This is a genomic window from Vibrio mytili (assembly GCF_049563345.1).
Lineage (GTDB): Bacteria > Pseudomonadota > Gammaproteobacteria > Enterobacterales > Vibrionaceae > Vibrio > Vibrio mytili.
Map to the genome: position 1 here is coordinate 1555513 of NZ_CP110481.1, position 230686 is coordinate 1786198.

199 protein-coding genes, 6 tRNA genes, 3 pseudogenes, 1 riboswitch and 1 other annotated feature (2 of these 210 running past the window's edge) are annotated in these 230686 nt (G+C 44.3%); of the genes and pseudogenes, 91 read left to right on the forward strand and 117 right to left on the reverse strand.

Annotated features, from left to right (window positions below):
- Both ONE56_RS07175 and ONE56_RS07180 read left to right on the forward strand, forming a co-directional pair.
- Nucleotides 1-300, forward strand: the 3' end of a protein-coding gene (locus ONE56_RS07175) for a LysR family transcriptional regulator (protein ID WP_041154384.1). 645 nt of this gene lie to the left of the window's left edge; 300 of the gene's 945 nt are visible here — the last part of the coding sequence; its start codon lies off the left edge, out of view; it ends in the stop codon at nucleotides 298-300.
- Between the two features lie 717 nt (nucleotides 301-1017).
- A complete protein-coding gene (locus tag ONE56_RS07180; RefSeq protein WP_331437473.1) occupies nucleotides 1018-2721 on the forward strand; it encodes an EAL domain-containing protein in 1704 nt (567 codons plus the stop codon).
- Between the two features lie 257 nt (nucleotides 2722-2978).
- On the opposite strand, the gene ONE56_RS07185 is transcribed toward ONE56_RS07180, so the two are convergent.
- The 16 genes from ONE56_RS07185 to urtA all read right to left on the reverse strand — a co-directional run bounded on the left by ONE56_RS07185 (nucleotide 2979) and on the right by urtA (nucleotide 18035).
- Nucleotides 2979-3452: a response regulator gene (locus tag ONE56_RS07185; protein WP_423839570.1), complete on the reverse strand. Its 474-nt coding sequence runs from the start codon at nucleotides 3450-3452 to the stop codon at nucleotides 2979-2981.
- On the reverse strand, nucleotides 3439-4776 hold the full coding sequence (locus tag ONE56_RS07190; protein WP_423839571.1) for an ATP-binding protein: 1338 nt from the start codon (nucleotides 4774-4776) through the stop codon (nucleotides 3439-3441). Before ONE56_RS07190 ends, ONE56_RS07185 begins: the two co-directional genes overlap by 14 nt.
- 4 nt (nucleotides 4777-4780) lie before the next feature.
- Nucleotides 4781-6199, reverse strand: coding sequence for an SLC13 family permease (locus ONE56_RS07195; protein WP_423839572.1), 1419 nt, complete (start codon nucleotides 6197-6199; stop codon nucleotides 4781-4783).
- 462 nt (nucleotides 6200-6661) lie between these two features.
- On the reverse strand, nucleotides 6662-7192 hold the full coding sequence (locus ONE56_RS07200) for a HupE/UreJ family protein (RefSeq protein WP_423839573.1): 531 nt from the start codon (nucleotides 7190-7192) through the stop codon (nucleotides 6662-6664).
- Nucleotides 7193-7204: 12 nt separating this feature from the next.
- A complete protein-coding gene (gene ureG, locus ONE56_RS07205; protein ID WP_281052429.1) occupies nucleotides 7205-7846 on the reverse strand; it encodes an urease accessory protein UreG in 642 nt (213 codons plus the stop codon).
- Between the two features lie 2 nt (nucleotides 7847-7848).
- Complete coding sequence (locus ONE56_RS07210; RefSeq protein WP_423839574.1) at nucleotides 7849-8511, reverse strand: urease accessory protein UreF; 663 nt, start codon at nucleotides 8509-8511, stop codon at nucleotides 7849-7851.
- Nucleotides 8511-8999, reverse strand: coding sequence for an urease accessory protein UreE (ureE, locus tag ONE56_RS07215; RefSeq protein WP_041154390.1), 489 nt, complete (start codon nucleotides 8997-8999; stop codon nucleotides 8511-8513). Before ureE ends, ONE56_RS07210 begins: the two co-directional genes overlap by 1 nt.
- Before the next feature lie 25 nt (nucleotides 9000-9024).
- The gene (gene ureC / locus ONE56_RS07220) at nucleotides 9025-10731 is read right to left on the reverse strand and encodes an urease subunit alpha (RefSeq protein WP_423839575.1); all 1707 of its coding nucleotides are present in this window, start codon (nucleotides 10729-10731) and stop codon (nucleotides 9025-9027) included.
- A gap of 74 nt (nucleotides 10732-10805) precedes the next feature.
- The gene (locus ONE56_RS07225) at nucleotides 10806-11111 is read right to left on the reverse strand and encodes an urease subunit beta (protein ID WP_281052427.1); all 306 of its coding nucleotides are present in this window, start codon (nucleotides 11109-11111) and stop codon (nucleotides 10806-10808) included.
- Nucleotides 11112-11125: 14 nt separating this feature from the next.
- Nucleotides 11126-11428, reverse strand: a complete 303-nt coding sequence (gene ureA, locus ONE56_RS07230; RefSeq protein WP_041154393.1) for an urease subunit gamma — start codon at nucleotides 11426-11428, stop codon at nucleotides 11126-11128.
- An 81-nt stretch (nucleotides 11429-11509) separates the two neighbouring features.
- Entirely contained in the window at nucleotides 11510-12367 is an 858-nt protein-coding gene (locus ONE56_RS07235) for an urease accessory protein UreD (RefSeq protein ID WP_041154394.1), read from the reverse strand.
- A gap of 6 nt (nucleotides 12368-12373) precedes the next feature.
- Nucleotides 12374-13069 carry an urea ABC transporter ATP-binding subunit UrtE gene (gene urtE / locus ONE56_RS07240; protein ID WP_041154395.1) on the reverse strand — a complete coding sequence of 232 codons (696 nt, stop codon included), beginning with the start codon at nucleotides 13067-13069 and terminating at the stop codon, nucleotides 12374-12376.
- Nucleotides 13066-13902, reverse strand: coding sequence for an urea ABC transporter ATP-binding protein UrtD (urtD, locus tag ONE56_RS07245; RefSeq protein ID WP_041154396.1), 837 nt, complete (start codon nucleotides 13900-13902; stop codon nucleotides 13066-13068). The genes urtE and urtD overlap by 4 nt, the downstream gene beginning before the upstream one ends.
- Nucleotides 13899-14984 carry an urea ABC transporter permease subunit UrtC gene (urtC, locus tag ONE56_RS07250; protein WP_041154397.1) on the reverse strand — a complete coding sequence of 362 codons (1086 nt, stop codon included), beginning with the start codon at nucleotides 14982-14984 and terminating at the stop codon, nucleotides 13899-13901. Before urtC ends, urtD begins: the two co-directional genes overlap by 4 nt.
- Before the next feature lie 2 nt (nucleotides 14985-14986).
- Nucleotides 14987-16633 (reverse strand): urea ABC transporter permease subunit UrtB, encoded by a 1647-nt coding sequence (gene urtB, locus ONE56_RS07255; protein WP_331437576.1) that lies wholly within the window; start codon nucleotides 16631-16633, stop codon nucleotides 14987-14989.
- Between the two features lie 184 nt (nucleotides 16634-16817).
- Entirely contained in the window at nucleotides 16818-18035 is a 1218-nt protein-coding gene (gene urtA / locus ONE56_RS07260; protein ID WP_245228348.1) for an urea ABC transporter substrate-binding protein, read from the reverse strand.
- Between the two features lie 481 nt (nucleotides 18036-18516).
- Between urtA and ONE56_RS07265 the strand changes: the two genes are divergently transcribed.
- From ONE56_RS07265 to ONE56_RS07280, 4 genes are all read left to right on the forward strand, one after another.
- A complete protein-coding gene (locus tag ONE56_RS07265; RefSeq protein WP_331437479.1) occupies nucleotides 18517-21837 on the forward strand; it encodes an ATP-binding protein in 3321 nt (1106 codons plus the stop codon).
- A complete protein-coding gene (locus tag ONE56_RS07270) occupies nucleotides 21815-22720 on the forward strand; it encodes a DNA-binding response regulator (protein WP_041154399.1) in 906 nt (301 codons plus the stop codon). The genes ONE56_RS07265 and ONE56_RS07270 overlap by 23 nt, the downstream gene beginning before the upstream one ends.
- Nucleotides 22721-23175: 455 nt before the next feature.
- A complete protein-coding gene (locus ONE56_RS07275; RefSeq protein WP_423839576.1) occupies nucleotides 23176-23433 on the forward strand; it encodes a type II toxin-antitoxin system Phd/YefM family antitoxin in 258 nt (85 codons plus the stop codon).
- Complete coding sequence (locus tag ONE56_RS07280) at nucleotides 23421-23723, forward strand: type II toxin-antitoxin system RelE/ParE family toxin (protein ID WP_423839577.1); 303 nt, start codon at nucleotides 23421-23423, stop codon at nucleotides 23721-23723. Before ONE56_RS07275 ends, ONE56_RS07280 begins: the two co-directional genes overlap by 13 nt.
- A 256-nt stretch (nucleotides 23724-23979) precedes the next feature.
- Here the strand turns inward: ONE56_RS07280 and ONE56_RS07285 are convergent, their stop codons facing one another.
- The 8 genes from ONE56_RS07285 to ONE56_RS07320 all read right to left on the reverse strand — a co-directional run bounded on the left by ONE56_RS07285 (nucleotide 23980) and on the right by ONE56_RS07320 (nucleotide 32838).
- Nucleotides 23980-24507 (reverse strand): chromate transporter, encoded by a 528-nt coding sequence (locus ONE56_RS07285; RefSeq protein WP_041154404.1) that lies wholly within the window; start codon nucleotides 24505-24507, stop codon nucleotides 23980-23982.
- Nucleotides 24508-24509: 2 nt separating this feature from the next.
- Nucleotides 24510-25091 carry a chromate transporter gene (locus ONE56_RS07290; RefSeq protein ID WP_423839578.1) on the reverse strand — a complete coding sequence of 194 codons (582 nt, stop codon included), beginning with the start codon at nucleotides 25089-25091 and terminating at the stop codon, nucleotides 24510-24512.
- 73 nt (nucleotides 25092-25164) lie between these two features.
- Complete coding sequence (locus tag ONE56_RS07295; protein ID WP_423839579.1) at nucleotides 25165-26025, reverse strand: DUF5718 family protein; 861 nt, start codon at nucleotides 26023-26025, stop codon at nucleotides 25165-25167.
- Nucleotides 26025-27254 (reverse strand): allantoate amidohydrolase, encoded by a 1230-nt coding sequence (locus ONE56_RS07300; RefSeq protein WP_423839580.1) that lies wholly within the window; start codon nucleotides 27252-27254, stop codon nucleotides 26025-26027. The genes ONE56_RS07295 and ONE56_RS07300 overlap by 1 nt, the downstream gene beginning before the upstream one ends.
- Nucleotides 27255-27280: 26 nt before the next feature.
- A complete protein-coding gene (locus ONE56_RS07305) occupies nucleotides 27281-28510 on the reverse strand; it encodes a pyridoxal-phosphate-dependent aminotransferase family protein (RefSeq protein ID WP_041154408.1) in 1230 nt (409 codons plus the stop codon).
- Nucleotides 28510-30075 (reverse strand): gamma-glutamyltransferase family protein, encoded by a 1566-nt coding sequence (locus ONE56_RS07310; RefSeq protein WP_423840499.1) that lies wholly within the window; start codon nucleotides 30073-30075, stop codon nucleotides 28510-28512. Before ONE56_RS07310 ends, ONE56_RS07305 begins: the two co-directional genes overlap by 1 nt.
- Before the next feature lie 2 nt (nucleotides 30076-30077).
- Nucleotides 30078-31259, reverse strand: coding sequence for an amidase (locus ONE56_RS07315; protein WP_423839581.1), 1182 nt, complete (start codon nucleotides 31257-31259; stop codon nucleotides 30078-30080).
- A gap of 142 nt (nucleotides 31260-31401) precedes the next feature.
- Entirely contained in the window at nucleotides 31402-32838 is a 1437-nt protein-coding gene (locus tag ONE56_RS07320) for an NCS1 family nucleobase:cation symporter-1 (RefSeq protein ID WP_423839582.1), read from the reverse strand.
- A 322-nt stretch (nucleotides 32839-33160) separates the two neighbouring features.
- On the opposite strand from ONE56_RS07320, the gene ONE56_RS07325 reads away from it, so the two are divergent.
- The 5 genes from ONE56_RS07325 to ONE56_RS07345 all read left to right on the forward strand — a co-directional run bounded on the left by ONE56_RS07325 (nucleotide 33161) and on the right by ONE56_RS07345 (nucleotide 36282).
- The gene (locus ONE56_RS07325) at nucleotides 33161-33850 is read left to right on the forward strand and encodes a GntR family transcriptional regulator (RefSeq protein WP_245228346.1); all 690 of its coding nucleotides are present in this window, start codon (nucleotides 33161-33163) and stop codon (nucleotides 33848-33850) included.
- Nucleotides 33851-34582: an aspartate/glutamate racemase family protein gene (locus ONE56_RS07330; protein ID WP_041154412.1), complete on the forward strand. Its 732-nt coding sequence runs from the start codon at nucleotides 33851-33853 to the stop codon at nucleotides 34580-34582.
- A 102-nt stretch (nucleotides 34583-34684) separates the two neighbouring features.
- Nucleotides 34685-35644, forward strand: coding sequence for an allantoinase PuuE (puuE, locus tag ONE56_RS07335; protein ID WP_423839583.1), 960 nt, complete (start codon nucleotides 34685-34687; stop codon nucleotides 35642-35644).
- 185 nt (nucleotides 35645-35829) lie between these two features.
- On the forward strand, nucleotides 35830-36060 hold the full coding sequence (locus ONE56_RS07340; RefSeq protein WP_041154413.1) for a PAS factor family protein: 231 nt from the start codon (nucleotides 35830-35832) through the stop codon (nucleotides 36058-36060).
- A 108-nt stretch (nucleotides 36061-36168) separates the two neighbouring features.
- On the forward strand, nucleotides 36169-36282 hold the full coding sequence (locus ONE56_RS07345; RefSeq protein WP_280806688.1) for a nitrogen fixation protein NifQ: 114 nt from the start codon (nucleotides 36169-36171) through the stop codon (nucleotides 36280-36282).
- Here ONE56_RS07345 and ONE56_RS07350 read toward each other — a convergent pair.
- The 3 genes from ONE56_RS07350 to ONE56_RS07360 form a co-directional block, all read right to left on the reverse strand.
- Nucleotides 36279-36761, reverse strand: a complete 483-nt coding sequence (locus ONE56_RS07350) for an HAD family hydrolase (RefSeq protein WP_423839584.1) — start codon at nucleotides 36759-36761, stop codon at nucleotides 36279-36281. The genes ONE56_RS07345 and ONE56_RS07350 overlap by 4 nt on opposite strands.
- Before the next feature lie 98 nt (nucleotides 36762-36859).
- Nucleotides 36860-37594, reverse strand: a complete 735-nt coding sequence (locus ONE56_RS07355; RefSeq protein ID WP_423839585.1) for a chromosome partitioning protein ParA — start codon at nucleotides 37592-37594, stop codon at nucleotides 36860-36862.
- Nucleotides 37595-37631: 37 nt separating this feature from the next.
- Nucleotides 37632-37790, reverse strand: coding sequence for a hypothetical protein (locus tag ONE56_RS07360; RefSeq protein WP_041154416.1), 159 nt, complete (start codon nucleotides 37788-37790; stop codon nucleotides 37632-37634).
- A gap of 494 nt (nucleotides 37791-38284) precedes the next feature.
- A riboswitch (glycine riboswitch) is annotated at nucleotides 38285-38384 on the forward strand.
- Between the two features lie 116 nt (nucleotides 38385-38500).
- Between ONE56_RS07360 and ONE56_RS07365 the strand changes: the two genes are divergently transcribed.
- The 4 genes from ONE56_RS07365 to ONE56_RS07380 all read left to right on the forward strand — a co-directional run bounded on the left by ONE56_RS07365 (nucleotide 38501) and on the right by ONE56_RS07380 (nucleotide 42948).
- Nucleotides 38501-39880 carry an alanine/glycine:cation symporter family protein gene (locus tag ONE56_RS07365; protein ID WP_423839586.1) on the forward strand — a complete coding sequence of 460 codons (1380 nt, stop codon included), beginning with the start codon at nucleotides 38501-38503 and terminating at the stop codon, nucleotides 39878-39880.
- 208 nt (nucleotides 39881-40088) lie between these two features.
- Nucleotides 40089-41102 (forward strand): DUF2817 domain-containing protein, encoded by a 1014-nt coding sequence (locus ONE56_RS07370; protein WP_423839587.1) that lies wholly within the window; start codon nucleotides 40089-40091, stop codon nucleotides 41100-41102.
- Nucleotides 41090-41860: an alpha/beta fold hydrolase gene (locus tag ONE56_RS07375; RefSeq protein ID WP_423839588.1), complete on the forward strand. Its 771-nt coding sequence runs from the start codon at nucleotides 41090-41092 to the stop codon at nucleotides 41858-41860. Before ONE56_RS07370 ends, ONE56_RS07375 begins: the two co-directional genes overlap by 13 nt.
- A 92-nt stretch (nucleotides 41861-41952) precedes the next feature.
- Complete coding sequence (locus tag ONE56_RS07380; RefSeq protein WP_423839589.1) at nucleotides 41953-42948, forward strand: LLM class flavin-dependent oxidoreductase; 996 nt, start codon at nucleotides 41953-41955, stop codon at nucleotides 42946-42948.
- Between the two features lie 73 nt (nucleotides 42949-43021).
- Here ONE56_RS07380 and ONE56_RS07385 read toward each other — a convergent pair whose 3' ends face one another.
- Nucleotides 43022-43657, reverse strand: coding sequence for a LysE family translocator (locus ONE56_RS07385; RefSeq protein ID WP_331437494.1), 636 nt, complete (start codon nucleotides 43655-43657; stop codon nucleotides 43022-43024).
- 241 nt (nucleotides 43658-43898) lie between these two features.
- Here ONE56_RS07385 and ONE56_RS07390 point away from each other — a divergent pair, with 241 nt between their 5' ends.
- Complete coding sequence (locus ONE56_RS07390; protein WP_331437495.1) at nucleotides 43899-45380, forward strand: carboxypeptidase M32; 1482 nt, start codon at nucleotides 43899-43901, stop codon at nucleotides 45378-45380.
- Nucleotides 45381-45440: 60 nt separating this feature from the next.
- Here the strand turns inward: ONE56_RS07390 and ONE56_RS07395 are convergent, their stop codons facing one another.
- The 4 genes from ONE56_RS07395 to ONE56_RS07410 form a co-directional block, all read right to left on the reverse strand.
- Entirely contained in the window at nucleotides 45441-45884 is a 444-nt protein-coding gene (locus ONE56_RS07395) for a hypothetical protein (RefSeq protein WP_041154420.1), read from the reverse strand.
- Nucleotides 45885-46019: 135 nt separating this feature from the next.
- Nucleotides 46020-46967, reverse strand: a complete 948-nt coding sequence (locus ONE56_RS07400; protein ID WP_423839590.1) for an LpxL/LpxP family Kdo(2)-lipid IV(A) lauroyl/palmitoleoyl acyltransferase — start codon at nucleotides 46965-46967, stop codon at nucleotides 46020-46022.
- Between the two features lie 241 nt (nucleotides 46968-47208).
- Nucleotides 47209-48345, reverse strand: a complete 1137-nt coding sequence (locus ONE56_RS07405) for a S1 family peptidase (RefSeq protein ID WP_423839591.1) — start codon at nucleotides 48343-48345, stop codon at nucleotides 47209-47211.
- Nucleotides 48346-48877: 532 nt separating this feature from the next.
- Nucleotides 48878-49213, reverse strand: coding sequence for a DMT family transporter (locus ONE56_RS07410; protein ID WP_408058814.1), 336 nt, complete (start codon nucleotides 49211-49213; stop codon nucleotides 48878-48880).
- A 437-nt stretch (nucleotides 49214-49650) separates the two neighbouring features.
- On the opposite strand from ONE56_RS07410, the gene metA reads away from it, so the two are divergent.
- Together metA and pilW are read left to right on the forward strand one after the other, a co-directional pair.
- Nucleotides 49651-50592 (forward strand): homoserine O-acetyltransferase MetA, encoded by a 942-nt coding sequence (gene metA, locus ONE56_RS07415; protein WP_041154424.1) that lies wholly within the window; start codon nucleotides 49651-49653, stop codon nucleotides 50590-50592.
- 203 nt (nucleotides 50593-50795) lie between these two features.
- On the forward strand, nucleotides 50796-51521 hold the full coding sequence (pilW, locus tag ONE56_RS07420; protein WP_331437500.1) for a type IV pilus biogenesis/stability protein PilW: 726 nt from the start codon (nucleotides 50796-50798) through the stop codon (nucleotides 51519-51521).
- 48 nt (nucleotides 51522-51569) lie between these two features.
- Here the strand turns inward: pilW and ONE56_RS07425 are convergent, their stop codons facing one another.
- The 4 genes from ONE56_RS07425 to ONE56_RS07440 form a co-directional block, all read right to left on the reverse strand.
- Nucleotides 51570-51884 carry a hypothetical protein gene (locus tag ONE56_RS07425; RefSeq protein ID WP_331437501.1) on the reverse strand — a complete coding sequence of 105 codons (315 nt, stop codon included), beginning with the start codon at nucleotides 51882-51884 and terminating at the stop codon, nucleotides 51570-51572.
- 194 nt (nucleotides 51885-52078) lie between these two features.
- Complete coding sequence (locus tag ONE56_RS07430; protein ID WP_331437502.1) at nucleotides 52079-52513, reverse strand: DUF962 domain-containing protein; 435 nt, start codon at nucleotides 52511-52513, stop codon at nucleotides 52079-52081.
- Nucleotides 52514-52634: 121 nt separating this feature from the next.
- On the reverse strand, nucleotides 52635-52988 hold the full coding sequence (locus ONE56_RS07435; RefSeq protein ID WP_041154428.1) for an MmcQ/YjbR family DNA-binding protein: 354 nt from the start codon (nucleotides 52986-52988) through the stop codon (nucleotides 52635-52637).
- 19 nt (nucleotides 52989-53007) lie between these two features.
- Nucleotides 53008-53490: a MarR family winged helix-turn-helix transcriptional regulator gene (locus ONE56_RS07440; protein ID WP_041154429.1), complete on the reverse strand. Its 483-nt coding sequence runs from the start codon at nucleotides 53488-53490 to the stop codon at nucleotides 53008-53010.
- Nucleotides 53491-53619: 129 nt separating this feature from the next.
- Here ONE56_RS07440 and ONE56_RS07445 point away from each other — a divergent pair, with 129 nt between their 5' ends.
- A complete protein-coding gene (locus ONE56_RS07445; RefSeq protein WP_331437503.1) occupies nucleotides 53620-54489 on the forward strand; it encodes a DMT family transporter in 870 nt (289 codons plus the stop codon).
- Nucleotides 54490-54751: 262 nt separating this feature from the next.
- On the opposite strand, the gene gabT is transcribed toward ONE56_RS07445, so the two are convergent.
- The 8 genes from gabT to ONE56_RS07485 all read right to left on the reverse strand — a co-directional run bounded on the left by gabT (nucleotide 54752) and on the right by ONE56_RS07485 (nucleotide 63676).
- On the reverse strand, nucleotides 54752-56029 hold the full coding sequence (gene gabT, locus ONE56_RS07450) for a 4-aminobutyrate--2-oxoglutarate transaminase (RefSeq protein WP_331437504.1): 1278 nt from the start codon (nucleotides 56027-56029) through the stop codon (nucleotides 54752-54754).
- A 19-nt stretch (nucleotides 56030-56048) separates the two neighbouring features.
- Nucleotides 56049-57476, reverse strand: a complete 1428-nt coding sequence (locus ONE56_RS07455; protein WP_331437505.1) for an NAD-dependent succinate-semialdehyde dehydrogenase — start codon at nucleotides 57474-57476, stop codon at nucleotides 56049-56051.
- Nucleotides 57477-57542: 66 nt separating this feature from the next.
- Nucleotides 57543-58625 (reverse strand): agmatine deiminase, encoded by a 1083-nt coding sequence (gene aguA / locus ONE56_RS07460; RefSeq protein ID WP_331437506.1) that lies wholly within the window; start codon nucleotides 58623-58625, stop codon nucleotides 57543-57545.
- Between the two features lie 12 nt (nucleotides 58626-58637).
- Nucleotides 58638-59504 (reverse strand): N-carbamoylputrescine amidase, encoded by an 867-nt coding sequence (gene aguB, locus ONE56_RS07465; protein ID WP_331437507.1) that lies wholly within the window; start codon nucleotides 59502-59504, stop codon nucleotides 58638-58640.
- Nucleotides 59505-59521: 17 nt separating this feature from the next.
- Nucleotides 59522-60799: an FAD-binding oxidoreductase gene (locus ONE56_RS07470; protein WP_331437508.1), complete on the reverse strand. Its 1278-nt coding sequence runs from the start codon at nucleotides 60797-60799 to the stop codon at nucleotides 59522-59524.
- 35 nt (nucleotides 60800-60834) lie between these two features.
- Nucleotides 60835-62319 (reverse strand): aldehyde dehydrogenase, encoded by a 1485-nt coding sequence (locus ONE56_RS07475; protein WP_423839592.1) that lies wholly within the window; start codon nucleotides 62317-62319, stop codon nucleotides 60835-60837.
- A gap of 35 nt (nucleotides 62320-62354) precedes the next feature.
- A complete protein-coding gene (puuR, locus tag ONE56_RS07480; RefSeq protein WP_331437510.1) occupies nucleotides 62355-62912 on the reverse strand; it encodes an HTH-type transcriptional regulator PuuR in 558 nt (185 codons plus the stop codon).
- A gap of 17 nt (nucleotides 62913-62929) precedes the next feature.
- The gene (locus tag ONE56_RS07485) at nucleotides 62930-63676 is read right to left on the reverse strand and encodes a gamma-glutamyl-gamma-aminobutyrate hydrolase family protein (protein WP_408058810.1); all 747 of its coding nucleotides are present in this window, start codon (nucleotides 63674-63676) and stop codon (nucleotides 62930-62932) included.
- Nucleotides 63677-64018: 342 nt separating this feature from the next.
- On the opposite strand from ONE56_RS07485, the gene ONE56_RS07490 reads away from it, so the two are divergent.
- Nucleotides 64019-65362 (forward strand): glutamine synthetase family protein, encoded by a 1344-nt coding sequence (locus ONE56_RS07490; protein WP_423839593.1) that lies wholly within the window; start codon nucleotides 64019-64021, stop codon nucleotides 65360-65362.
- 18 nt (nucleotides 65363-65380) lie between these two features.
- Nucleotides 65381-66856 (forward strand): Na+/H+ antiporter NhaC family protein, encoded by a 1476-nt coding sequence (locus ONE56_RS07495; RefSeq protein ID WP_331437512.1) that lies wholly within the window; start codon nucleotides 65381-65383, stop codon nucleotides 66854-66856.
- A 121-nt stretch (nucleotides 66857-66977) separates the two neighbouring features.
- Here the strand turns inward: ONE56_RS07495 and ONE56_RS07500 are convergent, their stop codons facing one another.
- Nucleotides 66978-67658: a hypothetical protein gene (locus ONE56_RS07500; protein ID WP_423839594.1), complete on the reverse strand. Its 681-nt coding sequence runs from the start codon at nucleotides 67656-67658 to the stop codon at nucleotides 66978-66980.
- Between the two features lie 342 nt (nucleotides 67659-68000).
- Here ONE56_RS07500 and ONE56_RS07505 point away from each other — a divergent pair.
- Nucleotides 68001-68222: pseudogene (locus ONE56_RS07505) on the forward strand (GTP-binding protein); the annotation flags it as partial.
- Between the two features lie 49 nt (nucleotides 68223-68271).
- Here the strand turns inward: ONE56_RS07505 and ONE56_RS07510 are convergent.
- The 3 genes from ONE56_RS07510 to ONE56_RS07520 all read right to left on the reverse strand — a co-directional run bounded on the left by ONE56_RS07510 (nucleotide 68272) and on the right by ONE56_RS07520 (nucleotide 71796).
- Nucleotides 68272-69927 carry a BCCT family transporter gene (locus ONE56_RS07510; protein ID WP_423839595.1) on the reverse strand — a complete coding sequence of 552 codons (1656 nt, stop codon included), beginning with the start codon at nucleotides 69925-69927 and terminating at the stop codon, nucleotides 68272-68274.
- A 309-nt stretch (nucleotides 69928-70236) separates the two neighbouring features.
- Nucleotides 70237-71097: a substrate-binding domain-containing protein gene (locus tag ONE56_RS07515; protein WP_423839596.1), complete on the reverse strand. Its 861-nt coding sequence runs from the start codon at nucleotides 71095-71097 to the stop codon at nucleotides 70237-70239.
- Between the two features lie 192 nt (nucleotides 71098-71289).
- Nucleotides 71290-71796, reverse strand: coding sequence for a hypothetical protein (locus tag ONE56_RS07520; protein WP_423839597.1), 507 nt, complete (start codon nucleotides 71794-71796; stop codon nucleotides 71290-71292).
- Between the two features lie 443 nt (nucleotides 71797-72239).
- On the opposite strand from ONE56_RS07520, the gene ONE56_RS07525 reads away from it, so the two are divergent.
- On the forward strand, nucleotides 72240-74165 hold the full coding sequence (locus ONE56_RS07525) for an alkyl/aryl-sulfatase (protein WP_423840500.1): 1926 nt from the start codon (nucleotides 72240-72242) through the stop codon (nucleotides 74163-74165).
- Nucleotides 74166-74174: 9 nt separating this feature from the next.
- The gene (locus ONE56_RS07530) at nucleotides 74175-74636 is read left to right on the forward strand and encodes a hypothetical protein (RefSeq protein ID WP_423839598.1); all 462 of its coding nucleotides are present in this window, start codon (nucleotides 74175-74177) and stop codon (nucleotides 74634-74636) included.
- 139 nt (nucleotides 74637-74775) lie between these two features.
- Here ONE56_RS07530 and ONE56_RS07535 read toward each other — a convergent pair whose 3' ends face one another.
- On the reverse strand, nucleotides 74776-76197 hold the full coding sequence (locus tag ONE56_RS07535) for a PLP-dependent aminotransferase family protein (protein WP_423839599.1): 1422 nt from the start codon (nucleotides 76195-76197) through the stop codon (nucleotides 74776-74778).
- 154 nt (nucleotides 76198-76351) lie between these two features.
- Between ONE56_RS07535 and ONE56_RS07540 the strand changes: the two genes are divergently transcribed.
- Genes ONE56_RS07540 through ONE56_RS07550 form a run of 3 tightly spaced genes read left to right on the forward strand, consistent with a single transcriptional unit; the run spans nucleotide 76352 to nucleotide 78904 of the window.
- Nucleotides 76352-77716, forward strand: a complete 1365-nt coding sequence (locus ONE56_RS07540) for a cytochrome ubiquinol oxidase subunit I (RefSeq protein ID WP_041155541.1) — start codon at nucleotides 76352-76354, stop codon at nucleotides 77714-77716.
- Nucleotides 77717-77747: 31 nt separating this feature from the next.
- Nucleotides 77748-78755, forward strand: a complete 1008-nt coding sequence (gene cydB / locus ONE56_RS07545) for a cytochrome d ubiquinol oxidase subunit II (protein WP_041155540.1) — start codon at nucleotides 77748-77750, stop codon at nucleotides 78753-78755.
- Between the two features lie 20 nt (nucleotides 78756-78775).
- Nucleotides 78776-78904 (forward strand): DUF2474 domain-containing protein, encoded by a 129-nt coding sequence (locus ONE56_RS07550; RefSeq protein ID WP_084735760.1) that lies wholly within the window; start codon nucleotides 78776-78778, stop codon nucleotides 78902-78904.
- A 520-nt stretch (nucleotides 78905-79424) separates the two neighbouring features.
- Here ONE56_RS07550 and ONE56_RS07555 read toward each other — a convergent pair.
- The 8 genes from ONE56_RS07555 to leuE all read right to left on the reverse strand — a co-directional run bounded on the left by ONE56_RS07555 (nucleotide 79425) and on the right by leuE (nucleotide 89508).
- Nucleotides 79425-80276 carry a universal stress protein gene (locus tag ONE56_RS07555; protein WP_423839600.1) on the reverse strand — a complete coding sequence of 284 codons (852 nt, stop codon included), beginning with the start codon at nucleotides 80274-80276 and terminating at the stop codon, nucleotides 79425-79427.
- 13 nt (nucleotides 80277-80289) lie between these two features.
- Nucleotides 80290-82263, reverse strand: coding sequence for a tripartite tricarboxylate transporter permease (locus tag ONE56_RS07560; protein ID WP_423839601.1), 1974 nt, complete (start codon nucleotides 82261-82263; stop codon nucleotides 80290-80292).
- 144 nt (nucleotides 82264-82407) lie between these two features.
- A complete protein-coding gene (locus tag ONE56_RS07565) occupies nucleotides 82408-83523 on the reverse strand; it encodes a Bug family tripartite tricarboxylate transporter substrate binding protein (protein ID WP_423839602.1) in 1116 nt (371 codons plus the stop codon).
- 176 nt (nucleotides 83524-83699) lie between these two features.
- On the reverse strand, nucleotides 83700-84764 hold the full coding sequence (locus ONE56_RS07570) for a 4-oxalomesaconate tautomerase (protein ID WP_041155537.1): 1065 nt from the start codon (nucleotides 84762-84764) through the stop codon (nucleotides 83700-83702).
- Nucleotides 84765-84879: 115 nt separating this feature from the next.
- A complete protein-coding gene (locus tag ONE56_RS07575; RefSeq protein ID WP_423839603.1) occupies nucleotides 84880-85938 on the reverse strand; it encodes an ABC transporter substrate-binding protein in 1059 nt (352 codons plus the stop codon).
- 2 nt (nucleotides 85939-85940) lie between these two features.
- A complete protein-coding gene (locus tag ONE56_RS07580; protein ID WP_423839604.1) occupies nucleotides 85941-87359 on the reverse strand; it encodes a sensor histidine kinase in 1419 nt (472 codons plus the stop codon).
- Entirely contained in the window at nucleotides 87359-88024 is a 666-nt protein-coding gene (locus ONE56_RS07585; protein ID WP_423839605.1) for a response regulator transcription factor, read from the reverse strand. The genes ONE56_RS07580 and ONE56_RS07585 overlap by 1 nt, the downstream gene beginning before the upstream one ends.
- 842 nt (nucleotides 88025-88866) lie before the next feature.
- On the reverse strand, nucleotides 88867-89508 hold the full coding sequence (gene leuE, locus ONE56_RS07590) for a leucine efflux protein LeuE (protein WP_041155532.1): 642 nt from the start codon (nucleotides 89506-89508) through the stop codon (nucleotides 88867-88869).
- A gap of 282 nt (nucleotides 89509-89790) precedes the next feature.
- Between leuE and ONE56_RS07595 the strand changes: the two genes are divergently transcribed.
- From ONE56_RS07595 to ONE56_RS07610, 4 genes are all read left to right on the forward strand, one after another.
- Nucleotides 89791-90807, forward strand: a complete 1017-nt coding sequence (locus ONE56_RS07595; protein ID WP_041155531.1) for a TRAP transporter substrate-binding protein — start codon at nucleotides 89791-89793, stop codon at nucleotides 90805-90807.
- A 53-nt stretch (nucleotides 90808-90860) separates the two neighbouring features.
- Complete coding sequence (locus tag ONE56_RS07600) at nucleotides 90861-91409, forward strand: TRAP transporter small permease subunit (RefSeq protein ID WP_014234027.1); 549 nt, start codon at nucleotides 90861-90863, stop codon at nucleotides 91407-91409.
- Nucleotides 91410-91560: 151 nt separating this feature from the next.
- Nucleotides 91561-92838, forward strand: coding sequence for a TRAP transporter large permease subunit (locus ONE56_RS07605; protein WP_331437579.1), 1278 nt, complete (start codon nucleotides 91561-91563; stop codon nucleotides 92836-92838).
- 34 nt (nucleotides 92839-92872) lie between these two features.
- A complete protein-coding gene (locus ONE56_RS07610; protein ID WP_423839606.1) occupies nucleotides 92873-93355 on the forward strand; it encodes a gluconokinase in 483 nt (160 codons plus the stop codon).
- Between the two features lie 175 nt (nucleotides 93356-93530).
- Here the strand turns inward: ONE56_RS07610 and ONE56_RS07615 are convergent.
- Nucleotides 93531-93768 (reverse strand): annotated as a pseudogene (locus ONE56_RS07615) (IS5/IS1182 family transposase); the annotation flags it as partial.
- 359 nt (nucleotides 93769-94127) lie between these two features.
- Here ONE56_RS07615 and ONE56_RS07620 point away from each other — a divergent pair.
- The 8 genes and pseudogenes from ONE56_RS07620 to ONE56_RS07655 all read left to right on the forward strand — a co-directional run bounded on the left by ONE56_RS07620 (nucleotide 94128) and on the right by ONE56_RS07655 (nucleotide 100598).
- Nucleotides 94128-94943: an ABC transporter substrate-binding protein gene (locus ONE56_RS07620; protein ID WP_423839607.1), complete on the forward strand. Its 816-nt coding sequence runs from the start codon at nucleotides 94128-94130 to the stop codon at nucleotides 94941-94943.
- A gap of 50 nt (nucleotides 94944-94993) precedes the next feature.
- A pseudogene (locus ONE56_RS07625) lies at nucleotides 94994-95638 on the forward strand (amino acid ABC transporter permease); the annotation flags it as partial.
- Nucleotides 95639-95761: 123 nt separating this feature from the next.
- Complete coding sequence (locus ONE56_RS07630) at nucleotides 95762-96544, forward strand: amino acid ABC transporter ATP-binding protein (RefSeq protein WP_245228396.1); 783 nt, start codon at nucleotides 95762-95764, stop codon at nucleotides 96542-96544.
- Nucleotides 96525-97187 carry a GntR family transcriptional regulator gene (locus ONE56_RS07635; RefSeq protein WP_423839608.1) on the forward strand — a complete coding sequence of 221 codons (663 nt, stop codon included), beginning with the start codon at nucleotides 96525-96527 and terminating at the stop codon, nucleotides 97185-97187. Before ONE56_RS07630 ends, ONE56_RS07635 begins: the two co-directional genes overlap by 20 nt.
- An 11-nt stretch (nucleotides 97188-97198) precedes the next feature.
- A complete protein-coding gene (locus ONE56_RS07640) occupies nucleotides 97199-98068 on the forward strand; it encodes an urea carboxylase-associated family protein (RefSeq protein ID WP_415679344.1) in 870 nt (289 codons plus the stop codon).
- 171 nt (nucleotides 98069-98239) lie between these two features.
- Nucleotides 98240-98971: a 5-oxoprolinase subunit PxpA gene (locus tag ONE56_RS07645; RefSeq protein ID WP_041155528.1), complete on the forward strand. Its 732-nt coding sequence runs from the start codon at nucleotides 98240-98242 to the stop codon at nucleotides 98969-98971.
- Nucleotides 98968-99654 carry a 5-oxoprolinase subunit PxpB gene (gene pxpB, locus ONE56_RS07650; RefSeq protein ID WP_041155527.1) on the forward strand — a complete coding sequence of 229 codons (687 nt, stop codon included), beginning with the start codon at nucleotides 98968-98970 and terminating at the stop codon, nucleotides 99652-99654. The genes ONE56_RS07645 and pxpB overlap by 4 nt, the downstream gene beginning before the upstream one ends.
- Entirely contained in the window at nucleotides 99651-100598 is a 948-nt protein-coding gene (locus ONE56_RS07655) for a biotin-dependent carboxyltransferase family protein (protein WP_423839609.1), read from the forward strand. Before pxpB ends, ONE56_RS07655 begins: the two co-directional genes overlap by 4 nt.
- A gap of 402 nt (nucleotides 100599-101000) precedes the next feature.
- Here the strand turns inward: ONE56_RS07655 and ONE56_RS07660 are convergent.
- The 8 genes from ONE56_RS07660 to hppD all read right to left on the reverse strand — a co-directional run bounded on the left by ONE56_RS07660 (nucleotide 101001) and on the right by hppD (nucleotide 106556).
- A tRNA-Val gene (locus ONE56_RS07660) sits at nucleotides 101001-101077 on the reverse strand.
- Between the two features lie 32 nt (nucleotides 101078-101109).
- Nucleotides 101110-101186, reverse strand: a tRNA-Val gene (locus tag ONE56_RS07665).
- A gap of 179 nt (nucleotides 101187-101365) precedes the next feature.
- Nucleotides 101366-101704 carry a hypothetical protein gene (locus tag ONE56_RS07670; RefSeq protein WP_041155525.1) on the reverse strand — a complete coding sequence of 113 codons (339 nt, stop codon included), beginning with the start codon at nucleotides 101702-101704 and terminating at the stop codon, nucleotides 101366-101368.
- A gap of 126 nt (nucleotides 101705-101830) precedes the next feature.
- Entirely contained in the window at nucleotides 101831-102490 is a 660-nt protein-coding gene (locus ONE56_RS07675) for a DUF2726 domain-containing protein (RefSeq protein ID WP_041155524.1), read from the reverse strand.
- 113 nt (nucleotides 102491-102603) lie between these two features.
- A complete protein-coding gene (gene maiA, locus ONE56_RS07680; protein WP_423839610.1) occupies nucleotides 102604-103272 on the reverse strand; it encodes a maleylacetoacetate isomerase in 669 nt (222 codons plus the stop codon).
- A 26-nt stretch (nucleotides 103273-103298) separates the two neighbouring features.
- Nucleotides 103299-104336, reverse strand: coding sequence for a fumarylacetoacetate hydrolase family protein (locus ONE56_RS07685; RefSeq protein ID WP_423839611.1), 1038 nt, complete (start codon nucleotides 104334-104336; stop codon nucleotides 103299-103301).
- Entirely contained in the window at nucleotides 104333-105490 is a 1158-nt protein-coding gene (locus ONE56_RS07690) for a homogentisate 1,2-dioxygenase (RefSeq protein WP_423839612.1), read from the reverse strand. Before ONE56_RS07690 ends, ONE56_RS07685 begins: the two co-directional genes overlap by 4 nt.
- Nucleotides 105483-106556, reverse strand: a complete 1074-nt coding sequence (gene hppD / locus ONE56_RS07695; protein WP_041155521.1) for a 4-hydroxyphenylpyruvate dioxygenase — start codon at nucleotides 106554-106556, stop codon at nucleotides 105483-105485. The genes ONE56_RS07690 and hppD overlap by 8 nt, the downstream gene beginning before the upstream one ends.
- Nucleotides 106557-107084: 528 nt before the next feature.
- On the opposite strand from hppD, the gene ONE56_RS07700 reads away from it, so the two are divergent.
- Nucleotides 107085-108191: a M20/M25/M40 family metallo-hydrolase gene (locus ONE56_RS07700; RefSeq protein ID WP_041155520.1), complete on the forward strand. Its 1107-nt coding sequence runs from the start codon at nucleotides 107085-107087 to the stop codon at nucleotides 108189-108191.
- 83 nt (nucleotides 108192-108274) lie between these two features.
- Here ONE56_RS07700 and ONE56_RS07705 read toward each other — a convergent pair whose 3' ends face one another.
- The 4 genes from ONE56_RS07705 to ONE56_RS07720 all read right to left on the reverse strand — a co-directional run bounded on the left by ONE56_RS07705 (nucleotide 108275) and on the right by ONE56_RS07720 (nucleotide 112911).
- Nucleotides 108275-108760, reverse strand: coding sequence for a GNAT family N-acetyltransferase (locus tag ONE56_RS07705; RefSeq protein ID WP_331437531.1), 486 nt, complete (start codon nucleotides 108758-108760; stop codon nucleotides 108275-108277).
- Between the two features lie 113 nt (nucleotides 108761-108873).
- Nucleotides 108874-110319: a sucrose-6-phosphate hydrolase gene (locus tag ONE56_RS07710; protein WP_423839613.1), complete on the reverse strand. Its 1446-nt coding sequence runs from the start codon at nucleotides 110317-110319 to the stop codon at nucleotides 108874-108876.
- A gap of 31 nt (nucleotides 110320-110350) precedes the next feature.
- Nucleotides 110351-111274: an aminoimidazole riboside kinase gene (locus ONE56_RS07715; protein WP_041155518.1), complete on the reverse strand. Its 924-nt coding sequence runs from the start codon at nucleotides 111272-111274 to the stop codon at nucleotides 110351-110353.
- A gap of 197 nt (nucleotides 111275-111471) precedes the next feature.
- On the reverse strand, nucleotides 111472-112911 hold the full coding sequence (locus tag ONE56_RS07720; protein ID WP_331437533.1) for a sucrose-specific PTS transporter subunit IIBC: 1440 nt from the start codon (nucleotides 112909-112911) through the stop codon (nucleotides 111472-111474).
- 235 nt (nucleotides 112912-113146) lie between these two features.
- Here ONE56_RS07720 and ONE56_RS07725 point away from each other — a divergent pair, with 235 nt between their 5' ends.
- Nucleotides 113147-114133, forward strand: a complete 987-nt coding sequence (locus ONE56_RS07725) for a LacI family DNA-binding transcriptional regulator (protein ID WP_423839614.1) — start codon at nucleotides 113147-113149, stop codon at nucleotides 114131-114133.
- Nucleotides 114134-114211: 78 nt separating this feature from the next.
- On the opposite strand, the gene ONE56_RS07730 is transcribed toward ONE56_RS07725, so the two are convergent.
- Entirely contained in the window at nucleotides 114212-115585 is a 1374-nt protein-coding gene (locus ONE56_RS07730; RefSeq protein WP_084735762.1) for a carbohydrate porin, read from the reverse strand.
- Nucleotides 115586-116070: 485 nt separating this feature from the next.
- Here ONE56_RS07730 and ONE56_RS07735 point away from each other — a divergent pair, with 485 nt between their 5' ends.
- Nucleotides 116071-116310, forward strand: coding sequence for an RNA recognition motif domain-containing protein (locus tag ONE56_RS07735; RefSeq protein WP_041155516.1), 240 nt, complete (start codon nucleotides 116071-116073; stop codon nucleotides 116308-116310).
- Nucleotides 116311-116437: 127 nt separating this feature from the next.
- Here ONE56_RS07735 and ONE56_RS07740 read toward each other — a convergent pair whose 3' ends face one another.
- Complete coding sequence (locus ONE56_RS07740) at nucleotides 116438-117181, reverse strand: sporulation protein (protein WP_331437535.1); 744 nt, start codon at nucleotides 117179-117181, stop codon at nucleotides 116438-116440.
- Between the two features lie 236 nt (nucleotides 117182-117417).
- Between ONE56_RS07740 and hutC the strand changes: the two genes are divergently transcribed.
- The 4 genes from hutC to ONE56_RS07760 all read left to right on the forward strand — a co-directional run bounded on the left by hutC (nucleotide 117418) and on the right by ONE56_RS07760 (nucleotide 121429).
- The gene (gene hutC, locus ONE56_RS07745) at nucleotides 117418-118125 is read left to right on the forward strand and encodes a histidine utilization repressor (RefSeq protein WP_423839615.1); all 708 of its coding nucleotides are present in this window, start codon (nucleotides 117418-117420) and stop codon (nucleotides 118123-118125) included.
- Between the two features lie 116 nt (nucleotides 118126-118241).
- Nucleotides 118242-119492, forward strand: a complete 1251-nt coding sequence (gene hutI / locus ONE56_RS07750) for an imidazolonepropionase (RefSeq protein WP_423839616.1) — start codon at nucleotides 118242-118244, stop codon at nucleotides 119490-119492.
- Nucleotide 119493: 1 nt separating this feature from the next.
- On the forward strand, nucleotides 119494-120504 hold the full coding sequence (hutG, locus tag ONE56_RS07755; protein WP_331437538.1) for a formimidoylglutamase: 1011 nt from the start codon (nucleotides 119494-119496) through the stop codon (nucleotides 120502-120504).
- A gap of 199 nt (nucleotides 120505-120703) precedes the next feature.
- Complete coding sequence (locus ONE56_RS07760; RefSeq protein WP_041155511.1) at nucleotides 120704-121429, forward strand: DUF3581 domain-containing protein; 726 nt, start codon at nucleotides 120704-120706, stop codon at nucleotides 121427-121429.
- A gap of 209 nt (nucleotides 121430-121638) precedes the next feature.
- On the opposite strand, the gene ONE56_RS07765 is transcribed toward ONE56_RS07760, so the two are convergent.
- Together ONE56_RS07765 and ydiJ are read right to left on the reverse strand one after the other, a co-directional pair.
- A complete protein-coding gene (locus tag ONE56_RS07765; protein ID WP_041155510.1) occupies nucleotides 121639-122100 on the reverse strand; it encodes a methyltransferase family protein in 462 nt (153 codons plus the stop codon).
- A 122-nt stretch (nucleotides 122101-122222) separates the two neighbouring features.
- On the reverse strand, nucleotides 122223-125258 hold the full coding sequence (ydiJ, locus tag ONE56_RS07770; RefSeq protein ID WP_423839617.1) for a D-2-hydroxyglutarate dehydrogenase YdiJ: 3036 nt from the start codon (nucleotides 125256-125258) through the stop codon (nucleotides 122223-122225).
- 271 nt (nucleotides 125259-125529) lie between these two features.
- Between ydiJ and ONE56_RS07775 the strand changes: the two genes are divergently transcribed.
- The 7 genes from ONE56_RS07775 to ONE56_RS07805 all read left to right on the forward strand — a co-directional run bounded on the left by ONE56_RS07775 (nucleotide 125530) and on the right by ONE56_RS07805 (nucleotide 131542).
- A complete protein-coding gene (locus ONE56_RS07775) occupies nucleotides 125530-126210 on the forward strand; it encodes a DUF3334 family protein (RefSeq protein ID WP_423839618.1) in 681 nt (226 codons plus the stop codon).
- 149 nt (nucleotides 126211-126359) lie between these two features.
- Nucleotides 126360-127055, forward strand: coding sequence for a DUF2786 domain-containing protein (locus ONE56_RS07780; RefSeq protein WP_331437541.1), 696 nt, complete (start codon nucleotides 126360-126362; stop codon nucleotides 127053-127055).
- Between the two features lie 160 nt (nucleotides 127056-127215).
- On the forward strand, nucleotides 127216-127884 hold the full coding sequence (locus ONE56_RS07785) for an OmpA family protein (RefSeq protein WP_041155507.1): 669 nt from the start codon (nucleotides 127216-127218) through the stop codon (nucleotides 127882-127884).
- A gap of 71 nt (nucleotides 127885-127955) precedes the next feature.
- Entirely contained in the window at nucleotides 127956-128921 is a 966-nt protein-coding gene (locus tag ONE56_RS07790) for a J domain-containing protein (RefSeq protein WP_423839619.1), read from the forward strand.
- Nucleotides 128922-129096: 175 nt separating this feature from the next.
- Nucleotides 129097-129282, forward strand: a complete 186-nt coding sequence (locus ONE56_RS07795; RefSeq protein WP_041155506.1) for a hypothetical protein — start codon at nucleotides 129097-129099, stop codon at nucleotides 129280-129282.
- A 513-nt stretch (nucleotides 129283-129795) separates the two neighbouring features.
- On the forward strand, nucleotides 129796-130188 hold the full coding sequence (locus tag ONE56_RS07800; protein WP_041155505.1) for a SulA-like leucine-rich domain-containing protein: 393 nt from the start codon (nucleotides 129796-129798) through the stop codon (nucleotides 130186-130188).
- Nucleotides 130189-130438: 250 nt separating this feature from the next.
- The gene (locus ONE56_RS07805; RefSeq protein WP_041155504.1) at nucleotides 130439-131542 is read left to right on the forward strand and encodes a phosphoribosylaminoimidazolesuccinocarboxamide synthase; all 1104 of its coding nucleotides are present in this window, start codon (nucleotides 130439-130441) and stop codon (nucleotides 131540-131542) included.
- A gap of 181 nt (nucleotides 131543-131723) precedes the next feature.
- Here the strand turns inward: ONE56_RS07805 and ONE56_RS07810 are convergent, their stop codons facing one another.
- Together ONE56_RS07810 and ONE56_RS07815 are read right to left on the reverse strand one after the other, a co-directional pair.
- On the reverse strand, nucleotides 131724-132101 hold the full coding sequence (locus tag ONE56_RS07810; protein WP_041155503.1) for a hypothetical protein: 378 nt from the start codon (nucleotides 132099-132101) through the stop codon (nucleotides 131724-131726).
- 288 nt (nucleotides 132102-132389) lie between these two features.
- On the reverse strand, nucleotides 132390-134744 hold the full coding sequence (locus tag ONE56_RS07815; protein WP_041155502.1) for a helicase-related protein: 2355 nt from the start codon (nucleotides 134742-134744) through the stop codon (nucleotides 132390-132392).
- A 244-nt stretch (nucleotides 134745-134988) separates the two neighbouring features.
- On the opposite strand from ONE56_RS07815, the gene ONE56_RS07820 reads away from it, so the two are divergent.
- From ONE56_RS07820 to ONE56_RS07830, 3 genes are all read left to right on the forward strand, one after another.
- Complete coding sequence (locus ONE56_RS07820; RefSeq protein WP_331437545.1) at nucleotides 134989-136677, forward strand: NAD-dependent malic enzyme; 1689 nt, start codon at nucleotides 134989-134991, stop codon at nucleotides 136675-136677.
- Between the two features lie 167 nt (nucleotides 136678-136844).
- Nucleotides 136845-137567 carry a SanA/YdcF family protein gene (locus tag ONE56_RS07825; RefSeq protein WP_041155501.1) on the forward strand — a complete coding sequence of 241 codons (723 nt, stop codon included), beginning with the start codon at nucleotides 136845-136847 and terminating at the stop codon, nucleotides 137565-137567.
- Between the two features lie 199 nt (nucleotides 137568-137766).
- Nucleotides 137767-139137, forward strand: coding sequence for a DASS family sodium-coupled anion symporter (locus ONE56_RS07830; RefSeq protein WP_331437546.1), 1371 nt, complete (start codon nucleotides 137767-137769; stop codon nucleotides 139135-139137).
- Between the two features lie 308 nt (nucleotides 139138-139445).
- Here ONE56_RS07830 and ONE56_RS07835 read toward each other — a convergent pair whose 3' ends face one another.
- Nucleotides 139446-140783, reverse strand: coding sequence for a GGDEF domain-containing protein (locus tag ONE56_RS07835; protein ID WP_423839620.1), 1338 nt, complete (start codon nucleotides 140781-140783; stop codon nucleotides 139446-139448).
- Between the two features lie 326 nt (nucleotides 140784-141109).
- Between ONE56_RS07835 and ONE56_RS07840 the strand changes: the two genes are divergently transcribed.
- Nucleotides 141110-141934, forward strand: a complete 825-nt coding sequence (locus ONE56_RS07840; protein WP_423839621.1) for a DUF2797 domain-containing protein — start codon at nucleotides 141110-141112, stop codon at nucleotides 141932-141934.
- Nucleotides 141935-142019: 85 nt separating this feature from the next.
- Here the strand turns inward: ONE56_RS07840 and ONE56_RS07845 are convergent, their stop codons facing one another.
- Together ONE56_RS07845 and ONE56_RS07850 are read right to left on the reverse strand one after the other, a co-directional pair.
- Complete coding sequence (locus ONE56_RS07845; RefSeq protein WP_423839622.1) at nucleotides 142020-143252, reverse strand: cysteine desulfurase-like protein; 1233 nt, start codon at nucleotides 143250-143252, stop codon at nucleotides 142020-142022.
- Nucleotides 143236-143895, reverse strand: a complete 660-nt coding sequence (locus ONE56_RS07850) for a 2OG-Fe dioxygenase family protein (RefSeq protein ID WP_423840501.1) — start codon at nucleotides 143893-143895, stop codon at nucleotides 143236-143238. Before ONE56_RS07850 ends, ONE56_RS07845 begins: the two co-directional genes overlap by 17 nt.
- Nucleotides 143896-144252: 357 nt before the next feature.
- Here ONE56_RS07850 and trxB point away from each other — a divergent pair, with 357 nt between their 5' ends.
- From trxB to cydC, 3 genes are all read left to right on the forward strand, one after another.
- Nucleotides 144253-145212, forward strand: coding sequence for a thioredoxin-disulfide reductase (gene trxB, locus ONE56_RS07855; RefSeq protein ID WP_041155496.1), 960 nt, complete (start codon nucleotides 144253-144255; stop codon nucleotides 145210-145212).
- 102 nt (nucleotides 145213-145314) lie between these two features.
- Nucleotides 145315-147102: a heme ABC transporter permease/ATP-binding protein CydD gene (cydD, locus tag ONE56_RS07860; protein WP_423839623.1), complete on the forward strand. Its 1788-nt coding sequence runs from the start codon at nucleotides 145315-145317 to the stop codon at nucleotides 147100-147102.
- On the forward strand, nucleotides 147095-148816 hold the full coding sequence (cydC, locus tag ONE56_RS07865) for a heme ABC transporter ATP-binding protein/permease CydC (RefSeq protein WP_423839624.1): 1722 nt from the start codon (nucleotides 147095-147097) through the stop codon (nucleotides 148814-148816). Before cydD ends, cydC begins: the two co-directional genes overlap by 8 nt.
- A 159-nt stretch (nucleotides 148817-148975) precedes the next feature.
- On the opposite strand, the gene serC is transcribed toward cydC, so the two are convergent.
- Nucleotides 148976-150070 (reverse strand): 3-phosphoserine/phosphohydroxythreonine transaminase, encoded by a 1095-nt coding sequence (gene serC / locus ONE56_RS07870; protein ID WP_041155493.1) that lies wholly within the window; start codon nucleotides 150068-150070, stop codon nucleotides 148976-148978.
- 138 nt (nucleotides 150071-150208) lie between these two features.
- On the reverse strand, nucleotides 150209-151474 hold the full coding sequence (locus ONE56_RS07875) for a DUF945 family protein (RefSeq protein ID WP_423839625.1): 1266 nt from the start codon (nucleotides 151472-151474) through the stop codon (nucleotides 150209-150211).
- Nucleotides 151475-151731: 257 nt separating this feature from the next.
- Here ONE56_RS07875 and ONE56_RS07880 point away from each other — a divergent pair, with 257 nt between their 5' ends.
- The 3 genes from ONE56_RS07880 to ONE56_RS07890 all read left to right on the forward strand — a co-directional run bounded on the left by ONE56_RS07880 (nucleotide 151732) and on the right by ONE56_RS07890 (nucleotide 155012).
- Nucleotides 151732-153675, forward strand: coding sequence for an ATP-binding protein (locus ONE56_RS07880; protein ID WP_423839626.1), 1944 nt, complete (start codon nucleotides 151732-151734; stop codon nucleotides 153673-153675).
- The gene (locus ONE56_RS07885; RefSeq protein ID WP_423839627.1) at nucleotides 153668-154165 is read left to right on the forward strand and encodes a response regulator; all 498 of its coding nucleotides are present in this window, start codon (nucleotides 153668-153670) and stop codon (nucleotides 154163-154165) included. Before ONE56_RS07880 ends, ONE56_RS07885 begins: the two co-directional genes overlap by 8 nt.
- A 310-nt stretch (nucleotides 154166-154475) precedes the next feature.
- A complete protein-coding gene (locus tag ONE56_RS07890) occupies nucleotides 154476-155012 on the forward strand; it encodes a hypothetical protein (protein ID WP_331437555.1) in 537 nt (178 codons plus the stop codon).
- 235 nt (nucleotides 155013-155247) lie between these two features.
- Here ONE56_RS07890 and ONE56_RS07895 read toward each other — a convergent pair whose 3' ends face one another.
- Complete coding sequence (locus ONE56_RS07895) at nucleotides 155248-155835, reverse strand: TfoX/Sxy family DNA transformation protein (RefSeq protein ID WP_041155490.1); 588 nt, start codon at nucleotides 155833-155835, stop codon at nucleotides 155248-155250.
- A gap of 373 nt (nucleotides 155836-156208) precedes the next feature.
- Between ONE56_RS07895 and ONE56_RS07900 the strand changes: the two genes are divergently transcribed.
- The 5 genes from ONE56_RS07900 to ONE56_RS07920 all read left to right on the forward strand — a co-directional run bounded on the left by ONE56_RS07900 (nucleotide 156209) and on the right by ONE56_RS07920 (nucleotide 161913).
- Nucleotides 156209-157129 (forward strand): HDOD domain-containing protein, encoded by a 921-nt coding sequence (locus tag ONE56_RS07900; RefSeq protein WP_415679348.1) that lies wholly within the window; start codon nucleotides 156209-156211, stop codon nucleotides 157127-157129.
- A 116-nt stretch (nucleotides 157130-157245) separates the two neighbouring features.
- On the forward strand, nucleotides 157246-158151 hold the full coding sequence (locus ONE56_RS07905) for a lysine exporter LysO family protein (protein WP_423839628.1): 906 nt from the start codon (nucleotides 157246-157248) through the stop codon (nucleotides 158149-158151).
- Nucleotides 158152-158377: 226 nt separating this feature from the next.
- Nucleotides 158378-158890: a hypothetical protein gene (locus tag ONE56_RS07910; protein WP_041155488.1), complete on the forward strand. Its 513-nt coding sequence runs from the start codon at nucleotides 158378-158380 to the stop codon at nucleotides 158888-158890.
- Nucleotides 158891-159121: 231 nt separating this feature from the next.
- Nucleotides 159122-160768 (forward strand): pyridoxal-dependent aspartate 1-decarboxylase PanP, encoded by a 1647-nt coding sequence (panP, locus tag ONE56_RS07915; protein WP_423839629.1) that lies wholly within the window; start codon nucleotides 159122-159124, stop codon nucleotides 160766-160768.
- Between the two features lie 290 nt (nucleotides 160769-161058).
- Nucleotides 161059-161913 carry a MurR/RpiR family transcriptional regulator gene (locus tag ONE56_RS07920; protein ID WP_041155486.1) on the forward strand — a complete coding sequence of 285 codons (855 nt, stop codon included), beginning with the start codon at nucleotides 161059-161061 and terminating at the stop codon, nucleotides 161911-161913.
- Nucleotides 161914-162151: 238 nt separating this feature from the next.
- Here ONE56_RS07920 and ONE56_RS07925 read toward each other — a convergent pair whose 3' ends face one another.
- Nucleotides 162152-163396, reverse strand: coding sequence for an iron-containing alcohol dehydrogenase (locus ONE56_RS07925; RefSeq protein WP_041155485.1), 1245 nt, complete (start codon nucleotides 163394-163396; stop codon nucleotides 162152-162154).
- Nucleotides 163397-163699: 303 nt separating this feature from the next.
- Between ONE56_RS07925 and ONE56_RS07930 the strand changes: the two genes are divergently transcribed.
- A complete protein-coding gene (locus ONE56_RS07930; RefSeq protein WP_423839630.1) occupies nucleotides 163700-163969 on the forward strand; it encodes a GrxA family glutaredoxin in 270 nt (89 codons plus the stop codon).
- A gap of 267 nt (nucleotides 163970-164236) precedes the next feature.
- Nucleotides 164237-165919, forward strand: a complete 1683-nt coding sequence (locus tag ONE56_RS07935; RefSeq protein ID WP_041155483.1) for an aspartate:alanine antiporter — start codon at nucleotides 164237-164239, stop codon at nucleotides 165917-165919.
- A 94-nt stretch (nucleotides 165920-166013) separates the two neighbouring features.
- Here the strand turns inward: ONE56_RS07935 and fabV are convergent, their stop codons facing one another.
- Nucleotides 166014-167216, reverse strand: a complete 1203-nt coding sequence (fabV, locus tag ONE56_RS07940; protein WP_041155482.1) for an enoyl-ACP reductase FabV — start codon at nucleotides 167214-167216, stop codon at nucleotides 166014-166016.
- A gap of 160 nt (nucleotides 167217-167376) precedes the next feature.
- Entirely contained in the window at nucleotides 167377-168018 is a 642-nt protein-coding gene (locus ONE56_RS07945; RefSeq protein WP_041155481.1) for an outer membrane beta-barrel protein, read from the reverse strand.
- A 231-nt stretch (nucleotides 168019-168249) separates the two neighbouring features.
- Here ONE56_RS07945 and ONE56_RS07950 point away from each other — a divergent pair, with 231 nt between their 5' ends.
- Together ONE56_RS07950 and ONE56_RS07955 are read left to right on the forward strand one after the other, a co-directional pair.
- The gene (locus ONE56_RS07950) at nucleotides 168250-170139 is read left to right on the forward strand and encodes a DUF294 nucleotidyltransferase-like domain-containing protein (RefSeq protein WP_331437558.1); all 1890 of its coding nucleotides are present in this window, start codon (nucleotides 168250-168252) and stop codon (nucleotides 170137-170139) included.
- An 8-nt stretch (nucleotides 170140-170147) separates the two neighbouring features.
- On the forward strand, nucleotides 170148-170867 hold the full coding sequence (locus ONE56_RS07955; protein ID WP_041155553.1) for a 3'-5' exonuclease: 720 nt from the start codon (nucleotides 170148-170150) through the stop codon (nucleotides 170865-170867).
- 168 nt (nucleotides 170868-171035) lie between these two features.
- On the opposite strand, the gene ONE56_RS07960 is transcribed toward ONE56_RS07955, so the two are convergent.
- Both ONE56_RS07960 and ONE56_RS07965 read right to left on the reverse strand, forming a co-directional pair.
- On the reverse strand, nucleotides 171036-172919 hold the full coding sequence (locus ONE56_RS07960) for a methyl-accepting chemotaxis protein (RefSeq protein WP_423839631.1): 1884 nt from the start codon (nucleotides 172917-172919) through the stop codon (nucleotides 171036-171038).
- 218 nt (nucleotides 172920-173137) lie between these two features.
- Complete coding sequence (locus ONE56_RS07965) at nucleotides 173138-174712, reverse strand: BCCT family transporter (protein ID WP_331437560.1); 1575 nt, start codon at nucleotides 174710-174712, stop codon at nucleotides 173138-173140.
- 452 nt (nucleotides 174713-175164) lie between these two features.
- Between ONE56_RS07965 and ONE56_RS07970 the strand changes: the two genes are divergently transcribed.
- Nucleotides 175165-175653, forward strand: a complete 489-nt coding sequence (locus ONE56_RS07970) for a MarR family winged helix-turn-helix transcriptional regulator (RefSeq protein ID WP_041155552.1) — start codon at nucleotides 175165-175167, stop codon at nucleotides 175651-175653.
- Nucleotides 175654-175722: 69 nt separating this feature from the next.
- Here the strand turns inward: ONE56_RS07970 and ONE56_RS07975 are convergent, their stop codons facing one another.
- The 6 genes from ONE56_RS07975 to ONE56_RS08000 all read right to left on the reverse strand — a co-directional run bounded on the left by ONE56_RS07975 (nucleotide 175723) and on the right by ONE56_RS08000 (nucleotide 181823).
- On the reverse strand, nucleotides 175723-176358 hold the full coding sequence (locus tag ONE56_RS07975) for a response regulator transcription factor (protein ID WP_041155479.1): 636 nt from the start codon (nucleotides 176356-176358) through the stop codon (nucleotides 175723-175725).
- Complete coding sequence (locus tag ONE56_RS07980) at nucleotides 176342-177706, reverse strand: cache domain-containing protein (RefSeq protein ID WP_041155478.1); 1365 nt, start codon at nucleotides 177704-177706, stop codon at nucleotides 176342-176344. Before ONE56_RS07980 ends, ONE56_RS07975 begins: the two co-directional genes overlap by 17 nt.
- Nucleotides 177707-177845: 139 nt before the next feature.
- A complete protein-coding gene (locus ONE56_RS07985) occupies nucleotides 177846-179132 on the reverse strand; it encodes a TRAP transporter large permease (RefSeq protein ID WP_331437561.1) in 1287 nt (428 codons plus the stop codon).
- Between the two features lie 12 nt (nucleotides 179133-179144).
- Nucleotides 179145-179684 carry a TRAP transporter small permease subunit gene (locus tag ONE56_RS07990; RefSeq protein ID WP_041155477.1) on the reverse strand — a complete coding sequence of 180 codons (540 nt, stop codon included), beginning with the start codon at nucleotides 179682-179684 and terminating at the stop codon, nucleotides 179145-179147.
- A 120-nt stretch (nucleotides 179685-179804) separates the two neighbouring features.
- Nucleotides 179805-180893: a TRAP transporter substrate-binding protein gene (locus ONE56_RS07995; protein ID WP_331437562.1), complete on the reverse strand. Its 1089-nt coding sequence runs from the start codon at nucleotides 180891-180893 to the stop codon at nucleotides 179805-179807.
- 525 nt (nucleotides 180894-181418) lie between these two features.
- Entirely contained in the window at nucleotides 181419-181823 is a 405-nt protein-coding gene (locus tag ONE56_RS08000; protein WP_041155475.1) for a hypothetical protein, read from the reverse strand.
- Between the two features lie 248 nt (nucleotides 181824-182071).
- Here ONE56_RS08000 and ONE56_RS08005 point away from each other — a divergent pair, with 248 nt between their 5' ends.
- Entirely contained in the window at nucleotides 182072-182740 is a 669-nt protein-coding gene (locus ONE56_RS08005) for a DUF2982 domain-containing protein (protein WP_331437563.1), read from the forward strand.
- Nucleotides 182741-182819: 79 nt separating this feature from the next.
- Here ONE56_RS08005 and ONE56_RS08010 read toward each other — a convergent pair whose 3' ends face one another.
- From ONE56_RS08010 to gyrA, 9 genes are all read right to left on the reverse strand, one after another.
- A complete protein-coding gene (locus ONE56_RS08010) occupies nucleotides 182820-183476 on the reverse strand; it encodes an MBL fold metallo-hydrolase (protein ID WP_041155473.1) in 657 nt (218 codons plus the stop codon).
- A gap of 75 nt (nucleotides 183477-183551) precedes the next feature.
- On the reverse strand, nucleotides 183552-184100 hold the full coding sequence (locus tag ONE56_RS08015; RefSeq protein WP_041155551.1) for a DUF882 domain-containing protein: 549 nt from the start codon (nucleotides 184098-184100) through the stop codon (nucleotides 183552-183554).
- Nucleotides 184101-184452: 352 nt separating this feature from the next.
- Nucleotides 184453-186015 carry a L,D-transpeptidase family protein gene (locus tag ONE56_RS08020; RefSeq protein ID WP_423839632.1) on the reverse strand — a complete coding sequence of 521 codons (1563 nt, stop codon included), beginning with the start codon at nucleotides 186013-186015 and terminating at the stop codon, nucleotides 184453-184455.
- Between the two features lie 131 nt (nucleotides 186016-186146).
- Nucleotides 186147-187229, reverse strand: coding sequence for a DUF1513 domain-containing protein (locus ONE56_RS08025; protein WP_423839633.1), 1083 nt, complete (start codon nucleotides 187227-187229; stop codon nucleotides 186147-186149).
- Nucleotides 187210-188247, reverse strand: a complete 1038-nt coding sequence (locus ONE56_RS08030; protein ID WP_423839634.1) for an imelysin family protein — start codon at nucleotides 188245-188247, stop codon at nucleotides 187210-187212. Before ONE56_RS08030 ends, ONE56_RS08025 begins: the two co-directional genes overlap by 20 nt.
- A 10-nt stretch (nucleotides 188248-188257) precedes the next feature.
- A complete protein-coding gene (locus ONE56_RS08035) occupies nucleotides 188258-189655 on the reverse strand; it encodes a di-heme oxidoredictase family protein (RefSeq protein WP_331437567.1) in 1398 nt (465 codons plus the stop codon).
- A 158-nt stretch (nucleotides 189656-189813) separates the two neighbouring features.
- Nucleotides 189814-191076, reverse strand: a complete 1263-nt coding sequence (locus ONE56_RS08040; protein ID WP_041155468.1) for an imelysin family protein — start codon at nucleotides 191074-191076, stop codon at nucleotides 189814-189816.
- A gap of 174 nt (nucleotides 191077-191250) precedes the next feature.
- A complete protein-coding gene (locus tag ONE56_RS08045) occupies nucleotides 191251-191847 on the reverse strand; it encodes a GTP cyclohydrolase II (protein ID WP_041155467.1) in 597 nt (198 codons plus the stop codon).
- Nucleotides 191848-193338: 1491 nt separating this feature from the next.
- Nucleotides 193339-196050: a DNA gyrase subunit A gene (gene gyrA / locus ONE56_RS08050; protein ID WP_331437569.1), complete on the reverse strand. Its 2712-nt coding sequence runs from the start codon at nucleotides 196048-196050 to the stop codon at nucleotides 193339-193341.
- Between the two features lie 311 nt (nucleotides 196051-196361).
- Between gyrA and ubiG the strand changes: the two genes are divergently transcribed.
- The 4 genes from ubiG (at nucleotide 196362) to yfaE (ending at nucleotide 201344) form a co-directional block, all read left to right on the forward strand.
- The gene (gene ubiG / locus ONE56_RS08055) at nucleotides 196362-197069 is read left to right on the forward strand and encodes a bifunctional 2-polyprenyl-6-hydroxyphenol methylase/3-demethylubiquinol 3-O-methyltransferase UbiG (protein ID WP_041155465.1); all 708 of its coding nucleotides are present in this window, start codon (nucleotides 196362-196364) and stop codon (nucleotides 197067-197069) included.
- Nucleotides 197070-197570: 501 nt separating this feature from the next.
- Nucleotides 197571-199853 carry a class 1a ribonucleoside-diphosphate reductase subunit alpha gene (gene nrdA, locus ONE56_RS08060; protein ID WP_331437570.1) on the forward strand — a complete coding sequence of 761 codons (2283 nt, stop codon included), beginning with the start codon at nucleotides 197571-197573 and terminating at the stop codon, nucleotides 199851-199853.
- A 79-nt stretch (nucleotides 199854-199932) separates the two neighbouring features.
- Nucleotides 199933-201066: a class Ia ribonucleoside-diphosphate reductase subunit beta gene (gene nrdB / locus ONE56_RS08065; RefSeq protein ID WP_041155463.1), complete on the forward strand. Its 1134-nt coding sequence runs from the start codon at nucleotides 199933-199935 to the stop codon at nucleotides 201064-201066.
- Nucleotides 201066-201344 (forward strand): class I ribonucleotide reductase maintenance protein YfaE, encoded by a 279-nt coding sequence (yfaE, locus tag ONE56_RS08070; RefSeq protein ID WP_331437571.1) that lies wholly within the window; start codon nucleotides 201066-201068, stop codon nucleotides 201342-201344. The genes nrdB and yfaE overlap by 1 nt, the downstream gene beginning before the upstream one ends.
- A 77-nt stretch (nucleotides 201345-201421) precedes the next feature.
- Here yfaE and ONE56_RS08075 read toward each other — a convergent pair whose 3' ends face one another.
- Complete coding sequence (locus ONE56_RS08075; RefSeq protein ID WP_041155461.1) at nucleotides 201422-202654, reverse strand: molybdopterin-binding protein; 1233 nt, start codon at nucleotides 202652-202654, stop codon at nucleotides 201422-201424.
- A 375-nt stretch (nucleotides 202655-203029) separates the two neighbouring features.
- Between ONE56_RS08075 and ONE56_RS08080 the strand changes: the two genes are divergently transcribed.
- Both ONE56_RS08080 and ONE56_RS08085 read left to right on the forward strand, forming a co-directional pair.
- Nucleotides 203030-203932 (forward strand): DUF3943 domain-containing protein, encoded by a 903-nt coding sequence (locus tag ONE56_RS08080; protein WP_041155550.1) that lies wholly within the window; start codon nucleotides 203030-203032, stop codon nucleotides 203930-203932.
- Between the two features lie 242 nt (nucleotides 203933-204174).
- Nucleotides 204175-204684, forward strand: a complete 510-nt coding sequence (locus tag ONE56_RS08085) for a glycine cleavage system protein R (RefSeq protein ID WP_041155460.1) — start codon at nucleotides 204175-204177, stop codon at nucleotides 204682-204684.
- Between the two features lie 118 nt (nucleotides 204685-204802).
- Here ONE56_RS08085 and nspC read toward each other — a convergent pair whose 3' ends face one another.
- The 10 genes from nspC to uvrY form a co-directional block, all read right to left on the reverse strand.
- Nucleotides 204803-205936 (reverse strand): carboxynorspermidine decarboxylase, encoded by a 1134-nt coding sequence (gene nspC / locus ONE56_RS08090; protein ID WP_331437572.1) that lies wholly within the window; start codon nucleotides 205934-205936, stop codon nucleotides 204803-204805.
- A 116-nt stretch (nucleotides 205937-206052) separates the two neighbouring features.
- Nucleotides 206053-207297, reverse strand: coding sequence for a carboxynorspermidine synthase (locus tag ONE56_RS08095; RefSeq protein WP_041155458.1), 1245 nt, complete (start codon nucleotides 207295-207297; stop codon nucleotides 206053-206055).
- Between the two features lie 18 nt (nucleotides 207298-207315).
- Nucleotides 207316-210192, reverse strand: a complete 2877-nt coding sequence (locus tag ONE56_RS08100) for a pyridoxal phosphate-dependent class III aminotransferase (protein WP_423839635.1) — start codon at nucleotides 210190-210192, stop codon at nucleotides 207316-207318.
- A 1277-nt stretch (nucleotides 210193-211469) separates the two neighbouring features.
- Nucleotides 211470-211545, reverse strand: a tRNA-Gly gene (locus ONE56_RS08105).
- Nucleotides 211546-211555: 10 nt separating this feature from the next.
- Nucleotides 211556-211642: transfer RNA gene (locus tag ONE56_RS08110), tRNA-Leu, on the reverse strand.
- Between the two features lie 79 nt (nucleotides 211643-211721).
- Nucleotides 211722-211797 (reverse strand) — tRNA-Gly (locus ONE56_RS08115).
- Between the two features lie 21 nt (nucleotides 211798-211818).
- Nucleotides 211819-211892 (reverse strand) — tRNA-Cys (locus tag ONE56_RS08120).
- 429 nt (nucleotides 211893-212321) lie between these two features.
- Nucleotides 212322-212879, reverse strand: coding sequence for a CDP-diacylglycerol--glycerol-3-phosphate 3-phosphatidyltransferase (gene pgsA, locus ONE56_RS08125; RefSeq protein ID WP_423839636.1), 558 nt, complete (start codon nucleotides 212877-212879; stop codon nucleotides 212322-212324).
- A gap of 46 nt (nucleotides 212880-212925) precedes the next feature.
- Entirely contained in the window at nucleotides 212926-214758 is a 1833-nt protein-coding gene (gene uvrC, locus ONE56_RS08130) for an excinuclease ABC subunit UvrC (protein ID WP_423839637.1), read from the reverse strand.
- Between the two features lies 1 nt (nucleotide 214759).
- Nucleotides 214760-215404, reverse strand: a complete 645-nt coding sequence (gene uvrY, locus ONE56_RS08135; RefSeq protein ID WP_041155454.1) for a UvrY/SirA/GacA family response regulator transcription factor — start codon at nucleotides 215402-215404, stop codon at nucleotides 214760-214762.
- A gap of 351 nt (nucleotides 215405-215755) precedes the next feature.
- Between uvrY and ONE56_RS08140 the strand changes: the two genes are divergently transcribed.
- Nucleotides 215756-218119 carry a DNA polymerase II gene (locus tag ONE56_RS08140; RefSeq protein WP_423839638.1) on the forward strand — a complete coding sequence of 788 codons (2364 nt, stop codon included), beginning with the start codon at nucleotides 215756-215758 and terminating at the stop codon, nucleotides 218117-218119.
- Here the strand turns inward: ONE56_RS08140 and ONE56_RS08145 are convergent.
- Nucleotides 218116-218883, reverse strand: coding sequence for a nucleotidyltransferase domain-containing protein (locus tag ONE56_RS08145; protein WP_331438996.1), 768 nt, complete (start codon nucleotides 218881-218883; stop codon nucleotides 218116-218118). The two genes, ONE56_RS08140 and ONE56_RS08145, sit on opposite strands and share 4 nt — an antisense overlap.
- Before the next feature lie 190 nt (nucleotides 218884-219073).
- Here ONE56_RS08145 and yeiP point away from each other — a divergent pair, with 190 nt between their 5' ends.
- Nucleotides 219074-219640, forward strand: coding sequence for an elongation factor P-like protein EfpL (gene yeiP, locus ONE56_RS08150; RefSeq protein ID WP_041155451.1), 567 nt, complete (start codon nucleotides 219074-219076; stop codon nucleotides 219638-219640).
- Between the two features lie 2 nt (nucleotides 219641-219642).
- Nucleotides 219643-219963, forward strand: a complete 321-nt coding sequence (locus ONE56_RS08155) for an HI1450 family dsDNA-mimic protein (RefSeq protein WP_041155450.1) — start codon at nucleotides 219643-219645, stop codon at nucleotides 219961-219963.
- Between the two features lie 192 nt (nucleotides 219964-220155).
- On the opposite strand, the gene rluB is transcribed toward ONE56_RS08155, so the two are convergent.
- Nucleotides 220156-221094 (reverse strand): 23S rRNA pseudouridine(2605) synthase RluB, encoded by a 939-nt coding sequence (gene rluB, locus ONE56_RS08160; protein WP_041155449.1) that lies wholly within the window; start codon nucleotides 221092-221094, stop codon nucleotides 220156-220158.
- A gap of 440 nt (nucleotides 221095-221534) precedes the next feature.
- Between rluB and ONE56_RS08165 the strand changes: the two genes are divergently transcribed.
- Nucleotides 221535-222245 carry a calcium-binding protein gene (locus ONE56_RS08165; RefSeq protein ID WP_423839639.1) on the forward strand — a complete coding sequence of 237 codons (711 nt, stop codon included), beginning with the start codon at nucleotides 221535-221537 and terminating at the stop codon, nucleotides 222243-222245.
- A gap of 116 nt (nucleotides 222246-222361) precedes the next feature.
- Here ONE56_RS08165 and ONE56_RS08170 read toward each other — a convergent pair whose 3' ends face one another.
- Both ONE56_RS08170 and rnm read right to left on the reverse strand, forming a co-directional pair.
- On the reverse strand, nucleotides 222362-222982 hold the full coding sequence (locus ONE56_RS08170) for an L-threonylcarbamoyladenylate synthase (RefSeq protein ID WP_041155447.1): 621 nt from the start codon (nucleotides 222980-222982) through the stop codon (nucleotides 222362-222364).
- Between the two features lie 47 nt (nucleotides 222983-223029).
- A complete protein-coding gene (rnm, locus tag ONE56_RS08175) occupies nucleotides 223030-223899 on the reverse strand; it encodes an RNase RNM (RefSeq protein WP_423839640.1) in 870 nt (289 codons plus the stop codon).
- 95 nt (nucleotides 223900-223994) lie between these two features.
- On the opposite strand from rnm, the gene ONE56_RS08180 reads away from it, so the two are divergent.
- The 7 genes from ONE56_RS08180 to trpA form a co-directional block, all read left to right on the forward strand.
- Nucleotides 223995-224120 carry a trp operon leader peptide gene (locus ONE56_RS08180; RefSeq protein ID WP_041155445.1) on the forward strand — a complete coding sequence of 42 codons (126 nt, stop codon included), beginning with the start codon at nucleotides 223995-223997 and terminating at the stop codon, nucleotides 224118-224120.
- Nucleotides 224067-224169 (forward strand) — a sequence feature (Trp leader region). Its footprint overlaps the gene before it by 54 nt.
- 127 nt (nucleotides 224170-224296) lie before the next feature.
- Complete coding sequence (locus ONE56_RS08185) at nucleotides 224297-225880, forward strand: anthranilate synthase component 1 (RefSeq protein WP_423839641.1); 1584 nt, start codon at nucleotides 224297-224299, stop codon at nucleotides 225878-225880.
- 12 nt (nucleotides 225881-225892) lie between these two features.
- Nucleotides 225893-226483, forward strand: coding sequence for an aminodeoxychorismate/anthranilate synthase component II (locus tag ONE56_RS08190; protein ID WP_041155443.1), 591 nt, complete (start codon nucleotides 225893-225895; stop codon nucleotides 226481-226483).
- Nucleotides 226484-226502: 19 nt separating this feature from the next.
- A complete protein-coding gene (gene trpD, locus ONE56_RS08195) occupies nucleotides 226503-227501 on the forward strand; it encodes an anthranilate phosphoribosyltransferase (protein WP_415679338.1) in 999 nt (332 codons plus the stop codon).
- Nucleotides 227502-227514: 13 nt separating this feature from the next.
- Entirely contained in the window at nucleotides 227515-228954 is a 1440-nt protein-coding gene (gene trpCF / locus ONE56_RS08200) for a bifunctional indole-3-glycerol-phosphate synthase TrpC/phosphoribosylanthranilate isomerase TrpF (protein ID WP_331439000.1), read from the forward strand.
- A 23-nt stretch (nucleotides 228955-228977) separates the two neighbouring features.
- A complete protein-coding gene (trpB, locus tag ONE56_RS08205; protein WP_041155442.1) occupies nucleotides 228978-230168 on the forward strand; it encodes a tryptophan synthase subunit beta in 1191 nt (396 codons plus the stop codon).
- Nucleotides 230168-230686, forward strand: partial view of a tryptophan synthase subunit alpha gene (gene trpA / locus ONE56_RS08210; RefSeq protein ID WP_331439001.1) — the 5' portion only. Its footprint extends 288 nt past the window's final position; only the first 519 of its 807 coding nucleotides appear in the window; its start codon is at nucleotides 230168-230170; its stop codon lies beyond the right edge, outside the window. Before trpB ends, trpA begins: the two co-directional genes overlap by 1 nt.

Consider the following 230686-nt stretch of genomic DNA (forward strand, 5'->3'; position numbering starts at 1 on the left):
GAACAACACTTGAAGCAAAAACAACTTAAAAGAAACATTGCCATGCGTGTGGCAGATTTTGGTGCAGCAGCAGTAATGTGTCAGCAGTCTAACTATCTGTTTACTTGTTCTAAACTTTGGGCAAATCGTGCATTGCAAGCACAAGGGTTGGTACAGCGTGAACTGCCATTTGATTATGGAGAAGTGGCTTATAGCCTGATCTGGAGCCGATCAAGCTTAAATGACCCGGCATTACGATGGCTACAAGAACAATTAATCTCAGCTTGTGAAGTCATTGAATACAAAAATCAAATGTCGTAGATCTTGCTGATCATTATCAGTAATTGACTTGATGAGTTATAAGGATTTAGTGGCAAATAGAGAACGTACAAGCAAACGCTAAACATGAGCGTTATAGAAGTAAAATGCTTCCCCACTGGATACCACAGGTGTCAAAACCGTAATGTCTATGTATCAAATCGAGCCGAAAGTGTCAGTAAGCCATTTGTTTTTATTTGTACCAAAATGACACTTTATAATGCTCGCAATGGGGGCATTTCTTTAAGCCAAACAACGTTGTTCACGATTCGGAACAGTGTCGAATAAATGCATCAGATGACGAATTAAAAAATTGACGTTAACCATCTGAACTAGAATGGATTTTAGCGACAACATTAAGTAACAACTACTGAAAAAATCAACACGTCACTTTTCCAAACTGGAAATTAGCAACTGATAACTTAAACACTTCCAGTTTGACCCGCCAGTAACGACAAACAATAAAAATATCGCTAAACATTATTTCTCGTTTGCCGACACACTGAGCATGGAAATGTTATCTATTGATTAATTGATATATACATTGATGATGAGGTACTCTAAACCTATTGGTCAAATCGCACGATAGTAGATCAACGTAAATGAACGCTTATGGCACAATTATGCACATCCACAAAACATTGGTAAGTTATCTAAACCTAAATGCACACTTGTGCTTATTACCGGCTGCGTTGTTAGGTGATGCAAGGAGCAAACGTCTTGAGTGATATTTTAGAACCGTTCGCTACCGAGCAAGATCACGACTTTCTAAAGCTAGTAGAAGAACGCTTCATACACATCTTTGATGTGTTTAGCCAAGGCCTGTTCTACATGGATGAACAAGGCGACATGGTATTTTATAACCAAGATTTTTACGGACAGTTTGGCCTTAGCACTGGCCAGATCACCGTTGAGCTATGGCTAAGCTTGGTCCATCCGCTAGATCGGGAGCGACTAGAAAAAAGCATAAAGAACCATATAGTGACGAATAACACTCGCGTCACAACCATTTACCGATTACGTAAACCGAGCGGTCAATATGTTTGGATCGAAGGCGTCGCGATGACCAAAGAAAGCTCACAGGGTCACTACATGGTCGGTAGCCACCGAGATATTTCTGAACGTAAGTTGATGGAAAGTTACATTCATCAAGCGGCATTTTATGACAGCAAGTCAGGTATGGCCAACCGTGCTCACCTTCTTCACGACATTCGTGATATCGTGATATCTAATGGTGCGGATGTTTCTATTTTCTACATTCAAATAGAAGACATTAAATCCTACCTCAATCACTACGGAAACGATTTGGTCGATGGCTTGGTCGACAATTTACTACAGGCGTTGAACCACCTGCCTTCCATCAAGAGTAAAGTCTATCGTGTTCATGATGATGATTTTGCACTGCTCATTAAAGGTGAATGCTCAGTAGACAAACTCCAATCTTATGCCAAAACGATAAAGCAGACTTACCATAAAGCCGTCACTCAAGAGGGACAATATTTAGGGAACTATATCAGTATTGGGATCTACCCTTGCATTGACCCTATCCAGTCAGAAGAAGAAATACTGCGAATTGCTGCCAGAACCTGTCAGTACGCGCACGAACAAAACGAAAACCGTATAGCAATATACAGCCAGTCTACACAGAAAGTCGTTGACCGTTATTTCTTTATTGAACAAGGCCTCAAACACGCTTTAGAGGCGAAAACGCTAAGCGTTAAATTTCAACCAATCGTCGATACGAAAGAGTCCACCGTTGTGAGCTTCGAATCTTTAGTTCGCTGGCGCAGTAAAGAATTTGGTGAAATATTTCCCGATGAGTTTATCCCTGTTGCAGAAAACAAAGGATTGATCGTGGAACTCGGCTATCAAGTATTTGCCAAAGCGTGTCAATTTATTAAACAATATCGTGACCGATATCAGAATGATGTTCGAGTTAACGTCAATGTTTCCGTACTTCAGCTACTGAATACTGAGTTCCCAACCAAGATTAAGGCGATGGCAGATGAAGCTGGCGTAAAACCTCAGTCTATTGTGTTAGAGCTGACTGAGACGTTTGTTCTGGATAACAATCAAGCGGCTATCGCACCATTAAACACTCTAAGCCAGCTCGGCTTTGCACTTTCTCTTGACGACTTTGGTTCCGGTTATAGCTCACTGAACTGCTTTTTCGATCTGCCGATGACACAAATTAAAATCGATAAAGTGATGGCATGGAAAACACTGACTAATCGTTCTTCGAAAGAGTACCTTAAATTTCTGATTAATATGTGTCACGAAAATAATATTGAAGTGGTTATCGAAGGCATTGAAGACGCAAGAATGCGAGACTTTTTTGCTGACATGGGTGTTGATTACTTACAAGGCTACTGGTTTTCAAAACCCTTATCCGTCGCGAGTGCTAGCCGCTATACGTTAAAATAATACCATTCTGGATAAGTAAATGGTCAAATTATCGCGCAGGACTTACTTTACAAGATGAGTCGCTTAGAGCAAGGCATAGATTACAGTAACTCGTTACTTTAATTACAGAATCTATAACGAAGCTATCAGCGATTTTAAACAGCTAGAGTGAGCAAGTACTTATCTTGAATAGTATAAAACCTTCTTGACCATAGCCGGCTCCCTGACTACCACCTGATTAGTAATACAATCAGGCTGATAGTGGGAGCTGTAAGTGATTAGCGCAAATTCTCTAAAACGACTCTTTGATCCAAGTATTGGTGATAATCAGTGTAATCCAACCCAACATCAAAAATATATTGAGTCGCGAGTTTTTTAATACATTCTACTAACTGATTTGCATCCCAAGGCTTTTCAAAATAACGATCAATGCCAGCAGAATTAATCGCCGCTATCGTATCTGAATGTGTTGCTTGACCAGTCAGTAGGACTTTTCGTGTTTGAACAAAACGGCTGTCTTGCGAAATATCGGTAAGTAATTCGACACCTGTCTTTCCCGGCATCACGTGATCAGAAATGACCACCGCAATTCGTTCACCATCTGCATCAAGCTCGTCCATAAGTTCGAGTACTTCATCTGCCGATTCACAGTCTTCAATATTGATCCACTGACTCAACGGTTCGAGATCGAGTAAAACTGCACTTAACACTTCTCGTTGGTCATCAACGCAAATTAAATTAAGCTTCTCCATGTACACCCTCTAACGGTAATTTGATTCTAAAAATCGTCTTATCACGGCTACTTTTCACCGCTATCGAGCCACCGTAACCCGCCACGATTCGCTTAACGATGGACAACCCCAAACCAAGACCAAATGATAACCCACCTTTTTTTGTCGAAAAATTTGGTTGAAAAATTTTACGCCGCGTCGCTTCATCAATTTCTGGACCATTGTTAGAAAACGTCACGAGAACTCTTCCTTTACTGATCCGTGTGTATATTTCAATTACAGGCGACTCAACATTCACCAGCGCATCACAAGCATTTTTTAATATGTTGACCCAAACCTGTGCTAATTCAGTCTGTGATCCGATAAAGGGGGGTAATTCCGCTGGGCTAAAACGAACCTTTACGCGCCTTAAGTCACTTTGTAATAACGCCAGTGCACCATTAATCGACTCGTTAATTTTTACCGCATCTTCACGGTCAATATCTGTTCTACCTAACTGTTTCACTGAGCGGACAATACCAACGGTATGTTTGGATGCGAGACGTAAATCGTGCAAATCTCGTCCCATTTGCCAATAACGGATTGCCTCTTGTGGTTTTTCTAGCCAATAGCTGCTCAGATAGTTGGTTGGCACCGCACGAGCCAAATCTCGCGCTAAACCTTTTGGCAAACTATAGTATTTTTCAAAATGCCGCCCTCTTGCTCTTACTTCTCTAGATGACACCTTCTGGCCATGAAGTAAACCAAAATCAAAAAACAAGCTCGCTTCTGGATGCACCTCTTCTAATAAAAGCATGATCACATGCTCTAGGCGCTCGGATTTACTACTCACGACACCAATCGCGTTGTTGAGCTCGTGCGCAATACCCGCCGCCAATTGACCCAATGTCGTCATTTGCTCTGCGGTATGTAGCTTTTGTACCGCTTTTTCTCTGGCAACTGATTCTTGCATGGCACGACGTTGGCGACGCGACAATTCATCCATCATCACGGGCATAAACTGCGTAGTCAGTGGACCGTATTTATCTTCGTCTACCGCAGGAGTGTCACGCTCTATCCAAGCAAGCTCTGCATCGGTTTGGGCGATAACCGTCGATGAGGCAATTCTAGTTCCCGAGAAAAAACTATGTACGCCGATAAACGCACCTTCAGAGGCAGAGAATACCTGAATGGGCTTTTTATCGTCTTCCGAATAATATCCCGCTAACTCACCAGATAAGACATAATAAAGTCGATCGTTGTAACCCGCTTGCTCAATCAGCACCGAACCACCCAAAACGGTTAATCGGCGTTCAATGTGATTAAAATAACGCTCTACTAATGCGTGCAGTTTATTTTCGTACATGGGGTTATCCAATATGCCCTACCGAATGTAGTATCCAAACCATTACAAAGCTTAATAACACCCCGATGATACCAAGCACCGCACCAATCCGAGCCATTTGACTGCTTTGCACATTGCCCGTCGCATGAGCAAGTGCGTTCGGAGGTGTACTGATCGGCAACGACATACCAAGCGAGGCAGCAAAAGTGACGACTAAAATCAGTGTCACTTCACCACCCAACGGTGTCAGTGACGTCATCGAAGTCCCTAGTGCAGCCATGATCGGCATCAGCAAGTTTGCCGTTGCGGTATGAGACATAAAATTCGCCATTAGCAAACATAAGAATGCAGCTCCAAATAAAACCACATACGGTGAAAATTGATCAAATGGAATACTGTGGACCATCAATTTGGCTAAACCGGTTTTATCCAAAGCCAAGCCTAATGCTATACCACCAGACACCAACCATAGAACATCCCAAGATATTCGCTTAAGATCTTCTTTATTAATTATGCCTGTTAATGAGAAAACCGCGACTGGGATTAACGCAACAGTATACGAATTCATGCCGTGCGCAGAGCCCATTAGCCACAAAATAATGGTGCCCGCAAACGTGATATAGACAACCATAGCCTTGGGCGTTTTTAAAAATTTACTTTTGATATTTAGGTCTATAGTAGTCTGCTCAGCTTTGTATAGGTATCCGATAAATGTCCAAGCAAGTGCCATCATAATGACCACAAACGGCACTCCAAACATCATCCACTCGCCGAAGGTGATGAGATTATCCCCGACTAAATACTTCAGTGCGATTGCGTTGGGAGGTGTACCAATTGGGGTACCGATTCCACCGATGTTCGCTGCGACCGGAATACATAGCGCAAACGCAATACGACCCGGATCTTTAGGTCCGAACACTGCGATAACAGGAGTCAAAATAGACAACATCATCGCGGTAGTTGCCGTGTTAGACATAAACATAGAAAAAATCGCAGTAATCAACATCAACCCCAACATAACGAACTTGGGGTTTTGCCCAAATGGTTTTAGTAACACACGCGCTAAGTTGACATCTAAACGGTATTTCGTTGCTGCCATGGCTAGAAAGAACCCACCCAAGAACAACATGATTATTGGACTGGCAAACGTTGCCATGATCTCATGATATTTTAAAAGTTCACCAAAATGAGGTTGCCCTTCTTGCCCTCGAAAAAGGACAATACTCTTATCAGAAACCAGTAATAGCTCCAGAACGATAATTACCACTGACGTCGCATAAATTGGGATCGGTTCAAACACCCAGCATAGAGCGGCAAGTAAAAATATCGCGACAACCCGTTGTTGTAAGATTGTAATGCCATCAAACGGGAACGCGGATAAAGGCATTAGCCAAATAAGTAACGGGATGACCGTTGGGATGATGTATTTAAGATAAGGGCGCATAGTACAACTACTCTTCCTGAGATTCATTCATTAGGAGTGTCACTAGCCATCTCTCACATCACGCTGTCTTTTATTTGCCGTTCAATCTAACCGCATAAACTGGAGCGATAAAAACCTGAGCTTATCCAGGGTGAAAAGACATAACGTGTCAGTTAGTGACTCCGATAGGAAATTATGCGCATTGTTTAAAAACAAAGAGTTGGTTTTAGATCAATGAACGCGGATTCACATGCAAAAACATTTCACGAATGTGTTCGAGCTCACTAAATGAACACTGTAGACAAGGTAACCACTGTCTGTACGTTATCTACTCAGAGGTATTGATTAAACGTAGACTTCACTTGGGCGGAGGAATTGACAATATTGGGAGAGCTTGAGAATAAAAAATGCCGACAAGCGTCGGCATTATAGAAAGAATGGCTAATTGGTAGATCATGTTAGTGATGTTGGACGTTAAGTCACTTATTGGCTCGCCATGCGTGCTTTAAGTTGCGCTGCCTGACGTGCTATTACATACGTCGCACTAATAACCAAAGCGCTAGCAAGCATTACACCTAAACCAAACTGACCTGCCGAACCATGAGCTTCCGCCCCCTGAACCAAACCATGCGATACGCTAAATAAAATAATAGCCACAGCTGCCACTAAGCTCTTTGCTCCACCTTTCTTTAACGCGATGAGCGCAAGAGGCAAACCGATGAGAGAGCTCACCACGAGCGCTTCAACAGATGTTGCGCCCGCCCATTCCAAACCAATCGCATAGCCGCCTGCAATGGCAGCCATAATGACGGCTGAAATTTGACTTGCACGTCGTAACGCAAAGGCTGAGAGAAACAAACCAATGAGAGCAAGAGCGATGAGATGATCCCAGCCAGTTAACGGGTGAAGGAAGCCTTCAGAAAAACTGGCTTCCATGTGGTGGCCAGTATGGGCAAAACTGCTGGCACTGACGAATGCTAAACTTGTGCTGAATCCTTTGATTAATCCTTTCATTTTCACTATTCCTTATGCTTCTGTCACTTCAATTTTTACGTCACGCTTTGCCAGCATGCCGCGCTCAACAATAAAATCGATCACTTCTTGTAATCCATCGCCACGAATCAAATTAGTAAATACAAATGGTTTTTCACCGCGCATTTTCTTGGCGTCGCGATCCATGACTTCAAGTGAGGCATTCACCATAGGAGCCAGATCCGTTTTGTTGATGATCAAAAGGTCCGACTTTGTAATACCTGGCCCCCCTTTACGAGGGATTTTGTCTCCGGCACACACATCGATGACATAGAGAGTCAAATCTGAAAGCTCTGGGCTAAACGTTGCACTGAGGTTATCGCCACCACTTTCAACCAAAACAAACTCTAGATTTTCATGACGCTCTTGCAGTTCATCAATCGCCGCCAAGTTCATCGACGCATCTTCACGAATTGCCGTATGTGGGCAGCCACCCGTTTCTACCCCCATAATACGATCGGACTCTAGTGCTTCGTTGCGTAAAAGGAATTCGGCATCTTCTTTGGTGTATATATCGTTGGTAACGACCGCAAGATCATAATGCTGACGCATGGCTAAACATAACTGACGCAACAGTGCCGTTTTCCCTGAACCAACCGGGCCACCGACACCAATTCGCAAACATTGTGTACTCATCGTTAACTCCTAAATAATCTTGAATATTGGGTTTCGTGCCATGCGCAGGCCATGGCAAAGTTAGGTAGCGTTAGACCGATAGACTCATCCTCTACCTTTAACCCTGTGTTAATCGCTTTTTCTATTTGTGGCATCATTGCAATCAGAACCCGCTGAGCCGATGTTTGTCCTAGCGGTACGGTTTTACATGCCACGGTAATTTGGTTTTCGAGCCATGACCACAGCCATCCTGTCGCCGCTTGCTCTAAAGAAACGCCAAAGTGCTGACACGCTTTTGCAAACAACGGCAGATACGTCATCTGCTTTGCTTGCGTGGGCAGTTCCACATTCAAACTGACCAACAAACGATACAGCGTTTGTCCTAGTTTTTGCTCTTCCATCACGAGTTCAGCCGTTTCTCGGTTTGCCAGTAATACGGCCTGCCAGTGCTCTAGGGCAGCAATGTCGTTTTGTTGCCAAGCCTTATAGCAACGAACAAGTAGAGGCAATTCTAAGTTAGCTTGAGCGTGATTAAGAATCGGCTCTAGCCAGGTCTGCAATGTTGACTCGTCACGTACCCATTCTAAATCCACCGCCGTTTCTAACCCTTGGCTATATGCAAAGGCACCAATGGGTAGGCTTGGGCTGCTGAGGTGCAAAAGAGAGAGTAATGACTGAATATTCATCAGTGGCTGTGCTCCCCATGACTGTGGTGATGCTCATCATGCGAATGGCCATGACTGTGGCCCCCGCCGTGGTAAGCCCCAGATTCTGGGTTGAACATCGCTTGATGTTGCTGACACTCCAAACCAAACAGTTCAACCATTTCTTGCAAAACATGATCGGGTTGGAATCGTAACCATCGCTCACCAATTTCCATCGGTACGTGTCGATTGCCCATGTGATAGCAAGCCTTGGCGAAAGTCAGCCAATCTTTCGCTTCTGCGGTGACGACCTCTTCTTCTTGCGCTTCGACTCGGAATACCTTGCCACATTCGGTAAACAAACAGTCGCCATTTTTCAGTACGTCACCACGAGGTAAGAACACCCCCACATCTAAGCCCGTTTTACTCGATACGCGAAAGCGTCCGCGCTGACGCATTTCATAAGGCAGCACGATAGCGTCATCAATCTCACCGTGATGATGGTCCGAACGGCTAATCACTCGAAACATAGTTCTTTCCTTCTAAACTGAGCAGTTAAAACAACGTATAACGCTGTGCTAGGGGAAGTTCGGTTGCTGGGTCGCACGTCAGCAATTCACCGTCTGCACGAACTTCATAAGTCTGTGGATCTACAGTTACCGTAGGCATGTAATCGTTCAACACCATGTCTCGCTTGGTAACGCTGCGACAATTTTTACAAGCCACAAGTTCACGGTGTAAGCCTAATTTTTCCTTTAGCCCATTTTCCGTTGCAGCCTTGCTGGTAAATGTCACTGACGTCGCAGAGGCAGCTCGACCAAAGCCACCAAACATATAGCGATAATGGACTGGCTGAGGGGTCGGAATAGAAGCGTTAGCATCGCCCATTGGAGCAGCAGCAATAAAACCGCCTTTAATGATCAACGATGGTTTAATGCCAAAAAACGCGGGTTTCCATAAAACGATGTCAGCCAGTTTTCCAACTTCAATTGAGCCGACGGTATGGTCCACACCATGGGCAATGGCCGGATTAATGGTGTATTTCGCGATGTAACGTTTCGCTCGGAAGTTGTCCGCTTGAATCTCTTTGTCTTGTTCCAAGTATCCGCGCTGAACTTTCATTTTGTGGGCAGTTTGCCAAGTACGGGTAATCACTTCGCCAACTCGTCCCATGGCTTGTGAATCAGACGCAATCATTGAAAATGCACCGAGGTCATGAAGGATATCTTCAGCCGCAATGGTTTCTTTTCGAATGCGGGAATCGGCAAACGCGACATCTTCTGGAATATTCGGGTCAAGGTGATGACAGACCATCAACATATCCAAATGTTCATCAACCGTATTCACCGTGTACGGACGTGTAGGGTTGGTCGATGACGGCAATACGTTCGGGTGACCGCACGCGACAATAATATCCGGTGCGTGGCCACCACCCGCTCCTTCAGTGTGATAGGTATGAATGGTGCGACCTTTGAAAGCAGCAAGCGTGTCTTCAACAAAACCCGATTCATTCAATGTGTCGGTATGAATTGCGACCTGAACATCGTATTTTTCTGCCACCGATAAACAATTGTCGATAGAAGCTGGTGTCGTGCCCCAATCTTCATGCAACTTTAACCCACAAACGCCTGCTTCAATTTGTTCAGCGATCGGCTCTGGCAAGCTGGCGTTACCTTTGCCTAAAAATCCAAAGTTCATCGGCATTTGGTCAGTGCTTAGCAGCATTTTTGCCATGTTCCAAGCCCCAGGAGTACAGGTGGTCGCATTGGTGCCGGTTGCCGGACCAGTACCACCACCTATCATGGTTGTCGTGCCAGCCATTAACGCTTCTTCTATTTGTTGCGGACAAATAAAGTGGATGTGTGCATCAATTGCGCCTGCTGTGACAATGTGTCCCTCTCCAGCGATAACTTCTGTACTGGCACCGATATTAATCGTTACGTCAGGTTGGATGTCTTTGTTACCGGCTTTCCCGATAGCAACAATATTGCCATCTTTAATCCCAATGTCTGCTTTCACGATCCCCCAATGATCGAGAATCAACGCATTAGTGATCACACAATCAACCACATCTGCGCGACATAGTTGCCCTTGTCCCATCCCATCGCGGATGACTTTACCTCCGCCAAATTTCACTTCATCGCCATACACGGTGTAATCTTCTTCAACCTGTATAAACAGCTCGGTGTCCGCGAGACGAACCTTATCGCCAACGGTTGGTCCGTACATATCGGCATAGGCTTGACGAGATAGTTCTGCCATTATTGTTCTCCCTAACCCTTATTTTTTAACGCGTTTCTTTAACCCGTTCTATTAATCCATTGGGTGAATAGTTCTTAAACCTTACCCATCACTTCACCGCGGAAGCCATACACCGTTTTTGAACCGTCAATTTCAACCAATTCGATATTACGTGTCTGGCCAGGTTCAAAACGAACTGCCGTCCCTGCAGCAATATTTAGACGCATGCCTTTGGCTTTCTCTCGTTCAAAATCCAGTGCCGGATTAGTTTCAAAAAAGTGGTAATGACTCCCTACTTGGATTGGACGATCACCGTGGTTGATCACCGCTAATTGTTCAGTTCGACGCCCTTTGTTCAACTCAATAGGGATATCGCTTAATATGTATTCACCAGGGTTCATGATGCCTCCTACTCCTATTGAATTGGGTTATGGACGGTAACGAGTTTGGTTCCATCGGGGAAAGTAGCTTCGACTTGCACTTCCTCCAACAACTCCGGTATACCCTCCATCACGTCGTCTTTTGTCAGAAGCGTTCTCCCATCACTCATCAACTGCGCGACGCTTTTTCCGTCACGCGCACCTTCCATAATCGCAGCGGATATGTAGGCTGATGCCTCTGGGTAGTTAAGTTTGACGCCACGTGCAAGTCTGCGTTCTGCGACTAAGGCGGCGGTAAACAGCAGTAACTTGTCCTTGTCTCTTGGAGATAGTTCCATCAGTAAATCCTCTACATTATGAGTGACATTGTCACTTATTTTTTGTATCTCTAATCGTTATATGCCGCGCAAACAATGTCACTAGGTGTTCCAGATTCGTGGTGCACTGGCTTGTCTTTGCATCAGTTGTGGACGAATTATTGCCCAACAAGTACGTAACTGGTGTTGTGCTTGCTCACTGCAATCACCCAGATAACGCACCAGTAAAACATTGAGTCGATAAGTGATACTGAGCGTCCCTTGTGTGTCCGCCGAAAAGTGGTCGCGTAACGCTTCGACCATCGAAGCCGCATCATCCAGGCCAACCACCGTCAACATGCCAGACACTAGGTGTCCATTGAACCCACTAACGGCGGTAAGTAATGGATCGTCCGCTGCTAAGTATTGGCGCTCAAGCAACAATGGCTTACCGTCCTGATAGATCGACAAACGCTGTTCAACACTGCCTTGAGTAAAGGGCAAGTGACTCTTCGGTCGACCTAAACAAAACACATCCATACCGACAAATTTTGCACTTCCGTGTAGGTTAACGCTGGTGGTTAACTTGCCATGTGCGCCATTAAAAACGATGGTTTCCATTGGCAACCACTCACAAGAGGCATTATCGACTTCGATATCCACATGCTGCTTTTGCTCGATATTGTGGCTATCTGCCTTATAAATTTTGCCCGCTGAAGGTGTCGTGACCAGTGCATGACTACCACTTTGGCAATGAATCTGAATGCTCAAATCATCACCGGATACCAATCCACCTGGTGGATGCAGTAGGTAAACGTGGCAAACGTCTTGCTCTGGATAGAACGGCCTTTGAACGCGCAGCGGACCTTGAAACTCCATCCGTTTCATTTGTGTTCTGTCACCCGACTTGCTAAACCCCAATGCCAAATAAGCGGGCCAATGACGTTTAGTTTGAGTCGACATATTAAAGACACTGTTCATAACACATCACACCGTGAGATATTTCTTAACCAATTCGTCGTTTAGAGCGTCCATGTCGCCCATCGCAACCTGTCGACCACGGTCAATAATGCAAAAGTTATCTGCCACTTTGCGGGCGAAAGGCAGTTTCTGCTCGACGAGTAACACCGTGAGGCCGATTTCTTTGTTCAGTCGACGAATAATGTCGCCGATTTCCGCTACGACATTCGGCTGGATCCCTTCCGTTGGTTCATCCAAAATCAGTAGTTTGGGGTTAATCACCAAAGCACGCCCAATAGCCAACTGCTGTTGTTGTCCACCCGATAAATCCCCGCCTCTACGGTGCAGCATCTCTTTCAACACAGGGAAAAGTTCGTATATAAAATCAGGCACTTGCTTCGCGCCATCACCTCGCATTGGCAATCCAATGCGCAAATTCTCTTCGACGGTGAGTAATGGAAAAATTTGCCGCCCTTGCGGTACATAACCGATACCAATCGGTGCGCGTTTCTCCGCTGCCAATTTGGTAATGTCTTGGCCAAGGAAGTTAATTTCACCACTTTTGGTCGGCAACAATCCCATAATGCATTGCAACAACGTGGTTTTTCCGACCCCATTTCGTCCCATAAGTACCGTGCACTTTCCTTCAGGAATATGCATATCGAGATCCCACAACGTGTGGCTCTGACCATAAAATTGGTTTAGTCCTTTAATCTCAATCATGCTTCTTCTCCAAGGTAGACTTCCACAACTTTCGGGTTGCTTTGCACTTTATCCATAGTGCCTTCAGCCAACACACTGCCTTGGTGAAGCACCGTGACATCACGGGCAACCGAACGGACAAAGTCCATATCGTGCTCAACCAGCACAATGGTGCGTTCACCCGCTAAAGAGGTAAGCAGTTCACCGGTTCGGTCCATTTCTTGGTGGGTCATACCCGCAACTGGCTCATCGACCAAAAGCAACTTCGGGTTCTGCATAAGCAGCATGCCGATTTCTAACCACTGCTTTTGTCCGTGGGACAAAGCGCCTGCCAATAGACTGCGATTCTCGTATAAACCGATTTGTTTCAATACGTGATCAATGTGATCCACTTGGCTTGGCGTCAGCGTAGCAAAGAGACTCGACAGCACCGTTTTAGGGCCCGCCATGGCCAATTCCAAGTTGTGAAAGACTGATTGAGATTCGAACACAGTCGGCTTTTGAAACTTACGGCCGATACCAGCTTGTGCAATCTCTGGCTCACTCATGTCGAGCAAGTTAATGTTTTGACCAAACCAGGCCGTGCCGCTATCAGGGCGCGTTTTACCAGTAATAATATCCATCATGGTGGTTTTTCCCGCACCATTTGGACCAATAATGCATCGTAACTCGCCTTCTTTGATATACAGGTTTAAGTCATTAATCGCTTTAAAGCCGTCAAACGCAACGCTGATTCCTTCTAGATACAACAAGCAGCCATGTCCCACGTTAAGCATCGGATTCACTTGTGGCATCATAAAGTCATAGACTTGGTCACGATCAGTCAGTGCTTTTACATATTTAAGGACGCTCATGATTGCACCTCTTTACGTTTGATAAGCCCAGTTACTCCTTTTGGAAGGAACAACGTCACAAGGACAAACATCGCCCCCAAACTAAACAGCCATACTTCAGGCAGTGCTGCGGTCAGGTAGGTTTTGGCATAATTAACAGCAAGCGCTCCGACTACGGCTCCGTATAAGGTTGCACGACCGCCTAGCGCCACCCATACCACTAGCTCTATAGAATTCAGAGGTGAAAACTCAGAGGGGTTGATAATGCCAACTTGAGGGACATATAACGCCCCAGCAATACCGGCAAGCACGGCAGAAAATGTGAAGATAGCCAGCTTGACGTATTCGACTTTGTAACCAGTAAAACGAGTTCGTGCTTCTGCGTCTCGCACCGCCATTGCAACGCGGCCTAGACGACTGACGACAATAAAGCGACATGCCAAATAGCCTAAACCCAAAGCAATGCCGGACAACATGAACAGAGTCAGTCGGGTCGAGTCTGCTTGGAGGTCAAACCCCAAGATGTCCTTAAAGTCAGTGAGTCCATTGTTACCGCCAAAGCCCATTTCGTTACGGAAAAATGCAAGTAGTAAGGCATAAGTCAGCGCTTGAGTAATAATCGATAGATACACCCCAGTAACACGAGAGCGAAACGCAAACCAACCAAATACGAATGCAAGTATTCCAGGAGCAAGCACGACCATCAGCATCGCAAACCAGAACTGGTCAAAACCGTGCCAAAACCAAGGCAACTCTTGCCAGTTAAGGAAAACCATAAAATCCGGTAACTCTGCGTTACCATACACACCACGGTCTCCAATCTGGCGCATTAAATACATCCCCATGGCATAACCACCGAGTGCAAAAAATGCGGCATGACCCAGGCTTAAAATCCCTAAATAGCCCCACACTAAATCCACGGCAACGGCCAATAATGCATAAGTGAGGTATTTACCCATGAGCGTGATTGTGTAGGTGGACATGTGCAATGCCGAGCCTTCGGCAAAGAACAAGTTCATTGATGGAATGACACACAGCGCGGCACCCAAAACAATCAAAAACAGCAGTGTAGAACGATCGAACAATTTTGATTGAAGATCCATGATTAACCCTCCGCCGAGCGACCCTTCTGAGGGAACAAGCCTCGGGGTTTCTTCTGAATAAAGAGAATGATGAATACCAGTACTAGGATTTTCGCCAGAACGGCACCAGCCCAAGGTTCCATCACTTTGTTAGCAATACCAAGCGACATACCTGCCACCAAAGTCCCCCACAAATTACCGACACCACCAAACACCACGACCATAAAAGAGTCGATAATGTACGCTTGCCCTAGGTTAGGACCGACGTTAGTTAATTGGCTGAGTGCTACACCCGCAATGCCTGCAATACCAGAGCCTAAGCCGAACGTCATAGCATCAACCCATTCGGATTTCACACCCATTGAACGTGCCATACTGCGGTTTTGAGACACAGCACGAACTTCAATACCGAGTCGGGTATAACGTAATACAGCGAACAACATGGCAAAGACGATTAAGCAGAAAATAATGATGTAGAAACGGTTAAGCGTCAGACTCAGTAGTGGGTTAATTTCAATGACACCTTGCATCCATTCTGGGGTAGAAACAGAACGGTTCAGAGGTGAGAAGATGGTACGCACGGCTTGTTGAAGCACCAAACTGATACCAAATGTCGCCAATAAAGTTTCCAATGGACGTCCGTACAAGTGACGAATTACAGTCCGTTCAATTAAAACCCCGACAGCACCGGACACCAAAAATGCCACAGGTATTGAAACAATAATCGACCAACCAATATGATTTGGCATCAGCGTTTGAATGACATACGTCGTGTACGCACCCAGCATGATCAGTTCGCCATGGGCCATGTTGATGATGCCCATAACACCAAAGGTAATCGCCAAACCAATCGCTGCCAACACAAGAACAGAACCCAGACTTAGGCCAAAAAATAACGTTTCCCCAAACTGCGCCATACTGACGCGCTGCTCTATTAACCCAAGCGCTTTATTTGTTGCTTCGGTTAACGTTTGGTTTGGCTCAGTGGACAAAAACTGAGTGAGCGCATTACGAGCCGTTGGTTGATAGCTGTCACCCAGAGTTGCAATAGCGGCCAACTGTTCATCTTGTGTACTGCTGTGTTCCAGTTGATAAATCGCCAACGCGGTGTCCAATACTTGCTGTACGTCCGAATCGGTTTCTGTACTCCGCGCCTTTTGCAACATCGCGTAACTTTGAGCGTCAAGCTCACCCATCAGTTGGGTAACGGCATCAATTCTCTTATGTTCATCAGGATGGCGAATATTAAGTGCCGCCAACTGAAGCTTGATCTCCCCACGGAGTTGGTTGTTAATGCCCACTTTTTTGACTGAGCGGCGTTTTACTTGTTGTGCTGGTGTCGATTCTGCGGCGAAAAGTGGAGTGACTAAATATTTGGAGCCTTGTTTCTCGACGATTTTGACCAGCTGCTTGGAATCTTTATCAAAGTAAATGTCGCCCGCTAATAGTAAATTTAAAACGTCAACTGCACGCTCATCACCACTATCACCAATGTTTGCGACAGCGATGCTGACTTGATCATAATCTCGGGTGGTGAGTCGTTGCAGTTCACTCTCGAAATTAGTAGCAGAAGCGAAGGTTTGAGCCGTTAAGAATATGCTAGAGAGTGCAACGAAAATACCAAGGCCACCTTTAGAAAGACAACCAAACAAACGGCTAAATCGTTGCATAACAAATGCATGAAATATCATTTGAGAGCCTCTGTTAAGTAGAATACGCATCTCAGAGAGAATGAGTAAAATGTAAGTCCAATTGGATGACAGCGTTACTGTCAACTTAGTGAGTACATATCAAGTAACGCTGAAATAAACATGAAGAACTGGACTCTATGACAGGAGTCGTTCTAAAAACCCGTTAGTAGTTTTGACCAGAACATTTGCCTGTTTTGATGTTGTAGTTACCGCATGACAACGGTTGACGCCAATCAGAGATAAGGTCTTTTGAGCCTGGTAAGAAATCCGACCATGCATCACCAGCAACTAGGCCAGACGTTTGCCATACGGTTTCAAATTGACCATCATCCTGAATCTCGCCCAACAGTACTGGCTTAGTGATGTGGTGGTTAGGCATCATTGCTGAGTAACCACCAGTCAAGTTTGGTACCGTCACCCCGATCAAGGCATCACCGACCACAGAAGGATCCGTTGTACCGGCTTTCTTCACGGCCTCTACCCACATATTGAATCCGATATAATGCGCTTCCATTGGGTCATTGGTGACACGTTCATCGTCTTTAATGAATTTATGCCACTGCTCAATGAACTCGTCGTTCGCGTCAGATTCAACGCTCATGAAGTAGTTCCAAGCTGCCAAGTGGCCAACCAACGAAGACGTATCCATACCAGAAAGTTCTTCTTCACCTACGGAGAATGCAACGACAGGGATATCGCTGGCAGAAATGCCTTGGTTACCCAACTCTTTGTAGAACGGAACATTTGCATCGCCGTTGATGGTTGATACCACAGCGGTTTTCTTACCTGCGGAACCAAACTTTTTGATATCTGACACAATGGACTGCCAATCAGAGTGACCAAACGGTGTGTAGTTGATCATGATGTCAGCATCCGTCACGCCCTTCTCTTTTAAGTACGCTTCGAGAATTTTATTAGTCGTGCGCGGGTAAACGTAGTCGGTTCCAGCCAGCACCCAACGCTTAACACCTTGCTCTAACAAGTAGTCAACGGCTGGAATAGCTTGCTGGTTTGGCGCAGCGCCGGTGTAAAAAACATTTTTAGACGATTCTTCACCCTCATATTGCACTGGGTAGAAAAGTAAGCTGTCGAGCTCTTCAAAAACGGGCAATACCGATTTACGGGATACTGATGTCCAACAGCCAAAGACCGCATCCACTTTATCTTTCGAGATCAGCTCGCGCGCTTTTTCAGCAAACATTGGCCAGTTAGATGCTGGGTCGACAACGACCGCTTCAAGTTTCTTACCTAACAAGCCACCTTTTTTGTTCTGCTCATCAATCAGCATTAACATAGTGTCTTTAAGAGTGGTTTCGCTGATTGCCATCGTGCCGGATAGTGAGTGCAGAACACCAACTTTAATGGTGTCTTCATCTGCCATTACGTATCCACTAAACAGTGACGCTGCTAGTACTGAAGTCGCTAAGAAATTCCGTTTCATTCGTCTTCTTCCTTAAAGTAAATTTGCAAAAAATTAAAACGTTGTAAATCTGGTTCATTCAATGCCCTTGAAGACATGACGATAACCAAGTGATTGAAATCGTGATGTCGGAATGAACGAGGTTCAGTATCAGCCAGATTGAATCATTTGAATATGCGCAGTTAGCGCAGCAAAACTACGCACAATTACGCATGGAGAGATGTAATAAAAAGAGCTATATTTGTAGGGCACAGGATGTGCGTAACATAGTTTGAAAATAGCGGATATGCCTGCCACCTGTATGACATCACGTTATACGTCACTTGAAGGCAAGTAGTACTGTATATCTCAAGGAAAGAGAGTTATTAACACACAACAAGTTCCCATCACTCGACGTCGATACAATAAACTGGTTGGTAACGAGTTACTGGAAGATTTCGCGTTGCGATTTACGGCAAAGCGCGCACGTAAATGGTCAGCGAGTTGGATTGCGAATACTGCGTTAGGCATTGTGTCGTTTTTAGTCCTTGAAGCGCTTGGTGGCACCATCACACTCAACTACGGAGTTACCAATTCGCTTTGGGCGATTTTAGCCGTAGCGCTAGTGGTAATTTTTTCCGGTATTCCTATCTGCTACTACGCCGCCAAACACGGCGTTGACATTGATTTGCTCAGTCGTGGGGCTGGGTTTGGCTATATCGGCTCAACGATCGTCTCTTTGATTTACGCGTCGTTTACCTTTATTTTTTTCGCCTTAGAAGCCTCCATCATGTCGATGGCTATCGAGCTTCTGTTTGGCATTCCCATTGCCATTGCTTATGTGATCAGTGCGGTCATCGTCATTCCACTCGTCGTATTGGGGATTACCAATATCGGCCGCTTTCAAATGTGGTCCCAACCGATTTGGCTAGCCTTACAGATCACCCCTCTTATCTATTTATTTACCCATCAAGACGCTAACATCAGTGAATGGTTGAGCTATGCGGGTGTCAATGATGCAAGTACCGATTTCAATTGGTTACTATTTGGCTCAGCCTCAGCCGTTCTCCTGTCTGTGGTTGCACAAATAGGTGAACAAGTCGACTTTTTACGTTTCCTGCCCGAGAAAGAAAAGTGCGGCAAACTCAAATGGTGGAGTGCAATGCTACTTGGTGGTCCTGGCTGGATGATTTTTGGCTCAATGAAGCTCGTGCTTGGGAGTTTTCTCGCTTGGTTTGCCATTAGCCAAGGCGTGTTACCCAATCTCGCAGCCGACCCTGCTCACATGTACTTTAATGTGTTTACTTTTACGACCGATAACACCCAACTGGCATTATTGGCCGCCGGCTTATTCGTGATTATTTCTCAGTTGAAAATCAACGTTGCCAACGCCTACGCCGGCTCACTCGCTTGGTCTAACTTTTTCTCTCGCCTGACTCACCACCACCCAGGTCGCGTTGTCTGGGTTGTGTTTAATGTCTTTATCGCATTACTGTTGATGGAGCTTGGCGTCTATCAACTGCTTGAAAAAACCTTACAGATCTATTCTGTACTCGTTCTTGCGTGGGTTGGCTCCGTTGTCGCAGATTTAGTTGTGAACAAACCTCTAGGGCTAAGTCCTAAAACCATCGAGTTTAAACGCTCAAAACTGTATGACATTAATCCGGTTGGTGTCGGCTCTATGTTGATTGCATCGGTGGTTGGAATTACGGCTCATCTCAATTTTTATGGTGAGATGATCAACGCTTTCGCATCCTATATAGCATTTGCATTACCATTTATTACGGCTCCGCTCATTGCACTACTTACTCGCAGTCGCTATTACCTGGTTGAAAATAACGTGATCGTAACCAGCTCAGAAGAAACCCATCAGTGCACGGTTTGCGAGCTGACGTTTGAAAAAGAAGACATGGCGCTCTGCCCCGCTTACGGTGGCCATATTTGCTCACTGTGCTGCTCACTTGATGTCCGCTGTCATGACCAATGCCGGCCACAAGCGACGTTTAGTGCACAAGTAAAAGACTTACTTTCACCCTATTTGCCAGCCAACTGGGTAAACAGTGTGTCTTCTACTCTGGCGCAGTTTGTCGTCGTGATGCTTATCGTGACCGTCGCAATGGGCTGTATTCTTACATTGGCGTATTCACAAATTCCCGGGCTTGAACAAGCAGACATGGATGTAATTTCTGGAGGCTTAATCAAATCGTTCGCGTTATTGTTGATTCCCATTGGTGTCATCAGCTGGTTGCTGGTCTTAGCTCGAACAAGCAGCAGAACCGCGTTAATGGAGTTACAATCACACACAACATTGTTGACCACAGAAATCAACGCACACCAGAAAACCTCTCTCGCATTGGAGCAAGCCAAACGCTCTGCGGAAACCGCAAACAATGCAAAAAGTCGGTATTTGGCGAGCTTAAGTCATGAGTTGAGGACACCGCTTAACATCCTACTCGGCTACGCACAGCTATTGCGTACAGATCAAACATCTAATCAACAAACCCGCGATTATGCTGACGTGTTAAAACGTAACGGTAAACATCTTTCCGATATGATTGAGGGCCTACTAGAAATCTCTAAAATTGAAGCAGGAAGATTAGAGTTACATCGTGATGAGTTCTCCCTAACCGCCCTGCTCGACCAACTCGTTGATATGTTCTCGATGCAAGCAAAACGCAAAGGACTTGAGTTTGAATACGAAGTGTCTGGCTATCTACCCAAGTTTGTTGCTGCAGATAAACAACGCTTGCGCCAAATCTTGATCAACCTGCTAGGCAATGCGGTAAAATATACCGAGCAAGGCAAAATCACCTTCAAAGTTCGTTATCGTAATCAAGTGGTTCACTTCAGTGTTCAGGACACGGGTATTGGTTTATCTGAACAGGATTTGGAGCTGATTTTCAAACCCTTTGAACGAATAAAGAACCAAAAAACGATGGCAATCAATGGCTCTGGACTGGGGCTCACTATCTCAAACGCCCTAGCGGAACTGATGGGCGGAGAAATATCCTGCACCAGCCAAGTCAATTACGGCAGTGCCTTTGTGTTGAAGTTGATGCTTCCTGAAGTCCTAGAAGGTACGGTTGAGCCTGAGGTATTGGATGACACTATTATTGGCTACTCTGGAAAACGTCAGACCATCTTAGTGGTGGACGATATCGACGATCAACGACAATTAATTGCTCGCATTCTTCAACCATTGGGTTTTAAAGTGCTCACTGCAGAAAACGCACCGCAAGCCTTAAAAATGGTCAAAACACATCATATTGATTTGTTCTTACTTGATATCTTTATGCCACAAATGAATGGCTGGCAATTAGCCATTCAGCTAAGAAAAGAGCATTACCGACAACCGATTATGATGCTTTCAGCTAACATACAAGAACTGGAAATACACAACCAACTTGCCCGTTATCATAATGACTATTTAACAAAGCCAGTTTCGGTTCCGATGTTGCTTGCTAAATTGTATCGTCTACTGGATATCGAATGGCTCTATGAAGAAGAAGTCGCACCGGAAGAGAAAAACCCAGAGGCTCTAGATGACCCAGAGGCAGCGCAAACCAATCCGACTCCGAGCTACCAACAATTAGTACGTATGCGGGAGTACGCCGAAATTGGTTTTTTGTCAGCAGTAAGCAATGAGCTAGAAACCATGATTCAAATGCACGCCGCGAGTGATGATTGGTTGTCTGAACTAAAACAAAATCTACAAGAATGTAATTTTAACAATATTATCGCGCAAATAGATGGACTGATAAATGAGCATTATAACAACCAATAACATCATCGTATTAGTCGTCGATGACTCACCTGAATCACTTGGGATGTTAAATGCGACGCTAAATCAAGCAGGGCTCACCGTACTTGTCGCGACGAGCGGGTTTCAGGCACTTACCATCATCGAAAAAGTACAACCAGATGTTATCTTACTAGATGCCATCATGCCTGAAATGGACGGGTTTGATACTTGTGTCAAACTTAAGGAATCCCTCCCTTCAACACCGATTATTTTTATGACCGGATTGAATGACTCCAAACATGTCATACAAGGATTTGAATCTGGCGGCACAGATTACATCACTAAACCCGTCGTTCCTGACGAAGTGTTGGCTCGAATTAAGGTGCACAGTCAGTCTGCTCGTCTTGCAAAGTCGGCTCAAGCAGCCCTGGACTATGCAGGACAATACATATTCTGTGTCTCCAATAACGGAAATCTGGAATGGGCAACGCCCCATGCTCAGGAGCTGTTGTGCGACCTAGGTGATGATTTGTCTGAAACCTGGCAAAAAATCCAGCAAGATATCGCCATTTGGCTAATGCAATCTCCCGCGGACTCTTCGTTGCCATTAACTCAGTTTACCCCGAGCTTAGAAGCAAGCTACGCTGGGGACTACAATGGCATTCACTCGCTTGTCCGGATTTCTACCCCAAAACAAAATGGTTCAGAGAAAGATCTGCAAACGCATTTGGGTCTAACAAAACGCGAATCTCAGGTGCTGTATTGGCTCTCTTTTGCTAAAACGAACTGGGAAATCGCCCAGATATTAGAGATGAGCCCACGCACTGTGCATAAGCATCTTGAGCAGGTATACAAAAAACTGGACGTCGATAATCGTACAGCTGCTGCAAGCATATCGATCAGAATTTTAGAGCGGGCAAGCTAGGCTTATGGTATCGCTAGCTTGAACTAGAAGTCGATGAAGGCAGAGAAAGGTACTGTCGGTGGACATTAATCTTAGAACTATGACACTAAAGTTTGGAACTGTGACATTAAAGTTCGAGGCATTTTACGTAGTTTGCTTTTTGCTATAACAAGGTTTGCCCCTTTCCTTCTCAGTGCGAAAATTCACAAGTTGTGATTGTACGCTTGCCTTACTTTTAGTTATCCAAGGGAGTGTTGAAGTAAGCTTTTTTAAAAATTATGTGTCATTTTGCAATCTAATACGCAATACATATCTTTAACCTATTGATTATCAATTGAACTGTGATTGGCAAGGCTACATGATAGGAATATGACGAGCGGCTAAAAGCCGTATAAAAAGTGTTAGCCGTCATAGAGCTTGCTATACGTAAAGTGATAGAATAGTATCACTTTACGTATTCCTTTGGAGCTGCTCTCATGAAAGTAGAATTAGTAACATCACTTAAGCGTCAAGCCACTAAGATCCTCACCGAGCTCCACGATACCAAAGAACCAGTATTAATTACCGAGCATGGTAAACCGTCTGCATATTTGGTAAATGTTGATGATTACGAGTTTATGCAAAACCGTTTATCAATTCTTGAGGGTATTGCGCGAGGCGAACGTGCACTCGCTGATGGTAAAATGGTTAGTCATGAAGAAGCCAAGGACAAAATGTCAAAATGGCTGAAATAATCTGGACTCAGCCAGCGTTATCTGACCTTGATGATATCGCTGAATACATCGCACTTGAAAATTTCGTAGCTGCAAAGCAATTGGTTCAAACCATCTTCGCTAAAGTAGAACGTTTAGAAACTTTCCCAGAATCGGGTCGCATTCCGCCCGAACTAGAACATTTAAGTTATCGAGAAGTTGTCGTTAATCCATGTCGTGTTTTCTATAAACAAGACGGTGATAAAGTATTTATTCTGTTTGTCATGCGTTCTGAGAGAGATTTGCGTAAGTTCCTGTTGAGTACGCAATAACCCTTGAGAATGATCAGCTAATAAGTGTTTAACGTTTCAAGGTACTTTTTCCCACCTTGTAGAAACGATTTAGGTTTATTCATCTAAATCGTTTCTGTCCTGTTGTCACACTTTCTTTGTATAGCCAGATTGATGTGGCATAAGTTTCAAACTTTAATGATCTCCGACAGGTACAACTGCTAAGAATACCCGCAAAGAAACAAAAAAACCGAGCCAGTGCGTCTTACTGGCTCGGTTTTTATAGAGGTCGCATCACTTAAAGCAAAAACGCACCATAGACGAGGCTTGCACAGATCACATACGTCGGATGTACTTTGAATTTTTCCAAGCACAAACCCGCGACCACAAATAGCAACGCAAAATGTCCCCAACCTGCTTCACCACCAGACATCACCAGTTTGTAACTCAGTAACAGCATCAGCGTGAAGATGATCGGTAATACCCACGCACCTAGCGCTTTCACTTTTGGTGAATTACGATATTTGTACAACACACTCATTGCCACAATCATAATGATGATGGTTGGCGCAACGGTTGCAAGCACGGCAATACAAGCCCCTAACGTACCCCCTACTTCGTAACCAATGTACCCCGCCATTTTAGTCGCGATTGGACTTGGAAGTGCGTTACCCAAAGCAAGCACTTCGGCGAATTGACTGGCGTCCATCCACCCATACTGACCAACGACCTGTGCTTCAATCAGCGGGATGATCGCAGGACCACCGCCGTAACCAACGATGTTAGGAATAAAAAAGGCCAAAAAGATGTCGATATAAAGTTGCATGTTTATCCCTTTTTATTCTCTGGATTCAAAGTGTTTGCTGTTTTAGGCTTTGGGGCTGGTTTCACCAATACTGCTAACAGCACTGCGGCTACCACCAGCCCTGGATGTACATTCAGCACCACGATAAACAACAGTGACAGCGCAATACCAACCCCCGTAGCGATCGTGCCAAGGGCCTTGTAGCCTTTGATCAAAAAGTCATACGTGAGTTTGGCCATCATCCACGAAACAACCGGCAAAACGCCTTGTGCCATACCAGCTACCCATGGCTTATCACGGTATTCATTAAGCAGCCCTAAACCCGCAATCATGACGATGATGAGAGGAATAATGGTCATTATGACAGCGTTTATACACCCTATAGTGCCACCCACTTTATAACCAATGTAACCCGCCATTTTGGTTGCGATAGGCCCTGGCAAGGTGTTACCAATCGCGAGCACATTGGCAAACTCATCGTCTTCCATCCACTTATAGTTGTCGACCACTTCTTTGTGGACCAAAGGGATCATCGTGGGGCCGCCACCAAATCCAAACAAGCCAATACGAAAAAATGCACTGGCGAGGTCTAACTGCTTACTCATTTTTGCCTCTATCCTTAAAAAATTAACAGGTTAATGGTTGGATTAGCCCGTTTATAATTTGTTTGGGTATATATTAATATACCGTCTGCTCTAGCCATATTATATGTGGACTCACTATCCAACTCTCTTTGGGCTCAGCGAGCATGGTCTCTATATCGCTTAATTCAAAATGCCTGTCATCGTAAACACAAACAAACGTCTGGTCACCAACAGCTAAGTGATGGTTTTCTCCGTAGGAGGTGTAGCATGGCGCACCAATCGCGATCGTAATTTGGTTAGGCTGATTGGCTTGTTTAAGCACAGAACGAATATCATGCATCGCGCCACTGTCACCCTGCTGATTAATCGTCTCAATTAACCAGTCGGTCAAAGACTGATAAAAGACGTTATATTCCGTAACGGAGACGTCTTGACTGCATAGCTGCCACTCGCCATTTCGAGCATGAAACCCACACAATCGAAGATGATCGAGTGAACTTCCTTCCGAAAAAGAATCAATGTTCAATTGTTGTTCAGCCAGTCCTTTACTGCTCGCCCCCCAGTTTTTCTTCTCTGCTAACTTCGATACCGCTTTATTACGGTACGTCGCGTCATTAATGAGCGTCAGTGCATGCGGCTTTAAATCGGTGACGTGGCCTTGCTCTGAATACGACACATCACATTTAAACGCAAGCTCAGGCTCGATTTGTACGACCGCGCCTTCGTCCCTAGGAAGAATCAAACTCGATGCACTAAAAGGCATCTGTTCCAGGTAGCGATGCTCACTTTTGCAAGCAAACATAGGGAACAGCGCACGAGGTCGCTGAGCGGCTTGCAATTCCGCTTTTGCCTGTTCGCTAAACGCAGCGATCTCACCAGTCTGCGCTAAGTAACCCGGTGAGTTGCCTGCAATTCCAAACACAACTGGCGTTGTCATCGCGTGTTCATTAGCCATTAATTAGCAAGCTCCTGTTGCGCGAGGATCATTTGCGTTAAACACTCCAGCGCCACACCCACATCACCTTCCAGCACGCTTTCCAGTGGGTTATGACTGATGCCTTTATCACAACGAACAAACAACATGCCAACTTTAGTCAAATGGACCATAGCCAATGCATCATGTCCGGCACCGCTTGGCAGGTAAACTGGATCTGCTCCCGTCACTCGCGCCACGATATCCCCCCACTGATGCTGCAATGAGGCATCGCAAGGCACGGCATCTGCTTGGTACAACAAGGTTTCGGAGAAAGTCACTTGGCGACGCCGAGCGATCACGTTAAGTTCAGTCAGTAGGTCGTCACAACCGCGTTCTAGATCCGTTTGCTCAAGGCTGCGAATATCCAAGGTAAAGTTAACCTCACCAGGAATCACATTGACAGAGCCAGGAGCGACTTCACACTTACCGACGGTTGCGACAACGTTGTTTTCAGTCGCATATTGTTCGATCGTCGTGATCATTTCTGCCACCGCGCACAAAGCATCCATACGCATCCCCATAGGCACAGTACCAGAGTGCCCCGCTAAGCCTTTGACATTAAATTGAAAGCGTTTTGCTCCTGCGATTCCGGTTACGACTCCAACCGGTTGGTTCTTAGCTTCTAGGACTGGCCCTTGCTCAATATGCACTTCTAAGTAGGATTTAACTTCCTCAGCAACACGGCGATCTTCCCCAACCGAGTCTGGACATAAACCAAAGGCAACCATCGCTTCTGACATTGACGTGCTATCTTGATCTTTGAGTGACAACCAGTTTGTGTCAAATACCCCCGCAACCGCACTAGAGCCAATCAAGGTGCTGTTGAAACGTGTGCCTTCTTCATCAGCGAACGCGACCACATCAACATGAAATGGCAACTCGACACTCTTAAGCAGCTCTAACGCAGAGATTCCGAGTAAAATACCTAAGTTGCCGTCATATTTTCCTGCATTGGTGACAGTGTCACTATGTGAGCCAATGATCAGCGTCGGTTGGGTTGGATTGGTCGCGACTTTTCTTCCCCATTGGTTTCCAACGCTGTCTTGCCAGGTTTCGAGACCGGCTTGTTCCATCCACACAGCGAGCTGGGCGTGAGCTTGTTTGTGCTCGTTAGATAAATACGTGCGCTCCAATCCACCTTCCAATGATGTGAAAGTCGCGAGTATATCAGCACGCTTCATTACCGTTTCGGCATTGATATTCTTCATCCTTGAATCACTCTCTATTTGGGGGATTAAACGTAGTGTTCCATTGCTGCAATCACGGCTTCGCCTGGGACAATTTTCGCTTTATTGCGCACAAGAATCGCTTCCAACGCGGCAAGCGTAGTCAGCACCGCTTCTTGGCGCGCGTTATAACCCATTGTGCCAATGCGCCAGATTTTGCCATCTAGCGGACCAAATGAGGTGCCAATCTCGATACCGAAGCTATGAAGCAATTCTTGGCGCACTTTGTTACCATCCACTTCTTTCGGGATATACACACCCACAACGTTGTTCATTTTGTATTTCTGATTGCCGAACAGCTCCAAACCCATTGCTCTAAGACCACTTGCCATCGCATCACCCGCTTGCTTGTGGCGAGCAATCACGTTGTCTGCACCTTCTTCTAGGTAAATACGTGCACATTCACGCGCTGCATACAGCATACTTGTTGCTTCAGTGTGATGGTTTAGACGCTCAGGTCCCCAATAATCCATGATCATCGACAAATCGAAGTAGTTAGAACGAATTACTTCGTCTTCACCTGCTTGGTGGTGGTCCGCTCGGATACCCGCTTCGACATGCTTACGACGGTTGATAAGCTCAGCGCACTGGTCGCTTAATGTGATTGGCGCACTGCCCGAAGGACCGCCTAAACACTTTTGTAGTCCCGCAGAAACCGCATCTAGGTTCCATTCGTCAACTTTAAGATCGTTACCCGCAATCGACGCCGTTGCATCACAGTAGAACAACACACCGTGACGTTTACAGATTTCGCCAAATTCGGCCAAAGGCTGATTCATCGTCGTCGAAGTATCACCTTGTACGGTAGCGAGGAGTTTTGGTTGAAACTCTTTAATCGCTTTTTCTACTTGCTCTGGTGAGCACACTTCACCCCATTCAACATTGATGGTTTGGACCTTTGCCCCAACACGGTCTGCAATTTCGCAAAGTAGATGGCCGAAACGACCAATAATAGGAATCAGAACTTTGTCGCCGGGTTTGATGACTGAAACCAGTACAGCTTCAATACCTGATCGAGCTGTGCCATCAACCAGCATGGTTTGTTGGTTTTGTGTTTCGAATACACCGCGATACAGAGACTGAACTTGAGTCATGTACCCCGTCATAACAGGGTCATACTGGCCAATTAGAGCCTGAGAAATCGCTTGATGAACACGTGGATAGGCGTTAATTGGGCCAGGACCCATCAACAAACGTTGTGGTGGGTTCAAAGTTTCAAATAGCGTTTGAGTTGTCATTATCTCTCTCCTAAAAATATGTCGCCATTGCTGCGAGGGTCGCTCGTAGCGTCTGCCTTTCCTTGCAGATCTAGGGTTATCGCTCCCGCATGTCCCATCAGTTCACTCAAGTTTTCAACCTGAGTTACCTCGTGGCCCATTTGCGTTAATGTTTGCGCGTATTCTGTATGTAAGTCTTCTTCAAGACGTAAATTGTTTGTCGTGTCACCCCATGTCCGCCCCAATAACCAACGCGGCTTCGACACGGCTTGTTGCAGCGACATGTTTTGATAAATGTGGCGGCTGAATAAGCACGCTTGAGTTTGTGGTTGCCCCTCTCCGCCCATGGTTCCATAAACCATGCGGCGACCATCCTTTAATTCCGCATAAGCAGGATTTAAGGTATGGAACGGTTTTTTCCCCGCCACTAATGTATTGTGATGTTCAGTGTCCAATGAGAAGCTTTTGCCTCTCACATTCCACATGATTCCACTCGACGGAAGGACTAAGCCAGAGCCAAACTCCCAGTACACACTTTGGATAAAGCTCACCATAGTGCCATATTGATCCGTCGCACCCATCCAAATGGTATCGCCTGGTTTCGCCTGATAAGGCCATGGCTGCGCTTGAGTTAAAGAAATACGTTCAGCGCATTGAGTGACGACACTGTCATCTAGGTATTCTTGCAGTGGTTTGTCTAAATAGCGTTCATCAGTCACGACTTTATCGCGGATAATGAACGCCTGTTTTGTCGCTTCAACCAATAAGTGAATGTGGTCAAGCTCGGTCGTTGCCTGTTCCGCTAAGCGATCGTATATCGCTAAAATTAATAGCGATGCTAATCCTTGCGTTGGAGCACCTAGGTTGAAAAGCTGGCCTTTTGATGTCTCAACGTTCAAAGGCTGAGTCACCAAGGCTTGGTGCTGGTGGAAATCTTCAAGCGTTAAAGGGCTTCCTGCTTCTTGCAGCTCTTTTGCCGCCTGCTCTGCAATCTCACCACGGTAGAAGTCATCCAAACCAACTTCTGCTAATCTCTCGAGCGTTTTTGCCAATGCTGGGTTTACAACCGTCGCGCCAAGTTTTAGCGTGTTTCCATCATCAAGAAATAAACGGCTAAATTCAGGAAGGTCTTTTAAGCGATCAAAGGTTTTTACGCTCGCATCAACAAGGCTTTGCGTCACTTCAATGCCGTTTCTCGCGGCATCAATCGAAGGTTGTAAGAGTGTGCTGAGTGACAGCGATCCACCGTTGATTTCCAATGCTTTTTGCCAGCCCGCCACCGTGCCAGCCATGGTAATTGACGCTTCTCCGCCCTTTTCAGGTAATTCGTCACCCAACGTTCGGTAATAATCTGGGTCAATGGATAACGCTGCAGATCCGCACGCGTCGATCGCAACGGGCGCTTCACCCGCTTTACTGATCAGCCAAAAACCGTCTCCGCCAATACCATTCATGTGTGGGTATTGTACCGCGACCATTGATGCCGCTGCGACCATCGCTTCTGACGCGGTTCCGCCTTGTTCTAAAATTTGTTTTCCCACCTCGGTGGCTTTGTAATGTGGGGCGGTAAATGCGGTTTGAAACACCATTAAGCTTCTCCTAGGATTAACGACGATGCGGTTGCAATTAAATCATATTCTCGGTTTGCTGAACCCAATAGCGAAACACCACAAGGTCCGTTGGCAATGTTCGTCATTGGGATATGAAGTTGAGGGAAGCCACTTAAACCCGCGAGACTCGTTAATCCCATTAGGTCTGAACGGTATTGAGCTAAGTCTGCATCCGCAGTCGTAAGCTTAGGTGGTTTTCCTGGTGTGGTAGGTAATACCCATAACACATCACTACTGGTCAGTTGGCCCGCTAACCACTGCGTGAATTTCGTTTGCTGCTCTTTTGCATTGAGGTAGTCTTGCTTCGAAATGGTACGAGCCCATTCGACTCGTTCTTGAATCGCAGGAGCCAGCGTATGTCCGTAATTATCCAACCATGAGCCGTGGCGAGCAATGATTTCATAGCCTTGAACGGTTCGGAATAAAGCACTCAAGTCACCGAGATCGTAACCAGCTTCTTGTAATGCATTGCGATATTCCAGTTGAATACCTGCACGCTTCGCCCACTGTTCCAACTCAGCCTGGCGTTCTGAGCCGAGGGTCTTTGTTAAGCTCTCATCAAGCATCAAAGTTGTTGCTACTGTGTGGCGACGTTTATTCGGACTTAGGCAAGAAAATACCTTGTTAAGTATGGTTAAGTTTTTGCTGAACACACCCGCGGTATCGAAACTTTCCGCTAGCGTAAAGCTATGCTCCAAGGGCAATTGTCCTAATGTCGGGCGAAGACCGAATAATCCGCAGTAGCTAGCAGGAACACGAACCGAGCCGCCAGTATCCGTTCCGATAGAGAAGTCAACATCTCCTTTTGCGACCGCAACCGCACTGCCACTTGAAGAACCACCTGGTAAACAGTCAGGAGCTAAAGGATTAACAGGCGTGCCGTAATGAACATTGATACCATTTAAACTGTATGCAAGTTCATCGGTTTGAACTCGACCATGACATTCTGCGCCATTGTTTAAAAGTGAAAGAATTAACGGGGATGTACTTTCTGCTTTATCGTGCGTTTCTAGCCATTTCGGGTTTCCCGCACCAGTTGTGAACCCTTGTACGTCAAACAGATCTTTGAAAACAAAACGCAAACCGTTTAATGCGCCTTGTTGCAAGGCCGCTAACGTTTTAGGTCCTTGAGTACAATAAATACGTGTATCGATTTCCATCTTTCATTCCTTTGAAGTAAGCAAGCAAGTAATAGCAGCGTTACTCGCTTGCTTTAGTCTTTACGCTGGTGGTTTAAATCAATTTAATACCAGACATAAAGCAGTTCTTATTATCATTGTCTTACTTGGTTCTTTTATGAACTCATTGTTTTGCTAACGCAACTTTAGATACCCAAGACAAACGTTTTTCCATGAGCAGTTTGTACACTATTGCAGAAACCAGACCACCAATAAATAGTGCGTAATTTGCAAGCTCAGTAACAAAGAAGGTTGCAATGATAGCCGCAATACTTGCGATAACTAGCGCATAGACACTGTTCATATTAACGCCATTTTTGTACCAGTACTGACCTTGCGGAGATTCAGTGTAAAGAGAAGGAACATGAATATCGCCCTTCTTCACAATGAAGTAATCAACAATGATGATGCCATATAGTGGACCAATCATCGCGGCCAGTACATCAACCGTGTAGTGAATCACCTCAGGGTTGTTAAACAGGTTCCATGGTGTTAGCAAGATTGAACCGAATGCCGCCACAAAGCCACCCATTTTGAAGCTAATTTTTTGTGGTGAAACATTCGAAAAATCGAACGCTGGTGCCACAAAGTTAGCTACGATATTGATACCCACAGTTGCAAAGATAAAGGTTAATGCACCAAGTACCGTAATTAGGCCTGAATCAAGACGTTTTACTGTTTCAACGGGGTCAACAATCATCTCACCAAACACCGGGATTGAAGCAGACACGATGACAACGCTAAACAAAGAGAAAACGATAAAGTTAACTGGTAGACCTAATAAATTACCGAATTTCAGATCCTTGTAGCTTGTACAGTAACGCGAGAAGTCACTGAAGTTAAGTGTTGGTCCCGCAAAGTAACCTGCTACCAATGCCGTCGCAATAATCATTTGTACGATTGCATCGCTACCCACCAATGTCTCTTTACCCAAGTTAAAGCTGATGTTATCCCAACCGGCTAAGTTGATCATGTAAGCACATAGCGCAAACATCGCGATGTAAATTGCTGGGCCTGACCAATCAATCACTTTACGAATCATGTCCATACCAAACATAAACACTATCGCTTGCAGGATCCACATTGAGCTGAAACCAACCCAACCTAAGTAGGATAAACCTATAAACGAATCATTCGCTAAGCTTTCCATCGACGGGAAAAAGTACAGCAACAGAATAATAAACGAGCTTGACGCCAAATAGGTTTGAATACCGTACCACACCACTGCGATAATACCTCGAATTACAGCGGGGATATTGGCACCAAATACACCGAAGGACATACGTGCAACCACAGGGAATGGGACACCTGCTTTTTGCCCCGGCTTGCCCATCAAGTTAGCAAAAACTAAAACAATGGAGATACCTGCTAATAAACTGATAAACACCTGAATGCCATTTAATCCAAGTGCGAATAAACTGGCTGCAAATACATACCCTCCTACACTGTGTACATCAGACATCCAAAAAGCAAAGATGCTATACCATCCCCACTTTTGATCTTTCTCTGGCGCTAAATCTGCGTTGCTTAGCCGTGGGCTAACTGGCAATTCCTTTTTCATAATCATATTTCCTTATTACATTGTATACAATTCTAAATACAATTTGCATGCCAATAATGGAAACACCCGCCATTCAAGGGGTTTATCGATTTTGATCGTAAATATCACAAAAAACATGCACTACATTCGCGCGTAACTCCTCTTTTTGGTGCTTGCTTACCCTTTGTGTGACAAACTAACGCGCAGTTCAGTGAGACATGCGTACACAAACATTTGCAGTCAAAGCTATACTCCACACAGTTCTAGACCCACATTGTATACAATATTATGATCGTGGTTGTTTCATGGTATATATATTGCTTGAATACAAAAGATGAAAAATATGGTTCAAATAACTATGTCAAATGATGAAAGAATCTATCAGCAAATATTAAAGGCGATTGTTGAACACAAACTTAAGCCAGGAGAGCGACTTCCTGAAGATAAACTGTCTGAAGCTTTCGGTGTCAGCAGAACAGGCATTAGAAAGGTACTGCAACGCCTGTCATTGGAAAAGTTTGTGGTTATTCAACCTAATAAAGGCGCGCACGTGAATAAACCGAGCAAAGCGGAAGCCGAAGAAGTGTTAAATAGTCGCATCCTACTAGAGCCGCTTCTTATTACAGACATCGTGCGCGGTTGGGATGAAGAGCAGTCGCACCATTTACGCTCTATCGTCAGCCAAGAACAAAAAGCGGAAGAGCATGGCGACTTAGCTGAGTCAATTCAGCTCACCGCGAAGTTTCATTATGAACTGGCTAAGCAATCAGGAAACTCTGTATTGGCTTCGTTCATCGAACAACTGTGTTACCGCTCATCACTCGTCATCGCAGCTTTTGGGTCAAAGCATAGTGTGAGCTGTGATTGTGGCTCCCATTCTGATCTGATTGAACTGCTCGATGATGGTCAACATCAACAAGCAGAACAATGGATGAGGCATCACTTAACGATGATTAAATCGTCGCTAGATCTTGATACCTCACCAAAAGAACCGATTAATTTTCAAAAGCTTTTTTCTGAGGTGGACTCGTAAATGAAGATCAACTTAATCAACCCGAATACTTGCCAAGGTATGACGGATAAAATCGCTATCAGTGCTAACAGTATCGCGCTGCCGACGACGCAAATTATCGCCTCTTCACCACAGCATGGTCCCGAAAGTATAGAGTGTGCATTCGACGAAACACTCGCAGCCGCAGCCCTGCTTGATGTGATCCGTTCGGGCGAAGAACAAGGGGTTGATGCACATATCATCGCTTGCTTTGGTGACCCTGCTTTAGATGCTGCTCGAGAAATTGCCACGAAACCCGTGATTGGTATCGCTGGCGCTGCATTCCAATTAGCGAGCTTGGTGTCTTACCGTTTTGGTGTTGTGACCACAATGACAAGAACGCTGCCTGCAAGTGCACATTTGCTTCAGCGATACGGCTATGAGCACCTATGCAGTGGAGTACGCGCAACCGATATTCCTGTTTTAGAGCTAGAGTCTTTGAGCATGCAAACCTATCAGCTCCTTGCCGATGAATGTCGCAAAGCAATCAAAGAAGATGGCGCCGAAGCGATTGTTCTTGGTTGCGCAGGCATGTCTGATCTAGCCAATGAGCTTTCAGACGAATTGAATGTTCCCGTTATTGATGGCGTTACAGCAGCCGTGAAATTGGCGGAGTCACTCCACCAGCTCAAACTGACAACATCGAAAAGCGGCCAATATGCGGCACCATTAGTGAAGCCTATTCACGGCATGTTCAACCACTGGAATCGATAATACCGAGCAGAATTCAAAGTTTACGCTCAGCTTTGATCAAGGTTTGGGTCGACACATAACCACCCCGATTTTTTACAACTATTTTATACCAAGGTTTACTTTATGGACGAAAATAACCCTCACGGCCTCTCTCTTCAAGACAATAATAATCCTCGAGATTATATCGGCTATGGACGAAACAGCCTTCCCTATGCTAACTGGCCGAACAAAGCAAAAATCGCGGTACAATTCGTACTCAATTATGAAGAAGGTGGCGAAAACTGCGTGCTCCACGGTGACGAGCATTCAGAAACATTCTTATCTGAAATCGCAGGTGCGGAAGCCTATAAAGACAGACACATGAGCATGGAATCACTTTACGAATACGGTTCGCGTGTTGGTGTCTGGCGCATTTTAAACGAATTCAAAAAGCGTGGTCTTCCGCTCACCGTATTTGGCGTGGCGACAGCGCTACAAAGAAACCCTGAAGTGACCAAAGCCATTGTCGAAGAGGGTCACGAAATCGCCTGTCATGGATTGAAGTGGCTGCACTATCAGAATGCGCCGATAGAGGTTGAGCGTGAGCACATGCAACAAGCTCTCGATATCATTGAGTCTCTGACTGGCACACGTCCAATTGGTTGGTATACGGGTCGTGATTCCCCAAATACGCGTGAGCTTGTTGCCGAACAAGATGGGTTGCTATATGACTCAGATTATTACGGTGACGACCTGCCATTTTGGATGCAAGTCCCAGACAAAAACAATGAAGGCAGTACAAGACCTCATCTGATTGTGCCTTATACGCTCGACACCAATGATATGCGTTTCTCTTCGCCTTACGGGTTCAGCCACGGCGACGAATTTTTTGAGTATCTGAAAGATTCCTTTGATTGTCTGTACGAAGAAGGCGCGGAAACGCCTAAAATGATGTCGGTTGGCTTGCACTGCCGCGTAATTGGAAAGCCAGGTCGATTTAAAGCATTGAAACGTTTCTTAGATTACATTCAATCTCACGATGCGGTTTGGGTAGCGACCCGAGAAGACATCGCAAGGCACTGGATTGAGAACCATCCAGCGTAAAACATAAGTAACGCAATAATAGTATCGAGCTTGAGAGAGGTGCCAAACAATCTCGATTGAGTTCTCACCTTTTGGTATTGACAATCTATCAATAACGAACCGTTATTCTGTGATTGACGCTTAAGATTTAACTTATGCAATCGAATACAATCTCGGCGTCCCCCGCAATGAGAAAAGGAATAAACGTGAAATCTCTGATTCATGACACTATTGTTCGACTTAGAAATCAAGAGCCAGAACAACATGCTGAGACAAGACAGAATCTGTACGATCAATTAGATTTACCTTTTGAGAAACAACTGGCGCTATACAATAGTGCGCTTGGACCGGCTAGTTCTGGCAAGCTCGAAAACAGCGCCATCATTGAAAGCGTAGTTGATAGAACAATTCGACTGCTCGAAACCCCTGAAAGATAACGTATTTGCTCTTGATAAAATAAAAAAGGTCCGCATTCCCCAGCGGACCGTTTTCATCGCTAATCTTCAACTTCATCTCTAATCTTCAATATCTCATTGATATCGGTCTTGACGCGTTTTCTCTATCGCCAATTGTATGAAAGCCGCGGAGATTATGTTTGGCGCTCACCAAGTTGTGAAACCTGCTCAAGTTACCGTGAATGTTTCCAGACCGAGGGCTAAAGTTGCGGCTCACATAAGTCTGTCAGTTTCTGAATTTGTCTGATAGGAAAGCAAGTATCGTTTGAGCGCTGGGTCGGGTTAAACCAAATAGCATCCACACCAGCTTTAATCGCAGGCGCTATATCATTTTGATAGCTATCTCCGACCATAAGTAATGATTCCGGATTCACGCCAAGCCTCTCTATGATTTTATAAAAGAATGCGGGAGTGCCTTTACCAATACCCAAGTTGGATTTGCAGAAATAGCCTTTGATATAGCGCGCTAAGCCAACGCGTGCAAACGCAGATTGAATATCTGCCTCGCTTGAATCTGCCGCATTCGTGGCGATATAGATGGCATGTTTTTTTGAAAGTTCTGCCAATGTTTCGATAGCACCATCGACGGCATATACGTATTCCCAATCACACATTTTTCCTTGCTGATTGGGTAAATCCACCATGAGAGTATCACCCCAATCGAATAAGTATATTCGAGCCATCCTTTCTCCTGAAACGAAACAAAGTCTCCTGAAACAAACAAAGTCAGAAAGCATTTGCTTACTTTCTCAGCCAAATGGCAATACCATTCAGCTGAAAATTACAACCCTATCTCTTCACTGATTTGTTTGATTTGCTTTAAGTCCATCTTATGCACTTCGATCATTTGATCAATTTGACTTAAGCGCGAGTTAGCCGCGTCGTGCTTGTCACACGCGTCAGATTTCACGTCCCAGGATTTACCTTCTAAAAACACATCACATTGCTTTTTCAGTTTTTCAATCTTTGGAAGTAAACTTTGTCGTTCTTTCTCTAACGCTTCTAAAGCTTGAGATATTTTGAGCTCTTTTTGGAACACTTCACGAGAACGCTCAAACATGGTCGCTTGCATATTTGCCTGGCGATTCAGCTTTTCATTTTCTGAGTGAGTTGCATTGATCTTGGCAGCCTGTTGTTTCAATTGAGACTCAAGTGACAAGTTCACCTTTTCTACTTCAGTCAACTGTTGTTGTAACTGTTTTAGCTCTTTTTTATGCGCAGCATCCTTAGCTGCAACCAGTTCTGCAACTTTCGTATCAATCTCTTGCTGCAGTCCCTCTTCCCGACCTTTGAACTGAGACACCAACTGTGTCTTATCTTGTGCAAGCGCTTGGTATTTTTCTTCTAAGACTTGGTAGGTCGACTCCCATTTGTTTGCTGTGATCACTGATCCCGCTAATCCACCAAATGCCAAGCCGAGTACCGCCGCAATCGCGATATAGATATGAGTACGTTTATCACGCTCTTCAATGACGACTACATCGTCTTGTTCTTCAATATTTTTCTGAGAACTCACCGTATATTACTCCAAAAGCCTATGCTATTTAGCTTGGCTAGCGAATCAATTCCGCCACCACGAGTGATGCGGTATAAATCAGGAATGCGCCAATCAAGGTAATGACGGTCGCTTTTTGGACTTTTTCATTGGTCCGATAGCGAAACAGTACAAACGCTAACGCTATCAACACCGCAATGGCTAACAATCTTGTCATACAGCCTCCTTGTCCAATTGTGAAATCTTCTCAGTAACACAAAGCCATCCACAAAAGTTTATTGTAACCCATTTCTCTGTTTCTTAAGGTCAACATAGCGTACATTTTGGCTTGAGTGTGTTTATTTTGTCCAATTTTGTGCTCTTAATTGAATGACTTAACGTGATGGTTTGTTCAATTATCGTTCTCACATCTTATTCTCATCATTATTCAGGGCTACACCGTTGAGAATCGAGAGTAATGACTGGTCACCTAGCTCAGAAAGATATTGAATATTTATTCCCTTTGAGCCTTGAAATGACCCAAAAACATGATAAAGTTCTTGCGTCATTGATGACCAGCATCATTGACTAACCTTTGCTCAGTTTATTGGGCAATTGTTCCGATGAAGACTGCAGGAGAGTAGTTATTAACCAAACCTTAACATTTGGTTAGCATAACTCGCCGAAGAATTAACTATTTCAGGTGCTACCTTGGTAGCGGGGACTGTAGTTGGAGGAACCTCTGGAGAGAACCGTTAAATCGGTCGCCGAAGGAGCAAATCTTGCGTTTACGCAGGGTGAAACTCTCAGGCAAAAGGACAGAGGAGTGGAAAGTAAAACCTAACTATTTTGGCCTCTAGCCTTTATTAAATAGCTATGTTCAATTAGAGATCATGGATCTCGCCCTTTCCCTCTTCTCCTTATTAGTTGTTTTATTAAGGGGAAATCATGAACGACCTACAATCTTTACTGCAAACTATCGATAACTTCGTCTGGGGTCCACCACTGCTACTATTGCTTGTGGGCACAGGGGTTTACTTCACTTTTAGCCTTGGCTTAATTCAGTTTAAACACCTGCCAACCGCGTTAGCGATGGTCTTTCGTAAAGATAAGTCATCCAATAAAAAAGAGGGTGACGTTTCTAGCTTTGCCGCACTTTGTACAGCACTGTCTGCCACTATCGGTACTGGGAATATTGTTGGGGTGGCTACCGCAATCAAACTCGGTGGTCCCGGCGCACTGTTCTGGATGTGGCTTGCTGCACTGTTCGGTATGGCAACCAAATACGCTGAGTGTTTGCTCGCAGTAAAATACCGTCGCGTCGACGACAAAGGCCAAATGATCGGAGGGCCAATGTACTACCTCCAAGATGGCGTTGGTTCAAAAGCGCTTGCGATCATGTTCGCAGTCTTTGCACTCGGTGTAGCCTGTTTTGGCATCGGTACCTTCCCACAAGTTAACGCGATTTTAGACGCCTCTGAGATTTCTCTTGGTGTTGATCGTGAAGTGTCTGCTTCTGTGCTAACGCTTTTGGTCGCGTTTGTAACGTTAGGTGGCATCAAGTCTATCGCCAGTGTTGCAGGTAAAGTGGTTCCGACTATGGCGGTGTTTTATGTGTTGGCATGTTTAAGCGTCATCATCATGAATGCTGACCAATTGGTGGATGCGATTGAACTGGTGTTGGTTTCTGCCTTCACGTCAACGGCTGCAACCGGCGGATTTTTGGGAGCGAGTATCATGCTTGCTATCCAGTCAGGTATTGCACGTGGTGTATTCTCAAATGAATCCGGACTTGGTAGTGCACCAATGGCTGCGGCTGCGGCGAAAACGGACTCTTGTGTTAAACAAGGTCTGATTTCAATGACGGGTACTTTTATCGACACTATCATCATTTGTACCATGACAGGTCTTGCGTTGATCTTAACAGGTGCGTGGCAGAGTGACTTTTCAGGTGCAGCGATGACAACACACGCCTTTGCAATCGGTTTAAATGCAGAAACGTTTGGTCCAATGCTTGTATCTATTGGTCTAATGTTTTTCGCCTTTACCACTATCCTCGGTTGGAATTATTACGGTGAACGCTGTGTTGTCTTTTTGTTTGGAACTAAAGCAGTCCTTCCTTACAAATTGATTTTCGTCGGCTTAGTTGCGTCTGGTGCGTTTTTACATCTGGATATGATTTGGATTATTGCCGATATTGTTAACGGTCTAATGGCAGTGCCTAACCTCATTGGTTTGATTGCTCTGCGTCATGTTGTTGTAGAAGAAACGAAGCATTATTTTGCACAGGCCACTTCAAGTCTCTGTGACGATAAAGTGACAGCTTAGCCCTCAAGCAAGAAATACACAATTTAATGCGAAGCGTAACTGCTTCGCATTTTTTACCTCAAATAACGCTCACTGCAACAAATACTTCATCTCACCTCCACGCAGTCGTTCTACACTTATTCGAACCTAGATAAGTGAGATAAGCTGGTCGTTTTATTATGAATCATTCACTTATCGGAACAGTTTTGCCCTCAATCTGAGCATCAAGATGACCTTACACATTCCTCGTGAAATACAGCACATAGAACAACTAGCAAAACAATACCCACGACATTTACGTTTAGGCTTCCTTGCTGACATTGCTCATAAAGGGAATGCACTCCCTTTGTATTCGCTTGAACTTGGATCGACTGACAACGATGCCCCATGCCTAGTTTTTACAGGTGCGATTCACGGTGTAGAACGTATTGGAAGTCAGATCATTCTCGCTTTTATAAAGAGCCTGTTGAGAAGATTGGAGTGGGATCAGCAATTTAAAGCGTCTCTTAATAACTTGCGAATTGTTACCGTACCTGTTGTTAACCCGTGGGGAGTGGCATTAAAAAGGCGTTCAAATCATAATGGTGTGGATTTGATGCGCAATGCACCAGTCAATAGTAATAACCCTATTTATCACCTTCATGCTGGGCAAAACTTTAGTGCTCACCTACCTTGGTACCGAGGCAATCCGATCAAAATGGAGCAAGAACTGCAAGTGTTGTCGCACTACATTTTAGGTTACGCCAAACAAGCTCGCACGACCATTGTATTGGATCTGCATAGTGGGTTTGGTACTCGCGACCGACTGTGGTTTCCCTATGCCCATCAAACTACGCCTCCCAACAACTTAGCTCAATATTACTTGTTGTATCGTTTGTTTCGTAAAAGTTATCCGCACTATGAGCTTTATCAGTTTGAGCCTCAATGGCATCATTACACAACACATGGCGACTTCTGGGATTGGATGTTAAACGAACATCAAGCGCAGTCAGAACATCCTTTCTTGCCGCTGACTTTAGAGCTAGGCTCATGGTTGTGGGTCAAAAAAAATCCAATCCAACTGCTGCGATTTAGTCAGCTTTTTCATCCAACCAAAACCCACCGTATTAAACGCGTTCAACGTCGCCATAGCACTTTTTTGAACTACTTGATTCAAGTGCTGAACAATGACTTGATTGCCAGCATGGATTTGAGTGTGGAAGAAAAGTATTTGGAGAAGGCAAACAAGCTATGGTACCGATAGTGTTAGTGAGAGGATTATTAAGAGAAAGCGGTCATTGGCAAAGTATGCTTGACGCGCTAACACGATCCTCGCCAGACATTATCACCATTACCCCGAATGTTCCTGGTAACGGCGAAAAGTTTGGTGAATTCAGCCCACTCACTATCGAAGATATGCTGCCAGCCATGCTTGAACAGCTCCCCACAAATTGTCATCACTATCACCTGGTCGCGATTTCAATGGGGTCGATGCTTGCTAGCCACTGGGCACACACTTTACCCAATCAAGTTGCCAGCTTAACACTGATTAACCCGAGCTTTTCTCGTTACAGCCCGTTTTGGCGTAGAATCAATATCCACGCACTGTTAAGCATCGGCATATCCAGTATAAAGGGAAGTGAGGCGTTCCAAAAATCGATTATTAAATGGACCAGTCCAACAAGTCTAGGCCATCCTGAAGTCTTAGCGCACCATCACTATCTCGCTCAACAGCACCCAGTCAGTGCGTACAATGCTATACGTCAACTTTGTGCCGCTGCTAGATTTAAAGGCCAAAGCACACCACCGACTTGCCCTACTCAAATCATCGTCAGCGCAGGAGACAAGCTCGTAGATAGCCGATGTGGAGAAGCGATAGCGAAAGCCTGGCAAGTCGAACTATACCGCTTTGAGAGTGAGGCGCATGACTTACCATTAGCTGAACCGCAAGTACTTTGCCAGCACCTTCTCGCTTGGCTGATAAAGGTGGAAAACACGGCAACCACTCCTGCACCAGATTGACTGGCTCATTCTACTCATTGAAGCGCTAGGGGTTTATTTCGTGTCAGTTAGCCTCCACATAATTTAGAGGAACAACCAAACTCTGAGGCCTTATGCCATTTCCACGAATATCCATCTTAGATCTTGCACCTGTTGCAGAAGGTTCCAACTATACCGAAACCTACCAAAAATCAGTTTCCCTCGCCCAACACGCAGAAAATCTGGGATATCACCGCTTTTGGTTAGCGGAACATCACAACATGCCAGACATCGCTAGCGCAGCCACGTCGGTACTCATCAGCCATATCGGTGCGCACACAAAAACAATACGTTTGGGCTCTGGTGGTGTCATGCTTCCTAACCATGCACCGCTCGTTATTGCCGAGCAGTTTGGCACCTTAGACGCTCTCTATCCAGGACGTATAGATCTCGGACTTGGACGCGCTCCAGGGACAGATTACCCGACTATGCACGCACTGCGACGCGACCCAGAGAGAATGGATCCGGAGTTTTCTGATCTACTGGAAGAGTTACAGTTTTTTATGGGTCCGGCTTCCAAAGCCCAACCCGTTAAAGCGTGTCCAGGGGCTGACTCCCAAGTTCCAATTTGGCTATTGGGTTCGAGTACCTATAGCGCACACCTCGCTGCCGTTAAAGGGTTGCCTTTTGCGTTCGCGGCGCACTTTGCACCCGATGCAATGATGCGAGCATTAGAAATATATCGCTCCAATTTTCAGCCTTCAGAACAATTGGGTAAGCCCTATGTGATGATTGGTGTAAATGTCGCCGTTGCCGAAACGACTGAAGAGGCAAACTACCTAGCCACAACGGAGTATCAAAAATTTCTCCAATTAATTCGAGGCGGACAAGGAAAGATCCCTGCGCCCGTCGACGACATGGACACACTCTGGCTACCACATGAAAAGCACCAAGTGACACACCAGCTAAGAGAGTCTATTCACGGTGATAAGGCTTTGGTGAGGGAGAAGATAAAGTCACTCATCGAGCGTACCCAGGCCGATGAGATCATTGCTCATTCAATTATCTTTGATCACGACAAAAAACTGCGTTCTTACGAGCTGCTGGCAGAGATCAAAAACGAGCGGTAAACCGGCTGTGTGAATACCACAAGCAAAAAGAGCGACCATTGCGTCGCTCTTTTGATTCAAAAATAGTGCGTTACTATTTATCTTCTAACATCAATTTGACGCCCAATCCTACCAGCACAACACCTGTGGTGCCTTCCATCCAGTTCATAAAGCGTGCGCTTTTAAGCAAGTTTTTCGCTGAAGTTAGTGCGGCGGCTAACCCACATTGCCAAACCATCGCGATCACAAAGTGGATTGCTGCCATAAAGGTCGACTGTAGGAATGCAGAACCTTCCGGGTTAATAAACTGCGGTAAGAACGCGAGATAAAAGACCGCGGTTTTTGGATTCAATACGTTTGATAAAAAGCCTTCACGTAGTGAACGGGAAAAACGAAACTCGTGGCGTGTGATGGGCCCCGCCGAGGCTTGCGGTGCTTCGTTATTGCGCCATAAGCTCTTCAGTGTTGTGAATCCTAAATAGATCAGATAAGCCGCCCCGACCATCTTAACCAAATGGAACAATTCGGCTGATTGCGCAAGAATGGCTGAAATGCCCACCGCCGAGAACGTAGCATGAACAAACAAACCTAGGCATATACCTAAACTGGTGACCGCACCATCAGTAAAACCACCACGCGACGAGTTACGAATAACCAACGCTGTATCCAACCCAGGGGTGAGCGTCAGTATAGTTATAGCGATTAAAAACGCTTCAAAATTTTGTATCAAGCTTACATCCACCTAGCTAAGAAATAATACTGTTCTCTTATTGTCATATTTATGCATCTATTTCAATTAAATTTTTTTGATTCGCCTAAAACATAGTCATCATGAGGTCGGTTAAAAAATTTTGTACAAAGTTAAACGTTCTCGTCACATCGCGGTATCAGCTCTCGCTTTGTATGCGAACTGCTTGGTAAGCCCTAAGATGCTTGTTAGAATTTTGTTTTTTATAGTCACGGAAAGACACATGAGCGCATTCGAAAAACTAAAAACACATTCACATAAACTCTCCCACTTTCAACATCTCGCAGCAATTTGTGGCTGGGATCAAGCAACCGTTATGCCCGCTGGAGGCAACCAAGCTCGCTCAGAAGCGATGGCAGAACTCTACGTCCATATGCACAGCCTGCAAACCCAACCGCAATTAGAAGACTGGTTTGCAGAAGCAGAACAAGAAACATTAGACGCGCAAGACAAAGCGACATTACGAGAGCTCAAGCAAAGCTGGCAGCAAGCCAACGTTCTGCCTGAAGATTTAGTACAAGCAAAGTCCCTAGCGGGTTCAAAGTGTGAACATGCATGGCGCACCCAACGTGGTGAAAATGATTGGGCAGGTTTCGAAAAAAACTGGGCAGAAGTGGTCAAACTGTCTCAAGAAGAGGCACAAATAAGAGCGGAAGTTGCAGGCGTATCGCCTTATGACGCGATGCTTAATGTTTACGAACCTGGCACAACCACCGCGTCGTTAGATGTTCTGTTTAGTGATGTCAAAACTTGGCTGCCAGACATGATCAACCAAGCCATCGAAAAGCAGTCTTCAGAGCAGTTCATTAAGCCACAAGGCACCTTCTCCAGCGAAACACAAAAAGCGCTCGGTATAGATGTCATGAAACTGCTTCAATTCGATTTTGAACACGGCCGACTAGACGAAAGTGTTCATCCTTTCTGCGGTGGCGTACCTAGTGATGTTCGCATAACAACTCGTTACGATGAGACTGAGTTTGTGCAATCGCTAATGGGCATCGTCCATGAGACAGGTCATGCCCGATACGAACAAGGCCTACCAAAGGCACTAGCAGGATTGCCTTCTGGCCAAGCTCGCTCAATGGGAATTCACGAGTCCCAATCACTGTTCTTCGAAATGCAAATTGGTCGTAGTAACGCTTTTATTGAACATTTGGCGCGTCTTGCAGGAACACACTTTTCTGCGCACGACACTCGGTTATTCTCACAAGAGAATTTCCAGAAACTTTATACCCGAGTGCAAAAAGACTTTATCCGCGTTGATGCCGATGAGCTCACCTACCCTGCGCACATTATTTTGCGTTACGAGATTGAGCGTGACTTAATGAATGGCGTTATCAAACATACTGATGTACCGGAGCTCTGGGATCAGAAGATGCAAACCTATTTAGGATTGTCGACCAAAGGCAATTTTAAAAATGGCTGCATGCAAGACATTCACTGGACAGACGGCGCATTCGGTTACTTCCCGAGTTACACATTAGGCGCGATGTATGCAGCTCAGTTTATGGCGGCAATGAAGCAAACGGTTGATGTTGACGCTGCGATTCAAAGTGGCGATCTATCACCTATCTTTACGTGGTTGCAAGACAACATTTGGAGCAAAGGCAGCTTATTGACGACGGATGAACTGGTTAAGGCGGCAACCGGGGAAACTTTGAATGCCAGTTACTTTAAAAAGCACCTGGCTCGGAGATACTTATAGGAATAAGCTCACAAGTTGCCTCTTAAATACAACAAAGCCCGCGAAAGCAGGCTTTGTTGTTTATTTTGAATGCATATCTGCGTAAGTATGTAAAAGATCGGTAAGTGCTTTAACCCAAGCAAAAACATCCGTTGGCGTGTTTTCAAGCAGCTTTTCGACTTGCTCACAATGCGTTTCAAGCGTAATCACCTCTTCCAAACGAAATGAGATCGCGTAAAAGTGCCACAGGACTAAACGAGTCATTCGCTGGCTGTTTTGTGTCGCATGCTCTGAATCATCAAAAGCCTGTTGAATTTCACTCAATGCAATGGCTGTCATGCGCAGCATTGCATCAAGGCGCGCCGACAACATACGGTCTTCACTATCCACTTCTTCTTGATCAAAAGTAAACAGCTCATTCATCACGTCTTCTGGCACCATTTTGCTGATCATTCTGGCACTGAACTCTTCCAGTTCATGACGAGGCATGGTGACAAGACAATCGAAGGTGTAATCGCGACTCATAAAATCACTCTAGTTTGGTAACAAATTTCAGACTCGTTATTCTAAGTGTTGAGGATTCGATTACCAGTGTTTATTGTCGCCCATATATTGAGTCGGCAAAAAACTTGGTAAATAGATATCGAGTTGAGTTACCCGTTAACTCAAAGGGACTAAGTGTGGTTTATACAAACACTGTTCACCCAAAGGTCGAGTCTTAAAACGACGGTGTAGCCACATGTACTGGCTAGGGCTGGCCATTATCGACTCTTCAACGATTTTATTGATGAAAATCGCCGCATTAGTAGGATCATCTTTTGGAAAACCATCGACCGGTTTGCGAATCGTTAAAGTATATTGACCGTTCTCTTCCCTTACCATCGTGAATGGTACAATTGCACAATCTGTTGCATCAGCAAGCAAGCTCGTACCAGTCGTTGTGCAGGCACTTTCAACAGCAAATAAAGGTGCGAAAGTAGAGCGTCTGCTACCGTAGTCATGATCGGGAGCATACCAAACCCGACTTCCTGAGTTTAATGCAGATAACATCCCTTTGACGTTTTTTCGATCAATCAAAGTACGATTGGAACGCGAACGCCCTTTATATTGAAAGTAGTCAAAACACGGATTGTTATTTGGTCGATATACGCCCATACCAGATTTCTTAATACCAAATGCACGGGCGCCTAACTCTAGGTTCATGGAATGAACCGCCAGCATGAGCACGCCTTTGCCAGACTTTTCTAGCGCTTCGATATGCTCCATTCCTTTGATGGTTACCTGGCTGTTTACTCTATTATCTGACCAGAACCACGCCATGGCGGTTTCGAACAAGGCGATGCCGGTATTGTCGATGTTCGCTTTCAAGATAGCTTCACGTCGTACCTCATCCATGGTTGGAAAACACAGCTCAAGGTTTCGCCTAATGGTTACCTGACGTTTTTTCATAATGCACATTGCCAAGCGCCCGATGCTGCGCCCCATGAAACGTTGAACTTTTGAGGGAAGAAGGCTGAGTAAGAACATCAACCCTATAAGAAAGAGTGTTCCCCAGTAACGAGGATGCAAAAGTGCCGCTTTGAATTTCGGGTCGTTATATTTGGTCATAAGAGGTCGTAAAGTGTGCCTAGAAATAAGTGATTAGAAATCGACGATAATGGCTTCAGACATTGTTCATCGATTGCGCTTTACAAAAGCTACAGCGCTCGAGTTTTATGGTTCTTCGACACACTAAACAGTAAAACCATTACAGGAATATAAAAGATATGTAAAAGCGACAAAGTATAAGTGCGCACGTTATCACTAATTAGAGCAATGAATCCACTCACTTTGACTGCTTTTCAAATATTTAGAGTTTTCCGATCACTTTATGCGTCTTTCTTCGCATTACGCCCAACAAAGCTAACAAACTGAGCATACCAAATGACGTACTACCACCTGAAGATCCGTTGCTGGATAGACTGATTGATTCATCCCATGACGAAGAATCATCGGTACCTTGAGAGTTGTCCGTCTCTGTTCCATCATCCGAGGCTTCATCTCCCTGATAATATTGATCGCGGGTTTCGTCGCTAACCGTAAAAATCGGTTGCTCACTACCTGCTAATACACTATCAATCCAACCTTGATAATCTGCCACCTCTGTGAACGCGGACGTCGCGGTTAAGTTATCTGTCGCGCTAACCAAACACCCTTCCCAGCCATAACTGGTGATACCGGTTTGAACGTATTTACTGCCATTAAACCAATAGAGTGGTCCACCCGAATCGCCGTTACACGTAGAATTTCGTACTTCAGTTTGTGGGTTCAACTCACCCGACATACAAAGCTGAGAATCACCAACCGAAAGCTCACATTGATTCTTTGGTACGTAAGACAAAGACGTTTGTAATAACTCATCCTCATCTGACGTTGCATTTTGTCTAGTAAGATTAGTCAGGCCGTATCCCACAGCCACAAATTCCTCACTGGTGTTGCGATAAACACCAGACTCTATGCTCGTTGCGCGAGTCACAAAATCTCTATCGTCAATATTCAACGGCTGTTCCAATTTGATTATGGCGATGTCGTTTGGATACGGGACTCCTTGTGCTGAGGCGGAATTCACATAACCGCTGTGAACGTAAAACTCAGAAGGTCGTACCGTAACGGCTGAGCCTGACAGGAACTGCGAATCGTTACTCATTTGGAGAACGATAGAGGTGTAATAGAGATTTTCTCTATTAAGCTTATCGGCATCCTCAGCATAAAAACAATGCGCCGCAGTAAGCACGTGCTGCTGGTCTAAGATCGTTGCCGTACAATACTGTCCATAAAGCCCAGTATATTCAACAGCATCATAGTAAAGCGCAGCGATAGAAGGCCAAGCCACCGAATTCGTTGGAGTACCGTTGATAATTTGGGGAGAGATTTCTTGTGCCATCGGTGATACCGACCAAGACAACATTGCAAGCGTTGCAGAAAGCTTAATTTTATTAATATACATCTACCATCCATAGATTAGAAACTACGTATAAGCGGACACCTAAAGAACCTATCAATGTGTGGAGTCGTATTATCGTTTAACTACACGCCAAGTCTCATTATTCGTCGAACTCAGGTACCAATGTCTATTAACATAAATACTATTGGGAAGAACTTAAAGTATATTGAATGAATAATTGAATGTTTTACAAAAAACAAACGCTATAAGTACGGATTAGCAACATAAGGTGTTTCATAAGTGATATGAGCGCCAAACCAGATTAACATAATTGGCTTGGCGACAACGCGGAGCGAAAAGTCTCGATGACTTATTTCCAGAGCGCGGCCATCAGAAAGATCAGCACAAATAACACGGCAACGAACTTTAGCAGATAAGATAGCTTGCCTGTGCCACCTTTAGGGGCTTGATTGCAACATCCCATAACCTTTCTCCCATCTCGATCACTTAATGTGACATCAACGTACACCTTTACCTAAGGAGAAGGTCAATAGTTCATCATATCAATAGTTCATCAAACCACCGTTTACGGTATTCAAGCGTTACCTACCGTCTTCGACAAAAGGTTAACAATCATGACGCCTGTTAAGATAAAGCCTATCCCGATGAAGGCGGCCAAATCGAGTTTCTGACCGTAAAGGAAATATCCTACTGTCGCTACTAATACGATACCTGCCCCACTCCATATGGCGTACACCACACCGACTGGCATTGTTTTGACCGTGACAGATAACAAGAAGAATGCGATGCCGTACCCAATTAACACAATGGTGCTCGGCATTAATTTAGTGAACTGCTCGGTTTTGGGAATGTAAGAGGTCGCAATCACCTCGCAGACGATCGCAATAGACAAAGCGAGCAATGGAGGCATAGAAACAAGCATTTTAAACATAAGGCATCAACGCTCACTAAAAAATGATAACCAACGACATATCATAAATTTTCCCGCGCATTATACCGAGTTCAATCACTGACGCTATATTTAAATAACGTCGAGACAACCGTGTTTACATCATTGCCAACGACATCATGTAGTACCGCTCAGACGAGTAAAAGTTGGACAAATGGACTATTCTGAATCGCTTTTTAGTTAAATCCACTCAAAACAACACAAGGCAAAGAACTAAAACCCATATCAGCCGTAATAAATAACTCATTCACGTTAAAACACATACGTCTTTTGGTTATTTAGATATATTAAGAGATACAAACACGTTTAATGTCACATTTTGTATCGACATCCAAATCAAATTAGGTTAGCTTTAGATGTATAGACGTCTAGATGACCAAGTTTAGGGAGAAAGAGTCGTGCCAATTAGAATTCCAGATCAACTACCAGCTTCAGATGTACTTCGTCATGAGAACATCTTTGTAATGAGCGAAACTCGTGCCGCAAGCCAAGAGATACGTCCTCTAAGGGTACTGATCCTGAATTTAATGCCAAAAAAAATAGAGACTGAAACTCAGTTTCTACGTCTACTTTCCAACAGCCCATTGCAAGTCAATGTAGAGTTACTGCGCATTGACAATCGCCCAAGCAAAAATACACCTACCGAGCATTTAGATACGTTCTATCGTCAGTTTGAAACCATCAAAGACAGGAACTTTGATGGCTTGATTATTACTGGTGCACCATTGGGCTTAGTACAGTTTGAAGATGTTGTTTATTGGGATCACCTAAAAACCATCATGGAGTGGGCAACCGATCACGTCACTTCAACACTATATGTCTGTTGGGCAGCACAAGCAGGGTTAAAATTACTGTACGACTTACCAAAGCGAACACGCAAAGAGAAGCTCTCTGGTGTTTATCATCACGAGATCCACAATCAGTTCCATCCGATACTTCGTGGTTTCGATGATACTTTCCTTGCCCCTCATTCACGGTATGCAGATTTCTCACCTCATTTTCTAGAAGAACATACCGATCTCGACATTCTAGCCACATCAGACGTAGCTGGCGTGTACTTAGCGACCACCAAAGACAAGCGGAATGTATTTGTAACGGGACATCCTGAGTACGATTCACATACTTTACACAATGAATACATTCGCGATTTAAGCGAAGGAATGGAGCCTGCGATCCCCGTAAACTACTATCCCAATAATAATCCGGATAACCCACCGAGAGCGAGTTGGAGAAGCCATGGACATTTACTTTTTTTAAACTGGCTGAACTATTGTGTCTACCAACAAACGCCTTACGATCTCGATCATTTCAGCGAGTCAGCGTTTACAAAAGACGATTGATTTTTCACAGAATAGTACTTGTTAACCGAATAGTACTTGTGAACCGAATAGCACTTGTGAACCAAGCCGCCAACTGGCGGCTTTTTCATACCAGTTTGCAAACCTGATCGCATAGTGATTTTTCCTCATTAGGATTTTTCTAAGTTATACCTATTATACGCCCATAACCTCAAATGCTTGATTTACGGATATAAGGGCGAAGAATGAAAACATTAACGTTAGGGTTACTCCTATTGATGGGTCAGTTTGCACTAGTAGGTTGTGTCACCGTAAATCAGGATGGCCACGCCGTCACCAAAACCGACCCAGTCACGATGGCGGAATCTCGAATTGCGCTCGGCCTTGGCTATCTAGACGGTGGAAACATGATTCGCGCACACGATAATTTGCAACAAGCCCTCACCCATGCTCCGCAGTACTATCGCGCTCAACTTTCAATGGCACACTATTACGAAACCGTTGGAGAAGAGGAAAAAGCAGAAAAGATGTACAAACTTTCCCTACGCCAACATGCCAAAAACGGTAACGTGCTTAATAACTACGGTACTTTTCTGTGCAAACGAGGCGACTACGATGAAGCAGATCAGATGTTTAATCGAGCAATAGAGCAGCCCTACTATTTTCTGATCCCAGCGAGTTATGAAAACGCTGCGTTTTGTGCTCTGAAAGCAAAAGATACTGAAAAAGCGAAATACTATTTTGCTCGGGCGATTGATCACGATCCACACAGACCAAAATCGATTTTACAACTGGCTAAATTAGAAATAGACGATGGCCAATATACCGAAGCAAGAATCCGTTTAATGCGCTTCAATCAAACCTATGGAATGAAAAAGCCGTCGTTACAGCTTATGATTGAACTGGAACGCGCTGCCGGCAATGAGGTCCTAGAACAAAAATATCAAAAGCAACTCGACCTCATGTCGTAAAACATACGATCGTTCAAACGTAAAAATCAAATACTAACGATGCGTACCCTATTTTGTGTGGTTGCTCCGCGCGATTATTTGCTTTTTTTCTTTCCGCCTTAACGCACGGAAAAACTTCGACTCCTCGTGATACCAACCGATCACACTGATAGGAAAACCGACTAACATCATGATGAACAGGTCAGCAGGCAGCTGAATCCAAATATCCGATAACGAACGTAACGGCCCGAAAACCAATAACCCAATAAGTTTCCCTAGTAACAACGCGCAGCAAATCATAAAGAAAGACTTAAAGATGTAATTCCATTTACCTTTCTTACGCTCTTCTCGCCAATAAGCGTATTTGCGCTCGCGGTTATACATAGGGCCTCCGCTTTTGATCACCAATACGTGACCGTGTCAAAAAGGGGTCACCACAAATTTATAGTCACCCAATTTCACAGCATATTCACTCCGTTAAGCATAGTGTGATTTAGAATAAATTTCATGCCTCCAAGCCATCCCCAATAAAGGATGTCTCCCTTATTGGGAATAGAGTTGGATTATTTCGTTTCACGCTATTGCTTTCTAAACACCCAAATGGGCCCAATGAGCAAGAATTGGAGATCTTCATAAAAGGAAGGTTTAGTCCCTTCAATTTTATGGCCGATGAATTGCAACATCCATAACAGACCAAACAAAATAAGAGAAATATAAAGAACAGGAAGCTGTAAAACCTCTAGCGACCAAATGAGACCGATGCATGCGAGAGTGTAGCCCAACATCATCATGAACACGCTCAAAGAAAGACGATAATAAAAAACCCATGCCGGTATAACCGCTAACCATACCCAATTGATTTGATAGCCAGCAATAGGCAGTTGCGGAATAGACCAAATCAACCCGACAACGGAAAGATAGATGCCTGGAACGGCAATCGTATGGATTTTTCGATTGACTGGGTGTTGATGACTTTCGCCATAGGCTTTGAGCCAATCAGATAACGATCTCATACCATTCCCCTATTCCGCCCTGATACTTTCTGTATAGCCCTAAGTTTGGAAAGGTGCGAGTTTTTCACCAGCTAAAGCACTCATTTAAATTTAGCTGTTGTGGGTTAGGTAAAAGTACGAGTCAATAACCCAAAGCGGTGCGCTGTGCCTTAGTTAACTTTGCGACAACAAGTTGGTATGAACGCAGGCATAGATCCTGAATGAGTCCATCTTCGACATCACCGTTGAAATACACGGTAATCCAGTGGCGTTTATTCAGATGGTAACCGGGCGTAATATCCTCGAATTGCGCGGAGAGAACTTCACCATCTTCAGGCTTTACTTTTACACTGACATAATCACGACCATTACGATGCGAGAGCAACGCGAACATTTTACCTTTTACCTTAAAAACCAGCGCTTCTGGGCCAAAAGGAAAGTCACTTTCAGCGCAATTAAATGTATCTAGATACTTCTCTAATTCTTTGGTTTTCATTAACGTAGCCTATTTGGATTTATTCGAACTGAGGTAGCAAAAGCTTCAACGCATCATTAAGCCTGCTCTTTTCCTCATCAGACAAATCGCAGACAAAACCGCGCTGAACTTCAACATGCTCCAAAATCAACTTATCGATTAACTGTACGCCATGTTTGGTTAATTCGACAGTAACGCTGCGCCGATCTTCTTTACTATGCTCTCTAGAAATGAAGCCTTTCTTCTCCAGTTTATCCAAACGGTTAGTCATCGCGCCTGAAGTAAGCATCATTGACTCGATCAACGCCGAAGGGGTCAGACGATAAGGTGTGCCTGCACGACGCAACGTGGCCAAAACATCAAACTCCCCCATTTTTAAATCGTACTGCTTATGAAGTTCTGCAACACGATTCTCCATATGTTTTGCAATCCTTAGCAAACGCCCCATGATCGCCATTGGTTCAGTATCGAGAGTAGGCAATTCTTTGTCCCATTGCTCGACAAGCCTGTCTATTGCGTCCATTACTTATATTTCTCCAAAGCGACATCAGTTACTCACGACTTTATATACTCAAATAGCCTTAGTTACTTTACAAAAAGTAACCTAGAGCGTATCTTTGCACTTAATTATCTTAACATAAAGATATTTTACATGAATATATTACTTGCGATGATCCCTGCCTTTTTTTGGGGGACAACCTATGCCGTCACGCAGTTTACCGTACCAGATTGGCCACCCATTTTACTTGGGGCACTGCGGGCGCTTCCGGCTGGTCTAATCTTGCTTGCAATAAAGCCGACCTTACCCAAAAAGCATGAATGGAAAGCACTATTTGCACTGGGCACCATCAACATCGCCTTTTTCTTTTGTCTTATTTTTGTGATGGCTCTCACCTTGCCCGCCGCAATTTCCGGTGTAGGAATGGTTTCGTTGCCCGTATTCGCCATGCTCTATAGTTGGATTGTGTATAAACGCCAACCAACCGCGTTGCAAGCATGTCGAGGACTTGCCTTAGTCATACTTGCCTGGCTCTTATTTAATCCGAAAACAATGACTCTCAATCCAGTTGGCTTGATCGCGATGTTTTCGGCCATCATGTGTATCGTGATTGGTAGTAGCGTAACCAAAGCGCTGGGAACAAGAATGCATTGGTGGACCGTGCTCACGTGGCAACTGCTCATTGGCGGTGTGTTACTTTCTATCTTATCCGGTATCTTAGCGAGTCTAAATCCTGATCCCTATCTAAGCGCACTAAGCAATACTTCCGTCGTTAATATATTGGGGCTACTTTGGATCATCGTCCTTAACACAGCGTTAGGCTACACCATGTATGTGTGGTTGCTGCAAAGAATGTCGGTCGTTGACTTCACCTTTGGCAACATTATCAACCCAATTGCCGGTATTTTATCGGGATTGCTGCTCCTCGGTGAAACCTTTACCCCATTCCAATATAGTTTGATGTTAGGGATGATCGTGACTTCGCTTCTTCCTCAGATTGTGATGAAGCTTTCCAAGTCCTAGAACGAATACCCATGACGTCATACTATACATACAAAAAAGGGGAAGCGACCGACTGGCCACTTCCCCTTTTCTTAATCACGTTCATTCGCGTATTAGGCTAACACCATTCACAGTAAATAAGTGCTCAGAAATGGCGTAGAAAAAAGTTTGAGAACTAGGCGAAAATTTTCGGTAAGTCGTTATTCTACAACCAACTTTCTTTACAACGAAAAGTTCACGAAGTTATCGAGCGTTTTAATCAGCTTGACTGACCGGTTATTCACTACGATTGGTATAAATCTAGAATGATGTTTTCCAACTTGTCTAAACCTTCGTTAAGCACTTCCGACTCAATAGTCAGCGGAGGAAGCAAGCGAATCACGTTCGCTTTCACCCCACAAGAAAGCAAAATCAGACCATTTTCTTGTGCTTTACTGATGACAGCTTTTGTCATGTCTTGTAGTGGCTGACCCGATTCTGGATCCATGAATTCAATCGCCATCATCGCGCCTGTCGTACGAATTTCACCAATAGCAGGCACGGATTGCTGCAGCTTCGTCATGCGTGCATTAACCACTTCACCGATACCCATCGCTTTCGCACATAAATCTTCTTCTTCGATAATTTTCAGCACTTCTAGGCCAGCAACACAACCTAATGGTGACCCAGCGTAGGTACCACCTAAGCCACCAGGTAGCGCAGAGTCCATCACGTCCGCTTTACCAACCACGGCAGAAATTGGGAAACCACCAGCAATGCCTTTTGCCATTGTCATTAGATCTGGTTCAATACCTAGGTACTCTGTCGCAAACATTTTACCTGTACGAGCAAAACCCGTCTGGATCTCATCTGCAATCAACATGATACCGTGCTTGTCACACAGCTGACGCAGACCTTGTGCAAATGCTTCAGGCGCTTTGTAGAAACCACCTTCGCCTTGCACAGGTTCGAAGATGATTGCAGCGACACGTGATGGTTCGATGTCACAAGCGAATAGGTCTTCTAATGCTTGCAAACTTTGCTCAACGCTGATGCCATGGAACGCGTTTGGATATGGAGCATGGTAAATTTCGTTCGGGAATGGACCAAACCCCGCTTTGTAAGGCGCAACTTTACCCGTTAGACCCATCGTCATGTTCGTACGACCGTGGAACCCACCTTTAAATGCAATAACACCGCTGCGCCCGGTATGTGCACGTGCCACTTTCACTGCATTCTCTACCGCTTCTGCACCTGTGGTCAGGAAGATCGCTTTCTTCTTAGTTTCCCCTGGTGCCAGTTCTGTCAGTTTTTCTGCCAGCTCCACAAACGATGCATATGGCGTGACCATAGCGCAAGTATGTGAAAAATTATCCAACTGAGCTTTTACCGCTTCGCTAATGCGTTTGTTAGAATGCCCCGTATTCGTTACTGCAATTCCTGCTGCGAAATCGATGTATTTATTCCCTTCAATATCCCATACGTGCGCATTTTCAGCTTTCTCGACGTAAAGTGGGTAAAGAGCCCCCATGCCTTGCGCAATTACTTGGCTTCTTCTTTCGTGTAGTTGTTGGTTTGTCATTGTGATGTCCTTAACTTAATTAGTTGCCGCCAAAGCAGAGATATTTCACGTCCATGTATTCATCGATACCTTGTTTTGCCCCTTCACGTCCGATACCGGACTGTTTAACCCCACCAAAAGGAGCCACTTCAGTAGAGATGAGGCCTTCATTAATACCGACCATTCCGTATTCAAGTGCCTCAGCAATCTTCCAAACACGATGAATGTTTTGGCTGTAGAAGTAAGAAGCAAGACCGTAGATGGTGTCGTTCGCCATTTCGATAAGCTGTTCATCGCTATCAAAGCGAATTACGGGTGCGACAGGGCCGAAGATTTCCTCAGAAACAATCTTCATGTCGTGAGTGACATTTTTCAGCACCACAGGCTGCATGAACAGGCCATCCAGTTCTTTTATCTCAGACACTGGTTTAGCGCCTTGCTCTATTGCGCCATCAATGAGAGCTTGAATACCTTGCTTTGCTGATTCGTTGATCACAGGACCAATATTCACGCCCTCTTCCAGACCATTGCCGACTTTAAGCTGTTGAACAGCAGCATCAAACTTAGCAACAAACTCGTCATACACTTTGCTGTGTACGTAGAAACGGTTAGCACAGACACATGTTTGACCTGCGTTACGGAATTTAGAAGCGATAGCACCTGTCACAGCCGCATCGATATCGGCATCATCAAATACAATAAACGGTGCGTTACCACCTAATTCCATTGATGTGCGTTTTATGTCACCCGCGCTTTGCTGCATCAGAACACTACCTACCTGAGTAGAACCAGTGAAAGACAGCTTACGAATCAGTGGATGAGACGTAAAAATAGCACCAACTTGACGTGAGCTTTCACCCAGCACTACTTGCAGTACATCACGAGGGATTCCAGCTTGGTAAGCGAGCTCCACCACTGCAAAGGCAGAAAAAGGGGTAGCTTCTGAAGGTTTAACAACAAAGCTGCAACCCGCAGCCAAAGCTGGGCCAGCTTTGCGCGTTATCATCGCAATTGGAAAGTTCCAAGGCGTTATTGCACAAGCGACTCCGATTGGTTGTTTGATGGTTACAATACGTTTATCCGCACTCGGTGCTGGAATAGTGTCACCATAAGTCCGTTTTGCTTCTTCAGCAAACCATTCGATAAAACTTGCACCGTAAAGAACCTCACCTTGAGCCTCTGCAAGCGGCTTACCTTGCTCTAACGTCATCAATCGACCCAGATCTTCTTTATTCTCAAGCAGAAGTTGGTACCAACGATTGAGCATGCCAGAACGCGTTTTTGCCGGTAGTGCCGCCCATTCTTTTTGCGCAACACTCGCGCGTTCAATACCGTCAAGAATGTCGCTTTCTGTTGTCACTGGCGCATAACCAATAACCTCTCCAGTAGCAGGATTAGTTACTGCTGTACCCTGTGCTTCACTCGCCACCATGAACGAAAGAAGGCTTTTGTTTTTTATCTGTTCCATGGTTATTCCTTTTAACTGCTTTTCAACGCCACCCCCATCAAAGGAATAGTGGCGAAGCATTCGACATTAAGCCGGGATCTGCTGCGTTATACAGTGGATATTCCCCCCGCCAAGCAGCACTTCTCTTGACGGTATAGCAATGATTTCATATTGTGGCATCGCGTTTTGTAAAATTTCTTTCGCAAGCGAATCCGTTTTTTGATCAAGCATTGGTAGGAACACGTGGTCATTGACGATAAGGAAATTTGCATATGAAGCACTGAGTCGCTCGCCAGCATGTCGGTTCATTCCTGCGCTCGCGTCAACACCATTGGCTTCAGCCTCACTGTAGTGCAACGGCCCTGGCAATGGTAATCGTACGATCTCAATGTTTCGTCCCTTAGCGTCTTGCTGTGACTTCAGCACTTTTTCAGCTTGTCGTGAAAGTTCATACTGTGGATCACTTGGATCATCAGTCCAGCTCAACACGACTTTGCCCGGTGCAATCACATGAAGTAAGTTATCCACGTGACCATCGGTTTCGTCATTGAATAAACCATTTGGTACCCAAATGACTTTTTCGATGCCGAGATATTCTTTCAGCTGCTCTTCAATTTGCGCTTGGCTAAGATGCGGGTTACGACCAGGGCTTAACAGGCACTCTTCAGTGGTATAAAGCGTACCTTCACCATCGGTGTGAATTGAGCCACCTTCCAGTACAAATGGGGCTCGGTAATAATCAATGCCGATAACGTCACAAACCGAACCTGCAACGAGATCGTCTTGCTGCCAATTATCATACAGGCCGTTGTATTCACCACCCCATGCGTTGAACGTCCAGCTAATGCCTCGGCGCTCACCAGCTTGATTAATCAGTACGGTCGGGCCAATGTCACGCATCCATGCATCATTAAATGGGATTTCCACCAAACGAACATCTGGATGCAGCAACTGACGTGCTCGGTCAAAGTTGTGGGTGCATACAGCAACACTCACTTTGGTGACTTCAACGATCGCGTTTGCGATTCTGGCAAACGTTTCTTGCGCTGGAATAGCACCATCACGCCAGTTATCACGTCGCTCAGGCCACGCTAACCACACTTCACTTACCGGCTGAAATTCAGCCGGGAAATAGAAACCATCTTGCAACGGAGTAGTAGACAACTTCATGCTAATGCCTCTTTAAACAGCTAATTTACCAACACTCGTGTATAGCTCAGGACGACGATCACGGAACAGTCCCCAAGCGTGTCTTGCTTTTGCTGTAGCATCTAAGTCTATTTCTGCGTAAATAATCGTTTCACCTTCACGCGGAGCTTCCGCAATTTTTGCACCCGTGTGGTCAGTAATGAAAGAAGAGCCGTAGAATGTAGTCTCAATACCATCGTCCACTTCAGTGCCAACTCGGTTTGACGCAATGACAGGGACTAAGTTTGCCGCAGAGTGACCTTGCATCGTACGCTGCCAGTGATCACGAGAATCCAATGTTGGATCTTGCGGCTCAGAACCGATTGCTGTCGGATAGAATATCGCTTCTGCACCATGTAGAGCAAGGCTTCGAGCAAGCTCAGGGAACCATTGATCCCAACAGATACCAGCGCCAAACTTACCAAACTTGGTTTGCCACACTTTAAAACCGGTATCACCAGGGCTGAAGTAGTACTTCTCACTGTAACCCGGACCATCAGGAATGTGAGACTTACGGTAGTTATCCAGTACGGTGCCATCAGCATCAATCATAACTAACGAGTTAAAAAACGTGTTACCCGCTTTTTCAAAATAGCTCACTGGAATAACCACACCCAGCTCTTTTGCTAACGCACTCATCTCTTTGATTAAGTGACAATTTTCTTTTTCTTCTGCCAGTTCAAAATACTTCGCTTCTTGCTTTTTACAAAAGTAAGGAGCAGCGAATAGTTCCTGAGGAAGAATGACATTCGCACCGTTTTGTGCCGCTTCACGAATCGAATTTTTTGCTTTCTCTAGGTTGTCTTCCAGATCCCAACTCTTAGTTAGCTGAAGGGCTGCAAATTTAACGACTTTACTCATTGGATGTTCCTTATCTCTTAAATCGCCAGTTTGTCACGTAGGTTGTAATAAGCTGCTCCCATCGCAGTAAATGGAATTTGGAAGTGTCGGCCACCTGGGAAGGAATAATGTTTTAGTGCTGCGAATGCATCAAAGCGTTCAGCATGTCCAGTCAAAGCTTCTGCCAGCAACTTACCTGCAAGGTGTGTACAAGTAACACCATGACCGCTGTACCCTTGCAGGTAATAGATGTTGTCAGCAAAAGAACCGAATTGAGGCATACGCGAATAAGTCAGTAGAAAGTTGCCTGTCCAGGCATAATCAATCTTAATGCCTTTCAACTGAGGGAATACTTTTTCCATGTTCGGACGGATCAAAGCTTCGACGTTTTCTGGGTCACGCGCTCCGTAAACCACGCCTCCTCCAAATAACAGACGCTTATCGGCGGTTAAGCGAAAGTAATCGAGTAGATAGTTACAATCTTCAACACAGTAGTCACTCGTGAGTACTTGCTTAAGTTGATCTTCCGTTAGAGGTTGAGTTGCCACTACTTGCGTGCCACAAGGAATTGCTTTATTGCTGATATTTGGTGCTAAGCCGCCAAGGTATGCGTTGCCTGCAAGTACGACATACTTGCTCTTCACGCTACCTTGCGCGGTTTTCACTACCGGGTTAACACCTTTATCAATCGATACAACCGCGGACTGTTCAAAAAGTTGGCCACCAAGTGAAGTAAACGCTGCTGCTTCGCCTAACGCCAGTTTCAGTGGGTGAATATGGCCACCACGCATATCCAAAAGACCACCCGAATATACTTTAGTACCCACGGCTTGTTCCACTTCACCAGCATCTAACAAGGTTAGTTGGTCATTACCGTAACGCTCCCAGTTTTTCTTATGTTCTTCCAGACCTTTTAGCTGTTTTTTATTTAGCGCTGTAAACAAGCCACCTTGCTTTAAATCACACTCGATATCGTATTTATCAACTAAACCACGGATGATATCGCCGCCTTCAAAGATCATATTACACAGAGCTTTAGCTTGGTGGTGGTCGTAACGGCTTTCAATCACATCAACATCTCGGCTGTAACTGTTAACGATCTGGCCACCGTTACGACCCGTTGCTCCAAAACCCACTTTCGCGCTTTCAAGCACTACCACTTTAAATCCTTTCTCAGCGAGGTGAAGCGCTGAAGAAAGGCCAGAAAAACCAGCACCAACGACACATACATCACACTCAATATTGTCTTGCAGCTGAGGATAGTCTGGCATATTCGGAACTGAGTGCGCGTAGAACGAATCTGTATGCTTATTCATAGAGATATTCCTTTATTAATCTTAAATCGTCAGGCTTATGGATGAAGGCGAATCCAAGTTGTTTTGGTTTCGGTAAATTTTTCTATGGCATGGAGAGACTTATCTCGGCCATTACCACTCATTTTGAACCCACCGAATGGGACCGTCATGTCACCTTCGTTGTAGTTATTCACCCACACGGAACCTGCTTGCAGACGTTTAGCGACGCGATGTACTCGGTTGATGTTACTGCTCCAAAGTGCTGCGCCAAGACCGTATTTTGAGTCGTTTGCAATTTCGATAGCGTGCGCTTCATCTTTGAAAGGAATCACACATAGTACCGGGCCAAAAATCTCTTCTTGGGCAACTCGATATTGGTTGTCCACGTTATCTAAGATGGTTGGTTCAACGAAAGCGCCTTGCCCTTCAACATTGCCACCGCAGCGTAGTGTTGCACCTTCTGACTGGCCTAATTCTATGTATTCCAACACTTTTGATTTGTGGTCTTGGTCAATAAGCGCGCCCATAGAAGAGCTCGGATCCATTGGATCTTTTGTTGCAAACGCTTTGGCTGCTTCGATGACTTTTTCAACAAACTGCTCTTTAATGCTTTCGTGAACAAGCAGTCGTGTCGCTGCTACGCAAACTTCGCCTTGGTTATAGAAACAACCAGCGGCTGTTTCCGCTGCGGCTCGGTCTAAATCATCACAATCTTCGAATACGATATTAGCGTTCTTACCACCTGCTTCTGCAAATACGCGTTTAAGATTACTTTCTCCTGAACGAATCATTAATTGGCCTGCGATGCGTGTAGATCCTGTAAAGGCAATACAATCAACATCATTATGCATGGCTAACGCATCACCCGCTTCATGACCAAAGCCAGTAATGACTTGGAATACACCCTTTGGCAACCCTGCTTGTGCAGCAAGTTGACCCAAGAAGATTGCAGTGAGAGAAGATTTTTCAGAAGGCTTTAGAATTACACTATTACCTGCTGCAAGTGCAGGACCAAGTTTCCAGCAAGCTAACCAGAGTGGGAAGTTCCAAGGGACCACAGCGGCGACAACACCAATCGCTTGATGAGAAATAAAGGCGTGAACGTCTTTTTCTGTCGGGGCAACTTCACCGTACACTTTATCAATCGCTTCTGCATACCAACGCAGCGAGTTCGCCGCACCCGGAATATCAGTAGAAAAACTGTGAGAAATAGGTTTACCCGTATCAAGCGTTTCAAGTAATGCTAACTCTTCACAGTTTTCGTCAATCAGATCAGCAAACTGTTTTAAAACAGCTTTACGATGGGCAGGACTGCTTTCACTCCACTGACCTGATTTAAATGCTTCACGAGCGCATGTTACTGCAAGTTCAACATCTTCACTTTGGCAACGGGCGATCTCAGTAATGATATCGTCCGTTGCTGGGTTGACGACAGGGATGGTGCTTCCGCCCACTGCGGCACTGTATTCACCATTAATATACGCCCTGTTTTCAATGTTTAGATTGTTTTTGAGTTCAATCCATTGCTCTTGAGTTTTCATACGCTCTCCTTGTTATCACACAAGGCAAGCACCACTTAGAAAGTGGTTGGCGTATGCGCACTTATCATTCGACAAGCCTTGTCTGTGTGATTTGTAAACCTGTGTGGTTGCGTCGTATCAATAACGTACGACTCACCTTCTTTTAAGACAAAAGATCGACCCTTGTATTCCAGAGTAATTTCACCCTCTAACACCGTGCCGATTTCTTCGCCCTCGTGTTTAATTTCCGCAGTACCCGTGGTTCCGTGCGGAGCATATTCCTCTATCAGAAATCCAATGACCTGTTCTTTGCTGCCGTTAGTCACCAATTTCATCGACACCGTTTCACTGCCCATTTCGACAAGCTCTTCCGGTGTTACGATAACTTTCACGTCATCAGTCTGAGTCTGTTCAAAAATGAAGAACTCAGATAGAGATAAAGAAAAAACGTTCACTATTTTTTGCAACGAGCTAACCGATGGGCTTACCTTACCGTTTTCGATAGATGAGATCGCACTATGTGTAATCCCTGCTCGCTCAGCCAGTTCTCGCTGAGACAATCCATGTTTTTTTCTTAGCTGAACAATATTTTTACCAATCTCTTGATTGTCCATTCATGTGGCTCCAAAAATTAAAGAGAAGCCGCCATAATAAATTCTTTAAATAAAATTTGTGAGAAATGATTTGTTTTTGCTTTCCATTCTGGGTGCCACTGCACGCCAACAAAATATTTTTGCCCAGCCAGACTAAATGCTTCGACTAAACCATCTGGCGCTTTAGCTTCTACTTTGAGCTGTGGAGCGAGTTGCTCAACACCTTGATTGTGTAACGTATTCACTTCAAAAAAGCGCGTGTTCTCCCAATGATTTCTAACCAACCATTGCTCAAATAAACTTTCGTTTTGAACCAATACTAGATGTGCTGGTGCGTATTTTTGTTCGAAATCATCAACTGGCGCTTCTCGATGATCATTAAAGCCAGAGTCATGCACTGCAGGATTTAGCGTTCCACCTAAAGCAACATTCATCTCTTGGAAACCACGACAAATACCTAGACAAGGGATGTCTTTATCCACTGCGTGTCTGATCAAGTTAAGCGCAAGCTCATCTCGTGCTTCATCTTTCTTGTTTTCAACATGGTCAGCGTTGTAACGAGACGGAGCAACGTTTGAGTGACTGCCTGGAAATAAGAAACCGTCGCACACTTCTAAAATTTGCCCCACTTCTTCACTCGCCATATCCGGTGCAAGAATCATTGGTAAACCGCCGAAGTCCTTGATTGCCTGAAGATAAAAGTCATTGACGGCCTGAATTTGATATCCACCCAATTCCTTGGTGCAGCTCACGACACCAATGATGGGTTTACGTGTATTTGACATGACACATCCGTGTTCGATTTATTTAACAACAACACTACAAACCGTGTACAAAATTATCAACACAGATATAGATTTTAATTGAATTAACGTGATAAAGATCACCAATTAGCGCATAAAAGTCGATATTTACGCTCATTATATTGAACAAAACAAACCCAACTGTTACAAAATAGTTAACTTTTTTAAAAAGTAAAAACAGCCGCCAGAAACAATAAAACGGCAATAAGTCATTGTTTAAATTAAATATAACCAATTTAACCGTAATTTTAATTAACGTTTTGTAATTTAATTGTTAACTTGGTTATCTCTAATTTCGACTCACCTGGCCACTTGGAGAGTAAAATGGAACCGTATTTACAGGAAGTTAAAAATTTTAAACAAAAATGGCCCAATATTGAGTTCGTGGACCTTATATTTACCGATATTAACGCCACACCAAGGGGAAAGCGCATCCCAGTTGATGCACTAGAAAAGCTGGATAAAGGCGTCGCATTACCTCTGTCTACTATCAGTCTTGATACTAAAGGGAATGTAGTTGAAGCAGCAGGCCTAGGGGAAGATTTAGGTGAGCCAGACAACATTTGCTTTCCGATCAGCGGCACATTAATGCCGACAGCAAAAGAACAGGTCGGTCAGTTGCTACTGAGTATGATGGACGATTCGGGTAACCATCCGAACCCTCTATTCATTCGTAACATTGTGGCTTCGATGTTAGATAAGTTGCACGCACGAGACCAGTACCCTTGTGTTGCTCTCGAACTCGAGTTTTATTTAGTCGATAAGCAACGTGGGGTAAACGGCGAGCCTCTAACCGCCATAAACCCAACGAAGAAGACACGAGAAAAAGATACCGAAGTGTATGATTTAGATGGGTTAGACGATTACGCAGATTTCTTATCCGATCTCAACAGAGTCGCTCTTGAACAAGGCTTAAATACATCTGGTGCACTTTCAGAATCTGCTCCGGGTCAATTCGAAATTAATTTCAACCACTCAAACGATGTGCTGAGAGCTTGTGACGAAATCGTCATCGCCAAGCGGCTAATCCGTCAAGTCGCTCACCAACATGGGTTTGATGCAACGTTCATGGCAAAGCCGTTTAGTGAACAGGCGGGTAACGGAATGCATATTCACTTAAGTCTGGTTGATAGCGATGGTAACAACCATTTTAGCCAAGCAGATGGCCAAGCCAGCCCCCTATTTTATCAAACCATGGCAGCGATGTTAGAGCAGACATCGGATGCAATGGGCTTAATTTGTCCTAACGTTAACTCTTTTCGACGCTTTATACCTGGCGCTTACGTCCCAACAAAAGCTGATTGGGGGGTAAACCACCGCGGTGTGGCATTACGCGTCCCTATTAGCGATAGCAAAAATCGCCGCATAGAGCATCGCATAGCCGGAGCTGACGTTAACCCTTATATTCTCGCAGCAGTAGTACTTTCCGCAGTATTAGCGAGTGACAAATATACTAAAGAACAATGTCCACCGACCCTCAGTGATGATGCAATCGACTTACCTGTGAGGATGTCAGAAGCTCTAGAGCAATTGGAGAACAGTGAGCTAGATCTGTATATTTCAAGGCCATTTATTGATATGTATCTAGCTTGCAAACGCAGCGAACTTGCTGAGTTTGAGCGCGTTATCACACCGATGGAAATTGACTGGATGTTGCACTCGGCATAAACAAAGGAATTGGAATTTATGACAACGCAAACAAAGGTGCTGGATGCACCGCTTAAAATGAATAGCCAACACATTATTGTATCTTTAATCGTGGTCGCTACATTTGTTTTCTTTACTTCAATTGGGTTAAACCATGAAGAAGGACAAGATTATGGCTGGATGAGCTTATTGCCAACGGCACTGGTTTTGGTCTTCGCTCTAACCACTCACCGGACCGTAGAAGCGCTCTTTAGTGGCGCGATTGCTGGTGTTTTACTGCTTAACCCAACTGAGGCAGTAGAGCAAATTGTTGATGTATCCATGACCGTAATGATGGATGAAACCATAGCGTGGATCATCTTGGTCTGTGGTTTGATGGGTGGCCTAATCGCGATTCTAGAAAAAGGCGGCAGTATTTTAAGCTTTTCAGATATGCTGGTCACAAAAGTGAAAAGCCGCAAACAGTCTATGGTGATGACATTTGCTTTAGGTATTTTGATCTTTATCGATGACTATTTAAACGCAATTGCCATCTCCTCTTCAATGAAGAAGGTAACAGACGGTTATCAAATTTCTCGTGAAAAATTGTCCTACTTAGTCGATTCAACCGCCGCACCGATCTGTATCTTAGTCCCTATTTCAACATGGGCTATCTTCTTCAGTTCTTTGCTGGAATCTAACGGCGTAGCGGAAACAGGCAAAGGTATCCAAACCTACATTGAAGCCATTCCATACATGGCATATGGCTGGGTTACACTTGCCATTGTTCTCCTTGTAGCTATGGAAAAGCTGCCTGACTTGGGCGCAATGAAAAAAGCCGAACTACGTGCCAAGAACGGTCAAGTTCGCCCTGATGGTGCGACGGATGTTGATTTTGGTTCTGATGTGGCGACACATACCAATCCGACAATGGGATTAATCAATTTCCTTCTCCCGATGATTGTATTGGTAGCGGCGAGCTGGTACTTCGGTATCGATCTTCTGGCAGGCGTGTTTGTTGCCATTATTTTTACGGTCTGTTTTTACGGCTTCCAACGGTTGATTTCAATGAACGACATGTTTGAAGCGGTTTACGATGGCATTAAAGTCATGCTGCTACCACTAGCAACAGTAATCGGTGGCTTTATGTTGAAAAACGTCAATGACTCGTTAGGTGTCACAAGCTATGTTATAGAAACAGTCAGCCCTTACCTCAATGCATCTTACTTCCCAGCCATCATCTTTATGATCACTGGTGGCTTGGTCTTTGCGACTGCGTCTTCTTGGGGAACATTTGCGGTAGCCATGCCAATCGTGCTGCCATTAGGTGAGCAGTTAGGCGTTCCACTGCACCTGACCGTTGCTGCGTTGCTTTCTGCCTCTGCTGCGGGCAGCCACTCATGCTTCTTTAGTGACTCAACTGTCCTATCTGCACAAGGCTCTGGCTGTACAGCAATGCAACACGCAACCACTCAGTTCCCTTATGCACTTATTGGTATCATCGCGACGGCATTATTCTTCTTAGTCATCGCATAAAATCAACGTGTAAAGTACGTTTTTCATGAAATACATACTTTACAAAGTAGCTAACAAAGCCAAAAGCCCTACTTAAAACGTAGGGCTTTCTTTTTTACTGCTTTTACCGTTATAGAAGAAATCAGCGAAAAATCGTTTGATACTCTCCGGAAGTTTTATCAACGATATGTTGCTCTCGCATTGGTTCCATTTCACCGTCATTCAATTCATCAGTCCAGTGACCTTTATAATTGTTTACACACGTCACAGAGCTTCCACTGTCCCAAGAGTCGTGGACTGAGATGTCAGTAATGGTCATTCCATGCGTCTTCAAAATGTCTGCATACCTAGCGCCAAAATCAAGGCAGAACTGAATTTGCTTATCTTTAGCAGATTCACGTTTCGTGCTGACTGGTTGCTGTTGTTTTACTTGTTCCAAATCTTTTAGTCTTTGTTCTTCAGCCGAAATTTTATCGATCAGCTGTTGAAACACAGATTTTTTACTCGCACTGTTAAATTTATCATATAGATAGATTTCAGAACTCTCATCGTAAGCGATGGCGTATCCGGTATCAGACGCACCCTCAATGCTGCATGTTAATACACCATTTTTAAAATCTTCAGCTGCGACTGGCGGTTGATTTGAAATTAGTGAAGAGATGGAAAGCGCTGGTTTAAAGTCGTTATCTTGAGTCACGACGAGTCCTGCAAGAGCCTGACATTTTGCTATGTGTGCGTCGGATAAGACGGGATTATTGGTAGGTGATGTCACACATGCAGATAGCCCCATCAACGCGACTACCAAGGAGATAGCTTTCTTCATATATTGTCTTTACTCGCACAAAAGTTGAAACCGAAACTCTGAGTCATTCTATCAGTCACTTATCATTCTAATTAAGTTTCGATTGCAATGACATGCATCGATGTTTACCGCATAAGTCTCGCGATAATAAATATAGCTGTAGCATATCATACTTACTTGCACTTTCGAGACCACGCCAAGGGTAATTTATTATCGTTCTTGCTTAGCAGTTGAGTTCGGGCCTCACTAATCCCCTTTCAAAATGGTTACAAGCAATGACACAACAGAGAACTAGCAATATTCTAGGCCGAAAAATCAAAGTACCCTTCACATGAGTTTAACTAATTTCATGATTGCTTTGATTACTGGGAACTTGAAAAGGTCTTAACCTACTTACCCGACGTGAGTCGTATTAAAGGAGTTATAAGGATTGGTAGCGCTTGGGGATACTTCAACCGAATTAAAGACGAACACGACTTGGATAAAGTTGCCTATCGACGAGATACTCGCATCGAAATTATCAGCGAACGAGACTTGGATTGGTCACGGATAGAGAAAGATATCTTTGCCTGTCGGATTCATTAATACACTTAAGTAAAAATCCGCCCCAAAAGGCGGATTTTTGTTTCTTCCATTATTTGCTAGCTTTCGCCGTGCTCTTGCCTCTTGGCTCACTCATTAGACCCAAAATCAGCGAGAAGGTTGCGATCAATAGAACAATGGTAAATGGGAAACCTGTCGTCACCGCCATTGCTTGAGCAGCAGCTAAACCACCACCCAAGAGTAATGCAATCGCTACTAAGCCTTCAAACGTACACCAGAATACACGCTGCGGAGTTGGTGCATCAACTTTACCACCAGCCGCAATCGTGTCGATAACTAACGACCCAGAGTCAGATGACGTGATAAAGAAGACAACAACCAGGATGATACCCACAAACGATGTAATTTCGTGCAGCGGCAGTACTTCTAGCATTTCAAACAGTTTGAGTGGTAGCTCTGCATCTTTAACGGCTTCATAACCATCATTAACAAACTGGCTGATCGCTGTACCGCCAAACGCCGTCATCCAGAACACACATACCGTTGATGGAACGATCAGTACACAGAAAATAAATTCACGTACTGTACGACCACGAGATACACGTGCGATGAACATACCAACGAATGGGGACCATGAAATCCACCATGCCCAGTAGAATGACGTCCAGCCTTGAGAGTAGTTGATGTCTTCACGATTAAATGGCATCGACAGCGCTGGGAAGTTTTCAGCATAAGATAAGAGATTATCGAAGAAGCCAGTTAGGATTGCGATGGTTGGTCCAACTATCACGATAAAAAACAACAACACAGCGGCTAAAACCATGTTGATTTCAGAAAGACGTTTAACGCCCCCGTCAAGCCCTGCAAGCACGGATATCAACGCAAAAGCAGTAATAACGATAATCAAAATAATCTGAGTGGTATCGTTAAACGGAACATTGAATAGAAAGTTTAAACCTGTCGCCGCTTGCGAAGCACCGTAACCGAGCGATGTGGCCAAACCAAATACGGTCGCAACCACAGCTAGGATATCGATGATATGTCCTGGCCATCCCCATATACGCTCACCGAACACTGGATAAAATACCGAGCGCATAGTTAAAGGCAAACCTTTATTAAACGAAAAGATTGCCAGCCCCAAAGCTAACAAGGCGTAAATCGCCCAAGGATGCAAAGCCCAATGGTAAATGGTTGCTGCCATACCCAATGATTGAGCCGCTTCAACATCGCCCATCGCTCCCGCTAAGGGTGCCCAGTCTGTGCGCACACCATTCTCAACGACTGTCCCGCCAAGCGCGGTACTAAAGTGAGACATTGGCTCAGATACGCCGAAGAATACTAGACCAATACCCATACCCGCGGCGAAAAGCATTGCTAACCAACCAGCATAACTATAGTCGGGTAACGCTTCCGTACCGCCTATTCTGACCTTACCCAAAGGAGAAATCGCCAGTCCTAGACATACCACGACAAAAATGTTTCCGGAAAGGATGAAAAACCAGTCAAGACTGGAGGTTAGCCAAGAACGCATGTGAACAAAAAGAGGCTCAACTTGCTCTCTAAAAATCAAGGTAGCAAAGACGAAAATAACAATTGCTAACCCCGAAATAACAAACACGCGGTTATGTATGTCTAGCCCAAAAGGCCCTACGGACAATACGACATTGTCCTGCCCGACTTGGTAATCGGTATCTATGGGGTTGGCTTTCCCACTGTGCTTGGGAATACCGCCATTATCACTGCTCATTTAAGGCTCCTGTTGTTTTTGACATACTCAATAAGGTCGTAAAGACACCAATTAAGTACTTGTTATCATTAACTAGTATAAATCCTAATTGGTATGAAACGCCACTGATGCACTAAAATCTATGCGCAACTTTTTGTGAACCCTATAAATTGATGTTGATTGTTTAGCCTTGGTGTTTGCAACAATTTCAATCCGCTTTTTCTGGTTCACAATCAAAGAAGTTAGCGATCAAAGCTTGGCATCTATCCCTTCCATCCTTTAGATAACTTACTTTTCACTGCTTATGGTTCTGTTCACGTTTTGCCCCATTTATTTGTAACCATGAAGGATACTGGCTGGCTTCAAACCTAACGTTACTTGATTTCTCTCAAGTAACGTAACTGGTAAAGAAATATAGCCATTGTCTCTGATTTCGCTCTCATTTTGCTCCGATGTCACCAGTTTTAACAACTTGGTATTGTGCAACCCCTCTGTTGCAGTTGTGACATTGTCCAGATACAAATAGTAGAGATTAGAAAATGGGTATCTGCCCGAATATATATTCTCAGCTGTTGGCGCAAATGCCTTATTACCGCTGGTTTGAACAGACAGTGTTTTATATTCGTCCCAATTCCCAGAATATACCGCCTCAGCGTACTTGATGTACGCTTTTGCCGACTTATCGCTATCGAGTTTCCCTTTTAGTGCTTGCCTGTCTAAAAAATCCATCGTGTTTTCACAACGGCTTAGGCTGGAAACATTATCAGTTATCACGGTGTTTTTTAACGCATGCAGATTAGAGATGCAGTACAGGCTGCTAGTTGCGTCATTCTGAAAGCTGATGGTTTCAGCCACACTGTCACTGTGACTCACTAAGACCCCAGCATCAGCCATAAAGAACAGCCGAACCGGCCTGTATCCCTTGGCAATATAAAACTGAGATATCTCTTCATCTGTCCACTTTCTGGACATAATTGCAACCTGCATATTTCCCTTAATCATATCTGCGGGAATCGAATCACTAACAACATAGCTTAAGGGATCATTTGAGTGTTGAGTTAAATCTTCAACAATAGGAACCAACGACGGCTCCACACCTACTAACATTCGATCGCTTTGCTCATCTTGAGCTGCAAACGTAACATGGGGAGCAAACAGAAGTGTTAATAATACCAAGCGCTTAATTTCCATCGTTGACCTCCACTTTTGAGTTTGATGTGAGCGAGGTGTCCGAGCTAAAAATAGTCCAACGAGGCTTAGTACCTTTCGTCTGAACTTCGATAACGGCTATCGCTCTTCTTTTGCGCGCTTGTAGCTGATTAGTCAGCGATGTGTGTTGACTAAACTCCTGCTCTTCTATACGTGCGGGATCAACCCCTTTTTCTACCAATCGTCATTCACCTCAAGCGCGCCACCTTGAATGGTCACGCTAGGCACTTCAAATTGGTTTTCGTAACCATCACCACCGTCTAATATATCGACCGTCAGCTCAGCATCTTTTCTCAGCCCTTCAACTGTATGAGAAAACTCTTGCTCGTTCTTGTTATCGAATAACGCTATACCTCGGGTATCAAAGCCGGCCTCAACCAATTTCTCGGGCAGAACAGCCAAGATATGACTGACAAAACTCGCGCCTTCAGACGACTCAGTAAAGTCCGAATTATCCTCTGAAAAAGCCGATGAAGCCTCACTGGTTATTTGGGCCGCGATTTGATTAAAGTCCACATCAATGGAATCTGAATCGGGTTCTAAGTCTAGACTCTCTGTATTTATGACCAGAGTCTCAACACCCAGAACGTTTTGGTCTGTTGGCAACACTTCAACCCAAGAACCATCGCTTAGTATTGCCCACTTAACGCTACCAACTTGAATATATAAAATGGGAGTCATGATACAGTCCGTCGAAAACGTGAGCTTTAAGTATGAATCACAATTTCAGCTTTTCAAATGAGAATACAAATACATACCGAAGTTTTGAACCATGCTCTGACTAGGAATTTTAACGTTGTAAACGATCTGCGCTATCAGCGACCAAACAACCTCGACAATACCAAAGAAATACATATTTAAGCCCACCAACCGCGATAGGTATCACAGTGAGAAACCATTTTTCTGTAATGACAAACTAACTTCTTCGCTTACGTTTTCATTTTTTATACGATAAATCAAAGCATTAGTGACTAATAAGAGCAAACTACTCGTCGGCCGTTACCCAAGCGCATATGACCTATTCATCTTTCACACACGTTGCACCTAATCATCTTCTATTCTTACTAAGCAGCTTTCATATAAGGAGAAATGGCATGCGACAATTAGGAACGTTGGGATTGGCTATGTTAGTGATGCTAAGTGCTAACGCCTCCGACCCAAAAGACGCAACTACATCCACAATAGATGTAAACAACCAAGTCAAACAAGACTTACCGTTTAGTGATAAGAAGGACTTTGAGAACGCTCAGAAAGGCTTTATCGCCAAGCAAGATGTGGTCACAATCAAAAACGAAAAAGGCGACGTTGTTTGGGACCTTGAAGCGTATAAAAAGTACATAGGCTTAGACAAACCCTCTCCTGACACTGTTAATCCGAGCTTATGGCGTAACGCCCAATTAAACATGATTAATGGCCTATTTGAAGTGACCGATGGTATCTATCAGGTTCGTGGCTACGACTTATCCAACATCACATTTATTAAAGGCGATACAGGCTGGATTGTATTTGACCCACTTATCTCGCAAGAAACAGCCAAAGCGGCACTTGACTTCATCAATAAAGAGTTAGGTGAAAGACCTGTGACGGGCGTTTTCTACAGCCACAGTCACCTTGACCACTTTGGCGGAGTGCGAGGTGTTGTTGATGAGAAAGATGTGATTTCAGGTAAAGTTCCTATTGTTGCCTCTCTTGGTTTTACCGAGCATGCTGTGTCTGAGAACGTGATTGCGGGTAACGCAATGGGGCGTAGAGCCATTTATATGTATGGCTCAATGCTACCAAGAAATGAAAAAGGCGGTGTCAATGGTGGTTTGGGTCAAACAACCTCTACTGGTATGGCTACGATGATTAAGCCAACCGATATCATCGAGAAAACCGGTGAAGAACGCACCATTGACGGCGTAAAAATGGTTTTCCAATACACACCAGGTACCGAAGCGCCAACCGAAATGAACATCTGGTTCCCAGATAAAAAAGCCCTTTGGATGGCGGAAAATACCACTAATACGATGCACAATATCCTCACTCTCCGTGGCGCACAGGTTCGAGATGCGTTGAAGTGGTCAAGCTACTTACAAGAAACCATTGATATGTGGGGTGATGATGTCGAAGTGAAATTCCAAAGTCACCACTGGCCAATGTGGGGGCAGGAAGACATCGTTAAGTACTTTAAGACACAACGTGATATGTATAAATACACACACGACCAAACCGTTCGTTTGATGAACCAAGGTTACATTGGCTCAGAAATTTCAGAGATGATTGAGTTTCCAAACGAGATTAATAACACTTGGAGTTCAAGAGGCTATTACGGCACCTTACGCCACAATAGTCGAGCAGTGTATCAGCGTTATATGGGTTGGTACGATGGTAACCCTTCTGACTTAAACAACCTGCCACCAGCGGACGCCGCCGTGAAGTATATTGAATACATGGGAGGTGAAGCTGAAGCCATCAACAAGGCACAAGCTGACTTTGACAAAGGCAATTATCGCTGGGTGGCTGAAGTGCTTAAACATGTGGTTTTCGCTAACCCTGGGAGTGAAAAAGGCAAAGCACTGTTAGCGGATGCTTATGAACAATTGGGTTATCAAGCTGAATCCGGTCCTTGGCGTTCGGTTTACTTGCAAGGGGCTTATGAGTTGAGGAATGGAGTACCTAGTAGTGGTGGACTGACAACTGCGTCGCCAGACATCATTAAAAACATGCCACCAGAAATGCTATTTGACTATCTAGCCGTTCGAATCTTGCCAGAAAAAGCCGCCGGTAAAACGTTTGTAATGAATATGAACTTCACCGATTTAGATGAGAAATACTCTTTGTATGTAGAAAATTCGGTGCTTAACCATACGACAAAACTGGCTGAAAAACCGGACGTGTCACTGGAGCTGACCAAGGCCACATTGGATGACGTTCAGCTTGGTAATATCACTTTAGAGAAAGCCATTGCTGACGGGAAGATTAAACTAGATGGTGATCCACAAGTGTTGAAAGACTTCGTGGGCATGCTTGATAACTTTACTTTCTGGTTCAATATTGTGACCCCATAAGGAGTAATAATGAAGAAGCGTGTAACAACCGTCATCGCTTCTGGAGTTATCGCATTAGCAAGCCCAGCGAGTTGGGCTTGCTCTTATGATGGGTTGTTTATCAACCCATTTAGCGAAAGCTATCCTGGAGCACTAGATGTATCCATTGCGACTCAGCAAGCAATACGTTCTCAGTCGATGCAGCCACTGCAAGCTATAGAAGGTCAAGCAGGGCTACGAAGAGCGAGTTGGTGGCTAAATTTGATGACCAAGAACAATCCAGAATTACCTAAAGGTGCTTATGTCTATGTGGTGGATCGCCAATTGTGGTCACGCATCAGTGAGACAGACAATACGATCGAAGTGCATGTTTCACCACCGACCGACAATGTCAAAGTTCTGCAACTTTCCGAAGCCGCCCTGCATAACTTGGTATCAGATCAAATAACCCTCACTCAAGCGCGCGAGCTTGGTGTTTTGACTGAAACATAAGCTCGAGTAAGATTCGTTGAGGAGACAATGAGCACATAGCATGAGTTATTACCTCCTCAACTCCCTGCCTCTAGGCTCAACTAACCTCTAGATGCTTGTGGAGCAAGAATTGATTCGCTCTGAATCCGACACTTTAAGATCACTTGAGTATACAAATTTGCGAAACAATACTGTTTGTTAAAACCTCTATCGCCCTAATATGGTGTTTATCGAGCTCGAAAGAGGCATTAAGCCGAATACAGTGGTTATATTGTTCTGTTGGACTAAACATTTTACCGGGAGTAATACTGACATTTTTTTGCAACACTTCACGGTATATCTGCATAGTGTCAACGTGCTCTGGCAATTCAATCCAAACAAAATACCCTCCACTTTGACTGACGATGCGCACCTCATCGGGAAGGAGTGACTTAAGCAGTTCAGTCATTTTTTTCTTACGTTCAGCAAGCTTTTTACGTAATTGTTTGAGGTGTAACTCGTAGTTTCGGCTGGTTAAGTAATGAACCAGAGTCATCTGAATCGGGGCGCTGGTTGCCAAAGTACTCATTAGCTGTAATTTCTGAATTTCAAGCGCTCGTTTTCCTGCGACTACCCAGCCTATACGCAGACCAGCAATCAACGATTTTGAGAAGGATGAACACAGCATGGTATTACCCGTATCATCATACATTTTCATCGAACTCATGGGTTCCGTCCCATCATAGAGTTCGCTGTAAACATCATCTTCAATCAAAGCGACGTTATAACGCTTTAAAGTATCAACAACTTGTTTCTTTTTATCATCTGACAACGTAAAGCCCAACGGGTTTTGATGGTTAGACATCAACCAACACGCCTTTACATCATGCGTTTGCAAAGCCCGCTCTAATGAATCGAGATCAATGCCTGATATTGGATCTGTACGTACAGATAACGCTTTTAACCCCAAGCGCTGCAACGATTGTAAAGCTCCATAAAATGTTGGTGACTCTACCACCACCCAATCACCTTGACGTGTACAGGCCTGTAAGCTCAAATTTAAAGCCTCCAATGCCCCTGCGGTAATCACGATTTCATCTGGAGAAATTTCAATCCCCTTTGCGGCATAGCGCTTGGCAATAATCGATCTCAGCTGCTCGTTACCCGGCGGCAGGTTATCAAACGAATTTGAGATCGGCATGTGACGCGCCGCAGCCGATAAGGCACGAGTCACATGATAACGAGGATATAAATCAGGGCTCGGATACGCGAATCCAAAGTTTACCATCTGCGGGTTTTTGCTAGCCTGAAGCACTTCAAATATAAATTCGTTGATATCGACTTGCTCTGTAGAAGATACAGCCATCGGTGTCTGTTGAACATTGGACTCTTTCACTCTCGGTGCAACACGGTATCCAGACCGTGCTTGAGAAATAATCCAACCTTGAGACTCCAGTAGCTGATAAGCATGGAGCACTGTCATCAGACTCATTCCAGCATGCTCAGATTGCTTTCGTAAAGAAGGAAGTTTGTCACCTGGGTTCCATATACCTGACAAAATCTGCCGTTTCAACTGTTCCACCAGCTCCTGATACTTTGCCAAAACCAGATCCTCACCAGTAATTAAGCGCCATTAAACAATAACACTACCTGAATTAAACTGTTATATATTTCTAGCCTTTTTCTGTATCTATAGTCTCTCAAAAACAGCGATTAACATAGCACCCTAAAATTATTATTAAGCTCATAGGAAGTTTATGTTTGGTCTTGATGCATTTATGCTGGCGAGAATACAGTTTGCTTTTACTGTCTCTTTCCACATTATATTCCCCGCAATTACCATCGGCTTAGCCACGTACTTAGCGGTACTTGAAGGGTTATGGTTGAAAACTCGTCATCCTGATTACAAAAACCTTTATCATTACTGGTCGAAAATCTTCGCAGTAAACTTTGGTATGGGTGTCGTATCTGGCTTAGTGATGGCTTACCAGTTTGGTACTAACTGGAGTGGTTTTGCTGACTTCGCTGGTAGCATTACGGGCCCATTACTTACTTATGAAGTATTAACTGCATTCTTTCTAGAAGCAGGATTTCTTGGCGTAATGCTTTTCGGTTGGAACCGTGTCGGTGAGAAACTTCATTTCTTTGCTACCTCTATGGTGGCTTTAGGTACCATCATCTCAACATTTTGGATTCTCGCTTCAAACAGCTGGATGCAAACGCCGCAAGGTTTCGAAATTGTAGATGGACGTGTCGTTCCTGTTGATTGGTTTGAAGTCATCTTCAACCCGTCGTTTCCATATCGATTAATGCATATGGGTGTTGCAGCATTTCTGAGTACGGCTTTATTTGTTGGTGCATCGGCAGCATGGCACTTACTGAAAGGCAATCGCAGTTCAGCAGTTAAAAAAATGTTTGCAATGTCACTAGGAATGCTTGTCATTGTTGCTCCAATTCAAGCACTTATTGGTGACATGCATGGTTTGAACACCCTAGAACATCAACCCGCAAAAATCGCCGCAATTGAAGGGCATTGGTCAAACGCAGATGGTGAGCCCACTCCCCTAATCCTGTTTGGTTTTCCAAATATGGAAAAAGAAAAAACAGAGTACGCGCTTGAGATTCCTGTACTAGGCAGTTTGATTTTACGCCATAGTTTAACTGAGCCCATTCCAGCGCTAAAAGATTTTCCAAAAGACGAACGACCAAATTCACTCGTGGTGTTCTGGTCATTCAGAATCATGGTAGCGCTTGGTATGCTAATGATTTTGCAAGGCTTCTACAGCCTATGGCTGCATCGCAAAAACGCGCTTTATACCACAAACTGGTTCCTGAAGTTTTCGATACTAATGGGGCCGACTGGACTTATCGCGATTCTTGCCGGGTGGTTCACGACAGAAATTGGCCGTCAGCCTTGGGTTGTATACGGACTTCAGAAAACTCATGATGCGGTATCTGCTCATGGCGATTTACAAATGAGCATTAGCCTCCTGTGCTTCTTTGTTGTTTACAGCGCGGTGTTTGGGTTTGGCTACTACTATATGATTCGTCAGATCAAACAAGGCCCTGAGACTAAAGACCACGAACATCATGAAATGAGCACAATTTCAGGTCGTATTTAACCTCACAAGTTAAGAATTTAAGGTAAAGAATATGCTATTTGACTTATCCGTGATTTGGTTCGCGATCATCGTTTTTGCCACACTCATGTACATTGTAATGGATGGCTTTGACTTGGGGATTGGCATCCTGATGCCGTTTGTTAAAAACGAAAAACATAAAGATGTCATGGTGAACACCGTAGCCCCGGTTTGGGACGGGAACGAAACCTGGATTGTACTGGGTGGTGCTGCGTTATTCGGAGCATTTCCACTTGCCTACGCGGTGATTATAGAAGCGTTAACCATTCCACTAACACTCATGCTCATCGCACTAATCTTTCGTGGCGTTGCATTTGAATTTCGCTTTAAGGCCCTGGAAAACCATCGACAATTTTGGGACCGTTCATTTATGGTCGGTTCAATCTGCACAACCTTTTTCCAAGGCATCGTTGTCGGCGCAGTCATTCAAGGTTTTGATGTAGAAGGTCGCGTCTATGTCGGTGGACAACTAGACTGGGTGGCGCCATTCCCGATTTTCTGTGGCTTTGCATTAATCGCAACATATGCACTGTTAGGTAGTACATGGCTGATTATGAAAACCGAAGGCGAGTTGCAACAAACCATGTTCGGTTTTACCAACAAAACCCTAGCGGTGATGATTGCTGCATTAATTATTGTTAGTGCGTGGACTCCTCTGGCGTTTCCATCCATTGCTGAGCGCTGGTTCTCTACGCCGAATATTTTCTATTTGCTTCCTGTACCTGTTATTACGGGTCTGGTGTGCTTCAAAACCGTTGACTCGGTAAGAAAACACAAAGAACGCAGCCCATTTCTTATGGCATTAATCATCGTCATTTTGGGCTTCGCTGGACTTGGGGTTAGTATCTGGCCGAATATTATTCCACCTAATATTTCAATTTGGGATGCGGCAGCTCCGGAGATAAGTCAACGCTTTATGTTATTTGGTGCGGTGCTGATCATTCCGATAATACTTGCCTATACATTCTGGAGTTACTATGTGTTTTCTGGAAAAGTGAAAGAAGACGAAGCCTACCATTAATCCAATTGTGAGAGCGAATGATGAAAATGAAACAAGGAATCGAACAATGGGCCTGGATGATCGGTATCTGGGCTGCAAGTGTTGTCGCACTTGGTATCGTATCTATGGGTTTTCGACTACTGATGACCGCTGCCGGCCTTAAATCTTAAAATAGTTTGTGTTGAGTAAGATGCGTTTATCTGTCCCCAGTTCCGACTTTTGGTTCTGGGGCTTTTTGTTTGAAAGCGTCACTAATGAATCTTTGACCTGAGAATTACAACGATCTCCAGAGAAAGAGTCCTGCGTGGACGTCGTATCAACTGAGTAGGGAGAGCTATTTTTCAACCTCCGAATTAGAGGAGTTGTAGGTCGTATAGTCTTCTAAAAACAGTTTCATTGGGTAGATAAGAGAACAACTTAGATAACATGGCTCAGATAATATAGGGTCCGTAATCAAGTGGAGGTATGTTGATTGGAGCCGACGTAATCATTACAGTTCACTACTGTTATTCCAAAATGATCAAAGCTGCTTAACGTTACATTAAGCAGCTTAAAAAAGTGAGGCTGGTTAGCGACGCAAGGAAGGAGATTTTGAACCTTGCAGATTTTCTTGGGCGGACGGATAAATTGCTAACCAGCCATGTTTATAAACTAACAGATCAACCTGTCATCTAACTGACAAAATAAAAATTAACTCATCATCCAAAGCGGAATTTTAGCGCGTGTGAGTAACTTTTGAGTAACACCACCAAAGACTTTCTGATGAAGCTTTTGGTGAGCAAAAGCCCCCGACACTAGAACATCAGCATTAATCTCAGAAGCAACTTCTAGTAACTGGGATCCTGTATTTCTGCTTTTATGAGTAAACGTAATACACTCAACATCTATATTATGCCGCGCTAGATAGCGAGCAAGATCCTCTTGTGTTGGCTTATTGTGTAAGTACTTCTCACTCGTGGCCACCACAACTTGCTTAGCCTCTCTAAGCAAAGGGAGAGCACTATTGACTGCATTTGCAGCAGGTTTATCACCGTTCCATGCAATCATGACCGTCTCGGGTGAAAAATGAGTTTGCTGCCTTGGCATGATCAATATGGGCTTTCCCCCGTGACTCACTGCAGCTTCAAAACTGACACTTGTTTGTCCATTAAGAGATTGAGGGATGATGATTAGATCTGAAACTTTGCCTCTTTCTGCGACAATTTCTCCACGATAACCAAAGATGTCATGCCACTTGGCGCTCGTTAGCTGGGAATCGGACTGATGTTCATCGATCCCAAACTTTTGGCATAGATGCTCAAAGCTTTGCTTGGCTTGTGACATATCATCATTCACGTAATCGCGAACAATTTTGTCTATCTGATCGTAAAACTTTCTGGAAATCAGGCGTTTTTCACTCGGCATTAGCTTCTCAGCCCCCACTTGTGCGTGCAACACATCAAGGTGAGCGCTAAAGAATTGGGCCACGTTTAATGCCCCTTCCAGTCTGTGCTTACCGTCTTCCTGAGAAGCAAATGGCATAATGATGGTTTTTATTGGCATAACGCTCTCCTTTTTAGCCCAGCGGCCAAGGTAAAGAAACAGTTTCTTGTAACAGACCAATAGGCAAATCAAGCAACATGATGTGGGTTAGGCCAAGCAAGAAGCCTGAAGCTGCAGCCGTCGTTGCAAGTGATCGCCACAAGCTCATTCCGGCCTTGTTCATTAAGAATGCACAGAAAAAAATCGCAATAGAGATAACATAACCAACTAAGTAACTGCCTATTACGAGCCCAGCAATCCAGTAAACATAATGCATGATGGACGCCGTATTGCTATCGTGGGCATATCCTTGTTCATACTCATTGTCAAAGTAGACAGGGGAACCTTCTGGACGCGTTAAAAGCTGCACAACAACTATTGCAGACAACAGCCACATGCCACTTGCAACGACAATTGGGAATATCCCACCTAAGAAACTTTGTTGATAACCGTCATAAATACCGTAAGCAAAAGCGAGGTTAACCAATACAGCAAAAATCACTTGAGGTCGACGAGTTGGCACTTTTGCTGTGGTTGTCACTTCGTTGCTTTTTTTCATATTTTGACGAATCATAAATATCAGTGAAAGCAACGTAATCGCACCGATGATCATCACACCTGGACGAAGTAAAAACTCAATACCATCAAACTGTATGGCTTGATATAAGTAGGTTTCCATCCCAGCAGAAAGGACAAAACCAATTAAGAATGCAGGTCTTGGCCAATCAAACCGTTTCATTAACACCCCAAGTACACCAACTGCAAGCAAAGTGACGAGATCGGCCAAATCTCTCGTAGCCTGGAATGCAGCAAAGCAGATAACCATGACCATAAAAGGGGCTAATAAGGCATAACGTACCGTGGTTAACTTCGCTACCCAAGGGGAAATAAGCATACAGGCTGCTGCACCAAACACGTTAGCAAGTGCAAGTGACCAGATAATCGTATAGGTAACATCGAGATCGGTACTCACCATAGCAGGGCCCGGTTCTAAACCAACCAAAACCATCCCACCAAGAAATACTGCCATACCACCCGAGCCCGGGATACCAAACAGCAATGTTGGGACTAAGCCTCCTCCCTCTTTTGCATTATTGGATGACTCTGGCGCGATAACACCTCTGACATCACCATGGCCGAAATTTGGTTTATCTTTAGTCGTTTGAACCGCGTGGCCATAGGCAATCCAATCCACGACACTCCCACCTAAACCAGGCAGAGCGCCGATAATACAGCCAATCACACTGCATCGTACGGCAAGCCACTTGTTGGCAAGGAAGTCCTTAACACCCATGAGCCAGCCAGAGCCTAACTTGCTCGCATTCGCAATCGGCTTGTTCTGGCGTAATAGATCGATAATCTCTGGTAAGGCGAAAATCCCCAACCCCACGACCACCAAAGGGATCCCGTCCATCAGGTAGAAGTTATCAAATGTCATTCGATACTCACCAGTCGCTGGGGCACTACCGACACTGCCTAACAACACACCTAATCCACAAGCAGATAATCCTTTAACTAAGCTTTTTCCGGCAAGTGACCCCACCATGGTTAAACCAAGTAAGGTGAGCATGAAGAGTTCACCTGACCCAAAAGCAAGAATGACCGGACGAGCAATCAGGACAAAGCCGGTCAGAACCACGGCACCAAATAACCCTCCGAATAGCGAGGAAGCAAAAGCCGCTGACAGAGCGCGAGCCGCATGCCCATTTTTGGCCATTGGAAAACCATCCAGAACCGTCGCTTGCGAGCCACTCGAGCCTGGAATTCCCATTAATACGGAGGTAAACGTATCTGAAGTAGGAATAACCGCGACTAAACCTATTAGCATCGCAAGTGCCGAAACAGGGTCCATGCCGTATAAAAATGGTAGTAACAATGATAAGCCGGCAATACCTCCCAACCCAGGGAAGATACCGATTGCAAGACCTAATAACACGCCACCGAGCATATAGCTTAGATGGTGCAACGTTAAAATTGTCTGCAAAGCGGCAAGTAATTCACTAAACATAATAGAATCCTTGTGAGTTCACAGTGCACGATAGACGGTACATACTTGCAATTGATGTGACCGGGGGTGCTTAGAAAGGAAAACAGCGCGTCACACTGTTTTCCGCTAGTTTATGTCTTGTTAAGGGGTGGAATTCTGAAAATATTAAAGTCTGGTGTTGTATTTTTGTTTCAGCCAGTTGGCTACCCACTCTTTGCTCTCTTCATCTAAAGAGAGAATGGAATCAACCGCTTGTTCAGCCTCCAAACCCGTAAGCTGCTTATAATTCCCTAACATATCTTCAGCTCGTTGTTGAAATTCAGGGTTTTCCACCAGCTTAGCCATTGATTCACTCCAAGCTTGCTGGATACCTTGCGGAGTCGAGTTAGGTAAAAAGAAAACTTTCTGCGCGACAAATCCTGCGATAAAAAACGATCGCCAAACTTGAAATCCTTTCGAGCTATCTATGTCCCCTTTGGCTAGCTGATATACTTCTCCAAAATGAGGAATATCGGGGAAATTTGGATCTCGTTGAAGCTTGCCTTGCGCATCAATAACACCAAAGCTAAACAGTGGAATCGCCTTGCCCTCTTCAACCAGTGGCACGACTTTCTTCAAGTAAGCAGAACTCGTTTGTGAATCTAAATTTACTTCACCTCGTTCAAATGCTAAACGTCCAGCGCCGCGTCCCTTCATACCAAATACGGCTTGTACATCGGCGCCGAGTAAATCAAGTGCCAACAGAGGGACAAGATCAATGGTAGTGGCACCTTGGCTCGCATATTTAAATTTCAGCTTGTCCAAATTTTCAATAAACTGCTCCGCATTTTTTATGCCTTCATCCGGGCTGATGTATACCACCCCTCCAGTCGGTGTAGCGAGTACCGCTTTCCAGTCGTTATAGTCATACTTTACGCGACGGTCATTTAGCAGATAGGTGTACTGTGTCGATGCTGAGCTTGCCAATACATCCAAACCATTATCTTTTGCACGTCGTGCAAATTGGTTTGCGCCCTTGGTTGAGCCACCACCCGGTACATTCTTAATTACAACGACTGGCTCACCAGGAAGATATTGAGTGAAATAAGGGCCAAAAAATCGAGCCCAAGTATCCGTACCTCCACCTTCTTTGTAAGGTACTGTCATTTGAATACGTTCACCTTCAAAACTCACCGAGTCTGCATTCACTGGTGACGTAAAAGAAAATGTCATTAACGCAGCGGATGCTAGCTGTCCGCTGATGCGTAACATCGTTTTATTGAAGTAGTTGTTAAGCAGCATAGCGCCTCCTCAAGTCCTTTATGGCAGTGTTGATTACTTTGAATCGCTTCATTGCGATATGCCCACCGTAAATACTCAAGCTGTCACCAGACTGACACCAACACGGTCTTTTAACAAAAGTGATACATATTTCTCAAATTTGGCTTAAGTTCAAAACAGAGGGCGATAAGTTATTGCTAAGCGACGTAGACATCCCCTTTAAATAATGGCCTTGCGGTTCTTATGAGCGCCGCTTGGGCGATAACAGGTTCATGTTCACCTTCAAGCAAAACCAATTTGACATCTATTTTTCCGCTGGGATGTTCAATCATTACCGTTTCAGAAGAACCGCTGGCTTGCTGATGAGTAACCGTTCCTTCGATTAAACTCGCGGCTCCCACACAAATAGCCCCCGTGACCGCGTGACTGGCATGGCAATTATGCGGTACGAGATAGCGAGACGTGATGGTGCCGCCATGATGGGGAGGAGAAACAATGGACACCTTAGGAATCACACTTGCGCGCACATCACCTAATCCCATCTTTTCACCCGCGATAATACGAATAGCCTCTATCTTATCGAGCAACACCTGATTACTATCGATAACGAACTTCGTTTCATTACCTATCAGCCCAAGGGCTTGAGCTGGAATGTGGACCATGGGAACAGCAGCATCAATACAAGTGACGTCGATATTATTAATCGTCTCTCGAACTGAACCTGTAGGGAATAATTTGCCTGTTTTTGCGCCACCAACATCAAGAAAGTTGAGAAGAATTGGAGAACCCGTTCCCTGAACCCCATCGATAGTAGTGCTACCGTCAAACTTCAGGGATTTGTTAGGCGTTTCTGCTGTTACATCAATAATTGTATTGGTATTGACGTTCTTAACCCGCACGGTCGTCGTGCCATCAGCAAGTTCGATTAGGCCTTTTTCAGAGGCAAAAGCGATAACACCTGATAAAATATTGCCACAAGAGGGTTTGGTATCGACTAATTTTTCTTCAACGCCAACTTGTGCAAAAAGGTAATCCAACTCAGCATCTTCTGAATCAGAGCGAGAAACAATTCCCACCTTACTCGTCAAAGTGGTACCGCCACCAATACCGTTAATTTGTTGAACATCTCCCGACCCCATTATCTGAATCAGTAGTTGATCTCTTAGTTCTGGAGATTGAGGAAGATCGCTGGCGAGAAAATAAGCGCCCTTGGACGTGCCACCACGGATAAGCATGCAAGGGATAAACTGGGATTGTGTCATTTTGTGCTCCTTACCATTATTGCCACTTTCAAGTCCAAAAAGTGGTGGTATCAAGCTACAAAATGAACCTGTCAAATCGCTGACTCACGACACCATAAGAGCAGGTAATGTCATGTCAGTCATAATCTTTTAACGCATTTTCCCATTCCGTAATCACAATCTGCCGTTTACTTTCGTCGGCAAAGACAAGCAAACGTACGTCAAGAGGTAAAGGTTTCAGCTGTTCAGCATACTGCTGGCGCATATACGAGGCGGAGTTAACACTATTAATATCAGTGCGTATCGGCGGCATATTCGTCTGCTCAGACATCACCCACTGTCCGGAAGAAGAAAGTAGATAATCAATAAATTTCTGAGCGCCTTGGACATTTTTGGTTGTTCGATTAATAAACGCAGTTCGAATGATCACTGGGGTGTAATCACTCATCGATGTGATCGATACATCATCGTTGAGCTGTTGCCAACTCTGTGCATATGACCCCAGAATGTTATAAGCCATCACAATTTCACCGGAACTTAAGGCATCCAGCATATCTCGTGAACTGTCAAAAGTGCGAGCGTAGTGAAGATTAAATAGCTCGAGAAATTGCCCATAATTGCGAGCTTGCTGCCGCTCAAACGACCAAAGCAAATATCCGATGCCTACTTTACGAATATCATAAACCCCAATCTTGCCCATAAACTCATCACTATAGCGACGAATAAACGACATAAGTTCAATGCGATTCGTAGGGATTTGTTTCCCCTCTAAAAACGACTTGTTAAACACAACGACCGCAGGCTCAAAACTAAAACCAAACAGTTCATCGCGCCACTGGCTCCAATCGGGCAGTAACTCATGTGCGTTCGAACTACGCTTATGAATACGTTTATGTTCAAGCGCATAGCCATCGTTGACCAACCGCAGTTGCAGATGCATCACCGAGCTTATGGTCACATCCGGTTGTGGTTTTTGTTGATCACGAATATAACGATCAAGGTCTTCGCTGCTCATCCATTTATATTGGATATCAATATCCGGATTACGATCAGAAAAGTCATCGAGAAGTGGTTTCATCTCAGACAGATAAGCCGCCCCAAATACTCTAACGAGTCGAGGTTGAGTTTCACTGGCCAAAGCACTCGACAAACACATCCCACATAATGTCGTAATAAAGATAAAGCGTTGCAACATAATTAAATCTCCTCCCATCTACGATATGGGAATTGAATTTCGACCGTTAAGCCATGTGGAACCGTATCAAGTAAAAACAATTGAGCATGGGATTTCTCTGCAACATCGGCCGCAATACTCATTCCTAATCCTGTACCAGATTGGCTATTTTCCGAGATCCGATAGAACCGCTCGAATACATGTGGTTTGTCCGCGTCTTGAATGCCGACACCATAATCTCGGATCAAAATAATGGCTTTGGTGCCACGTTGAGCAATTTCAACTTCCACCACACTCGAATCAGGAGAATATTTAATCGCGTTTTCGATTAAGTTGAGCAACATCTGCCTCACCGAAAACTCATCACCCGTTATTTTAAATAGGAAACTCTGTTGGAAGCTAAGCTCGATATTTCGTTTGAGCGCATTAATGGCAAGGTCTCGACAAACAGATTGCACGAGATGATTTATATTCACGCTTTGTGGTTCCATACTGCGAAAACGGTGTTTTATCGTCGCATGGTTCAAGAGCTGTTCTATCGTTCTTTCTAAAACGCCACACGCCTCTAAGATACGAATCAGTGACTGGGTTGACTGCGTTGAGGTCTCTCGACTTAACATCAGCTCAACTTGAGCTCTCATACCCGCGAGGGGAGTCTTTAATTGATGCGCGGCCTCGCTTGTAAAATTTTTTAAGTTTGATAGCGTTTCATCTAGTTGAAACATAAAGCTATTTATCGTTCTCACCAAATGCATAACTTCTTCCGGTCCCTGTAAATCTATCGGGGTTAGATCCACATTTGAACGCTGTGATATTTTTCTATTAATCACTTTAAGTGGTTTGAGTACTTGAGCAATCAAGATGACAATGACGATCATCGTACAAAGTACAACGCCCAAGATAAGTTTGGATGCGACGCTAGAGAGTTGCTGTTCCCAATCCGTTCGGGCTTCTGTCGTTTGCCCAACTAACACATACACATGATGCGGCCCCTTACGGGTATTAATCACTCGACCCACCAATGCAAAGCGCACATGCTGCTTTTTAAACTTCAAGTCAAAATAGTGAGGGACAACTTCCAACTGAATGGGGTTGGCATCGATTTGCGAAACGACCACCTTTTCTGATAATAACGCGCTATATCCGGTTACGAACTCTTTTTGTTTGGTCGCCACTAAATAGTACACTTTGTCCCGCGGTGAGTCCGCAAGCCCACTAAATGCAGAAAACGGCAAATCAACACTTAACTCACCGGCTTCCAATCGGACTTCTTCCAGAATTTGTAATGCGGCATTTGCCAGTGGACGGTCAAAGGTGTGTTGCGCGGTTTCATAGGCATATCGCTTCACACCTAACATAGAGATAAGGCCAATAAAAAGTAAGGTACTGGTCGAATAGGCGAGCAGCTGGAATCGGAGTGAGCGCGTTGAAATAGAGAACATTATGATTGCACTGATAATACATAGCCTAAACCGCGTAGAGTTTTAATCTCCACATTGCTGTCTCCCAACGCTTTTCGCAGTCGCCCTACATAGGTCTCAATAGCATTATGGTTAGGGGGGTTATCATAACCATACAAATGATCAATAATTTCCTCTTTACTCATCACACGATTAGGGTGGCTGACAAAGACCTCTAATAGACGATACTCTCGCTGTTTGAGCGTGATATTTTCGCCCTTCACTTTTACCGTTGCCGTCACTGAATCAAAACTCAAGTTGCCCAGCTCTACCACGTTATTATCATTACCCTGGCTTCGGCGGACAATACTTCGACAGCGTGCTTCTAACTCTCCCAAGTCGAATGGCTTACTTAAAAAATCATCCGCACCTAAGTCCAGCAAATTAATTCTGTCGTAGACTTCTTTCCGAGCGGTTAAAATTAATATAGGTGTATTTGAGACTTGTCGGATTTTTTTGGTGATTTCTTCCCCTGTTCGATTGGGAAGGTTGAGGTCTAAAATAATTAAATCGTATTGAGTATGAGAAACGAGTGAATACGCCACATCACCATCATAAGCACAGTCCACACCATGACCTAGATCGTTAAAGCGCTGCTCTAGTGACTCACTAATTAATCGATCATCTTCTACAATTAAAACTCGCATTATCCGTTTTACTTCCCTGAAATACCGCGTTCTATGTTAAAACACACCGAATCAAATCAGTGACATTACCCTTTCAAAAGCCCATGCAATCCACTCGTCTAATTATATGTAAAAACAAGCGGCCAGTGCGAAGAACTTTGTTAAAGATACAGCAACCTATCTCTCTTTCTAAATTATCAATTAAGCTTAGCAACCACCTAAATTACATCAACTTTTGATACGCTGCCCCTAATGTTAAACACTTTCGAACCTCAGTCACACTTGTGATTAAAGTGTGACTAAAAACCTATCAAGTCAGCTAGATGACAGGTTTGTAACATATGGATGAACTGGCTCGAGCCAACGACTCTACCAAACGTCTGATAATGCTTGGCGACAATCCACCATTGTCAAAGGGGGGTCTCAATGATGAGTGTGCACACCGACTTTCAACTACATGGGAGGGCGTACGACATTACTATGGTAAGCAAGGTCTACGACAAGGGCGAAAAGAACCCAAATTGCTTGGTCAATTATGGCTAAAAATCAATCTGTTGAGGTAAGAACCTAATCAGAATTTGCAATGAAAATTAAAGATGACAAAACGGTTAGACCACCAGATTGAAGACCTGTTGCCCCAAACAGCAACCTAATTATGCTTTAAAGTTTATGAAGACAATCTGGCGCGAACCTCATCATAGAGCTGAGACTAAAAAGTGTCTTTTCTAGACTCTGAATATATTTGCGAAAATCAGCTCGTTATATTGCTCTCTACTTGCAATAACGGGGCGTACGATATATTGGGTCAACTGGAGTTTCGTCGATAAAATAACCATGAACAAAGTACGCGAGCCGGGACCATATCAGCTCAAACTCGCTAGTCGTGCAGCAAACCCCATAAAGAACATGCCAAGCAACCCGTTACCTAACTTTGCTAACACCTTATTATCTTTGAATAATTGAGTTAATGATGACCCGAGAAAGATCAGTGTACTCAAATAAATGATACTGAAAACTTCGAGAATAAACGCGAGGATTAAGTATGAAACCCACGTGTGTTCATACGTATAATCGATAAATTGGATAAAGAATGAGACGTAAAACAGAATCGCTTTCGGATTGGTCAAACTCAAAGTCAGCGATTTAGCAAACACATTTTCGCGTTTCTTAGGGCGAGCAACGTTTGATTCTCCATCATCACTTTTGCTCATTAACTGATGAATGATTTTCACCCCTAAATACAGCAAGTATGCGGCACCCAAGTAGCGAATGATCGTGAACAGGACGGGAGAAGTTTGAATTAACGAAGCAACACCTAGGTAAGAGAGTAAAATTAAGACCGCATCACCAATAAGCACACCTGAGGCCGCTTTGTAACCCGCCTTAACACCCAGCGATGAACTCGATTTCAATACATAGAGAGAGTTTGGACCCGGAGCAAGAATGATCATGGTCAGACCGACCAAATACGTCCATATATTAATGACGCCAAACATCTCCAACATGACGATCAACCCTTTTACCAAATGAAATCGAACAGAATTACGAGATATAACTGAAACAAATAGCAAAGTCTATCTCAGCGCGAAGAATTCTATCGAAAAGATATAAACCCTCATTCATAAACAGACATCTCATTCATGTTAAAAACTAATTAAAGATGTTACGGAACGTGATCAAACTCCTAGAATTCAACCGATGTTACCGGTAACTTGCTCAATGTTCCCGGTAACATCGGGCGTAGTAGGAATACAAGTAGATCCGATAATAGATTAAAGGACGAATGAATGAACATCATACAAAAATCCCTAACCTCAGCTATCTCACTAGCGTTGCTATCCACTTCCGCTTTCGCTGCTGACTTTAACTTCAAATTTCAATCCAGTGATCCATCTGGTGACAAGAACTTTCAAGTTCAAAAAGAATGGACCGAACGCGTAGAGAAAATGTCTGGTGGTCGTATTGAAATCGACCTACTGCCTGTTGGTGCTGTGGTTAAACACACAGAAACCTTAGGCGCTATCAAAATGGGCATTATCGATGGTCACATTACCGCAACAGGTTACTTTACTGGCCAAGATCCAGCATTTGGTCTGATCGGTAATATGGTTGGTGCATGGTCAGACACTCGCCAACTACTTCAATACATCAACTACGGTGGTGGTTATGAGTTAATGACTGAGCTCTATGCACCTTACGGAGTGAAATACATTGGTGGCTCAACAACAGGCGTAGAGTCGTTTGTATCTAAGGTGCCACTAAATGGCGTTGATGACCTAAAAGGTCTTAAGCTTCGTGCTCCAGAAGGTTTGGTTCAACAAGTGTTTGCTGCAGCTGGTGCAACACCAGTAAACCTACCAGGTTCCGAAGTCTTTACTGGTTTGAGCAAAGGCGTTATTGATGCTGCTGACTACACCGTTTTCTCTACTAACCAGCAAGCAGGCATGAACGATATCGCAACTCACCCAGTTCAACCGGGTTTCCACTCACTGCCAACGATTGATATCTCAATGAGTCAGAAAAAGTGGGACAAACTACCTGCCGATCTTCAAGAGATCATGACGGTATCGGTTCGTGACTTCGCTGAAGATATTACGACTCAACTGCGTATCGCAGACCAGAAAGCCGTTAAAGAAGCTGAAGCAAACCCTAACATTACCATTCACGACTGGTCGGAAGAAGAGCGTAAGAAGTTCCGTCTGATAGCGATGGGCGAGTGGGAAAAATATGCCGAGCTCTCTCCTAATGCGAAAAAAGTTTACGATTCTATTACGACTTACCTAAAAGACTCGGGTCTTCTATAAGTTGTTAAAAAAAGGGAGGTTTACTCCTCCCTATTTCATTTGGAATTAGACATATGAAAGAATCAGACACAAATCTAGCGGCTGAAATGCCGCAGAATATTCTCGACAAAGCAATAACCAAAATCAGTGAGCTGTTTAGTTTATTGTTTGTTGCCACCGTCATCATTTCATTTTACGAAGTAGCGAGCCGCTATTTGTTTAACTCACCAACCATGTGGGTACACGAAACCGCCTCCTTTATTGGTGGAGCACTGTTTGTGATCGGCGGGGCCTACGCTCTCGCAACCGACAAGCACGTAAGGGTCGTTCTCGTTTACGATGCGGTATCACAAAAGACAAAACGTTACCTGAATGTCTTTCACCATCTAGCAGGGTTGCTGTTTAGCGGGTTATTGATTTATGCAGCGTGGCAAACTGTGGCTAACTCTTGGTTTGCACCTTGGGGTGGATTGAGATTAGAAACCTCGGGCTCCGCTTGGAATCCTCCATTTCCTGCCCTGCTTAAAGGCATCATTCTATTTACCGTTTGCCTGATGTTTATTCAATTCATTTTGCATTTGATTAAAGAAATTCAACAACTAAGGGACGAAGGCGATGAATAACTTATCTTCTACAAAACCTTCTGTAGGGAGCTACAAACCTGTGTTCCTTGTCATTGGCCTTCTGACCTTAGCCGCTGCTTTAGGTTGGGTCGGTGTGCAAACCTTCACATCGAACTTGTCATCAATTGGAATCGAGTATGGCAGCTTGTTGATGCTGGTATTGATGATTGGTCTATTGTTGACTGGCATGCAACTCGCTTTCGTAACAGGTCTTGTCGCACTGATCTTTACCTTAGGCTGGTTTGGTGTCGATGCGCTACCGCTTATCACCAGCCGTATTTTCAGCTTCGTAAGTGGTTATGTGTTCCTTGCGGTGCCGATGTTTGTACTGATGGCTGCGTTACTCGACCGCTCAGGAATCGCTCGAGACTTGTTCGATGCAATGAAAAGTGTCGGCCGTAAAGTGCGTGGTGGTGTCGCGGTTCAGACCTTACTTGTTGCCGTGATCCTTGCTTCTATGTCGGGCGTTATCGGTGGTGAAACAGTGCTGCTCGGTATTCTTGCGTTGCCACAAATGCTAAGACTAGGTTATGACCGTAAGCTAGCAATTGGTACCACCTGTGCTGGTGGTGCGTTAGGTACTATGCTGCCACCAAGTATCGTACTGATTATCTATGGTTTATCAGCGTCAGTGTCTATTGGCGAGCTATTTAAAGCCGCATTCTTACCAGCGTTCATTCTGGCGATGTTCTACATGGCTTACGTACTAATTCGCTGTAAGCTTAATCCAGCTCTTGCACCGCTGCCGTCAGAAGAAGATTTGGCCAAAGATGCTGAAGCTCACCCGAGTTACTTCAAAGCACTGTTCTTCCCTTTACTATCAGTTGCAACGGTTCTTGGTAGTATATACACCGGTGTTGCATCAGTTACCGAAGCCTCTGCGCTGGGTGTGGTAGGTATTGCTATCAGTGCTGCGATTCGCAAAGAGCTAAATTGGAAAATGGTCAAAGAGTCTTCCATCGCAACTATGCGTACCTGCGGCATGATCATGTGGATTGGTATCGGCGCTTCAGCTCTGGTTGGCGTATATAACCTAATGGGTGGTATCGACTTTGTAGAGGAAACGATTCTCGCCTTAAGTGGCGGAAACGCGATGTCTACCCTGCTTATCATGATGGCGATCCTTTTTGTTTTGGGTATGTTCTTGGACTGGGTTGGCGTTGCACTACTGACTATGCCGATTTTCGTCCCGATCATCACTGGCCTTGGAATGGATCCAATTTGGTTTGGTGTGGTGTTCTGTCTAAACATGCAGGTTGCGTTCTTGTCTCCACCGTTTGGTCCAGCAGCGTTTTATCTAAAATCTGTTGCGCCGAAAGACATTAGCCTTGGTGAAATTTTCACAGCACTACTGCCGTTTATTGCACTACAAGTTTGTGTTCTTGCTCTGGTTATCATATTCCCTGAGCTTGCATTGTGGTGGCGATAAGCTTGCCCATTAAGCCTAATTATGAGTTGATACTATGAATAAAAAATATATCGTTATGGGTGTTTCTGGGTGCGGTAAATCTTCTATCGGTGACTCGCTGGCCAAATCTTTAAACATCCCGTTTTTCGATGGTGATGATTACCACCCAGCGGCAAACGTTGAAAAAATGAGAAATGGCGTTCCGCTAACAGATGAAGACAGAAAAGAGTGGTTGCTGACGCTAAATGCTCTGATCCAAGAGCAAGACAACTTAGTTTTAGCATGCTCTGCACTGAAACCCGAGTACAGAGAAACATTAAGATCAGGTTGCACTGACCTCACGTTCTGCTATTTAAAAGGCGATTTTGACACAATATGGTCACGGCTTAAGACCCGAGAAGATCACTATTTCCAAGGTTCAGCCATGTTAAAGAGCCAGTTTAATACTCTAATAGAACCGAGCGAAGAAGAAGCGATTTACATCGATATCAATCAGCCACCGCAAAATGTGGTCGACGATATTCTATCAAAAGTTTGATCAAAATAAGGGCTGGTTTACCAGCCCTTATTTGGTTTCTACCCTTGTGCTTTTGGTTAGGCGTAAATCAATGTTGTATTAGTTAATATCCATTCGATCTACCCCGCTTTAAGCGACGAGAGGCTTTGTTGCGGAGTTCTGTTTAAGAGTTACCTCTACCTAAATAGGCTATCTTTTAAACGATATACTGAGTTTCGGGCATACCTAGCCCAGTAAGCTTATTTAACGTCTTAATCATGACGTAACTCTCCCTACTTGTGCATTGTAGTGACGCAAAGTCAGTGATGCCCCGTGTAGTGCTTCACTCGATACATGGCGGCTTCAGACAGTGAACGCTTGTGGTAACCATACTTTTGTTTCCACTTTTTGTTCGAGCCATAGCGCTTTTGACAACCAACAGCGTGATTTCGAGGTACCATGCTTTTCGATAATAATCCTGGAAGGTACATTAAACCTGCCTGTTACTCACGTTTACCTAACGTTACCTTTCCACTCGTTATGAGTTCCTAAAGTGGCTCAATCTTTGTTCTAGAAACTGCTGATCCTTCAATCTAGAACGTTTGATATCTAGGTTCTTTTGATGCTCACTTATGGGGAAAGTCGCACCACCTCAGTGCATGTATACGTAAACTAACCAGCACTAAATTTAATTAAACCACATAAAATCAGCGTCTTAGCCTTTATTTTAAAGTTGGCACAAATATTCCTTATACATTGTTCAACAATTATTGTTGAACAATAAGCATGAAAATATCTAAAAGGAATTAGTCATATGAGTATATTGAAGAGCAAGAAAGCGATTGTTGCAGCATTCGGCTTAGGACTTTCAATGCTAAGCACAAGCATTGCTGCACAAAGTAGCTTAAAGATAGGCACCGATCTCACCTACCCCCCTTACAACTATCTTGAAGGAAAAGTAGCATCTGGTTTTGATGCTGAATTCATGCGCCTTGTTTCCAATGAGTTGAATAAAGAACCAACCTTTTTAGATACACGGTTCGCAAATTTAATCATGGGAGTTAATCTGGGTAAATTTGACGTGATTGCCTCAACACTTTACGTCACTCCAGAGCGAGCAAAAGAAATTGATTACATCCCTTATATGAAAACTGGCGGCTTGCTTCTCGCTTCTAAAACTGGTGCGTTTAAGCCTTCTAAACCCAGCGACCTTTGCGGTAAGCGGGTAAGTTCGATTCAAGGCGCAGCCTGGATCAAAAAGCTTCACGCAGTATCAAAATCCGAGTGTGAGCCTAATAACCTCGGTAAAATTGATGTGCGAGAATTCCCGACTTCACCAGAAGCAAGCCAAGCACTCATCGCTGGAATGGTAGACGCACAGTTTGAAGATGCTGCTGTCGCAAAGGTTGCTGCAACCAAATCTGGAAAACTCGAACTGACCAGCGACATCATCTATCCCGTTGTCGTTGGACTCGCTGTAAAAAAAGGTCAAGACGACTTTAAAAGTGAGGTAGCAGCCGCTGTAAAAAGTGTTGAGCAGACTCCAGAGTTCCTGGCACTACTTGAGAAGTACAGCGTCTCGGCTCCTAGCGAGCAAGAATTTGAAGCTGCTTTGAACGGCACGTTATAAGTAAATCGCAGAGCCCTTCCGCAAGGCTGGGCTCTCACTAGGAGTTTCATATGCAATTTGATTGGTCTTATTTTACAAGCTTATTCCAGAACGTAGACTTTTGGCAGGCTTCTTTGCTTGTCATTAAGCTCAGCGTCTTAACCTGGATCTGTGGGAATATCTTTGGTGTGATTTTGGCACTTGCTAAACAATCCCATATAAAACTCATCAGTGTGATTGCTAGCGGCTATATTTGGCTGTTCCGAAGCTTACCGTTGATAGTTTTAGTCATCTTGATTTACAACGTTCCTCTATTTCTTCCCGAGAGCGCAGACTGGTTATCTTCTCCTTTTATATCCGGACTCATCGCTTTAATCGTTAGTGAGTCTGCCTACATCGCAGAAATTCATAGAGGAGGATTATTATCAGTCAATAAAGGACAAACGGAAGCAGGTAAAGCGCTCGCCATTTCCTTTTCAGGCATTCAAAAGATGATAGTGATACCTCAGGCTTTTAAGATTGCACTGCCATCTCTTTCGAACGAGTTCGTCACGATTGTCAAACTAACATCTTTAGTATCAGTCATATCACTATCTGAAATACTCATGGTTGGACAGAGGTTGTATACGCAAAACTTCAAAGTGATCGAAACTCTTCTCGCGGTCGCTTGTTACTACGTTCTTATAGTGACCGTGTTTGATTGGGTTATCCATCGTTTAGAGGCATGGTTTGATGTGACCAATAAGAAAACCATTGCCATCTCAGAGTCGGAGCTTTCATTAGCGACATCACACAAAGATATCATTGAAAAACCGCCAATAGAGGCGAGCGCAAAAAATATCATTGAACTAGCGGCAGTTAAAAAGTCCTACGGCAGTAAGGAAGTATTAAAAGGTGTCAGTTTAAGAGTTAAAAAAGGTGAAGTGATTTCTATTATTGGTCCTTCTGGCTCAGGAAAAACAACGCTGATACGTACGATCAATGGAATGGAGATGTTGAATGATGGGACAATACTTTTCGATGACAAAGCATTTCTTGAGCCTACTTCCACAGGACGGCCTAGTAAAAGCTATTATCAGTCTATTCAAAAAATAGGCATGGTGTTTCAAGGGTTTAACCTTTTTCCACACAAAACAGTACTAGAAAACATCACCATGGCTCCTTTGTATCATAACAAAGGAAGTGAGCAGAGCCTCAAACAACTTGGCTTATCTTTACTCAATAAAGTTGGTTTGATCGAACATGCTCACAAGTATCCTCATCAATTATCTGGGGGACAACAACAGCGTGTCGCTATTGCTCGAGCGTTAGCAATGAAACCAGACATAATGCTATTTGATGAACCTACATCGGCTCTCGACCCTGAACTTGTCGGGGACGTACTGAAAGTAATGGAGCAACTGGCCAAGGAAGGAATGACAATGATCATCGTTACTCATGAAATGCAATTTGCATTTAAGGTATCTGATCGCGTTGTCTTCATGGAAGATGGCGAGATCAAAGCTGCTGACCAACCTAAGACTTTATTGCAGTCTAATCAACCTCGACTGAAAAAGTTCCTTTCCAATCAGCAGCATGCACTGAGTCAACTGGAGGAAAATAATGTTCCCTATTGTGCTTGATAAACAATACGACCACTTACCTGCCTTCGAGAGAGTGGCTAGCCTACTGCGTGACGAAATGATTTCAGGGAAACTTTATGTTGGTCAAACTCTGGGGGAAATTGAGATAGCAGAAAGGCTTCAAGCCTCACGTAATACGGTACGTGAAGCCTTACGACAACTGCTTTGTGAAGGACTGGTCGATTATAAACGCAACAAAGGAGCGACAGTAAAAATTCTGGCTAGGAAGGATGTCAGTGATATTTTTACGGTCAGGAAAACGCTGGAACTTCAAGCGAGCCAGAGTGACCATCCGATCGAAGAACACCTTTTGCTGGCTATGGAAGACGCATTAAATAAAGTGGAAATTGCAGTCGAACAAGATAATTGGACTGAAGTTGCCACTAACAGCTTAAGGTTTCATCAATCTATCGTAGGTATTTTGGCTAGTAATAGAATAAATACATTTTTTGCTTCCATCATCGCCCAATTGCGCCTTCTCTTTGCCTGCGCACCAGATGAAAAGTACTTCCAACAACCTTGGGTAGAGAAAGATAGAGAGATTTTTACTCATTTAAAAAATGGGAACAGGCAAGCCGCTACTGCATGCTTATCTAAATACCTAGAAGACTCCGAACAACGGTTATTAAATCTATTTAATTAAAGGACTATGTGATGACTAAATTTTACCCAGCCGCTTATCAAGCAACCAAAGGTTCGGCACTCGATGTGAACAAAGAATTCTACAACAACATCGCGACACAAACTCAAAAGCGAACCTTGGTAAAGTCTATCGATATCCCAATTCGTACTGGCCAAGCATGGGTTGTACCTGCAGGTCATGTATTCCGTATTGTCGCAACGGAAGGTGCACAAGTGGGAGACTTTAACATGTGGAACCTGAACAACCCTCGTGAAAGAATGTGGGCTTCTCGTACACGTCAACTGCAAGGTGCACACGTATCAACCTACGACCGTCTATGGTCAAACCTGCCGTTTTTGCGCCCGATGGCAACGATTACGTCAGACAGTCTGGCTGATTACGGTGTCGATGAACACGGCGGTCGAGTGCACGATCTTCTTGGTACACGATGCGATCCTTACATCAACAAACTATTGACAGGCGAAGACTTTGACTTTCACTGTCACTCTAACTTAACTCGAGCAGTAATGCCTTACGGTCTGACGGAGTTTGATGTTCATGATGTACTGAATGTTTTCCAATGTACTGGGCTAAATGCCGATGACGACTACTTCATGAAGGCTTGCCCAGCGCAAAAAGGGGATTACTTGGAGTTTTTTGCCGAGATTGACCTTCTATGTGCACTTTCAACTTGTCCCGGTGGAGATTTATCTGTGCATTTATGGGGACCAGATGCTGAGGACCCTCTTAAAGTATGCCGTCCGTTAGGTGTGGAAATTTACTCAGTCGACAGTGAATTACTCGAAGGTTGGGAACAACCTAAGTCACCAGATTATAAAGGCAATCACGGTTTACCATTCCCTAAATGGGAAGATCAACCTGAAGCGAAAAAAGCTGTTTAGAAAGCCTGATTCTGCCCTCCCCTGTTAAGACTTAGTTCTTGCCAATGAATGGTAGTACTGACACGGTTTGCTGAACTCAAGCTGCTAATACGATAGTTATCAGGGACAGGCAGAATCTAGAACAATAGACGGTTATTAAATCATAGAGAAACAGATTAGGGAGAATCCTCAATGAAATTGAATTGCGACTTAGGTGAAAGCTACGGTAGCTGGGTTATTGGTATGGATGATGAAGTCATGCCTTTCGTTCATATGGCCAACATTGCTTGTGGTTTTCACGCTTCAGACCCTGACATCATGGCTAAAACTATCCAAAGTGCCATAAAACATGGGGTCTCGATCGGTGCGCATCCCGGTTATGATGATAAAAAAGGCTTTGGCCGTCGTTCTATCCCACATACTGCGGATGAATTGAAACATTTAGTCGTTTACCAAGTGGGGGCAATGGTTGGCATGTGCCAGCTGTTTGGGCAAAAAATTGACTACATTAAACCTCATGGTGCGTTATACAACGACATGATGAGTAACGAAAACATTTATCGTGCGATTGTTGAAGGCGTTGCAAAAGCAGGATTTGACGTACCACTGATGATCCTAGCCAAAGCAGACAATTCTCTTTATCAGTCTATCGCAGACGAAGCTGGAATTTCCTTGCTTTTTGAAGCTTTTGCCGATCGGGCTTATACCAGTGAAGGGACGCTTGCTCCCCGTCAAACACCGGGTTCAGTCCACCATGAACCACAGTTGATCATTAACCAAGTGAAACAGTTAATTGAAAAAGGCACAGTGACAACGGTTGACGGTATCGAATTATCCCTGAATGCTGACACTGTGTGTGTGCATGGTGATAACCAAGAATCAATCAATACTGTTCAACAGCTACGCAAACTGATAGACCAATGAAGATCACGGTAGACAGAGTATCGGAGTGTTGCTTAATTGTTTACTTCGGCAATGAAATTGATCCCGGATTAATAGAAAAACTCCGTATATTTACTCAAGTAGTGCAGAAACATTATTCTCAAGTCGTGTGCGAAGTCATTCCCTCTTATACATCTGTATTAATTGAGTACAACCCTTTAGACGTTGAGGCCAATGAATTTATTGACTGGTGCCATAAGCAGGGACAGCAAGTCATGAGAAGTGAGCTAAATGGTGCTTCTAAACTCGTAACCTTGCCCGTTTACTATCATTCAGATGTCGCACCAGACTTAGCAACACTGGCTAAGAACAAAAAACTTACTACAGAGCAAGTGATCGAGTTGCACTCAAGAACTGAATATACCGTGTGTGCTATAGGCTTTGCTCCTGGTTTTGCTTTTCTTGGTTCCGTTGATCCTAAAATTTCTTCACCACGGCATGCGGAGCCACGACTAAAAGTCGCGAAAGGAAGCGTCGGAATCGCAGATCGCCAGACTGCCGTGTACCCTTTAGAGACACCAGGAGGATGGCAAATTATTGGTAAGTGTCCACTTGATCTGTTCAATATAGACAGAGACCCAATGATGCCATTTGAAGCTGGAGACAAAGTCCGCTTTACACCGATTCAAAGAGATGAGTTTCTAAGCTTAGGAGGGGAACTATGACTGGATTAAGGGTGCTCTCTCCAGGTATGTTGAGTTTAATTCAAGACTGCGGTCGTTTTGGTGTTGCCCATTTAGGGCTTAGCGTAGGAGGCCCTGCAGACCTTCACGCACATTGTTGGGCAAACAAATTGTTAAACAACCCGATGAACTCACCGACATTAGAAATCATAATGGGGAATGCAGCATTCGAAGCACAATGTGACATGATATTGGCACTGACTGGTGCCAATATGAACGCGACGCTCGACGAGCAACCACTTGAAAATTGGCGTAGCTTTACAATTAAAAAAGGGCAACGACTTAAGCTGAATTATGCAAAAACTGGCTTTCGTGCTTACTTAGCCGTTAAAGGAGGGATTGATGCGTACAATCATTTTGGTAGTGCATCAACCGTTCTTAGGAATACACTGGGTGGCTTACCAGACAGTCCTGGTCGTGCTCTTAAAGAAGGGGATATTCTGTCACCCAATATTGAACTGACACTTTCGACAACTGAGAGTATAGAGGTAAGCTGGGTTCCGCGCCATTTTATTCCGAAGTACACAGATGAACTCTGTTTAGCAGTCATTGAGTCTTATCAATCCGATTTGTTCAGCACCCAAGCCAAGCAAGATTTTTACTCAAAGCCCTACAAGGTGAGTGATAAGCTGGATCGTATGGGGTTACGTCTCGAAGGAGAACCTATTGAATGCAGAGCAAGTGGTATTGTATCAGAAGGTATAGCCTATGGTTCTATTCAATTTCCCGCTAATGGACAGCCCATCATTCTCCTCAACGATCGTCAGACATTGGGCGGGTACCCTAAGCTTGGCTGTATTTCAAGATTAAGTTTGATGAAGCTCGCGCAAGCAAGGCCTGGCAGCGTTATTCAGTTCTATCGTGATGACATCGACCAACAAACCAAGGCCTATTGCGAGTTTATTCAGTATTTTGGGTTATGTTGAGGAAAATGAGAGTAAAGCTGGAATACATGATCCAGCTTTCTTGGACCATACTCCTGCAACCAAGGACTCGCGCGAGGGCCGTAAGAAAGAACGCGGCACTCAATCCACCCTCCTCCGCGTTTATTGTTTTCCGCATGCAGAATCGCTCAAATTTTGTCTTCACACATCAGGCTGTACCTGAGTTTGCTATTCAACCAACGGGATGACCAAGCTTCCTAAACAACACTAAATCTTATGTCGTCAAGAATAGCGTGGTCACCAGATATGAGTCACTGCATATGACTTATATAGTTATTCACAGTAGAAGAAGGGAAATTGAACTCTAGCCTTATCTTATAAACGCTAGAAACAACAAAGCCCGCGAAAAGCGGGCTTTGTTGTTTGTTCATAAAGAACGAAATTTGGTGGGTCCGGGCGAACTCGAATCGCCGACCCCTACCATGTCAAGGTAGTACTCTAACCAACTGAGCTACGGACCCAAATTTTTTGTTCCTAACCATTCAGTTCAGAATGGTGCGTCCGAGTGGACTCGAACCACCGACCCCCGCCATGTCAAGGCGGTACTCTAACCAGCTGAGCTACGGACGCATTTCTCTGGAACGAGAGGGATATTAGCCATAACCCTCTTAGGGTGCAAGCAGAAATTCGCTATCTTTGAACCGTTTGGCGAAAATGTAAACTCAACCACTGTTTTCTGCTGATTTTGTCAGCAACACTTCTCCATCCAAGGGGAAAAGTGTGATCTTCGTTAGCATATGATGACTGGATCAATTGTCGTAAGGCACTTGTTTCAGCATCCAAAGTTGTAACGTTTCTTCTACGTCATGGCATTGCCCAAATAAAATTTGATACTTGGGGCTATAAGAGTCACCGATATACGTCGTACGAATGAGCTCCCCTGTTTTCACATCGACTTGAGTGCTCACGCGACCTTTGAAGTATTGGAAGATAACAAATTGATCACTGTGATAAACCATTTGTTCGCGGTAAAACAAAAAATGGTCTTGGGGTGTGTCAGTTAGCTCGCATTCTAACGGCTTTATGTTTGGCAACGCATTGGCATGTGCGGTAATGAGTAACGCTGAAATTAACCATCCGTATCGCATAGTACTTCCCTACTGTTCTTCTTTTGATCAAGTATAGAAGTGATATGCCATCCTCCCAAGGTGCTTAGCTCTACCCAACTGTCAGTAACGCGGAGAGAGATACAACCATAGCAGTGTTATTAAACACTACTCATCAGTATCAAAGACCACATTGTAGTTTTCAGTGTAGGTGCAGTTGGGTTGGCGACTGCAGGTAAAGAAACGTCTTCCTTTAAACTCACCCTGACTGGCGGTTTTGATGATCATCGGGCTACCGCATTTTTTACAAAACCGTACCTCTTTGTCCGGCTCAATCAAATCAATATGTGCGGCCAGCAATCGACGTAAACGACCAACTTGATAGCTGTGTTTGATCGAGGTACCTATCAATGGCAGATTCGCTGATTTACAGACATGCATCAGTAGCTTTTGCCGTTCTGCTTTTCCTTTGTTGAGAGGCTGTCCATTATCCAGCTCTATGATCACTCGCGGTTCCAATGTGCGCGGATCGCAAATCACATAGTCAAAGTAACTTCTTGAGATACGGTTGCTGGCGATGAAAAACTGCTTCTTATTTTTGATGTCTTTTGGCGCGATTAAGGACGACATGCTTACTTTGGCAAACACGACAGCGTGTTCGCCAACCGCCGTTCTTAGCGCATTGTAAAACGCACCTTCTTGGCCTCGTAGCAACGGACCTTTAGTTCGATAAGGATAATCGCGAGTGTCATCATGTTTAATGACGTATTTTTGAATCACAAAAAAGAAAGCAACGAGAAGAACAACAACGATAAATATGTTGGTCATAGATAAATTGCACCCAAAACAACTAGTTGTTCAAAGAGTAAGTGGAAATGTAAATCAGAGCAACCAAAGGGTGCAATTTTGTGGCGTGGTCATGTCTTGCCCAATACTATTCTTTAGCAATTTGCATCGGGTTGATGTTCAGGTGAGGCATCAACAAAGGCCGATAGTTGATTACATTCGTCAACAATCGCATTGATCACTGGGTATCGCGCCATATCGACATCAAAACGCAATGCATTATAAACCTGAGGGACCAAGCATATGTCTACGATACATGGAGAGTCCGTTAAGCTGAACCGACACTCGCCATGCTGGCTTCGGTGCTTGAGCAACTTTTCTTCCAAGGCAGTGAAGCCTTTATGTATCCAATGATGTATCCAAGCCGCCTTCTGCTGAGGTTCGCAGCCTAAATCGCGTTCCAAATACTGTAACACCCTCAGGTTATTTAAAGGATGGATCTCCATCGCAATATCCTGAGCCAGCGCTAGCGCCTGATAGCGAAGCGAAACCTGCTCAGGAATAACAGACACATCTGGATAGTATTCATCAAGATACTGAATAATTGCCAGTGACTGGTTAAGTTGAATATCGCCATCCACCAAGACGGGAACCAGTTCCGACTGATTGAGTTGGTGATATTTATCGCTGTGTTGCTCCCCCCCATCACGGACTAAATGTACCGATGTTGAAAGGTAATTAAGTCCCTTCAAGTTTAAGCAGATCCTAACGCGATAAGCTGCAGACGAGCGCCAATATCCATAAAGCGTAATCGATTCACTCATTCGCCTTCCTTGTCTTTAATTTGCCATTAATGCTTGAGGTATTGACTCACTTGTTGGTTGATCGCGCCAAAGATACTGTTACCGTCGGCATCAAACATCTCCAGTTTGATTGCGTCACCAAAAGACATAAAATTAGTCGTCGGTTTACCATCTCGGATGGTTTCAATCATACGAACTTCAGCAATACATGAATACCCCACGCCCCCTTCTTCAATCGATGTGCCATGGTCGGTTCCCTGTTTGTTTGATACGGTACCAGAACCAATGATTGTACCTGCTGACAGCGGTCTCGTTTTGGTGGCATGAACAATGAGATCTGCAAAGTCGAATGTCATATCCACGCCAGCATTTGGACAGCCGAACGGCTTGTGGTTATACGTCGACACCAATGGCAAATGCACTTTATTTTCGTACCACGCATCACCGAGTTCATCGGGTGTAACAGCCACAGGTGAGAAGGCAGATGAGGGCTTAGACTGGAAAAAACCAAACCCTTTGGCTAACTCAGCCGGAATCAAACCTCGTAGAGAAACATCGTTCACTAACATAATAAGACGAATAGCTTCCTGTGCCTCAGCGATGCTTGCGCCCATAGGGACATCACCAGTGACAACCGCAACCTCTCCTTCAAAATCGATGCCCCACTCATCACTGGCAAACTCTATATTGTCACAAGGACCAATAAACGCGTCAGAGCCCCCTTGATACATCAATGGGTCTACCCAAAAGCTCTCCGGCATTTCCGCACCACGCGCCTTGCGAACCAATTCAACGTGGTTAACATACGCACTGCCATCCGCCCATTGATACGCTCGAGGCAATGGAGAATCACAGTAGTGCGGTTCAAATTCGTCGTACCCGTCAAGTTTACCGTCATTCAAAGCGGTATAGAGCTCCTCTAATTGGGGAGCTAACGTATCCCAATTGTCGAGCGCTACTTGCATGGTTGGTGCTAAGTTCATCGCATGGAAGATTTCTGTCACGGGTACGCAGCGCGTTAAATCTTTGCTCACGACCATTAACAGGCCATCGCGAGTATTATTTTTCTTGGTTGCTAATTTCATCCTTGCCCCTTACTGTTTTGCTCTTTACTTCCTTGCCAGCTGTAGACGTATTCTTTGTTCTCAACGTTATCCAGTTCATCGGAGAACTGCAGTGCATGCCGGGTATCAATCATCACCGCCACTTCATCGGTAAATTTCTTCTTATATTCCCGTCCCGCTTTAAACGCTTTCGGGTGCGGTCCGTGAGTAAAGCCCGCGGGATGGAAAGTCACCATCCCCGCTTCAATGTTGTCACGACTGAAGAAGTCGCCCGCGTGATAGAACAACACTTCATCATAATCATCATTGTTGTGGTAAAACGGCACTTTAAGCGCGCCTGGATCGCTCTCAATCGGACGAGGCACAAAAGTACACACCACAAATCCTGCTCCTACAAATGTAGTATGTGCAGACGGTGGTAAGTGGTAACGATGTGACATAAGTGGACGAATATCACGCCAGTTCACTTTCACGACCGCCAAGTCACCATGCCAGCCGATCGCGTCTAATGGGTTAAATGGATAAGTAATCACGCTGACTTTATCGTGGCGTTTCACCTGTACCTGCGTTTTGTTCTCAGAATACTGGGCGCGGAATTGATCATTGATCGAGGGCGTTTCCAGCACTGCGGGGTCAAACACCGCGTGATTTCCCACCATCCCTTTTTCTGGCAAAGTGTATGCTGCATCGGTGTTTTCAATCATAAGAATGAACATCGGTTCACTGGGTTCTAGTCGCCAGCTCGTCGAACGCGGGATCATGACATAATCCCCTTCACTGACCTGCAAATGTCCGTAATCACAAAAAAGATCGGCTGTCCCTTGGTGAATAAAGAGCAGTTCATCACCGTCCGCATTGCGCACCAGAAACTCCATGGTTTCATCCATGCGCCAAACACGAATTTTACAATCTGCGTTATGCAACAGATGCGGCACAGCCCAAGGAGTAATCTGGCTTGCTTTCTCCACTAGAGTGAAATCAAAAGCGCGCGGACGAAGCTCGCCCTCCCACTCAGACCAGCCTGTCGGGGCATGTTGATGATGAAAATGTGCTGCCGGGCCAAAGAATCCACTCCGGCCTGCTTCACGCTCAAAAATAGCCTCTTCCGGGAAATCAGCATGTGCTTGTTTAGAGCACACTCCCTCCCGATGAGGGAATGTGATCCATTTATGCATCGCTTAGTACTCCACGGCGGATTTGGTCTTCTTCAATCGATTCAAACAATGCTTTGAAGTTACCTTCACCAAAGCCTTCATTGCCTTTACGCTGAATGATTTCGAAGAACACAGGACCAATCACGGTTTGAGTGAAGATTTGCAGCAAGATTCCGTCTTTCATTGGCGCACCGTCAATCAGAATTTGCAACTCACGTAATGTGTTGACGTCTTCTCCGTGCCCTTTCACACGTTGATCGACTTTCTCATAATAGGTATCCGGTGTCGGCATAAAATCCATGCCTCGGTCTCGTAATGTCTTGACCGTTTTATAAATATCATCGGTGGTTAGCGCGATGTGTTGAATGCCTTCACCGTTGTACTCACGGATGAACTCTTCAATTTGCGATTTGTCATCGGACGATTCATTGATTGGAATACGAATTTTACCGCAAGGTGCCGTCATGGCTCGACTGACTAGCCCTGTGAGTTTACCTTCAATATCGAAGTAACGGATTTCACGGAAATTACCAATACGCTCATAAAAGCCAGACCACACATCCATATGGCCCTGCTTAACGTTATGAGTCAGATGGTCGATTTCGTAGAGCCCCACATCAGACTGGGCTAAGCGCTCTTGTGCATCGTCATAGAAACGGAAGTCAACGTCATAAATGCTCTGTTTACCGTAACGATCAACAAAATACAGTAAGCTTTCCCCAATACCGTATATCGCAGGAATACTGAGCTCCATTGGCCCAATTTCGGTTTTGTACTCTTTGCCACCATTTTGCAATGCATGCTCCAGTGCGGTGGTTGCGTCTTTGACTCGAAACGCCATGCCGCAAACAGAAGGGCCGTGGATTTTAGCGAATGCTTCTGCTTGGCTATGGGGCTGCGCGTTAACGATGAAGCTGATGTCACCTTGTCGATACAACCACGCTTCTTTTGAACGATGCTTGGCTATCTCAGCAAAACCTAACGATACAAACAACGCTTTCAATTGTTCAATGCCTTTGCTGTCTGCTGCCGTGTATTCAACAAATTCAAACCCGTCTGTACCTAAAGGGTTGTGTGTATCCATCATGACTTTCTCCTTACGTCAATTGGGCGCGTTGGCCTTATCCTTCTAAATTGGCGCAGGATGAAACGAATTGGAATAGAGCGGCGTAAATCTCGGTTTATTAACTTGGAATCATCAATTGTAAATTTAATGTTACATCAACACTAACTACGCTTTAGCCAAAGTTAAAAACCAATACAAGTCATTGATTTTGATAAAAATAAAATAAAATATATGTATAAGTAAACCCGCTGGCCACATGTAAACAAAATGTTACCAAACATGCCGTATGTAGTTCATATACGCACTAAGTCAATACTTCGAAACTCTACGTCGTCATTATTTATAGATCCACTTTTACGCACCGTCTCATTGCTAATAAATCACGCCACTTGCAATTAAAAACCGTCAGAATCGTGTCAGGTGGGACTATTCTTTGATTCAACGCAGTTTCACTCAGGTTGAATTGTGTAATAAGAGACATACTGTTCCCGTTCGAGCCCTCTTCCACCCTTCGAGGCGCACTCGAACCAAGAAAAAAGAGACATCAAAATGACACAAATTAATCAAGAACGTCTAGTTGAACACTTTTGCCAACTGGTCCGCATCGACAGCGAATCTAAAAACGAACGCGAAATCGCAGAAACCTTGGCTGAACAATTAGGTGAACTCGGATTTACCGTTCACAAACTTGCTCTTCCGGAACACCTGACGAACGGTTTTAATATCTACGCACGTCTCGAAGGTAAGAAAGAAGGCTCTATCTTAATGAGCTGCCACATGGATACGGTTAAACCGGGCATCGGTATCGAGCCGATTATCGAAGACGGCATCATCCGTTCGAAAGGCAACACCATTCTTGGTGGTGATGATAAATCTGGTATTGCAGCGATTATGGAAGCCGTTCGTTGCATTCAAGCCGAAAACCTTGAGCACAAAACACTAGAGATCGCATTTACCGTTTATGAAGAAGGCGGTCTCTTTGGTTCAAAAAACTACGATATGACGCATGTGACTTCAAAAGAAGCAATTGTGCTGGATACTGGCGGCCCGATTGGCACCATCGTAACTGCTGCTCCAGGTCAACAGAAGATCACCGCCACCATTAAAGGCCGCCCTGCTCACGCTGGTCTTGCGCCAGAAGAAGGTATTAGTGCGATTATCGTAGCTGCAGACGCAATCAGCCAAATGAAACTACTTCGCATTGATGAAGAAACCACTGCGAACATTGGTATGGTGAACGGCGGTCAAGCAACCAACATCGTGATGCCAGAACTAAAAGTGATCGCAGAAGCACGCTCACTCAACGGCGAAAAACTCGACGCACAAGTTGAGCACATGATTTCGACATTCGAAAACGTAGCGAAAAAACACGGTGCAGAAGTCGAAATCGAATCGACTCGTGCTTACGATGCGTTCGTGATTGAAGAAGACAACGCTCATGTTACCGCTATCAAAGCTGCCTTTGCAGACATGGGCATTGAAGCCCGCACCAAAGGGACTGGTGGTGGCAGCGATGCCAACAACTTCAACAAGAAAGGCCTAACGACAGTTAACTTATCAACTGGTATGGCGAAAGTTCACACAACAGAAGAATTTATCGCCATCGCAGACATGGTAAAAATTACAGAGTTCGTGAAACACTACTTAGTGAAATAACCGCTAAGTAAAGTGAACTAACTAAAAACACCTGCTTTGGATCCCTAGTTCTAATCTCTGCAGGTGTTTTTTTAGGAGCGAAATCAGTCTCGCAGCCATTTGTACATCACATAACAATCTACCAGCCCTAACTGACCATGTTGGTAGGCGTTTGGAAGTGTACCGACAATCTTAAAGCCCAACTTTTGCCACAAGTTAACCGCGACCTCATTGGTCGACACAACGCTATTGAACTGCATCGCCTTAAAGCCAAGATCAACCGCAACTTGTTGAGAGTGCTCACACATTAGGCGAGCAATGCCTTTACCCCTCGCGGCATTCGACACCATGTAACCACAATTACAAACATGACGGCTTGGCCCCATGGCGTTTGGCTTAATATAGTAAGAGCCTAAAACTTGGTCATTTTCTGCGTAGACATACGTTTTTAATGGCATTTCACACCAGAGTCTAAATGCTTGGTCTAACGTCATGTCAGCATCGAATGCATACGTTTCTTGTGCCTGGATAATCGCAGAAAATGTTGGCCAAAAAGACACGAAATCAGATTGAGTGATTTCCCTAATCATTCAGTTCCTCCCAGAACACCCATACCGAAAAAAAAACAATACCAACGCCAGAAGTTCCTTTTGGACTGGCGTTGGTATTCAACAAGTTCGTAAGATATCTGTTGTGATTAGGTCTAGTCAATCAATCCATTAATACCCTTCAATGGAAACAATGTCGCTTGCTTAAGCCCCGTTAAAGAGACCGTTTCAAGCCCATCAATAAAGAATCGACTGGTCATTGTGTGTTTACCACCATTAATGAAAATCTCGATGACTGAATTATCGACATAAATCTCTATCGTTTGCTTAGCGTCGAGTCTTGGCGCTTTTCGTATACATCCGAATTCTTGCGCATACAGATGTGACATGTTGCTGCGGTCGAAGCTAAAGTCGTGCTCATCCGCACTGAACGTGACGTTGTCGCCGTGTTCGTTACTCAATTCTAACTCAAACGCTTCATTTTCTAACTCAAGCTTGATCAGAAAGCTGCATGTATCCAAATGGTGAGTGCCAACGAAAGTGACACCTTGCTCTCTTAAGTTCTTGAGTTCAGACAAAGGGCTTTGCGTCAAATAGCCATCTTTAAAAGTCAACTCACGAGGTAAAGACAACATACCCGCCCATTGATATTCCACAGAAGGCGTGTCGATTTCCGGTAGTCCAATCCACGCGATAAGAATACGTCTTCCCTGTTCATCCAAATAGGTTTGTGGCGCGTAGAAATCGAAGCCGTAATCCGGCTGTGCGATATCTTGGTGGTTCTCTAGCTCTAACGTATCAATGTTGAGTCTATCTCCAACGATATACGCAACAGAGTAGATGTTTTTAAAGTCATAAGGATTGGAGCTTGATACGCCCTGGGGTGAAAACAGCATCACCGACTTACCATCGATTTCGAAAAAATCCGGGCATTCCCACATATATCCCAGGTCGGAAAAACGCGTTTTGATTGGGCCTCTATGTTGCCAAGAGTCTAAGCTCTTACTCTGATACAACACCATTGAGCCTTTCTCATCTCTGGTTTGTGCCCCAACCACCATGAAGTAATCATCGCCCTGTTTCCAGACTTTTGGATCGCGAAAGTGCTCGGTGTAATATTGATTCTCAATCACAATTCCATGTTTTTCAATGTCGCCATTGGAAGACATCGTAGCAAAGCACTGTGTGGGGACTCGATTCCAATTTTCATCACGCTTGTTGCCAGTGAAAAACAATATCGCTTTGTCGTTTTCTACTAGTGCACCACCGGAATAAACGCCATGCGAATCATAATCTTGATCCGGACTCAGACCTACACCGTGATCAGTGAAATGGACAAAGTCTTTGGTCGAAACATGATACCAATACTTCATCCCATGCACGGGACCAACCGGTGTCCATTGGTAGAAAATATGATGTTCACCATTGAAATAACATAGCCCGTTAGGGTCATTAAGTAGGCCGAATTTAGGGGCGATATGGTAATTGGGATAACCCGCGTCCTGACGGCACTTATTTGCCATCGCCTCAATGTCGTGTTGAGCTATCTGCTCTAACCGACGGTACCTTTGTTCTATCGTCCAACCGCTGTTTAAGCTCATATATTTTTCTCACTCAAATTGGATCTGGCGATCATTGATGAATAAACTGCAGCAATTCAGACTGGGTCGGGAGCGCAGTCATCGCGCCTTTTTGTGTGGTCGCTAATGCCCCACAACCGTTCGCCCAAAGAATGGCAGTGTTGATAACATGAAGGTCTTTCCAATTTTCATGCTGAGCTAAACTCGCGAGTAAACCACCAACAAACGCATCTCCTGCGCCTGTCGTATCAGTGGGAGTGACTACTCGCCCAGTGACTAACTCACTGTGCTTTTCAAACACTCGCAACACCCCTTTAGCACCTTGAGTGATTAAAACGAGAGGTATTCCTAAGTCCGATATGTGTTTGAGGCCGTGCTCCATCGAATCAGAGCCAGTTAGGAAAAGGAGCTCTTCTTCGGAAAATTTAACAACATCAGCCATCTCGACCGCTTGCATCACGACACCAATGATTTCTGAGCGGTTTTGCCACACCTCTTCACGTAAATTTGGATCAAAACTAACGAAACCACCAGCGGCTTTTACTCGTGTCATGGCTTCAAAAGTACTGCTTCTACTCGGCTCATTTGCTAGCGAGATCGAACAGACATGCAACCAATCACCTTGCTTGAAAGCAGGAATATCTTCTATAGACATAAATTGGTCTGCACTAGGCTTCACCATAAAGGTGAAACTTCGTTCGCCGTCATCGTCCAGATCAACAACCACAGTTGAAGTGCGCTGGTCAGGATCTTTAACTAAAAACTGAGTATTGACGCCTTCTTGACATAATGTTGATTCCATAAAATCACCAAAAGGATCACGCCCCACACGGCCAAAAAAGCCGCTTTTACCCGCTAACCGAGCAACCGCAACAGCGACGTTGGCTGGAGCACCGCCCGGACACTTGAGCAGCGTCGTGTCAGATTCTGGAATGAGATCAACAACTGCGTCTCCAGTTACCCAAACTTGATTCATCTTTCTTACCCTAACGTTCAAATTCTCGATAGCCAGTGTGAGTTCATGCTAACACCACTCACTCTCGTCGTTATTCACTCTTAGTACTACCGAGATAAAATATAAAAAAGGCTAGCCAAGCCGACTCTGCTTGGCTAGCTCCCCGAGCATTTCGGAAAAGCAGTGGAATGGGGGGATTCCACCCTCAGGAGTTATAGTTAAGCTGTCGCCTTCTTGTTTAGTTTCGCTCGGTCACGAAGTCCCAAAAGTACCGTCAGCACAAACGCAGTAATAAACGCAATCGCCATACCCGCAATGTAGTAGCCAATTTTTTCTGGAGTGATGGAGATAATACCAGGCAGACCTGCTGCACCTAGAGCCTGAGCTTTGACATTGAACATAGTAATGAAAGCACTGGATACAGCTGCCGCGCATACCGCCGCAATGAATGGGTAACGAAGTTTCAGGTTCACACCGAACATAGCGGGCTCTGTAATACCCAATAGACCAGTTACGCCTGATGGTATCGCGATACCTTTCATCTTCTTATCTCGGCTCATCACACCAACAGCCAACGCCGCTGCACCTTGGGAAATGTTCGACATCGCCGCAATCGGGAAGATGAAGGTTCCGCCAGTTGTCGCGATATCCGCAAGAAGTTGAGTCTCGATAGCAATAAAGCTGTGATGCATCCCAGTAATAACAAATGGCGCATAGAGAAGGCCAAATACCGCGCCACCAACAAAACCCGCTGAGTTGTAGAGCCAGTTCAAGCCATCGCCAAGAAGGAAACCAATATCACGTGTAAACGGCCCAACAAGCGTAAACGTTAATAAACCGGCAATAAAAATTGAGAGCAGCGGAGTCAGCAAGTTATCTAGCACCGATGGCACAACTTTACGCAAGCCGAGTTCAACTTTCGCCAGAATAAACGCCGAAACCAAAACGGGAAGCACTGAGCCTTGGTAGCCCACTTTTTGAATTTCGAACCCGAGTATGTTCCAAACTGGGATATCACCGGAAACAGATGCCCCGCCAAAGCCCCATCCATTCAATAATTCAGGATGGACCATCAACATGCCTAAAGCAGCGCCTAGAAAAGGGTTGCCGCCAAACTTTTTACTGGCTGAAAACGCTAATAAAATGGGTAAGTATACAAAAGGAGCATTAGCGAACGTATTAATCATATTCGCCAAATCAGCCAAACCTGGGTTCGCGCCAATCAACGATTCGCCGTCGATAAATAACCCTTGCGCCGTCAGCAAGTTGTAAATACCCATCAACAAACCACCCGCGACAATCGCTGGAATGATTGGGACAAAAATGTCGGACAATCCTTTGACGGCACGTTGAATAATGTTTTGGTTATCTGCCCCAGCAGAAGCAACGTCTTTCGTGGACATTTCACTCATGCCGGTTAACTTTGCCAGTTCTGCGTAAACTTGGTTAACGATGCCAGATCCAAAGATAATTTGGTACTGACCTGCCACCTTAAATTGGCCTTTTACCCCTTCAAGGTTATCGATAGCTTGTTCATCTATTTTTTGCTCATCAGCTACGGCAAGGCGTAAACGCGTCGCACAATGCGCCAGTGCAGTAATGTTGCTTTTACCGCCTAATAGAGTTAACAGCTCTTTTGCTACTGCCGGATAATTCATTTCATACCCCATTGGATTATATTTTGAGCTTGCCATTTTTGGGAACGTTTGCAATAAGGATTTTTGCGCATTAACGTCAATTGATCAAAGATAAAGGCATGAGAATGTGAGGGCGATCTTTAAATTTTCTCCCTAATTAGAAACAAGGCAGTTAAAATTGCCACCTAATAGAAAAGAGTTTGATTGATTCTTTGCAAACAATCCCAAAACTAAAAATAAACAATGGATATAAATAATGGCGAGTCTGCATGATGTCGCCCGTCTAGCTGGCGTTTCGAAATCAACAGTTTCACGGGTTATAAACGATGAGTATGGTGTGAAAGAAGCCACCAAGCTGAAAGTACGCCAAGCCGTGGCGGAGTGCGGCTACGTTCCCAATCAAGTTGCTAAAGATCTTAAATCGCGCACAACTAACCTCGTAGGTGTCATTGTTCCTCGGGTCTCGTCTCATGCTACAGCGCAAGGTGTGGACGGTTTAACCGCTGTGCTTGAACAAGCAGGGAAACACGTTCTGTTGGCTAGCACCCATCAAGCTCATGATAAAGAGCTTGAATATATTCAAATTTTTAACCAAAAGCGCGTTGAGGGTATCATTCTCTACGCAACAAACTTAGATAGTGCGCTGGTTAAAGCGATTCAAAACTCTGCAGTTCCCGTTGTCATTGTTGGTCAGGACGGGTCCATGTTTAACATCCCAAGCATTATTCACGACGACTCCAGAGTCGGGTTTGAAGCTGGCAATCGATTGGTCGCCAAAGGCTGTCAATCGATGGGGTTTATTGGCGTACAAGGTGACGATATTGCGGTAGATAAGCAGCGATCTGAGGGTTTCATTCAATCTTTACATCAACACGGGTTTGAGCTCCTATTTCATGCTCGTGGTGATTTTAGTATCGAATCTGGCTATAAACTCGCGAAACAAAAACTGGCAAAGTTTCCACAACTCGATGGGTTGTTTTGCGCGACTGACCGTATTGCCGTCGGTGCAATGCAAGCGATTCAAGAGCTTGGATTCACACCAGGTAAAGATATTGCGGTACTTGGTGTGGGAGATGATGAACTTGCATCTGTCTGTACGCCCACACTTTCGACCTTTAATTATGCCTTTGACAAAGCCGGAGTAAATGGCGCTAAGTTATTGTTAGATAGAATAGAAAACCGGGGATTTGAAATGAGTAAAGTCGTTTTAACCTTTAAAACCATTGATCGCCAATCCTGTTGATTCATCTCTAGTTAATGACCACAAAAATGCCAACCGGAGAGGGTTGGCATTGTGAGCTTGTAATTGGTTACGATGGCGTTAGAACCAAGTCTCCATTTGAAGCGCAAAGATGACTTCACCACCCTCGCCCATCGTTGCAGCACCAGCATCTTGACTGATAGCGTAACCATTTAAGTCTTCACTCCAATCAACGTAGCTGGTAGCAAAGCGAAGCTCTGGTCGGTCAAAGAACCCAGCACTTGTTGACATCTTCAGTGTCGGGGCCAATGTCACTTTGTAGAAGCTACCACTCGCCTTGTCCATCGCATTGTCCAAATCCATGTATTGGTATGAACCTTCGTAAACCATCTCAAAGTTTTGGGTAAATTCTTGAGCCAATCGTACGTTAACTGAGGCCCACGTAAACTCATCATTGTCGTCAAAACGATCCTGACTATGCTCAGCCAGTAATGCAGGCGCAACGCGCCAATTATCTCCAATTCTCGTCACGCCATAGCTAAACAGGCGTACCGCTTTCGCATCATCAAGCAAGTCACCGTTTGAACCAATGCCTTTTAGTTCTGCACCTAGCCCATTCCCCATCAAGACACCCGTTTTCGAGAAGCCTTCACTGAGACCAAAGAAGCTGTCGCTATGGTAAGCCAGCATGGCATGGAAACCGTTCTCTGCAGCGCCTTTCTCACGATCGTCATTATCCTTCGACGTCATACCACTGAGCATCAGTTGCCAGTTGCCAAAGCGGTTATTCATCGTCGCGATATAGTTTTCAACGTCTGTTGAAGAACTATCAATTTCACCGAAATCACGGCCATAAATAGAAAAGTTTGCTTTCCATGCGTCACTCAACTGAACATCATAAACGCCCGCGCCTGTACCAGATAAAAACACAATATCTGAATCAAAGAAGTGGATGTCAAAATTATCTCTGTCAAAACGTTTGCCCGCCCAAAACGTTGCATCAGAAAAGGTCTCTGAGTCAGCAAACATGGTCAGTTGATTTAACTCAGCATAGACCTGACGAACGTTAAGTTGGCTTTCACTCGACGTCCATTCATTGTTCGTTTCAGTACTATCGGCAAGCATAATACGAAATAGTGCACTCGAACCATCATCTGCAAAACGCTTATGGATTAAGTTTGCCTCGACATAATGGTCATCTTCTAAGCCAAGGCGTCCAACTGGCGCACCAATTGCGCCTGCAGCTGTCATATATGGCCCACTCCCTGTTGCACCATTCAGATCATCATTAACGAGTAATCCTGAACGCGCATAGCCGTGGAACTCAAAACTTGACGCTTTATCGTTTGCTTCTGTTGAAACTTTCTCTGTTTGCTCTAACCGCTGCTCCAATTCATTAATTCGCTGCTCTAGTGCATCCACATCAGTTGCTGCGAAGGTAGGTGCGGTAATAAGTCCAAGCGCGATTGCCATTGCTAAAGTGTGTCGTTTCATTTCCATAGTCTCACGTTAATTTATGTAGGATTCATGCAAACGTTCCCAATAAAAAATGCAAGCATATGTTGACGTTAAATTTCTTTGTAAAGCCAGAATATAGAAGCTATTTACCAAAGCATCTTTGTCATTTCTGTCAATGACGCGATATTATCGAATATATTTCGGGAACGTTACCAGTAGCGAGCGATTTTGTTATAACTATCACGATCTCGAAGAGGGGTAAGACGAAAATTATTAACTAGCGCACATTCCATATATATGCGATATGAAATCATGGACACGGTATTAAGTCTCTACTTTATTCTGATGTTGCCAGTAAACGTGGGGATGACAACTGGTTATGTATTTAATGCCGTCCCTTGAATAAAAACGAAACAACCTTCGATAAGCAAGCGTTGGTGGTTATGATTACCTTCATATTTTCTTGGTTTTTTTTGACTTACCTGCGACACTTAGGCTGCATTTTATATTAGGCAACCATTATGAAACTTTTAGTTCGCAATCTTGAGCGTTCAACAACAGAACATGAAATTCGTGTTCTTTTTTCCGCACACGGCACCGTAACAGAGTGCAACTTGGTATTAGACCAAGAAACAGGTTTATCAAAAGGTTTCGCGTTTGTCGAAATGCCTGACGAAAGTGAGGCTAAAGCAGCCGTGAAAAACCTAAACCTTTCAACTGTCGCTAAGAGCAAAATCCGAGTTAAAATCGCTCAAAGTTAACCAATTGAAAAGCGAATACGCTGTCCTTCAGTCCTGTACGGTCAGCGCACAAATCAGTACCGATATCGCCTCATAGCGTGGATATCGGTACTTCTCTGCTCCTCAGCTTACCAGTGCATTCGCTTACTTATAAACTTAAGATAGGCGAGATAGCAGACGATACTTGTGCATCTGACGCATTGATGGGGAGAGTAAAAGAACGGTACTGATCGCCAGCTAGACTTAATGCTCGGTCAACCTCGGCTAAGCAATGGATCACCTGCCCTTGTAAAATAAAGGAAAGCTCAATTTCTTTCGTGGTAACGAAGCCATTGTTGCGAAACTCGAGTTCCTGATAAACCCCAGAACGTGAAGTGAACGCTCCCCCACGCAAAAAGCCTTTTTCCACATCCGCTTTTACCATCGTATAGCCCGCTTGTTCTATGGCCTGAATAACACGTGAGGCCACAGGTAAAGGTTTGACTTCGATATAATCACGATCACGTGGATCCATGGCAAAATCGATATCTAACGTGGTTTCTAACCAAACGTGGCATTGATTTTTTAATGCATTGACCAGCGTTATCGGCGTTTCGTCGTGCAACTTCAACTGAAATGGCACTTGTTTCTCTTCATTGGGTTGAATCACAAAAGGCTCTACCGCTTTAAGCTGGTCAATAGTAAATGTTTGATAACTCACACTATCGTCCACTTCTACTTTCATTTCGGTATTCAGCTTAATGGTGATCGCATCTATTTTTTGCTCAACGTCACCGCCTGTAATCTGGACATACCCTTGCAACGTTGCGCCTTGGTAGACACTCATTTCTTGTAAAATGGTATCCACTTTTGCAGCCCCAATACCGAGCGATGCTTTTAATTTTTTGAACATGTCTTACCTTATGTGACTTTATGATTTTGATTTGTGTTTCTTGTTTACACAATTGTCATGTTTGCTTCAAGCAATACAGCTCAAGAATACGGGGCATTTCGAGCTTCACTTTAGCACTGCTCGTCTCTTGATACGTGAGTCATGCTCATTGAAGTATACCCGGAATAGTGAACGAAAGAGTTGCAATCTACAGGTAAAGCAAGCAGTATTTGTATAGTCAAATAAAAGGAATCCGCATGTCCACACCACTTTACCAACAAATAAAGCAATTTATACTCGAAAAAATCGAGTCACGAGAATGGGAAGTGGGACAGCGTATCGCCACAGAACTCGAGTTAACCGAGATGTTTTCTGTCAGCCGAATGACCGTTAACAAAGCGATTCGAGATCTAGTTAACGAAGGCAAGCTGCAACGCCGTCCAAGACTCGGCACGTTTGTTTGCGAGCCTAGCGAAAAGTCAGAGTCGCCTTTACTAGACATTCGTAATATTGCTCAGGAAGTTCGTGACCGAGGATGCCAATATCAAAGCAAAGTACTCCAGCAAATCGCCATAAAGGCAGACGATAATATTGCAACCAAACTTGGTGTCATGCTTGGCACACAAGTATTCTATAGCGAAATCGTTCATTACGAGAACGGCACACCCATTCAACTGGAACTGCGTTGGGTAAACAGCCAGTACGCACCAAGCTACCTAAAACAAGACTTTACGCAAATAACGCCTAATCAATATCTCTCAGATAATTGCCCGCTCAGTGCAATTGAACACACGGTTGAGGCGATTGTTCCAGAAAGCCGTATTAAGCATGATTTAAACATGCAAGCGAATGAACCATGTCTACTATTAAACCGAAGGACCTGGAGCCAAGATAAATTGGTCAGTACCGCACTTCTCTATCACCCGGGCAACAAATATAAACTCAGCTCAAAAGTGCTTCTTTAACAAACACTGACTTGTACGCTGTGATCACACTTTCTTACCACGATTATTGTTAAAGGTTTGGTTTTACCTTATTTAATTGTATATACATTTCTAACATAAACGAACAGGATACAAAAATGGATTTGCTGATTGAAAATGCACGTCTGGTTACCATGACACCAGGAGAAACTGGCTATCAACCCACCCCCCCTGCTCGTGTAGGTATTCAATCGGGAAAAATCGTTGCCATCAGTACACGAGGCAGTGGTGAGGACGAGCCAGATACCGAATCACTCTTGTCTCCTCAACATTACGCTCAGACACTCGATCTACAAGGTATGCTAATGATGCCAGGCCTCATCGATTGTCATACTCATCTTGTTTATGCAGGCAATCGCTCGAATGAGTTTGAGAAGCGCCTGAATGGTGTACCGTACCAAGAGATTGCCCAGCAAGGTGGTGGCATTTTATCTACCGTCAATGCGACAAGAGCAGCGTCAGAAGAACAGTTAGTTGAGCTCGCGCTTCCTCGCTTAGATGGGTTATTAAACAGCGGTGTAACGTCTATTGAAGTGAAATCGGGTTATGGATTAACACTCGAGGACGAATTGAAAATGCTTCGTGCGGCAAAAGCCTTGGAATGTGAGCGAAATGTGAAGATAACAACCACGCTGCTCGCCGCTCATGCCGTGCCACCTGAATTTACTGGTCGTGCAGACGACTACATCACACATGTATGTCAGGACATGATTCCGTTAGTTGCAAAAGAAAACCTCGCCACCAGCGTTGATGTGTTTTGTGAATCCATCGGCTTTAACCTTGAACAAACCGAAAAAGTCTTCACCGCGGCAAAACAACATGGTTTAAAAGTTAAAGGTCATACAGAACAGCTTTCTAACCTTGGAGGCACCGCTCTTACAGCACGCTATAATGGTCTTTCCGCTGATCATATTGAGTTTCTCGATGAGGACGGTGTTGTTGCGTTGGCTCAATCAAATACCGTTGCGACGCTGCTTCCTGGCGCATTTTATTTCTTGAGAGAAACGCAATTACCACCCATTGATTTATTAAGAGCACACAACATCCCGATGGCGATCGCAACGGATGTTAACCCAGGCACATCGCCATTTTCAGATTTGACGTTAATGATGAACATGGCATGTACTTTGTTCCGTCTGACTCCCCAAGAATCTCTACGCGGCGTGACTCAGCATGCAGCGAAAGCTCTTGGCTATGGGACAACCCGTGGGGTTATTGATGTGGGCTACGACGCAGACTTTTCTATTTGGGATATCGAACACCCTTCAGATTTAAGCTATCAAGTCGGGGCAAAACGTCTGATAGGACGTATAGTCAATGGTGAGTATATTGCGCATGGAGACCGTTAACATGTCACAGTCTGATCTACACAATCCGCTATTTCATTGGCAAGGCCGTCAAGACCCTGAAGACGGAAAACTTGGTCAACGCGTTCATCATGTCATCCAGCACCTGTCCACCAGCGAGCTGGATAAAGTAACACAAGGGGTTTCAGTGGTGGGCTTTGCTACTGATGCAGGAGTGGCAAGGAATAAAGGTAGAACGGGAGCGAAAAAATCCCCCGATCTTATCCGCCGTGCTTTAGCAAACCTTGCATGGCATCATGACGCACCGCTCTATGATTTGGGCACCATTGTTTGTGAGGATGACTTACTGGAAGAAAGCCAAGCACGTTGCGCGAAGGTCATTTCAGAAGCCCTTCCCCACACTCCTGTTGTCGTGCTGGGCGGTGGACACGAAATTGCTTGGGCGTCATTCTCAGGGTTAGCCGAGTATTTTAAATCTCATCATCCAGAGAAAAAGCCCAAAATCGGTATCATCAATTTTGATGCACATTTTGATTTACGTGCTTTTGAAAGTCCACTGGCAGATGTGAAGCCGAGCTCGGGTACGCCTTTTAATCAAATTCAGCACTTTTGTCAGAACAATGACTGGTCTTTCCATTACGCATGCTTAGGCGTTAGCCGCAGTAGCAATACACAAGCATTATTCCAAAAGGCAGATGAACTTAACGTCTGGTACGTTGAAGATCATCAACTCAGCTATTTAAACCACAACGATCATCTGATGCAGCTACAACGTTTTATCGACGATTGTGACTATCTCTATCTCACTATTGATTTAGACGTATTCCCTGCGGCAACAGCTCCAGGGGTAAGCGCCCCCGCAGCTCGTGGGGTGAGTTATGACATCATCTCGCCGTTCTTAGAGAGAGTTCTTCACTACAAAAATAAGCTGATGCTAGCCGACATCGCAGAGTATAACCCGAATTACGATATCGATAGCCAAACCGCGCGATTAGCGGCTCGGTTGTGTTGGGACATCACCACCGCACTAGCAGACAAGCAACACAAAGCGTAGGATCTCACTAGAAAAATACACCTCAGTCTCATTTATACTCACGTTAAGCTCCACATCAATGTGGAGCTTTGGTCTATACTTAAAGGCAATGAAAGTAAACGAAACAACGGTTATAATCGATAAATTGTCACTGGATGGACCATTGGCAAACCCCGTTTCGCATATAATCCCTGACAGTTATGGTTACTACGTATAAATTATGTTTCTAACACCTTATTTTTCAAACACTAATCACCAATTTCAATTCACTCGCGAACAAGCTAGCCACTTTGCTAAGCGTGTAGCGGGTGATTTCAACCCTATTCATGATGAAGATAACAAGCGCTTCTGTGTTCCTGGCGACCTACTCTTTGCAGTTTTATTAAGCAAAGAAGGCATCAGCAAAAAAATGCGTTTTAAGTTCTCAGGTATGGTAAGCGATGGTGTTGGTCTGCATATCGAAAATAAGTGTGAGAAAGAAAGCGCCGTGATTGATGAGGCGGGCAAAGAATATTTGCATATGTCTCGTGAAGGCGAAACCAATCACGATGCAGCGTTTATTGAACACGTTGTCACAAACTACGTTCAGTTTTCTGGGAAAAACTTCCCACACATCATGGTTCCTCTCATGGAAGAACAACAAATGATGATCAACTGCCAGCGTCCATTAGTGATTTATGAAAGTATGGAAGTTGAGTTTTCTCGCCTTGATCTCACCCACCCAGAAGTAGAATTTACAGGCGCAACTTTCGACGTTGAAGGTAAGCGCGGTGTGGTTACCCTGAACTTTGCATTCAAAGAAGATGGCATTGTGGTAGGCACTGGTATCAAGCGTATGGTTGCGAGTGGCTTGAAGCCTTACGACCAAGATGCGGTAGATGATTTGGTTGAACGCTTCCATGCACGTAAAGACGCATTTTTAGCAAAGTTCACTGAGGCGGCCTAATCAAGGACTGCCCAAATTATAACGTAATTTGAGATTATTCTTGCGGCGACGATTTAACAAGTCGTCGCAGTTAATCTTTTCTGTAAAGTGATTCCTACTCGTAAAACCCCTCTCTACCAAACGCTTCTCGCTCATCGTGCCAGAATAAACGTCATCGCTTAAAGACCATCTAAACGTCTTTGCACGAGTGCACCTACCTGTACAATCCCCTATATCCAACGGTGCACACGATTTTTATATTTCAGATACTCGTCGCCAAACAATCGCTCTAACGCTCGTTCTTCCGGTTTGATTTGATATCGATTCATATAAGACACAAATAAAATGCCGCAAGGAATAACACTTAAGTGCTCCCACCAGAGCCCCAATGCGATGATCAATAGTAACAACGCTAAATACATTGGATTGCGTGTATAGGCAAAAACGCTAGTATTAACGACAGAAGAGGCCGCTTCTGGCTTGACTGGGTTAACTGTCGTCTTTACTTTGCGAAACTCGTACACGCCAGCAATGCCAATAAATCCAGATAAAATAACAAGCGCCGAAACCACGAAGTCGTCGAAAGGCACATGAATCATAAAACCAGGCGTGACTTCTTTCACACAGTACATGATTAGGGTGACCAGTAAAAACACCGCAACAGGTGGTATTTTGAGTTCAAGCTTTCTCACGTTTCAAATCCTTTGCAGTCCGAAGTTATACATTTATAAAGTTGTAAGCGATGAGCCACTAAAAAGCCCAGCGTGACTGGGCTTTATGGCTAGATTGCTATATCAGTGTATTAAGAAGCGAGTTATAGCAAAGTTAATAGCGCTTGCACCGGGTGTTTTGGTTTGGTTCCTTCAAAGCGTTTCACTTGACTTCGACAAGAATACCCCGTGATCAAACACCGCTCGTTATCCAATTTATCTAAATTTGGCTTCCAGCTTAGGTTATAAATGTCTTTAGACATCTGTAACTTGTCGACCTCATGCCCAAAGGTACCAGCCATCCCACAACAACCAACAGGCACCGTAGTAAGCCTTGCGCCAAAGTGGGCAAAAATCGCCCCCCACTCTTTTTCCGCATTGGGAAGTTTGGTCTTCTCAGTACAATGCGCGAACAAGTACCAGGGTTCACTCTGAGTTGAATCCGCTTTGGTAAACTCAGCGAGTCGCGGGTACAACCACTCGTGCGCGGTTAAAACATCAAAGTCACCACGTTTACTGCCCAAAATTTCTTCGTACTCATCGCGATAGCATAGTACTAGAGCAGGATCGACACCGACCATCGGAATATTGAGTTCCGCCACCATAGACAAAAACTTAGAGGTATCCATGGCCGTATCTTTGAACTGTGCTAAAAACCCTTTGATATGCTGAGCTTTGCCATTCGGTTTAAACGGCAGCATCACCGGGTTCATACCCAGTTTCTTTAACAGCTTAACAAAATCTTCCACAACATCCGCATCGTAATAACTCGTAAACGGGTCTTGAACGATCAAAACATGCTTGTTTCGTTCTTGCTCAGACAGGCCATTTAAGCGTTGCAAGTCGTAAGGCGTGGCTAAAGACTCAATACGCTTTTTCAATGTCGGCACGGACAACAACGGCGCATCCACATAACCGACCGTCGAAGCGGTTAAGCTCTTCACCCAAGATTGCTTTAAGACACCATTGACCACACTCGGCGCTTTCGCCATCAGCGGTAACATGGTTTCAATGTTCGCCACCAAGTAATCCTTCGCCGGACGCTGATAACGTGAATGGTAAATATTGAGAAAACGCGAGCGGAAACTCGGTACGTCCACTTTGATTGGACACTGGCTTGCACACGCTTTACATGCCAGACAGCCATTCATAGCTTCATAGACTTCATGAGAAAAATCATACTCGTGACGTCGATTTACCGTATGGCGAACGCGATCGATCATGGATTTAATCGAAGATTTGTTTTCCAGCGTCTGCTTTTCTAAGTCAAGAATATCGATGCCTTGTTCGGTCAACTGACGTAACCATTCGCGAACTAGACCAGCGCGCCCTTTCGGAGAATGACGACGATCAGCAGTAACCTTCATCGATGGGCACATTGGTGAACTGGTATCGTAGTTAAAACACAATCCGTTGCCGTTACATTCCATCGCTTGCTTGAAGCTATCGCGGACTTGTACGTCAATCTGACGATCGAAATAGCCACGTTTAGTATCCGTAACCTTAACCAACTCAGCATCGCTATTTAACGGCGTACAAATTTTACCCGGGTTCATCTTGTTGTGAGGGTCGAATGCGGCTTTCACACGACGCAATTCGGTGAACAACTCTTCGCCGAAGAATTCCGGGCCATATTCGGAGCGATAACCTTTACCATGCTCACCCCACATTAAACCGCCATACTTCGCCACCAGCTTAACGACTTCGTCAGAGATTTCATGCATTAAGGCTTCTTGTTGGGGGTCACACAAATCTAACGCTGGACGCACATGCAATACTCCCGCATCAACGTGACCAAACATACCGTAATTCAGTGATTTACTATCGAGAAGCTGACGGAATTCAGCAATAAAATCCGCTAAGTTTTCTGGTGGTACACAGGTATCTTCTGCAAATGGGACGGGTTTAGCCCGACCTTTTGCCGCACCAAGTAAGCCCACCGCTTTTTTACGCATGTTGTAGATTCGATCAATGCTCGACAAGTCATTACAGACTTGGTACCCGATAATACCGGCCTCTTCACTTTCAAGCATGGTGTCTAGCTTAGCGGTAAGGGCCGCGACTTGTGAGTCGATTTCTTCTTCGTTCTCACCCGCGTACTCAACGATGTTGATGCCCAGCATTTCTTTATTCGGTACATCCGTGATTAAATCGCTCACCGTATGCCAAACAATATCTTGTTTTGCTAGGTTAAGCACTCGGGAATCCACGGTTTCCACTGACATTGCGTTCGCTTGTACCATCAGTGGCGCATTTCGCAATGCCGCGTCAAAACTGTTGTACTTCACGTTCACCAAAGTACGTACTTTCGGAATCCGAGTGAGGTTCAGTTTGGCTTCCGTAATGAATGCTAATGAGCCTTCTGCGCCACACAATACGCGAGTAATATCAAAATGGTCATCGTCTTCATTCAGCGCATTTTTAAGATCATAACCGGTTAGAAAGCGGTTTAACGGTGGGAACTTGTCATTAATTTGTTGGCGCTTTTCTCGGCATACTGATTCAGTCACATTTAAAGCGGTTGCCGCAAACTCGCCTTCGCTAGGGAAACCATGAGACAGGTCTGACTCTAAAATTGAGCCATCAGCGAATACAGCTTGCAATGACAGAACATGATCTGACGTTTTTCCGTATTTCAGCGAGCCCTGACCTGAGGCATCCGTATTGACCATACCACCGATCGTGGCTCGGTTACTGGTTGATAAGTCCGGAGAGAAGAAATAGCCATAAGGTCGAACTGCATCATTCAATTGATCTTTAATGACACCAGTTTGAACGCGTACCCAGCCTTCTTCTTCGTTAATCTCCAACACTTTGTTCATATGACGAGATAGATCAACCACCACCCCTTTGGTCAGTGACTGTCCATTGGTTCCAGTACCACCACCGCGCGGTGAAAAAGTGACTCGTTCGTATTTTTCTTGGTTGCTGAGTTTACCTATCAGCGCAACGTCTTGTGTCGTTTTAGGGTGAACAACTGCTTGAGGAAGTTGTTGGTAGACACTGTTATCGGTAGCGACTGCGAGTCGACTTGAATATTGGCTCTCGATATCGCCGGTAAATCCTGCTTGTTCAAGTTCTTTTAAAAACTTGAGAACGAGCGGGTCAACATCAGTTTGCGAGTGTAATCTTGGTAACATTTGCTTCCTGCCCCTACGGCGCTGATCCCATCAGCTACGGGTTATTTAATTATTTTGCGCATTCTACACCCTGGCTTTTGCTAACGCTGAATGACGAGCAAAGGAGCAAAGGAGCAAGAATGGCGGGATATTCTTTGATTCATGTAACTTTACAACATTTAAAAAAGCGATCAAATCAGAATCTCACAACAATAATTAAACTTAAGCTTTATTTTTTTAGGTGTGATGCCGTACATTGGGTGAACACAGTATGTCTATATGAGCTTTCAGAATGAAAAAAAATAAAATAGTGACAACGGAAGATATTCTTCTAAAACTTTGCCAGTCGGTGTCTGGCGTTTTAACTTCAGCCACCTCCTCTCAGGTAAACTATTCCGCGATGGTGCAAAAAATCAATAAAACGAGTCTCAAGCCTGACTTTGGTTGTTTTGTTCTATTTGATGGTGGGTTTACAGGTTTAGTGGTAATCAACTTTACGGCAAAAGCCGCGTTGGAAATTTACACCAACTACATGCGTAACATGGGCATGCCAGAAGATGAACTGGCGATTTCACACACCTCTGATGAAGTTGGCGATGTACTTGGAGAGCTCATGAATCAGTTAGTGGGTGATTTCACCAACAAAATCCGCAAAGAACTGCAAACCAATATTACTCAAAACCAACCAAAAATGCTGGCACTAAACAAACAGGTGATATTGCAAGTTGATACTAACCTTGATCGTCCTCAGGCGCGTCGTGTGACCTTTTCTACTGAAAACAACAACATCTTTTATCTCGAGCTTGCCATGGATAAAACGGAGTTTATTCAATTGGAAGAATTTGAGATTGCCGAAGACGAGAGCCCTGATGACATTTTAGAAGCGGCTCGTAAAAACATGGCAGAAAAAGCGTCTGTCCCATCGAGCAAAGAAGACGATGCCGATGACTTGCTAAACCAACTGGGGCTATAGCCAACTATCATTCTCATCTAATCACCCACAGCGCGGCTTCCTTAAGGATGTTGTGGGTGCTGATCGAACCACTCCTGTATTTCGTTTTTGTGTCAAAAAAGGTAATATGTCTGACTTCTTAAATTTTCTGTTTTCGTTACTGGTTGTCGATGGATAAACAAAAAGCTCTGAAAAAAATCGCCAAGTGCTTAGAACTGGGCAATTCCGCCAACGTCAATGAGGCAGCAAACGCCATCAAGATGGCTCATCGCCTGATGCTCAAATATGGTCTAGATAAAGACGATATTGAGTTTATTAAGATGGGGAAGACACAATCTTCTCACTTGTTGCCAGCGAATATTAGCTCGACCCTTTTACGCGTAATACGCGGAATCAATACCAAGTTTGGCGTTGAGGCGGTATTGCTCAATCACAAAGGGCTTAAACGTGTTGAGTTTATCGGTGAAGCCGATCGCGCCATCTTTGCTGCATTTGCATTTGATATTATCTACCGTGAAATGAACGAGAGCACTGGACAATTCCGTAACAGTTTTGCAGGCAGCGGTACCTCTTCACCGGAAGTAACTCGACGCGTTAACTCGTTTGTTTCTGGTTGGGTCGAGGGTGCCATTGAAAAACTGCCAGTGATCACGCCAGATGATGAGTCAGCAAACAAAATCAACGACTACATTGATAAAGAATTTCAAAATATCGATCGCGAAACCTTTAAGAAACAACTTAAAGAAGCCATGAAGAACCTGACTGCAGATTATGAAGTTGGCCTTAAAAAAGGAAGAAAGGTTTCCGTCAACCGCGGCGTTGACGGCGCGCAAGCACGAAAAATGCTCGATACCCCCTCCAAATAGGCTACCCTTTAACTTGAGCCAGCCCCGTAACCGGAAGCGTTAAGAGAATCTCGTACTTTTCTTGTCGCTTCTTACTTTGGCTTAACATAAATCAAAAACAACTCGTTAATAATCGACTTCAATAATCGCATTTGCCTTATTTTTATATGGAGATTTGCCCTTGAACAAGGTGTCTATTGCGCTGGCTCTTGTGCTAGCACTTACTGGCTGTCAAGCCACTCAACGTCAAAACGCAACAACGGGTGAGTACGAAACCAACTCTACAACACTCGGTGCCATTACCGGTGCTGTGGCTGGTGCTGCTATCGGCTTAGCTACTGGTGATAACGCTAAAGAGCGTCGCCAACGGGCATTGATTGGTGCCGCTGCCGGCGGTGCTACAGGAGCTGGCGTTGGTTACTATTTTGATCAACAAGAAGCTGCGCTGCGCCGTGAATTGAAAAATTCTGGTGTTCAAGTACAACGTGTTGGCGAAAACCAACTACTACTTCGTATGGAAAACGGTATTGGCTTTGACACGAACTCTTACCAATTAACCTCAAGCATTCATAATACGCTTCGCGGTGTCGCTCGTATCTTGGTTGAATATCCAGATACTAGCCTAGTGATTGACGGCTACACTGACAGCACAGGTCGTGAGTCTTACAACCAATCCCTTTCTGAACGTCGAGCTGAATCAGTTCGTCAATTCCTAGTCGGTCAAAATGTCGCAGCAGGCCGTGCTATTGCACGTGGTTATGGCCAACGTAACCCAATTTGCTCTAACAAGACAGCGGAAGGTCGTGCTTGCAACCGCCGTGTAGAAATCCAAATCTTGCCACTGAAGTAAATTGGTTGCACCATAGCAGGTAATATTCAGAGTTAACGGAGCGGGCCTAGTTATACTAGGCCTACATGCCTATGCTGTTAAGAGCTATTGCCCTTTTACTTACTGTCGTTTTTTATTTTGGTGGTAGTAGTTTTGCATCCCAAATGCCGACAACCGCTCAGAAGCAATTCGAACGTGCGCAACAACTCGCGCACGCTCCTAATGCTGATTCACCAGCCGACATCCGCTACTTGCTGAATCAGTCAGCACAGCAAGGTTACCTACCCGCTCAAAAACTACTAGCACAAGATTTTGCTTCGGGTGAACACGGTCCTATTGATAATACACAAGCGATCTACTGGCTAGCGTCAATCGCCTTAAACGATCCTGATGATCATGGTTACTTATTCGCACATTTTCTTGCTCACAAACAAAACAATCTAGATTCTTCTCACTTGATCGAAGCTTGGTACCAACTTGCAGCGTTAAACAATCCACAAGCGGAACAAGAGTACGCTCATTACCTAGAACAACGCTTTAACCAACTAAGAGAACGACAAGTCTCTGAAATAAAAGCACTTGATGAAGCCACCCAATCGGCAAAGGCTCCCCAATCAACCTCTCTGGTTAGTCTGAGTACAGATCAACTTGGCTTATGGCTAGCGGCTGGAGCCGCCGCTCTGCTGATCGGCGGCAGCGGATTGGGTTTTTACAAATATACGCATCATATTAAGCTCACAAAAGAGACCAACCAAGCGGCAGAACTTGCGATCAGAGTGAAAGAGCTGACATACGCGAATAAAAAGCTTAAACGTCAGTTAGAAACAATATTCAAAGAGTTTAAACAAACTAAAAAACAATCTGATAACCACTCTCTTGCTATCGCCTGTGCCATGTTCGGTTACACACCTCAAACCATTCCCAACACTCAGGCGATAAAACTTCGCTATCGCCAACTATCAAAACTTTACCATCCTGATGCCAAGGGCAGCGATGCGGAAATGACGCGTCTCAATCAAGCATTAAAAACCATTTTACAAAATGTTACACAAAAGTAATTTTCGACATACATAATTCAGCCGATGGCTTATGAACCCCGCAATATTGAGATTCGCAAACGATCTCTCTCTCAAATAAGTTAACAGACATTTAACTTCCCATTCTTTTTCAGCAATAATGCTATCTGTTGAATACACCTAACGACTCAAATTTAACTAGGTGGGGAGAAAATCAATGTTCACTAAAATCGGCAACTGTGATTGGTGCAAAAAAACAAGCCTCGTAACTCGTCTTGACTACTTAGACGGTAAACACAATAGCTCGTGCAAAGCTTGTTATGACATGGCTAAAATTGACGTTCGCTTATTTAATCAAGGCGAGATTCAAATGCGTGAACGCATGGCGCAAAAAGCAAGCTAACTCGTTGTAACATCAATGGACTGATTTTAAATGCGCCTTTTATAAGGCGCTTTTAGATCGTGGGGTGCTGACTTCTCGAATAGGTCTATTACCCCGTTGCTCTTCATGAACACGCCCCGTTGACTTCTACTCTCATCGACAGCCTCAAGGTTGACGATTCCGTCATAACGCCCTCTCCTACTCACCTAACCCGTCATCGAGATAAGAAAAAGCCAAGACGCTGTACCTTGCTAATTCAGAGCTCAGCTAACACACGCTGTTTTCGGTTAGACCACTGTATATACAGTGGTTCTTATGAGTAGATATCCCATCAATAATTCTATTTTCGTCACATTTTCCAATCATTATCAAACTTGTCACATTTAAAATAATAGCGAGAAAAATCAATAATATAAAAATAATAGCGAGAAAAATTAAATCAATATATGAGGAGAAATTGTATAAAAATTGGTTGATCAGGTGGCCAAAACAAACTACTGTATACACATACAGCATGTATAAAGGAACAGTAAGATGCAGTTACATAATCAAACCCATACATACTCACGCTACAATGTGTTGGCTCAAACAACTCAGCCAATGGATGTTTCTGAGCAGCTTCTAATGAAGTTAGCGGTATTATCCCAACAGCCACAATGGATTTTGTATACTGCTGAGTGCCCGCGTCCGGATTTTGACCAACTCACTGCTTCCAACATTTGCTGTAAAAACATTATTCAGATGAAACCCTCTCAGCAGCTTTCCGAGGTAGAAATTGTCATTAAGGCCATTCAATCAGGAAATGCCAGTGCGGTAGTTGCATCCAATAACATCGCCACTATGAATCAATCGATGCTGCGCGATATTGCACATCGCTATCAGTGTGAAGTCTTTTTCGTCGAAGGCAGAGTAAACCAGTACCACTAATTAAGATCGACGTTAACCATCCTGCACTCGCCTCCGATTAAAGGAGGCATTTTTTATCTACACTCAATTAATCTGTCGAAACTCAAGTGTCCACTCAAGTCGAGTACAAACAATTAAGGCAAACGTTTGCTTTTTCTCTGGAGAGTTCAAATAGTTCTGGTATGATGCCCACATTCGATTTATTCAGCCATGACTGCTCGCTGAATATCTTCTCTTTATGACGTTTGATTAAGATGATAGGAATGTCGCAATGAGCCTTGCCAATCAAGTACTTGCCGTCAATGACGACCTGCCAATTCGCACCCATAAACCCGTTCACAGTGGAAAAGTTCGCTCCGTTTACTGGTTAACAGAACAAGACAGCGCGCGCCTGATTAAAGAAAAAGGATACGATGTGGCACCAGACGCCCCATTGGCAATTATGGTGATTAGTGACCGCATTTCTGCTTTTGATTGCATATGGCATGCAGAGGGTGGCCTCCAAGGTGTTCCAGGTAAAGGGGCAGCACTCAACGCTATCTCTAATCATTGGTTTAAACTCTTCAAAGACAACGGACTCGCGGACAGCCATATTTTGGACATCCCTCACCCGTTTGTTTGGATTGTACAAAAAGCTAAACCTGTAAAAATTGAAGCGATTTGCCGCAAATACATTACTGGCTCTATGTGGCGTGCCTACGCAAACGGCGAACGTGAGTTCTGTGGTATCCAACTTCCTGAAGGATTAGAAAAAGATAAAGCGCTTCCAGAGTTATTAATGACGCCATCAACTAAGGGTATTTTGCAAGGTATTCCTGGTGTACCGGAAGCCGATGATGTAAACATCACTCGCCAAAACATAGTCGACAACTTTGACGCTTTTAACTTCTCTAGCGCCGACGATATTGCTCTGTACGAAAAATTGTTAAAAGAAGGCTTTAATGTCATTAGTGATGCGCTAGCCGCTATCGATCAAATCTTCGTCGATACTAAGTTCGAGTTTGGCTACGTGCAGGATGCTGCCGGCAAAGAAAAGCTCATTTACATGGATGAAGTAGGCACACCAGACTCTTCACGAATTTGGGATGCAAAAGAATACCAAGCTGGCAAAATTGTAGAAAATTCGAAAGAAGGCTTCCGTCAGTTTCTGCTAAACCACTTCCCTGATCCAGATATTTTATTAAATAAAGAACGCATGCCAGAGAGAGAAGCGTTAGCACGCGAGAACGCGCTGCCTGTTGAATCTTTGATGGACATATCGAAAACCTACATTGGCATCGCAGAAAAAATTACAGGTAAGACTCTGAATCTGAGCGATAACCCTAAAGCTGAAATCATTGATATCCTGAGCAAGGAATATGGATTGATCGACTGAGTTTTCTGACCAGAACAAATAACTTAGAGCAACAGCAATAACTCAGAACAACAGTAATAAAAAGTCCGCTATGATGCGGACTTTTTCTGTTGGCTTAATAAAATCAAAAAACAGTAACTTGAGTAGCAGAAATCTCCCACATCACTGTGACTGCAAATGTTCAAGAAAAATGCAGACCACATTAAAACTTGATGTTCAAAATATCTTGTTCTGTCGTGTCAACTTTTAGATGACTTCGATTTTCGATGTACTCAATTTGCTTGGCGTCCAATGCATAAGGCATCACAATGCGCAATTCACGCACGCCTTCATCCTGCGCTAATCGGGTTAAGCACACCAAGTTAGACTCATCACTTTGACGTGAAGACAACGACTTCAATGCTGCCTCCCATAACCGCTCTTCTGGGTTGATGGAATCTTGTATATTCTTCTTCCACATCAGTCCAAAAATGGGCGCAATGGTGGCGAAAGCTTCGAAGAAGGTCCATTTTTTACTTGCTGTTGCACCTAAAAAGCTGGTGTAGTCAAACTCAATACACGTTTTGCCTTGATGAACCATACGATGTCCTCAACACATTTAATTCAGACAATTCTAATATGATTCAACTATTTCGATATATCAATAGGATATAAAACAATCGTCTTTTATGCCCTAAAATACATGCAAAAGGAAATATTAAAACCAGATTCATAACAAGTCATGTACAGGTTCGCCATATAGGAAACCAATTGATTAATATTTCACGTTACAAAGTATAAATGAAGCAAATCTTCAGAGCCTTAGTAAGGCTCACGTTCAAATACCTTCATCGATTACACCCATAGTGATTCTTTTTGGATCTGTTTATTACTTGATATCAACAACGCGGCTTGCCTTTTTGTATTGGACTTTCCAGCCCGACCAGCGGGGTAACTCCCAACGTTTAGGATCCCCTTTTCGTTTACCTTGCAAGTGTATCACTTGGACCAATTTACGCGATGGATAGTATTCGATACTCAAAGTTAACTCTGGCAAAACAACGAGTAATGGGTATGTCTGGGCAAAGTCATCATATTCCCACTCAGGGATGCCAGAAAAAGGGAGGTCGTCTGGCTCAATTAATGCCATATCCTCAATATCTTCCACGCCTAAAGCTTTGAGCTGTTCGTTCAGCCAACCAGAAAACGTTAACGATTCCAACGCCACGTTATCTATCGAATCCGAGTTAAGTCCGAGCGTGTTGTATATCTTCCAGTGCTGGATTTGCTGTTTTCTCAGAGTGGCGAATCCAGGCCACAACGTTTCTTCTTCAATCATTTCGATAATGGAGTTAATCGCGACATCCCCTAGTAATGCTTGGTATTCAGTGCATATCGTTCTACCCGCATACACTAAGTGCATTGTCGCTCTGGGCGTGGCTTCTTCGTAATTTGTTTCCCCTTGCTGCCATTCGCCAAGCGGTAACTCTCTTAGCGTTTCCATCGAAATAGGCATCATTACCGACGCTAAATTCAACGTCTGTTTTACCCCTCTACCAGGCACACTATGGCTATCGAGTATTAATGCCGCTTCTTCCTTATCAGCGAAGCGGCTATGCCGTCCTATCACCATCTCCATCAAACCATTGCCTAGGGCATCTCGGCGACGCTGTCGGCGTACAAACACTAATTCCGGGTGTAGCGCTGCAATCGACTTGACCAATTCAGAGCGCCGATATCGTGTCGCAGCCTCTAAATCAGGTAATTCAAACACATCTCTCATTTGCTTTGATAAACCTTGAGCTTCATTCAAAACATTAGGATCAACCACTAACCCCGTAAACGACTCTCCACGAACCAAACGTATCATCAATGACGCATCACAACCTGCTTGCTCTTGCTGGGCTAATGCCTCGGCCGCTTCACCAGTTTGCAACTGATACAGTTGTGCAGGAACAGATAATGCGGCGGCTAAGTCAATCATTGCTTCTTTTTCGGCTTTTGCGGTTATTCGTGTAACAAGATCAGCAAACAGCGCATCGATTGGTAATGGATACACTTTGTGTCCATGCAGTGTAATTTCACCTTGTTCATCTATCGCTTCCATTGCCTGTAATGTTTGATAAGCCAGAGCGAGGGACTTTTCAGGTATCGGATCCAAAAATGTCAGCCTCGCAATGGGGTATCCACAACTCGCGGACGCCAATACGGGTTCGATTAATTCTTCTCGTTGCAACTCAGGAGGGGTAACGGACTCTAAAGGCGCATGCTCTCCAAACAAGCGAATACAAGTACCTTCTGCGATACGTCCTGCACGCCCCATTCGTTGAGCCGCACTGGCTTTGGAAATGTATGTTAGAGTCAGCGCAGTGCGACCATTACGTTGCAGCGTTCTACGCTCGAGTCCACAATCAATGACCACTCGTATATTTGGAATGGTTAGCGATGTTTCTGCAACATTGGTTGCCAACACGACTTTTCGCTGGTTTTGTGTATTCAGAGCTAGATGCCTTTCTTCGTCACTGACCGAAGCGTGCAATTTAACGATCAAGACATCTTTCAAGTGCTGGAGCATTTGCGCGCATTGCGTGATCTCTTTGCGCCCAGGAAGAAACACCAGAATATCTCCTTGCTCATCTTCGAGTGCTTCTGTGATTGCTCGAACCACTTCAACTTCGCAATCTTTTTTATTAGGCAAGTGACGACTGTCGCTCGAGCGGTGAACAACAGTGACTGGGTAGCAACGTCCTTCTGCGCGTAATCTCTTTGCACCTAAGTAAGAAGCAAGTTTTGCACCTTCTATGGTCGCTGACGTGACGACTACTCGATGGCGTTGCTCTTGCTTTAAGATGGCCGTTAATAGATCGATATCCCAGCGACGCTCATGAAACTCATCCACAATGACAATATCAAAATGCTCTAACTTATTTTCCGCGAACCATCTCAGCGCGACACCTGGTGTGGCAAAGACCACATCAGTATACTCATTAAAACAGGCATGGAGTTTGATAGCGTACCCTACTCGATGACCGAGAGGCTCTCCCGATTGTTGGGCAAGAAACTCAGCCAACGAAGTACAAGCAATTCGACGTGGTTCGATAACCAACACCCGACCATGTTTCGTGGCCCACATTGGTAATCGGGTTGATTTCCCTGACCCGGTCTCCGCCTCGATGACTAAGTGATTTTGTTGGATACTTTGGTCAAACTCGGCTTGTAAGCTATCAATAGGTAGTTGGAACATATAGCAGTGATTTAGATGGTGATGTGAAATTGCATTATACACAAACCGTTTTTTGATGCTTGGTTAAGCGAGCCGAGCTGAACCAAGCACACTTACACGCGATTCAAAGCAATACTTACTGATATTTGCATCATCAATTGACTACTTTCACGATATTACATTGATGTAAGTCAACGAATCTTTACAACTAAATGGTGATGCCGTTAAAATTCGTCCGCTCCTCTAACCCTACACAAGGCACCCAATGAACAACGATAAACGTCCTTTATACATTCCCTATGCGGGCCCAGCGCTTATGGCCACTCCTCTGTTGAACAAAGGTAGTGCATTTTCGGCTGAGGAACGCATCTCCTTTAACCTAGAAGGTCTGTTACCAGAAACAACAGAAACTATTCAAGAACAAGTAGAACGTGCGTACCAACAGTACACTAGCTTTGAAAGTGACATGGATAAGCATATTTATCTGCGCAACATCCAGGACACCAACGAGACATTATTCTACCGTTTAGTGCAGAACCACGTTTCTGAAATGATGCCAATCATCTACACACCGACAGTTGGTGCCGCGTGTGAAAACTTCTCTAATATTTACCGTCGTGGCCGCGGTCTGTTTATTTCATACCCAAACCGAGACCGTATTGATGATCTGTTAAACAACGCCGCGAACCACAACGTGAAGGTGATTGTCGTTACCGATGGCGAGCGTATCTTAGGTTTAGGCGATCAGGGCATTGGCGGCATGGGCATTCCAATTGGTAAACTTGCCCTGTACACGGCATGTGGAGGCATCAGCCCAGCTTATACCTTACCGATTGTTTTAGATGTCGGCACCAATAACCCACAACGTTTGGCAGACCCAATGTATATGGGTTGGCGTCACCCACGCATTACTGGAGCAGAGTACGATGCGTTTGTCGAAGAGTTCATTCAGGCCGTACAGCGCCGTTGGCCAGATGCATTAATTCAGTTCGAAGACTTCGCGCAAAAAAACGCAATGCCACTTTTGGAACGCTACAAAAATCGCATTTGCTGCTTCAATGACGATATTCAAGGCACGGCTGCTGTAACGGTTGGCTCTTTGTTGGCGGCATGTAAAGCAGCAGGTAGCCAACTTTCTGAACAGAGAATTACGTTCTTAGGTGCTGGTTCTGCAGGTTGCGGCATTGCCGAAGCGATCATTGCGCAAATGGTCTCGGAAGGTATCTCTGATGAACAAGCTCGCTCTCAAGTTTACATGGTCGACCGCTGGGGCCTGCTCCAAGAAGGTATGCCAAACTTACTCGATTTCCAACAACGGCTGGTGCAGAAACGAGTAAATACGGATAACTGGGAAAATGAAGGCAATGGTTTCTCACTACTTGATGTAATGCGTAACGCTAAGCCAACTGTACTCATCGGCGTATCCGGCGCTCCGGGTCTATTCAGTCAGGAAGTCATCCAAGAGATGCATAAGCATTGTCCTCGACCTATTGTCTTCCCATTGTCCAATCCAACGAGTCGTGTTGAGGCAACGCCGAACGATATCCTTCGTTGGACTAACGCAGAAGCGTTAGTCGCCACAGGTAGCCCATTTGAGCCTGTCGTTCACGAAGGTCGTAGCTACCCTATTGCCCAATGTAACAACAGCTACATTTTCCCTGGTATTGGGCTTGGTGTGTTGGCGGTTAACGCAAAACGTGTTACTGATGAAATGTTGATGGAGTCTAGCCGTGCTCTTGCAGAGTGTTCTCCTCTCGCTATCTACGGTCAAGGTGCGCTATTACCGCCATTGGAAGAGATTCATTTGGTATCCAAGAAAATCGCGTTTGCCGTTGCAAAGAAAGCCATTGCGCAAGGTGTTGCTTTAGAAATTACTGATGAAGCGCTGCACCAAGCCATAGAACAAGCGTTCTGGCAACCGGTGTACCGACGCTATAAACGTACCGCGTTCTAAATAATAAGACATTTTGAGCAGTAATTAAGCCCCTACTTGATAGGGGCTTTTGTTTTTTAAGCTGTTTTTAGCATTCTAACCGTATTTTGGCATAAATCGACTTCTCTCTTTTTATCTCTATCAGATATGATGTGAGCAGACTCTTTTATTTAAGGATATGGAACGTTTTGTTGTTTTCTCGCATAAAGTCAAAGTGGATCCCTAAGTTGTCTTTGAAAAGACTTGCTTTGATTTTGTCGATCGCTATTTTTAGCCTGTTTGTTTCCGTCATTGCCATTGACCGCTGGGTAGTGCTTCAAGCTAAAGACAAGATTTTTACCGATTATAACCAGCTACCTCAACACGAGGTGGCCGTCGTATTGGGTACCAGTAAATACATCGGCAAGACCCTCAATACTTATTATACTCATCGCATCAATGCAGCTATTGACCTTTATGACAAAGGAAAAGTAAAACAGTTTTTGCTTAGCGGTGACAACGCTCATCGCTCTTACAATGAACCGTGGACAATGAAACGTGATCTGCTTAAAGCCAACGTGCCGGAGCAATTTATCCATCTCGATTATGCTGGCTTTCGAACACTCGATTCCATTGTCCGAGCTAAGAAGATATTTGCTTCGGAGCGCTTCCTGATCGTGACGCAGCGCTTTCATTGCGAACGAGCGCTCTTCATTGCTGATGCGTACAACATCGACGCACAGTGCTTTGCTGTCGCAGGGCCGGAGGCAAACACCCAGATTGTGTCAATGCGAATGCGTGAACTCCTTGCCCGTGTAAAAGCATTCTTAGACCTTTATATCATTAACACTCAGCCTCGATTTTTAGGCCCTAAAGAACCGATCATTGCCGTCAAAGAGCCTCGGGAAGAGAGACAAATACCGATAGAATAAAAAGGTAACAATTTTGTAAAAAGAAATGGGTAGTGATCTACCCATTTCCAATTATTCACTTCACATTTTCTTATTTTCTCTACGATTCAAGCCAAAATCCTTGCCGCATTCACAGTAACATTTATTCAACGAACACCTACAAGTTAGTTACTTTGCCATAAAAAATCGATAAAAAGGCAATGCAAAAGGAGCACAACCCATGACCGCACTCGCTGTGACATTGAAGAATTGGTTCTTCACCCGCAACAGCATGATATTGAACGCAAATATTCTGTTGTTCATTATCTTGTTTAACACCCTACCTTTCGATCTAGAGATCAGAACAGGCCTGAGTATCTTAGTTTTTATCGCCATACTTTGGTTAACAGAAGCGATACACGTCAGTATCACGGCATTACTGATACCGTTACTTGCGGTATTTCTCGGGGTGTTCAATACCCAAACCGCACTCAACAATTTTTCTAACTCAATCATTTTCTTGTTTTTAGGTGGCTTTGCCCTTGCCGCTGCCTTACATAAACAGAAATTAGACCAAGCAATTGCCGACAAAGTACTCTTGCTGGCTCGCGGCAAAATGTCGGTCGCTGTTTTCATGCTGTTTGGTGTTAGTGCGGGTTTGTCGATGTGGATCTCTAACACCGCCACGACAGCAATGATGTTGCCGCTCGTATTGGGTGTAATGACAAAACTGGATGCAAAGAAAAGCCACAGCACCTATTTATTCGTCTTACTTGGTATTGCTTATAGTGCCTCGATCGGTGGCATTGCGACGCTAGTAGGTAGCCCTCCAAACGCGATTGCAGCGGCAGAGGTAGGCTTGAACTTCACAGAGTGGATGGAGCTTGGCTTACCGATCTCTATGCTATTAATGCCAATTGCAATTTTTATTCTTTACGCAATGACTAAACCTGACTTGAGCCACAAGTTCGAGCTGGATCATAAGCCGGTAGAATGGACCAATGGCAAAAAGATCACCTTGGCTATTTTCCTACTGACCGTGACATTGTGGATCTTCAGTAAGCCAATTAACGCCATGCTGGGCGGGTTCGCCAAATTTGATACTCTGGTTGCTATCGGAGCCATACTGCTGCTTGGTGCATCTCGCGCAGTTGAATGGAAGGATATTGAAAAGACGACCGATTGGGGCGTGCTGATTCTGTTTGGTGGTGGTATCTGTTTAAGTAACATTTTAAAAGAGACGGGGACAAGTGTCTTCCTCGCACATAGCTTATCAGGATTTTTGGAGCAAGCAGGTATACTTCTCACCATTTTAGCGGTTGTCGCCTTTGTGGTATTTCTCACTGAGTTTGCAAGTAACACCGCTAGCGCTGCATTGCTTGTCCCCGTTTTTGCCACCATTGCAGAAGCACTAGGTATGTCTCCGGTCATCCTGTCAGCGTTAATCGCGGTTGCTGCATCTTGCGCCTTTATGTTGCCAGTCGCGACCCCTCCTAATGCCATCGTATTTGGTACGGGTCATATTAAGCAAAAAGAGATGATGCGTATCGGTCTGGTACTCAACATTGTATGTATTGGCGTTTTAACACTGTTTGCATGGATATTCTGGTAAAAAGAACTCAACAATTTTAGCACTACACTGCTGGCAACTGGCATCAGTTAAAGTCCAGCAACTCCCCCTTTGGTGGTCGTTCGACCACCATTTTTTGGGTTTTGTTATTCGCGACCAACCATACCTACTCAAACCTGAAGTAAACGATCCATACCAATCACAGTAAATAAGTGCTCATAAATAGAGTAGGAAAAATGCTTGAGAACGAGGCGAAATTTTACGATAAGTCGCTATTCTACAATCAACTTAGTTTGTAAACGAACAAGCCAACGAAGTTATCGAGTATTTTAACTAGTTACAATAACCAGTTATTTACTACGATTTGCATCACAACCAGACACCTTAAAATCAACTTCAATTCGATTGCGTCCATTTCTCTTTGCTTTGTACAGTGCTTCATCCGCTCGGGCGATACTTTCCGTTACACTCTCATTGTGCAAGTTCGCGACACCAATACTGCACGTGAGTATTTCTCCGTGAACCCAAATATGTGCGCTGACTTTTTTACGAATTTTTTCGGCCTGACTGATCGCGTACTCAATATTCGTACTCGGACAAAAAACGACAAACTCTTCCCCACCCCAACGAACAAGCTTGTCACCCGTGTTCAGAGCGCCCGCTACAACCATGACGAATTCGCGAAGAATATCATCTCCTATCTGATGGCCAAACGTATCGTTGACTGTTTTAAAATGGTCAATATCCATGTAAAGAATGGACAAGGCATCATTTTTTCTCCTCAGATGTTTTGATTGTTCATCAAGCCAATTCCGTACAGCATGGCGATTCATCGCACCAGTTACGGCATCACGATGAGCAAGCTCTGCAAATTCATTGTTTTTTTCCCGTAATGAACTATTCACTTTTTCCAAGTGGCGATGGCGTCGCATCGCGTTCGCGTACGCGCGTCGATTGCGATGTAACTCATTTAACGAAAAAGTCAGCCCTAACATCATCCAAACAAACACTAACCACAGCAGCAGAGTTTCTAGCGAAAAATATTGCCCTTCTAGTTCTATCTTTTCAAAGATGATCTTGTGTTTACCTAAAGGAGCGCTTGCTCCAGTGGCAATGTCAATCCGGGTAATATTGGTAAACTCGGGGGCCGAATGTTCGATGGCGACTTTATTGTCGGCTAGCCACCAAGTCATAACTTGCAAATTCTCAATGGGAATTTCAATCATTTCACCAAAATCGGAGGGAGAAAACTGCATGCCATTATACTTGATGGTGTATTCATCATCGGGATTAGAATACTCTGGGTTGTAGTTTCTCAAGTACAAACGCAGCGCTTTCTTTTGCTCATCATCTCCGGCCTGTTCATAACGCAACTTGAGCCGAATAGTATGATAGCTAGATAAGTCTAGACCTTGCGTTGCATTCACTACATCGGTATATATCGAAATACCACAATACGGCCACGCGTACTGGTCTTTTTTGATGTCGCAGTTCAAAGTAATACTTTGTTGATCGATACTTATTTCAGCCTCGCTGACTCCACCTTCGTCTGAATCTTTGGTCGCATAAAAGTTGAACCTATCAGGCGTAATCTCCAGTTTACGTGTATCACCAAACAGGTAATAGAAGATGACCAGCAATATGGTACCAATAGAAAGAGAAAAGATGAATTTATGTATCTTGCTCATGGGCAGTAAAACCTAAATTAGCGTTGCGTAACACAGGGTGGTTAACGAATGAGGTTTGCTCACTTGACCTTTTACTGTTGCGTCCTGGCGGAGAGTTCATTTTTAGTTAACATGTTTACTTTGGGTAGATTAGGCCAACAACGCAAGCAGGATTCCCCTACAATTTTGTAGGATTAGTAACTATTAAAATGAATTGCGTATCACTTCACGCAACGCGTGAGATCAGCAAAAACTGTCGGTGATAAATTACCCTATCACTCACCTCCCCCTGCCCCTTGCCTTATGATCAGTATATACTGTGCAAAAACATAATAATGGGTAATGTCATGTCAATAATTGCTTCCGGTACCTTGAATAAAATGCGAGCGTCACTCGATGGTACTGTCAGCTATCGTCTTCCTGTCGGTGAAGAGGAAGTCGATCTTTCACCTTATCTGGGTCAATCACTGACTCTCACTCACACTGGCAATATTTATTGTTGCTCATGCGGTAAGAAAACCAAAAAAAGCTACTCGCAAGGCCACTGCTTTGTGTGTATGAGAAAACTTGCCAGCTGCGATATGTGCATCATGAAGCCTGAAACGTGTCACTATGACCAAGGCACATGCCGTGAGCCACAATGGGGGGAAGAAAACTGTATGGTGGACCATTTCGTCTACCTTTCCAACACATCAAGCTTGAAGGTTGGCATCACCCGCCATACGCAAATTCCAACACGCTGGATAGACCAAGGCGCGACGCAGGGTTTACCCGTATTCAGAGTTAAGACGCGTCACATTTCGGGTTTGATTGAAGTCGAGCTAGCGAAACATATCGCTGACAAAACGAACTGGCGCACACTACTGAAGGGCGACGGTGAGCCAATTGCTCTGCAAGATCGTTTTGCAGAGCTACTGCCACTAGTAGAAGAAAAAATTGCAGAAATCAGACAGCAGTATGGAGAGGATGCGATTGAAGTTCTGAGTGAGAGCATCACAGATCTAAGTTATCCGGTGGAGCAACACCCAACGAAAATCACCTCACATAATTTTGATAAGAATCCGGTTGTGACTGGGATTTTGCAAGGCATCAAAGGTCAGTACCTCATCTTTGATACCGGTGTGATTAATGTTAGAAAGTTCACATCCTACGAAGTCGAAGTCAGCGCATAGTTCTTACTCATAAGTTTGCTTACTGTACTCCGGCATAATACAAAAAAGCTCGAGCCAATTGCTCGAGCTTTTATTATCAGCAATGCTACATATCTAAGATGTTTTCCAGTACATCAAACAACATGTCAACTTCTTCAACGGTGTTATAGTGCATACAACCAATTCTTACCACGCCTGATTTTTCAATCCCAAGTTGACGTACTAAGCCCAATGCATAGAAGTGTCCATTCCAAACACAAATGTTGTGTTCTCCTAAAGTTTTAGCGATAAACTCCGGAGGATACTTGTCAAACGTGACAGCGAACGTTGGCGTACGACGCTGACTATCGTCATCGTCGATTCCAAGTAATGTCACACCACTAAGCCCACGTAATCGTTGTAAAAAGCGAGCACTCAGTTGCTGCTCATGCTGATTATAAATCGCGTAACTTTGTTCGAGCCTTTGACGAAGTGTAAGCCCTTTGTCTCCGAATTGAGCAAGATATTCAATCGCCGCAGAAACTCCAGCTAGACCTTCGAAACTTTGCGTTCCGGTTTCAAACCGGCCAGGGCCTATGTTCGTCGCAGGTTCGACTTTATAAGGTTTAATACTGTGTAGCCACTGATCCGCTACGTAAGCGATTCCTACATGTGGACCGAAGAACTTGTAAGCAGAACACGCTAAAAAGTCACATCCCAATGATTGAACGTCAATCAGATGGTGCGGGGCATAATGAACGGCATCCACATAAACTAAAGCACCGACCTGATGTGCCATTTCAATAACACGCTGCATCTCGACAATCGAACCCGTGGTGTTAGACGCATACGTCACTGCCACTAAACGGGTTTTATCCGAAAGTAAGCGTTCAAAATGCTCAAGATCTAAGGTGCAGTCCAATTCGTTAACCCGCACCTGATGCACTGTTACGTTCTTGTCCTCAGCCGCTTGCTGCCAACTTGACACATTTGAATAGTGATCCAATGACGTGACAATGACTTCATCACCCTCTTGCCATTCACGACTGATCGCCCGACTTAATTGAAAAGTCAGCGTTGTCATGTTCGCCCCAAATACGATATTCCCAGACGACGGAGCGTTCAGCAGTGCTTGAGCTGACTCACGCGCATTTTGCATGATATCGACCGTCTTTTGGCTGGAAAAATAGTGACCGCCTAAATTGGAGTTAAAATGCCCAAGGTACTCAACCATGGCGTCCAACACCGATTGCGGCACTTGGGAACCACCGGGCCCGTCAAAAAAAGTGACCGGCTTATCGTTGTGGTACTGAGACAACGCCGGAAACTGTTGTCTGATATGATTAAGATTGAAGTCCATTTTGCTTATCCGTTGCCGTAAGTACAAACAAATCCATGTGACCCGCTTGGTCATCAATCACCGAGCGAATTGGACAAGCGTTGTGCCAAAGTTTGCTGTCTGCCAACATCGCCACCTCTCCGTTTTCCAGGACTTTACGGAAGAAAGGGGCTTGGTTATGGCTACTGTATAGCAAAATGTCACCACCAATGATGTTATGACGGCGCACACCTACCATTGCAATATGATCGAAACCGTCTTGATGTACGCCTTCTGGTGCAACTTGAGTTTCATCTCGGAGTGCGGTAATTCGGATTTGATGAACTTCGATTTCTTGTCCATTGGAGAGAGCGTTCGCATTCACGAACACCTCACACATTTCTCTAAAACCAGCACTATTGAGTATGGTCTTTTCAATCGGTTCAAACTGGCGAATCACATCCCCTTGAAAGTGGTTGATCTCCGAAGACTGGACAAAGTGACTTCGATTAAGATCAACAACATCGCCATTTTCAAACTTAACGACCGAATAACGCCGTAATCGATATTGACCATCAGCATGATCAGTATGTGGAAGTTGATCAAACGATGGTGAAAGTTGCTCAATCGCGGACATACTGAGTTGTGTTAAATGCAGAGTGTTTTCGCGTGAATGTAACATCATTGGCTCCTTTAATGAGGTACATTTATTTAACATTTATTTCACATACTAGGTTACGCAAATATTCTGCAATTGCCAGCTTTTAACGTTGATAGCTTCAACAAAAAACAAAAAATAAGACAAAGAACCATAAAAACTTACATACACAGCACCATACTTCAATTTATCATCTAAGCGATATTTGAAACTAGTGTTCTACACTACAAATAGAATTTTATGCTAGAAGCTAACTTCATTACATCATCTGTAAGCCCGTTCTAATCTATAACCAATTATTCGATCACAATCATTGTTTATACTTTTAATGACATAAGAATTTCCATACAATCAACTTAATGTTCAGCCCTTTTTGGAGCCATAATGAGCGACGTAAAACATTGTAAACTATTAATTCTTGGTTCTGGTCCAGCGGGGTATACCGCTGCCGTGTATGCAGCGCGTGCTAATCTAAATCCAGTACTGGTGACCGGAATGCAACAAGGTGGTCAGTTGACCACAACTACCGAAGTTGAAAACTGGCCGGGCGATGCTGAAGGTTTGACTGGTCCTGACCTGATGGAACGCATGAAAGAACATGCAGAACGTTTTGAGACAGAAATCGTCTTCGATCATATTAACCAAGTAGAACTCACCCAACGTCCGTTTCGCCTTAAAGGTGACTCTGGTGAATACACTTGTGACGCTTTGATCATTTCTACCGGCGCATCCGCGAAATACCTTGGACTGGATTCAGAAGAAGCCTTTAAGGGACGTGGTGTATCAGCGTGTGCTACCTGCGACGGCTTCTTTTACCGGAATCAGAAAGTGGCAGTGGTTGGTGGTGGTAACACTGCCGTTGAAGAAGCGCTTTACCTTTCAAATATTGCATCAGAAGTTCACCTAATTCACCGTCGCGATTCATTCCGAGCTGAGAAGATTTTAGTCAACCGCTTAATGGATAAAGTAGAGAGCGGCAATATTGTCCTTCATACCGATCGTACTCTTGATGAAGTTCTTGGCGATGACATGGGAGTTACCGGAGTCCGCATTAAAGATGTGAAGAACGGCTCAACGGAAGACATCGATGTCATGGGTGCCTTCATTGCGATTGGCCACCAGCCCAATACGCAGATCTTTGAAGGGCAATTGGAGATGAAAGATGGCTACATCATCGTTCAATCAGGCCTAGACGGCAACGCCACTCAAACCAGCATCCCCGGCGTATTTGCCGCTGGTGACGTGATGGATCATAACTATCGCCAAGCAATTACCTCCGCCGGAACTGGCTGTATGGCTGCATTAGATGCAGAACGGTTTTTGGACGCACTAAACGATAAGTAACTCGTCATTTTATGCCATAACCTTAAAACCCAGCGGTATTCCCGCTGGGTTTTATTTTGTATACTACCCCCTCAATAACACAATGAATATTAAGCCTTCATAATGGATAAGAAAAAGCAAAGCAGCTTGAACAAGTGGCTGAAGCAACAAAGTAAGTTAGCCAAACGCTGGCTTATGATTGCTATCGGCCTAGGCGTACTGTCAAGCGTGTTTTTATTGGCTCAAGCAGCCCTGCTCGCCTCCATTCTTCACCAACTTATCATCGAACAAGTCGATAAAAGTGAACTCATTTGGCACTTCGGCGGCTTGATTGGGGCGGTAATGGGTCGCGCAGCATGTAGTTGGGGTCGTGAAGTCGCTGGTTACCGCTGCGGAGAGCAGATCCGAGTATATATTCGCCAGCTTATTTTAGATAAAGTCCATAAGCTCGGTCCTGCCTATATCAAAGGTAGACCAGCTGGCAGTTGGGCAACCCTACTGCTTGAACAAGTGGAAGACATGCAGGACTTTTTCTCACGCTATTTGCCTCAGATGTCACTGTCTGTTTTCGTGCCTTTTATCATTCTGATTGTGGTATTCCCCGTCAACTGGGCTGCGGGTTTAATTTTCCTACTGACCGCACCTCTAGTGCCAATCTTCATGGCTTTGGTCGGCAGAAAAGCGGCAGAAGCAAACCGAAAAAACTTTAAAGCAATGCAGCGCCTATCTGGTCATTTTTATGATCGGCTACAAGCACTGACAACGATTCGACTATTTGACCGAGTAGAATCAGAAACCGAGGTCATGAAAGGCGCATCAGAAGTATTTCGTACTCGTACGATGGAAGTACTCAAAATTGCATTTCTCTCTTCAGCTGTACTCGAGTTTTTTACTTCTATCTCTATCGCGATTACCGCCGTTTACTTCGGATTTAGTTACATCGGCGAGTTAAACTTTGGGTATTACGGGGCCACTGTGACATTGTTTTCTGGGCTTTTAATTCTCATCCTTGCGCCTGAGTTTTATCAACCTTTACGTGATTTAGGGACCTTCTATCACGCGAAACAGCAAGCGGTAGGTGCAGCAGAAAATATTGTCGAGTTTCTAAACCTTGAAGTGGACCACGTTAAAGATGGCAGTCAAACATTGGATACTACGGGCCCTATTCAAGTAGAAGCGAACGACTTGATCATTTTTAGTCCAGAAGGTAAACAGCTTGTCGGGCCGGTCTCTTTTCAACTAGAAGCCAACAAAAGTACCGCTATCGTCGGACCAAGTGGTGCCGGAAAAACCAGTTTAGTAAATACGATTCTTGGTTTTATGCCATATCAAGGTAGTCTAAAAGTTAACGGCTACGAACTTTCTCTGCTCGACTTAAGTACTTGGCGTTCAACGATAAGCTGGATAGGTCAGAACCCGACCCTTTTGCATGGCAATATCCGCGATAACATCACACTAGGAAAGCAAGGCATTCAAGACAGTCAAGTCAACAGCGTTCTAGAAGATGCGCATGCAACTGAGTTCGTCAGTATGCATGGCTTGGACTATCCAATCTCCGATCGTTCTGGTGGTCTATCAGTCGGTCAAGCTCAACGTTTAGCGCTCGCGCGAGCGATGTTGCAGAATGGACGATTTTGGCTTCTCGATGAACCCACCGCGAGCTTGGATGCACGGAGTGAAAAATTAGTCATGGATGGCATCAATAAATACACTCAAACGTCGACGAATTTAATGATTACTCACCAATTGACACCGCTACAAAACGTTGATCAAATCTTGGTGATGCAATCCGGCACGATAGTACAGCGTGGCAGTTATCAAGCGCTGTCCACAGAGGACGGACTGTTTAAAGAAATGTTGGAGTCGAACGTAGCCCATCAACAATCAGACAAGGGGAACTTAGATGCGTGATTTACTCCCTTATCTAAAACTGTATAAAAAACATTGGTTTGGACTTTCCCTTGGCATGCTTCTGGCGTTTCTTACACTAGCGGCATCCATCGGATTGTTGACGTTATCAGGTTGGTTTATATCCGCTGCAGCCGTCGCAGGTTTGACTATTGCGCGCGAAACCTTCAACTATATGTTGCCTGGCGCTGGCGTTCGAGGCGCGGCAATGTCCCGAACAGCAGGTCGTTGGGGTGAACGCGTTGTGAGCCATAACGCGACATTTAAGCTATTAACGGACTTGCGTATTTTCTTCTTTCAAAAGCTGACTCCGTTGATTCCAGGTCGTATTGGCAACTTGCGCGATGCAGACCTTCTTAACCGCTTAGTTGCAGATATCGACGCAATGGATCATGTCTATCTGCGTCTAATCAGCCCTGTCGTCATTGGCGCACTCGGCATACTGTGTTTAACCGCTGTTCTGACGTTTTTCGATTGGCATTTAGCACTATTATTGGGTGCTATTCTCACCATCATGCTATTTGTCTGGCCCGTGCTCTTTTACAAGCTAGGGAAACGTAATGGCGAACATCTGACGCAGAATAAAGCGCAACTTCGTATTGCGACACTTGATTGGCTGCAAGGCTATAGTGAATTAAGTATCTTTGGTGCCGAAGAGCGTTACCGTAGCCGTATCTTGGAAAAACAACATCAGTTACTCTCAAACCAATTCGTGAACGCGAACCTCACAGGTATGGCATCAGGCTTATTATTGCTGGTCAATGGCTTAACATTGGTTGCTGTGTTGTGGTTTGCAGCGGATGGCGTCGGTGGACGAGCGCCCGACCCTTGGATCGCGTTGTTCGCCTTTGCAACCATGGCGAGCTTTGAAATACTCATGCCAATAGCGGGCGCGTTTCAATACTTAGGTCAGACACTGACTTCTGCACGTCGGTTGAACGAGATCATTCTCGCTAAGCCAGAGGTGGAATTTCCAGTCAAATCACAACACAGCCATGCACCACTGAACATCCAGTTTAACAACGTCGACTTCACTTACCCTGATGGCCAACAAAAGGTCCTTAAAGCACTATCATTGTCACTCATGAACGGCAGTAAGACCGCGATAGTTGGGCAAACGGGATCTGGAAAATCTACGTTGATCCAGCTACTTTGCCGCTACTGGGACGTAAATCAAGGTGACATTCTTATTGGTGGCGTCCCACTTAAAAACTGGAGCGAGCCAGACCTGCGTGCTGCGATCACGGTTGTTAGTCAACGTGTCGATGTACTCAATGGGACACTGCGTGACAATTTGCTTTTGGCTGCACCAACTGCGACCGATGAGCAACTTGCTGATATTTTGGCGAAAGTAGAACTAGGAGAACTCTTAGAACAGCCGGGATTAGATGCTTGGCTGGGAGATGGAGGACGACAACTCTCCGGTGGAGAGAAGCGTCGAATCGGGATCGCTCGCGCTCTACTACGTGACTCCCCTATTCTACTCTTAGATGAGCCAACGGAAGGTTTAGACAAACGAACAGAGCAAAAAATCATGACGCTATTCGATGTCCATTTTTCTAACAAGACCGTTGTTTTTATTACCCATCGATTGATAGGTTTGGAGAATATGGACAACATTTGCTTGATGGAGCAAGGTGAAATTATAGAGCAAGGCAATCATGAAACGTTAATCGCTCAACAAGGTCGTTACCACCAGCTGTGGCAGTCCTTGTAAAACAGTATGCTCTGGGAAATGATAATTTTCGACTACAAGCGTTCCTTGAAAAATTCACTGTTGGAAAGTGTCACCTGAGAACATTGAAAACTAAAAAAGCGCCGTAAATTACGGCGCTTTTTCTTTCTTACTTATCTTAGTGAATAACTGCGATGGATATTAAGCGTGTGCTTGTTCAAACTCTTTCATAAAATCAACAAGCGCTTGAATACCTGCTAACGGCATCGCATTGTAAATAGATGCACGCATACCACCGACAGCTCGATGTCCTTTCAACGCTTTTAAGCCCTTCTCATCAGCGAGCTGAAGGAACGTCGCATCAAGCTCTGGTTTAGCCAATTGGAAAGGGACATTCATAAGGGAACGGTTTACCGGATGGATTTCGTTGCGGTAAAAATCAGACTGATCAATATAATCATAAAGTAACGCCGCTTTTTCACGGTTCACTTTTTCAATCCCCTTAACACCGCCTTGATCTTTAAGCCATTTGAATACTAGACCTGATAGATACCAAGCAAATGTCGGTGGCGTGTTAAACATAGAGTCTTTTTCAGCAAGCACAGTGTAATCTAAAATAGTTGGCAATACTTGCTTAGCCATGCCGAGTAGATCATCACGTACGATAACGATAGAGATACCTGAAGGGCCGATATTTTTCTGCGCGCCAGCATAAATCACACCGTACTTGGATACATCAATCTCACGCGATAAAATTGTTGAGGACATATCGGCAACAATTGGCTTGTCCGTCACGGGTAGATCATTGATTTCAATACCATCAATAGTTTCGTTTGGGCAAAAATGAACATATGCCGCATCTGGTGCGATCTTCCAGTCACTCGCTGGCAAAATAGCCAGTTTACCGTCAATCTCAGTTTTAGCGTTAAAAACGTCTGGCTGACAGTATTTTTTGGCTTCGGCTACCGAGCTTTCCGCCCAATAACCGCCATCAATGTATGTTGCAGTCGTTGCATCACCCAACAAATTTAATGGAACAGCGGCAAACTGAGCACGAGCACCACCTTGGCAAAACAGTACTTTATAGTTGTCTGGCACGTTAAGCAGATCTCGAAGATCTTGCTCTGCCTCTTCAGCAACTTTAATGAATTCTTTGCTTCGGTGACTGATTTCCATCACCGAGGTTCCAAGACCTTGCCAATCCACAAGTTCCTTTTGTGCTTGTTGCATAACTGCTTTTGGCAGACCGGCTGGTCCTGCACTGAAGTTAAATACGCTGTCCGTATTTTGTTCCATGATGCTCATTGCTCCTGCTACGTAAATATTACGAGATTAATATCACGTTTTAGAGCTTATAAAAACAAGAAAAGAGGTCCTACGACCTCTTTTTCTTGGATAAGTACTTAAACAATATAGGCTCAGACAAAAAATACTCTATTTTTGCATCAAAGCTGGCATTATTAGTGCGAGTAGAGGCAACTCATGCCCGTTTTCAAATTTCAATTTTCCGTCACTAATTTGGGCTTTTAGCTCGTAACCGTCATCAGTTTTATTGATGAGCTCCATGATTAACAACTCATCGATACTTTCTTGAATGAATGGGTAACGCTCGACTAACGCATCTGAGAAATAAGTACTCAGCATTCCATTGGTCGCGTTCATTAGCTTCATTGGATCTTGGGTAACATTGTCAGTTCCTTCAGGGATAGACAGTTGCCATTCGTTATGAAACTTACCCTCTCCGAAAGCAAGCGATAGCTCATTGACAGACAAATTAAAGCCTTTGCTAAATAGTGTGTCGATGTGCGGCAACAAACGCGACACATCTTGCTCATCAAGCACAGGAGTATTTTGATAAATTGACATGATTTGATCAAATGACTGGCTATCAACGTCCCTGATAGCAAAATCAAGTTTAAAGTCATCGACATCTGTACCATCAGTCAAACGCAGTTTTTGGGCTTCTAGATTAAGTTGACTGCTTAGCTTCTCACCAGACTCATCCGTACCTGTATTGCCAGTGTAGCTTGCATTTTCAATGAAAAAGACTGGTGTTAATGTTGAGTCAACCACATCCAATTTCTCTAAATTAAATGTTTGCTCACCCAGCCAGTACCCTTTCACTTGCTTTCCTTTACCCTTCCCTGTGAGTGCGTTGAGGTGTAACTCTTCGCCATTGACAAAATCAACCTGTACGGAAGGAACCGACACCTGATAATTAATGTCGCCAAGTACTGTTACATCGCCAGTTACTTGTGCTGGGCTGGTGGAAACAGAGACACCTTGTGTTTCGTTACGGTAATGCCAGCTGTCTAAATTGAGAGTAAATGCCGTGTTGCCATTGAGCTGGGTTTGGCTATGCATCGTCAGAGGAAGAAAATCGTTATCAACCAACTTAGAATCAGCGGTTAGGCTGGTTAAACCATGGCTCACATCGCTTGTGACATCAAAGGTGGTCGGCAAGCCGTCGTTCATTAGTAGTGCTTTAAGATCGGCATCGACGACCGTGTAACGTGTTAAGACGACAGAAGAAAGATAACCGCGTTGATACTCTACCACTTCCCCTTTTAGCATACTGTCGTCCAGATTTTGGACGCCGTCCTCAATGATGGATTGTCCTATTTGCCCCACAGCCAAGGGCCAACAAAGCGCCAGAGAAATAGCGCCGCCAATGGCACCGATTTTTTTTAAGTTTTGCATAATGTCACTTTTCAATGGTTTGTGCTCAGTCTACCTTATACCCAAATAACCTCAAGATACTTAGTTCGACCAGAATGACTTGAACTTCAGACACAGTAACAAGTTGAATTTATTTGAGCATCTTAATAAAACATTGAGATAAATCAGACTATTGATGCTTAGTTTAACCCAGTCCCTAGGAATCATACCCAGCTCGCACTCATTCTCTCATTTTATTGATAATGTCATTGCAGGTATATTAAATTGGAGCCGCCCCCTTGAATCGTTATGCTGTACTGTGCCTCGACAACAATCCTATCAGTGCCGAACAGTTTCGGTTGGAGCTATCGGCGTTCGCCAGCAAGTTCGATATTCTTTCTGTTGAGTCAATCGAGGAGGCAAATAGCGCGCTAGAGTACTTCGAAGAGCGCGAACAAACCGTCGCACTGGTTATTGCAAGTCATCATGCCGAATTTAATGGTGTCGATTTTCTTATCGGCTTAGACCGAACGCCCCATACTGAACTCGCCAGAAAAATTCTCATCAGTTGTTCTTCTGATATCAATGCCATTCTCACGGCAGTAAATGAAGGTCGACTAGATCACTGTCTCACCAAACCACTTCCAGACAATGTCCTGTTCAACACTGTTAAGAAAGAGTTGACTCAGTTTATTTTACGGCAAAGTGGCGAAGATCTGCTGAGTTACAGCCAAGTACTCGACCCGCATAAATTGATGCGAGCTCACATCGAGAACCAAATGCGCACCTATCAAGCAGGGTTTCTGCAAGACTATCACTCAATGTCTGATAACGAGTTGGCTGAGCAGGTCATTAGTGCATTAGAACACTTTTTTGCATCCCGTGATGAAACCAATGCATGTCGGACCTACTCTCCAGAGCATTTGCTGACAATAGAAGGTGAGCCCAATAGTTTCTTATGGTTCATCACCAATGGTGACGTTGCCCTATATAAACGTGATGAACATGGTGTCCAACGTGAAGTGGTTCGGTACACAAAAGGAAATATTGTGGGCAGCATGTCTTTTGTGACCGGAGAATGCTCCTTCTCTACTGCATTGACTCTGACTAAAACCGAGGTAATAAAACTGGATCGCAACACTTTTCGCAATGTCATGCAAAGTGATTCGAATCTTCTCCCTCTTTTCACCAATTTATTGTTGCGTCACTTTAACCGTCGCCTACAACGCAGCATCAATACCAAGTTGCAGCTACAGAAAACCGTTGAGTCGCTCGAGTCCGCCCATCAACAACTCATTGAGAGAGAAAAAATGGCCATGCTCGGACAACTCGTCGCAGGCGTAGCTCATGAGCTCAATAACCCTATCGCTGCGATTCTTCGCGGCGTGGAAAATTTGACCCACACACTTGAGCATTTGCTCGCTGAATCACCACCGGAAGCGTTACAGAATAAAGGGATAGAGATACTATCGAAAGCTCAGCGTTCAATCCCTGCTTCTACCGCGGAGCTTCGAGCAAGAGTAAATGAACTTCGTTTTACTCTATCTGACCGAGCATTGGCAAAAAAAGTGGTTAACCTTGGTTTGGAATCAGATGCTGAACTATTAATCCAGTTATCTCATCAACAAGCAAAAGCGAGCGAAACACTGAGTATATTGTCGCAGTATTACCAAGTAGGCTCCTCACTTCGCTCGATCAACGTCTGTGCTGCCCGAATCGCAGACATGGTAAAAAGTTTGAAAGGTTATGCGCGACAAGATGATGAACGTATGCACTACGCTGATATTCATGAAGGCATTGAAGATACCTTGGTTATTTTCGAAAACAAGCTGAAAATGCACCAAGTGACTACGGACTATGCAAAGCTGCCACGCATCCTCTGCCAACCTATAGCGCTGCAACAAGTGTGGACGAACCTTGTTTCAAACGCCATTGATGCTTTCCCCGAAAAAGGGGTATTAACAATACAAACTCGATTGAGAGAGAAAAATCAGCGTAAATATGCAGTGGTTTCATTCGAAGATAATGGATGTGGCATCCCAGACTCGCAAAAAAATGCAATTTTTGAGCTCAATTTTACAACAAAAAAGGAAGGCAATTTTGGTTTAGGTATCGGACTGTCCATCTGTCAACAGATCGTTATGGCGCACGAAGGATGGATTGATGTTGATTCAGAGCCCAATAAATATACTTGTATGTCCGTTTGGTTACCGGTTTTCGAAGAGGGAGTGAAACATGACTAAATATCTGATTTTATGCGTCGATGACGAACGAGAAGTGTTGGAGAGCGTTCTACAAGATCTCACACCATTTGAAGACAATTTTATTCTAGAAGGCGCCGAGTCTGTCACAGAAGCGCGGCAAGTCATTGAGGATATGGCACAGGATGACGTCAAACTTGCGCTGATATTATGTGATCATATTATGCCGGAGCAAACGGGGATAAGTTTTTTGATAGAGCTGAACCAAAACGCTGACACTCAGTCAGCGCGGAAAGTACTGCTGACGGGGCAAGCCGGGCTCGAAGACACCGTTGAAGCAATCAATCATGAAAGTCTAGACTACTATATCGCTAAGCCGTGGAAAGGGGAGGAATTAAGACAAATCATCACCTCACAACTGACAACATTTGTGATAAAAAACGACGATAACCTGCTCTCTTGGACAAAAATACTGGATGCAGAAGCCATCTTAACCGCCATGGCAGATCGCAGAGCCAGCTTTGGAGAGTAAAACATCCCGGAGTAAACATGCATGCTAAATCAATTGTGCAAAACACAGCATTGCATACCATTTAGGCATAAATATTGCTTAAATATACTTATCACGTAAATTGACAAAATATCGACACATTTGAGTTGGTCGTCGACCTCCATTTTTATTATGATGTCGTACAAATCAGATTACGGTTCAAATGGTTATACGAATCAACGTCAAGCAATGGTTAAAAATAGCACTTTGACAAGCTAGAATGACACAACCCTGACTGCGATGAGTAAAACTGGCGATCCATGGATACAATCAATAAGGTTTATCGTAAGTTATGCGCAAAACACTATTAGCCACTGCCCTATTGCTGGCATCAAGCCAGGCTCTAGCCGCTACACCTGCAACGATGAGTAACTTTAGCTACGACTATTTCGAAGCTCGTATCGGCGTCAGCCCGGTGACGTTTGGAGCTGGAATGAGCAAGTCGATTCATCCAAATGCACACGTCGTCGCTCGAATTGACTCTGAGTTTGATAACGATTTCGACTCTGCTGTTGGCTTTGGCTTTCATTCACCAGTCAACAACTGGGCAGATCTTACTGGTGAAATGCTGCTTCGCACTGTTCAACCGACGCATTCCAGTAGCACAGATATGGGTATGGAGCTCAACCTAGGCATTCGCCAATGGTTAGGTCCTCAACTAGAAGTGGGTGGTAAAGTCGGCTACGTCTCAATCGATGATGACGATGATTTCACAGGCTCTGCCTACGCTCGTTTCCATTCAACAGAGCTATTCTCTCTTGGTGCTGAAGCGCGTATCAACGACTTCTACGGCGACCAAATCATGCTAACTACACGCTTTAAGTTTTAGTACGACCACTTAGAGTGTACACATAGCGAACATAAAAAACCGAGGCCAAATAATTGGCCTCGGTTTTTTATGCTGAATTAAATATCTAACCACGTTATCAATGATGCAATTAGGCTTCAATGACTGACCTAGATGAAGTGGTCAAAAGAGTTACATCCTTATTCCACTTTCGACACTCACTTTTGCGACTCGCCAACTTCATCCAAACAAATCCATCATCTGAACCCAAGTTGATCTATTCACACATTGAAAGCAACTGCTTTTTACGGGGTTCTTGTAACAGCTTCCAATGGATACCATCAATAGCACCAGCGAATTTCCACAATAACTTGACGTCAACATCATTACCGTAGGCGACTTTCACTTTATTGAATACTTCTACCGGCCCAAGTTGCAGAAATGTTTCTACATCATCAACTCCCGCCTTTTTAACCATGCGCTCAAGCGTCAATTGCATATTCGGCAAATCTCTAAGGCGTCTACTTGCAGAAGACTTTTGGTATTTGCGTTCATTTACAGAAAAGTCAATTGACTTTTGCAGTAGATCATCCAAGCCAGCAAAGCCAGACTCGAAGAGATCCGTCACGTCATAGTAGTTAACTGTCGCAGTCGATTGTCGTTTAACGTGCTTATATTTATCGCAGTTAAGTTCAGTGAATGCTTCGTCTAACCCGTTCCCACCTCTCAAGTAACAGCAGTCGTTGCTTACAAGTGCAAACATGGCGTCGTCACTGAACAAACCGATACCACCGAACATGGAACGTTTCTGATAGTGACTAAAATTACGTACGTATTTAAAAAAAGCTTGGTCTGTCATGTCCATTGACCTCTTTAATCTGAATAAATTACCCCGATTAGCGATGTCACCAGATAAACAGCAGCTTGTAGCGAATTTAATAAATAATCATTTGTTGATGATATTTTTGTGATTTGTGCTCACCAACTGCTCAATCATACTTAACGACGAAAAATAAGTTAGGACATAGCTCACAGATAAAAAAGTATATATATTCCATACGTGATTAATTTCACATTTATCTCAGTAAGTCGCAACTTTTATACACCCCACCACGGATGCCCCAATTACGCCATCGCTATGATCAATATAGAAATTGCGAGGATGACATGCGCATTTCGTTGCTAATGAATGTCTTGTAAGGGTACACTGTACGAAAATTAATAATTACAACGTCATGATGGAACATTTATCGTTTTTTTGGCTACCAAATCATAAAGAAAAGCTGATACTAGCTCTAGAGTCTGAATTTGCGCAGTTGGTGGAACAATCAATTTCCACTGGCAAAATCTCTCTGCCTCCCATTCCTGATGTTGTGCTAAAGATTCAACAATTGTGTTTGGAAGAGACGACAACTATTGCCGATACGGCAAATTGTCTAATAGAGGACCCGGGCCTCGCCGCTGTCGTCATTCGAGTTGCTAACTCTGTTGTTTTTAACCGTCGGAATATCACCTGCAATGATCTCACTACTGCGGTTTCTCGACTTGGCATTTTGCGGGTTCGCGACATAGTGACAGCCCAAGCAATTGAACAATTAAAACATTCAGTAAACCTCACTAAAGAATGCAATGAGATTCTCGTTAAGAGTGCCTCCGTTTCTCGCGAATTAGGTGCAACGATGGTGATGGTGGTTCAAGAATTTCGAAAGCAATCTCCAGACACCTACGGTCATTTAGAGCAAGAAAAAGCGCTGTTGGTTGGCTTGTTAGCCGATATAGGCTTATTTTGTCTTATTAACGAATATCACTTATATCTCGACAACGGGAACTACCTTGACCCGGAGATTGCTCTACAAATATTTCAAACGCGCTGCGCGGATACCAGCAACTTAGTCCTTAAGCGCTGGGGATTCGATAATGATTTCCGCGAAGTGTCGTCAAACAAGAAATTGACAGAATCACGTTCAGAGGTTTCTTATCTCGATATTGCGCGAATTGCCAATCACTTGTTGATGTTCCGTAATCAAGATGAAGAGATCGAAGACCACGAAGTTGAATTCGATATCGTGGGTGCGGAAGTGTTGTACGCACTTAGCAATCTCAGCGACGATGACTTTAAGGACGGAATGAGTAACGTTCTGTTTGCCAGCGGGCTTTGATGGGCAAGGTCAAACTATGATCAAATACTTTGAACGTAGTCCATTGCACACAATGAGCTGCGGATTGTCTGGAATAACCTTCTTAAACTGATCTCAAAAAGGAATCATTGAGCTTTATGTTCTCAGGGATGCTATTTATTTTCGCACCACTGGTTGTGGGCTATTTAATACCAATTTCTCGTGCATCGATACTCGAGAGAATCAACCAATCCACCTCTTACCTTATCTACATCATTTTGTCGTTGATGGGTCTTAGTTTGGCCTCCTTAGATAACTTGGGCAGTAATTTACAAAGTATCTTACTTTATGCAGGCACTTTTTTTGTTTGCTTGAGTGTTTGTAATCTCCTAGCCCTACCTGTCGTAGACAAAATTATTCCCCTTCGAACCGATCAAACTCACACGAAGCTACCTTTGTCAGCGATGGCTTTGGAATCGCTAAAGTTGATCGTCGTTGTTGGCGGTGGTTTGGTTGCCGGACTTATCTTACCTATTGGCTTAGGCTGGGTTGACACAGCAAGTGAGTGGATATTGTTTCTATTGCTGTTTTTTATTGGCATCCAACTGCGTAACAGTGGCCTTACACTTCGCCAGATCTTATTAAACAAACAAGGTATGGCCATTGCGGCCGTGATCATTGCAACCTGCTTGCTCGGCGGTATCATTGCCTCTTTTATTTTGGACCTTCCACTTTATCAAGCATTGGCGATGGCTTCTGGATTTGGTTGGTATTCATTAGCTGGCATTTTAATGGGAGATGCATTTGGTCCCGTATTTGGCGGTGCTTCGTTCTTGATCGAGCTTATGCGTGAGCTTGTTGCCTTGGTGGTCATTCCGTTGCTTATCCGTAGTTACCCATTGACTTCTATTGGTTACGCAGGAGCAACAGCTATGGACTTTACGCTACCAGTCATACAAACCACAGGCGGAGTACGCTGCGTACCGATTGCCATCGTGAGCGGCTTTATTTTGAGCTTACTTGTACCCGTTATGATGCTTTTCTTTGTATCACTTGCTAGCTAGATCTCAGGTTTTCAGTTTCACATCTATTACAATGCAGCAATAACTCAAATACCTGATTAACATCAAGGTGGTCAATACATTGACCACGCTTTCATATTCACTTGTCCTCCATTTGCTTATGGAATGGGTAGCAAAATGGAACGATACAGCAAAACAAAATGAAAGCCGCTATCCTCGGATACGCTTAACGGTTAGTTATAATGGTAAGACTTTAAAAGGAAAACGAATGAAACGCTTTGTCGTTGCAGCGCTCATCGCAACTAGCTCTACTTTTACTTTTGCCGCGGATCAGCAGTGCCTGGCGAATAAATATGACGGTTACGTCGATGCATCTCTACAGTGGTATCAGGATCTTGTCGATTTAACCGCTGCCCAATACCCAGAGTTAGACGAAGTGAGTCAATGGTTTCTTGAAGGCCGCAAACACCACTTTGAATTGAGCCGAGAAGCGGTACATTACTTTTTAGCTAACGATCCAAGCCGTGTTGCGACAGAGCAACCCATCGAAGCGTGGTTGAAGCTTGAGCAACATGATGTGAAGCAGCTCGCGAGTAGAAGCGATGCGCTGGGCAAAGCGGCTCAACAGACATTCAATGACCGTCAGTCAGCTAATCACCCGAAAAACTATGAGCTTCGCTCTGCTTTCGCTGATTTGCTCAGCCACCCAAAGCAGATAGATTCCGCGCTCAACAAGTACAATCAATCCATAGAAAGTATTGAAAAACAGCACTGTGAGTAACGACATCGTCGCGCCTTTCAAATAGCACTGAATGATAAACTGTCACCATACTTCCCTTATGATTGGGCGACGGCATGGGGGTCGCGTGTGCTTCTTTGGGCAATAAGGTCTATTCTTAATTATTTTCTTTTCACTTGCATTCGCTCTTCTAATAAAAACGGGACTTTGCGCCCGTTTTAGTTTAGATTGTTCGGCCTGCACTACCAAAATAACTAGAAATGATTCTTCGCTATGGTTAAGGAACAAAGAACTGCTGACGTTAACTTCGAGAGTTTGTTGAAGATCTTTACAGTCCCAGAAGGTCCAGACTCAACGTTAACAAAAATAGAGGAAAGCCTCTCTAGAAACTTAAATCAATTTCTTCGCGAGCACATCGTGGCAGAAGAAAAGCCTTTACGTGAGATCGAAAAAGACTTTTCTTCTGCTCAGATCCCCGAACAACCTGAATTCGTTTCCGAGCACACAGAACACCTGCTGGATACGCTTGTATCTCATTCTGTTCATACTGCCGCTCCAAGCTTTATTGGTCATATGACCTCGGCGTTACCCTACTTCTTGATGCCGCTATCGAAGATCATGATCGCCTTAAACCAAAACTTGGTCAAAATCGAAACGTCGAAAGCTTTTACGCCGTTAGAACGTCAGGTTCTAGGCATGCTACATCGTTTAATTTACGGTCAAACGGATGCGTTCTACAGTCAGTGGATGCACAGTGCCAATCACTCACTTGGCGCTTTTTGCTCAGGCGGTACGATTGCCAATATCACCGCCCTTTGGGTAGCAAGAAATAGAGCGTTGAGAGCACGTAATGACTTCAAAGGCGTTGAGAAAGAAGGTCTATTCAAAGCCATGACGCATTATGGCTATCAAGGCCTAGCTGTTCTAGTTTCAGAGCGTGGACATTATTCGCTAAAGAAAGCCGCAGATGTGCTTGGTTTAGGTCAAGATGGTTTAGTTCCCGTAAAAACCGACAGCAAAAACCGAATCATTGTCGACGATTTGAAACAAAAAATTGTTCAGCTCGAGCAGCAGAAGATCAAACCCATTGCCGTCATCGGTGTCGCTGGCACAACTGAAACAGGCAGTGTTGATCCACTTAAAGACATCGCGGATGTTTGCCGTCAACATGACTGCCACTTCCATGTCGATGCGGCCTGGGGCGGCGCTACGCTCATGTCTAATCACCACCGTCACCTATTGAGTGGTATTGAACAGGCCGATTCAGTCACTATTGATGCACACAAACAACTGTACATCCCGATGGGAGCTGGCATGGTGCTCTTTAAAGACCCCGATGCAATGAAGTCCGTCGAGCATCATGCACAGTACATTTTGCGTAAAGGCTCGAAAGATTTGGGCAGTCACACGTTGGAAGGCTCACGCTCTGGAATGGCCATGTTAGTCTATGCCGCCATGCATATAATCAGCCGACCAGGTTATGAATTGCTCATTGATCAAAGTATCGCTAAAGCACGCTATTTCGCCGATCTCATCAAACAACAAGATGACTTTGAACTGGTTTCTGAGCCTGAGCTGTGTTTACTTACCTATCGCTATCTACCACCTCGTATTCATGAGGCTCTGGAGAAAGCAGAAGGAAAGCAACAAGAGCAACTCAATGAACTGCTTAACGAGTTGACCCAATTTATCCAAAAGCGCCAACGCGAAACAGGCAAGTCTTTTGTTTCTCGTACTCGGCTTAACCCTTCACAGTGGCAACGCATGAATACCATAGTGTTCCGCGTTGTCCTTGCGAACCCATTGACGACGACAGAAATACTCAATGCCGTCCTCGATGAGCAAAGAGAGATAGCGCAACAAGCGCCGATATTGACCTCAAAAATACAGGATTTGGCTGCCCAGATTTTGGCGCAATAACGACAAGTTCGAGTTACATAAAATTGAAAATTTCTTTCTTTTTGATGTAACTCAACCACTAATATCGCTTTAGTAGAGCGACATTTCTGTGGTTCACCATTCAATTCTGTAGTTTTTAGAACATTTTGTTTGAGGCCTGTCAAATTCTCACTAATTAGTATCCGTTATTGGTTTAGCCCGATTGAAGATCAGGTTTATACTGCATTTATGGCGCTGGTTGTTATCGTTAACGCCCCTAAAACACACGTTAACAGAGCCAGCGAGTTGTTCTGCATACCCTCGTGAACACTATGAATACATTAGAAAAAATTCAAAAAAATCTGGAGAATTTCAGTAAGTCAGAGCGCAAAGTTGCAGAAGTAATTATGGCGTCTCCACAAACTGCTATTCATTCTAGCATTGCAACGTTAGCCAAAATGGCTGACGTGAGTGAGCCTACTGTTAACCGCTTCTGCCGCCGTCTGGATACCAAAGGGTTTCCGGATTTCAAACTTCACTTGGCACAAAGCCTTGCTAACGGGACGCCATATGTTAACCGCAACGTGGAAGAGGATGATGGTCCAGATGCCTACACGCATAAGATTTTCGAATCGACCATGGCTTGTTTAGATGTAGCAAAAAACAGTTTGGATGCCATGCAAGTTAACCGTGCAGTGGATCTTCTAACTCAAGCGAAACGTATTTCGTTCTTCGGTCTTGGTGCTTCCTCTTCTGTTGCCCGAGACGCTCAAAACAAGTTTATTCGCTTTAATATCCCAATTACCTGTTTTGAAGATATCGTTATGCAGCGCATGAGTTGTATCAACTGCAGTGATAATGATGTGGTCGTACTTATTTCTCATACAGGTCGCACTAAGAGTCAGGTAGAAATAGCAAACCTCGCTCGAGAAAATGGCGCAACCGTTATTGCCATTACGGCAAAAGACTCGCCGCTTGAGAAAGCTAGCTCATTAGCTATCACTTTAGACATTCCTGAAGATACAGACGTGTATATGCCGATGGCTAGCCGCGTTGTACAGATGACGGTGATTGACGTACTCGCAACAGGATTTACACTCCGCCGTGGTTCAGGTTTCCGCGAAAACCTAAAGCGAGTCAAAGACGCCCTAAAGGACAGTCGTTACGATAAATTGAGTCAATATTAGCGATATGGTCGATCGTGAGATCACCGCTTAGTTAAACTCAGTATTGGTGAAGAGTATAAAGGGGAGCTCCGTTTAGCTCCCCTTTTCTTTTTCTGTACGGCCTTCAATACTCAGAGAGTATACCCGCCTTAATTATTACTTACGCCTTAACTATTACTTACGCCTTAATTATTACTTGCGCCTTAACAACTACTTGCTCCTTCGCTTTCTCTGGTTGATATGACTCGAGGTAGAAGCACTAATCATTGACACTAGAAAAATTCGATCTCGACTCCTGCTCTAAGATGTCGACAGCGTAACTTCCATTGTCGTCCTCCTCTGCTTTTTCTTCACAGTTTTCACACACCTGCTTCAAAATATAAATCAATCGCTCTTCGTTCAATGGCAAAGGATTACCTTTGATGGCGATAGATTTAAGCGCATCTTTGGCTATCTGTTCAAACGATGTCTGACACAACCCAAAGCGACTTAGCAAAGGAATGTCTAACTTATCCAAAATCATATTGACCCACAGCACACCATCATATTCATTCGCGTTGACGCGTTTAGTGACAAGCTGTGCGAGTCGACGATAACGCTCAATCACCTCTTTACGGCCGACTCTTTTTGCCGCTTTAATGTTTTCTTTCATCACATGAGGAGCAAGGCGCGCAGTGATAATACTATGCGGTGCAGACAATTTACCACCCAAAGCCGCGGCCAACCCATGTGCGGCTCCAAGCTTGGCGTTAGTGATCGCCATGCCACCCAGCAAAGCTGCAAAAGACAGATCAGAACGCGCGATATGATCATCATACTTGCAGGCTGATATGACCGAGCGGCTCAAACGACGCAATCCCTCCTCACATATCATATCAGTGAGTGGATTGGGATCTCCGCAGACATACGCCTCCATGAGATGAGTGAAAGCATCCATCGCCCCACGTCCAGACGTGTATTGGTCTGTTCCATAAGTTAACGTAGGGTCCACGATGGCTACATCAGCGAGCATATCCGGGCTTCTTAAACTCACTTTAACTTGGTCTTGTCCAGATTTTAATACAGCATTACGGGTCACTTCAGCCCCCGTGCTTGCAGTCGTTGGTATCGCGATAAAGTGAATAGGTTTGGTTTTTAAAGGCACATTTCTACCTACCACTTCTACGTAATCATAAACATCCCCCAAGTTTGGAATAATAGCAGCCAGTGCTTTGCCCATATCGATGACGCTTCCACCTCCTATTGCAATAACCATATCAGGTTGAAATTTACGACCTATTACGGCTGTCTCTTCTACCATGGTAATATAAGGTTCACCGCGCACTGCTACATGCTGGTAACGCATCCCTTGAGACTTTAGGTAAGCTAAAATCGGCGCAGCTCTTTTAGTGTCTTGTCCTGACACCAGTAACACACTGTAACCAAATTGATTAATGACCGATAACGACGACTGTAGTGCCCCTTCACCAAAAATAATTCGAGTTGCCGTCATAAACTGAAACATACACTTTCTCCCCAAATATCCACTATCACTAGAGTGCTATGATTTTCTGAAAAAAAAGTTGACCAAATCCACTTTGCTACCAATAACCTTACGATACACATGCTTTTATGCGTCAAATCACATCACGCTCGTTAATGCTCGTATAGATTTTGTCCGATAGGTTTTGACTATGAGAGCGAGAGGCAATTGCTGCTTTATTTCTATATTTGGATAAGGCATAGTTATCTCAACAAAAGGGAGCGTTCGATACTCCTGTGCAGGTGTACGCTGTCTAGAAAAATATGTTTAGGAGAAATTAAGATTATGTTCGTTGTTATCTTCGGTCGCCCAGCTTGTCCTTTCTGTGTACGTGCAAAAGAGCATGCAGAAACACTAAAACAAAAACGTGAAGACTTTAACTACCGTTATGTTGATATCCACGCAGAAGGCATTTCTAAGGCTGATCTTGAAAAGACCGTAGGCAAGCCTGTTGAAACAGTTCCTCAAATTTTTATCGACCAAGAACATATTGGCGGTTGCGATGATTTCGAAGCCTATGCAAAAGAACATCTAGGCCTGTTCGACGAAGCGTAATAAAAGACAAGTGAATTTTTAAAAGCCGTGTATAACGGCTTTTTTTGTATCCGCTCTAAACCCAGACCTTACGTTATACTAATCGTAGTAAATCACTGGTCATTGTAGCTGGTTCAAATGAACACTTATTTACTACGATTAGTATTACAACAGTTGCATTACATCAAATAATGTCAAAACTTAAAAAATTCACTTATCTTTTCAGAATATTTGGTTACAATTCGTTCTTAAATATATCTTTTGGCACATAATCTACCGAGCCACGCTGTGAACATAGACGTCGTACAACTTCTAGAACAAAACCCTATCCTCTTGATCTTCTTTGTATTAGCCATTGGTCTTGCTATCGGCAAGATACGTATTGGTAAACTACAACTCGGTAACTCCATTGGCGTGCTTGTTACTTCGCTTATCATGGGCCATCTTGGTTTCTCTTTTAACGCTGAGGCGTTAACCATTGGCTTCATGCTATTCATTTATTGCGTTGGTATCGAAGCTGGCCCCAATTTTTTCGGGATCTTTTTTAGAGATGGCAAACACTACTTTATTTTAAGTATGACGGTGCTCGTTTCAGCCTTGAGCTTAACTTACGGGCTCAGCCATTATTTTGGGCTCGATTTTGGACTCTCTGCGGGTATGATGGCAGGCGCACTTACTGCGACCCCCGTTCTAGTAGGTGCTCAAGATGCCCTAAACTCAGGCTTAGCGACAGTTCCAAGAAATATGGATTTTGCAGTGGTATTGGAAAACCTCTCTGTCGGTTATGCAATGGCCTACTTAGTTGGTTTAATCAGCATGATCATGTTCGCTAAGCTATTGCCAAAACTGCAAAAACAAAACCTATCAGATTCAGCGCAACAAATCGCAAAAGAGCGTGGCCTTGGTAACAACAGTCAAAGAAAAGTGTATTTGCCTATTATTCGTGCGTACCGTGTAGGACCAGAACTGATCGACTGGACGGGAGGGAAAAACCTCAGAGAGTTAGGCATTTATCGACAAACTGGTTGCTATATTGAACGGATACGGCGTAATGGTATCCTCGCCCACCCCGATGGAGATGCGATTTTACAAGAAGGTGATGAAATTGCTTTAGTTGGCTTTCCGGATAGTCATGCGCGTCTAGATCCAAGCTTTCGTCATGGCAAAGAAGTCTTTGATCGTAATCTACTCGACTTGCGCATCGTTGAAGAAGAAATTGTGGTAAAAAGCGACTCTATTGCAGGCAAACGTCTGTCTGATTTGAACCTTTCAGAGTTCGGCTGTTTTTTAAACCGAGTCGTTCGTGCACAAATTGAAATGCCCATGGACTTAGACATTGTTTTAGCTAAAGGCGATATTCTTCAAGTTAGTGGAGAGAAGAGCCGAGTTCACGGACTTGCAGAAAAAATTGGATTTATCTCCATACACAGTCAAATGGCAGACTTGCTGGCATTTTGCAGCTTCTTTATTTTAGGGATTATGTTTGGCTTGGTGACAATGACGTTCGGTCAAGTCTCCTTTAGCCTAGGTAACGCTGTAGGCCTGCTGTTGTCAGGAATTTCACTAGGCTTTTTAAGAGCCAACCACCCAACTTTTGGCTACGTTCCTCAAGGGGCGTTAAACATGGTTAAAGACCTCGGTCTCATGTTTTTCATGGTCGGGATCGGTTTAAGTGCCGGGGGCAAGATGTTCGAGCATTTAACTCAAGTGGGTCCTCAGGTCATTGGGCTCGCATTTATCGTCAGCGTGGTTCCTGTCGCACTTGCCTATCTTGTCGGTGCGTATCTGCTAAAAATGAACAGAGCAATGTTGTTTGGCGCGATCATTGGTGCGCGTACTTGTGCTCCAGCCATGGATGTGGTCAACGACTATGCGAAATCGACGATTCCGGCTCTCGGATACGCCGGCACCTATGCGATAGCAAACATCTTAATGACGTTAGCAGGTACCATTCTTATTATCTTAAGTTGATGTGTTAAGCGACAAGCCATCAAGCATACACAACATAAAACAGAAACACAAAAAAGGCGCTCAATGAGCGCCTTTGTCATATCTAGCAAATAGATTAGATTTGAATGAAATCTGCTTCTACTGCTGGGTTTACGTCCGCTTCGTAGTCTACGCCGTCAACACCAAAACCGAATAGCTTCAAGAACTCTTCTTTGTACTCAACGTAGTCAGTCAATTCTTTTAAGTTCTCTGTGGTGATTTGTGGCCATAGCTCACGGCAGTGTTGCTGGATATCGTCACGCAGTTCCCAGTCGTCAAGACGTAAACGATTCATCTCATCAACTTCTGGTGCGCTACCGTCTTCTTTATAAAGACGCTGGCTGAACATGCGATAGATTTGTTCCATACAACCTTCATGCACACCCTGTTCACGCATTTTCTTGAACACCATTGCGATGTACAGTGGCATCACTGGAATTGCAGAGCTTGCTTGGGTCACTACAGACTTCAGAACCGCAACGTTTGCGCTGCCACCTGTTGCTTGTAGTTTATCATTAAGCGCTTTAGCCGCACGGTCTAGGTCCATTTTAGCCTTACCCAATGCGCCATCCCAATAGATTGGCCAAGTCAGCTCGGTACCAATGTAACTGTACGCAACGGTTTTACAACCATCCGCCAACACACCCGCTTCAGAAAGCGCGTTGATCCAAAGTTCCCAGTCTTCGCCACCCATTACGGTTACTGTATCTTTGATCTCTTCTTCTGTTGCTGGCTCAACACTTGCTTCGATGATGACATCTTTATTGGTATCGACCGCTGTTGATGTGTAAGTCTCACCAATAGGCTTCAGAGATGAACGAATGACTTCACCCGTTTCTGGCATTTTACGTACTGGAGAAGCCAGAGAGTAAACCACCATATCAATCTGACCTAAGTCTGCTTTGATCAGATCAATAGTCTTCTGTTTTGCTTCATTTGAAAAAGCATCGCCATTTAGGCTCTTCGCATAGAGGCCTTCTTCACGCGCTAACTTTTCAAAAGCCGCTGCATTATAAAAACCTGCAGTACCTGGTTTCTTCTCTGTGCCTTCTTTTTCAAAGAACACACCAATGGTTGCTGCACCGCCGCCAAATGCCGCCGCGATACGAGAAGAAAGACCGTAGCCACTTGATGCACCTACAACAAGAACACGTTTTGGCGCGTCTTTAATTGGGCCTTGTGCTTTCGTGTAAGCTATTTGTTCTTTTACATTAGCTTCACAGCCAACAGGGTGCGTTGTCGTGCAGATGAATCCACGAATTCTAGGTTTGATGATCATATTCAACTTCCTTTAAAAAACTGGGTTAGGATAAAAGTTTCGTCGGATTTTCGCATCTCATTTCTGTCAAAATGCTTCGAAAATGCAAGTGGTTGGAGCACTGTACGCTCCAATAAACAAAAAGCACCGATAAACGGTGCTCCGAATACATTTATTTAATCTAATAAACAAACTTAAAGCTTAAACCAACCTCATTGATATAACCTGGCTTTTCACCTGCATAATCGGTGTCACGAAACTGATAATATAGACCAGTACCAATCACATCGTGCCACTGGTAGTTAAAAGCAAACTTATAAATATTTTCATCAACAATATCACTGAAGTTCAATTTTACTTCCGCTGTCGCACTTAACTGTTCAGTAACCAAGTAGCTCCCCCCGACTGCAAAAGCATGAATAAACTCGCTGTCAGAGGACAAACTTTTGTCCGTCTCATCATCCGTCGCTTTCGCTTTAATCGCGCCTAAACTGTATATACCGTACACATCAAATCGCTCATTGATACCATAACGATAACCAGCGCCCGCCATGAGACGATCGACCCGAAGCGTATAATTGTCAGGGTGAAAAAATTGCGCGGAAAAGTCGATATTCATGAGCCAATTATCGGAAAACAAATAATTACCACCTAGGCCAATTGACGTCACGTTTGAATTATCCAACCATTCTTCATCGGTGGTACCGCCACCAATATCAAGGTGAATGTGTTCATAACCAAACTTTTCAACTTGCTTCGCATCTGACGCACTGCTAACTGCAGGAAAAACGACGAGCGGTAAAAATAACAAACTTCTTATCATTCCATTTCCTTCCATGAGAGACACGAAAACGATCTTTGACACCCATCTAAGTAAACCGCTGACTCAGACAACAGACTAAGATCAGACAGTATGCTAACCAATTTCTCTACGATTTGCCGTGTTACACATCCGAATCTTATGAATAAACAGCAAAAATAGATATCAGATAAGACTCTGTTTTAAAACTACGTTAAGATTACTTTATTCTTTGCACAACCAAAAGGTACCTTGATGGAAGCAGAACTTCTCGAGATCTATAACTTTTTCGCCAAGTACCCCCCATTCAATGAACTTCCTGAAGATGTTCTCACCAAAATAACAGAAAGCGTCGAAATCTCGTATTATCGCCAAGATACTCCCATCATCCATTTTGGTGACGATATTCAAGATCTCTATGTGGTCAGAAGTGGTGTCGTCGAAGTATATCGACGAAAAGGAGAACTCTATAACCGACTAGACGAAGGCGATCTATTTGGCCAAATGGGGCTTCTTACCAACAACAAAGTCCGTTTCCCTGTTAAAGCCATCGAGGACACCCTCCTCTATTGTATCCCTGTAGATTTATTTCAAGAAATTTATGAGGAGTACGACTCTTTTGCTGACTTTGTCGAGGTGGAAAACAGCTCTCGTTTGCGTCAAGCGATATCGGTCAACAAAGATGCGAATGATTTGACGACGTCAAAGGTAAAAAACTTATTGACCCGTGATGTGCCAACGATTCCACGTGATCACACAATACAACAAGCAGCGCAACTGATGGCAAATGACAATATCTCAGCGCTGCTTATTGTTGATCCGGACTTCGTTCAAGACGACGATGACCCGCAATCCCCAGTTGTCGGTATAATTACGGACAGAGATTTGTGTGCACGAGTGCTCGCTGAAGGGATTTCTCCACAAGACGAAGTGTCTACTGTGATGACAACCGAAGTGATGTCTTTAGATCACAACGCTTACGTTTATGAAGCGATGCTAACCATGTTGCGCTATAACGTTCATCATCTACCCGTCGTTAAAAATCAATTGCCAATCGGCATTATTGAAACGACGGACATCGTTCGTTATGAATCTCAAAGCTCACTCCTGCTTGTTAGTAGTATTTTCCAGCAACAAACTATCGAAGATTTGGCAGCTGTCGCAGCAGAAGTGAAAAGCAGTTTTGTTCGCTTAGTAAATGAAGATGCTAATTCTCATATGGTTGGCAGCGCGATGTCGGTGATCGGCCGTAGTTTCAAACAGCGATTACTTGAGATGGCAGAGGAAGAATTAGGTCCACCACCTATCCCATACTGTTTCCTTGCACTCGGCTCGATGGGGCGAGATGAACAGCTTTTAGTTACCGATCAAGACAATGCGATTATTCTTGACGAAAGCTACGAGGAAGAGAAGCATGGCAAATACTTTGCAGAACTCGCCAAATTTGTCAGTGATGGTCTTGACGCATGCGGTTATAAATATTGTACCGGTGACATCATGGCAACGAATCCGATGTGGCGCATGACGCGTTCGCAATGGGAAGAATGCTTCGCTGATTGGATCGATAACCCAAATCCTAAAGCGCTACTCAATGCATCAATCTTTTTTGACTTAGATGGTGTCTACGGTCGCTTGAAGTGGGCTGAGCAGCTCACCAGTTTTATTGTGCGTCGCGCGCGTAAAAATAACCGGTTCCTCGCTTGCCTTGCTCGTAATGCGCTTAACCGTACGCCGCCACTTGGTTTCTTTAAAGACTTTGTCATGGAGAAAGACGGTCAACACAAAAACTCAATCAACCTCAAACGTCGTGGCACTGCGCCACTAGTTGACTTAATCAGGGTGCACTCGCTCGCTGTTGGCTCTAGAGCTCAAAACTCATTTGAACGCCTTGATGATATCATTGACGCAGGGATATTACCGAAAGGTCGGGCACAAGATCTAAAGGACGCGTTGGAATTTATCTCAATGGTGCGAATTCGTCACCAAGCCACTGACGTCGAACTCAACATCGAGCCAGACAATAATATCGAGCCAGAAAACCTGTCAGATTTCGAGCGTCGTAATCTAAAAGATGCATTCCAAATCTTAAGTAATGGTCAGAACTTCCTTAAGTTCCGCTATCAAGCAACAAAGAGCTTCAAGTGAGGTTGAACATGTTCAAATGGCTTTTTGAAAAACCTATCATTCAGTGGCCAGCAAAGTTTGCTCAAAAACGCGAGCTGGCAAATGATGATCGTTTAGTCGCGTTTTATAGTACGGAACTTCCAGCACCAGAGACCCCTATTTCTGAGATAGAGTTCGTGGCAATGGACTTCGAAACTACGGGCTTAAACCCAGAGAAACACGACATTATTACGATTGGATTGGTCCCCTTCAATCTGAGACGTGTATTCTTACGTGACTCACGCCATTGGAAAGTGAGACCTAAGAAACAGTTAAAAGAAGACTCGGTCATTATTCATGGCATCACCCATAGTGACTTGATCGACGCGCCGGATTTAAGCGATATTCTTGAAGAATTGCTGCCTTGCTTAAGTGGCAAAATCGTCGTGGTTCATTATCGCCGTATTGAGCGTGAATTTCTCAACAATGCCCTTAAGAGTAGAATCGGAGAAGGCATCGAGTTCCCTGTTGTCGATACACTCAAACTCGAAGAAACCATCCAACACACTCGAGCCCGCAACTTGTGGGAAAAGATAAAAGGTAAGAAGCCTGAATCCGTCAGGCTGGCGCAATCTCGTCGTCGTTATGGTTTACCTGATTACACGCCACACCATGCACTTACTGATGCCATCGCGACTGCTGAATTACTGCAAGCGCAAATCGCCCACCATTACGACGATAGCGACCCCATTAGCCACTTTTGGTTGTAGCGGTCCTGAAGATAAAGTCCGAAAATAATAAAGGAGCCGACTCGGCTCCTTTATTTATTATGACGCGAACGTTATGACAAGAAATTTATAACGCCGTTAGCGAGTATTTTAACAAGCTAGAATGACCAGTTATTTATTACGATTAGTACTCGCTTAGCGACTTAAACGTTACAGTTTAAAACGCTTTAATTCTTGTTCCAACTCATGGGATAACTGCGACAAATACGCCGCCTGCTCTGCAGCTTGTCCCGCTTCCTGTGACAACTCGTTAGACACATCTCGGATCCCTTCTGTGTTCCGTGTTATCTCCGAAGTCACTGAAGCTTGCTCTTCTGCCGCCGAGGCAATTTGCATCGCCATATCACTAATTCTTTCTACAGCGCTATGAATCTGAGTCAAGCTCGTTGCTGCAGAATTCGCGTCATCAACACTCGTTTCTGCCAGTCGGCGGCTATCTCCCATGATATTAACGGCTTTCGCTGTGGTTCCTTGCAGCATTTCAATCGTTTCTTGGATTTCTTGCGTCGACGCATGAGTACGCTGACTCAATACACGAACCTCGTCAGCAACGACAGCAAAGCCGCGCCCCTGCTCACCGGCACGTGCCGCTTCAATGGCTGCATTTAACGCAAGTAAATTGGTTTGCTCTGCAATCCCTTGAATAGTCGATAGTATCGTATTAATACTGTTACCATGCGCTTCAAGCTCTTGAATCACGTTTGTCGCAACTTGCACTTCTTGAGCCAGATTCTGTATTGAACTTTGGGTCTGAGCAACCTGAGTAGAACCATGAGCGCAAGACGCTACTGCTTCTTCAGAGTTATTTGCCGTGCTGTCCGCATTACCAGCAATTTCCTGCGTTGCTGCCGCCATTTCGTTGACTGCAGTTGCCACCATATTGATCTCATCTTGCTGATAAGAAATTCGCTGGCTACGCTCCTCAGATTGTTGTGCAGCAGTCCGAGCTTGCTCAGCAAGAGCGGTTGATACATGGCTTAACTTTGTCACCATGGTGTGCATGTTTCCGACAAAACGGTTAAAGCTACCTGCCAATCGACCAACTTCATCATCACTGCGAGGCTCTAGACGTTGTGTTAGATCACCGTCACCAGACGCGATTTCTTCCAGTGCATCAGATACTCGGCTTAAGTCACGGAACAAGTAACTCACCAACCACGATACTGACACAATCACCAACGCAGTAATCAGTACTGCTGCAATAAGTAACCCACGTATCAGGTCAGATTTGCCTGACTCTTCCGTGGCACGGTCCATCTCTATAGCAAATATCCACTGGGTACCCGCGACTTGCTTGAAGTAAAAAAACTTCTCTTGACCACTAACAACAATACTGACCAGTTTCGCCTGCTCGGCAGCACGCTGAATATCACTCTCAGAAAATCCTTTAAGCAAACTGCTGACGGGCTTAAGAGCTAAGCTTTTATCAGGGTGAGCGAGAAAAGTGCCATCTTTCATATCAATTAACATCGCGTGGGCATTTTTGCCTGCGTCAATATTAATAACATCACTGATCAGTTGGTCAATCAGTACATCTGCACCAACGACACCAACCAGTTTGCCACTTTTCATCACTGGCTCAGCAATCGTCACCAACAAAGCATTGGTAATTGCATCCTGATAGGCCGCTGTAATAATTTGCTTTCCTGCCGCTTTGGCATCTTTGTACCATGGGCGTGTTCTAGGATCGTAATCAGCACGATTGCGCTCAGGGTGAGAACGGAACATCCCCCCGCTTGGTGTTCCTAAAAAGATATCGTCAAAGCCAGCCGCTTTACGGGACTGTTGTAAGAAAGGAACAACATCTTGCTCCGTAGAGTAATCATTAAATGCAGAGGCAATCTCTTTTCTAATGCTCACCCAGTCGGAGATCCCTTCTGAAGCAGAACTACTCAAGCTCTGGGCTCTGGCATAAACACCTGAACGCGTTTGTTCGGACAATTGACTGGCAGACAACCAAGTAAGAGCTGCTGCCATAACAACGACGGCAGATAAACTCGCTCCAATAAGTTTTTGTTTTAGTGATAGCTTCATTAGATGAACTTGAATTTAGACAACTATTAAGGTGCGGAGATATTACACGCTTTCCTACAGATATCCACCAAATTTTAACCACCAACACCTTTCACTAACTCTTTGTAAAATAAATACTTTTACGTGTCATTTTTTTGTCGACCGTCAGAAAGATAGCACAAAAAAAGCCAGCATAATGCTGGCTTGATAACTCGCTGTTAGATAAGCTACTTTACACTTTAGTAGTCGCGTTCTGTTTTCATACCCATTATTAGGCTTACACACATAGCAAGCAGGATAATAGTAAACGGCAATGCGGTTGAAATCGCTCCAGCCTGAAGTGCCTGAACCGCTTCTGAACCACCAATCCACAGCAGAGCAACTGCGATAGCCCCTTCCATGAACGCCCAGAAAATGCGTTGCGGCACAGGTGCATCAACCTTACCACCAGCAGTAATACTATCGATAACCAAAGAGCCAGAGTCTGATGACGTGATAAAGAATACCAATACCAATACAATCGCTATGATTGACAGTATGTTACCGAATGGGAGCGCATCAAACATTTGGAACATAGCCAACGAAACATCAGTTAAGCCATTCTCACCCAGTATTCCTACTTTATCGACGACCTGCTCTATTGCCAATCCACCAAATACTGACATCCAAATCACTGTTACAAACGTTGGAACAAGCAGAACAGCGGTAATGAATTCACGTACGGTACGGCCACGAGAAACACGAGCGATAAACATGCCTACAAATGGTGACCATGAAATCCACCAAGCCCAATAGAACACAGTCCAACCTTGAAACCACGCTTCATCAGTACGACCAAACGGATTGCTCAGAGGGATGATGTTTTCAACATAAGCCATGAGTGTCGTTGGAATCGATCCTAAGCTCGCTGCCCAGCCAATCAAACCGACGAGAACAAGCAACAAGAAAGCTACCAGCATGTTGATGTTACTGATAACTTTCACACCACCATCAATACCACGGACAACCGAAACAACTGCAAGTAACGTAACGACCGTAATAACAACGATCTGCAAACCAATACCTGCATCAACACCGAATACATGATGAATACCACTCGCTGCTTGTTGTGCGCCTAAACCCAGTGACGTCGCCAATCCAAACAATGTGGCAAGCACAGCAAGAATATCAACAATATGGCCAGCCCAGCCCCAAGCACGATCACCCAACAGCGGGTAGAAAATAGAACGCATTGAAAGTGGCAGGCCTTTGTTGTAGGCAAAAAATGCTAAGGAAAGTGCAACAACGCCGTAAATCGCCCATGGATGAAGTCCCCAGTGGAACATCGTCGCGCCCAATGCCAGTCTTGCTGCTTCAGGCGTGTTTGCTTCGACACCAAGCGGCGTTTCATACCAGCCTGTAAAGTAAGCGACCGGCTCTGCAACACTCCAGAACATCAAACCGATACCCATACCGGCTGCAAATAGCATTGCCAGCCAAGACATAAAAGAATAGTCGGCTACCGCATCTTTGCCACCGAGCCGGATCTTACCCAGAGGCGACAAGATCAACGCAAAGCAGAAAATAACGAAAATATTACCTGAAATAATGAACAACCAATCGAATGAGCCGATGATTTTCCACTTTAGCCCATCAAGTACTGTTTTAGCAGTGTGAGCGTCTAAAACTAATGCTGCGACCAAAAATAGTGCGATTAAACCTGCACTAATACCAAACACAGGGTTATGAACATCAAATCCCCATTTCTGCACATTATCTTGCCCCACTGTATAGTCGGTACTATCGATACTGTACTTATCTATACCCTTTGTCATCGTTCCTCTCTATTTCTCTGTACTCATTTCGCATCCAACTATAAAAAATCATTCGAACACGATGCGATTTACATTCCATGACGGCGCAAGATCCTAACACCCATATTGATTTTGTCTATAAAAACCGACAAAAAAGCCAAATTTACCACATGATTATCAAAGATTTTTGGCAATGAGAGGTAGCACCTAGCCTTTCAATTAGTTAGACCACAAATAATTACTGCTATAATAAATTTATCGTTTTCACTATCGGTTTTAGAGCTTTTTGCGATTGAAGAGAACCCAAATAAATCGGGTTGATTTGTTAATCGGTGGGTTTGGTATCGTGCTGACTTATCAGTAGAAGAAAAAATGAATATTATTGAGATAATTTTTTATTGGATCTCTTTAAATAGACGTACTTTTAAGTTAGTGTCGGCTCGTTAAATATTCACACAGACTGGATGAAAAAATTGGAAAAGTACGAAGAAGTATTGGTCTCGATTCGTCAGATCATCCGCGCTATTGATTTACACTCAAAAAAACTAAGCAAAGAGTCTGGCTTGACCGGCCCACAATTGATTTTGATGCAAGCAATCAATGAGTTAGATAACGTGACGATAAAGCAATTATCTAGCCATACTAATATGAGCCAAGCAACAGCGACGACCATACTGGACAGGCTAGAACGAGGCCAGTTCGTTGAGCGTCAACGTAGTGTACAAGACAAACGCAAAGTCCATGCGGTACTGACTGCTAAGGGACAGGAGGCGTTAAGACAAGCGCCAACTCCGTTACAGGAACACTTCATTAATCGCTACCAAAAACTGGAAGAATGGGAACAAACTTTGCTGTTGTCTTCAGTACAGCGAATTTCAGCAATGATGAACGCTGAAGATATAGACGTTGCTCCAATGCTAGAACTAGGAAGCATTACCCAGACCGAGTACAAAGCACAGTAATATGCGTTAGCCACTTACACGTGCTCGTTTTCAGCGAGCACTCATCCCACGATGAACCCCGCCACGCTGCTAAGTTAGTCCTGTTTCAAATGCGTATTTCGCCAACTCAGCGGTAGAGTGCAAATCGAGTTTATGTTTGATGTTATGGCGATGCGTTTCTACTGTTCGGTAACTGATGTTCAATAACGTGGCGATTTTTTTACTACTGTGTCCCTGAGCAACCAACTTTAACACTGCCTCTTCTCTGCGGCTTAAAGGGTTAGGTTTTTGGCTAGCCGGAATGACTTCCTGCGTAAATAACGTCTGTGTGACGGATTCACAAAAGTAGGTCGAGCCTTGATTGACGGTTTTGATCGCTTGGACCATTTTTTCAGCAGAAATTTCTTTTAGCATGTACCCCATCGCCCCCGCCTGCATCACTTTCATGATATATTCTCGGTTATCATGCATGGTCAACATGAGGATTTTGCTGTCTGGCATTGCTTCTTTGATCACCCCAGTGGCTTCTATACCGTTCATTATGGGCATGCTAATGTCCATCAAAATCACGTCCGGCCGCAGCAGCTTTACTACTTCAATCGCTTCTAGTCCATTACTGGCGGTACCAACCACCTCAATACCGGGCTCCAATTCTAGACGTGCCGTAAAACCATCTAACACCACCTGATGATCATCGACAATGACAATATTAATTGGCTGTTCCATACGTTAACTCTTCCAAATTCAATAGCACAGTAATTTCGGTTCCCAAGCCAGCTTCGCTCATTATCTCAAATTCCCCACCGATAAATTCAACCCGTTCCTGCATATTACGTAACCCGATACCTTGACGATGGGTTGATTGATTTGCAGCAAAGCCCACACCATCATCTCGTATCAATAATTGCAGCATATTGCCCATTTTTTGCAAAATAATCGTTACTTTATGAGCGCTTGCATGCTTTTCAATATTATTTAAAGATTCCTGTGCAACTCGATATAACGTGGTGGACACTTCTGAAGTAAGTTTTTCGCCTTGCGCATCAAGGTGACTATCAATATCAATCCCCGAATGAGAGTGAAAATCTTGGAGTAACGTTGCTAGCGCCGCCTCTAGACCTATATCATCCAATGCACTTGGACGTAATTGATGAGAAATGTGCCTAACCTCATTAATCGCAGTCATTAATGACCGTTGTGATTTATCCAAGTGGGATCTAAGGTTCTGATCTTCTAAACGGTGATTCATCAACTCTAGATGGCACTTGCTTGATACCAGTAGTTGATTGATACCGTCATGCAACTCCCGCGCGAGATGTTTTTTCTCATCTTCTTGAAACATGACCGTTTTATAAGCCAGTTCTTTAAGGTTTCGGTCTGCGAGGCGGTGTTCATGAAGATTAATTGCTAACGTAAAAACGATAATCACCGCCACAGTGACCACTAAAATCACCACCACGGAAAAGAAAGTGGTTTCAATGTTTTGATTCACCGCAGCGCGCATGTTTGCCACTTCTTGGCTTACATCCTCTATATACAGCCCAGTACCAACCATCCATTCCCATTTCTCCAACCAAGCCGCATAGCTGAGTTTAGGAACCACCTCACCTGTCGACGGTTTTTTCCATAGATATTGATGAAACCCTCCCCCAGTTTGAGCTTGATATAACAAGGCTTCAATCAACCAATCCCCATTTTCATCTTGTAGACCGATAAGGTTTTGACCGACGAGTTCAGGTTGAACAGGATGGACGAGGTTTGTGCCCTGCTTATCATAGGCAAAAAAATACCCGTCTGTTCCGTAAGATAAACGATTTAAAATATCTTTGACTCGAGCCTTCGCAACAGACTCTTCGAGAGTAGGATCATTATAGATGTAGGAGATCGAATCGAAAGCGACATCCACGGTGTCTTTCAACGCCGCTTCTTTTGAATGAATAAGATTTTGCTGAAAAATGTCTACTTCTTTTTGACCAAGTGTTTTGGCTTGATAGATAGAAATCCAGCTGATACTGACTGACACCAATACCAAAGGTATCAGTGTCAGTAGAATTAATTTCGCTTTGAGAGGCATTTTTTCACTCCATGAAACACTGCTCATCAGGGCTAATGCAGATTAGCAACTTGTCTCTAAAGGTAAAAACTCTCAGTTCACAAATTCTTCTTTAACCTCACAGTACTTTCAACAAAACCAAACGATATCACGTGTTGAATTACGCCATCCCATAGAAACCAGGGAAGAATAACAGTGAAGCTAATACCACGATTTGGATTGCGATAAATGGCATCACGCCTTTATAGATATCCCGTGTTGTTACACCAGAGGGAGCGACACCTTTCAAGTAAAACAAACTAAAACCAAACGGTGGTGTTAAAAACGATGTCTGCAAGTTCATCGCAACCAGAATCGCAAACCAGGTCATATTAATGCCAAGCAATTCTGCCACTGGCGCGATGATGGGCACAATGATGAAACAGATCTCGACGAAGTCGATAAAGAAACCCAAAATCAGAATGACCAACATAGTGATAATGAGGAAGCCCCACTTTTCACCGGGCAACTGCAGCATCCACTCTTCGACTAAGTAATCTCCCCCCGTGTAAGTAAACGCCATAGAAAACGCTGTTGCACCGAGCAAAATAGCAAAAACCATCGCTGTGACTTTGACTGTTTCTTTTGAGGCCTCGTACACCATCGACCAACTAAACTGCTTATATAACAGCGCCAATACTATAGCACCTGCCCCACCCAAAGCAGCAGATTCGGTCGGAGTCGCAACCCCAGCAAAAATGGACCCCAAAACGACAATGATCAAAGCAAGAGGAGGCACAACGGCCTTTAGGGCACTGAGCACTTCTTCTTTGCGGCTGATCGTTTCGTCACGCTCTATAGACTGCGCGGCTTCAGGGTTTAGCTTGGCATAAATTAAGATATACACCACATAAGCACCCACCAGCACCAAACCAGGCCAGATGGCTGCTTGAAACAAATCGCCAACTGGCACACCCAGAACATCGCCCAATAGAATCAAAACGATCGACGGCGGTATGATTTGACCCAACGTCCCTGACGCACAAATAGTGCCACATGCTAAGCCTTTATCGTAATTGTACTTGAGCATAACGGGGAGAGAGATCAATCCCATTGCAACAACCGAGGCCCCAACAACACCCGTTGAGGCCGCAAGCAGTGCCCCCACTAACACAGTAGAGATAGCGATTCCACCACGGACACCGCCAAACAACCGCCCCATCGATTCAAGCAACTGCTCTGCAAGTTTGGTTTTTTGTAACACCAGTCCCATGAAAACAAATAACGGTACGGCCATTAAAACCGTATTTTCCATAATGGACTGAATGCGATAAGGCATAAATGCAAACATTTCAATGCCTTCTGCCCAAACACCAAAAATCAGGGCAATACCACCAAACGTAAACGCAACAGGGAAGCCAAGCAGCAACGCAAATAGCGCAACAAAAAACATTACTATACCGATCATCATGACTTCCTTTTATGACTTACCGTTATTACCGGCATAGATAAGATGAGGGTTAACAATCTTATTAATAGAATGCAGCAGCAAGCCAATACCACTCACCGCCATAAAAAAGAACGACAACGGGATCATCGCTTTAATGATCCATCGATAGGGTAATCCTCCAGGGTCTCCGGATGTTTCTCCTAGTGCGTAACTTTCTTTGGCGAAATCGATACCAAACCAAGCGACCAAAAGGCAAAAAGGAAAAAGAAAAAAGAGAGTGCCTATTATGTCGATGATGGACTGGGCTTTGTAAGAAAGACGTTCATAAAAAATATCGACGCGAACATGGCCGCCAGACTTAATAGCGTAAGGCACACCAAGTAAAAAGACGGCGGAAAACAAGTGCCATTCCATTTCTTGAAACGCTATCGAGACATCATTGAATACGTAACGCATAACGACGTCATAAACTACGTTCATCAGCAACAATATAAATAGGATGCTAGACAACCATCCTAGGAAATCACTGAAACGATTAAATATTCGTTCGATATAAACAAGACTTCTCATTCCTGACTCCATGGAACGTCTGATTAAACTCCACCATATTGCAGAGCTTGGATTATCAAATTTATTCTTGAACTTGTTGCACGAACCAAGCTATGCAAGCTTGGTTCGTGAACGAGGGTATTACTGAGCTTGGCTGTTCAGATAGGCTCGATGTGAGATGTCCGTCCAAGGGCGAACTTGTTTCATGTAGTTAGCTTGAGACTCTTGGATTTCTTTTGCCAAAGCATCTTGCTCTGCATGCTCTTTGAGTAACTTATCGTTGGCCGAACGCATCGCAGCCATGACTTCTACAGGAAAATCTTTCACTTCCACATCTGGATACTCAGACTTAATCGATGCCCAGTTCTTACCACTCTCGTGCTTAGATTGTGTATACATATCGTAAGCAGCGGTTTTCATGGCAACCTGTAGAATTGCTTTAAGATCATCGGGCAAGCGGCTCCAAGTACGTTTATTAACTAAGAACTGAAGCTCGGTTGCCGGCTCATGCCAACCAGTGTAGTAGTACGGTGCAATTTTATGAAAACCCATACGTAGGTCCAGTGAAGGCCCTACCCACTCCAGCGCGTCGATCGTACGTCGTTCTAGTGAAGTATAAAGCTCACCCGGTGCAATATTGGTTGGCTTCGCCCCTAATTCAGCGAGGATTTCTCCAGCAAACCCTGGAATACGCATTTTTAAGCCTTGAAGATCATCCAACGACTTAATTTCCTTCTGGAACCAGCCTCCCATCTGTGTATCTGTATTACCGCCCGGGAAAGACAACATATTGTGTGGCGAATAAACCTTTTCCATCAACTCCATACCACCGCCGTAGTAAAACCAAGCGTACTGCTCAGTCGGCAGCATGCCGAAAGGCATTGAGGTAAAGTAAAGCGTATTTGGTACCTTTCCTTTCCAGTAATAGGATGCTGAGTGTCCGAGGTCATATTGACCCGATTTGACCATATCAAAAACACCAAACGGCGCTTTATGTTTGTTGGCTGAATCAATGCGGATTTGTAGACGACCGTTTGACATTTCCTCTGCCATTTTCGCCATGTTCTTTGTTGCATCACCAAAAATGGGGAAGTTTGGCCCCCATGTTTCTGCGAGCTTCAAACGGTAGACTTTTTCTGCAGCGTTAGCAGAGGTAGCAACAAAAGCCATTGCTGCAACGATTGCTGTTGATTTAAGCACTCGTTTCAAAGATTTCTGGATTAAACTCATCGTTCACGTCCTTTGTTTACAAGGTTTTAAGTTTACAAGGTTATAAATTTCCAAGATTGTTAGCGGTTATCCATGCTAAGGAGATTCGAATTACAACCAGAGCTCACAAAACACCACCGCCACCCTAGTGTGAAAAGAACGATATCGGATGAGGCCATTGTGAAAACTCGAAGTAACTTGGAACTAAAGATGTAACAAGATTGTTGAATTAGATATGGGGAGGAACACGCAACATCACTTGACCGCGATACACGTTTTAGACAATAGTATTAAGTATTAATACGTAAGATTTTCACCCAAGAATAAATTAAACTAATAATATTAATGAATTAAAAATAGCGAATATGACTTTGATCGGGAAACTACGTACGTATTATTCGTATGATAAATTTACACAATATTTAACGAAATGTGACAAAGACCGTGCCGATTCCGTTACACTTTATTAAGTGATGAAAAGCAATAAGCAAAAAAATACCCCGAAATAATTCGAGGTATTTTTTACAAAAAGCATCTAAGCAGTGATTAAACGGCTTTATAAATAACTTTATTACCTGCTAATTGCTCTTTTTGAACTAGGTTTTCTTCAAGAAGCTTCTTCAGTGCACCCGTCGCCCAAGACGCAGCTTTGGCATCTTCTTGACCCGCAGCTAAACCAATACCTTTAGGATTAATACCTTCTGCATTAGCTAAAACGATGTCTAGCACTTGTTGCTGCTTCGGGGTCAACGCTACGTCAACAGTTTTTGCTGCAGCAACTTTCTTCTCAGCTACCACTTTCTCCGCAACAGTTTTCTCTACAACAGAAGCTGCTGCCGCTTTTTCAACAACAGGCTTCGCTGATTTGTGTACTTCAGCAATGTTTGCCACTGTCGCTTTAATGCGTTTTTGCAATTTCATTTGCACTTTACGCTTATGAGCAAGTCTCATTGAATATTTCTCCAGTTCACTGCATCTCAGCAGGGATGAAAATTTGAAGCGCGTTTTATACCAAAATTCACAGGCAATTTGTAGGTTTTTGCGGCGAAACGCGATGAAAAATGCGCTCCTAGCGCAGAACGTCTACTATTTAATCAAGTGTTTTGTGAACGGATTTATTGAATACTGGGTATAAAAACAGAGGTATCAACGCTTAGAGAGAATCAAGATTTTCGCTCACGATCATTAGGGGAAGAAGTATGCAAACGCAACATTTGACCAATTCACACTTTAGACCAGGCTCCCGTCTTACTAGGTTCACGTTATTCCTTGCCGCTGCCATTACCCTATTTCTCGTGGTTATCTCCCCCGGATGGAAACAAGCGATGATGTCCGTCATATTAATGGCAACCATCGTAGGTATTGCCGCATTTGTAATCAAAAAGAGTCAGGTTACGTTTACTCTCACCGCCACACATTTTCAACAACACCTTTTCAAAGGGGGATGGGTTGTTCGATGGCGTAACATTGAATCGATTGGTATATGTACTTATCAACAAGAAGGCTGGCATCAGCCCTTACCTTGGATTGGCATACGCCTCAAACATTACTCTCCATACCTCGATGGAATATGCCCTCGTATCGCGACCGAAATACTACTAAGTCAACGAGCCCTATTGTATTTGGGAGCAAAACAGAGTAATCGAGAAGACAGCTTTGAGGATATCGTGCTTGATCAGAAACCATACATTAACAGCGAGGGAAAACGTTATGGCGGCTTACTCGCGATGCTGGCCAACCGAATGCGATATCAAAGAGCATTCTATGGCTATGACGTGTTTATTTCTGCCAATGACTTAGACAGAGAAGCGGATGATTTTGTTGGTTTGACTCGGCGCTATCTTGCAGCCGCCGAGCCAGACGAATAATAAAACTAGTGCCAAAGCACTTCATTCATATAAAGTCACAGAATCAATATAAAAGCACTGCGTTAATATGAATATCAAATTAATACAGCGGCATCTCATCTGCGACAAATGGGTTAGTTTTCCTTTCATGTCCAAACGTTGATTGAGGACCGTGGCCAGGCACAAAGGTGACATCGTTACCTAGCGGCCATAGTTTCTCTTTGATCGAACTGATCAAGGTATTAAAGTCACCTTGAGGAAAGTCGGTTCGACCAATACTGCCGTTAAACAACACGTCTCCCACAAATGCCAATCTTGATTCTTCACTGTACAGTATGACGTGACCTGGAGTATGGCCCGGAGTATGAATCACATTTAGCACTTGATTGCCAAACGTGACAGTGTCACCTTCATTTAACCACTGATTAGGTTCAAACGCCTCTGTCAAAGGAAAACCAAACATTTGGCTTTGTCCTTCTAACCCTTGCAACCAAAAATTATCCGCTTTATGTGGCCCTATAATCTCGATTCCACCAAGCATTGCTGCAAGAGGCTCTGTCCCGCCAACATGGTCTAAGTGTCCGTGGGTCAGCACCAAATTAACCACGTCCACCCCTAGCTCTTTGATTAACACTGCAAGCTGCTTTTCATCACCACCTGGGTCAATAACAACGCCTTTCATTGTTTCATCACACCAGACAATAGAACAGTTTTGAGAAAACGGTGTCACTGGGACAACTTGATATTTCAGAGCCATAAAACATTTACAACCAAAAAAATTAAAACTTAAGCAACTATGACACTAACCCCTAGGGACTTCAAGAGTTCATGCTTACCACGAGCGCACCGGCCCCGTATCAATATGAACGAAGTTGCTACCTGGGTAATAACCAACCCCTCCCGCTTTAAGACTCAGCGCCGCATCACGTACTGTTGAAAGCTTGACCCCGTCTAAACGAAAATCAATGGCTTTCCCTTGCATATGCAGGCTTTTCTTTGCCACACGAGAAGAACCCTTGCGCAGCGATGCGTTCGTTGCAGGTGAACGATAACCGGAGATAACAATCACTTCAGACTCACGACCAATGAGCTTTTGGATTTGACTTAACTGGTCAAACAAACCTTTATCCATTTTATGGACTTCATTTCTACGATGATCGCGACAAAACTGATTCAGCTTTTGTAATTCACCATCAACATACTCTTTACCATTGAAGTAACAGCTTTCAAGTAACTCGCCAGTGTTAAGGTTATTCATGGCTAATATTCTTGGCTCTTGTGGTCGAGATGCCCAAGCCACAGTCGGCATAGTAGACGCTAATACGACACCACCCGCCGTTATTTTGAGGAAATCTCGACGAGAGAAATTACGACTTACCATATAAAAACATCGCTCAATAACCATACAAACGGCGAACGTTATCCCAAATCCTTGTTTTGATCAATTTCACGACCGTAATATTAATCACAGTAAATATGTGGCTAGAAATAGCGCAGGAACATGACTTTTAATAAGGCTGCACTCTCGATAAGTCGTTATTCTAAAGCCAAAAAAATGTCACAGCTAGTGCTCACTAAAACCAGCTAGAATGATCGGTTGTTTACTAAGATGGGTGTCACCACTAGTACAAACAAATCGAGACGTCGCGGGTTAGTGATTGACAGACAAATAAATTTTTCAAATGTAAATTTTTGGCAATTTTTAAACTCGTTGAGATTGCATCCAGTTCTTATTAGCCGTTGTGGTCGTAATGATAAATATCATCGCCATAGTAAAGTGTGCCATCTTCTAACCAAGCAGTTTGATAGATAATGTGCACCGGAATACGCTCACCTAACGGTACTGATGTGGTTGATAATCGGGCACTCTCTCGCTTCTTAGCTAATCGTTCTTCCAAGCCTTGGGCTTTAAACAAAAGTTCTGCGAACTGATCTGCATTCTCTACTCGCACACATCCAGAGCTAAACGCTCGCCTATCGGACTCAAATAGATTTTTACTTGGCGTATCGTGAAGATATATCGCCTGTGCATTAGGCATATTGAACTTGTATAGTCCCAACGCATTATTGGTCCCCGCGGCTTGTTGCATACGATAAGGAAAGGACCTCGGGTTCACAGCAGCCCAATTAATGGTTGTAGGATCAATAACCTCACGCGAATTCCATGATCGAATGATTTGTATATTATTGTGTATCAAATACATGGGATTACGTTTTACTTTGGGAATAATATCTTTCACCATGATTTTCCATGGGACGTTCCAAGTTGGATTAAGGACAACCGATACCATAGAGCCAGTCATAATAGGGGTTTTTCTAGAAGACTTACCAACAACCACTTTCGATTCAAAAAGTGGTTGCCCATCATGCCAGTACGTCACTTCATACCTAGGCACGTTAACAAATACGACATTGTCTCGCTCTTTAGCCCAAATTCTTGATCGCTCAGAATTTAGCGCTAAAAGATACAGGCGCTGTTTAGGCGAAAAATTAATCCATCGAATGGTGTTCGGCCCGATCACTCCGTCTTGCTTCAGTCCATGTATACGTTGAAAGGCTTTCACTGCTAGTTCGGTATTCTCATCATAAATCAAAAGATTGCGGTCCAAATCGCTGATATCCACACCAACAACCGCCATCCGTTCTAACAGAACTGATTTATTGACTAATGCATCTCCAACACGCAACAAACCTTCCTGTTCGTACTGTGGATACTTATATTGGGAATGCTCTAACAAAGAGGTGTATGCAGTATTAAATGCAGCATCGATTTGCAAAGGTGAGCGTAAACCAGCTAAGAACTGATCTAGCTTACCCACTGTTATCTCATTACTTAAGGTCGAAAGCGTATTAATACTCGGGGCGGGAAAAGTCACATCATGCGCATTTGCAAACAACCAATTGACGCCTTGTGTTGGCAGTTGTTCTAAATAACTTAAATACAAAAGAAGGGAGTCAGTCATCACCAAATCGAAATCAAGAGTATCACCTTGCCATCTAACCTGGTTTATTCGATGAAGTTGGTTATCAAACTCTTCTGATACCTCTGCCATTGCGACAAGATTTAGTTGAAAAATCAACTGCTCAACATCGCTTTCACTTTGCCAGTTCAAACGGTAGTGAGTACTTTGATAAAGTTGATCGACCACCACTGGATAATGAATCATTTTTTCGATAGACAGCTGCGCCACAGCCCCTTCTTGCTGTGTTTTACCATCAGCCGCAAGAGAAACCACAGTAGAAAAGCTGCAAAACGGCACTAAAAGTGCCGTTAATAGTAGAACTCTAGCAAACACTAAAAACAATCCTTTCGCTATTTTCCTCTATAGAAGTATGGCAAAGATCTGCTCACATGTTGGCTTAAAATAAAAAATTTCATTTAAGTACAACTGACACACTCATCAGTTATCCAGGGTCGTTTTCTTAGTCATACAATTTTTGTCCAATGATTATCCCATTGCACTCCGCTGTTTAAGCTATTGTTGAACTCTGTAGGCTTTTGCTTCACCACTTTCCCAGCCCCGGAACTAATACGAAATTCGTCCCCATACATGACAACGCCAGATGCGTCTGGTAAGGCATTCAACTCTACCAATTTACCCGTTTTTTTTGACCAAATACCATAGCAACTTCCCGGCGGTGACGTGGCTAATATCCAATCTTTTGTCGCTGCAATACTGGCAATGTAATGATTAAAACGCGCCCACTCTTCAGGCTCTGCACTCAAGGCTATCATATCGGAACCACGGGTGTGCATCGCGATAAGTGGTGGATATTCATCCGGCTCACCGCGGTATTGCTGTCCACACAACACCGTTTCCGAACCATCATGCGCCAAATGACGAATGCTCAACTTATGATCAGACAGAGAGACTTGATCAAGCAGTTTCCCCTCTGTCGACAGGTAGCTTAAACTTGGCTGCATATTTTCTAAGTTCAGCGGCACTCGTCCGTTAGTATGAACACCGCCTACGCCAATTGCTAATACACCATCGGGCATCATTATGACTTCGTGAGGACCAATACCAAATCCCGTCAGTTCATCTATTTTTTTATATTGTTGCTTTACATCGTAAACACCAATTATCCCACGACTGCTCTGCCTTTCCCCTTCAGTGGCAAACAAATAATTACCATCATGAGAGTACACACCATGACCATAAAAGTGACGTTTTTCTTGCGCGAGTTGTAACCGAATGAGTTGCTCAGTTCGATAGTCGAACGCCATAAAAAAGGTTCCTGGGCGACGTCCAAACACCACAGCATGACCATGTTGATTGGTTGCGACACCATGGCCACGATCCGGAATCGGTAGTTTTGAAATGGGAATGCCGTTCTCATCAGCAACCACCGCTGCAAATTTATCACGACCAATGATCGAGCACCCTATGAGCGAAGGTTGACGGGTAGACGTCGTAGCACACCCAAAAGGTAAAATCGGAACCGATACGCTACACAAGGCTGCTTTGAGTAAATTCCTTCGAGTTTGATCAGTCACCATCTGTTGCATTAAATCCTATTACTACGCCAAGCTCTATTGCGACCTCTTCATGAATGAGGTACTTCAGTTGTTCTAATTTATTATACTGTGCTAACACCGTTCGATAGCCATCGACACTTTGCAGCTCGTTAAACAAGCTAGTTTCCTTAGGCCAGGTATCAACGACCATCTGAAACTGACGAGAGACCCGATCAGCCAACGCTTCTTTCCCCTGCTCTCGAAGTAACGCATCTAATCCTTTACCCTCGGCAAAATATAATGTTTGCATACTGAGTAGATTTGCTTTCAAATTCGCTAGGGATGTACCTGAGCGCCACGATTCAGCGAAGTAAGGTCTCGGGTGACCAATTTTCGCCAGCGGGCGACTCAGCTTTTTCATGCTGTAATCAAGCTGATTTGATAACAATGAGATATACTCTGACTCCCACTCTATCTTTGTCATCGACTTCCACGGATTTCGTTGCCAAGCTTCCGCGATGGCTTGAGCGGTGTTCTGTAAGTTTTGTGCAATAGCAACGCTTGTATTGCAGGTGTTAATGTTACTGTCAAGCGTCGACGACGTATCATAAAGTAACCATTCAAGTGCCCCTAATCCCTGGACAGTAACACTCTGCGTCGAGATTTGTTTAGCATCCCAGATCTGATCACTGTTACTTAGCACTGACATTTTTCGTCCAGTAGTGTTCTTTTTATCAGGCCAAAACTGAACGTTCCAACTCTGCTCTAAGGCTTTTGATGGCCCTCGTTCTTGTCCCTGAAGCCCCATCCAGGCACGCATGGTTTCATGCCATTGCAGCTTGACTTCAGATTGGTCTTTACTGCCGCTGCCACAGTAAGCACTAAAAGCTTTTCTTAGCTCAACAGTCTGCTGCAAAAAAACACTGGCGTGCTGATACTCAACTTCATACACGTTTTGCGAGATATGATTTGTTTCTTCGGCTTGATTCATTTCTGAACTCAATGTGGACTGGCAACCAGTCAGCCCGACTGCAATCACTATTGAGTAAATTAGGTCACTCTTTTTCACAATCCAATCCTTATAAAGAGTTTAAAAATGCAACTAGAGCTTCACGCTCATTTTTACTCAAAGCCAAGACTTTCTGCTTAGCTGCTTCCGCTTCACCACCATGCCAAAGCACCGCTTCCAATACATTGCGTGCTCGCCCATCATGTAAATAGAACGTGTGACCATTAACTTCTTCGGTATACCCGATGCCCCAAAGAGGTGGAGTTCGCCACTCACGGCCGCTTGCTCGATATTCTGGTCGATTGTCTGCTAGGCCATCCCCCATGTCGTGCAGGAGTAAATCGGTATAAGGGTGGATATCTTGCTCCGACAGCGCTGGTAATCCTGACCTTTTAGCCGTTTTCACATTGGTTTTGTGGCAACTTTCGCAGCCCGACTCAGCGAAAATCTTTTGCCCCAATTGAACCTGTGGGTCGTCCATATTTCGTCGAATTGGCACCGCTAAATGCTGACTATAGAATTCGACAAAATCTAGAATGTTCTGACTGACCTCATGCTGACCTCCGTTAGGCAACGCATTACATAACGGTTGTTTAGAAGTGCAATTCTCACTTGGGAATAAATGACTTGTCAGACCTACATCACCATTGAAAGCCGCAGCGTTCTGCTGCATTAAAGTTGGCTGACCAGCTTTCCAGCCAAATCGACCAATGGAAAAGTCCCCTTTTTCTATATTCCAGACTTTGTTCACTTTCCCAGAAATACCATCTTTATCGAGATCGTCTTCATCAGCCCATGAAAGTAACGTGTCTTCAGGAATACTTTCGAGAAGACCTAACCCGATCATAGGCGGTGCCACGCGAGCTGACATTTCTGTATCAGGGTGCATGTCGCCATAACCCAGATCTATGATCTTCAATGTAGGTTTGCGTAAGACCACTTCCGTGCCATCGTGAAATTGCACTGGCACTGGCGTATACGAGATGGAAATTTTGCCTTCTGGTGTTTGATCTTGTAGTGCGAAGTCTTGTAGTTGACCACCATAAGTCGGCTCTGGTATTCCACCATTCAAGATATAAGCTTTCTTTTGCTCTGGCGTGACAGCAGGGATACTCAAGCGCACTAGCATAGAGACAGCATGAATGTCTCCCGCTTCCGGTGGATGCCCTCTACCATCTTTAATATGACAGTTTTGGCACCCATTGGTATTAAATAATGGCCCGAGACCATCTCTTGCGTCCGTCGACGCTGGGGCTTGCACCCAAGGATTTCTAAAGAAACTGTTCCCGACACTGAAGTCTAATCGCTTACTCATAGGTAAATTAGCAGCAGGAAGAGAGTAGGCATTAGCCCCTTCTTTTTTGACGCTAGTTTTGCCACCAGAGCGCAGATCATAGGCGGACACTGAAAACGAAAACGCTGCCGTTAGCACGGCAGCTAAATGAAGGTAATAAATAGAAGGCTTCATATCATTGCTCTTAAAGAATGGATAACAACGAGCTCAAAACAACTAAGGGCTCTGCGGGAGAGCCCTTATATACTCAAGATACAAAATTCAGAGGGCGAGTTTTATTTTCTTGCAGTTGTTATACATTGTTTTGATTAGCATTATTTTTCTATTTTTGCTTAAAACTCGTGATCAGCAGTATCTGGACTGAGGCTATCGATACCAATGATACCAGCAGCTCGTTCAATGGCACTGGTTTGTGCAACAAGAGACATAATCGTTTCATTGACTAGAGCATTGCCCTTTGCATTTCCTGAAGCGATCAGCTGATCAAAGTGTTGATTGTTCTTTTCGGCAGATGATACCAACTTACCGACCTGTGTGCGGGTAGTATCAAACTGTTTTTGAATCTCTTGCGCCGCTTTTTCGTCCGTTTGTGCGACTAAATCCGCAATGCTTGGACCAGATAGTATCGAGCCATCTTGGCGCTTGTAGTCACCTGTATAAACGTTGTAGATGCCCTGCTCATTGTAGTAGTGGGAATTGTGCGTATTATCAGAGAAACAATCATGTTCATCCTCTGTCGAGTTAGCTTCCAGAGCAACTTTCATACGCTCACCCGCTAATTCTCCTAGAGACAAAGAACCCATCCCAAATAGCATCTTACGTAAACCATTTTCAGCCGAGTCACTGATTAACTCCTGACGGTAGTTATCTTTTACCTCTGACGACCACTGCTTTTCCATCCACTCTAAATCTTGAACCAGTAGCTCAGCAGCCGCTTTCAGATACTCGCCACGGCGGTCACAATGATCATTCGTACATTCAGAACCAATGACAAAATCGGTGTATGCACGTTGACCAGCGCCTGCATTGGTACCATTCAAATCTTGTCCCCAAAGCAGGAACTCTATGGCGTGGTACCCAGACGCAACGTTCGCTTCCGAGCCACCCACTTCGTTTAAGTCCGCGATTAACGTTGGAGTGATGGTTGATACATCAAGTTCTGTAGAACCAATAGTAAGTTGCTTATTTGCCACGATATTTGCTGTTGCACCTTCGTTACCAAGCTCATATTGGTAATCTGATGCAACGTAGTCGATTAATCCTTCATCTAGAGGCCATGCATTCAGTTGACCTTCCCAGTCATCGACGATGGCATTACCGAAACGGAATACTTCAGACTGTTGATAAGGCACGCGAGAGTCAAGCCAAGCTTGTTTAACTTCTTCTAACTTGACAGCAGAAGGGGCTTTAAGAAAATCACCAATCTTGGCGTTAAGTACGTTAGCGGTTGTCAACGAATCAGCAAACACAGCGTGAGCAACGTCTGCATAGTGTTCTACAACTTGCTGTTGCGTGACGCGAGCAGCAGCGACACTACTACTCGCTATAAAAAGTGATGCGGCGATAGATTGAACCAGAACTGTTTTTGCATTCATTAAAAGCGTCCTTGTTGAGCATACATTTTTGTAATTAGTAGTGCTAATTATTATCATTTGCACTCTGGTCGCTAGATAATACAAACTTACAATTTTTTTTCAACTTTAGTTACAAAAAAAGCCTCATCTGTGTGAGGCTTTTAACATGAATGACGGACTGTCTGTCTACATCAGTCAGACTTTTAAATTGTGCTTACCGTGCGAAACTTTTGCTTTAAGGTAATTTTCATTGCCATCTTTGATGTGCGCAGCAGTATTCACAACCTCAGAAATTTGAATTCCGTATTCCGCTAGTTCGCGAATTTTCTTAGGATTATTGGTAACAAGACGAATATTGTTTATCCCCAATGCTTCTAGCATTTGAGCGGCTTCAGTGAAATCTCGTAGATCATCACCGAAACCCAAATGGTTATTCGCTTCGTAAGTATTCATTCCCTGACTTTGCAGAAGATATGCATCAATTTTGTTATACAAACCAATGCCACGCCCTTCTTGACGCAAATATAGGATGATCCCCCCGGATTTGCCCATAAGTTGAATTGTTTCTTCCAACTGTTCACCACAGTCGCACCGAGAGGAATGGAAAACATCACCGGTCAGACACTCAGAATGCATTCGCACCAAAGGGGTGTCTTGGGTCTGGTCCGCTTGTTTAAAAACAATCGCCACATGTTCTTTATCCGTTTTAAGACCACGGAAAGAAAGGATTTCGGCATCAATATTACTTTTAGCCCCGACTTTAAAATCTACTCTGGCACGTACTTCCGCCATATCTCTACTCACTCGATTTACTGCTTGATGCGCTTTACATTATCCATACAAGTTAACAAATGGTCACTTGTGTCGTCAGAAGTCTCATTAACAGAGTCTTCAATAAAACAAATGCTTATCGAAAAGCTTGCCCTATTCTTGAGACTTTACTAGGCGATTTCTAACCATTCATCTTCTGTGATTGGTATAACCATGCCACGCATTATCTGATTTTTAATTTGCTGGGCTTGGCTTTGTGCGTCTTCATCATCGCATTAATGGGATTAACTTGTTGCTCTCAACTATGGGGTTTGAATCAACACTTTTCAATATTGAGAATACCACAGAATGAAAGAACAAACCTATTCCAAGCGGCTTACCCATCTAGGTTAACGGGCTCATCTTTACGCTCACTAAATGTTATAATATAACATTTATGTAAAACTACAATAAAAAAACCTCAGACAATGATGTCTGAGGTTATTAAAAGGTTTGCTAACGATAAGGGTAATCAATGTGTCTGATTGCGTTTCCAAACGGTAAGCTCTATCCACGCGGATTCCAGCTCTTGGATTTCCTCATCACTTAAAACGTTGAGAGTTGACGTAACTTGAGGCAACTTCGGTGTCTGCAATGCACGAAGATGCGCATAAAAGTCCTTCTTTAACTGCGATATAACTGAGTCCACTGCATATACCTACTTAGTTCTTGATCTATTACTTTCCAGCTAAAATATTTTACTGTGTAAAGTGTTGGAACCTTCATAAATTCCAAAAAATAATACCACTCTACATTCTCTTTGCACAGACTACTTCATATTGTGGAAGGATAGTCACATAAAATAATTTAAGTATTAATATTTTCCCATGCCGAACAAATACATAATAAAGAAAAAGGGGATAAACTTACAGGCTGTAAGATTAAGACTCTAAAGTTACTAAGTTAAATTGCGATTCATCATACACAATGCGTTCAATAGCATATAGTCGGCCAGCCTTAAGAAGCGAATAGACCAGCGACCTTACAACCCCTAGGGTCTGTTGACCTTTCGAGCTGTGTTTTGCTGTAGTCCGATAGATATTGAAATGTCTTTATTCATCAGAATCGAACCGTGCAACAAAATAGTTGTATTGAGCATGCCTCTATGTATTTTCGAAAACCCTTACCTGTTTAATATATAACCAACCTTAAATATAATCGCTATTTGCTTATCATTATTTCTTTGCTCACAAGCACTGTTTTTGCTTTACCGATTCCCGCATCATTATACCAATCGTAGTAAGTAACTGGTCATTCTAGCTTGTTAAAATACTCGATAACTTCGTTACAATTTTTGATTGTAGAATAACTACTTATCGAAAAATTGCGCCTTGTTCTCAAGCATTTTTCCTACGCTATTTCTGAACACTTATTTACTGTGATTGGTATTACCAATGCTATTTGAGTTATCACGAGATACAAAAAAGCCGAACGTATAACGTTCGGCCTTTAGATTAATAATAACAGTACGGTTTACTCTGGGGCATCCTCAGCTGAATCATCCGCTGCTGGAGCCTCAGGCGATTGCTGTTCTGCTTCCGATTCCGCTGCTTCGATCGCTTCACCTTCTGGTAAGTCTGCGTCTTCAACTTCATCGATACGTTGCAAACCTACAACTGATTCATCTTCAGCTGTGCGGATGAGCGTGACACCTTGCGTGTTACGACCAACTTGGCTTACTTCACCAACACGGGTACGTACAAGGGTACCTGCATCAGTGATCATCATCATCTCGTCGCCTTCTTCCACTTGGATAGCGCCGACAACTGGGCCATTACGCTCAGAGACTTTGATGGATACAACACCCTGTGTACCACGACCTTTAGTCGGATATTCATTGAGTGCTGTACGTTTACCGTAACCGTTTTCCGTAACCGTAAGGATATCACCTTCGTTTGATGGAACGATGAGTGATACAACTTGGTCATTTTCAGCCAGTTTCATACCACGAACACCGGAGGCAGTACGGCCCATAGGACGAACACCTTTAAACTTAAATTCTGGTTGACCGTTTTCATCTAGAATCGGGTTACCATTTTCATCAAGCACTGGAATCTCTTCTGCTTCTTTAAAGCGAACCACTTTACCCGCTTTAGAGAACAGCATGATTTCGTTTTCGCCGTTGGTGATATCCACACCAATCAACGAATCTTCGTCACGTAGGTTCACCGCAATAAGACCATTTGAACGCACGTTAGCAAACTGGTTCAACGGTGTTTTCTTAACCGTACCATCACCCGTTGCCATAAAGATGAATTTGTCTTCAGAGAATTCATCAACACGCAAGATCGCGGTAATACGTTCACCATCTTCAAGAGGTAATATATTGACGATCGGTTTGCCACGCGCCGTACGGCTTGCAAGCGGCAGTTGGTAAACTTTGAGTCGGTAAGTTTTACCACGAGTCGAGAAACATAAGATGTTATCGTGTGTGTTTGCCACTAGAAGACGATCGATGTGGTCTTCATCTTTCATCTTAGTGGCACTCTTACCTTTACCACCGCGGCGTTGAGACTCGTAATCACTCAGTACTTGATATTTAACGTAACCACCGTGAGACAGAGTAACCACCACATCTTCACGCGCGATAAGCTCTTCCATGTCAATGTCATGGCTAGCTGCGGTAATCTCAGTACGACGCTCATCACCATAGCCTTCACGAACGGCTTCAAGCTCTTCACGAATGACTTCCATCAAACGTTCTGTGCTTGAGAGAATGTGCATCAGCTCAGCAATTTCTTCGAGAAGCGATTTGTATTCATCTAGAATCTTCTCGTGCTCCAAGCCTGTCAGTCTGTGTAGACGTAGTTCCAGAATGGCTTGTGCTTGTTGCTCAGTCAGGAAGTACTGTCCATCACGAATGCCATATTCAGGTTCGAGCCACTCTGGACGAGCAGCATCAGTACCAGCACGCTCAAGCATTGATGCTACGTTGCCTAGATCCCAACCACGAGCAATAAGGCCCGCTTTCGCTTCCGCAGGTGTTGGTGCCTTACGGATAAGCTCAATGATTTCATCGATATTGGCTAATGCAAGTGCCAAACCTTCAAGGATATGAGCACGCTCACGAGCTTTGCGCAATTCGAAAATCGTACGGCGAGTCACGACTTCACGACGGTGATCCACGAAACACTTCAACATATCTTTTAAGTTGAATAGCTGTGGCTGACCATTGTTCAGCGCAACCATGTTAATGCCGAAAGTCGTTTGCAGCTGAGTTTGAGCGTAAAGGTTATTCAGAACCACTTCGCCCACCGCATCACGCTTACATTCGATAACGATACGCATACCGTCTTTATCGGACTCATCGCGCAGCGCACTGATGCCTTCAACTTTCTTATCTTTAACCAGCTCCGCAATCTTTTCGATCAAGCGAGCTTTGTTGACTTGGTAAGGGATTTCAGTGACGACAATGGTTTCCTTACCATTCTTCTCCACTTCGATATCCGCTTTAGAACGCATGTAGATTTTACCGCGACCCGTTTTGTACGCGTCTACAATGCCTTTACGACCACTGATAAGTGCTGCCGTAGGGAAGTCTGGACCAGGGATGTAATCCATCAATTCATCAATAGTGACGTCTTCATTATCGATGTATGCCAGGCAACCATCAATCACTTCGCCAAGGTTATGTGGCGGTATGTTGGTTGCCATACCTACCGCGATACCGGAAGCACCGTTGACCAATAGGTTTGGAATTTTAGTTGGAAGAACCGCAGGGATCTGCTCGGTACCGTCATAGTTTGGTACGTAATCTACGGTTTCTTTATCTAAGTCAGCCAGAAGTTCATGGGCAATTTTTGCCATACGTACTTCGGTGTAACGCATTGCTGCAGCAGAGTCGCCATCGATTGAGCCAAAGTTACCTTGGCCATCGACCAGCATGTAACGTAATGAGAACGGCTGAGCCATACGTACGATAGTGTCGTACACAGCACTATCACCATGTGGGTGATATTTACCGATTACGTCGCCGACAACACGGGCTGATTTTTTATATGGTTTGTTCCAATCGTTGCCTAGTACGTTCATCGCGAATAAAACGCGGCGGTGTACTGGTTTTAGGCCATCACGCACATCTGGAAGAGCACGACCAACGATGACTGACATCGCGTAGTCTAGGTATGAACCCCTAAGCTCATCTTCTATGTTTACGGGCGTGATCTCTTTAGCTAAATCGCTCATAGAGCCATTATCCCTCTATTATCTGATCGTAATTACGATACGTGTAAGGTGCAAAAATATAACACACAATTTGTCACTTCGGCATTACTTTCCCTCTCCTTTTATCAGGTTGTGAGCTTTGTTGAGATTCAAATGTCGAGAATTTGCACACTCGTGTGATATCTTTCTGATAAGTGGTTACATTTCAGCCAATGTTGATAAAAATGCCTCTCCAACAGAGCAAAACGGAGATTAATCAGTTTAATCCTCATAAAACGTTAGCGTATACTAATCGCCATCAAAGGAATCAGATTGAATGCAGTAAAACCATTATGACCAAAGCACAAAACGTCGACCCTAGTGAAATCAAAAAATTTGAAGAGATGGCCTCTCGTTGGTGGGATTTAGAAGGTGAATTCAAACCGCTCCATCAGATTAATCCTCTTCGTCTGAACTACGTACTTGAAAAAGCAGATGGCTTGTTTGGTAAGCACGCACTCGATGTTGGTTGTGGTGGTGGTATTCTTGCCGAGAGCATGGCAAAAGAAGGCGCGATTGTCACAGGGTTGGATATGGGTAAAGAACCGCTGGAAGTTGCACGGCTTCATGCACTGGAAACAGGAACGAAGCTGACGTATATCCAGACGACGATTGAAGACCATGCGGCAGAAAATCCAGCAAGCTACGATGTGGTTACCTGTATGGAAATGCTAGAGCATGTTCCCGATCCACTTTCGGTGATCCGTTCTTGTGCTGCATTAGTCAAACCGGGTGGTCATGTTTTCTTTTCAACACTGAACCGAAACATTAAATCATATCTATTTGCAATCGTTGGTGCAGAGAAGTTACTTAAGATCGTCCCAGAAGGGACCCACGAACATGATAAGTTCATCAAACCGGCAGAAATGATGAAAATGATTGACCAGACAGACCTGACCGAGCTTGGCATTACAGGTTTGCACTACAACCCTCTGACCGACAGTTACAAGCTGGGTCGTAATGTTGACGTCAACTACATCATTCATACGACTAAATTTTGAGTCTCTTTAAGTCAATAGTCGTAGTTTAGTTTCCACCGAAGTTCAAAGGAATAGTGAGTAAGCGGTAGCACAAAGCTACCGTTTTTTTGTTGCTTTTTTTTACAAATTTCGTGTTGTAGATTCCATTTTCGACACGCCGTATTTCGCTAGAAAAAACGCTCAAAGATCAAGGAAAATATTTTTTACTGCGGTTATTTATAAACCAATCTAAAAACACAGCTTTTATCCAAGCAAGTGTGCCCTTTTCTCATCGGTTAGTATCCACTTACTGAAAATTTTAATTTCCAGAGTTATCCACAAGTCATCCAAAACCTGTGACTTGATCAATCTGTAAAACAGCACTATCTTGTAACTCGCAAACAAGTGAGCCCCTATATGTTGTGTTTAGACTACAATATATAGATAGACTTTGATCACAGAGCCAACGCAAGTATTACATGCCTTGCACATAAACAAACAAAAATACGGCTTTAATCAGTTTTCTTAGGGAAATAAAGCATAATGAACCAACAACTAACTGTCACAAAGCGTGATGGCCGCAAAGAAAGCATTGATCTGGATAAGATTCACCGCGTTATCACATGGGCTGCAGAAGGTCTACACAACGTTTCTGTCTCTCAGGTAGAACTCCGCGCTCACATCCAGTTTTATGACGGCATTACAACGTCAGATATTCATGAAACCATCATTAAGTCTGCAGCCGATCTTATCTCAGAAGAAACACCGGATTACCAATACCTAGCCGCACGACTAGCGGTATTCCATCTACGTAAAAAAGCTTACGGTCAATATGAGCCACCTACGCTGTACAACCACGTAGCACGCCTCGTTGACATGGGTAAGTATGATAAGCATATTCTAGAAGACTATACACAAGCCGAACTTGAAGAACTCAACTCGTATATTGATCACAAACGTGACCTTAACTTCTCTTACGCTGCGGTAAAACAGCTAGAAGGTAAGTACTTTGTACAAAACCGTGTGACGGGCCAAATCTACGAAAGTGCTCAGTTCTTATACATTCTTGTGGCGGCATGTCTATTCGCAAAATACCCAAAAGAGACGCGTCTTGATTACATCAAGCGTTTCTACGATGCGACGTCTACATTCAAAATTTCTTTACCGACACCTATCATGTCTGGTGTGCGTACGCCTACTCGTCAGTTCAGTTCATGCGTACTGATCGAATGTGGCGACAGCCTTGATTCCATCAACGCAACTGCGAGCTCAATTGTTCGTTACGTTTCTCAACGTGCTGGTATTGGTATTAACGCTGGTCGCATCCGTGCTCTTGGTTCGGAAATCCGTGGTGGTGAAGCGTTCCATACAGGCTGTATCCCGTTCTACAAATATTTCCAAACGGCCGTCAAATGTTGCTCCCAAGGTGGTGTGCGCGGCGGTGCTGCAACCGTGTTCTACCCAATGTGGCACGGTGAAGCACGTTCACTATTGGTTCTGAAGAACAACCGCGGCGTTGAAGAGAACCGTGTTCGTCACATGGATTACGGCGTTCAGTTGAACAAACTGATGTACCAGCGTTTGGTTGAAGGTGGCAACATCACACTGTTTTCACCATCTGACGTCCCTGGGCTTTACGATGCGTTTTTCGAAAACCAAGCTGAATTCGAACGCCTTTACGTTAAATACGAAAACGATCCTTCAATTAAGAAGGAAACGGTCAAAGCCATTGAGATGTTCTCGCTATTAATGCAAGAGCGAGCTTCGACTGGCCGTATTTACATTCAGAACGTGGATCACTGTAATACCCACAGTCCATTCGATTCTGAAGTTGCACCGGTTCGTCAATCGAATCTATGTCTAGAGATTGCGCTACCAACGAAGCCGCTATCTAACGTCGAAGACAATGAAGGTGAAATTGCACTGTGTACGCTTTCTGCTTTCAACTTGGGGTCAATTAAGTCTTTGGATGACTTCGAAGAACTGTCTGATCTGGTAGTACGTGCTCTCGATGCATTGCTTGATTACCAAGATTACCCACTACCAGCTGCGTACAAGTCGACTATGAACCGTCGTACGCTAGGTGTTGGTGTGATCAACTTTGCGTATTACCTAGCGAAAAATGGTGTGAAGTACTCAGACGGCAGCGCAAATGGCCTGACTCACCGTACCTTTGAAGCGATGCAGTACTACCTATTGAAAGCTTCAGTGGCACTGGCAAAAGAGCAAGGTAAATGTCCATCGTTCGACGAGACGAACTACGCGAAAGGCCTACTGCCAATTGATACGTACAAAAAAGATATCGATCTCATTTGTGACGAAGAATTACACTACGACTGGGATGGGCTTCGTAAAGAGATTATGGAGCATGGCTTACGTAACTCGACCCTGACAGCCCTGATGCCTTCAGAGACTTCTTCGCAGATTTCTAACGCGACTAACGGCATCGAGCCACCGCGTGGTTACGTATCGGTAAAAGCATCAAAAGATGGTATTTTGAAGCAAGTTGTTCCAGAATTTGCTGAACTGAAAAACAACTACGAGCTACTTTGGAACATCGGTTCTAATGATGGTTATCTACACCTCGTTGGTATCATGCAGAAGTTCGTAGACCAAGCGATCTCAGCCAATACAAACTACGACCCATCACGCTACGAGACTGGCAAGGTTCCAATGAAGAAACTGCTTCAAGACCTCCTGACTGCGTACAAGTTTGGTGTGAAGACACTTTACTACCACAACACCCGTGATGGTGCGAAGGATGAACAGAAAGATGCAGTTCAGCCGGAAGAAGAAGATTGCGCAGGCGGCGGTTGTAAGATTTAATCTTCACCACCCTGACTACTCGTAGAAATAGATATCGAAAACCTCCCCAAGTGGGAGGTTTAAAAGGAATTGAGGCATTATGGCTTACAGTACTTTTAACCAAAACAAAAATGACCAGCTAAAGGAACCAATGTTCCTAGGTCAATCAGTAAACGTTGCTCGTTACGACCAGCAAAAATTCGAAATCTTCGAAAAACTGATCGAAAAACAACTCTCTTTTTTCTGGCGTCCAGAAGAGGTAGACGTATCAAGCGATCGCATCGACTACAACAAACTGCCAGATCACGAGAAGCACATCTTCATTTCTAATTTGAAGTACCAAACGCTTCTGGATTCTATCCAAGGCCGTAGCCCAAACGTGGCTTTGCTTCCTCTGGTTTCTTTACCAGAGTTAGAAACGTGGATTGAAACTTGGTCGTTCTCTGAAACAATCCACTCTCGTTCATACACGCATATCATTCGCAATATCGTCAATGACCCAGGCGTGGTATTTGATGATATCGTTGAAAACGAACACATCCTGAAGCGTGCAGGTGACATCGCGCATTACTATGATGACTTAATCCAAATGACTAACGACTACCATCGCTACGGTGAAGGTGAGCATGTCATTAATGGTGAGACAGTCAACATCAGCTTGCACGATCTGAAAAAGAAACTGTACGTCTGCCTAATGTCGGTCAACGCGTTAGAAGCTATTCGTTTCTACGTGAGTTTCGCTTGCTCATTTGCTTTCGCTGAACGTGAGTTAATGGAAGGTAACGCGAAAATCATCAAACTGATTGCACGTGATGAAGCGCTGCATTTAAACGGCACCCAGCACATGATCAACCTGCTACGTAACGGTCAGGATGACTTCTCGTTTATGCAAATCGCAGAAGAAGCGAAACAAGAGTGTTTCGATTTGTTCAAGAATGCGGCTGAGCAAGAAAAAGAATGGGCAGAATACTTGTTTAAAGATGGTTCAATGATTGGCTTGAACAAAGACATTTTAAGTCAATACGTTGAATACATCACCAACATCAGAATGAGCGCGGTCGGACTTCCCGCAGCTTATCCAGAAGCAACGTCAAACCCGATTCCATGGATCAATGCTTGGTTATCTTCTGACAACGTTCAGGTCGCACCGCAAGAGGCTGAAATCTCGTCTTACCTTGTTGGTCAAATTGATAATGAAGTCCGCTCAGATGACTTTGAAGGATTTGAGCTGTAATGCCGACACTCAAAATCAACAAACTTATTAGCATCGAATCCAACCCTTCTAATACGATTTTGGAAACAATGGAGCAATCTGGCTTACTACCAGAATACAACTGCCGAGACGGTCACTGTGGGGCATGTCGCTGCAAGTTGGAATCCGGAGAAGTCGAGTATGTTGGTTTTGCGATGGCCTACACACAAGGGGATGAAATCCTTCCTTGTATTTGTAAGGCAAAATCAAACTTGTCACTCAGTGGCGTGAACTACGTTATGAAAGAAAAGCGCGCATAACGCCACTGATGAAGCGCAAACTAAAAAGCCAAGGCAATTGAATTGTCTTGGCTTTTTTTGTCGTGTTCTAATATCAATTAGAGCGCACTGCTAGGAATATGCATTTGTTTCACACTTTCCAATGACGAGTAGTGAGCAAACATAGGCTTACGTTCTAAGTAACGACGAAGTAAATCTAGTGCCGCGACACTGATCAGTTTGACAAGGTCATCGCGTTGATAATTTCTCGATAATTTATAGCCAGCCCCCCACTCTCCTTCTGGTGTAGACAATGCGACAGAAAAAAGACCATCCTCAATAACGCCAGTGGCTAATGACAAATCGGTACCACACTTTTCTCGAGTCGCGCCCGCCAAAGCAAATACAGCGGCTAAGAGATCACCTTCATTACTCAGTTTTTGGCCTCCATTTGGCAATATCCAACCATGTCCAAGTTGATTCGCTGTTTTCTCGTCCCTGTTTAACCAATAGGTCAGATAGCCAGCACTGCTTTTTTCTGACACAGACACAGTCAAATCTTTATCAGTCAGCAATTGTCCTACATGCTCGACCATAGGTAAATCGACACTGACGGTGTTGGACTCCAAATGTTTGTGAATCAATTGCATCAGCTTCGCACGCTGCTCAAACTGGTCACTAGGGCCAAAAAGCTTGACTTCAATGAAAGGCATATAAGAACGGTAGCCGAGCTCATAACCTTGCGGCAACTTGATGGGATCGAGTTTGTCGGAGATGACCGACTCGGAGAGACCAAATGTGTAAATGCGACTGCACGATGCCCCTTGCACTTCAGGAAACGTACGCTTGAGATCGGGTAAAATCTGCGTCTCGGCCATAAGCTTAAACTCACTTGGCACACCAGGAGTAAAATAGAAAACCGCATCGTTAATCAGCATCTTAAAGCCACAGGCTGTACCAATAGGGTTATCTAGTATTTCGGCGGTTTCAGGAAGCATCGCTTGTTTGAGATTGCTATCTGGCATTGGAATGCCACGGCGAGAATAAATCCCTTCCAAATGAGTTAACCACTCTTTAAACAATATTAATTTGCATTCAGCCGCTTTTGCCGCCGCTGCCGCACTCATATCATCTGTCGTTGGCCCTAATCCACCATTAACAATAACGATATCATTGTTAAAACTCAGCATTAAAAACTCTTCTGTTAAAGCAGAGAGTTTGTCACCCACCGTAGAGCGTTTCGTTAGACCAAATCCGTGTTGATAAAACAAACTCGACATCCAAGCCGCGTTTGTATCAACAATATCACCATGAAGGACTTCTTCACCGGTACTAAGCATTGCTATTTTCACAACTGACTCCTAAAAGCAAATATACTCACCTCACTTCTCGATAGTTATTCAGCGAAAGTTATGCGTCGTCAGGGAGGGCTTCAACCTGTCCACTCCGGTATGAAACAACGACTAAATAAGATAACTATTCCTACCGTTATTTACTTCGAACTGACGCGTTTATGAAACACTGAATATTGCATCTAGAGCTTACTTGAGTATAAATTTATTCTTATTTTCGATACTCATTCTGAATTTTATTTATTAAACTCATTGCTCAGTCTTCTAATTTGAATGGACTGAAAGTCTGTAGTTTAAATGACCACGCTTTTAAGGGATAATTAAATGTTAATTTATCCCATGATTCAATCGGAGACCTTTGTGGCGAAATCATCCATGTATAAGAACATTCTCGCAGGCCTTTGCGTACTTGTATCCACTTCAGCAAACGCCAGCCAATATGACCAAAGCCGTCACATCGAGTTTTCTTACACGCCTGATTGCCTTTCAGGTTACTGCGAAACAACAACGCTGTATACCCTCGCAGCGCAAAATCGCCACCTGGCAGATGAGCTAAATAATCCTGATACGCTCGACCTTGATGCGCAGACCCAAGGTAAGCATACCATTGTGCCACAAGACAAGGATTGGGATTATCTGATGGGACAAACCTACACTATCCTTGGATTGAGCGTTGCCACTGTGGGTCTAATGACATTCTTACCAGAAAGCGTCACCAAGTGGGATGAAGAAGATCGTGATATGAGCGAGTTAGGTAAAAAGTGGAGAGACAACGTATCTAAAGGGCCGGTTTGGGACCGTGATGAACACGTTCTTAATTATGTCATGCATCCCTATTTTGGCGGTGTTTACTATACCGCGGCGCGTCATGCAGGGTACAACGAATTTGAGTCCTACTTATATTCTGCAACCATGTCAGCATTTTTCTGGGAATATGGTGTTGAAGCATTTGCCGAAATACCCTCGTGGCAAGACCTGTTTATCACTCCATTTTTTGGCGCTGTGGTTGGTGAAATGATGCTAAGTACGGAGCAGGATATTATCGATAATGGTGGCACGGTTTTAGGCTCCGAAACTGTAGGGGATGTGTCTCTGTTCTTTCTTAACCCTGTGGGTCATGTCCATCACTGGGTAACACATGCATGGGGTGGCAGCGCCGATCTACAATTTAGTTCTTCACCTTGGTTTGGCAATCAAGACATCGCTAAGTTTGCCTTAGACGCGGGTGCGAACTATGACAGACAGTTCTACGGTGTCGAAATGAAAGTGACGTTCTAAGGCGTATTTGCGTCATGTAGACGTATCCATATTGGTATCATTAAGCAGCCCTGAGGCTGCTTTTTTTTGCCCTACTTACCGCTTTTGTTATTGATATATCGAATTAGCTTAAAAAATTGACCTTGGTCAAACAACTCTGTTGAATAGCACCTACACTAAATAAAAGGATTTATTCCAATAACTTAAGCGATGCGTTTACTCGTTACACGTACCGCGGGCAAACCTTTCCTAGGAGGGGACTTATGAACACCGTATTTATCGTAAATTTTGCTGGTCAAGCGTCACCAGCAACCATTAAGCAGCTTGCTGGCGTCACCCATGAAAACGGAGGGAAGTGGTTAATCAGTAAAGTGAACTTTATTGAAGACCAAGTTGCTGGCGTGATAAAAGTCGAACTGCCTAAAGAAAATGTAGATATCGTAAAAGCCGCGTTCTCCTCATGTCAAACACTGGTGGTTAAGTTCGTTGACTCTGAGCCGCATACTCATAGCTCTGAAACGATCTATCAATTACGCCTTGATGCCAATGATAGAGCAGGTATCGTCAATGAAATCACCCATGTTCTCGATACGCAGGGGATTTCTATTTTGGATATGGACTGCCAACGCGTCTTCATCGCCGGAGGTGGTGGTGTGAGCTCTAGCCTATTTAGCGCAAAAATGGCGATAAAGCTTCCTAGTGAAGTGGAAATTGACGATGTCGCCAATGAACTTGAAGCGCTCAGTGAAGATACTCGCGTCATTTTAGAATAACTTCGTCCCTCCACCCATCAATAGCAAAAGAGCAGCTACACGCTGCTCTTTTTCATTCCAGTATTTGTCATTGCAGTAAGTAAATAATCACAACGCCCCTACTCACTTAGCAAACTTTCTATTTAACCGACCACTGTGACAGCGAACGTTTAAAGTCAGAGTAGTCAAACTCGTTGAGTTTTTGGATATCACCGTCAGAACGCTCACAGTACACAGAAGGCATGCGTAGACCATTAAACCAATTCAGTTTAACCATGGTATAACCGGCACTATCCAAAATGTGCAAACGCTGGCCAATTTCAAGTGGCTTCTCAAAATTAGCGACACAGAACTGATCACCAGCAAGGCATGAACAAGAACCAATGACATACTCATGTTCGCCATCATCCTTCGCTTCAAGAATGGATGCTGGTTCATCATAAATGAGTGTGTCTAGGCGATGCGCCTCTGTTGCAGAATCAACAATCGCAGTCTTCTTGATATTTTCTACAATATCAACCACTGTCACGACCAAATCCGTTGTTTTGGTGATGATCGCCTCACCTGGCTCAAGGTACATCTGAACGCCATGTTTTTCAGAAAAGGCTTTTAGTGCCAAGCCTAATTTCTCAATATCGTAGCCCGGCCAAGTGAAGAAAACACCGCCGCCCATGCTCACCCAATCGAGTTTATTCAGGTATTCACCGAATTGTTCAGAGATGGCGTCCAGTAAGCCGATAAATGCATCCACATCTTTGTTTTCACAATTCATATGGAACATCACGCCATCGATACCGTCGAAGATTTCCGGTTTGATATGGTCGGCTTGTACGCCAAGACGAGAGAACTGACGTGCAGGGTTGGCTAAATCCTGGCCCGCATAACTCACACCTGGATTCAAACGCAAGCCAATCGACGCCTTGCCTTCCACAAGATGGCGGTAAGCAGCAAGCTGAGACTGTGAGTTAAAAATCATCTTATCGCAGATATCCGCCACATCACGTACGTCGTCTTCGCTGTAACCCACACTGTATGCGTGCGTTTCCCCACCAAACGTTTCATGGCCAAGTTTTACTTCGAATGGACCTGAGCTCGTCGTACCGTCTAAATAAGGCTTGATGATGTCAAAAACACCCCAAGTAGAAAAACACTTCAGTGCTAGTACCAGTTTCACGCCAGAGATCTCTTTGAGCTGTTTCGCCTTTTCTAAGTTAGCAATCAGCTTGTCTTCATTGATCATGAAATAAGGAGTTTTGAGTTCGTTATGTTGCATTTTAGTACCTTGAATTCCCTCACCTAAGCGAAGGCAGTATCAAATCGAACAAAGCCGACGCAAACGCATCGGCTTAGTATTAATGTCGATAAATAAGAGAAACGTAATGAACGCTCTTATTTCAACTTATGAATCAGAGGTTGGCCTGGTTCTAACTCTTGAACATGCCAATCTAAACCGATAGATGGCATCGTTTCTAGGAACGGATCTGGATCCAATTGCTCCATGTTGAACACACCTTTATCTGCCCACTTACCACCGAAGAACTGCAGTGCTGCAGTAATCGCTGGCACACCCGTGGTATAAGAGATCGCTTGGTGTTCTACATCTTGGTATGCCACTTCATGGTCTGCGTTGTTGTAGATAAATACGCTACGCTCTTTACCGTCTTTCTTGCCTTGTACCCAAGTACCAATACAGGTTAGGCCAGTGTATCCCGGAGCTAACGAAGTTGGGTCTGGTAACAATGCTTTTAACACGTGTAGAGGCTGCACTACGGTACCGTCATGTAGAGTCAGAGGTTCTGGACTCAGAAGACCGATATCACGCATCACATTGAAGTAGTTTAGGTAACGGTCACCAAAGCCCATCCAGAATTCGATACGCTTAGCAGGGATGAACTCTTGCATTGAACGAACTTCATCGTGTGCCATGGAGTACACTTTGTGTGAGCCACAGTTCGGGAAATCAAATTCAAGCATACGAGAATGGCAAGGCACTTGTTTCCACTCACCGTTTTCCCAGTAGAAAGAGTCGCCTTGGATCTCTAACATATTCGTTTCTGGGTCAAAGTTTGTAGCAAATTTCTTTCCATGGTCCCCTGCGTTGACGTCCATCACATCGATCGTATCAATTTCATCGAACAGGTGCTTCACAGCGTAAGCGGCAAATACTGATACTACGCCCGGATCGAAGCCTGCGCCTAGAATACCTGTGATACCCGCTTCTTCGAACTTCTCGCGGTAACCCCACTGCCAGTCGTACGCCTGAGGAACTTGTTGCCCCTCAGAACACAGGTCAACGGCTACCGAAGTATCGAGATAAGAAACTTTAGCTTGGTAGCACGCTTCCATGATGGACATGTTTACCCAAGGAGGACCCGCGTTAATCACAAGATCCGGTTTCACTTCGTTAATCAGAGCAACAAGAGAATCTACGTCGTCAGCGTTCACTGCGCGTGCTTCTAGTTTCTTAGTTGAATCTTTCAGATTATTTTTCTTCTGAATGGATTCGATGATCTTTTCGCATTTACCTAGGGTACGTGATGCGATGGTAATATCACCCAGGACGTCGTTGTTTTGCGCTGCTTTGTGTGCAACTACCCAACCAACGCCACCTGCACCAATCTGTAGAACTGCCATAGTTTTCCGTTACCTTTGTTAAACTAGCTCAGCGGCTAGCGTATGGATTTTTGAAAGCAAAGATTCAAAGTCCGACGTCGTTAAACACGGATTTAGAATCGTAAATTTAAGTGCGGTTTTACCATCAACAATGGTTTCACCCAATACTGCGGTACCGCGAGTCAGCGCCTCTAAACGTAACGCTTTATTTAGCTCATCAAGGTCTGCCGAAGCATGCGTCACACGGAACAAAACCGTAGACAATGAAGGCTCTGCCAACAACTCAAAACGGTCGTTGTTACGAATCAAATCTGCCACATCAAGCGTTTGTGCCAGTAGGTGGTCGTACATATCCCCTAGCGCCTTTGGTCCGACACTCTGCATTGTCATAAAGACTTTCAATGCATCAAATCGTTTCGTTGTGGCAATCGACTTATCAACTAAGTTAGGTAATTCATCATGTTCACGGTTCAAATAGTCCGCGTGATGCAACAAGAACTTAAAGTTTGATTTGTCATTCACCAACAGTGCGCCACAGCTGATTGTTTGATAAAACAACTTGTGGAAGTCAACACTGATCGAATTTGCACGCTCAATGCCTTTCAAACGATCTTTTTGGCTGCTCAGAATCAACGCACCACCATAGGCTCCATCTACGTGCATCCACATATCATGAACTGCTGCCATATCGGCAATAGCGCTTAGATCATCAATAGCACCGTGATCGGTTGTACCTGCTGTACCAACAATAGCAAACGGAATTAATCCTTCTGCTTTTGCTTGAGCGATAGCGTCAGCCAACTTGGCAACATTCATCGTACCATTCGGGTTCGCAGCTACTGTCAGTACCGATTTTTCACCCAACCCCATCCAAGAAGCTGACTTCTGCACGGTAAAATGTGATTTTTCCGAGCAAACAATACGCAGCTTATCAGCGTACTCAGGCAAGCCTAACTTTTGAATAGAATGGCCACTCAGTTTGTCGGCAATCCAGTCACGCGCTAATAGCAGCCCCATTTGGTTACTTTGCGTACCCCCACTTGTGAAGATACCATCACCTTGTGTGCCAAGATCATATTTGTCGCAAAGCCAGTTAATGACTTTCTGCTCAACATAAGTTGCGGACGACGCTTGATCCCAAGAGTCCATTGACTGGTTTAACGCGGCAATCATTGCTTCTGCTGCAATCGCAGGCATCAACGGAGGCGTATGCAAATGCGCAATACAGTCTGGATGCTGAGTGAAAATGGCGTTTTTAGCCACCAGCTCAGCCGCATCATCAATCACTGACTTCAACGATGCATTCTTGCTATCCAAGTCAACCGCGTTGATCGCCGCTTCAAGCATTTGAGGATCCATACCTGAATAAGGCGCGCTAACTTGCTCAAAAACGGATTTCATTGCGGCTGTAGTGTGATTCATGACGGATGCGAACTCAGTGCTACCGAATTCACCAGTCTGAACAAAGTGCTTCTTCCAGTCTTCTTGTGGGTGAACGTCGACATGACTTCCACCAGCCGCAAGAATGGCTTCTTCAAACACACGCAGTGCAAAGTCAATTTGTTCAAATGAAATAATCAAAGGTGGTAAGAATCGGATCACTGAACCTTCTCTACCGCCTTTTTCTACCATCAAACCGCGCTCTAGTGCTGCTCGCTGAATCGCTAGAGTGAGCTCACCATCAGCCAGTGGTTCTCCGAATTTGTTTAGTTCGCCACTTGGTTTTTTAATTTCAACACCAAGCATCAAACCCTTGCCGCGAACTTCCGCAATACAGTTGACTCGTTTTTGAATGCCTTCAAGACCAAAACGCAAGTACTGACCAGCAATATTGGCATGCTCAACAAGGTTGTCGCGTTGAATAATTTCTAATGCTTTAGCACCAGAAACCATCGCAAGCTGGTTACCACGGAATGTACCTGTGTGTTCTCCTGGTTTCCAAGTATCGTGTTGTTTGTTGATGACAAGTAGCGACATTGGCATACCACCACCAATCGCTTTCGACAAACACAATACATCAGGAACAATACCCGCCTCTTCGAAGGCAAAGTTGTAGCCAGTTTTACCAACACCACATTGAATTTCGTCGAAGATCAGGAGAATACCGTGTTCATCACAAATACGACGTAATTCACGCAACCAGAATGCCGGAGCAGGTACCACACCACCTTCGCCTTGTACTGGCTCAACAATAATAGCAGCAGGCTTCATGATGCCAGACTCATCGTCGTTCAGCAGGCGTTCCATATAACGAATGCTTGCTTTCGCTCCCTCATCACCGCCAAGCCCAAATGGACAACGGATGTTGTAAGGGAAAGGCATAAAGTGAACATCCGACATGAGACCAGTACGACGAGCTTTGGTGCCCAAGTTGCCCATCATGCCCATCGTGCCGTTTGTCATACCGTGATACGCACCTCGGAACGCAAACATGGTGTTGCGACCTGTGGTTTGCTTGGCTAACTTGATTGCCGCTTCCACCGCATCGGCACCTGATGGACCACAGAACTGAAGAACACAGTTGTCTGCCAATTCCTGTGGAAGAAAAGACTTCACAGTTTGAATAAAGTGGGTTTTTACTGAGGTTGCAATATCAAGCGTTTGATAAGGCAAACCAGAGTCCAGTTGGTCTTTGAGTGCTTGATTGATCTCTGGGTGATTGTAACCCAGTGCTAGAGTGCCTGCCCCCGCAAGACAATCCAGAAACAATTGACCACGTGTGTCTTCAACAAGACACCCGAATGCTTGTTTGATAGCAATTGGCAAGCGACGCGGATAAGAGCGCACCTCAGATTCGTGCTCGGCTTGATCAAGTAGCACTTGATCCGGCGTTAGGTCGTACGTTCCTTCAACGATAGGAACCTGAGATGAAAATATATTTGCGATAGTGTTATCGACTTCAAAGGCGGTAGTCATACTGGGTAATCCCTTGAATTATATAAGCTATTCAACCTGTACTAAGTATCATTAGAATTAAACGACAGGAGAAATAAGTAAACCTCCGCATCTGTCACAATGAGAATGACAAATACAGATAATCCAGTCACTTTATAAGTGACTTCCACATGTATCGGGACGTAATCAAGGTTCCGTAATAGACCTGCGTTGTAAAACAGGGCACTTCGGCAGTATGAAGCTGATTAGTGTGTGTTTATTAAAAGGTTTCAATGTTGGGTTTCCCATTAATATGCTGCTCTTACAGCATTAGTATCCCGTCTATCAACAAATGGCTTTGCCGATACCTACCCTACGCAGTGTCACAATCAGCTTGAATGTTCACTACGCGTATCCCCCAGAGATAAAACGTCATAAATCACGCTCCGAGATTGCGCGGGAATTTATCACAAAATAAAAACCTCTGGCAATAATTTTTAATCACTCAATGATTGATTGGAGTTTTCGCAAAAATAACCCCTGATCAGACATGATTTTTCACGCAACAAAACGCTATCGACAGAGAATTTATGCTAGTTAGCATTTTAACGCCGGAATATATGCATTTCAGAATGCGTTAGAGAGACCATTCAACGAAAACAACCAATTGAGCGATGGCGGATTAATGATGATAGAAATAGGATAGTCGGCGGGCGCTGTATACGTACAGATAAATGCACATGGAAAAAACGGCGCAGACAAAAAGTCAGCACGTTAATGCTGGGTTTTCATGTTTGGGGCGACACACGAGGTTCCCTATCTATCAAACAAAAAGGCGTGACCTCGACCTTAGCAAGATTGCGCTCTACCCATTGGGCTTCGAACGTTTGAAGGTCCTACTCTGCGCCATTACAATTCATTGGGTACAAATACAGAAAAACCCAGCACGTTAATGCTGGGTTTTAATGTTTGGAGCGACACACGAGGTTCCCTATCTATTAAACAAAAAGGCGTGACCTCAACCTTAGCAAGGTTGCGCTCTACCCATTGGGCTTCGAACGTTTGAAGGTCCTACTCTGCGCCATTACAATTCATTGGGTACAAATGCACAAAAACCCAGCACGTCAATGCTGGGTTTTAATGTTTGGAGCGACACACGAGGTTCCCTATCTATTAAACAAAAAGGCGTGACCTCAACCTTAGCAAGGTTGCGCTCTACCAACTGTACTTCAAACTTTGAAGGTACTACTCTGCGCCATTACAATTTATTGGGTACAAATACAGAAAAACCCAGCACGTTAATGCTGGGTTTTAATGTTTGGAGCGACACACGAGGTTCGAACTCGTGACCTCAACCTTGGCAAGGTTGCGCTCTACCAACTGAGCTAGTGTCGCAAGTATAAGATGGTGCCCCGGGCCGGACTTGAACCGGCACAGCGCGAACGCCGAGGGATTTTAAATCCCTTGTGTCTACCAATTCCACCACCAGGGCACACAAAATTCTTTTGTGGAGCCTTTACAGAAAAGTAAAACACCATCTGATACCGCATAATGCCATATCAATAAATTTTTGGAGCGACACACGAGGTTCGAACTCGTGACCTCAACCTTGGCAAGGTTGCGCTCTACCAACTGAGCTAGTGTCGCACTTATTCTCAAAGAGAATAATGGAGGCGCCTCCCGGAGTCGAACCGAGGTCCACGGATTTGCAATCCGCTGCATAGCCACTCTGCCAAGGCGCCTCATTGCAAGAAAGATTAAACTTTCTTGACCACCCTGTGGAGCATTGCTCTCTTGGGTACGGGATGCATTCTACGGATTCGAGCGATCGAGTCAATACTAATTTTATTTTTTTGAATCGTTTGACTAGAAATTGTGCGAAAGACGGTGGATTGTCGAGTTTTAGTACAAATTAACCAACAAATACCCTTGATTACCATGAATTTTTGACTATTCCAGGACCATACACAACCTAGAGTCAACCTATCTTACTTTACGAATTCTGGTAATTCGTTTGTGTGGATAAGCAACACAAAGAAAAACAAGATCTACATCACATTAAATTCCCACACTTGTTATCAAAAAGTGATAAGTGCAATAGGACAGGTGAGTGTAAAACCGTAGGTACAAAAAAGCAGGCTTAACCCGCCTGCTTCTCTATAGTTTGTTACTCAATGATGCTCCTCATCGAGCAAATCATCTTTGGCCGCAGCAAGATACTGCATCATTGACCAGTAAGTAAGGAATGTTGCGACATAGAGCGCAGCAAAGCCAAGCCACACCATCCAGTCATCATAACGCCAAATCAAAACCCATAAAGCAAACATTTGTGACAGCGTCTTTACTTTGCCGACCCATGAAACCGCCACACTGGCGCGCTTGCCGATTTCAGCCATCCATTCTCGAAGTGCGGAAATAATGATTTCGCGAGCAATCATGGTCGCTGCAGGAATGGTGACCCAAATAGAATGGTAATGCTCGGTGATGAGTATCAGTGCCGTTGCGACTAACACTTTATCTGCGACAGGGTCAATAAACGCACCAAATCGAGAAGTTTGGCCAAGTTTACGGGCCAACATACCATCTAACCAGTCGGTGAAGCCTGCTACCCAAAATACCATCGCTGCCGCAAAAGGCGCCCATGAGTACGGTAAATAGAAGACAACTACAAAAACAGGAATCAAAAACAGTCTAAGGAGAGACAGAATGTTCGGGATATTCAAACGCATTTTATTATTCTCTTACACATCGCGTGCTAATGTTGCGGGATTTTCCTTATTGTTTCAATGCTTGGAAAATAATTTCTGCTAAAGAGTGACTAATACCCGGTACTTTGGCGATTTCTTCGACACTTGCACGTTTTAATTCCTGTAATCCACCCATGTATTTCAGTAACGCTTGACGCCGTTTCGGTCCCACACCTTCAATACCCTCTAAAGCACTTGTCCGCCTGGTTTTGCCACGTTTGGCACGATGCCCAGCGATCGCATGATTATGACTCTCGTCACGGATATGCTGAATAAGGTGAAGAGCGGGTGCATCGCTAGGTAAATGAAACTCTTCTCCTGCGAGTGTGATCAAGGTTTCTAATCCCGGTTTTCTTGTCACCCCTTTTGCAATCCCCATCATAGCAGATCGTTTTGGCCAATCTCCCCAATATTGAGAGATGATTTCATGAGCCCGGTTTAACTGACCTTTACCGCCATCGATAAAAATAATGTCTGGTATCTTTTCCACATCAAGCTGCTTAGAGTATCGACGCTCAAGCACTTGCCCCATCGCGGCATAGTCATCCCCCCCCGTAATACCAGTGATGTTATAGCGGCGATACTCTTGTTTTACTGGCCCTTCATGATTGAATACCACACAAGACGCTATCGTGCTCTCCCCCATCGTATGGGAGATATCGAAACATTCCATCCGAGTAATCGATTCCATGCCTAAGGTTTCTCTCAGAGCGTGGAAGCGTTGGTTGATGGTCATCTTGTGGTTTATTTTTGTCGTGATCGCGGTCAGTGCATTGGTATTAGACAGCTTAAGGTATCGCCCTCTGGTTCCCGTCGGTGACGTATGAAAATGAATTTTACGGCCCGCGACTTCACTAAGCGCTTTCTGAATTGGCACTAGATCGTCTGACAACTCTTGGTTCAGAATAATTCGAGAAGGAATGGTTCGCGCTTCATTGTGACTCAAATAATATTGCGTCAAAAAGCTATCAAAGACTTCTTGCTGATTAGTGTTTTGTGGAATCTTTGGAAAGTGACTTCGGCTACCCAGTACCTTACCTTGCCGTATCATCAAAATATGAATACAGGCAATACCATTTTCTAGCGCAAAGCCCAGCACATCCATGTCATCCATACTGTCTTCGGAAACAAATTGCTGCTCTTGCACTCGTCTAATCGCTTGAATTTGATCACGAAATTTAGCGGCGTCTTCAAAACGCAGTTGCTGACTTGCTCGCTCCATTTTTTCAATCAACTGTTTGAGTACTTGCTGGTCTTTACCTTGCAAAAACAAACGCACAAAACCGACTAGCTCAGCGTACTCGTCGTCGGAAATGATAGTACTCACACATGGCCCCGCACAACGACCGATTTGATACATCAAACATGGTCTTGTTCGGTTTGAATAGACGGTATCTTCACACTGGCGAACAGGAAAGATTTTTTGCAACAAGTGAAGCGTTTCACGTACCGCGCCAGAATCAGGGTACGGGCCAAAGTACTCCCCTTTTCTTTTTTTTGCGCCACGATGTATCGATAAACGCGGATGCTTATGATTGCTGATAAAAATATAAGGGTAAGATTTATCATCACGCAGGAGCACGTTGTATTTGGGTAAATACTGCTTGATATAATTGTGCTCCAAAATCAGAGCCTCGGTCTCAGTATGAGTCACCGTTACATCAATTTTGGCGATATTGCTTACAAGCGCGCGCGTTTTTTCGCTATCAACACGTTTGCGAAAATAACTAGAAAGGCGTTTTTGAAGGTCTTTGGCTTTACCGACATAAATCACAACAGCATCGGCGTTGTACATACGGTACACGCCGGGCTGATGTGTTACAGTCTTGAGAAAGGAAACCGAATCAAAGGGAGGATTCACTTTAAAGGGTCTCAGTATCCAGCATTCCGTGGCGAATCGCTAAGTGTGTTAACTCAACATCACCATTTATGTCCAATTTACTAAACAATCGATAGCGATAACTATTCACCGTCTTTGGACTTAAATTAAGTTGTTCAGAAATATCCGTCACTTTCTGCCCCTTAGTGATCATCAACATGATCTGCAGCTCTCGTTCGGATAAATCTTTAAACGGGTTTTCAGACGCTGGAGAGAATTGACTCAGCGCCATCTGTTGCGCGATCTCTGGCGAGATGTAACGCTGCCCACTTTTTACTATACGAATCGCATTCACCATTTCATCCGGGCCTGCACCTTTGGTCAAGTAACCAGATGCACCAGCCTGCATGACTTTGGTTGGGAATGGATTTTCCGTATGTACGGTAAGTACGATGATTTTAACATCGGGGTTTACGCGAAGAATTTTTTTAGTGGCTTCTAAGCCACCAATTCCTGGCATGTTCATGTCCATTAAAACGACGTCTGCATGATTACTTCGACACCATTTTACCGCCTCTTCACCGCTGTCAGCTTCTCCTGCTACGTTCATTCCACGGACGTCTTCAATAATACGTCGTATCCCTGTGCGAACCAGCTCGTGATCATCTACAAGGAAAACATTTATCAAACTTGTATCTCCACACTTTATTGGTTCTGCACCCACATTTACTTAATGTGGATATCAGTATGACTGCCACTATACTAGCGTATTTGGCAAAAAATTGCTTTCTATGAATATGTGCTTAAACGCAGACTTTGGCAAGAACTTATTCATAACACACTTCACTAATTATGAGAAAAGTAAATAATGTTAAATTAATAACATCATTAGTTTCTATAAATCAAGTAATTATATACAGGCCGTTCAGGTGTCGCCCCCGCAAAGCGTGGCGTTACGAGCCAATCAACTCGCTTTCGTTTTCTTTAAAGCCGATAATGCTAGAATACAGGCCCAAATAGTTAACAGGGCTTCTCAGAGTTGAACATCCAGCAAGGCTTCTTACTTACCCGTCAAGCACGCGATATCAACGGTCAAACGCAGATAGAGCTGTGGCTCTCCACTGCAATCGGCCCCACACAACTATTAATTCGTGGTGAGAGACCCGTGTTCTTTATTGCTCAGGAACATGTTGACCAAGTGAATCAAATTGCTCATGCAAAATCCTTAGCGTTAGAAGTTCGTACACTTGATCTAACGAGCTTTAACCATACCCCTCTCGCGGCTTGCTATACGCAACAGTCAAAAGACGCGACAGTCATACAACAGTTATTAGCGCAAAAAGACATCGTCACTTTTGAAGGTGATATTCGTCTCGCCGATCGCTACCTGATGGAGCGATTTATACGAGGGAGCCTTGAGTTCACTGGCGAAAAAACCACTGAACAAGGCTTTCTGCGTGTTCAACGGGCGAAGTGTCGAGCCGGAGACTTTGAACCGCAGTTGCAAGTGGTATCACTCGATCTAGAATGCTCCGAAAAAGGCATTTTATATTCTATTGGCCTAGACAGCCCGATGGACTCGCGTGTCATTATGATCGGCCCCCCAGAACCTGCCGAAACTGCAATACAATGGGTAGAAAATGAGAAAGCACTCCTCCAAGCCTTAATCGCTTGGTTCAAACAATTTGACCCTGATGTCATTATTGGCTGGAACGTCATTGACTTCGATTTCCGATTGCTACACAAACGCGCAGAATGGCACAACTTGAAATTACGTCTTGGAAGAGCAGACCAGGTCAGCTTTTTCCGTAATTCTTCTCAATCTCAACAAGGTTTTATATCTATCCCTGGACGCGTAGTGATGGATGGTATTGATACCTTAAAAACCGCGACTTATCACTTCCGCTCTTGGTCACTGGAGTCCGTTTCTCAGGAATTACTGGGAGAAGGCAAAGAAATCCATAACGTGCATGATCGTATGGATGAGATCAATCGTATGTTTCGCCGCGATAAACCGTCATTGGCGAAATACAACCTGCAAGACTGTGTGTTAGTCAATAAAATCTTTGAACACACTCACCTGCTCGATTTTGCCATTGAACGCTCTAGACTGACTGGTGTTGAACTGGACCGTGTTGGCGGATCGGTGGCCGCATTCACAAACTTATATTTGCCACAAATTCATCGAGCCGGATACGTTGCGCCAAATTTGCACCCTGAAAATTGGATAGCCAGTCCAGGCGGTTACGTCATGGACTCAATACCCAACTTGTATGACTCGGTATTGGTACTTGATTTCAAAAGCCTATACCCCTCAATCATTCGTTCGTTTTTGATCGATCCCATCGGTTTAGTAGAAGGGCTAAAACTGGAAACCGGCAAACAAAAAAACCAAGCAGTGCCTGGCTTTCGTGGTGGTCAATTTCATCGGAGCAAACACTTCTTACCCGCAATGATCGAAAATCTATGGGCTGCGCGAGACTTAGCAAAGAAAAACAATGAACAAGCGTTTTCTCAAGCGATCAAAATTATCATGAATTCTTTTTATGGCGTCCTTGGTTCATCCGGTTGCCGTTTCTTCGACACAAGATTAGCCTCCAGCATTACTATGCGCGGCCATGAAATCATGAAACAAACGAAGTTGTTGATAGAAGAACAAGGTTTCCAAGTAATCTATGGCGATACTGACTCCACCTTTGTGTCTTTAAATGGTGAATACAGCCAAACAGATGCTGATAAAGTAGGTCAACGATTGGCTGAACACATTAACGCTTGGTGGTGTGAGCACCTGCGCTCCGAGTACAACCTAACATCGATGTTAGAAATTGAATACGAAACGCATTATCGCAAGTTCTTAATGCCCACGATTCGTGGTTCTGAAACCGGCTCAAAAAAACGCTATGCAGGCTTAATCGGCGAAGGCAAACAAGAACGACTGATTTTCAAAGGGTTAGAAAGCGCTCGTACTGACTGGACTTCACTTGCGCAGAAATTTCAAAACACGCTTTATCACATGATTTTCCATGGGGAAGATCCAAGTGAATACGTGCGTGAAATCGTCGAGAAGACCAATAACGGCGAATTTGACGATCAACTCATTTATCAAAAGCGCTTACGCAGAAAGTTACATGAGTATCAAAAAAATATCCCGCCACAAGTTCGCGCTGCTCGTCTGGCGGACGAAATGAATGCCAAGCTGGGCAGGCCCCTGCAATACCAAAATCGTGGTCGTATTGAGTATGTGATTACGCTAAACGGTCCAGAACCCTTTGAGTACCTCAGTAGCCCCATTGATTATCAACACTATATAGACAAGCAACTCAAGCCTGTTGCAGATGCAATTCTACTGTTTATCGGAACCGATTTTGATGCTTTATCCGCGCCTCAAATGGGCTTGTTTTAACCAATGCGAAATTCGGTTTTTTGATATTGCTTCACTAACCAATGACCAAACGAATCTATCAGCCCTATCACGGAACGCTTAGGAATGGCTCGACCTGATAGCAATATGTTGAGCCTTTCAATATCTAACGTTTTTTCCGGATAATACTGTAAGAAGACCTCGCCACATTCGACTGGATCATCGAACCAGCGCTTATCACGGTACATCACTAACGAATACGCCGCCCTGAGTAACTTCTTAGCTATCACGATTTGTGCGCTCACCTGCTCCTGCAGTGATTTCGCATGAGCAATCTTTCCACGATAAACTGAAACCCAATCTTCAACATCCATATTCCAGTGCTTCGCAATTTCCCAACTTGGCACATAGTCACCAAAACAGTCCGCGAGATCATCACCATACACGCAAACACAACAATGCTTGAGCATAAAACCCCACGTAAAAATACTGTCTAAGTTGGCGACTTCACTGACGAGCGTGGTACGAATCGACACACCAGTGACTTGAGGGTGACTTTGCTTAACGCGCCACTTAATGGTGTTAAGTAATGTCGCTCGGTTACTGTCGAAATCTGCATTTGTTACCACGACCAAATCCAAGTTTGACTTACCGGCAACGGCGGTTTTTCGCGCCACACTACCGTAAATATAGACACTGTGTAGGTTGTGCCCTAATCCACCTTGGAGACACATTAGGACTTCTTTAATAAGCGCTCTGAACTCAGGTTGAAAAGGTTGTTTGGGATCAATAACAGGGAGTGACATGGGTTAAAATGTAAACTCAAATATCGTATCGGATAGTCAGTATGATCTCTCAGCAGCCATTTTGGATCAAGCCTTATCATAGTGTGGTGCATGAGAGTGAGAACAAATTTCCGCAAGGAATTTTAATGCCAGGATACCAACTTAACGCTATAATCACGGCGTTTTGCTTAATCAGTAATAGGAATAGACAATGCCAAAGGCAAGTGAGATCAAAAAAGGCTTCGCAATCGAGTCTAATGGTAAAACTCTTTTAGTAAAAGACATCGAAGTCACCACACCTGGTGGTCGCGGTGGTGCTAAAATCTACAAAATGCGTTGTACCGATCTAACAACGGGCGCACGCGTAGACGAGCGTTACAAATCTGACGATGTTGTAGACACCGTAGAAATGAATAAACGCGCGGTTGTTTACTCATACGCAGACGGTGATGAGCACATCTTCATGGATAATGAAGACTATACTCAATACACATTCAAACAGAATGAAATCGAAGATGACTTGCTGTTCATTAATGAAGATACTCAAGGTATGCACGTTATTCTCGTAGACGGTTCTCCTGTAGGTCTTGAACTGCCATCTTCTGTCGAGCTAGTCATTGAAGAAACAGACCCTTCAATCAAAGGCGCATCAGCGTCTGCTCGTACTAAACCTGCTCGTTTTGCTTCTGGTCTTGTTGTTCAAGTACCAGAATACATTGCAACAGGTGATCGCGTTGTGATAAACACAGCTGAACGTAAATACATGAGCCGAGCTTAAGCATGTCTGATTTGATTTCTTACGACGACGTTATTGATGCAGCGTACGATATATTTCTTGAAATGGCTCCTGACAACTTAGAGCCAGCCGATATCATTTTGTTTACTGCACAATTTGAGGATCGTGGAGCCGCAGAGTTAGTCGAAACAGGTGAAGACTGGGTTGAACACGTAGGCTTCGAGATTGACAAAGAAGTGTATGCTGAAGTTCGAATCGGCCTAGTTAACGAAGATGATGATGTACTCAATGACGTATTCGCTCGTATGTTAATCAGCCGAGACCCAGATCATAAGTTCTGTCACATGCTTTGGAAGCGTGATTAATATCATTTCAAAACCCGCTATCTACCAACACCAGCCAAGCGCTGGTGTTTTTTTATATCAACGTTTAAGCCAATTCCAGTCTGTCATTAAATTTGCTGACATAATACGAATACGCTGGCTCTAAATGAAATGGCTAGATAAGAAAAAGGCTCGCAAATTGCGAGCCTTTCTGATTTGTTGCGATCGATTAGATTAACGATGCTTGTTGCGCGCGCCCTGTTCACCCGCATTTTTCTTTGGCTTGCGGCGAGCTGGGTTGTTGCTGCGACCTTTAGGCGTATTTACACGCTCTTCGTGACGTTTTACCGCTCGACGGATTTTTTGGCTGCGAGCACGTTCACGCTTGCGTGATGTGTTGTCTTTGTTTAAGTCGAGCATGGTTTCTTTTTCTGGACGAAGCTCAACCAGCTCTCGCAAGTAATTCACTTCTTTCAGGTCGAGTTCCATCCAACCGCCACGAGGCAGTTTTTTATCTAGGAAAATATCACCGTAACGAACACGCTTAAGGCGGCTAACCGTACACTCTTGTGATTCCCATAGACGACGAACTTCGCGGTTACGGCCTTCATTGATCACCACGTAGAAAGTGTGGTTCATCCCCTCACCACCTGCGTAAACCACGTCTTCAAAGCGAGCTAAACCGTCTTCCAGTTCAACACCTTTTACTAGGTTACGAACTTTTTGTTCATTGACTTCACCGAACACACGCACTAGGTATTCACGTTCAACTTGACGGCTTGGATGCATGAGGCGGTTTGCCAGTTCACCATCAGTTGTGAAAAGCAGCAGACCTGAGGTGTTCGCATCAAGTCGACCAACTGAAATCCAACGAGAGCCACGAATTTTTGGCAAACGATCAAAAACGGTACGACGACCTTCTGGATCGTGACGAGTACATAATTCACCTTCTGGCTTGTAGTAAGCAAGCACTCGACAAATTACTTCCTCTTGTATCTTTGCAGACACAACATGACCATCAATACGAACTACACTGTTTTCGTCTTCCAGTCTTTCACCAAGTTTAGCTACCATGCCGTTTACACTAACGCGACCAGATTTAATCAACGATTCAATCTCTCGACGAGAGCCGTGACCTGCACGTGCTAATACTTTTTGTAACTTTTCGCTCATTTATTTACCTATGTGTCGTCTTCACAGACGTCTAGACCAAGATTGGCCTTAATTTTTCTAATTACCCATATAATGGGATTTTTCGGTCGGACATTATACGTAATATTCTCAACTAATGTAAGCGAAATCGGCGCCATTCTATACACCAACAAGACCATAATACTAATAAGGACTTAAGCCAAATCTAATACTTAGTATGAGTTATCCCCTTCGATTAGAACCCTACTAATATCCGTCTTCAGCTTCCATCCAACTGACCAAGAGGCTGATAAAATTACATAGTTAACTGAGTCATATATTCAAATCCGTTCCTTGCTTGAAAGCGAATAAATTCTCGCTGAACAAGCACCTTGAGGCGACTTGAGTCTTAAGGCTACTTGAGTATAGATGTCCAGACTCAAATTTCGCTTGCCTGTCAAAAATATAAAAGGAATAAATTCATGTTCAAATTTAATTTCGATCTCAACTGGATATTCGGTACCAACAGGGATGATGATGTCACGGGTACAAATGGTACAGATTCACCCGATGTTTTCTTTGGCTTTGGTGGTGCTGATAACTTCGTAGGTTTAAATGGCGACGACATCGTATTTGGCTGCTGGGGGGAAGACAGACTGGTTGGAGGACGTGGAGATGACTTTATTTCCGGTGGTTTTGGTAACGACTATTTATCGGGTGGGCTAGACAATGACACTCTATTGGGTGGGATTGGTGATGATGTCCTAGTGGACTACTCAGGCAACAACTATTTAAACGGCGGTTGGGGTAACGACAAACTTATCGTTGGTGACGGAGAATCAACCCTTAAAGGCGGTTGGGGTGATGATACCTTTGTCTTGACCAATAGCATGCCAATCCGTGTTCCTGATCAACCCGTTGATATCAACGACATTGACATAAAAGCGGATATTGTTGACTTCAATATTTTCCATGACAAATTGGTGTTTAATATTGGCAGAGACACCGACGGAGACGGTCTTCGTGATACCTTCCTCGACTCAGCGGACGACTTAACCCTTTCTTATAACGATTCTGGTTCAGCTGTTTTCTCTAGTGACGAATACAACGTAGAAGTAACACTTAGCGGCGTAAGTGCGGGCTACATCCATTACGCTGAGCATCACGGTATCGACTTGTTCGAATTTGCTTAATCTCAACGTAACGTAAAAAAACAGGAGGCATTAGGCCTCCTGTCGGTTACTGTTTTGAACTCGCTCTTTTACTCAAAAGCATACCCGTTCAAACTTTTCTTTACTCAAACTCGCTTTCACTCAAACGGTGCGGGATCACCCGAGCCAAGGCGAACCACAACCGGTTCACCGTCGCTAAAATCAATCACGGTGGTTGGCTGTTCACCTAAGAAACCACCATTAAGAATCACATCAACCGCATGCTCTAATTTATCACGAATGTCTTCAGGATCAGATTCAGTCACATCACTGTTTGGCAGGATCAACGATGTCGACATCAACGGCTCGCCTAATGCTTCCAATAGGTCAAGTGCTATCCGGTTGTCTGGAACACGAATACCTATCGTTTTGCGTTTCGCGTTCATTAAACGACGAGGAACTTCTTTGGTGCCTTTAAAAATAAAGGTGTATGGCCCCGGCGTGTTGTTTTTCAGTAATCGGAATGCACTATTATCAATACGTGCATACAAAGAGATCTCGGATAGATCGCGACACAATAACGTAAAGTTGTGCTTATCATCTAAGCGACGGATCTGGCAGATACGTTCTAACGCTTGCTTATTTTCTAATTGGCAGCCAAGTGCATACCCTGAGTCGGTTGGGTAGACGACAACGCCGCCATTACGAATGATTGCTACTGCTTGATTGATCAAGCGAGCCTGTGGGTTTTCTGGGTGAACGTAAAAAAACTGGCTCATTGTAATTCCTCATTATCGAGCCTCTCGGCTCTATATTCTTAAAGGGTTTAAACCCCATCTGGTTGAGCTTTAACCAACGACGGATCAATACCCCAATCTTTCCAAACAGGTTCTACGCCTGACGGTAACCAGAGGTTTCGACCTAACTCCATCCAAGGAGATGGATAATGAAAGTCACTGCCTTGGGATGCTAATAGATTGTATTGTATCGCATAATCAGCCAAGTTGCGCCTTTCTTGTTGCGCTTGCTGGGGCTGAGCAACCTCCATTGCATCGCCTTTTGCTTCAACAAACGCAGTAAGAAGACGCTTAATCCACTTTGCTGTCAACTGATATCGTCCTGGATGAGCTAATACCGCTAGACCACCAGCAGCATGGATGGCGTCTACCGCGTCCTTCATTGAACACCAATTAGGTGGCACATAGCCTGGGTTGTTCCGCGTTAGATACTTTTTGAACACCATCTGCATGGTTTTCGCATAACCATTATCGACCAACCATTTAGCAAAATGCGCCCGCGTTATTGGTGCTTCACCTGCAATTGCCTGTACTTCTTCAAGCACACCTTCTCGGGTCGCTTTTTCTAACCGAGAAGCCATCAGTTCTGCACGCGCAATACGGTGCTGTTTTTGTTGTTCGATTAAAGCATTCAATGCTGGACTATCCGGATCGATATTTAGACCCACAATATGGATGTCTTTGTTCTGCCATACTGTCGATATTTCAATCCCATTGATGATCTTTATTGGCAAATCGTTTTCTTCAACGTACTGCTTTGCCAACGCTAATCCATCAACCGTGTCATGATCGGTAATTGCCAAAAACTCGATATCAAAACTCAGTGCGCGATCCACTAAATCTCTCGGTTCCAATCGACCATCTGAGGCAGTGGTGTGACTATGTAAATCAATTCTCATAATTTTATCGTTTTAATGCCGTTTTGGGGTTGACTTTTTACCTTCGCACTAGTTAACTAGTACACAAATACAAAGCACGTAAGTTAAGGTTCATTATGTTACAAGAACTCTCTAAAAACCAAAAAGCCGAATTGAAAGTTTGTCTTAATAAGACAAACTCGTCAGATGTTGCTTGGTGGCGCACTTGGACAAGTTCTTGGTGGGCAAACGTGTACTTCTAGTTTAGAGAATCCAACGTTAGAAAGCCCGCCCTAGAGCGGGCTTTTTTATTTGGTCGCCCTTTTCATGTTCAACTGCTCAAACAATAATCGGATATCGTAAACTCTTAATTGGGGCCACGCTCACTTTATGCGACTATGTTCAGCAGGAAGATTAAAATAGCTATTAAGGAGGTCTTGTGAACAAGGCCATTGAAATCAAGAATCTTGGACAACTGGAAGTATTAACCGCTTCCGTTCCTTACAATCAAGACCCGACCCGCTTGTTTCACACCTTATGTGAAAACAAGACGGATAGCTTATTGCTCGAATCCGCTGAGATTGATTCGAAGCAGGATCTAAAATCATTGTTAATTGTTGATTCTGCCGTTCGTATTGTTTGCTTTGACCACACGGTGAGCATGCATGCGCTAACCGAAAACGGTAAAAACTTATTATCTCACCTCGATAACCACGTACGTGACTCCATTGAGCATCAATTCGATGGTGAGACTTTAACGTTAGAATTCACTCAGCCATGTAACACCATTGATGAAGACTCTCGTTTGCGAGAAGCCTCGTCATTTGATGCGCTGCGTTTAATCCAGCACAGTTTTGACGTCAAGCAGCATGATCAGCATGCCATTTTCTTAGGTGGCTTATTTGCTTATGACTTGGTGGCAAACTTTGAGCCATTGGGCAACGCTGATACCACCAATCAATGTCCTGACTACGTTTTTTATGTCGCCGAGACATTGCTTGTCGTTGATCACCAAACTGAATCATGCCAGCTGCAAGCCACACTCTTTGTCGATGATTCACAAAAAGAGACGCTAAAAACGCGCATTAAAGAAATCACTCAGCAATGTGCATCGCCAAAATCGCTTCCTCAAGCCGTGCAATTGGAGAGTGTTAACATTGAAACTAGTATCTCTGATGAGGACTACTGCCAAATCGTTCGCGACCTCAAAGAGTACGTCGTCAAAGGTGATATTTTTCAGGTTGTACCTTCGCGTCGCTTTACGCTCCCTTGCCCTTCACCTCTTGCGGCTTATAAAGAGTTAAAGCAAAGCAACCCAAGCCCTTACATGTTCTACATGCAAGACGAGTTGTTCACGCTATTCGGAGCATCACCAGAAAGTGCCTTGAAGTACGAGACGGAAACGAACCAAATTGAAATTTACCCAATTGCAGGGACTCGACGTCGTGGCAAACGTCCAAATGGCGAGATCGATTTTGATTTAGATAGCCGAATCGAACTAGAACTGCGAACCGACATGAAGGAAAACGCGGAACACATGATGTTGGTTGATCTGGCGCGTAATGACGTTGCACGCATCGCACAAGCAGGCACTCGTCACGTGGCTGATTTACTCAAAGTCGATCGTTATAGCCACGTGATGCATTTGGTGTCTCGAGTGGTAGGTCAATTACGCGGAGACTTAGATGCCCTGCATGCTTATCAAGCATGTATGAACATGGGCACTTTAACTGGTGCACCTAAAATCCGTGCGATGCAGTTAATCCGTGAGGTTGAAGGCGTTCGACGTGGCAGCTATGGCGGCGCGGTTGGGTATCTTACCGGAGAGGGAACACTTGATACTTGTATCGTGATTCGTTCTGCTTACGTAGAAAATGGCATTGCTCAAGTGCAAGCAGGCGCTGGTGTCGTGTTCGACTCAGAGCCGCAAGCCGAAGCGGATGAAACTCGCGGTAAGGCACAAGCCGTTATCTCGGCGATTCAGGCAGCACATTCATCTGCCAACTCATCACCAAAGAATTAGGAGTCGCAGAGCATGGCTAATATTGTATTCATCGACAACTTTGATTCATTCACCTACAACCTTGTGGATCAATTTCGCTCCCTCGGTCATTCGGTGACCATTTATCGCAACAACATCTCAGCAGAGACCATCGAGCAAGAAGTCAACAAACTCGAAAGCCCAGTGGTTTTGCTCTCTCCTGGCCCTGGTGCGCCGTCAGAGGCGGGCTCAATGCCAGAATTGATTCAGCGCATGAAAGGTAAAGTGCCAATCATCGGTATTTGCCTTGGCCATCAGGCCATTATTGAAGCCTATGGTGGAACGGTTGGCGGTGCTGGTGAAATCATTCATGGTAAGGTTTCAATGATGGCTCACCAAAATCACGCCACTTATCTCAACCTACCATCACCACTTGCGATAGCGCGTTATCACTCTTTAGTCGCACTGTCCGTACCATCAAGCCTTACAGTCACAGCAGAGGTTGACGGTTTAACCATGTCGGTAGTTCATGAACAGGATAAAGTGTGCGGATTCCAATTCCACCCGGAATCAATTATGACCACATATGGCGCGACCTTACTGGCGAATGCGATTGAATGGGCCCTTGAGAAAAACAACGCATAAGGAAATGGGAAGAGAAATAATGGAAACAATTATCAAAAAACTTTATGAACAACAATCCCTTACGCAAGAAGAAAGTCAGCAGCTCTTTGATGTCATTATTCGCGGTGAGCTTGACCCTATTTTGATGGCATCTGCGTTAACCGCCTTGAAAATAAAAGGCGAAACACCTGATGAAATTGCGGGTGCTGCAAAAGCGCTTCTGGCGAATGCAAACCCATTCCCGCGCCCTGATTACGACTTTGCAGACATCGTTGGTACTGGGGGTGACGGTCACGATACCATCAACATTTCTACGACGGCTGCATTTGTCGCTGCCGCCTGTGGATTAAAAGTCGCAAAACACGGTAATCGCAGTGTATCCAGTAAATCAGGATCTTCCGACCTGTTAGACTCATTTGGCATCAACTTAGCGATGAGTGCTGAAGACACTCGCAAAGCCATTGATGACATTGGTGTTGCATTCTTGTTTGCTCCGCAATATCACGGTGGAGTTCGTCACGCGATGCCTGTGCGCCAAATCATGAAGACACGCACTATCTTCAATATTCTCGGCCCGTTGATCAACCCTGCACGCCCGAACATTGAATTAATGGGCGTGTACAGCGAAGAACTGGTTCATCCTATCGCTGAAACCATGCTACAAATGGGTATGAAGCGCGCTGCTGTGGTGCACGGTAGCGGACTTGATGAAGTCGCGATTCATGGTTCAACAACCGTGGCGGAAATCAAAGATGGTCGCATTACTGAGTACACGCTAACGCCAGAAGACTTTGGTTTGAAGCCACACCCGCTCGAAGCGATAAAAGGCGGTACTCCCGAAGAAAACAAAGCCATCATTACTAACATTCTGACCGGAAAGGGAACCGAAGCTCAGCTTGGCGCAGTCGCAGCCAATGTGGCACTGCTGATGCGCCTGTTTGGTCATGAAGATTTAAAAGCCAATACACAACAAGCGATCGAGGTGATGAACTCAGGCAAGGCTTACCAACTCGTGCAGCAACTTGCCGCACACGCTTAAGGAAATAACGCAGATGACAGATTCCAATACTCAGCAAGCTGACAACTTATCTGAGCATGTTTCTAAAAAAGAAGCAGAAATGGCAGAAGTGTTAGCCAAAATTGTTCGTGACAAATACCAGTGGGTTGCTGAACGCAAAGCATCACAGCATTTAAGTACATTTCAGTCAGAACTAGAGCCATCAGATCGCAGTTTCTATGATGCATTAAGTGGTGACAAAACCGTATTCATTACGGAGTGTAAAAAGGCTTCACCATCAAAAGGACTGATACGTGATGACTTCGATTTGGAATACATTGCATCGGTCTACAACAATCATGCTGACGCTATTTCGGTTTTGACGGATGAGAAGTACTTTCAGGGTAACTTTGAATTTATTCCGCGCGTGCGAAATAAAGTAAAACAACCCGTTTTGTGCAAAGACTTTATGGTCGATACATACCAAGTGTACCTTGCTCGTTATTATCAGGCAGACGCTATCTTATTAATGCTGTCTGTACTCAACGACGAAGAATACCGAGCTTTGGCGGAAGCGGCGCACAGCCTAAACATGGGCATTCTTACCGAAGTCAGCAATATAGAAGAGTTACACCGCGCCGTTAACCTAGGTGCTCGCGTCATCGGTATCAACAACCGTAACTTACGTGACCTGAGCACAGATCTTAACCGCACGAAAGAGCTAGCTCCTACTATTAGAGAACTGGCGCCAGAAGCAACCGTTATCTCGGAATCCGGTATATATACCCATCAACAAGTGCGCGATCTTGCAGCGTACGCGGATGGTTTTCTGATTGGCAGTTCTCTTATGTCAGAAGACAATTTGGAACTTGCGGTACGTAAAGTGACGCTTGGTGAAAACAAAGTTTGTGGTTTAACTCACCCTGATGATGCAGCAAACGCATATAAAGCCGGTGCCGTATTTGGAGGACTGATTTTCGTTGAAAAATCAAAACGTGCTGTTAACTTAGAAAGTGCTCGCCTGACAATGAGTGGTGCCCCTCTTCACTATGTTGGCGTTTTCCAAAATCACGATATTGATTTTGTGGCATCCATTGCCACCTCTTTGGGTTTAAAAGCGGTACAACTACACGGAACAGAAGATCAAGCTTACGTCGACCAGCTAAGAGCGGAGCTTCCACAAGGTGTGGAAATTTGGAAAGCCTATGGCGTAAAAGACACGATGCCAGCTCTACTTGATAATAACGTAGATCGACATTTGCTAGATGCGCAAGTGGGCAGTCAATCCGGCGGAACAGGCCAAACATTCGATTGGTCATTGATCGGTGACCCAAGCCAGATCATGTTAGCTGGTGGCCTATCACCAGACAACGCGCAACAAGCCGCGACTCTCGGTTGCTTAGGTTTGGACCTAAATTCTGGTGTGGAAAATGCGCCAGGTAAAAAAGATTCACACAAGTTGCTCAAAGCATTTACTGCTATCCGCAGCTATTAAAGATTAGGAAAAGGAATATCACAATGGCAAAACTGAATGCCTACTTTGGCGAATACGGCGGTCAGTACGTTCCGCAAATCCTGGTCCCTGCTTTGGACCAGTTAGAGCAAGCGTTTATCGATGCGCAGCAAGATCCTGAGTTCCGTAGCGAATTTATGTCGCTATTACAAGAGTACGCAGGACGCCCGACGGCACTGACCCTGGCTCGCAACCTAACTAAAGGTACGAAAACCAAACTGTACCTGAAACGTGAGGATCTGCTTCACGGTGGCGCGCACAAAACCAACCAGGTACTTGGTCAAGCACTGTTAGCTAAGCGTATGGGAAAAAACGAAATCATCGCTGAAACTGGTGCTGGTCAACATGGTGTTGCAACCGCATTAGCTTGTGCCCTACTTGGTCTTAAATGTCGCGTATACATGGGCGCAAAAGACGTTGAACGACAAAGCCCGAACGTATTTCGTATGAAGCTGATGGGTGCAGAAGTGATTCCTGTCCATTCGGGCTCTTCAACGCTAAAAGATGCCTGTAATGAAGCATTGCGTGATTGGTCAGCAACCTATGAAGATGCACACTACCTATTGGGTACCGCTGCAGGTCCGCACCCATTCCCAACGATTGTGCGTGAATTCCAACGAATGATCGGTGAAGAAACTAAAAACCAAATCCTTGCGCGTGAAGGACGCCTTCCAGATGCGGTGATCGCTTGTGTCGGCGGCGGCTCAAATGCGATTGGTATGTTTGCAGACTTTATCGAAGAAGAGAGCGTCAAACTCATCGGTGTTGAACCTGCTGGTAAAGGTATCGATACAGACCAACACGGTGCACCACTAAAGCATGGTAAAACTGGTATTTACTTCGGTATGAAAGCACCGCTAATGCAGGACGAGAATGGTCAGATTGAAGAATCATACTCAGTCTCCGCAGGTTTGGATTTCCCTTCAGTTGGTCCACAACACGCGCACCTGAATGCAATTGGCCGTGCTGAATACGCTAACGTAACGGATGATGAAGCGCTAGAAGCATTCCAAGAAATCGCCCGTAGCGAAGGCATTATCGCGGCTCTAGAGTCGTCGCATGCACTTGCGCATGCGCTACATATGGCACGAGAGAATCCTGAAAAAGAACAACTGTTAGTGGTTAACTTATCTGGTCGTGGTGACAAAGACATCTTCACCGTGCATGCCATCTTAGAAGAAAAAGGAGTCATCTAATGAGCCGTTATGAGAAGATGTTTGCTCGCCTAAACGAAAAAAAACAAGGCGCGTTTGTACCGTTTGTCACGGTTGGCGATCCCAATGCTGAACAGTCCTACAAGATAATGGAAACACTTGTAGAGTCTGGTGCAGATGCTCTCGAGCTGGGTATCCCCTTCTCTGATCCTTTAGCCGATGGCCCAACCATTCAAGGTGCGAACAATCGAGCGTTAGAATCTGGTGCGACACCAGATATCTGCTTCGAGCAAATCGGTAAGATCCGTGCAAAATATCCTGATTTACCTATCGGTTTATTGATGTATGCCAACTTGGTCTTTTCACGAGGTATAGAGGATTTCTATGCGCACTGTGCAAAAGCAGGTATCGATTCAGTACTTATTGCCGATGTACCGACCAATGAAAGTGATGAGTTTGTTGCTGCAGCCGAAAAATTTGGTATTGACCCGATTTTTATCGCACCACCGACAGCAAGCGATGAAACCCTAGAACAAGTGGCGAAACTAAGTAGCGGCTAC

Excerpts from the sequence above, each read along its gene's own strand:
- ONE56_RS07185 (WP_423839570.1), bottom strand. The coding sequence starts at position 3,452 with ATGGAGAAGCTTAATTTAATTTGCGTTGATGACCAACGAGAAGTGTTA.
- ONE56_RS07190 (WP_423839571.1), bottom strand. The coding sequence starts at position 4,776 with ATGTACGAAAATAAACTGCACGCATTAGTAGAGCGTTATTTTAATCAC.
- ONE56_RS07195 (WP_423839572.1), bottom strand. The coding sequence starts at position 6,199 with ATGCGCCCTTATCTTAAATACATCATCCCAACGGTCATCCCGTTACTT.
- ONE56_RS07200 (WP_423839573.1), bottom strand. The coding sequence starts at position 7,192 with ATGAAAGGATTAATCAAAGGATTCAGCACAAGTTTAGCATTCGTCAGT.
- ureG (WP_281052429.1), bottom strand. The coding sequence starts at position 7,846 with ATGAGTACACAATGTTTGCGAATTGGTGTCGGTGGCCCGGTTGGTTCA.
- ONE56_RS07210 (WP_423839574.1), bottom strand. The coding sequence starts at position 8,511 with ATGAATATTCAGTCATTACTCTCTCTTTTGCACCTCAGCAGCCCAAGC.
- ureE (WP_041154390.1), bottom strand. The coding sequence starts at position 8,999 with ATGTTTCGAGTGATTAGCCGTTCGGACCATCATCACGGTGAGATTGAT.
- ureC (WP_423839575.1), bottom strand. The coding sequence starts at position 10,731 with ATGGCAGAACTATCTCGTCAAGCCTATGCCGATATGTACGGACCAACC.
- ONE56_RS07225 (WP_281052427.1), bottom strand. The coding sequence starts at position 11,111 with ATGAACCCTGGTGAATACATATTAAGCGATATCCCTATTGAGTTGAAC.
- ureA (WP_041154393.1), bottom strand. The coding sequence starts at position 11,428 with ATGGAACTATCTCCAAGAGACAAGGACAAGTTACTGCTGTTTACCGCC.
- ONE56_RS07235 (WP_041154394.1), bottom strand. The coding sequence starts at position 12,367 with ATGAACAGTGTCTTTAATATGTCGACTCAAACTAAACGTCATTGGCCC.
- urtE (WP_041154395.1), bottom strand. The coding sequence starts at position 13,069 with ATGATTGAGATTAAAGGACTAAACCAATTTTATGGTCAGAGCCACACG.
- urtD (WP_041154396.1), bottom strand. The coding sequence starts at position 13,902 with ATGAGCGTCCTTAAATATGTAAAAGCACTGACTGATCGTGACCAAGTC.
- urtC (WP_041154397.1), bottom strand. The coding sequence starts at position 14,984 with ATGGATCTTCAATCAAAATTGTTCGATCGTTCTACACTGCTGTTTTTG.
- urtB (WP_331437576.1), bottom strand. The coding sequence starts at position 16,633 with ATGCAACGATTTAGCCGTTTGTTTGGTTGTCTTTCTAAAGGTGGCCTT.
- urtA (WP_245228348.1), bottom strand. The coding sequence starts at position 18,035 with ATGGCAGATGAAGACACCATTAAAGTTGGTGTTCTGCACTCACTATCC.
- ONE56_RS07270 (WP_041154399.1), top strand. The coding sequence starts at position 21,815 with ATGAGCATTATAACAACCAATAACATCATCGTATTAGTCGTCGATGAC.
- ONE56_RS07275 (WP_423839576.1), top strand. The coding sequence starts at position 23,176 with ATGAAAGTAGAATTAGTAACATCACTTAAGCGTCAAGCCACTAAGATC.
- ONE56_RS07280 (WP_423839577.1), top strand. The coding sequence starts at position 23,421 with ATGGCTGAAATAATCTGGACTCAGCCAGCGTTATCTGACCTTGATGAT.
- ONE56_RS07285 (WP_041154404.1), bottom strand. The coding sequence starts at position 24,507 with ATGCAACTTTATATCGACATCTTTTTGGCCTTTTTTATTCCTAACATC.
- ONE56_RS07290 (WP_423839578.1), bottom strand. The coding sequence starts at position 25,091 with ATGAGTAAGCAGTTAGACCTCGCCAGTGCATTTTTTCGTATTGGCTTG.
- ONE56_RS07295 (WP_423839579.1), bottom strand. The coding sequence starts at position 26,025 with ATGGCTAATGAACACGCGATGACAACGCCAGTTGTGTTTGGAATTGCA.
- ONE56_RS07300 (WP_423839580.1), bottom strand. The coding sequence starts at position 27,254 with ATGAAGAATATCAATGCCGAAACGGTAATGAAGCGTGCTGATATACTC.
- ONE56_RS07305 (WP_041154408.1), bottom strand. The coding sequence starts at position 28,510 with ATGACAACTCAAACGCTATTTGAAACTTTGAACCCACCACAACGTTTG.
- ONE56_RS07315 (WP_423839581.1), bottom strand. The coding sequence starts at position 31,259 with ATGGAAATCGATACACGTATTTATTGTACTCAAGGACCTAAAACGTTA.
- ONE56_RS07320 (WP_423839582.1), bottom strand. The coding sequence starts at position 32,838 with ATGAAAAAGGAATTGCCAGTTAGCCCACGGCTAAGCAACGCAGATTTA.
- ONE56_RS07325 (WP_245228346.1), top strand. The coding sequence starts at position 33,161 with ATGGTTCAAATAACTATGTCAAATGATGAAAGAATCTATCAGCAAATA.
- ONE56_RS07330 (WP_041154412.1), top strand. The coding sequence starts at position 33,851 with ATGAAGATCAACTTAATCAACCCGAATACTTGCCAAGGTATGACGGAT.
- puuE (WP_423839583.1), top strand. The coding sequence starts at position 34,685 with ATGGACGAAAATAACCCTCACGGCCTCTCTCTTCAAGACAATAATAAT.
- ONE56_RS07350 (WP_423839584.1), bottom strand. The coding sequence starts at position 36,761 with ATGGCTCGAATATACTTATTCGATTGGGGTGATACTCTCATGGTGGAT.
- ONE56_RS07360 (WP_041154416.1), bottom strand. The coding sequence starts at position 37,790 with ATGACAAGATTGTTAGCCATTGCGGTGTTGATAGCGTTAGCGTTTGTA.
- ONE56_RS07365 (WP_423839586.1), top strand. The coding sequence starts at position 38,501 with ATGAACGACCTACAATCTTTACTGCAAACTATCGATAACTTCGTCTGG.
- ONE56_RS07370 (WP_423839587.1), top strand. The coding sequence starts at position 40,089 with ATGACCTTACACATTCCTCGTGAAATACAGCACATAGAACAACTAGCA.
- ONE56_RS07375 (WP_423839588.1), top strand. The coding sequence starts at position 41,090 with ATGGTACCGATAGTGTTAGTGAGAGGATTATTAAGAGAAAGCGGTCAT.
- ONE56_RS07380 (WP_423839589.1), top strand. The coding sequence starts at position 41,953 with ATGCCATTTCCACGAATATCCATCTTAGATCTTGCACCTGTTGCAGAA.
- ONE56_RS07390 (WP_331437495.1), top strand. The coding sequence starts at position 43,899 with ATGAGCGCATTCGAAAAACTAAAAACACATTCACATAAACTCTCCCAC.
- ONE56_RS07395 (WP_041154420.1), bottom strand. The coding sequence starts at position 45,884 with ATGAGTCGCGATTACACCTTCGATTGTCTTGTCACCATGCCTCGTCAT.
- ONE56_RS07400 (WP_423839590.1), bottom strand. The coding sequence starts at position 46,967 with ATGACCAAATATAACGACCCGAAATTCAAAGCGGCACTTTTGCATCCT.
- ONE56_RS07405 (WP_423839591.1), bottom strand. The coding sequence starts at position 48,345 with ATGTATATTAATAAAATTAAGCTTTCTGCAACGCTTGCAATGTTGTCT.
- ONE56_RS07410 (WP_408058814.1), bottom strand. The coding sequence starts at position 49,213 with ATGCCTCCATTGCTCGCTTTGTCTATTGCGATCGTCTGCGAGGTGATT.
- pilW (WP_331437500.1), top strand. The coding sequence starts at position 50,796 with ATGAAAACATTAACGTTAGGGTTACTCCTATTGATGGGTCAGTTTGCA.
- ONE56_RS07425 (WP_331437501.1), bottom strand. The coding sequence starts at position 51,884 with ATGTATAACCGCGAGCGCAAATACGCTTATTGGCGAGAAGAGCGTAAG.
- ONE56_RS07430 (WP_331437502.1), bottom strand. The coding sequence starts at position 52,513 with ATGAGATCGTTATCTGATTGGCTCAAAGCCTATGGCGAAAGTCATCAA.
- ONE56_RS07435 (WP_041154428.1), bottom strand. The coding sequence starts at position 52,988 with ATGAAAACCAAAGAATTAGAGAAGTATCTAGATACATTTAATTGCGCT.
- ONE56_RS07440 (WP_041154429.1), bottom strand. The coding sequence starts at position 53,490 with ATGGACGCAATAGACAGGCTTGTCGAGCAATGGGACAAAGAATTGCCT.
- ONE56_RS07445 (WP_331437503.1), top strand. The coding sequence starts at position 53,620 with ATGAATATATTACTTGCGATGATCCCTGCCTTTTTTTGGGGGACAACC.
- gabT (WP_331437504.1), bottom strand. The coding sequence starts at position 56,029 with ATGACAAACCAACAACTACACGAAAGAAGAAGCCAAGTAATTGCGCAA.
- ONE56_RS07455 (WP_331437505.1), bottom strand. The coding sequence starts at position 57,476 with ATGGAACAGATAAAAAACAAAAGCCTTCTTTCGTTCATGGTGGCGAGT.
- aguA (WP_331437506.1), bottom strand. The coding sequence starts at position 58,625 with ATGAAGTTGTCTACTACTCCGTTGCAAGATGGTTTCTATTTCCCGGCT.
- aguB (WP_331437507.1), bottom strand. The coding sequence starts at position 59,504 with ATGAGTAAAGTCGTTAAATTTGCAGCCCTTCAGCTAACTAAGAGTTGG.
- ONE56_RS07470 (WP_331437508.1), bottom strand. The coding sequence starts at position 60,799 with ATGAATAAGCATACAGATTCGTTCTACGCGCACTCAGTTCCGAATATG.
- ONE56_RS07475 (WP_423839592.1), bottom strand. The coding sequence starts at position 62,319 with ATGAAAACTCAAGAGCAATGGATTGAACTCAAAAACAATCTAAACATT.
- puuR (WP_331437510.1), bottom strand. The coding sequence starts at position 62,912 with ATGGACAATCAAGAGATTGGTAAAAATATTGTTCAGCTAAGAAAAAAA.
- ONE56_RS07485 (WP_408058810.1), bottom strand. The coding sequence starts at position 63,676 with ATGTCAAATACACGTAAACCCATCATTGGTGTCGTGAGCTGCACCAAG.
- ONE56_RS07490 (WP_423839593.1), top strand. The coding sequence starts at position 64,019 with ATGGAACCGTATTTACAGGAAGTTAAAAATTTTAAACAAAAATGGCCC.
- ONE56_RS07495 (WP_331437512.1), top strand. The coding sequence starts at position 65,381 with ATGACAACGCAAACAAAGGTGCTGGATGCACCGCTTAAAATGAATAGC.
- ONE56_RS07500 (WP_423839594.1), bottom strand. The coding sequence starts at position 67,658 with ATGAAGAAAGCTATCTCCTTGGTAGTCGCGTTGATGGGGCTATCTGCA.
- ONE56_RS07510 (WP_423839595.1), bottom strand. The coding sequence starts at position 69,927 with ATGAGCAGTGATAATGGCGGTATTCCCAAGCACAGTGGGAAAGCCAAC.
- ONE56_RS07515 (WP_423839596.1), bottom strand. The coding sequence starts at position 71,097 with ATGGAAATTAAGCGCTTGGTATTATTAACACTTCTGTTTGCTCCCCAT.
- ONE56_RS07520 (WP_423839597.1), bottom strand. The coding sequence starts at position 71,796 with ATGACTCCCATTTTATATATTCAAGTTGGTAGCGTTAAGTGGGCAATA.
- ONE56_RS07525 (WP_423840500.1), top strand. The coding sequence starts at position 72,240 with ATGTTAGTGATGCTAAGTGCTAACGCCTCCGACCCAAAAGACGCAACT.
- ONE56_RS07530 (WP_423839598.1), top strand. The coding sequence starts at position 74,175 with ATGAAGAAGCGTGTAACAACCGTCATCGCTTCTGGAGTTATCGCATTA.
- ONE56_RS07540 (WP_041155541.1), top strand. The coding sequence starts at position 76,352 with ATGTTTGGTCTTGATGCATTTATGCTGGCGAGAATACAGTTTGCTTTT.
- cydB (WP_041155540.1), top strand. The coding sequence starts at position 77,748 with ATGCTATTTGACTTATCCGTGATTTGGTTCGCGATCATCGTTTTTGCC.
- ONE56_RS07550 (WP_084735760.1), top strand. The coding sequence starts at position 78,776 with ATGAAAATGAAACAAGGAATCGAACAATGGGCCTGGATGATCGGTATC.
- ONE56_RS07555 (WP_423839600.1), bottom strand. The coding sequence starts at position 80,276 with ATGCCAATAAAAACCATCATTATGCCATTTGCTTCTCAGGAAGACGGT.
- ONE56_RS07560 (WP_423839601.1), bottom strand. The coding sequence starts at position 82,263 with ATGTTTAGTGAATTACTTGCCGCTTTGCAGACAATTTTAACGTTGCAC.
- ONE56_RS07565 (WP_423839602.1), bottom strand. The coding sequence starts at position 83,523 with ATGCTGCTTAACAACTACTTCAATAAAACGATGTTACGCATCAGCGGA.
- ONE56_RS07570 (WP_041155537.1), bottom strand. The coding sequence starts at position 84,764 with ATGACACAATCCCAGTTTATCCCTTGCATGCTTATCCGTGGTGGCACG.
- ONE56_RS07575 (WP_423839603.1), bottom strand. The coding sequence starts at position 85,938 with ATGTTGCAACGCTTTATCTTTATTACGACATTATGTGGGATGTGTTTG.
- ONE56_RS07580 (WP_423839604.1), bottom strand. The coding sequence starts at position 87,359 with ATGTTCTCTATTTCAACGCGCTCACTCCGATTCCAGCTGCTCGCCTAT.
- ONE56_RS07585 (WP_423839605.1), bottom strand. The coding sequence starts at position 88,024 with ATGCGAGTTTTAATTGTAGAAGATGATCGATTAATTAGTGAGTCACTA.
- leuE (WP_041155532.1), bottom strand. The coding sequence starts at position 89,508 with ATGTTGGAGATGTTTGGCGTCATTAATATATGGACGTATTTGGTCGGT.
- ONE56_RS07595 (WP_041155531.1), top strand. The coding sequence starts at position 89,791 with ATGAACATCATACAAAAATCCCTAACCTCAGCTATCTCACTAGCGTTG.
- ONE56_RS07600 (WP_014234027.1), top strand. The coding sequence starts at position 90,861 with ATGAAAGAATCAGACACAAATCTAGCGGCTGAAATGCCGCAGAATATT.
- ONE56_RS07605 (WP_331437579.1), top strand. The coding sequence starts at position 91,561 with ATGCTGGTATTGATGATTGGTCTATTGTTGACTGGCATGCAACTCGCT.
- ONE56_RS07610 (WP_423839606.1), top strand. The coding sequence starts at position 92,873 with ATGAATAAAAAATATATCGTTATGGGTGTTTCTGGGTGCGGTAAATCT.
- ONE56_RS07620 (WP_423839607.1), top strand. The coding sequence starts at position 94,128 with ATGAGTATATTGAAGAGCAAGAAAGCGATTGTTGCAGCATTCGGCTTA.
- ONE56_RS07635 (WP_423839608.1), top strand. The coding sequence starts at position 96,525 with ATGTTCCCTATTGTGCTTGATAAACAATACGACCACTTACCTGCCTTC.
- ONE56_RS07640 (WP_415679344.1), top strand. The coding sequence starts at position 97,199 with ATGACTAAATTTTACCCAGCCGCTTATCAAGCAACCAAAGGTTCGGCA.
- ONE56_RS07645 (WP_041155528.1), top strand. The coding sequence starts at position 98,240 with ATGAAATTGAATTGCGACTTAGGTGAAAGCTACGGTAGCTGGGTTATT.
- pxpB (WP_041155527.1), top strand. The coding sequence starts at position 98,968 with ATGAAGATCACGGTAGACAGAGTATCGGAGTGTTGCTTAATTGTTTAC.
- ONE56_RS07655 (WP_423839609.1), top strand. The coding sequence starts at position 99,651 with ATGACTGGATTAAGGGTGCTCTCTCCAGGTATGTTGAGTTTAATTCAA.
- ONE56_RS07670 (WP_041155525.1), bottom strand. The coding sequence starts at position 101,704 with ATGCGATACGGATGGTTAATTTCAGCGTTACTCATTACCGCACATGCC.
- ONE56_RS07675 (WP_041155524.1), bottom strand. The coding sequence starts at position 102,490 with ATGACCAACATATTTATCGTTGTTGTTCTTCTCGTTGCTTTCTTTTTT.
- maiA (WP_423839610.1), bottom strand. The coding sequence starts at position 103,272 with ATGAGTGAATCGATTACGCTTTATGGATATTGGCGCTCGTCTGCAGCT.
- ONE56_RS07685 (WP_423839611.1), bottom strand. The coding sequence starts at position 104,336 with ATGAAATTAGCAACCAAGAAAAATAATACTCGCGATGGCCTGTTAATG.
- ONE56_RS07690 (WP_423839612.1), bottom strand. The coding sequence starts at position 105,490 with ATGCATAAATGGATCACATTCCCTCATCGGGAGGGAGTGTGCTCTAAA.
- hppD (WP_041155521.1), bottom strand. The coding sequence starts at position 106,556 with ATGATGGATACACACAACCCTTTAGGTACAGACGGGTTTGAATTTGTT.
- ONE56_RS07700 (WP_041155520.1), top strand. The coding sequence starts at position 107,085 with ATGACACAAATTAATCAAGAACGTCTAGTTGAACACTTTTGCCAACTG.
- ONE56_RS07705 (WP_331437531.1), bottom strand. The coding sequence starts at position 108,760 with ATGATTAGGGAAATCACTCAATCTGATTTCGTGTCTTTTTGGCCAACA.
- ONE56_RS07710 (WP_423839613.1), bottom strand. The coding sequence starts at position 110,319 with ATGAGCTTAAACAGCGGTTGGACGATAGAACAAAGGTACCGTCGGTTA.
- ONE56_RS07715 (WP_041155518.1), bottom strand. The coding sequence starts at position 111,274 with ATGAATCAAGTTTGGGTAACTGGAGACGCAGTTGTTGATCTCATTCCA.
- ONE56_RS07720 (WP_331437533.1), bottom strand. The coding sequence starts at position 112,911 with ATGAATTATCCGGCAGTAGCAAAAGAGCTGTTAACTCTATTAGGCGGT.
- ONE56_RS07725 (WP_423839614.1), top strand. The coding sequence starts at position 113,147 with ATGGCGAGTCTGCATGATGTCGCCCGTCTAGCTGGCGTTTCGAAATCA.
- ONE56_RS07730 (WP_084735762.1), bottom strand. The coding sequence starts at position 115,585 with ATGAAACGACACACTTTAGCAATGGCAATCGCGCTTGGACTTATTACC.
- ONE56_RS07735 (WP_041155516.1), top strand. The coding sequence starts at position 116,071 with ATGAAACTTTTAGTTCGCAATCTTGAGCGTTCAACAACAGAACATGAA.
- ONE56_RS07740 (WP_331437535.1), bottom strand. The coding sequence starts at position 117,181 with ATGTTCAAAAAATTAAAAGCATCGCTCGGTATTGGGGCTGCAAAAGTG.
- hutC (WP_423839615.1), top strand. The coding sequence starts at position 117,418 with ATGTCCACACCACTTTACCAACAAATAAAGCAATTTATACTCGAAAAA.
- hutI (WP_423839616.1), top strand. The coding sequence starts at position 118,242 with ATGGATTTGCTGATTGAAAATGCACGTCTGGTTACCATGACACCAGGA.
- hutG (WP_331437538.1), top strand. The coding sequence starts at position 119,494 with ATGTCACAGTCTGATCTACACAATCCGCTATTTCATTGGCAAGGCCGT.
- ONE56_RS07760 (WP_041155511.1), top strand. The coding sequence starts at position 120,704 with ATGTTTCTAACACCTTATTTTTCAAACACTAATCACCAATTTCAATTC.
- ydiJ (WP_423839617.1), bottom strand. The coding sequence starts at position 125,258 with ATGTTACCAAGATTACACTCGCAAACTGATGTTGACCCGCTCGTTCTC.
- ONE56_RS07775 (WP_423839618.1), top strand. The coding sequence starts at position 125,530 with ATGAAAAAAAATAAAATAGTGACAACGGAAGATATTCTTCTAAAACTT.
- ONE56_RS07780 (WP_331437541.1), top strand. The coding sequence starts at position 126,360 with ATGGATAAACAAAAAGCTCTGAAAAAAATCGCCAAGTGCTTAGAACTG.
- ONE56_RS07790 (WP_423839619.1), top strand. The coding sequence starts at position 127,956 with ATGCTGTTAAGAGCTATTGCCCTTTTACTTACTGTCGTTTTTTATTTT.
- ONE56_RS07795 (WP_041155506.1), top strand. The coding sequence starts at position 129,097 with ATGTTCACTAAAATCGGCAACTGTGATTGGTGCAAAAAAACAAGCCTC.
- ONE56_RS07800 (WP_041155505.1), top strand. The coding sequence starts at position 129,796 with ATGCAGTTACATAATCAAACCCATACATACTCACGCTACAATGTGTTG.
- ONE56_RS07805 (WP_041155504.1), top strand. The coding sequence starts at position 130,439 with ATGAGCCTTGCCAATCAAGTACTTGCCGTCAATGACGACCTGCCAATT.
- ONE56_RS07810 (WP_041155503.1), bottom strand. The coding sequence starts at position 132,101 with ATGGTTCATCAAGGCAAAACGTGTATTGAGTTTGACTACACCAGCTTT.
- ONE56_RS07815 (WP_041155502.1), bottom strand. The coding sequence starts at position 134,744 with ATGTTCCAACTACCTATTGATAGCTTACAAGCCGAGTTTGACCAAAGT.
- ONE56_RS07820 (WP_331437545.1), top strand. The coding sequence starts at position 134,989 with ATGAACAACGATAAACGTCCTTTATACATTCCCTATGCGGGCCCAGCG.
- ONE56_RS07830 (WP_331437546.1), top strand. The coding sequence starts at position 137,767 with ATGACCGCACTCGCTGTGACATTGAAGAATTGGTTCTTCACCCGCAAC.
- ONE56_RS07835 (WP_423839620.1), bottom strand. The coding sequence starts at position 140,783 with ATGAGCAAGATACATAAATTCATCTTTTCTCTTTCTATTGGTACCATA.
- ONE56_RS07840 (WP_423839621.1), top strand. The coding sequence starts at position 141,110 with ATGTCAATAATTGCTTCCGGTACCTTGAATAAAATGCGAGCGTCACTC.
- ONE56_RS07845 (WP_423839622.1), bottom strand. The coding sequence starts at position 143,252 with ATGGACTTCAATCTTAATCATATCAGACAACAGTTTCCGGCGTTGTCT.
- ONE56_RS07850 (WP_423840501.1), bottom strand. The coding sequence starts at position 143,895 with ATGATGTTACATTCACGCGAAAACACTCTGCATTTAACACAACTCAGT.
- trxB (WP_041155496.1), top strand. The coding sequence starts at position 144,253 with ATGAGCGACGTAAAACATTGTAAACTATTAATTCTTGGTTCTGGTCCA.
- cydD (WP_423839623.1), top strand. The coding sequence starts at position 145,315 with ATGGATAAGAAAAAGCAAAGCAGCTTGAACAAGTGGCTGAAGCAACAA.
- cydC (WP_423839624.1), top strand. The coding sequence starts at position 147,095 with ATGCGTGATTTACTCCCTTATCTAAAACTGTATAAAAAACATTGGTTT.
- serC (WP_041155493.1), bottom strand. The coding sequence starts at position 150,070 with ATGGAACAAAATACGGACAGCGTATTTAACTTCAGTGCAGGACCAGCC.
- ONE56_RS07875 (WP_423839625.1), bottom strand. The coding sequence starts at position 151,474 with ATGCAAAACTTAAAAAAAATCGGTGCCATTGGCGGCGCTATTTCTCTG.
- ONE56_RS07885 (WP_423839627.1), top strand. The coding sequence starts at position 153,668 with ATGACTAAATATCTGATTTTATGCGTCGATGACGAACGAGAAGTGTTG.
- ONE56_RS07890 (WP_331437555.1), top strand. The coding sequence starts at position 154,476 with ATGCGCAAAACACTATTAGCCACTGCCCTATTGCTGGCATCAAGCCAG.
- ONE56_RS07895 (WP_041155490.1), bottom strand. The coding sequence starts at position 155,835 with ATGGACATGACAGACCAAGCTTTTTTTAAATACGTACGTAATTTTAGT.
- ONE56_RS07900 (WP_415679348.1), top strand. The coding sequence starts at position 156,209 with ATGGAACATTTATCGTTTTTTTGGCTACCAAATCATAAAGAAAAGCTG.
- ONE56_RS07905 (WP_423839628.1), top strand. The coding sequence starts at position 157,246 with ATGTTCTCAGGGATGCTATTTATTTTCGCACCACTGGTTGTGGGCTAT.
- ONE56_RS07910 (WP_041155488.1), top strand. The coding sequence starts at position 158,378 with ATGAAACGCTTTGTCGTTGCAGCGCTCATCGCAACTAGCTCTACTTTT.
- panP (WP_423839629.1), top strand. The coding sequence starts at position 159,122 with ATGGTTAAGGAACAAAGAACTGCTGACGTTAACTTCGAGAGTTTGTTG.
- ONE56_RS07920 (WP_041155486.1), top strand. The coding sequence starts at position 161,059 with ATGAATACATTAGAAAAAATTCAAAAAAATCTGGAGAATTTCAGTAAG.
- ONE56_RS07925 (WP_041155485.1), bottom strand. The coding sequence starts at position 163,396 with ATGTTTCAGTTTATGACGGCAACTCGAATTATTTTTGGTGAAGGGGCA.
- ONE56_RS07930 (WP_423839630.1), top strand. The coding sequence starts at position 163,700 with ATGTTCGTTGTTATCTTCGGTCGCCCAGCTTGTCCTTTCTGTGTACGT.
- fabV (WP_041155482.1), bottom strand. The coding sequence starts at position 167,216 with ATGATCATCAAACCTAGAATTCGTGGATTCATCTGCACGACAACGCAC.
- ONE56_RS07945 (WP_041155481.1), bottom strand. The coding sequence starts at position 168,018 with ATGATAAGAAGTTTGTTATTTTTACCGCTCGTCGTTTTTCCTGCAGTT.
- ONE56_RS07950 (WP_331437558.1), top strand. The coding sequence starts at position 168,250 with ATGGAAGCAGAACTTCTCGAGATCTATAACTTTTTCGCCAAGTACCCC.
- ONE56_RS07955 (WP_041155553.1), top strand. The coding sequence starts at position 170,148 with ATGTTCAAATGGCTTTTTGAAAAACCTATCATTCAGTGGCCAGCAAAG.
- ONE56_RS07960 (WP_423839631.1), bottom strand. The coding sequence starts at position 172,919 with ATGAAGCTATCACTAAAACAAAAACTTATTGGAGCGAGTTTATCTGCC.
- ONE56_RS07965 (WP_331437560.1), bottom strand. The coding sequence starts at position 174,712 with ATGACAAAGGGTATAGATAAGTACAGTATCGATAGTACCGACTATACA.
- ONE56_RS07975 (WP_041155479.1), bottom strand. The coding sequence starts at position 176,358 with ATGGAACAGCCAATTAATATTGTCATTGTCGATGATCATCAGGTGGTG.
- ONE56_RS07980 (WP_041155478.1), bottom strand. The coding sequence starts at position 177,706 with ATGCCTCTCAAAGCGAAATTAATTCTACTGACACTGATACCTTTGGTA.
- ONE56_RS07985 (WP_331437561.1), bottom strand. The coding sequence starts at position 179,132 with ATGATCGGTATAGTAATGTTTTTTGTTGCGCTATTTGCGTTGCTGCTT.
- ONE56_RS07990 (WP_041155477.1), bottom strand. The coding sequence starts at position 179,684 with ATGAGAAGTCTTGTTTATATCGAACGAATATTTAATCGTTTCAGTGAT.
- ONE56_RS07995 (WP_331437562.1), bottom strand. The coding sequence starts at position 180,893 with ATGAGTTTAATCCAGAAATCTTTGAAACGAGTGCTTAAATCAACAGCA.
- ONE56_RS08000 (WP_041155475.1), bottom strand. The coding sequence starts at position 181,823 with ATGAGACTTGCTCATAAGCGTAAAGTGCAAATGAAATTGCAAAAACGC.
- ONE56_RS08005 (WP_331437563.1), top strand. The coding sequence starts at position 182,072 with ATGCAAACGCAACATTTGACCAATTCACACTTTAGACCAGGCTCCCGT.
- ONE56_RS08010 (WP_041155473.1), bottom strand. The coding sequence starts at position 183,476 with ATGGCTCTGAAATATCAAGTTGTCCCAGTGACACCGTTTTCTCAAAAC.
- ONE56_RS08015 (WP_041155551.1), bottom strand. The coding sequence starts at position 184,100 with ATGGTAAGTCGTAATTTCTCTCGTCGAGATTTCCTCAAAATAACGGCG.
- ONE56_RS08025 (WP_423839633.1), bottom strand. The coding sequence starts at position 187,229 with ATGCAACAGATGGTGACTGATCAAACTCGAAGGAATTTACTCAAAGCA.
- ONE56_RS08035 (WP_331437567.1), bottom strand. The coding sequence starts at position 189,655 with ATGAAGCCTTCTATTTATTACCTTCATTTAGCTGCCGTGCTAACGGCA.
- ONE56_RS08040 (WP_041155468.1), bottom strand. The coding sequence starts at position 191,076 with ATGAATGCAAAAACAGTTCTGGTTCAATCTATCGCCGCATCACTTTTT.
- ONE56_RS08045 (WP_041155467.1), bottom strand. The coding sequence starts at position 191,847 with ATGGCGGAAGTACGTGCCAGAGTAGATTTTAAAGTCGGGGCTAAAAGT.
- gyrA (WP_331437569.1), bottom strand. The coding sequence starts at position 196,050 with ATGAGCGATTTAGCTAAAGAGATCACGCCCGTAAACATAGAAGATGAG.
- ubiG (WP_041155465.1), top strand. The coding sequence starts at position 196,362 with ATGACCAAAGCACAAAACGTCGACCCTAGTGAAATCAAAAAATTTGAA.
- nrdA (WP_331437570.1), top strand. The coding sequence starts at position 197,571 with ATGAACCAACAACTAACTGTCACAAAGCGTGATGGCCGCAAAGAAAGC.
- nrdB (WP_041155463.1), top strand. The coding sequence starts at position 199,933 with ATGGCTTACAGTACTTTTAACCAAAACAAAAATGACCAGCTAAAGGAA.
- yfaE (WP_331437571.1), top strand. The coding sequence starts at position 201,066 with ATGCCGACACTCAAAATCAACAAACTTATTAGCATCGAATCCAACCCT.
- ONE56_RS08080 (WP_041155550.1), top strand. The coding sequence starts at position 203,030 with ATGTATAAGAACATTCTCGCAGGCCTTTGCGTACTTGTATCCACTTCA.
- ONE56_RS08085 (WP_041155460.1), top strand. The coding sequence starts at position 204,175 with ATGAACACCGTATTTATCGTAAATTTTGCTGGTCAAGCGTCACCAGCA.
- nspC (WP_331437572.1), bottom strand. The coding sequence starts at position 205,936 with ATGCAACATAACGAACTCAAAACTCCTTATTTCATGATCAATGAAGAC.
- ONE56_RS08095 (WP_041155458.1), bottom strand. The coding sequence starts at position 207,297 with ATGGCAGTTCTACAGATTGGTGCAGGTGGCGTTGGTTGGGTAGTTGCA.
- ONE56_RS08100 (WP_423839635.1), bottom strand. The coding sequence starts at position 210,192 with ATGACTACCGCCTTTGAAGTCGATAACACTATCGCAAATATATTTTCA.
- pgsA (WP_423839636.1), bottom strand. The coding sequence starts at position 212,879 with ATGCGTTTGAATATCCCGAACATTCTGTCTCTCCTTAGACTGTTTTTG.
- ONE56_RS08145 (WP_331438996.1), bottom strand. The coding sequence starts at position 218,883 with ATGTCACTCCCTGTTATTGATCCCAAACAACCTTTTCAACCTGAGTTC.
- yeiP (WP_041155451.1), top strand. The coding sequence starts at position 219,074 with ATGCCAAAGGCAAGTGAGATCAAAAAAGGCTTCGCAATCGAGTCTAAT.
- ONE56_RS08155 (WP_041155450.1), top strand. The coding sequence starts at position 219,643 with ATGTCTGATTTGATTTCTTACGACGACGTTATTGATGCAGCGTACGAT.
- rluB (WP_041155449.1), bottom strand. The coding sequence starts at position 221,094 with ATGAGCGAAAAGTTACAAAAAGTATTAGCACGTGCAGGTCACGGCTCT.
- ONE56_RS08165 (WP_423839639.1), top strand. The coding sequence starts at position 221,535 with ATGTTCAAATTTAATTTCGATCTCAACTGGATATTCGGTACCAACAGG.
- ONE56_RS08170 (WP_041155447.1), bottom strand. The coding sequence starts at position 222,982 with ATGAGCCAGTTTTTTTACGTTCACCCAGAAAACCCACAGGCTCGCTTG.
- rnm (WP_423839640.1), bottom strand. The coding sequence starts at position 223,899 with ATGAGAATTGATTTACATAGTCACACCACTGCCTCAGATGGTCGATTG.
- ONE56_RS08180 (WP_041155445.1), top strand. The coding sequence starts at position 223,995 with ATGTTACAAGAACTCTCTAAAAACCAAAAAGCCGAATTGAAAGTTTGT.
- ONE56_RS08190 (WP_041155443.1), top strand. The coding sequence starts at position 225,893 with ATGGCTAATATTGTATTCATCGACAACTTTGATTCATTCACCTACAAC.
- trpD (WP_415679338.1), top strand. The coding sequence starts at position 226,503 with ATGGAAACAATTATCAAAAAACTTTATGAACAACAATCCCTTACGCAA.
- trpCF (WP_331439000.1), top strand. The coding sequence starts at position 227,515 with ATGACAGATTCCAATACTCAGCAAGCTGACAACTTATCTGAGCATGTT.
- trpB (WP_041155442.1), top strand. The coding sequence starts at position 228,978 with ATGGCAAAACTGAATGCCTACTTTGGCGAATACGGCGGTCAGTACGTT.